This is a genomic window from Okibacterium sp. HSC-33S16 (genome assembly GCF_024171565.1).
GTDB lineage: Bacteria > Actinomycetota > Actinomycetes > Actinomycetales > Microbacteriaceae > Mycetocola_A.
The window spans coordinates 57,672-285,318 of sequence record NZ_JALJZZ010000001.1; the positions used below are offsets into that span (position 1 = coordinate 57,672).

A 227,647-nucleotide genomic window follows, 5' to 3' on the forward strand; every position below is an offset into this window, starting at 1 on the left:
GACCGTTCGGGAGCTTCCGCAAACGTACGTCTGGATCAACCTCGGAATGTACGGTGCCTTGGCGGCAGCCATCGCCGGTGTCCTTCTCGTGTCCCATGTGAAGAAGCAGACGTACCTCGCCCTGGTTTCCGCTGACGATGCGCGTTTGCGTGAGGAGCCCAGCGGAGTCTGGCGCTGGATCACCTTCCGCTGGCGCTTTGACCTGTGGCTCGGCGGAATTGGCGGAGCGTTGATCGGCTCGTGCTGGCTCGCGTTGGTCTCCGGAGACATCGTGCTTCTTCTCGTAACACTCGTCATCGGCATCGCGCTGTTCGTCGTCGCTGTCTGGATGGCCCGCCAGTACTGGCGTGCCGGTGTTCCCCTCGGTATGGCGGAGTCATTCGCGTAGGGGATGGGGAGTCCTGCCCATTGGTGGGTGGGGTGTTGGTGGATAGTGTTTGGTGTGCTGGTCGGCCGTAGGGGTGGGCCTTTCAAAATCTGAGGAGTGTTGTCATGGCGAATATGAATGTGACCTACAGCGAGATGACGGATGCTGCTACGCGTCTGACCACGGGCAAGGAAGACCTGGTGTCGAAGCTGACTGAGCTTCAGACTCAGGTGAACAGCCTGGTTCAGAACGGGTTCGTCACGGATCAGGCTTCGGGTGCGTTCCAGACGTCGTATGACCAGTTCACGAAGGGAACGACGGAGGCTGTGAATGGTCTTGAGGGTATGAGCCAGTTCCTGACGAAGGCGGCAGAGGCTCTCGGTAACGTCGACAGCGAGCTCGCTAAGGGCATCAGCGGCTAACACCCACACCCAGACGGTGTGCGCGAAGGCGGTCCGGATTCGGGCCGCCTTCGGCGGTTAACCGCACACCCGGCACTTCGATGGGGACAACTCCCCATCGAGACTGCCCGGGAACATTCATAGGATTGCATGAACATGGCTGCCCACGTAGAAACCATCACAACGTCCCGCTCCGAGGTCACGGTCACCGTCACGGGCAGGAGTGACACGGGACACGTTCGAGCCCACAACGAAGACAGCCTCATTGCCGAGGCGCCGATCTTCGCGGTCGCCGACGGCATGGGCGGGCACACCCGCGGCGACCTGGCCAGTCAAGCGATGGTGCATCAGTTGTCGCACAGCATCCGTCGCGGTGAGCCGACGACGCCCGAGGCAGTTTTCACGGCGATCACTGCGGCCAATTCACTCATTTCGTCATGGGCAGAAACGACGGGGATCGCGGGTACCACGGTGGCCGGTCTCGCTCTCGTCTCACTGTCGAGCCAGGCCGACTGCCACTGGATGGCGTTCAACATCGGTGACTCCCGGGTCTACCTCTGGGACGACCACACCCTCCGCCAGGTCACCGTCGACCACTCGGCGATCCAGGAGATGCTCGACGCAGGCACAATCACAGCGTTCGAAGCGCTGACTCACCCCGAGCGCAACGTCGTCACTCGCGCTGTGGGCGTTGAGACCGACGCCGACCCCGACGTCTGGTTGCTGCCGGCGTCAGACCACCAGACATTTCTGATCTGCTCTGATGGGTTGACCCGCGAAGTGTCGACGGAGCAAATCGAAGCCGTGCTCCGCTCCGGGGTCGAAGATCCCGCCGACCGGCTGCTGCAACTGGCGCTCGACGCGGGCGCCCACGACAACGTGACAATCCTCATCGTCGACTCACGGAGCGTCGATACGACGCCTCCCCGCCCGGGCTATCATGAAAATCGGTCGCTCGGATTCCTCGAGCAGACCCTGCCGAGGATCTGAGGGTGGCATGACAGGGTATCTCTACGCCGACGCGCCTGAGCACGACTGGCTCGCCGTCGCGACGACCGGGCGGGTTCTTGTGGCTCGAGTCGGAGGCGATTCCGAACGCATCGCCCAGGTGGCGGCCGCGGGCGAACCCGCGGCATCCGTTCAAAATGTTCTGGAGATGCTCACGGCGAGGGGACTGTCCAACGTCGGACCGTTCGCGCTGGTTTTCTGGGTCGACGGCGCCATGGCGAGCAACGGCCTCGGCGTCATCGTGCGCGGGGGAGCGACCGTCACCGTCGTCACCGATGACGACACAGTGGTCATCTCGTCGCGCGGAGTCACCACCTGGACCGAGCAGGTCATCGAGAACGCGCTCACCTTCACTGTCGACACCGGCACGAGCAGCGCAACGGCCGAGCTGCTTCCGCTCGGGCAGGGCGCCGCGTGGGTGTCATCGATTCGGTTGGACGCCGATGCGCCACAAGCAGTGACAACGGATGCCGTGGGTACGGCCGTCGCGCCCGAACCGGTTGCGACGCGTCCCGACGTCGAGCCTGAGGCCAGTACGCCCGCCGCGAGTGCGGCTACGCCGGCGGCCTCGACAGGCAGTGCCTCGACCGAGAGCGCCCTCGCCGAGAGCACCGAGGAAACCCGCGTCTTCCACACGACCACCGGGGGCAAGCGCGAGCCTGAAGCCGCAGCAGCGGAGCCCGACGTCGATGGCTACGACTACCTGTTTGGCGCCACCGTTTTTCGCACGGTCGGGTCGGCTGCCGTTGAGCAGGCCGGAGACGCCGAGGACGAATCTGGTGCGCCGAGTGCTCCTGCCGCTCAGGGGCCGACCGCCGCACTGCCCGTAACGCCGCAGCAACCGAGTCAACCGGCCGTGGCTCCCACGTCGACGCTCGGTGATCACGACGGTCACACCATGCTCGCCGCCGACATCATTGAGGCGCGGCGTCGGGCGAAGGAGCGGGCCGGGCGGCACGCGCCCCAGCAGCAGGCCGCGCCGACTCCGCCGGAGTCACCCTCCATCCTCCCGCCCTCGCACGCCTATGTTCTCGAACTGCCCGACGGTGGACGGCAGGCGCTCAGCGCACCCGTCATCCTGGGGCGCGCTCCGAGTGTGTCGAACGTACCGGCATCCGTTCTCCCTCATCTCGTGACGCTCGTGGGTGACGACATTTCGCGCAGCCACCTGCGGGTTGCCGTTGAGGGCGGAACCGTTGTGGTGACCGACCTGCACTCGAGCAACGGCACGCATGTCATTGCTCCCGGGAAGCCACCGCAGTTACTGCGCGGCGGGGAGCCCACGCCGGTGATCGTCGGCACCACCATCGACCTCGGCAGCGACGTTCTGCTGCGCATCACGGAGGCTTAGAGTGGCCGGTCGTTCGGTCGCCACTCCACCAGAACTGCCCGGATTGCACTACGTTCGTCCGCTCGGTGCTGGCGGGTTCAGTGACGTCTACCTCTACGAGCAGGAGTTGCCCAAACGCCATGTGGCCGTGAAGGTCCTCGCGTCTGACGACCTCACCGACAGCTCGCGGGCGGCCTTCGTTGCCGAGGCGAACCTGATGGCGCAGCTCTCGGCGCACCCGTACATCGTGACGATCTACCACGCGGCGGTGGCCCCGGACGGGCGCCCGTATTTCGTGATGGAGTACTGCTCGGGGCCGAGCCTGGCTGAGCAGTACAAGCGCTCACGGTTCAGCGTGGCTGATGCGCTGCGCACCGGTGTGCGGTTGTCGAGCGCCGTAGCTACCGCGCATGCGGGCGGAATCCTGCACCGGGACATCAAGCCGGCCAACGTGCTCACCAACGGCTACGGCTGGCCGGCACTCACCGACTTCGGTATCTCGAGTGCCGTCGACATTGAGCTGCCCGTCAACACGACGACGCGGGAGGCGATGAACGCGTCGGCTGGCGCAACGGCGACCGGCTCGATTGGAATGTCGATTCCGTGGTCACCGCCGGAGATGTTCGACGACAACCCGCAGCCCGACGTCCGCAGCGACGTCTTCTCGCTCGCGGCCACGCTCTACACGCTGCTGGCCGGCCACACGCCGTTTGAGGTTCCCGGCAAGCCCAACGGCACCGTCGACCTGATCGGTCGGATCGAGCGGGGGACGGTGACGCCGATGGAGCGAACCGACATCCCGCGCTCGCTCACAGCCATCCTCGCCAAGGGCATGTCGGTGCAGGCCGACGATCGGTTCGCTACGGCCATTGACTTCGCCCGCGCCCTGCAACGGGTGGAGATGGAACTCTCCTACGCACCCACCGCAATCGACGTGCCCAACCTCACGATCCTCGACCGCCCGGGCGGTTCGGCCGAGGACGTCGGGGATAAAACGCGCATCCGCGGAGTCGCGACAGTGCATGCCCAGCCCGTCGCACCGATCGTGCCTCCGCCATCGGCTGCTCCGGTCGCCGTGGCGCAGGGTGCCGATCCAACCGTGATCCGGCGGATGCCGACCGTCGAGCCCGGGGGAGCGCCACCGACTCCGGTTCCCGAACACACGGTGATTCGGGACCGTCCTCAACCGGAGACCCCTGTCGACGAGGAACCGACGCCCGAGTCTCAGCCGAGACGACTGCTTCCGCTCATCGCTGGGGCCGTCGCCGTCGTGCTCATCGGTGGTGGCGTCGCCGCTGCCGCGATCTTCGGCTCGGGGCAGCCAAACCCGAACGCCAGTCCGACGCCGAAGGCCAGCTCCGACATCGTGGTGGCCGGAGTGCCGTCGCCGGAGCCAGTATCGGTCACGCCGATGGGCGACGGCAGCAGTGTGACGTTTGCCTGGTCGAACCCTGAACCGCAGGAGGGCGACACGTTCATCTGGCGTCGCACCGGCGGGGCGGCAGACGACCAACCGAAGACGGCAACCGAGCCGTCGGTGACTGTGGAGTCACTCACGCCCGGTGATCGGGTGTGTATCGAGATCGTCACGAGACGCAGTACGGGAAAGGTATCGGGGGACCCCTTGGAAATGTGCACACAGTGAAGGCGCCACGCATAGAATTCTGCGGCGAGTGGTACGACATCACTCCAGGGCAGCCATTCTTTGTCGGTCGTGAGTCGGACTTGATCATCGACGAGAACCCGTTCCTGCACCGTCGCTTCCTATCGATTAGTGACGAGAACGGGCTCTGGTGGCTGTCCAACGTCGGCAACCTTCTCTCGGCAACCGTCACAGACACCACCGGGCAGGTTCAGGCCTGGCTCGCTCCCGGTGCTCGACTGCCCATCGTCTTTCCCGAGTTGACGGTCATGTTCAGCGCAGGGTCGACAACGTACGAGTTCGCCATCCACTCTGAAGCCGAATACTTCGGTACGAGTTCGATGACCGCGATGTCAGCCGGTACGACAACAGTCGGTCCCGTGCACCTCACGAGTAGCCAGCGCCTCCTCATCGTCGCGCTCGCCGAAAACGTCCTGCGCCAGGACTTCCCCGGCCGTGGCGAGATCCCCGCCTCCGTCGACGCGGCCGCCCGCCTCGGCTGGACCCAGACCGCGTTCAACCGCAAGCTCGACAACGTCTGCGACAAACTCGACCGCATTGGTGTGCGCGGGCTCCGCGGTGGTCGAGGCAAGCTCGCCACCGGTCGCCGTGCGCGCCTGGTCGAGTACGCCGTTTCCTCGCGCCTCGTCGACGCAAGCGACCTCGTCCTCCTCGATCGAGAGAAGGAGGAACGCGACAAAGCCGATGCCGCGTCGGCGACCGCCACGTCCGAGGACCCGGGTGTGGTGGATTCAGGGCTCTCGGCGGCACCGCCACTTACCCGCTCCTGAGAGCACAACGGTGCGCGTGCATGCGAACGCATGTGACCGGCCGCGCCGGTGCATGCTAGCGTTTGCTTGGGTTTCGGGGTTATCCCCCAAACGGGCAAGCGCTCGCATGGGATGCTACGAACTGGTGTCAGCCCCGGGGGGACTACAACGTGTTGAAATGGCTCAAAGGTCGCAAAGTCACGGCCTCGGTCGTCGCACTTTCCGTTCTCGTCGCCGTTCCCGTCACCGTCGCCGTCCTGCACGAAGGATTTCCGGTCACCGATGTTGACTTGAGTGCCCGCGACGTCTGGGTCACCAACGGTACCGAGCTCATGGCCGGTCGCCTCAACCGCCAGATCGAAGAGCTCAACGCCTCGGTCGCCACGGTCTCGAACGACATCGACGTGCTGCAGAACGGTGAGAACGTGCTCCTGCACGACCGCTCAGGCTCGACGGTCGAGCGCGTCGACTCGGCTTTCACGACGCTCATCGAGCGTGCCGACATGCCGCCCGGCGCTGAACTGTCGCTCGGAGACACCAAGCTCAGCATCGTCGACCCCAAATCCGGCGAGCTCTGGGTCACGAACACGGCCGGTGAGCTCCGGTTCTCCACCGTCGACACCAAACCACTCGCGAAGCTCGGCAAGAACGCGAAGGCGGTCGTCTCCACCGAGGGCACCACCTTCGCGGTTTCGCCCGAGAAGAAGAAGTTATACGCCTACCCCAAGGGTGGCGGAGATCCGAAGGTCACCGATCTGCCGAAGCTGGACGACTACCTGCTCACGGCCGCCGGTGAGCAGGCCGTCATCCTCGATCGTGACAAAAATCGAATTCTGACGGATGCGTCCAGCTCTATCTCGCTTCCCGACCAGGGCGTCAAGCTGCAACAGGTCAGCGCCACCGGGGGTGAAGTCATCGTCGCGACAGGATCGTCCCTGCTGCGCGTGCGACTCAACAACGATCAGCCGCAAACCATCAAAGCCGAGATCACCAACCCGGTGAAGAAGGCCAACGAGATCTCGTCGCCGGTCAACCTCAACGGCTGTGCACACGGAGCCTGGTCCGGCGCGAGCAAGTACATGGCCGTGTGCGGCGACGGGTCCCCGTCACGCCAGGCAATCGAACCGCTCGCCGAGGGAGCGACCCTCGAGTTCCGGGTCAACAAGAACGTCATCGCGCTCAACAACCTGCAGACCGGTGACGTTTGGCTCGTCGACGCCAACATGCGCCTCGTCAAAAACTGGGAAGAAGTCACACCACCTCAGGAAGACGACGGTGAAGAGGGCGACGAGAAGGCATCGACCCAGTCGTTCGAAGACACCCTCGCCGACCGCACCGAGCAGAACCGTCCGCCGATCGCTCGTGACGACGTCCTGGGCGCGCGCCCCGGCAAGAGCACAATTCTCCCCGTGCTCGACAACGACACAGACCCCGACGGTGACGTCCTCACCATCAACGAAAATTTGCAGGGGCTCGCACCTGAATCCGGTCTCATCGAGTTCATTGATGGCGGACGTGCGCTGCAGTTCACCCCGAACCCCGCACAGTCCGCCGGAACCATTTCCTTCCGCTACTCGGTCTCCGACGGTCGCACCGGCGGTGTCGCCGAGGCGACGGTGAGCGTCACCATCATGCCGATGGAGACCAACGCCCCGCCGGTCGAACAGCGCAAGGGTGCGGTGAGCGTCGAGGTGGGTCAGTCCATCTCCTACAACCCGCTCATCGACTGGCGTGACCCCGACGGAGACGACGTCTTCCTCCAGTCCGCCGTTTCCGATAACGGCGACCTCGTGCGGTTCTCGCACGACGGCTTCGTGACCGTCACCCATACCTCCGCTCAAGAAGGTCCACGCGATATCGTCTACGTCGTCTCTGATGGCTACGAAACGGCATCCGGAACCTTCACGGTTGACGTCAAACCGGCCGGAACTCTCGGGCCGATCGGAACCCCCGACCACGTCCAGACCTTCGTGGGCGAACCGGTCGAAGCGTTCCCGCTCGATAACGACCTGTCGACGAACGGGTCGCAGCTCGCCCTGCTCGGTGCCGAGGCGCAGAGCGGCGGCCTCTCGATCACCATGAAGCCCGACACCAATTCGATGCAGCTGGTCGCCGGAAACTCCGGTGTCTACTACGTGCAGTACACCCTTGGTGCGGGCGCGGCCACGAGCATCGGCATGCTGCGGGTCGACGTGCGCGATGCACCCACCGAGGTGCAGAAGCCGATCGCCGTCCACGACACCGGCTATCTCCGCCCCAACGAACCGACGTCGCTCAACGTCCTCACCAATGACGTCTCACCCGGCGGGGCCGTCCTCGCGATCCGCTCGCTCGACATTCCTGACGAGTCCCGTGTTCTCTCGATCGAGGTGCTCAACTCCTCGGTGATCCGGGTGACGTCCTCCGGCGCGGTCACCGACCAGCTGCAGTTCAGTTACACGCTCTCCGACGGTACGAACGAAGCCACCACGACGGTGTCGATCGTGCCCGTTCCGCCGCTCACGAAGCACCAGGCGCCCATCGCGGCTGATGACACCGTGACCGTCCGCGCCGGCGACATCGCGAGCGTTCCTGTGCTTGAGAACGACGTGCACCCCGACAATGCCGTGATGACCCTGGCAACAGAGCTCGTCGAGCCCGCAACGGCCGGCCTGGCATTCGTCACCGATGACAAGGTTCGGTACCAGGCTCCGCGCGAAACCGGTGTGTACACGGCCGTGTATATGGTGACGGATGCCTTCAAGCAACAAGCCGTCGCCCGCATCACTTTCAATGTGGTTGCGCCGAACAAAGATGAGAACCAGGCTCCGGCGCCGAAGACGCTGACGGCTCGCGTCTTCGCCGACTCGTCCGTCGTCGTTAACGTTCCCCTCGACGGGCTCGACCCCGACGGCGACTCGCTCGTCTTCGACGGGCTCGCCAGCTCACCGGCGCTCGGCAGCGTGGAGACCTCAGACAGCACGACCTTCACCTACACCGCGGCACCCGGCTCAGCCGGAACCGACGTGTTCTCGTACACACTCAAAGACACCTACGGCGCCACCGCAACCGGAATGGTGCGCATCGGCGTCATCGAGCGCGCCGCTCAAGACTCCCCGCCGATCGCCGTCGATGACACCATCGAGGTGCAGCCAGGCCGCGTTGCGACGGTTCCCGTGTTGGCGAACGACTCAGACCCCAACGGGTACGAGATCGAGGTTGTGAAGAAGCTCAAGGAAGTTCCCGAGGGCGTCACGGCAACCGTCAAAAAGAAGCAGTTCGTTGAGATCGAAGCGCCCGACGAAGAGACCACGCTGTCGATTCGATACGAGATCACGAACAACAACGGTGGATCCGACACCGCGTTCGTGCAGGTGCGCGTGACGAACGAAGCGACTATCCAACCGCCGACGCTCAAGGACCACATCGTCGAACCGGGCGACGTGGTCGGCGAGAAGACGGTCGACATTGACGTCCTGGCCGGGGCGAACAACTCCGGCGGACGCACCGAAGACCTTGAGGTGTCCCTCGAAGGACCGAACGCATCCAACGCCGAGAACCTCGGCAACGGCAAGGTGCGCGTCACCCTGGTCGACAACCGGATGGCCATCACCTACCGGTTGACCAACACCATCGACGACCTCAGCTCCTCGGCCTTCATCGTTGTGCCGCCGTTCTCCGACGGCCTGCCGCCGGTCATGCGTGAACTGCCGATCCAGTACGTCGAGAAGAACGGCACCCGCACCTGGAAGCTCGATGACATTGCCTACTCGCCGACCGGCAAGAAGATCAGCATCACCGACGCGAAGAAGGTCACCAACGCGAAGAGCAACGGCGAGTCGAGCTTCGTCAACAATCAGACGCTGACCTTCACCCCGGCGCTCGACTACCGCGGTCCGGCGAACATTACCTTCGAGGCATCCGACGGGTCGTCGACCGGCGTGTCCACACTCGTGCTGCCTATCACCGTCGGTGACCCCGAAATGAAGGATGAGCCGCCGACATTCACTCCGCCCGACCTGACGATCGAGGCGAACGGCGACCCATACACCGTCGACCTCCGCGCGGCGAGCTTCCACCAGAACCCTGAGGTCCTGGCTGCGCTGACCTACTCGGGACTCGGCGGCATGGCTGGCGGCATTGCGGCGAACCTCAGCGGGTCCACGATCACGGTGTCCGCGCCGTTCGGTACTCCAACGGGAACGGCGGCCACACTGACGTTCCAGGTAAAGTACCGCGAGTTTGTGATCGATGGCTCTGTCCACGTACGTGTTGTCGCGTCGTCGAGGCCGATGCCGTCCACAGTTGACGACTCGGAACCGAACGGACGCAGCAGCAAAGCGGTGACCCTTCCGGTGCTGGCTAACGACTACAACCCGTTCCCCGGCCAGTCGCTGACGATCGTCGACACTCAACTCAGCTCTGGGAACGCCCAATGCAAGGTGTCAGGAGAGAACCTGATCATCACGCCTGGGCCAGAGAAGAGCCAGCAGATCAGCTGCATCTACACGATCCAGGACGCGACTAAGGATGCGTCGCGGCAGGCCCAGGGTCGCGCGGACGTGGTTGTCACGAGTGCGCCGGATGCGCCCGCGCGGCCAGTTCTCACCCCGAGCGACAGCAAAATCGCGGTGAACATCAACGCATCTCCTTCCAGCAATGGGGCGACCATCACCACGTACACCGTGAAGCGCAACGATGGTGTCGAGCAGTCCGGTAAAGCTGGAGAGACAAAAACCTTCAGCGGAACCAACGGCGTGAACTACACATTCACCGTGACGGCGACCAACAATGTCGGCGAGAGCGCCGCGTCACCGCCCGCCTCAGCCGTCTCGTATGGCATCCCAAGCAAGCCGGGGGTTCCAAAGATGGACCAGAGCGGCCCGCACGAGGGGTCCTCCGTAACTATGAGTTGGACCGCGTCCACTGATGACGGAGGAGACCCAACATTTGAATACAACTGGCGAATTAGCGACGGATCATCGGGCTCCGGCAAAGCGAAGTCAGCGACAGTGGCCAAAGCTGGAATTGGGGTATACAACGGGTCGGTCAGGGCATGCAGCCGAGTCGGCTGTACTGACTGGGTCGACTCAAGTAATAGCGTGGCGATCACGAAGAAGCCCGACCCGCCCAAGCAGGTGACGAACATCAGAGGCTACGACGGTCCTTCCAGACACTGTGACGACAACGGCTGTGTTGATAACAGCGTGAAGATTCAGTTCTCCTACGAGAACTGGCCGGCAGGAACGTATCAGGTTACGCCTCAGTTCAAACAGAACGGCGAATGGAAAAACATTGCCCGTACGTACCCCACGTCCATGAGCGGGAATGGCACCGTCCAGTTGACGTCCTACATTCAGCCGGCGTACGCACCGAACGGCGTTCGTGTCCTCATCGACGGCTACACCAGCGAAACCTTCTACCTCTAGTCCGGCCTCAACATTCGACATGACCAACGAAAGAGAACCTCAGTGCCAGTAACTCAAGAGCAGTCGGCGTGGTTCGCCGGCGCCTTCGATTCGCTCGTATCCAACGTTGGGCAGGCAATCCTCGGCAAGGAGGAGACGATCAAACTGATCATCGCCGCCATGCTGAGTGAGGGGCATGTGCTGCTTGAGGACTTCCCTGGGACCGGAAAGACGGTGCTTGCGAAGGCGCTGGCGAACACACTCGAGGGCACGAACTCGCGCATTCAGTTCACTCCCGACCTCCTGCCGTCCGACGTCACGGGCGTCACGATCTACAATCAGGCGTCGAACAAGTTCGAGTTCCACAAGGGACCGATCTTCTCGTCGGTCGTCCTCGCCGACGAGATCAACCGAGCCTCGCCGAAGACCCAGTCCGCGCTGCTTGAAGTCATGGAAGAGGGCGTCGTGACGGTCGACGGCGAAAGCTACCCGGTCGGCAAGCCGTTTATGGTCATCGCGACGCAGAACCCGGTTGAGCAGGCGGGTACGTACAAGCTCCCCGAAGCTCAGCTCGACCGTTTCCTCATTAAGACTTCGCTCGGATACCCGGACCGGGACACCGCCGTAGACCTTCTTCTTGATGCCGCGAACCGGTCACGCTCGTCGAAGATCACCCCGATCATCGCGGCACCGTCGCTGATTGCCATGTCTCAATTGGCATCCGAGGTTCACGTGGATCGTTCGGTGATGGAATTCATCACCGACCTCGTGCACGCCACGCGTTCGCACAAGGACGTTGCCCTGGGTGTCAGCATGCGTGGGAGCCTCGCGCTCGCACGCATGATCAAAACCTGGGCGCTTGCCCACGGCCGGTTGTACGCAACGCCCGATGACGTGCACACCCTCGCGATTCCGGTGCTCGCGCACCGGCTCATCGTCGACGCGGAAAGCGAGTTCGCTGGGGTGAAGGCCGAAGACATCATCGCCGGTTTGCTCGTTGACCTGCCCGTTCCCGCCTACCGCGCCGCATAGACTGCCCCGCCCCTCATGACGACGAGCCTCGACGCACCCCCGGTCGCTCCTGAACAGGACACTGCCGGTGATCAGGCGACCCCGCAATTTGTGTTGCCTGCGGAGAAGAAGACTCGTATGGCCGGCCTGGCGCCGGTCGTGACGTCTGTGCGCAACGGTACGGGGGTTCTCACCCGCGTGACCGCTCGAGCCGCGCGGCGCAGCTGGAGCGCGGTGTTGCCTTACCTGGAGATCATCTCCGGTTTGGGTGCGCTCGTATCGCTCTCGGGAATCGTGTCACTTCTCGTCGGCTTGATACTGGGCTGGCCGGAACTGACCTTCATCGGGATGGCGCTGCTCGTCGCTGTGGTCGTCGCCTTGCTGTTTCTCATCGGTCGCGCGAACTATTCGATTGACATCGAATTGAATCCACGTCGCGTGGTCGTGGGGGACCGGGCCATCGGCAGGGTGCTCGTGCGGAACGTCGGCAAACGAGCGTCGACCGCAACGACGCTTGAGGTGCCGGTGGGGGAGGGCCTCGCGGAATTTGCGATCGGTGGCCTGCAGCCGAACGAGGAAACCGAAGAGTTGTTTGCCGTGCCCACCAACCGCCGTGCCGTGATTCTCGCTGGCCCCGCGGTTTCGGTGCGAGGCGATCAACTCGGGATGTTCCGCCGGGCGGTGAAGTGGACCGACCAGATCGAGTTGTTTGTGCACCCGATCACGACGCGACTGCACCCGACGGCAGCCGGCCTGGTGCGTGACCTTGAGGGTCAGGTCACCAAGAAGATCACCAACAACGACATCTCGTTCCACGCCTTGCGGGCCTACGTCACCGGCGATGACGTGCGGTACGTCCACTGGCGGACATCCGCACGTACCGGCCAGCTCATGGTGCGGCAGTTTGAGGAATCGCGCCGCAGCCAGCTGACCATCATTTCTTCGAGTGACATGCGCTACTTCGCCAGCGACGCCGAGCTTGAACTCGCTATCTCGGTGACGGCATCCATCGGCTCACAGGTGATCCGTGACGGTACCCAGATCAGCGTGGTGACCGAGGGGCGGATTCTCAAGACGCACTCGGTGACGTCGTTGCTCGACGACACCTGCCGGATCGAGGCGATCACCGACTCGACCGCGACCGCGCGTGACTTCGCACGTGAAGCCACCAAACGCCTCCCACCGCCCAGCGTCGTGGTCATCATCGCTGGGTCCAAGATGGAGGCATCGGATTACCGGGCCATCCAGCGGTTGTTCGGCGGCGAGACCAATGTGCTGGCGTTGCGTATCGACGTCGACGCTCGCGCCCGCATTCAGGATGTTGCCGGTCTGTCCATCGTCACCATCGGTCAGCTCTCTGACCTGCCTCGAGTGATGGCGAGGGCGGTATGACCGAGCCACTGCCAAACGGCGACGAGCGCGCACCCCGGAAGGGGAAGCTTCCACGGCCAAAGCTGCCGCGGCGCGCACCTGAGACCGAGGACACCGCTGCACCGGCAGTGCCCCGCGCTCCCCGGCAGCCGAAGGTTGCTCTGCCTGGCGGGACCGTGTCAAATGCCACCTGGCGGGACCTCGGCATCGTCACTGTCCTGTCGCTCATCGGAATCTGGGGCTTCGCGCCGGCCTTCGGTAATGCCGGCTTCCTGCTTGCCGGTATCGGCGGCGTCGTGGTCGGAACCGCTGCCGGCTACCTGTCGCACCGCTACCGCCTGAACGCGTTCGTCACCGCGCTCGGGGCTATCGTCGCCTACTTCATCGTGGGCAGTGCCTTGGCGATGCCGGGACACGCGCTCTTTGGTGTCCTTCCGACACTCACCACACTGCGCGGGCTCGCGCTCGGCGCCGTCTTTGGCTGGGCCGACATCGTGACCCTCGCGGCTCCGGTCGGCGCACCGGACTACATCACGGTGCAGCCGTATGTCGCCGGCTGGCTGGTCGGCCTGGTCTCTGCGGTGCTCGTGTTGCGGTGGATGCCCCGGCACGACCGCACCCCCGGGCGGCTCGCCGTCCTGCTGATCGGGCCCGTCGTGCTGTACGTGCTCGGCGTGCTCATCGGTACCCAGACCCCGTTCCTCGCGAACCTGCGGGGCATCGCGTTTGCGCTCATCGCCCTGGTGTGGCTGGGCTGGCGGAAGGGCTCGGCCCAGAACGCGAGCCTCTCCGAGCGCAAGGGCCTCAACAAGAACAAGGTCATCGGCACGGCCATCATCGCCGTTGCGGCGGTGCTCGTCACCGGACTGGCGGGGTCTGCGCTCGTTCCTACTCCCGAGTCGCGATTTGTCCTGCGCGACGAGGTCGTTCCTCCGTTCGACCCCCAGGACTATCCGAGCCCGCTTGGCGGATTCCGGAAGTACACCAAAGACCTCGGCGAATCCGAACTCCTGACGGTTTCCGGCATCAAGGCCGCAGACAAGATTCGGCTCGCCGTCATGGACACCTACGACGGTCGCCTCTGGGACGTCGCAGGGCCCGAAGCGCAAACCGGCGGGTCCGGTTCGTTCAGCCTCGTCGGTGAGACGATGCCCGAGACTCCGTTGCTGACGTCGAAGTCGTCCCGCACGATCGACGTGTCCGTTGAGTCATACTCCGGCGTCTGGCTGCCGGTGGTCGGATACCCGACCGAGCTCACCCTTCCCACCGAGCCCGAGGACAAGACGCAAGACCTGCGGTACAACGCCGCGACCGCAACCACGGTGCTCACCTCCGGTGTGGACAAGGGCTACCGCTACTCCTTCACGACCGACGTGCAGGACAGCTACTCCGACGATGCCTTGAAGAATGTCCCGACCGCCGACGTCACCCTCCCCGCCGTCGACCGCGTACCGGATGTTGTCGCCGCGAAGGCCGCCGAGTATGTCGGAACTGCGACGACCCCGATTGGCCAGTTGCGGGAGATCGAGCGTCAGCTCAAAGTGAACGGCTTCCTCAGCCACGGCCTGGCCTCCGACGCCGTCCCGTCTCGCGCTGGTCACGGCGCCGACCGCATCGAGGAGCTCTTCACCCGCAACCAGATGATCGGTGACGAAGAACAGTTCGCCGCGGCGTTCGCGCTCATGGCCCGGTCGCTCGGCTACCCCGCCCGCGTCGTTATGGGTTTCGCCCCCAAGAACGTTGACGAAGGCGCCGCCGTCACGATCACCGGTGAAGACGTCACCGCGTGGGTGGAAGTCCCGTTCGAAGGAGTCGGCTGGATCTCGTTCGCGCCGACTCCCGACGAGAAGGAAATCCCGCAGGACCAGAACCCGAAGCCGAAGACCGAGCCTCAGCCGCAGGTTCGCCAGCCGCCACGAGCGGAGAAGCAGGCCGAAGACCTCCTGACCAACGTCGACATCAACGACAGTGACGACGACAAGAAGGACGACGACGCTTTCGCCCTGCCCGGTTGGCTCGTCGCCATCCTCTGGGTCGTCGGCATTCCCCTCGTGCTCTACCTCGTTCCGCTGTTCATCATCGCCGCCCTGAAGTCTCGCCGTCGCACTCGGCGTCGCGAGGCCGCAACGGCCGACGCCCGCGCAGCCGGCGCCTGGGACGAGACCCTCGACAGCTACGCCGAGCTCGGCTACACCGTCCCAGCAGCGGGCACGCGCGGCATGGTCGCCCGTGACCTTGGTACGCAAGTGGGGACAACCGCAATCCTCGATCGTGAGAAAACGGATGCTTCGCCCACCGACCCAGAGACAGCCTCCGATTTATTGACGCGGCTTGCCCACGGCGCCGATGAAGCGGTGTTCTCTGGCGTCGATGCGCCCAACGACCGCGTCGACGAACTCTGGCAGGCGTCGGAGCACTCCTCGCGCATCGCGGCCTCCGCTGTAGGCTGGTGGCGTCGTCAACTCAGTAAGTTCCGCATCAGTTCGAGGTCATCGGGTGCGAAACCGAAAACGGCGCCGACCGCGAGAACGAGCAAACGTACGAGGGGCACGAGCAAAAAATGACGAACGGATCCGAGTTCCCCGACCGGTGGAACGGCACTCCGATCCCGCCGCGACCTCCCCTCCCGAACGCCAACGCGTCCCAGGAGCCACCGGTTACCCCCGAAAAGCCGAAGTTTAAGATCGGTATGCCGCCCGGGATGGACGTTCACCTCGACACGGTCCCATCCACAGACGTCCAGACCCCAGTCACCGTCTCAAAACCAGAGTTCGGTCCTGCGCCCACCCCGTTCGGTCGTCCACCCGTCCCCGGTGTGCCGGCCGCACCCGCGACCCGGGCAGCTCCGGCCGCGAACCCGCGCCTCGTGCTTCCGGATGGCGCGGTCCTGCCGCTCGCACAGGGGCTCATCGTCGGGCGCGACCCCCAGCACCAGGACGGGTACGGCGTCAGCGCCCTCGCCCCGCTGCACGACGTCGAGCGCAGCGTCTCCAAGACCCACGCCGTTCTCGGCGTCTCCGAGGGCCGAGTCTGGGTCATCGACCTCAACTCCACCAACGGCACCTTCCTCATCGCCCCCGATGGCAGCACGACTCCCTGCCCGCCCGAAGTCGCCACCCCGCTCATCCCCGGCGCCGACATCCGGTTCGGCGAGTACCGCGTCCGCGTCGCGCTCGACTGAGCGGGCGCACCATGACGAGTTTCCGACCCGACGATGACACCCCGCGGCCGGTCGCCTACTCCTCGGTCCTCTCGATCTTCGCGACGTTCACTTACTTCGCCCTCGTCGTGTGTGCGTTCGGATTCATCAGCCTCCTCACCAACACTGAAGTCGTCGCGCGTCCTAATGCCGGCCCCCTGATCGGACCGGTCGCGACGGCCAGCGCCATCCTCACCGTCCTGATCGCCCTTCTCAGTGCAGCACGACGATTTGAGGCCGCGGTCGCCCGCGCGCGCGACGCCTCTCTCGGTGATCCGGTCCGGGTGCCGCTCGGTCGCGCGATCTCCACGGGCGTCGCCGCCTTCCTCGCCTATCTGCTCGTCGGTTCTGTCCTCTACGCGTTTGCGTCCGACCACCTGTTTTCAGGCGTCCTTTTCGCAGCGGATGCCATCCTCAACCTCTATGCGGTCGCCGTCGGTCTTCTTGCGGTCCTGATCTACCTCGCATTCGCGTTCGTCCTTGGGGCGGGTGGCTCGCATCCGGCGCGCCCCCTGTGGCCGTGGGAGAAGTAGGGCGGTACCCTCAGACTCATGGATCGGTCGCTCGAGACGAGGGTGAGCCAGGCTGTCGACGCGTGGCTCAAGTGGCTGCCCCGCTGGCAACCCTCAACGCACCGAGGGCGCACGCGGTTGTGCCGGCGCTGTTTCGGCTCGCCGGTGATGGCGGCTGTCGGGCTCGACCACGACGTTCCCCACGCCGTGCAACACGGCCTCTCCACACGCATCAAGGCCATCGTCGACGATGTCGTTGACGAATACACGGCGCGCAACCTGCCACTGCTGCAACGCGAACTCGACGCAGCCGAGGAGCGTAAAGCGCGATCCTACCGACCCGACCGCGGGCTCGAACCCGAGTACGACGGGCTTCCGGTCGACCCCGACCCGGTGCCCGGTGAACCGTACCTCTTTACCCTCGCGGGCTTGGCGGGCGAGGATGAGCCCGCCGCAGCCGATCAGCCTGCACCGCTGACCGAGGAAGAGAAGCAGGCGCTTCGCACCGAGATCCGCCTCGCCGACGAGTGCGCCATCCACGCCGGCAAACTCGTTTGCCTGGCCATCGAGCCACACCGCGAGCGCATCCTCGAGGCCGTCGCACTCTACGTCGAACCGCAGATCGAAGCGCTGCTCGCTGACCTCACCCTCGAGCTCGACTCGCCGCCGTCCTGGTGAGCACATGGGGAGTTCTCCCCAGTGCCCCGGCCGGATCGCGTCGATAAGCTGGCGCTACCGACGCCAGCGCTCACACTCGGGGGAGTCATGACAAACGACAGCACAGGCCCGCACGAACCGAACCCGTGGGGCCAGCCGCCGCAGCCGAATCCCTGGGGCCAGCCACAGCAACCGCCTGCGCAGCCGCAGCAGCAACCACAGCAGCCCGCGCCTCTACAGCAACCAGCACAGCCCCAGCAGCAGCCGTACCCGGCAGAAGCTCCGGCGCAGCCATACATCCAGCAGCCTCCGGCGCAGCAGACGCCGCCGTATGCGCCGCAACCGGGTGCGTACTCGCAACAGGCGACCGCGGCCTACCCGACACAGCCCACGGCGGCCGGCGGGTACCCGCCGCAGCCGCCCGCGGGTGCGTACCCCGCAGGCTCGCCCGCGCCGGCCCCGGCGCCGCGCAAGAAGAAGAGCCTCGTCCCGTGGATTGCGAGCGGCTCCGTCGTTCTGCTTTTGCTGATCGGCGGGATCGTCGGGTTCAACCTGGGCTCCGCGGCACACGCCCCTGAACTCCAGGTGAAGGCATACCTCGACGCACTCAAGAAGGGTGACGTCGCTGCCGCGTTTGACGTCGTCGGTACGAAGGTCGAGAAGAGCGACCTGCTGCTCACCAAGAAGGCGTACGCCGAAGCTGACGATCGCATCACCCGGTACACGCTCGGCGACGTGGTGACCGAGGACGAGACGGCGAGGGTCACGGCGAGTATCACCCAGGGCGGCGAGAAATACGACCACGAGTTCACCCTCAGCAAGGTCGGGAAGGACGCCGTCATCTTCGATACGTGGAAGCTCGAGGCTCCCGAGCTTTCGAGTATCGCGGTCGGCGCCAACGCTCCCAATGACGCCGTCGTCGAGGTTGCCGGTGTTGACGTGTCCGGGCTCGAGAAGGAGGGAGGCGTGTACACGCTGCGCGCCCTTCCCGGAACCTACTCGGTTGCACTCGGTGGAGAGGCGAGCTGGTATGCCGCCGAGGAGCTGCAGGCATCCGTCGTCGGGTTCGGCGGAGACGCGGACTCTCCGGAGCCGTCAATTCTCGAGATTGCCATGACTGAAGAAGGAACGACAGCGGCAACGGACGCGGTCACGGCCTGGCTCGACGCCTGCATTGCGTCCACCGAGCTTGTGCCGACCGGATGCGCGTTCTTCGCGACGAACTCGCAGGGCTACGAACTGTCTGGGATCACCTGGACCGTCACGAAGCCGACGTTTACGATTGGCGAGTTTGCTGACGGATCCTGGCCCGTGACCACCGACAGCAAGGGCAACGCCCAGGCCGCCGCTGACGCTCGCGACCCGTCCAATGGAGCAACCGGTCGCATCTCGACCGACGAGTTCTCGTTCGACATCGATGGCGTGATCGAAGCGTTCGGAGAAGACGGGGCGACGTTCGTCTACGCCCCGTAAGGCGCATTCACAGTTTCTCGGCAGCGAGAGCGCCAGGGTCCCGATTCCGCGAGAATCGGGGCCCTTTCGTTGCGGTGAGAGAACGCGACGGCTCCGGCGGCTGAGAAGCGCACGAACGCGGGTTGGGGCGAGGTCCGTTCGCTTGACCCGTGTGGCAGCCCCGGGTAGTATTTCATGGGTGTGCGCTTTGTCGCGCTCTTAACTCGAGCCCGAAACGGTCCGCTTGAGGTCAGGCAACTCTCACACACTGGGTCGGATAGCGAAAGCGCCGACTCCCACGGCATACCCACCACACCAAAAGCACCGCTACTCAGCGTGGCCGGTGGGTCCATTGAACTCGCCTCGCGCGAATGCTAGCAACATTGCCGCTGTCACCGTGCAGCACAAACAAGGAGAAGTAGTGCCAACTATTCAGCAGTTGGTCCGCAAGGGTCGCACGCCGAAGGTCACCAAGACCAAGGCTCCCGCCCTTAAGGCCAACCCCCAGCAGCGTGGCGTATGCACCCGTGTGTACACCACTACCCCGAAGAAGCCGAACTCGGCGATGCGTAAGGTCGCTCGTGTGAAGCTCTCCAACGGCACCGAGGTCACCGCCTACATCCCAGGTGAAGGCCACAACCTCCAGGAGCACTCGATGGTCCTGGTCCGTGGTGGACGTGTGAAGGACCTTCCGGGTGTCCGTTACAAGATCATCCGCGGCGCTCTCGACACGCAGGCCGTGAAGAACCGCAAGCAGGCTCGCAGCCGCTACGGCGCAAAGATGGAGAAGAAGTAATGCCTCGTAAGGGACCAGCACCTAAGCGCCCCGTCGTCGCAGACCCCGTCTACGGCGCACCGATCGTCAGCCAGCTCGTCAACAAGATTCTCGTTGACGGCAAGAAGGGCCTCGCCGAGCGCATTGTTTACACCGCGCTCGAAGGCGTTGCAGCCAAGAACGGCCAGGACGCCGTCGTCACGCTCAAGAAGGCGCTCGACAACGTTCGCCCGACCCTTGAGGTTCGGTCTCGCCGCGTTGGTGGCTCGACCTACCAGGTGCCGATCGAAGTCAAGCCTCACCGCGCCAACACCCTGGCACTCCGCTGGCTCACCAGCTACGCCAAGGGTCGTCGCGAGAAGACCATGACCGAGCGTCTCATGAACGAGATCCTCGACGCCTCAAACGGCCTCGGTGCCGCGGTCAAGCGCCGCGAAGACACGCACAAGATGGCCGAGTCGAACAAGGCATTCGCGCACTACCGCTGGTAGTCACGACGAGGGGATGCCTCGGCGCTTTCGCCGAGGCATCCGCTCGCCTGTTCACACTCATCTCACCAAACTTCCTGGAGGAACCCAGTGGCACTTGACGTGCTCACCGACCTGAACAAGGTCCGAAACATCGGCATCATGGCTCACATCGATGCTGGTAAAACCACTACTACTGAGCGCATCCTGTTCTACACGGGCGTCAACCACAAGATCGGTGAGACGCACGATGGTGCATCCACGATGGACTGGATGGAGCAGGAGCAGGAGCGTGGCATCACGATCACCTCTGCTGCGACCACGTGTTTCTGGAACAACAACCAGATCAACATCATTGACACCCCCGGCCACGTTGACTTCACCGTTGAGGTGGAGCGTTCGCTCCGCGTTCTCGACGGCGCCGTTGCAGTGTTCGACGGCAAGGAGGGCGTTGAGCCCCAGTCCGAGACCGTCTGGCGCCAGGCCGACAAGTACGATGTTCCGCGCATCTGCTTCGTCAACAAGATGGACAAGCTCGGCGCTGACTTCTACTTCACCGTCGACACGATCGTCAAGCGCCTCGGCGCTAAGCCGCTCGTCATTCAGCTGCCCATCGGCGCTGAGAGCGAGTTCGAGGGTGTTGTCGACCTCGTTGAGATGCGTGCACTCACCTGGCGCGGCGACGCAAAGGGTGACGTCGAGATGGGCGCCAAGTACGCCGTCGAAGAGATCCCCGCTGACCTGGTTGAGAAGGCTGCTGAATACCGCAAGCTCCTCCTTGAGACCGTCGCCGAGACCGACGACGCGCTGCTCGAGAAGTACTTCGGTGGCGAAGAGCTGACCGTTGCCGAGATCAAGGGCGCGATCCGTAAGCTCACCGTCAACAGCGAAATCTACCCGGTTCTCTGTGGTTCAGCATTCAAGAACCGCGGTGTGCAGCCGATGCTCGACGCAGTTATCGACTACCTGCCGAACCCGCTCGACGTACCTGCTACCGAGGCACGCGACCCGCGCGACGAAGAGAAGATCATCCTCCGTCACCCTGACGCGTCTGAGCCGTTTGCTGCTCTCGCGTTCAAGGTTGCTGTGCACCCGTTCTTCGGTCGTCTGACCTACGTTCGCGTGTACTCGGGTCGTCTCGACTCAGGTGCTCAGGTCATCAACTCGACCAAGGGCAAGAAGGAGCGCATCGGAAAGATCTTCCAGATGCACGCCAACAAGGAAAACCCCGTGGACTTCGTGACCGCAGGTCACATCTACGCGGTTATCGGCCTCAAGGACACCACCACCGGTGACACCCTGTGTGACCCGAATGAGCAGGTTGTTCTCGAGTCGATGACCTTCCCGGAGCCCGTCATCTCGGTTGCAATCGAGCCGAAGACGAAGCAGGACCAGGAGAAGCTGGGAACGGCTATCCAGAAGCTTGCTGAAGAGGACCCGACGTTCCGCGTTGAGCAGAACCAGGAGACTGGCCAGACCGTTATTCACGGAATGGGCGAGCTTCACCTCGACATCCTCGTCGACCGCATGAAGCGTGAGTTCAAGGTTGAGGCAAACGTGGGCAAGCCCCAGGTTGCCTACCGCGAGACCATCCGCCGCGCGGTGCCGAAGCACGACTACACCCACAAGAAGCAGACCGGTGGTTCGGGTCAGTTCGCGAAGATCCAGTTCGGCCTCGAGCCGCTCGAGATCACCGCAGAGCAGACCTACGAGTTCGACAACAAGGTCACCGGTGGACGTATCCCTCGCGAATACATCCCCTCCATCGATGCTGGTTTCCAGGACGCACTTCAGGTCGGTATCCTTGCCGGGTACCCGATGGTCGGCGTCAAGGCAATCCTGCTCGACGGTGCTGCGCACGATGTTGACTCGTCAGAAATGGCGTTCAAGATCGCGGGTTCCATGGGCTTCAAGGAAGCCGCACGCAAGGCTGACCCGGTTCTCCTTGAACCGCTGATGGCCGTTGAGGTGCGTACCCCCGAGGAGTACATGGGTGACGTCATCGGTGACATCAACTCTCGCCGTGGACAGATCCAGGCGATGGAAGACGCCGCAGGCGTCAAGGTCGTCACCGCGAAGGTGCCGCTCTCCGAAATGTTCGGATACATCGGTGACCTGAGGAGCAAGACCTCGGGCCGCGCCGTGTACTCGATGGCGTTCGAGAGCTACGCGGAGGTCCCGAAGGCTGTCGCCGACGAGATCATCCAGAAGAGCAAGGGCGAGTAATCGCCCTGTGGTTGGGGAGAGCACGAGCATTCGTGCGATCCCCAGCCGCGACCTAGTAACATAAACAACACAAATCCCCGTAGTAAACCGGTTGCAATCCAGTGCCCGGCGTCGCTACATCAGTCCTGAGGAGGACCATAGTGGCTAAGGCCAAGTTCGAGCGGACCAAGCCGCACGTAAACATCGGTACGATCGGTCACGTCGACCACGGCAAGACCACCCTTACCGCCGCCATCTCGAAGGTGCTTGCTGACAAGTACCCTTCGGCAACGAACGTTCAGCGCGACTTCGCGTCGATCGACTCGGCTCCTGAAGAGCGCCAGCGCGGTATTACGATCAACATTTCGCACGTTGAGTACGAGACGCCTAACCGTCACTACGCTCACGTTGATGCTCCCGGCCACGCCGACTACATCAAGAACATGATCACCGGTGCTGCACAGATGGACGGCGCAATCCTCGTGGTTGCTGCTACCGACGGCCCGATGGCCCAGACCCGCGAGCACGTTCTGCTCGCAAAGCAGGTTGGCGTTCCTTACCTGCTCGTCGCACTGAACAAGTCCGACATGGTCGATGACGAAGAGATCCTTGAGCTCGTTGAGCTCGAGGTTCGTGAGCTTCTTTCCAGCCAGGGCTTCCCCGGCGACGACGCTCCCGTTGTCCGCGTTTCGGGCCTCAAGGCTCTCGAGGGCGACGAGAAGTGGGTCAACTCGGTCCTCGAGCTCATGGAAGCCGTCGACTCCAGCGTTCCTGACCCGGTGCGCGACAAGGACAAGCCGTTCCTCATGCCGATCGAGGACGTATTCACGATCACCGGTCGTGGAACCGTTGTCACCGGCCGCGCCGAGCGTGGAACTCTTGCCCTGAACTCCGAGGTTGAAATCGTCGGCATCCGCCCGACGCAGAAGACCATCGTCACGGGTATCGAAATGTTCCACAAGCAGCTCGACGAGGCATGGGCCGGCGAGAACTGTGGTCTTCTTCTTCGTGGAACCAAGCGCGAAGACGTTGAGCGTGGACAGGTTGTTGTGAAGCCGGGTTCAGTTACCCCTCACACCAACTTCGAAGGCACCGCCTACATCCTGTCGAAGGAAGAGGGTGGACGTCACAACCCGTTCTACGCGAACTACCGTCCGCAGTTCTACTTCCGCACCACGGACGTCACCGGCGTCATCACGCTGCCCGAGGGCACCGAGATGGTCATGCCTGGCGACACCACCGAAATGACCGTTGAGCTGATCCAGCCCATCGCCATGGAAGAGGGCCTCGGCTACGCAATTCGTGAGGGTGGCCGCACCGTTGGTGCAGGCACCGTTACCAAGATCATCAAGTAGTTTCTAACTACTGACGATTCCGAGAGGGGTCGGGCCGAAAGGCCCGGCCCCTTTTTTGGTGCCCGCTTCGGTCACCCGAACTGGGGGAGTGATCGCGCTCTCTGGCATATATGACGAATGCTCAGTTATCGCTACAGTGGAGTCAAGCGTGACAATACCCCCCTCGGTCACGACCACCGACGGCCCCACCCCCCTCAGGGGCCGTCGGCTGGGAGGGCAAACTTCGCAGCAGCACCCGCTCTCCGTGTTCTTTCGCGATCGGTGATCCGTGCAAGACGGAGTCGACAAGGTGGTCCGAAGGTCGCAGTCCGTTAAAACGCCGTGAAGAGGTCGCCGGCGGAGGGGTCATTTCGCGCTTTGCCCCGCAATTGTGCGGCAGGCGGCGCGACACGCCCGGGTTGCAATAACGGCGTCGATCTGTCAGACTCGTCTAGTTCAACATTTCCGTGCCTTCGCGCCGGAATCACTGCCAGGTAGTGCATAGATCACCCCCGAGTTCGGGAGTAGAGCTAGGCCGCGGGCAGCAGGACATCGACTTGGTCGACAATCCCCAACACTGGCTAGAGCCACAATCGCAGAGCATTGCTGTGCGTGTGGCCCGGCGGGCGGCGGGGGAGCGACAAAGACTTGACAGAAAAATAGTGGTGCGACAGCAAGTGGTGCCCAGCGTTGAAAAACGCTAAGAAGCGCGTCCAATGCGAAGCAATTCGTAAGACGCAAGACAGAGAGTGAGTCAAACATGGCGGGACAGAAGATCCGCATTCGACTTAAGTCATATGACCACGAGGTCATTGACACCTCGGCGCGCAAGATCGTCGACACGGTTACCCGCGCGGGTGCCACGGTTGTTGGCCCGGTGCCGCTTCCGACCGAGAAGAACGTGATCGCAGTTATCCGTTCACCTCACAAGTACAAGGACAGCCGGGAGCACTTCGAAATGCGCACCCACAAGCGTCTGATCGACATCATTGACCCGACGCCCAAGGCCGTCGACTCGCTCATGCGACTCGACCTGCCTGCCGACGTCAACATCGAGATCAAGCTCTAAGGGAACGCATGTCTACGCAGAACAAGACCAGCAAGGGTCTGCTCGGCAAGAAGCTTGGCATGACTCAGGTCTGGGACGAGAACAACAAGCTCGTGCCCGTGACCGTAATCGAGATCACCCCGAACGTTGTGACGCAGATTCGCACGCCCGAGGTTGACGGCTACAACGCGGTTCAGATCGCTTATGGCCAGATTGACCCGCGCAAGGTGAACAAGCCGGAAGCCGGACACTTTGACAAGGCAGGCGTGACTCCTCGCCGCCACGTCACCGAGGTTCGCACCGCTGACGCATCGAACTACGCACTCGGCCAGGAACTCACCGTTGAAGGCACCTTCGAAGCCGGCCAGAAGGTCGACGTCGTCGGAACCAGCAAGGGTAAGGGTTTCGCCGGTGTTATGAAGCGCCACAACTTCAAGGGTGTTTCCGCATCCCACGGTGCACACCGCAACCACCGCAAGCCCGGTTCCATCGGTGCTTCGTCGACCCCGAGCCGTGTCTTCAAGGGCATGCGCATGGCTGGTCGTATGGGTGGAGAGCGCGTCACCGTGCTGAACCTCCACGTCCACTCGGTCGACACCGAGAAGGGCCTGCTGCTCGTCAAGGGCGCCGTTCCCGGCGCTCGTGGCCGCATCGTTTTCGTTCGCAACGCAGTGAAGGGAGCGTAGTCATATGACTGACGCAACTCGGATCGCTACGGTCGACGTTCTCGACACCAAGGGCAAGGCGACCGGAACGGTCGATCTTCCTGCTGAGGTGTTCGACGTCCAGACCAACATCCCGCTCATCCACCAGGTCGTTGTGGCACAGCTTGCTGCAGCCCGCCAGGGAACGCACAAGACCAAGGGTCGCGGCGAGGTTTCCGGTGCAGGCCGTAAGCCGTTCAAGCAGAAGGGAACCGGTCGCGCTCGTCAGGGCTCGATCCGTGCTCCTCAGATGACCGGCGGTGGCATCGTCCACGGTCCAGTGCCCCGCGATTACTCGCAGCGCACCCCCAAGAAGATGATTGCTGCTGCACTCCGTGGCGCACTGTCCGACCGCGCACGCGGTGAGCGTATCCACGTTGTGGAGACCTTCATCGTCGCCGAGGAACGTGTCACCAAGGCAACCACCGAGTACCTCGCGCAGATCACCGACTCGAAGAACGTTCTTATCGTTCTCGAGCGTGACGATGTGCTGAGCTACAAGGCAGTCCGCAACATCCCATCCGTTCACGTCATCAACTACGACCAGCTGAACGCGTACGACGTTCTCGTCTCGGACGACATCATCTTCACCAAGGCCGCATACGACGCTTTCGTCGCCGGTCCGGTCAAGGGCAAGTCGGTCAAGGCAGTTGCTTCGTCTGCTGACGTCACTGAGGAGGCCTAGTCATGTCCAACATTCACAAGGACCCGCGCGACATCATCATCTCGCCGGTGGTCTCCGAAAAGAGCTACGGCTTGATCGACGAGGGTAAGTACACCTTCGTTGTGGACCCCCGTTCGAACAAGACCGAGATCAAGCTCGCTATCGAGAAGATCTTCAAGGTTGAGGTCGCGTCCGTCAACACACTGAACCGCACCGGTAAGACTCGTCGTACCAAGTTCGGTATCGGCAAGCGCAAGGACACCAAGCGCGCGATCGTCACGCTCAAGTCCGGTTCCATCGACATCTTCACGGCTGTCGGCTAAGGGGCGTAAGGAAAAACTATGGCTATTCGCAAATACAAGCCCACGACACCTGGTCGTCGTGGATCGAGCGTCGCTGACTTCGCTGAAATCACGCGTTCGACCCCGGAGAAGTCGCTTCTGCGTCCCCTCTCCAAGACCGGTGGTCGCAACAACCAGGGCCGCATCACGACCCGTCACATCGGTGGTGGCCACAAGCGCCAGTACCGCGTTATCGACTTCCGTCGTAACGACAAGGACGGCGTCAACGCCCGCGTCGCTCACATCGAGTACGACCCCAACCGCACGGCGCGCATCGCGCTCCTGCACTTCGTTGACGGCACCAAGCGCTACATCCTCGCTCCCAACAAGCTCTCACAGGGCGACATTGTTGAGTCGGGCGCAAGCGCTGACATCAAGCCGGGCAACAACCTGCCGCTGAAGAACATCCCCACCGGTACCGTCATCCACGCAATCGAATTGCGTCCGGGTGGAGGCGCCAAGATGGCTCGCTCAGCAGGCGCATCGGTTCGTCTCGTCGCCAAGGACGGCCCCTACGCGCAGCTTCGTCTGCCGTCGGGTGAAATCCGCAACGTCGACGCACGCTGCCGCGCCACCATCGGCGAGGTCGGCAACGCCGAGCAGTCGAACATCAACTGGGGCAAGGCCGGCCGTAGCCGCTGGAAGGGCGTTCGCCCGACCGTCCGTGGTGTCGCCATGAACCCCGTCGACCACCCGCACGGTGGTGGTGAGGGCAAGACCTCCGGTGGACGCCACCCGGTCAGCCCGTGGGGCCAGAAGGAAGGCCGCACCCGCCACCCGAACAAGGAAAGCGACAAGCTCATCGTTCGTCGCCGGACCGCCACCAAGAAGCGTAAGTAGGAGTTGTAGAAGATGCCACGCAGTCTTAAGAAGGGCCCCTTCGTTGATGACCACCTGCTCCGCAAGGTGGTTCGCGCGAACGAGGCCAACAGCAAGAACGTCATCAAGACCTGGTCGCGCCGTTCGATGATTGTCCCCAACATGCTTGGGCACACCATCGCGGTGCACGACGGTCGCAAGCACATCCCGGTGTTCATCACCGAGTCGATGGTCGGGCACAAGCTCGGCGAGTTTGCACCCACCCGCACCTTCCGTGGACACGTGAAGGATGACAAGAAGGGTCGTCGCCGCTAACGCGGTGACGAAAAGGAGGAGAGAAATGGTGGAGTCAGTCGCACGAGTGCGTCACATCCGCGTCACCCCCATGAAGGCCCGCCGCGTCGTCAACATGATCCGCGGAAAGCAGGCCACCGAGGCCTTGGCCATCCTGAAGTTTGCACCTCAGGGTGCATCTGAGCCCGTCTACAAGCTGGTTGCTTCTGCCATCGCGAACGCTCGCGTCAAGGCAGACAAGGACAACCAGTTCCTGGACGAGCAGGACCTGTACATCGCAAAGGCGTACGTCGATGAGGGTGCAACCCTCAAGCGTTTCCAGCCGCGCGCACAGGGCCGGGCATTCCAGATTCTGAAGCGCACCAGCCACATCACTGTTGTGCTCGCCACTCCTGAGGAGGGTACGAAGTAATGGGTCAGAAAGTAAACCCCTACGGCTTCCGCCTCGGCATCACCACCGACCACGTGTCGCGGTGGTTCGCCGACAGCACCAAGCCTGGCCAGCGCTACAGCGACTATGTTGCTGAAGACGTCAAGATCCGTAGCCTGCTGAGCACCTCGCTTGACCGCGCCGGTGTTTCGCGCATCGAGATCGAGCGCACCCGTGACCGCGTTCGCGTTGACATTCACACTGCCCGTCCGGGCATTGTGATCGGTCGCCGCGGTGCCGAGGCGGAGCGTATTCGCACCGACCTCGAGAAGCTCACGGGCAAGCAGATCCAGCTGAACATCCTCGAGGTCAAGAACCCCGAAGCGGACGCTCAGCTGGTTGCACAGGGTATCGCCGAGCAGCTCACCGCTCGTGTGGCTTTCCGCCGCGCGATGCGTAAGGGCCTGCAGGGTGCCCAGCGCACCTCGACCGTCAAGGGTGTCCGTATTCAGGTCTCCGGCCGTCTCGGCGGCGCTGAGATGAGCCGTTCGGAGTTCTACCGCGAAGGCCGTGTGCCACTGCACACGCTCCGCGCGAACATCGACTACGGCTTCTACGAGGCCAAGACCACCTTCGGCCGCATTGGTGTGAAGGTCTGGATCTACAAGGGCGACATCACCAACAAGGAACTCGCTCGCGAACAGGCCAACGCTAAGTCGAGCCGTCCCGAGCGCAGTGACCGTCCGCGTCGTGCACCTCGTACAGACGCTCCGGTTGCAGAAGGGGCTACGGCTTAATCATGCTTATTCCACGTCGTGTCAAGCACCGCAAGCAGCACCGTCCACACCGTACTGGCCAGGCCACCGGTGGAACCGTTGTCAGCTTCGGTGAGTACGGCATTCAGGCCCTCACCCCCGCTTATGTGACCAACCGTCAGATCGAGTCCGCTCGTATCGCCATGACGCGTCACATCAAGCGTGGTGGAAAGGTCTGGATCAACATCTACCCCGACCGTCCGCTCACCAAGAAGCCTGCTGAAACCCGCATGGGTTCCGGTAAGGGATCACCTGAGTGGTGGGTCGCGAACGTCAAGCCCGGCCGTGTGCTGTTCGAGGTTGCCGGTGTCCCCGAGACGCTGGCCCGCGAAGCACTGACCCGTGCAATCCACAAGCTGCCTCTCAAGGCACGCATCATCAAGCGCGAGGAGGGCGACGCATAATGGCGATCGGTTCCAAGGAGCTCACTCCCGTAGAGCTCGACACATTTGAAGACGAACGTCTTGTCGACGAGCTGCGCAAGGCCAAGGAAGAGCTGTTCAACCTGCGCTTCCAGTCGGCCACCGGCCAGCTCGAAACCCACGGCCGCCTCCGCGCTGTCAAGCGCGACATCGCTCGCATCTACACGGTTATCCGTGAGCGCGAGCTCGGAATTCGGGCTACCCCGGTTCCGGTTGAGGCTCCGGTCAAGGCTGCGAAGAAGACCAAGAAGAAGGATGCCGTTGACGCGGCACCCGAAACCGAGACTGAGGAGGCCAAGTAATGGCTAAGTCTGACGCTAAGGGCGCAGCTCCCGAGGTCGCCGCAGCAGAGGCTGAGGCCGTTGTCCGTGGCTACCGCAAGACCGCACGTGGCTACGTCATCAGCGACCGCATGGACAAGACCATCGTCGTTGAGGTCGAAGACCGCGTAAAGCACCCGCTTTACGGCAAGGTCATCCGCCGCACTTCCAAGAGGAAGGTGCACGACGAGCTCAACGGCGCCGGCATCGGCGACCTCGTTCTGATCAGCGAGACCCGTCCGCTCAGCGCCACCAAGCGCTGGCGCCTGGTCGAGATCCTCGAGAAGGCCAAGTAAGCCGCGCGCGGCCTACTTGTCAGAAGGAGTAAAAAGTGATTCAACAGGAATCTCGAGTCAAGGTTGCCGATAACACCGGCGCCAAGGAGCTGCTCACTATCCGCGTTCTCGGTGGATCAGGACGTCGTTACGCCAGCCTCGGCGACACGATCGTCGCCACCGTCAAGGACGCGATCCCGGGCGGCAACGTCAAGAAGGGTGACGTCGTCAAGGCCGTCATCGTTCGTACCAAGAAGGAAGTTCGTCGTCCGGACGGCTCCTACATCAAGTTCGATGAGAACGCAGCGGTGATCTTGAAGAACGACGGCGACCCGCGCGGTACCCGTATCTTCGGACCGGTCGGTCGTGAACTTCGCGACAAGAAGTTCATGAAGATCGTTTCGCTGGCACCGGAGGTTATTTAGTCATGGCGAAGATCAAAAAGGGCGACCTCGTCCAGGTCATCTCTGGCGCAACCCAGGCTCGCGGCGGTTCACGCGGCAAGCAGGGGCGCGTCATCGAGGTCTTGGTTGAGAAGAACCGCGTCATCGTTGAAGGCGTCAACTACGTCACCAAGCACGTCCGCCAGGGTCAGACCCAGCGCGGCACGAAGACCGGTGGCATTGAGACGCACGAGGCTCCGATCCACATCTCGAACGTGGCTCTCGTTGACCCCGAGACCAAGAAGCCGACGCGAGTTGGCCACCGTAATGAGCAAGTAACGAAGAACGGCGTCACCAAGACGGTCCGCGTTCGTTACGCCAAGAAGTCAGGTAAGGACCTTTAATGACTGACGCTGCAGTGGTGTCTGGCAAAATCCAGCCCCGTCTCAAGCAGAAGTACCAGAGCGAGATCCAGCAGCAGCTGCTCAAGGACCTCGGCCTGACCAACGTGCACCAGATCCCGACGCTCACCAAGATCGTCGTGAACATGGGTGTCGGTGAAGCAGCCCGCGATGGCAAGATCATCGATGGTGCCGTTGCCGACCTGACCAAGATCACTGGTCAGAAGCCGCAGGTCACCAAGGCACGCAAGTCGATCGCACAGTTCAAGCTGCGCGAAGGTCAGCCCATCGGCGCCCACGTCACGCTTCGTGGAGACCGCATGTGGGAGTTCCTCGACCGCCTGCTGAGCCTCGCTCTTCCCCGTATCCGCGACTTCCGCGGCCTGAGCCCGAAGCAGTTCGACGGCACAGGAAACTACACCTTCGGTCTGACCGAGCAGTCGATGTTCCACGAAATCGACCAGGACAAGATCGACCGTGTCCGAGGAATGGACATCACCGTCGTCACGACGGCGAAGACCGACGAGCAGGGTCGCGCGCTTCTCAAAGCGCTCGGTTTCCCCTTCACGTCAACAGACTCAGGAAAGTAGCGGTAGAGTGGGTCGGTTGCTTGCAGCCGACCCGCCCTGCGGTCGCTGACAACTGAAGATTTCTCTCGCACGGTTGCGCCGGCGCACATTTGGGTAACAAATGGGTGTCCGGCGCACTCGAGCGTGGAGATCAGGGGGGCGAAGCATCCGTTTCTCCCCTAACCACCACAGGTCGTCATTCGTGTAACGGGTGAACGAAACCTGGTGAACAAAGGAAATATCACATGACAATGACAGATCCGGTCGCAGACATGCTGACCAGACTGCGCAACGCGAACTCGGCGCACCACGACACCGTGTCCATGCCGCACTCGAAGCTCAAGAGCCACATCGCGGAGATTCTCACATCTGAGGGCTACATCTCGGGATGGGAAGTTGCAGACGCACGCGTCGGCCAGACCCTCACGCTGAACCTCAAGTTCGGCCCGAACCGTGAGCGCTCCATCGTGGGCATCAAGCGTGTATCGAAGCCAGGCCTGCGTGTATACGCAAAGTCGACGGAGATCCCCAAGGTTCTCGGCGGCCTCGGCGTCGCCATCCTGTCCACCTCCTCTGGTCTGCTCACAGACCGTCAGGCTGAGAAGAAGGGCGTGGGCGGAGAAATCCTCGCCTACGTGTGGTAGCCAGATATGTCGCGTATTGGAAGACTTCCCATTGAGATCCCTGCTGGGGTCACAGTATCGGTCGACGGCTCAGCCGTCTCCGTCAAGGGCCCGAAGGGCGAGCTCGCGCTGAACGTCGCCAGCCCCATCGAGGTCAAGGTTGAGGATGGCCAGGTTCTGGTCACCCGTCCCGATGACGAGCGCGAATCGCGTTCGCTGCACGGACTCACCCGCACACTCATCAGCAACCAGATCATCGGCGTCACTCAGGGTTACACCAAGGGCCTCGAGGTCGTTGGAACCGGTTACCGTGTGGCTCAGAAGGGCAGCTCGGTTGAGTTCGCTCTCGGTTTCTCCCACCCGGTCCTGATCGACCCGCCTGCCGGCATCACGCTCACCGTAGAGGGCAACAACAAGCTCACGGTGTCGGGAATCGACAAGCAGGCCGTCGGCGAGGCTGCTGCCAACATTCGTAAGATTCGCAAGCCTGAGCCGTACAAGGGCAAGGGTGTGCGTTACGCCGGCGAGATCGTTCGCCGCAAGGCCGGAAAGGCTGGTAAGTAACCATGGCCGTAAAGTCCAAGTCGGCTGCCCGTGACCGTCGTCACGCGCGGCTTCGCAAGAAGGTCGTTGGGACCGCGGCTCGCCCGCGTCTCGTCGTAACTCGTTCGGCTCGTCACGTATTCGTGCAGGTCGTTGATGACAGCAAGGGCTTCACCCTCGCGTCGGCATCGACCCTCGAAGCTGACCTCCGTACCTTTGACGGTGACAAGACCGCCAAGGCCAAGAAGGTCGGTGAACTCGTCGCTGAGCGTGCGAAGAGCGCCGGTATCGAAGAAGTCGTTTTTGACCGCGGTGGTAACCGCTACGCGGGTCGCGTCGCGGCAATCGCCGATGGTGCTCGAGAGGGTGGGTTGAACCTGTGAGTGATGTACAGAAGACCGAGGCTGTGGCAACTCAGGACCAGTCGGTCGCTGAGAAGCCCGTCGAAACCGCTGCTGGTACCGAAAGCTCGGGTCGCACTGACTCGCGCGACGGCCGCCGTGGCGGTCGTGGAGAGCGCAACCAGGGCCGCGAGCGTAACAGCCGCGACGCTGACAAGAACCAGTTCCTGGAGCGCGTTGTAACCATCAACCGTGTGTCCAAGGTCGTCAAGGGTGGTCGTCGTTTCAGCTTCACCGCTCTGGTCGTCGTCGGAGACGGCAACGGCATGGTCGGCGTTGGCTACGGCAAGGCCCGTGAGGTTCCGCTCGCCATCTCCAAGGGCGTCGAAGAAGCGAAGAAGAACTTCTTCCGCGTTCCTCGCGTCGGCTCGACCATCCCGCACCCCGTCCAGGGTGAGGCAGCCGCAGGTGTTGTTCTCCTGCGTCCCGCCGCTGCGGGTACCGGTGTTATCGCCGGTGGTCCGGTGCGCGCCGTCCTTGAGTGCGCTGGCATCCACGACGTCCTGAGCAAGTCGCTCGGTTCATCGAACACGATCAACATCGTTCACGCCACTGTTGAGGCGCTGAAGATGCTCGAAGAGCCTCGTGCCGTTGCCGCACGCCGTGGCAAGGAGTACGACGAGATCGCTCCTGCCAAGCTGCTGCAGGTCGAGGCCCAAGCCGCTGCCATGGCAGCCGCAAAGGTAGGTGCGTAATGGCTTCATTGCGAATCACGCAGATCAAATCCAAAATTAGTGAGAAGCAGAACCAGCGCGACACGTTGCGCAGCCTGGGACTGAGGCGAATCGGCGCTGTTGTTGTTCGTGAGGACAACGCGCAGAACCGTGGCTACGTCAACACTGTTGCTCACCTCGTCAAGGTTGAGGAGATCGACTAATGGCTGACAAGAACGACGTCACCGAGGAGACCGCCAAGAAGGCTCCCGCGAAGAAGGCCGCTGCAAAGACGGCTGACGCCAAGGCGCCCGCCGCCAAGAAGGCTCCTGCCAAGAAGGCCCCGGCCAAGGCAGCTTCCGCCAAGGCTGAGACCGCAGCAGCTGACGCCCCCGTGGCGAAGGCTCCTGCCAAGAAGGCCCCCGCTAAGAAGGCTGAGGAGTCCGCTCCTCGTCCGCAGGTGCTCAAGGTCCACCACCTTCGTCCCGCTGAGGGTTCGAAGAAGGACCGCACCCGCGTCGGCCGCGGTGAAGGCTCCAAGGGTAAGACGGCAGGCCGTGGTACCAAGGGAACCAAGGCACGCTACTCGGTTCGCCCCGGATTCCAGGGTGGCCAGCTGCCGCTGCACATGCGTGCTCCGAAGCTGCGCGGGTTCAAGAACCCGTTCCGCGTCGAGTACCAGGTTGTCAACCTCGAGCGCCTCGCCGAGCTCTACCCGACAGGAGGCGACGTCACTGTTGCCGACCTCGTCGCCAAGGGCGCCGTTCGCAAGAACGAGAAGGTCAAGGTCCTCGGAAACGGCGACATCGACGTGAAGCTGAACATTGCCGTAGACAAGGTCTCCGGTTCAGCCGAGCAGAAGATCGTTGCTGCTGGCGGCTCGGTAAAGTAAAACAAGAGACGCCGGTCGAGCGCTCGCCCTCAGCGAGTAGGTCACCGATTGTTCGACAGGCCCGGTAATCGAGTAGATTCGATTGCCGGGCCTGTTCGATACGGGGCCATCAACCGGCATTAAGAGCCGAATTCTTCGGCTCGAAAACCAGGAGGCCTTTTTTGTTTAGCGCCGTTGCGCGGATCTTCCGCACTCCAGACCTTCGACGGAAGATCGGGTTCACACTGGGCATCATCGCCCTGTACCGCCTCGGTTCGTTCGTTCCCGCACCGTTTGTGGACTTTGGCAACGTTCAGGCCTGCCTGGCTCAGAATCAGGGAACCTCCGGCCTCTACGAGCTCGTCAACCTCTTCTCAGGTGGCGCGCTCCTCCAGCTGTCGATCTTCGCGCTGGGAATCATGCCGTACATCACGGCGTCGATCATCGTGCAGTTGCTGCGCGTCGTGATCCCTCACTTCGAGACTCTGCACAAAGAAGGACAGGCGGGTCAGGGCAAACTCACCCAGTACACCCGCTACCTCACCATCTTCCTCGGCGTCCTGCAGTCGACCACGCTGATCACCGTTGCTCGGTCAGGCGCACTGTTTGGAACCAACGCCAGCGCGGAATGCAGCCAGCTGCTGACCAACGACACCTGGTACGCCGTCCTGCTCATGGTCATCACCATGACCGCCGGAACCGGCCTGATCATGTGGTTCGGCGAAATGATCACCGAACGTGGCGTCGGTAACGGCATGTCGCTCCTCATCTTCACCTCGATCGCCGCGACATTCCCGAGCTCGCTCGGCGCCATCTGGGCCGCGAAGGGCTTCGAGACGTTCCTCCTTGTGCTGGCGGTAGGAATCGTCATCATGATGCTCGTGGTCTTCGTCGAGCAGTCGCAGAGACGCATCCCCGTGCAATACGCCAAACGAATGGTCGGTCGACGCACCTACGGCGGTAACAACACGTACATCCCGATCAAGGTGAACATGGCCGGCGTCGTGCCCGTCATCTTCGCGTCGTCGCTGCTGTACCTGCCCGCGCTCATCGCACAGTTCAACACTCCCGCAGCCGGTGAGCAGCCCGCAGCCTGGGTGACCTGGGTGACCAGTTACCTCGTGCAGGGCGACCACCCGCTGTACATGGCGCTGTACTTCCTCCTCATTGTCGGGTTCACCTACTTCTACGTGGCGATCACCTTCAACCCCGAAGAAGTCGCAGACAACATGAAGAAGTACGGCGGATTCATTCCCGGCATTCGGGCCGGTCGTCCGACCGCCGAGTACCTGGACTACGTCTTGACCCGGGTCACTCTGCCGGGATCCGTGTATCTCGGACTCGTCGCGCTCATCCCGTTGATCGCACTTGCTCTCGTCGGTGCAAACTCCAACTTCCCGTTCGGCGGCGCATCCATCCTGATCATCGTTGGTGTCGGTCTCGAGACGGTCAAGCAGATCGACTCGCAACTGCAACAGCGCCACTACGAAGGGCTCCTGCGATGACCCGTCTACTGATCGTCGGTGCTCCCGGCGCAGGCAAAGGAACTCAGGCCGCCATCATCGCGGAAACGTTCGGTATCCCGGCCATCTCGACCGGCGACATCTTCCGCGCGAACATCAAAGAGGGCACAGAGCTCGGACTGAAGATCCAGGAGATCGTGTCGTCTGGAAGCTACGTCCCAGACTCGCTAACCAACGAGATCGTCCGTGACCGCCTCCGGCAGGCGGATGCTGCAGACGGATTCCTCCTCGACGGTTACCCACGCACGGTTGACCAGGTCACCGAACTCGACTCCATCCTGGCCGAGACCTCGGCTCAGCTCGACGCCGTTGTGCGCCTGGTCGCCGACCCGGACGAGGTCGTGGCACGACTGCTGAAGCGTGCATCTGAGCAGGGACGTGCGGACGACACCGAAGAGGTCATCCGCCACCGCCAGGACGTTTACCTCGAGCAGACCGAGCCGGTTGTTGCGGCATACGCCGAACGCGGTCTTCTGGTCGACGTGGACGGGCTCGGAGCGGTCGACGAGGTCGCTGCACGTGTGCGGGAGGCTCTCGCCGCTCGCGGCATTGCCGTCGCCGTCTAACGACGTCGCTCGATCGACGAACTAGCCAGAAACGAAACACCTATGTTGCGCAAGTCCATCTATAAATCTCCCGCCCAGCTTCGCTTGATGGTGGAACCCGGGCTCGCAACCGCCGCGTCCCTCGTCGCTGCTCGCAACACTGTGGGGATCGGGGTCACGACGTTGGAGGTCGACGCCGCCGCTGAAGCTGCGATCGTCGCTCGAGGCGGACAGCCCAACTTCAAACTGGAACCGGGCTACAACCACACGATTTGCGCGTCGGTGAATGAAGAAGTCGTGCACGGCATCCCGACCTCTCGCGCACTGCAGCCCGGCGACATCCTGTCCGTCGACAGCGGGGCGATCCTCGGTGGCTGGAACGGTGACGCGGCCATCAGCATCGTGCTGCCCGACCCCGCCCGGCCGGAACTCGTCGCTGAGCGGCAGAAGCTCTCCGACGTCACCGAGGGCTCGATGTGGGCAGGGATCGCCCGCCTGGCCAGGGCCAGCCACCTCAACGAGGTCGGCGAGGCCGTGCAGGAGTACATCGAGAAACGCGGCGCGTACGGGATTCTCACCGACTACGTCGGCCATGGCATCGGTCGCTCGATGCACGAAGCGCCGCCCGTCTTCAACTACCGGGTTCGCCAAAAGGGTCCCGAGGTCAAGCCGGGACTCGTCGTCGCCATCGAACCCATGGTCGTGCTCGGCAGCATCGACACCCACGTGCGTGAGGACGACTGGACTGTCGCAACCGACGACGGACTCGCCGCAGCGCACTGGGAGCACAGCGTCGCGGTGCACAAGGACGGCATCTGGGTTCTCACCGCCGAAGACGGCGGCGCTGCAGGGCTCGCTCCATTCGGCGTGACACCCACTCCCATCGCCTGAGCTCCGAGCGCGCTAGGGTCGATCGCATGACGCCTCTCGTGCTCCTTCTCGATCCGCTCTCCGCTGACGCTCGACCCACCGAGGCCGAGTTGGCAGCGACGCTCCGGTTCGTCCCGTCGACGGAGCCCATCCTCACCGCGTTCGACGCCGGCGCCGGCCGTGGCGACGGCATCTTCGAGACGCTCGGCGCGCATGACGGGTTCGCCCGCGGAGTTGACGCACACCTCCAACGCCTCCGCGCGTCGGCCTCGAAGCTCGACCTCCCCGCTCCACACGACGGTCAGTGGCGCGCGGCGATCGCGCAGGTCCTCGCCGAACTGCCCTCCGAGGGGCAGGCGTCCATTCGGCTTACCATGACGCGTGGAACCGAGGCTGCCGGCCCCACCTGCTGGGTTACCGGGACGGCCATCACCGGTGACTTTCCTGAGCGCACCAACGGCGTTCGGGTCGTCACCCTCAGCCGCGGCTACGCGAACGACGTGGGGGAGTCCGCACCATGGTTGCTCGTCGGCGCCAAGACCCTGTCCTACGCCATTAACATGGCCGCTCTCCGCGAAGCACACCGGCGTGGTGCCGACGACGTCATCTTCACCTCGACAGACGGTTTCGCGCTCGAAGGACCCACATCGTCGCTCCTGGTTCGCCACGGCTCAACGATCGTCACCCCAGCCATCCAGTTCGGCATTCTCGCCGGCACGACGCAGGCTGACCTGTTCAGCTTCCTCGACGCTGAGGGCTTCAGCTGCGAGTATCGCACCATCGCCGTCGACGAATTAATCCAGGCGGATGCCGTCTGGCTCGTCTCCAGCGTGCGTCTTGCTGTTCCGGTGACCGAGGTCAACGCCACGACCATCTCAACCGACCTCGGTCTGACCGAACGAATGAACGCGGCGCTTCTCTCCTGAAGGAGCCTACGAGTCCATCGTGTGCACGAGTTCATCGATGAACGCCGCGAAGTTCGTGGACTTCCGAATGATCCGCTGCACGTCCTGCCGGTCGGAGAACACCTCGACGAACTGATCGAACACCCGCTGGAAGCTTGACCTGCCCTCCTCGCTGAACGCGATCAGGGCGACGACGTTCACCCGGTTGTCACCCCACGGCATGCTCGACTCGTTCACGGCGATGGCGATCGACGTGCTCGTGGCCGTCATAGCCATCGCATGCGGAACGGCGAGGGAGTCCGTGAACGCTGTCGATGACATCCGTTCTCGCTCAATGGCCCCCACAATGTAGCTCTCATCGATCACGCCGCGCTCGCGCATCAACTCGCCGAGTGTGCGGATCATGCTCTCTTCGTCCTGTGCGGCAGCATTCCGCAGGAACAGTGCCCCGTCAAAGTACTTGAGCACCTCGTCCTTGATGACCGCCCGACGACGAAGCCGTTTGAGTCGGGCGATGGCCGCGCGAACCCGATCAGCGTCAGCGTCGGTGAAGAACGGCTGCACGGTGAGGATGCTGTCGGAGGGGACCGGCGGCTCGATCGTGGTGAGCACGAGGTCAGCGTCAAGTTCGGCCCAGGCCACGTCGCTGCGGGTGACGACCTTGACTACCTCGAGTGCGTCGCCGAGGAGCACGGTGACCCGGTCGCGGAGCAGCAGGTGCATGTCGTAGTAGTTCGGGCAGACAATCACGCAACGGAGGAGATCGTCGCGCCGGATCTGCTGTTGCAGGTGCGCACCGACGTGCATGGCGATGTAGGCGATCTCGTCGTCGTTAATCTCGATCGAACCCTGCCGTTGCAACTGGCTCGCGATGAACACGGCCAGCTCGTAGATCATCGGGTATGACGTCTTGATGCTGCGGGCGAGTGGGTTTCGCGAGTATGAGTGGTCCTGCGCGCGACGGAGGAGATTCTGCACGTGCAGGGTCAGCCTCGTGATGAAGTCTTCGTCGCTGAGGTCGACGAGGTACTCCTTGCCGGCGGAGAGCACAATCGAGCGCACCGTCTCGAGGTCGGCCGGGTTGAGGTAGTTGGGCCGCGCGTCCGGGCTATCGGTCGGGCCGGGCGCCGCAACACCCCGGGTGGCGAGGAGATAGGCGAGGTACTCGACGTCCGCCGCGCCAACCCGGGTGGCGAGGTGTGTCTCGATGAGTTCACCGAGCCGGCGGGTCAGTTCGGTGGAGGCGAGGTGCGGTTCGGAGCCGAGCTCAGGAACCAGCCGGTCTTTCGAAACCCGGTCAACCGCGATGGCGATGTGCAGCAGGACGTTGTCGATGCCGTAGTCGTTGAGGAGGTAGCCGAGGTCGGTGAGCATGGACAGGAGCGCCGTTTTGAATTCGCTCAAACTGTGTGACGAGAACTCACGCTGGATGGACTCAAGCTCAATGAGGCCGCGCTCGGTCTCGTCGCGAAACATCCGGCTCAGCAACCGTCGGCGCGCAAGCTCACTGCCGCTGAGCGTGACGACGCTTCCCGAGCGCACCAGTGAGAGCTCAGCCTCGGCGAGCAGCAGCCGCACGCGGGACAGGTCGGCTTCGATGGTGGACTCTGAGACATGCAACCCCGAGGCGAGTTCGAAGACGTCGAGTCCGTCTGGGCTGTCGACGAGCCGACGCACGATTCCGTAGAGCCGGTCGCGCGGCGTCTCGAGCTGGGGCTCGGCCGTTGCCGACCGGAACGAGGCCCAGGCGTCGAGCGAGATGCGGTAGCCGTTCGGGCCGGCGCTGACGAGGTCGAGTGAGCCCGCACGTTCCTTGAGGGCGAGCACGTAGTTGCGAACGCTCCGGGTCGTGACGCCCAGCGCATCGGCGAGCTCGGCAGCGGTAACCCAGTCGCTCGCGCGCGCGAGGTACGCCCCGATGCGGTCTTGTCTTTCGCGTGTCACGTATGGCTCCCGTCGAACCCGGCAAAGCGGGCCGAACCTGTCTCGTCAATACCTCGAGTCAACCATCTTCCGCACGAAACCGCGGGATTCCCGCCCGGTTTCCTACCGGGCGGAAGAGGATGTGTTGGCAGCAGGGCGCGTAACTCGAAACAATCGTGAGGCTGGGGATTTCCAGCGAGAACCACAGCACTAAGTCGATGGAGGCGGATCAATGAAGATCCTCGTGGTCTGTGGCGCGGGAGCGTCAAGCACGTTCGTCGCCCAGCGCATCCGCACGGCGGCCAAGAACCGGGCGCTCGACGTCACAGCGCAGGCCTGCCCGCTGAGCGCGCTCGACACGCAGTTGGCGTCCGCCGATGTGGTTCTTCTTGGTTCGCATCTCGCGTCTGAGATCGACAGCATCCGTTCGACGGCGCAACCCCATGGTGTCGCGGTCGTCGCTATGCCAGCCTCAGTCTTCACATCGCCCGCAGGCGATGAAGCCCTCGACCTCGCTCTTTCTGCTGCCGGAGCCGGGGTCGCGCAAGGGGAAACACACCGGCACGCGACGGAGGACACATTTCATGGTTGAACGCACGGTTCGAATCGGATCATCACACGGTCTTCACGCTCGCCCCGCAAAGCTGTTCACGCAGGCTGCGGCGGCATCGGGCCTTCCGGTCACGATCGCCAAGGGAAGCGGCAAGCCAGTCAATGCGTCGAGCATCCTCGGGGTCATCTCGCTGGGCGTCGACTTCGGCGACTACGTCACTCTGAATGCCGACGGTGACAACGCAGACACGGTTCTCGACCAGCTCGTTGAGCTTCTCGTCACGGACCACGACGAATAGTCGGGAAGACAGTCATGACTGAGACCGCAACCCACAGCACACTGACCGGGACAGGCATTGGGCAGGGCGTCGTCGTCGGCGTCGTCGCGCGCATGTCTGACCCGCTCCCCGAACCGGCCGATACCTCGAGCACCCGCACCGTTGAGGAGGAGACCGAGCGCGCTCGGGCTTCGCTCAGTGTCGTTGCTCGTGACCTCGAAGCGCGCGGCAAGACTGCGGGTGGCACGGCCGCAGATGTTCTCGAAGCGCAGGCCATGATGGCCGAAGACCCCATGCTCTCCGAGATCATCGACGAGAGCCTTGCCCGCGGAACCACCGCCGAGCGAGCCGTCTTCGAGGCGTTCGCGAGTTTCCGTGACCAGCTCGCTGCCATGGGCGGGTACCTGGGGGAGCGCGCCGCCGACCTCGACGATGTGTCGCAGCGAGTTATCGCGCACCTCACAGGAGTGGCTGCTCCCGGAGTACCCAACCCCGACCACCCCTTCGTTCTCGTCGCCCGCGACCTGGCACCGGCCGACACTGCTCTGCTCGATCTCGATAAGGTGCTCGGTCTCGTCACGAGCGACGGCGGCCCGACATCGCACACCGCCATCCTCGCCCGCGAGAAGTCGATCGTGGCTATTGTCGGTGTGACGGATGCGTCGGCCCTCGCCGACGGCACTACCGTCGTTCTCGATGCGGCCGCTGGAACCGTCACCGCCGACCCGAGCGATGACCAGGTGGCCGATGCCGAACGCCGCATCGCCGAGCGCCAGGCAGCGGCCGTTGCACCGGTGACGCCGGGTGCACTCGCCGACGGAACGGCCATCCCGCTGCTCGCGAACCTCGGCTCATCGGCCGGGGCACAGTCCGCCGCCGATGCGGGAGCAGAGGGAGTCGGACTGTTCCGCACTGAATTCCTGTTCCTCGACGCCGGTGGGTCCGCTCCGACCGTGGAACAACAGCGCGAGCACTACATCCGTCTCCTGCAGGCATTCCCCGGGAAGAAGGTCGTCGTTCGGGTGCTCGACGCCGGCGCCGACAAGCCGCTGCCGTTCCTCAACGACGCCCACGAGGAGAACCCGGCACTCGGGCTCCGCGGACTCCGCGCCCTGCGGGCCAGCGAAGACATTTTGCGTGAGCAGCTGACGGCGCTCGCCGACGCCGACCGAGCCACCGACGCCGACCTCTGGGTGATGGCACCGATGGTGTCGACCGTCGAGGAGACCAGATACTTCGTCGAGATCGCCCGGGAGTACGGCATCAAGACGGCCGGCGTCATGGTCGAGGTCCCCTCGCTTGCCCTTCTGGCGCCACAGGTGCTCGCCGCGAGCGACTTTGCGTCGATCGGCACCAATGACCTCACCCAGTACACGCTTGCCGCCGACCGCATGCTCGGTTCGGTCGCCGCGCTGCAGGACCCCTGGCACCCCGCCGTCCTCCGCCTGGTCGGAGAAGTTGGGGCGGCCGGAGCGTCCACCGGCAAGCCGGTCGGTATCTGTGGTGAGGCTGCAGCAGATCCCCTCCTCGCCGTTGTCCTGGTCGGACTCGGCGCCACCACCCTGTCCATGTCCACCCCGGCGCTCGTCGATGTGCGAGCGTCCCTCCTGAAGTACACGCTCGACGAGGCCCGACAGCTCGCCGACATCGCACTGGCCGCCGATGGCGCGGCTGAAGCCCGTGCAGCGGTTGCCGCCGCTGCACTCACCCTGAAAGAGGCACACTCATGACATCCACCACGACGACGACGTCGACAACCAAGCCGGGAGGTGCCCGGGTTCGCGTCCAGCGATTCGGCACGTTCCTCTCGGGCATGGTTATGCCCAACATTCCGGCGTTCATCGCCTGGGGCCTGATCACTGCCCTGTTCATTGACACGGGGTGGACGCCCAACGCCCAGCTGGCATCGCTGGTTGCCCCGATCCTGTACTTCCTGCTTCCGCTGCTCATCGCCAACACCGGTGGACGCATGATCTACGACCAGCGCGGTGGCGTCGTTGCGACGATCGCCACGATGGGTATCATCACGGCGACCATGGGTGACCCGGTCTTCAGCGGCTCGCCGATGTTCCTCGGTGCCATGATCGCTGGACCGATCGCCGCCTGGCTGATGAAGAAAGTCGACAGCATTTGGGACGGCAAGATCAAGGCCGGCTTCGAGATGCTCGTCAACAACTTCTCCGCCGGTATCCTCGGAGCGATCCTCGCGATCATCGCCTACTTCGGACTTGCCCCGATCATCCAGGCGATCACCACGGCGCTCGGTGCCGCGGTCAACTGGCTGGTCGACGCCGGTCTGCTGCCGCTTGCCAGCATCCTGATCGAACCGGCGAAGGTGCTGTTCCTCAACAACGCCATCAACCACGGTGTGCTGACCCCGCTGGCCCTCCAGCAGTCGGAGGAAACCGGGAAGAGCGTGCTGTTCCTGCTTGAGGCGAACCCTGGCCCCGGCCTCGGCTTGCTGCTTGCGTTCACCTTCTTTGGTCTCGGTGCAGCTAAGGCGACCGCACCAGGTGCGATCATCATCCAGTTCTTCGGTGGTATCCACGAGATCTACTTCCCGTACGTGCTGTCAAAGCCGGTTCTCCTTCTCGCCGTTATCGCCGGTGGAATGAGCGGTGTGGCAACCAACGTCATCTTCGGATCCGGACTCGTCAGCGTGGCGTCGCCCGGCAGCATTTTCGCGATCCTCGCGGTAACCGAGCGCAACAGCTTCCTGGGAGTGATCCTTTCGGTTCTCGTTGCAGCAGCCGTGTCGTTCGTTGTGGCATCCGTCATCCTGCGGGCATCGCGCAAGCGTGACATTGCCGCAGGCAACGCCGGTGACCTGAGCGCTGCCGTCGCGGCGACCCAGGCCAGTAAGGGCAAGGAGAGCTCGGTTCTCGGCGGCCTCGTTTCTGAGGGCACCACCGACACCGGCTCGGCTACCGGAACCGGAACGGCAACGCTCGTGAAGAACATCGTCTTCGCGTGTGACGCCGGAATGGGATCGAGCGCCATGGGAGCATCCGTTCTGCGCAACAAGATTAAGAAGGCCGGTGTCACAGACGTCACCGTCACCAACCAGTCGATCGCCAACCTCACCGGTGACGCTGACCTCGTGATCACTCACCAGGACCTCACCGATCGGGCTCGCCAGAAGTCTCCGAATTCGCAGCACGTCTCGGTGGACAACTTCATGAACAGCCCGAAATACGATGAGGTTGTAGAGATCGTCAAGCGCAACCAGGGGGTAACCGAATGACAGACAACATCCTGACGCCCGAGAACGTCGTCGCCGAGGGCACGGCAACCACGAAGGACGAGGCCATCCGTGAGGCGGGCGCACTGCTCGTCGCGGCTGGCGCTGTGAAGCCTGAGTACGTCGACGCGATGATCGAACGCGAAGCATCGGTGTCGACGTACATGGGCAACTTCCTCGCCATCCCGCACGGCACAAACGAAGCGAAGGACGCGATCACCCGGTCGGCCCTCTCGCTCGTGCGCTATGCGAACCCAATCGACTGGGACGGTGACGAGGTTCGCTTCGCGGTCGGCATCGCCGGGCTGAACAACGAGCACCTCGAGATCCTCTCGAAAATCGCCATCGTGTTCTCCGACGAGGACGAGGTCGCGAAGCTCATTAACGCCGCAGATGCGAACGAACTGTTCGCACTGCTCGAGGAGGTCAACGCAGAATGAAAGCGGTTCACTTCGGCGCAGGCAACATCGGGCGAGGATTCGTCGGTCTGTTGCTCCACGACGCCGGCTACGAGGTTGTCTTCGCCGACGTGAACGCGGGGCTTATTGACGCACTCAATGCGGCCCCAAGCTATGACGTACACGAGGTCGGTGACGGTGGGGGAGTCCGCACCGTCACCGGCTACCGTGCCGTCAACAGTGCGACGAGCGAGAACGAGCTCATCGCCGAGATCCAAACGGCCGACATCGTCACCACGGCTGTTGGCCCGAACATTCTCAAGTTCGTGGCCCCGGTGATCGCGCGCGCCCTCGCGTTGCGTGACTCCGGGCTCCCGCCGCTCGCCGTGATGGCGTGCGAGAACGCGATCAACGCCACCGACCTGTTGAAGACCGAAGTGCAGGCGAGCGTCGGACCCGACGAGTGGGACGCACTTTCCGCCCGCGCCGTCTTCGCGAACACGGCCGTCGACCGCATTGTGCCCGGGCAGGACCCGGCCGCTGGCATCGACGTCACCGTTGAGACCTTCTACGAGTGGGTGATCGAGTCCACCCCGTTCGGCGACGCGCGCCCGGACATTCCCGGCGCTACCTTTGTCGACGCCCTGGGGCCATACATCGAACGCAAGCTCTTCACGGTGAACACGGGCCACGCCACAGCGGCCTACTACGGGTTCGCGGCCGGTATCGACAAGATCTCCGACGTGCTCTCCAATAACGATGTAGCGGATGCCGTCCGTCACGTTCTCGAGGAAACCTCCAGCCTGCTGGTGGTCAAGCATGGAATCGACGCCGAGGTACAGCGCGCCTACCGGGAGAAAATCCTCACCCGCTTCGCCAACCCGCACCTCCCGGACACTGTCCAGCGCGTCGGCCGTCAGCCGCTGCGCAAACTCAGCCGTAACGAACGCTTCGTCGGCCCGGCCGCTGAGCTCGCGGAGCGCGGTCTTGGGCACTCTGCCCTCGTCGATGCCATCGGCAAGGCGCTGCAGTTTGACGTGCCAGACGACGAGCAGTCGGCCGAGATGAAGACCCTTCTGGGTGAACTGAGCCCCGCTGAATTCGTGGAGCGGGTCTCAGGGCTTGCGCCGGAGCATCCGCTCTTCGACGACCTCGTTGCCGTCGTCGCCACGCAATCGCGGTAGCGCACCCGCCGGTTGGCGAAATCCGGATAAATACCATAAGATTGTCTGTTGGTGCTTTGTGCACGTTTCTGGCGTGTCATCCACAAGGACTTAGAAGCACCAAAATCCACCGCACGACCAGTGCAACTACTTTTAGCGACAGTGAGGCTATGGCCAAAAAAGACGGTGTCATTGAGATCGAAGGCTCGATCGTTGAAGCTCTGCCCAACGCGATGTTCCGCGTTGAGCTGACCAACGGTCACCGCGTTCTTGCCACGATTAGCGGCAAGATGCGTCAGCACTACATCCGCATCCTCCCCGAGGACCGCGTGATCGTGGAGTTGAGCCCATACGATCTGACCCGCGGCCGGATCGTTTACCGCTACAAGTAGGTCGCACTGTAAGTAACGGCCGCATTGCGCCCGTTCGGACACTGCTGTGTTCGAGTGGGTGGGGTTCGGTACGACGACAGCGAAAGAGAGAAGCTCATGAAGGTCAACCCCAGCGTCAAGAAGATTTGCGACAAGTGCAAGGTCATCCGTCGCAACGGACGCGTCATGGTTATCTGCGAGAACCCGCGCCACAAGCAGCGCCAGGGCTAATTCTCCATTCTTCGGAGAATCGCAGCACCAGCACAACGCAGCTTCGGCTGCATCTATAACGGCAGTTCCAGAACTCATTCGAGGGACACCTCGGGTCGGAGGCCCGGGCACAGGAACTGCTCCACACCTCCACTAACTCCTAGGAGAAGCCACCATGGCACGTCTCGCCGGCGTAGACATTCCCCGCGATAAGCGCGTGGAAATCGCACTGACGTACATTTACGGTGTTGGACGCACGAGGTCTCTGAAGACCCTCGCCGACACCGGCATCAGCGGAGACATCCGCGTGAAGGATCTCAGCGACGACCAGTTGGTCCTGCTGCGTGACTACATCGAAGGCAACTACAAGGTAGAGGGTGACCTCCGCCGTGAAGTTCAGGCCGACATTCGCCGCAAGGTTGAGATCGGTAGCTACGAGGGCATCCGTCACCGTCGCGGCCTGCCCGTTCGTGGACAGCGCACCAAGACCAACGCTCGCACCCGTAAGGGTCCGAAGCGCACTGTTGCCGGCAAGAAGAAGGCTCGCTAGGCCCCGGCCTTCGAGCGCTCTGCCGAAAGATTTAGGAGATATTCATGGCTGCACCCAAAACGGCTGCTCGCAAGCCGCGTAAAAAAGAGAAGAAGAACATTGCTGTGGGCCAGGCCCACATCAAGTCGACCTTCAACAACACCATCGTTTCGATCACCGACCCGACCGGCGCTGTCATCAGCTGGGCCTCGTCAGGTGGAGTGGGCTTCAAGGGTTCGCGTAAGTCGACCCCGTTCGCCGCTCAGCTTGCCGCAGAGTCCGCTGCCCGCCAGGCGCAGGAACACGGCATGAAGAAGGTTGACGTCTTCGTCAAGGGACCCGGCTCCGGCCGCGAGACCGCGATCCGTTCGCTTCAGGCTGCTGGCCTCGAGGTTGGTTCGATCAACGACGTCACCCCGCAGGCGCACAACGGTTGCCGCCCGCCGAAGCGTCGCCGCGTCTAAGCCCTTTCGACAGTTGACGATTGAGCGGCGCCAGATTTCTGGTGCTGCTCAATCGTCGGCTCAGACACAACTTCATACCTCGTCATTGCAAGTGTCATATAGCGGACACTTAGCCGAAAGGAACACATAGTGCTTATTGCACAGCGCCCAACGCTCACCGAAGAGAACATTTCAGAGTTCCGCAGCCGGTTCGTGATTGAGCCCCTGGAGCCTGGCTTCGGTTACACCCTCGGTAACTCACTTCGCCGTACCCTGCTGTCTTCCATCCCGGGCGCTGCTGTAACCAGCATCCGCATCGACGGTGTGCTGCACGAGTTCAGCACCATCCCCGGTGTGAAGGAAGACGCCACCGAGATCATCCTGAACATCAAGGGTCTCGTCGTCTCCAGCGAGCACGACGAACCGATCACCGCTTACCTCCGTAAGACCGGTGCCGGTCAGGTCACCGCCGCAGACATCTCGGCTCCGGCCGGTGTCGAGGTGCACAACCCTGAACTGGTTATCGCGACCCTGAACGACAAGGCGAAGTTCGAACTCGAACTCACCATTGAGCGTGGCCGTGGCTACGTGTCCGCGACGCAGAACCGCAATGAGTTCTCCGAAGCTGGCCAGATTCCCGTCGACTCGATCTACTCGCCCGTCCTCAAGGTCACCTACCGTGTCGAGGCAACTCGTGCCGGTGAGCGTACAGACTTCGACCGCCTCGTTGTTGACGTTGAGACCAAGCCGGCCATCACGCCGCGCGACGCCATCGCATCCGCTGGTAAGACCCTGGTTGAGTTGTTCGGCCTCGCTCGCGAGCTGAACAACGCAGCAGAGGGCATCGAAATCGGCCCAGCGCCGGTTGACGCCGTTCTGCCCGGCGAGCTTTCGATTCCGATCGAAGACCTCGACCTCTCGGTTCGTTCCTACAACTGCCTCAAGCGCGAGGGCATCAACACCGTCTCCGAGCTCGTCGCTCTGAGCGAGACTCAGCTGATGAACATCCGCAACTTCGGACAGAAGTCGGTTGATGAGGTTCGCGACAAGCTCGTGGAAATGGGCCTTTCGCTCAAGGATTCGGTTCCCGGATTCGACGGCGCCCACTTCTACTCGGGCTACGACGACGAGACAAGCAACTAAGGCTCGTCCCCGGACGCCCTTTCATTTTTTGATACTGGAGATACAATATGCCTACGCCCACTAAAGGCCCCCGCCTCGGAGGCGGCCCAGCGCACGAGCGTTTGATGCTCGCCAACCTGGCCGCTGCCCTGTTCACGCACAAGAGCATCAAGACCACCGAGACCAAGGCCAAGCGTCTTCGTCCGGTCGCTGAGCGTCTGATCACGTTCGCCAAGCGTGGCGACCTGCACGCTCGTCGTCGTGTGATGCGCGTCATCGGTGACAACTCGGTCGTTCACGAGCTTTTCACCGAGATCGCTCCCCTCGTTGCAGAGCGTGAGGGCGGATACACACGCATCACCAAGCTCGGCTTCCGTAAGGGCGACAACGCTTCCATGGTTCAGATCGAGCTCGTTCTCGAGCCCGTCACCCCCAAGGTGAAGAAGTCGAAGCCTGCTGCTGCAGAGGCTGAGGCTCCTGTTGTTGCTGAAGAGACTGCACCCGAGGTTGAGGCAGAAGAGCCCGCAACCGAGGTTGCTCCCGAGGCTGAGGCTGTTGAAGCCGACGCTGAGGTCGTTGAGGCTGACAAGGCCGACGACAAGTAATCTTCGTTTCTTCGAAGCCCCCGTTATCTTTCGAGATGACGGGGGCTTCGTCGTTCCGTGTCGACTTCGCACGGCTCCCGCGTGAGCCGGTGCGCAAGGCTCGCCCGGTACACTTCCGAGGTGGACCCCGCCTCGACCAGCACCAGATTCCGACTCGATATCGCCTATGACGGCACCCACTTCGCCGGCTGGGCCAAACAGCCCGGTCTCAGGACCGTCCAAGGGGTCCTCGAAGACGCGATCACGACGATCCTCGGGAACCACGGCGATCAGATTGTGGTGTCGGTCGCCGGACGCACAGATACGGGCGTTCACGCCAGTGGACAAGTCGCCCATCTCGACCTCGACGAGGAGCGCGCCGCACGGGTGCGCCGTGGGCGCCCGGCCAGGGACGGTTTGCACCCGACAGGAAGTGCTTTGCGCCGAAAGGTGAACGGTGTGCTCGGGCAGTACCCGGACGTTGTCATCACCAACGCGCGTCCGGCGGCACCCGGGTTTGATGCCCGCTTCTCAGCAATCTGGCGTCGGTATGAATACCGAATCGCCGACAGCCTGTCCTTTCGGAACCCGCTCGAACGCGCTCACACCGTCTGGCATCCGTCCCCGCTGGACGTTGATCGCATGAACGCAGCAGCACAGTCGCTCGTTGGACTGCATGACTTCGCCACGTATTGCCGGCCCCGAGAGGGCAGGACAACCATCCGGACCCTGCAGCGGTTCGGCTGGCACCGAGACGCGGAGGGTGTGCTCGTCGCCGATGTCCGCGCCGACGCCTTCTGCCACAGCATGGTCCGCGCCCTCGTCGGCGTGTGCGTTGCAGTGGGGGAGGGCAAGCTTGAGGTTGCGGATGCTGAACGCCTGCGGGCCGGGGTCGCTCGGTCGAACGAGTTCGCGGTGATGCCTGCCCGTGGACTCACGCTGGCCGAGGTGGGTTATCCCAGCGACGCGTTACTTGGACAGCGTGCGGTGCTGACGAGGCAGCGTCGAACCCTTCAGGACGGGCGGGATCCGTTCGCTGAGTTTGACGAGGATGATGACGCCGGGTAAGGTTGGTCCTTGGTGTCCAAACTCCCTGCAGTGCGGCACCCGAAGTTGAGCCCTCCACCTGCGGCGTTCTAATCAGAACTCCCAACGGAGCGGGATTCACGAGCAACCAACTTACGACAAGAAAGCAGCACTACTGTGACGCGCACTTATTCCCCTAAGGCATCAGAAATCCAGCGTGACTGGTACATCATTGACGCCACCGACATCGTGCTCGGCCGTCTGGCCAGCCAGGTCGCCGTTCTCCTCCGTGGAAAGCACAAGCCGACGTTTGTGAACCACATGGACACCGGTGACTTCGTCATCATCATCAACGCCGAGAAGGTCGCCCTCACCGGCCAGAAGCTTCTCCAGAAGAAGGCATACCGCCACTCGGGTTACCCGGGCGGAATCAAGGCTGTCACCTACTCGGAGCTCCTCGAGAAGAACCCGACGCGTGCCGTTGAGAAGGCCATCCGTGGCATGCTCCCGAAGAACTCCCTCGGTGCAGCACAGCTGCGCAAGCTGAAGGTGTACACCGGTAGCGAGCACCCCCACGCTGCACAGCAGCCCAAGACGTTCACCCTCGACCAGGTCGCCCAGTAAGCGCCCGGAATAGAAATAAGGATTCCTACAGTGGCGAAGATCGCAGATTCCATTTCAGAGACCCCGGAGAGCTTCTCCACCGAGACGCCGGTTGAGGCAGCCCCCAAGGCAGCACGCCCCGCATTGAGCGTTCCTGGTGCAGCAGTTGGCCGTCGCAAGCAGGCTATTGCCCGCGTGCGACTCATCCCGGGCACCGGCACCATCACGGTCAACGGCCGTGAGCTCGCCGAGTACTTCCCGAACAAGCTGCACCAGCAGCTCATCAACGACCCGTTCACCATCCTCGACCTGGCTGGTGGCTACGACGTGATCGCCCGCATCTCCGGCGGTGGCCCCTCCGGCCAGGCTGGTGCACTGCGCCTCGGCATCGCTCGTGCGCTCAACCAGATCGACGAAGAGAACAACCGCGCAACGCTGAAGAAGGCCGGCTTCCTCTCCCGTGACGCTCGCGTCAAGGAGCGCAAGAAGGCTGGACTCAAGAAGGCACGTAAGGCACCTCAGTTCTCGAAGCGCTAATCGCGCATCGGATCTGGACTGCTCTCTATGCCTCGTCTGTTTGGTACTGATGGTGTTCGCGGCCTCGCGAACAAGGACCTGACGGCAGACCTCGCTCTCGGCCTTGCCCAAGCCACCGCTGTGGTGCTTGGGCAGGGCCGAAGTGCTGAGGCCCGTCGTGCCGCTGGGAAAAGGCCGGTCGCCGTGCTTGCACGTGACCCGCGCGTTTCCGGTGAGTTCCTCGCCGCGGCCGTTGCTGCCGGCCTCGCCTCGAGCGGTGTCGACGTTCTCGACGCCGGAGTTATTCCGACCCCAGCCGCCGCGTTCCTAATCGCGGACATCGACGCCGATTTCGGTGTCATGATCTCTGCGAGTCACAACCCGGCGCCCGACAACGGAATTAAAATCTTCGCTCGCGGAGGCACCAAGCTTCCCGACGCCGTTGAGGAGCGCATCGAAGCGACTCTCAACGAAACGAAATGGGCACCGACCGGTGCCGACGTCGGTCGCATCCGGCGCTTCGCTGACGCAGAAGACCGCTACGTCCTTCACCTGCTCGGTAGCCTGCCGCACAGACTCGACGGGATCCACGTCGTCCTCGACTGCGCTCACGGTGCCGCTGCCGGCGTGTCACCCGAAGTATTCCGTGACGCGGGCGCTCGTGTCACGGTGATCGGTAACGATCCTGACGGCATGAACATCAACGATGGTGTCGGCTCCACCCACCTGGATCTCCTCGCGAAAGCCGTGCTTGAGCACGGTGCAGATATCGGAATCGCGCATGACGGCGACGCCGACCGTTGCCTCGCTGTTGACGCTAACGGCAAGGTCATCGACGGCGACCAGATCATGGCGATACTCGCGGTGTCGATGAAAGAGCGCGGCCATCTCACCGATGACACGCTCGTTGCCACAGTGATGAGTAACCTCGGTCTTCGGATCGCCATGGAAGACCACGGAATCTCGATGGTCAACACCAAAGTTGGCGACCGTTACGTGCTTGAAGCAATGGACGGTGGACGATTCGCCCTGGGCGGCGAGCAGTCCGGCCACGTCATCATGAGTGAGTTCGCTACGACGGGCGATGGCATCCTGACCGGACTCCACCTGGTCAGCGAGATGGCTCGTACCGGCAAGACGGCGGCAGAACTCGCGAGCGTCATGACCGTGTACCCGCAGATCCTCGTCAACGTGCGAGGCGTCGACCGCGAAGCAATCCACAAGGACGAAGTGCTCGCGGAAGCCGTGCGCAGCGCAGAAACTGAACTGGGTGAAACCGGCCGGGTGCTTTTGCGCCCCAGCGGCACCGAACAGCTGGTCCGGGTCATGGTGGAAGCCGCCGACCAGACCACGGCTGACCGCCTTGCGCACCGCATCGCGGATGTCGTTCGCGTTCAGCTCGCCGTCTAAACACTCCCCGCTAAACGGACCGCCGCTGCAACTCGCAGTGACGGTCCGTTTTCGCTTTCACACCTTGCGGAGCAGCACCGAACTGACCTTGTGGTCTGATGCCTTTCGCAGGACAAGCTTCGCCCGCGCTTTCGTTGGGCGAATGTTGTCGATCAGGTTCGGTTCATTGACCTCGCGCCAGAAGTACCGGGCACGCTCGCGGGCCTGCTCCTCGGTGAGGTCGGCGTACACATTGAAGTATGAGTTCGGGTTCGTGAATGCGCCGCGCTGGAGCGCCATGAAGCGTTCCTCGTACCAAGACGCAATGTCACTGGTGCGGGCGTCAACGTAGATGCTGAAGTCGAACAGGTCTGCAACCGTGAGGCGGTGACCGTTTCCCGCTGGCTGCAGGACGTTGAGTCCTTCTACGATGAGAACGTCGGGTCGTCGAACCACCACGTTCGCGTCGGGCACGATGTCGTATTTGAGGTGGGAATAGAACGGAGCGCGCACCTCGGGCGCCCCGCTCTTCACCGCACTGACGAACCTCAGCAGCGCGCGGCGGTCATAGGCCTCCGGGAACCCTTTTCGCTCCATGATGCCGCGACGTTTCAGCTCAGCGTTGGGGTAGAGGAAGCCGTCGGTCGTAATCAGTTCTACCCGTGGGGTGTCCGGCCAGCGCGACATCAGTTCGCGAAGCAACCGCGCCACCGTTGATTTGCCGACGGCTACCGAGCCGGCCACTCCGATGACAAATGGGGTGCGATCGGCGGATCCACCGAGAAATGACATCGTCGAATCGTGCAGTCGTTTCGCTGCGGCGACGTACAAACTCAACAGGCGGCTGATCGGTAAGTACACCTCAGCGACTTCCGTCATGTCGAGGCGATCGCCCAAACCACGCAGCTGCACGATCTCGGCATCGGTCAGTGGCGACTGCGTCGTTGGTGCGAGCCGAGACCACTCAGACCGATCGATTTCAACGAACGGGGTGATCTGCGTGCCGTTGTGGTGGCCGTCTCCGTGGTCAGACATAAGGTTCTCAGTCTATTGCCGCTATTCTTGAGCCCATGTGTGGAATCGTGGGATACGTAGGCGCCAATGACAGCATCGATGTACTTTTGGGCGGACTGAGCCGTCTCGAGTACCGCGGATACGACTCCGCTGGTGTCGCCGTCATCGACGAGGCAGGCACCCTGCGCACTCGCAAGCGCGCCGGTAAGCTAGCGATCCTCGCCGGCGATCTCAAGGCTGGCGCCATGGAGACCAGCCACACGGGCATCGGCCACACCCGCTGGGCGACGCACGGCGCACCGACCGACGGCAACGCGCACCCGCACCTGGGTGACGACGGCAAACTCGCCCTCATCCACAATGGCATCATCGAGAACTTTTCGCCGCTCAAGCAGGAGCTGCTTGACGAAGGCTTTACCTTCGAGAGTGAAACGGACTCCGAGGTCGCCGCGGTTCTGCTCGGCCGCGAATACCGCAAGACCAACAACCTCCGCGAGGCATTCCAGAACATCGTTGCCCGCCTGGACGGTGCGTTCACCCTCCTTGCCGTCCACGAGAATGAGCCCGGCCTCGTCGTGGGGGCCCGCCGCAACTCGCCGCTCGTCATCGGGCTGGGCGACGGAGAGAACTTCCTCGCTTCGGACGTTGCCGCATTCGTCGAGTACACCCAGAACGCCCTCGCCATCGGCCAGGACCAGATCGTCTCCATCACGCCAGAGACGGTCGAGGTGACCGACTTCTTCGGTGCTCCCGTCGAGGTCGAGCCGTTTGAAATCCAGTGGGACGCCAGCGCTGCTGACAAGGGCGGCTGGCCCAGCTTCATGGCCAAAGAAATTTCCGAAGAACCGGATGCCGTCGCCAACACCCTGCGCGGACGCATCGATGCAGATGGCCAGGTAGTTATCCCCGAACTCAACGGCCTCGATGACCTGTTCGTCGACATCAATCGCATCGTCGTCATCGCTTGTGGCACTGCAGCGTACGCCGGCCAGACCGCGAAGTACGCCCTCGAAAAGTGGGCCGGAATCCCCGTCGACGTCGAACTCAGCCACGAGTTCCGTTACCGGGAACCGGTGATCACACCGCAGACCCTTGTCGTCTCCATCAGCCAGTCCGGCGAAACCATGGACACGCTCATGGCCGTCAAGTACGCCAGCGAGAAGGGCGCCAAGACACTCTCGATCTGCAACACCCAGGGAGCGACCATCCCTCGCGAGTCCGACGCGGTTGTCTATACACACGCCGGCCCCGAGGTTGCTGTCGCATCGACGAAGGCCTTCGTCGCGCAGATCACGGCCCTCTACCTCTTCGCTCTGCACCTCGCACGTGTTCGCGGTGCCCAGCCGACCGACGTGCTCGCCGCGCAGTCCGCTGAACTCCTTGCCGTGCCCGCGAAGATTGCCACCATCCTCGAGGAAAGCGACGTTGTCTCGCAGCTCGCCCGCTGGATGAGCGACTCCCGTGCCGTGCTGTTCCTCGGCCGCCACGTCGGATTCCCGATTGCGCTCGAGGGTGCCCTCAAGCTCAAGGAACTCGCCTACATTCACGCAGAAGGCTTTGCAGCCGGCGAGCTCAAGCACGGCCCCATCGCGCTCATCGAACCGGGCCAGCCGGTCTTCGTCGTCGTGCCGAGTCCCCGCGGCTCAGCCATGCTGCACTCGAAGGTCGTCTCCAACATCCAGGAGATCCGGGCACGCGGCGCCAAGGTCATCGCAATTGCCGAAGAGGGAGACGCCGCGGTCCTGCCGTTCGCCGACACCGTCATTCGGATCCCGCTGGCCGCACCGCTCTTTGAGCCGCTCCTCGCCGTTATTCCGCTGCAGATCTTCGCGATGGAGCTCGCCATCGCCAAGGGACTCGACGTCGACCAGCCACGCAACCTCGCTAAGTCGGTCACTGTCGAGTAGCCACCCAGCCGAAGCCCGGAAAGGACGCGCGTGATCGTCGGAATCGGCGTTGATCTCGTCGATCTCGCCCGTTTCGAACGGGCCGTGGACCGAACTCCCAAACTGCGGGAACGCCTGTTCGCTGAGAGCGAACGGGACAAGCCGCTTCGATCACTGGCCGGCCGGTTCGCCGCGAAGGAAGCCCTGATCAAGGCGTTGGGCAGCTCCGACGGCGTGCACTGGCTCGAGATCATCGTGTCCAACAGCGCCGAGGGAGACCCCGGCTTCGAACTGTCCGGCGAGACGGCCGCTGTCGTGGCCCGGCGCGGTATCACCAGCCTGCACCTGTCGATGAGCCACGACGCAGGCGCAGCGATCGCGTTCGTCATCGCCGAGCGCACCGACGCGGCAGACCAGAAAGAGAGCGCATGAGCGGGTTCCGCGAAGCCATCATCGACACGGACGCGATGACCCACAACATCCGTCACATTGCCGCCCTGGTGAACGTTGACCACCTCATCGCGGTGGTCAAGGCTGACGGGTATGGTCACGGTGCCGTCCCTGCCGCTCGCGCCGCCCTCGCGGGAGGTGCCGACTGGCTTGCGACCGCCGATCTTCGCGAAGCCACCGAACTGCGCGATGCCGGGCTCACGGCACCCCTGCTCTGCTGGCTCCACGCCCCAGACACCGACTTCCGGCTCGCTCGGGAGCGGAACATCGACGTTGGCATTTCGTCTCTTGACCAGCTCGAGCAGGTAGCGGATGCCGTCGGAAACGGCCCAGCGTATGTTCACCTGAAACTTGAAACCGGTCTTTCCCGCAATGGCATCGACCCCTCCGACTGGCAGGCCACGTTTGCGCGTGCCGCCGAGCTCGAGCACGCCGGCCGGCTGTCGGTACGCGGTATCTTTTCGCACCTTTCCAACGCCTCGGATGCCGACGATCTGGCTGCCGCCGAGGAATTCGCACGCGGCGTCCGGCTCGCCAAGGACACCGGACTCCGGCCGCAACTCGTGCACCTGGCCGCAACGGCAGCCGCGATTCGATTGCCCGAGACACGGTTCAACACGGTGCGCATCGGCATCGGGCTCTACGGGCTCTCACCGTTCGATGACGCGAGCTCCCGCGACCTTGGCCTCATTCCTGCCATGACCCTTCGCGCCTCTGTCGCAGCCGTGCGCCGGGTTCCCGCCGGCAAAGGCGTGTCATACAGCTACACCTACCGTGCGCCCCACGAGACCTCGCTTGCCCTCGTGCCCCTGGGCTACGCCGACGGTATTCCCCGGCAGGCATCCAACGCCGGGCGGGTGTCGATCGGGGGCGAGCTCTACACCGTGGCCGGGCGCATTGCGATGGACCAGTTCGTCGTTGCGGTCGGCGATGCCGCTGTCGCACCGGGCGACGACGTGGTGATCTTCGGCGACGCCGCGCACGGGGCGCCGAGCGCGACCGACTGGGCCATCGCGGCCGGCACCATCAACTACGAGATCGTCACTCGCATCGGGTCGCGGGTGTCACGGGTCTACCGGTCAGCGTCATGATCGAGCTTCCCTTCGACGGCACTGTCGCGACCGCCGACGACATGCATGATCTCGGAGTCGGTCTGGGCGCGAGTCTTCACGCGGGCGATCTCCTGGTCCTGACCGGCCCGCTCGGCGCCGGCAAGACGACCCTCACCCGCGGTATCGGTGAGGGCCTCGGAGTGCGCGGCCCCGTCACGAGTCCTACCTTCGTCCTCGCCCGCACGCACCCGAGCCTCACCGACGGGCCGCCGCTTGTGCACGTCGACGCCTACCGCCTCTCCAGCCCGCTTGAGCTCGACGACCTCGACATCGACTTCGCGGGCAGCGTCGTGATCGTGGAGTGGGGACGCGGCATGCTCGACGGCATCGCGTCGACGTGGCTCGACATCGAGATCGAGCGTCCGACCGGAGCCAGCGACACGCGTTCCACATCAGGAATGTCAGCGGATGCCTCCGGCTCGGTCACCGACGACGCCAGCGTGGACACCGTGGTAGACAACGATGAACCGCGCCGCGTTCGCATCTCGAGGCACGAGGCCCCTGCGACCGCGTAGGCTGGATCCGTGCTCCTTGCCATAGATTCATCCACGGGTACGAGTGTCGCTGTGGTCGATCACGACGGCGGTATCCTCGCTGAGACGACCATCGACAACACCATGAGCCACGCTGAAGTGGTTGGGTCTTCGATTCGTGCGGTGATGCTGGAGGCGGGAGTAACAGCATCCGCTCTCTCGGGTGTTGCCTGTGGAATGGGTCCGGGACCGTTCACCGGCCTGCGGATCGGGATCGCTGCAGCCCGTGTCTTCGCGCTCGCGATCGACAAGCCGCTCGTGCCGCTGGTCAGCCATGACGCGGTTGCGTATGACTGGTACCGGGCTGGCCATACCGGCGGACTGCTCGTCGTGACCGACGCCCGCCGAAGGGAACTGTACTGGTCGGCCTATTCGGGGGCAGACGCCGACGGCATTCCGGTGCGGGTGGAGGGTCCAGGGCTGTGTAAGCCCGACAACCTGGGGCACGACGACCTCGTCCGGCTCGACGCCACCACCGTCTCCGCGGGGTCGCTGGGAATGCTCGGCGAAACGATCTACGCCACCGGCGGCTCGTTCGCGGCCGACGAAGCGCTCTACCTGCGCTCACCTGACGCGGTCCCATCGCTCGGCACGAAGCGGGTCACGGCATGACCTGGCAGATTCGACGGGCCGGGGTGGCCGACCTCGCGCACATCCTCGCGATTGAGGAATCGACGTTCAGCTCAGACGCCTGGTCAGCGGAGCTGCTGCGCTCCGAACTCGCGAGCGAGAACACCTATTACATTGTGGCTACGCCAGTGGGCGCCCCCGAGATCATCGAGGGTTACGCCGGGCTCATGGTTCCGCCGCGCGCCGAAGACGCCGACGTGCAAACCATCGCGGTTGCCGCTGAGGTTCGTCGGATGGGGCTCGGCCGGATTCTTCTGCGTGCGCTGCTGAGCGAGGCGCGGAAGCGCGGCGCCCGGCAGGTGTTTCTCGAGGTACGCGCGGATAACCCGGGAGCACAGGCGCTCTATCGTGAATTGGGATTCGAGGAAATCGCCGTTCGTCCCGGGTACTACCAGCCCGACAACGTCGACGCGGTCGTGATGAAGCTTGAGTTGGGGACTCGCGTGCCCGGGCTCGCGGTAGGAGTGCAGTGAACGACAGCGTGACCAACCGCTCGAACCCCCTTGTCTTGGGGATCGAGACCTCGTGTGATGAGACGGGCATCGGCATCGTCCGAGGGTCGACACTGCTCAGCAACACGATTGCCTCGTCCATGGATGAGCACGCCCGCTACGGCGGCGTCGTGCCCGAAGTGGCGGCACGCGCCCACCTCGAAGAAATGGTGCCCGCGCTGAACAAGGCCGTCGCCGAAGCGGGCATCACCCTCGACCAGCTCGACGCCATCGCCGTGACCACCGGACCGGGGCTCTCGGGCGCTCTCATGGTGGGCGTTGGAGCCGCAAAGGCCCTGGCCGTTGCTCTCGATAAGCCGATCTACGCCGTCAACCACCTCGTCGGCCACGTCGGTGCCGACATCCTTGACCCGTCGGGGACAGCCTTCGAGTACCCCACGATCGCTCTGCTCGTCTCTGGCGGGCACACGTCGCTGCTGCTCGTTCGTGACCTCGTCGGTGATGTTGAGCTTCTCGGTGAGACGATCGACGATGCTGCCGGCGAGGCCTTTGACAAGGTGGCCCGGATTCTCGGGCTGCCGTACCCGGGCGGCCCGCACATCGATCGCGTGGCGGCGACAGGCGACCCGAAAGCCATCAGGTTTCCCCGCGGGCTCAGTCGGCCGAAAGACATGGAGAAGCACCGCTACGATTTCTCCTTCTCGGGACTCAAGACTGCGGTGGCGCGGTGGGTCGAGCAGAAGCAGGACGCCGGACTCGAGGTTCCGGTTGCCGATGTGGCGGCTGGCTTCCGGGAGGCAGTGGCCGATGTGCTGATCACCAAGGCTCTCGCCGCCTGCGAGGACCATGGCGTTCCGCGCCTGTTACTCGGCGGGGGAGTGGTCGCCAACGCCCGGGTCCGGGAAATGGCCACCGAGCGCGCCGCCGCAGCTGGCGTTGCCCTGCGGGTTCCGCCACTGTCGCTCTGCACCGACAACGGCGCGATGATTGCCGAACTCGGTGCGCAACTGATCATGGCGGGGCACGAACCCTCTACACTCGACTTCTCGGCTGATTCGACCCTTCCCGTGACGGATATCCAGGTGCGGTAGCACCGCGACGACAGGAAACTCTCATGTCTGATCCTTCCCGCCCTGACGGCACACCCCCGGTACCTCCGTTGCCACCGACCGTGCCGGAAGAGCCGGGTGCGCCATCGACACCTGCTGAGCCTCCCCTTCCCGCCGAGCCGCCGACTCCGATGGAGCCGCCGGTGCCCTCGCCCTCAGAGCCCATCGCCCCCCACCCGATCGAGCCGCCGGTGCCTTCGCCGGGAGAGCCGGGGCCGCCCGCGCCCAGTGAACCGAGCGTTCCCCTACCCGGCGAGCCGTCACCGCCAGCGTATTCATCCGGGATGACGTATCGTCCATCGGCTACGCCTCCGGTGAACCCGTATGCACAAGCCGCTCCCGTCGCTGGAAACCCGGCCCCACTGAGCTCGAATCCCGGTTCCGGGTACCCTGTCCAGCAGCAGCAGCAGCGCGCCGTACCCGAGCAGACATCATTCGCTCCGACCGCAGCGCACGGGTGGGCACAGCCCGCCGGGGCGACCGGGTATCCGGCAGCTTCCGCGCCGCAGCCCGCGTTCGAGAGCCCGGCACCCGCCTACCCCTCTGGGCAAGGCGCGCCGCAGCCTTTTGCGTACCAGGGCCAGCCCTCGTACGCAGGCCAGCCAGGCTATCCCGTCCAGCCGGGCTATCCCGCGCAGCCCGGTTACCCCGGTCAGGTGGGCTACGGCGGTACCGCCGGACAGCCCTATCCGGCGTATCCCGGCACTGTCCCGGCGCTGAAGGCCCCGTCGACTCCCAAGCAGGGGCTCGTCGGTCTGATTCTCGGAATCGTCGGAGTCATCGGCGGTGTCATCTTTGGGTGGACCCTTCCTCTGTCGATTGCGGCCGTGATTCTCGGCTTCCGTGCGCGCAAGAGGGAGCTGACCACCCCTGGTCGATCACTCGCCGCAATTGTGACCGGCATCGTCGGCGTGCTCTTGTCTCTGGGGTGGCTGGCCTACAGCGTCATCACGATTGCCGCTCGGGCGGCTGGCTAAGCGATGTCCAGGCGCAGGGACGAACGGCTGCCGCGGGCTCTGTTCACGACCGCCGCGACGAGCTACGCCGTCAACTGTGCCCTGGGGGCCAGCGTTGCGGCGGGGATCGTGCACACCGGGAAGTTTCGGTGGATCCACCACGCGATATACATCGCTACCGTCACAACTAGCATCGGTGCGGGAAGCTCCCTGCTGTGGAGTCGTAATCGCGCTGGGTGGTGGCTAATCCCGGCCGCCCTTCCGCTGGCTGTCATTCCTCGAGCGAGCGCGCGCTCCTCGCAACACGTGCGCACGGCGCTGTCAGCGGCGCCCTTTTTCCTGTTGAGTTTGATCAAGGCCTGGAGGTAGGCGTGGAGTTTCTCGATGTGGTTCGCCGGCGGAAGACAACGAACGGCCCGTTCCTGCCAGACAAGGTCAGCGAGGAACACCAGCGCCTTCTCATGGAGGTGGCCGGTCGAGCGCCGTCGCAGCTGAACAGCCAGCCCTGGCGATTCGTGATCATCGACGATCCGAGCACTATCGATTCCATCGCGACAATCAGCGGCGACAGCATGACCGAGGCGATGTCGAACGGCACGTTCTTTGAGCGTTACAAACCCTACTTTCGCTTCAGCGCCAAGGAGATGGCTGAACGCCGCGACGGCATGCTCTTCGACAAGCTCCCCGCGGCACTGCGGCCGTTCACTGACCAGGTCTTCACCAAACGCGGGCAGAAGCTCATGAACGCGATGCGCGTGCCGCACAAACTCGGTGAAGAGAATCGCAAGCTCGTCGCTGGCTCACCGCTCCTGATCGGCGTCATGCTCGATCGGTCGGAGTACCGCCCTGGAGAACTGAGCTCCTTCTATTCGGTCTTCAGCATGGGTGCCGCGATGGAGAACGTCTGGCTCACCACGGTGGAATTGGGTATGGGCATCCAGTTTGTGTCCTTCCCCATGGAAGTCCCGGGGATGTGGGCCAAGATCGAGACCCTGCTGCATGTGCCGGACTCGCTCGAGTTGATGGCGGTCTACCGGCTGGGGTATGTCCCGGCCGAACAGCGACGCCCGGCGATCGACTGGACCAGCCATGAACGGAAGCTGCCGTCGCAATATGTGTTCCGCGGCACATGCCAAACGCCGCAGACCGGCTGGGACACTCCCGCTTCTGCGGGATAGTCCGAGCCGACCTGCGGCGTCAAGCCCTCGGCGCATGGTCGAGGGCACAAAGTCGAATTAGCGACCGGTGGCGTCCGGGGAGCGGTCGACTGATCCGCGCCACGCGCCGGTCTCGAAGCCGTTGGACTCGATGAGCTCCTTGAACTTCTTGAGGTCGCGTCCGATCTGAATGTCATCGACCTGAAGCAGCGCTCCTGCCTTCTCGACAACTCCTTCTGGAGCCCAGTCGAGGCGGAGAGAAATGCGCGTCTCATCGTCGCTCAGGCGGTGGAACGACACAACGCCGGCGTGGTCTTCGCCGCCGGTGCTGGTCCAGGCGATCCGGGTGTCAGGAATCTGTTCGCTGATTTCAGCGTCGAATTCGCGCTTGACGCCAGCGATCGAGACCTTCCAGTGGGTGTGAGTGTCACTCGTCTGCGTCACTTCGTCCACGCCGCTGAGGAACTGAGGGAAAGTTTCGAACTGTGTCCACTGGTTGTACGCCGTGGAAACGGGGACGTTTACGTCGATGTCTGAGTTAACTGTGGCCATGAGTGTTCCTTCTTTCTGAAGTTGCTCGACTGGGGTAACCACAGGCAAACACACCGACCTGAGGGGAAGGAGGGGGTTGCGCCCAGAACGCGAACCTGCCTAACCTCGCGCACGGTAAATGGTTATCGGACCCGTTCGCAGAGCAGTGCAGCGTGCTTGCCGTCAACCCGCGTCAGCACCAGGGTGGCGCTCTCGCTCCCGCGCAGCGCCATCTTTTTCCGGAAGGCCGCCGGGTCGATATCGGCACCGCGTTTCTTCACCTCGAGCGTCCCGATTTTGCGGTTCGCGAGTTCGCGCTTCAACGTGCGCTCGTCGAGCGGGAACCTCTCGAGCACCCGGAACGTCGACACGAACGGCGAGCGCACCTCCTGGTCGCCGGTGAGGTAGGCGATGCCGGGGCTCAGCATTCCGGCGTCGAGCGTGCGCGCAACATCACCGATCAGCCGTGCCCGAATCACCGCACCATCCGGCTCGTACAGGTACTGCCCGAGCGGCCGAACATCGACGTCGTCGCTGTCAGCCGCCGCTGTGAGTTCGTGCGTTCCCTCGCTGTTGAGCACGAGTGCCGATCGATGAATCCCAGGTCGCCCCAGGGCACCAAACCAGAGGCCAAGCTCAACCACCTGCCCGTCGACACTGATCCACTGCGCTTCGGCGGTATCGGGGATGAGCGAGCGGTCGTACCCTGGTCCCAGCTTCACGCCAACCGGCCGGCTGGCGGCGCGGTCGAAGACGAGATCCAGCGACGGGCTGTAGTCCTCGGGCCGGGTCAGCCGCGTCGTGTTCGAGTGCCCGGCCGAACGCCTGGCCGGATCAAAGTAGAGTGCATCGAATTCACTGGCGTCCACGTCTTCCGCCCGAGCGTGTCGCACATCGGCAGTCGGGAACGGTGCGAGGTTGTAGCTCGCGACGGTTGCGGTGACTTCGTCGGCGTCCACCGCCGTGACAGCGAGGTCCATTGCCGCGAGGGCCATGGCGTCGCCGCCGATGCCGCAGCCGAGATCGGCGACACGGCGAAGACCGGCAGCGCTGAAGCGACCCGCGTGCAGGGCAGCGACCCGGAGTCGAGTCGCTTGCTCCAACCCGGCCTCGGTGAAAAGCATCCGCGAGGCAAAATCGCCGAATTTACCGACAGCCTTCCGCCGGAGTTTGACCTGGGTCAGAACGGCGGCGACGAGCGTGGCCGAATGGCCTTCGGCGCGCAGCCGTGAGACGGCCCCAACAACGTCAGTGACGGCATCCGTTTCTCCCACAGAATCGAGGAGGGTGAGCCCGCTCGGAGTCAGCAATTCAACGAGTTCGGCTCTATCCATCAGGCAAACCTATCAAGACGGATGCCTGTGGCTGGCGATCCATTGGCACTCACGTTGCGAGAGTGCCAATCGATCCCTACACTGGCATTAGCACTCTCGATGTGAGGGTGCTAACTCAAGTCTTAGTTCAGAAAGAGGTCAACCGTGTCGGTCAGCATCAAGCCGCTCGAGGATCGCATCGTCATCAAGCAGGTCGAAGCAGAGCAGACCACTGCTTCGGGACTCGTTATTCCTGACACTGCCAAGGAAAAGCCCCAGGAGGGCGTTGTTGAAGCAGTCGGCCCCGGCCGCATCGACGACAACGGCAACCGCGTTCCGCTCGACGTCGCCGTCGGCGACAAGGTGATCTACTCCAAGTACGGCGGAACTGAAGTCAAGTACGACGGCCAGGACTACCTGGTTCTCTCGGCTCGCGACGTTCTCGCAATCGTGGTTCGCTAACACCAGCAACCTCAAGAAAGACCCGGACGGTGGAAACACAGTCCGGGTCTTCTTCTCTTAACGGGCTCGCCCCGACGGGGTTCGCTCGTCAAGGGGCGTGACACAGTTCCGCGCCGCAGTATTCTCGGAAAGTGCAAACGCCCTCTGATCCCGCCGCCGTCGACCTCAGTTCACCCGCAGTTGCGGTTCCGCCACCCGCCCAGTTGAGCCGCTCCGGTCTCATCTACGCGGTCACCGCGTATGTCATGTGGGGCATCCTGCCGCTGTATTTCTTGCTGTTGGCGCCAACCGGCCCGTTTGAGCTCGTTGCCTCGCGGGTGTTGTTCTCGCTTGTTTTCTGCGCGCTTCTCTTGAGCGTCACCCGAAAATGGAGTCCATTCCTCGCACTGGCCCGAAATCCCCGCGTATCGCTCACCATGGGGCTCGCCGGACTGCTGATCTTCGTGAACTGGCAGACCTACGTGTGGGGAGTGCTCAACGGACAGGTCATCGAGACGTCCCTCGGGTATTTCATCAACCCCATCGTCACCGTCTTCCTTGGCGTCTTCTTCCTTCGCGAGCGGCTGCGGGTTGTGCAGTGGATCTCGGTCGGGCTGAGTATCGTTGCTGTCCTCGTGCTCGCCATCGGATCCCACGGGGTGCCATGGATCGCCCTGATTCTCGCGTTCTCGTTCGGACTGTATGGCTTTATCAAGAAGCGCGTCGGATCCACCGTCGATGCGGTGTCCGGCCTCACACTGGAAACGGCATGGTTGACCCCGATCGCGATCGTGCAACTCATCGTCGTCGGCATGACGACGGGCCTGACGATTGGGCAAGTCAGTCCGCTGCACACGGCGCTCCTGATCGGCACGGGCGTTGTCACCGCTGTTCCGTTGCTGTTCTTCGCCTCAGCGTCCCGACGGCTGCCGCTCATTTACATGGGCTTCATTCAGTTCTTCGCCCCCGTCATTCAGTTCCTCGTTGGCGTGTTTGTGCAGCATGAAGCCATGCCCCTCGAGCGATGGATCGGCTTCATGCTGGTGTGGCTGGCGCTGGTTGTGCTGACCACGGATACGGTAATTGCCGCGCGGCGTTCGGCAATTCGACGCAATAAAGCTGCATTCGAGAGGAAATGACCGCAAAATTGCCCAGTGAACTGTAACGATTGCGTCGCCGTTACACGGATGTAACCCCGATGTATTGTTCGGTGACGATTGCTCGAATATGTTGGCACCACGACAGTATCTAGCGCTGTCTTTGGATACACGACACAGCATAGGAGCAACATGGGCGTTTTCACCCGGGCTACGGCCTCCCGCTCACGCACCCGCACGATCACCTTGAGTGGCCTTGCAATCCTCGGAGCCAGTGCACTGGTTCTCACCGGTTGCAGCAGTTCAGGTGGCGGCGAGGGTGACACCAGCAACAAACCGGCAGGCGACCTTTCCCTGAAAATTGGAACGCTTCTGCCACAGACCGGTCAGCTCGCATTCCTCGGACCCCCCGAAGAAGCAGGCGTCGGACTCGCAGTCAAGGAAGTCAATGACGCTGACCTTGGCATCGATATCGACGTTTCGTACGGTGACTCAGGAGACCCCGACAACAAGGCGTTTGCAACCACCATCCCGAAGCTGCTTGGCGAAAACGTTTCGGCGATCATCGGGGCCGCATCCAGTGGTGTGACCAAGCTCGTCATTGACGAGGTCACCGGCGCAGGCGTGATTCAGTTCTCGCCGGCAAACACCTCGGCCGACTTCACGACGTGGGACGACAACGGACTGTTCTGGCGAACAGCACCCAGCGACGTTCTTCAGGGCGAGGTCCTCGGAAACCTCATCGCTGAAGATGGTAATGAGACCCTCGGCATCCTGTACCTCAACGACTCCTACGGAACCGGCCTCGCCGGCTTCACCAAGGAAGCATTCGAGGCAACGGGCGGCAGTGTCGTTGGCGAAGAGTCATACAACGCTGGCGACACGTCATTCGACGCGCAGATCAGCTCGCTGAAGGCGCAAAACCCCGACGCGATCGCCCTGATCGCTTTCGAGGAGACGAAGACGATCGTTCCGGCTCTGTCCGGCTTCCCGTCCGACAAGCTGTACTTCGTGGACGGCAACCTGGCTGACTACTCGGCAGACTTCCCCGCGGGCACCCTCACCGGCGCCAAGGGAACCTTGCCCGGCCTGGACACGGCAGATCTCGGTGACTTCACTGACCGTCTGCAGGAGTTCTGGCAGGGCGAGGGCAACGAGGAGCTCAAGGACTACAGCTACGCGGCTGAGTCCTACGACGCTGTGATTCTGATCGCTCTGGCGTCGCTTGCGGCCAACTCAACCGAAGGCGCCGACATCGCGGAGAAGCTCCAGGAAGTTTCTGGCGGCTCGGGCGATGGCGAGAAGTGCACCACGTTCAAGGAATGTGCTGACCTGATCATCGACGGCAAGACGGCTGACTACGACGGAAACTCCGGACCGGTGACGTTCGACGAGAACGGCGACCCAACCGAAGCAACCATTGGAATCTTCCAGTACAAGGAAGACAACAAGTACGAGCGCATCGCGAACTAGTTCACAACGCGCACACGCCGCAGGGCCACGGGAAACCGTGGCCCTGCGGTCGTTAAGCCACTGTGTTCTCGTCGGGTTCTTCGAGGATGATCAGCGACAGGTAGTCGCGGAGGCACGCGGCCATATCGATACCCTCCGGATCAAGCAACCACTGGGTTTGAATCCCGTCCCACAGGGCGATGAGGCTTGCGGCCGCTCGTGCGGGATCGACCCCCGGACGAAGCCGCCCTTTCTCGGCTAAGCGAGTGAAGTCGGCGAAATACGTCGCACGTAGTGTGTCGAAGCGTTCACAGAAGTAAGCCCGGCCGGGATGATCGTCGGTGAGCGACTCCGCACAGAGCACGGCATACAGCTCAATGACGCCGGGTATTTTCTCGTTGAAGCGCGCCTGGCGAAGGATCGATTCGCTGAAGGTCTCGGTGGGATCGGGTGGGGTCTGGCCGTCACCGGTGATGGAATCTCGCCAGTTCAAGACTGCGAGCAGAAGCTCCCGTTTTGAGGGAAAGTAATGCAACAGGCTCGTCTGGCTCATGCCGACGCGGTCGGCAACATCCTGGAGCGAGCCGCCGACGTAGCCTTGGGCGGCAAAGACGGTGTGCGCAGCCTCCACGATGGCCTGCCGCCGATCAGCTGACTTTGCGTATGGGCCTCGTTTACCTCGAGTGGACTCCGCTTTTGTCATCATTGCCGAAGCGTACCTCGCAGTCCGGAGATTTTTCGTTAAAATCGAGTGCTCACTCGAACTTTGTGTTAGCGTCATGACACCCGTTTACGGGGGTGTGGCCGGTTCGGTCGCACTCATTGACCATCCACGACGAAGTGAATGCACATGACACCAATCTCTCGACGCCAATTGCTCGGAGCGGGACTCAGTTCAGCAGCCATCGCCATGCTCACGGGCTGCGCCACACCGGGAACCACATCGGTCAACTCCCAACCCGTGATCGCCGGTGCGGCCGGCGGGGAAAAGATCACACTCACATATTGGGCATGGCTCAAAGACCTGCAGAAGGTCGCGGACGTGTGGAACGCCTCGCACCCGAACGTGCAGGTCGAAGCCGTCTGGATACCCGGTGGGAATGACGGCGGATATCAGCAGCTTTACGCGGCCCTTGCAGCCGGCGGAGGCCCAGACATCGGTCAGGTGGAACTTCGCTCCATCCCGGAGTTCATGCTCGTCAACGGTCTCGTCGACCTGTCGCGATACGGCGCAGACGAGTACGCGCACCTCTACGACCAGACCCTCTGGAGCCAGGTGAGTTACGTGGATGGGGTGTACGGCATCCCGCAGGACTCCGGCCCGATGGCGCTGTTCTATCAGCCCGAAGTGTTCGACCGAGTGGGCGGTGCACCGCCCGGAACATGGGACGACTGGTTGGGGCTCGCGCGCGAGCTGCGCGGTGCCGACGCGTATATCGACTGTTTCCCGCTCGCCGATGCATCGTTCTTCGCTGCGCTCGCCACCCAGGCTGGAGCGAGCTGGCTCCGCGCCGACGACGACGGCTGGGTGATCAACATGACCGACGAAGCAACGCTGCAAGTGGCCCGATTCTTCGACGGAGCCATCGACGAAGACCTCGTCGAGACCGGTTATGCCGCGTACTCTCCGGCATGGTTTGCGGCTGCCGCGAAGGGCCAGATCGCCTCCGTCGTCACCGCGAGCTGGGGTGACGCGCTGATCGAAGGCGTCAGCAACGGCTCGGGTAAGTGGGAAGTGGCACCGATGCCGACCTGGGGCGATTCCGGATTCGGGTCGAGCTACCTGGGCGGTTCGACGGCCGCCGTCTTCGCCAACAGCGCCCACCCAAAGGAAGCGCTCGAATTTGCTGTCTGGATGACGACGTCGCAGGAGGGCATCGACGCGATGATCGAGAACAGCGGCATCGGCTGGTCGCCGTCCCCCGAGACAATCGGCTCAAAGCGTCAACAGCCATCCGAATTCTTCAGCGGCCAGAACTACAACGAGGACATCTTCGTTCCGGCCACCGAACAGCAAAACACCGAATGGTCGTGGTGGCCAACCACCCAGCAGTCCTTCAACATCCTCAGCGACGGATTCCGGCGTAAGGCCTCGGGCACCTCCCTCGTCGATTCGCTGGCGACCTCCGAGAAGCTCGTCATGAAGTCCTTTGAGAATAAGGGCCTCAGTATCCGCAAGGAGGAGTCATGACGTCAACGACGACACGTCCTACCGGCCAGCGTCCCGCCGTCAAGCGAGGCGCGAGGGTGGCCGCAACCACTCGAGCGCCCTGGATGCTCCTCGCGCCGTTCCTGGCGCTCTTTGTCCTGACCTTCCTTCTCCCGATCGTTGTGGCGATCGGGTCGAGCTTCACCAAGGTGACCCGTCGGGGTCTTTTCGGTGAAGAGGGAGTAACCAGCGAGTTCGCGTGGTTCAGCAATTACGCTCAGGCGCTCGCCGACGGCAACTTCATCGCATCTATTGGTCGAATGCTTCTGTTCGGTGTTGTCCAGGTCCCCGTGATGATCGCGCTCTGTACGGTCCTGGCCCTGATGCTCGAGTCGGCATCCGCAAAGTGGCCCGGCTTCTTCCGCGCCGCCTATTTCCTTCCATACGGGGTTCCCGGTGTGATTGCGACAATCCTGTGGTCGTTCCTCTACGTTCCTGGGCTCTCGCCGCTGTTCGACATCGCCGGGCTCTTCGGTGTTACCCCCGACTTCCTTGGCGCGGACACCGTGCTCTGGTCCATCGCCAATATCGTGCTGTGGAGCTACACCGGCTACAACATGCTCATCATCGTGGCGCAACTGAAAGCCATCCCCGTCGAGCTGTATGAAGCCGCCAAGGTGGACGGAGCATCGACGCTGAGAGTTGCGACGAGTATCCAGTTGCCGCTCATCCGGCCCGCCCTGCTCTTGACGACCGTTTTCTCGATCATCGGTACCCTGCAACTCTTCGCGGAAGCGCAAGTGCTGCAGACCGTGGCGCCAGCGATCGATAGCCAGTACACGCCCAACCTCAGCGCGTACACGACAGCCTTCGCTTACAACGACTACAACGTCGCGGCCGCTCAAGCGGTCCTGATCGCCATTGTCGCATTTGTCCTTTCCTTCGCGTTCCTGAAGCTGACGAACAGGAAATCATCATGACCACTTCACCGACAGTTTCAGACGACCGGGTTGCTCCCGACTCCGTGTTAACTCGTCCTCCGGCCCCAGCGAAAACTCGACAATCCCGATCACCGCGGGCGTCGACGATCATCGTCACTGGCATTCTCACCGTTGTTGCGCTGTACTTCCTCATCCCTGTCTATTGGGTCGTTGTTGCAGCGACAAAGTCGACCGAAGACCTTTTTTCCACCTACGGATTCTGGTTCGCACCGACGATCTCGCTTTGGGAGAACCTCGGTCAGGTGCTCAGCTACGACGGTGGCATCTTCGTCCGCTGGTTTGCCAACTCGGTGCTCTATGCGGGCGTCGGTGCCCTGCTCGCAACCTATTTCGCGGCGGCGGGCGGCTACGCGCTCGCCAAGTACGAGTTCAAGGGCCGCAACCTTGTCTTCGGAACGATCCTCGGTGGCGTTCTCGTCCCCGGCACAGCGACGGCTCTGCCGTTGTTCCTGCTGTTCAGCCAAATGGGAATCGCCAATACCTACTGGAGCGTGTTGTTGCCGTCACTGGTGTCGCCGTTCGGTTTGTTCCTCTGCCGAATCTACGCGCAAGCGACGGTCGATTCGTCGCTCGTCGAGGCCGCACGAATCGACGGTGCCGGCGAGATCCGGATCTTCCATACCATCGGCCTGAAGATCCTCACGCCGGCGCTCGTTACGGTTTTCCTGTTCCAACTCGTCGGCATCTGGAACAACTACTTTTTGCCGCTCGTGATGCTCTCTGACTCCGACCTGTATCCGATCACCCTCGGCCTCAACAACTGGTTGAGCCAGGTCGATCGGCTTCCGGAGTTCTACGAACTCACCACGGGAGGAGTTCTGTTGTCGATCATCCCGCTCGGCATCGCCATGATCGTCCTGCAGCGCTTCTGGCGCGGCGGGCTTACCGAAGGATCAGTCAAGTCGTGACACGCAGCTCCACGTCGAACTCATTCACCGTCACCTCGAAAGGACCGGGAGCCGGTCGGCGAACACCGGCTCGGTCCTGGCTCCACTCGGACGCTCCCTCCCTCTCCCTCAACGGCCCGTGGCGATTCCGGTTACTGCCGGGAACCCCGGGAATGCCCGGTGCGGCCGGGGTGCTGCCGGAGGGGGAGTCGGAATCTGCCGTTGCCACCGAGGACTTCGACGACTCGGCGTGGGACACCCTGGCGGTGCCGTCGCACTGGGTGCTGCAGGGTGACGGCAAGTATGGGTTGCCGATCTACACAAACGTGCAGTATCCGTTTCCGGTCGAACCGCCGTTCGTGCCGGACGACAACCCCACCGGGGACTATCGGCGGACCTTCGAGCTCGATGAGAGCTGGGACGAGGCGGCAGCCGTGCTGCTGCGGTTCGACGGTGTCGAGTCGCATTACCGGGTCTGGGTGAACGGGGTTGAGATCGGAGCGGGTGTCGGTTCGCGGCTGGCTCAGGAATTCGACGTCACCGGCGTCGTCCGGCCAGGTTCGAACCTCATCGTCGTGCGCGTGTCACAGTGGTCAGCCGCGAGTTACCTCGAAGACCAGGACCAGTGGTGGCTGCCCGGGATCTTCCGGGACGTCACCCTGCAGGCCAGACCGGTCGGCGGGATCGACGACGTGTGGCTCCGCACCTCGTATGCCGGGGACGCATCGAGCGATGGAACCGGCGTTGTGACGCCGGAAATCACGGCTCCGGGCGACGCTTACCCGGTCACGCTCCGGATACCCGGGTTGGATGTGGACGTGACGTGGCAGACGGCGGACGCCGTGGCATCCGTTTCGATAGGAAATGTGAAGCCGTGGTCGGCAGAACGGCCGACGCTCTACAACGCCACCGTGTCGAGTGCCACCGAGACGATATCCCTGCGGCTCGGCTTTCGCACCGTCGAAATCATCGGCGACCAGTTTCTCGTCAACGGACGCCGACTGGTGTTTCACGGAATGAACCGGCATGAGACCCATCCCGACCGCGGCCGGGTCTTCGACGAGGAGTTCGCCCGCGACGACCTGCTCATGATGAAGCGGTTCAATGTGAACGCGATTCGGACCAGCCATTACCCGCCGCACCCGCGCCTGCTCGACCTCGCCGATGAGCTCGGGTTCTGGGTGGTGCTTGAGTGTGACCTCGAGACGCACGGCTTCGAGGCGCACGGCTGGGTAGACAACCCGAGTGATGACCCGAGTTGGCGTGAGGCGTACCTCGACCGGATGGAGCGCACGGTTGAACGTGACAAGAACCACCCGTCGATTGTGATGTGGTCGCTCGGCAACGAGTCAGAAACCGGGCAGAACCTTGCCGCGATGGCCGCGTGGACTCACGCGCGGGACGCCAGCCGCCCGGTGCACTACGAGGGCGACTACACGGGCGAGTACAGCGACGTGTATTCGCGGATGTACTCGTCGGTTCCGGAGACGGAGACCATCGGACGCGACGATGCCACGAACCTGCTGCTCGGCTGCTCGGCCACGGAGTCTGCCCGTCAGCGCTCGAAGCCGTTCGTGCTCTGCGAGTACGTGCACGCCATGGGCAACGGCCCGGGTGCCATCGACCAGTACGAGGACCTCGTCGACCGCTACCCGAGGTTGCACGGCGGTTTCGTTTGGGAGTGGCGTGACCACGGTATCCGCACGCGCACACCCGACGGCACCGAGTACTTCGGGTACGGCGGTGACTTCGGCGAGGTCGTGCACGACGGCAACTTCGTGATGGACGGCATGGTGCTCTCCGATTCCACCCCGACGCCAGGGCTCTTCGAATACGCGCAGGTCGTCGCACCGATTCGCCTGCACGTCGTGCTGAACGCGGACGATCAGCCGGTCGCCGTCATCTCCAATCTGAGACACACAGCGGATGTCACGGACGTCGCGTTCCGCTGGACGGTGGAGCACGACGGCACGGCCGTCGCAGCGGGCGAGCTCGATGTGGCCGGGGCAACCGGGGCGGCGCTCGCCGCGGGGGAGACCGTCACCGTCGCGCTGGGTTCGGTCGAGCTCGGTGACGGCGAGACCTGGCTCACCCTCGAGGCGGTGCAGCGCGACGCCACCGAGTGGGCGGACGCCGGGCACCGCATCTCCGCAGCGCAACTCGACCTCACGCCGCGGACACCGGCGGCGATCGGTCCCCGGCCGGTGGCGACCGTGTCACCGGACGCGAACGGTTTCGATGTCGGGCACATTCCGGCCACGCTGAGCCTGGGGCCGGCGGTATTCGAGCACGGGCGACTGACCCAACTCGCCGGTCTTCCTGTATCCGGTCCGCGCCTCGAGCTGTGGCGCGCACCGACCGATAACGACGAGGGGGAGGGGCGTGGCTCCTATGACCTCGCCGACCCGACACGTCACAACGGAAACGGCGTGCCGGCCCCCTCATCTGCCGCGATGTGGCGCGCGGCCGGTCTGGATCGGTTGACCGGACGGGTCGAGCAGGTGATCGCGGCGGCTGATGGCATCCGTTTACGAAAGCGGTATGCGGCTGCCGAACAGAAGCACTCCGTCGTTGTGGACGAAGACTGGCGTCTGGTCGACGGGGAGCTCACCCTTCGGGCCGAGATCGTGCCGAGCGCCGGCTGGAACATTATTCTGCCGCGCATCGGGTTGCGCTTTGACCTGCCCCCTGAGGTGAATGCGGCGTCGTGGTTCGGCACAGGGCCGCACGAGTCGTATCCCGATTCCACGCACGCAGCGCTCGTCGGGAGATTCTCGGCGACGCTCGATGACCTCACCGTTCGGTATGCGATGCCGCAGGAAAGCGGGCATCGACGCAACCTGCGCTCGCTGCGGCTGGCACGCAACGGAACCGACTGGCTCGGTATCGACGCGGTGCCGGATTCCCGTGGGCGACGGATCGGATTCACGCTGAGTCCGCACACCGCGCAGCAGGTGGGCACCGCCAAGCACCGGTATGAGCTGCCGGAACCTGATCGCACCTATCTCTACCTCGATGCTGCCCAACACGGCGTTGGATCGCGGGCGTGCGGTCCTGATGTCTGGCCGGACTTCGCGTTGCGGCCCGAGGCTCGCACGATCACCGTGCGGTTCACGGCCGTCGACTAGGTGGTAGACGCGAAACGCCCTGTCACGGAGACAGGGCGTTTCGTGGTTGCGGGGCGTGCGCGGGTTAGTCGTCCTGCCCCAGCGTGCCCAGATAGAGGCCGATCACCTTGTCGTCGTTCAGCAGTTCGCGACCGGTGCCGGTGTATGCGTCTGTGCCTTGGTCGAGCACGTAGCCACGGTCACAGATCTGCAGGCACCGGCGGGCGTTCTGCTCGACCATGATGGTGGTTACTCCAGCCTTGTTGATGTCGGACACCCGGATGAACGCGTCGTCCTGCCGCACGGGGGAGAGGCCAGCACTCGGCTCGTCGAGCAGGAGAACGGCCGGATCCATCATGAGGGCTCGCGACATCGCCACCATCTGGCGTTCACCACCGGAGAGCGAGCCTGCGCGCTGCTTGAGGCGCTTGCCGAGTTCGGCGAAGATACCCGTGACAAACTCGAGGCGCTCCGCGTAGATCTTCGGCTTCTGGAAGAGGCCCATCTGCAGGTTTTCTTCGATGGTGAGGCTCTGGAACACGTTGTTCGTCTGCGGAACGAAGCCGACTCCGCGCGCGACCAGCTTGTCGGCCTTGAGTCCCGTGATGTCGTCGCCGTTCAGCCGGATCGCGCCCTCGCGAACTTTCACCTGCCCAAAGATGGCTTTGAGCAGCGTCGACTTGCCGGCACCGTTAGGGCCGATGATGCCAATGAGCTCACCCTTGGCTGCCGTGAGGTTGGCGCGGTTGAGAATGTTGACGCCGGGAAGGTATCCCGCGGTTACATTTTCGACCTGGACGACGACCTCGGGAGCAATTGTTGCGGTCACTTGGAGTCCTCGTCCTTCTCTGGCGCTACGACTGGCGGCTGTTCGATCTCGTGCTCAACTCCGGTCTCCGCGTCGATTTCCTCAAGCAGGTCCTCAACTTCCGAGGTAATCTCCCCGGCGATCCGCCCGGTCACGACACCAAGGTCGACGTCCTGGTGCGAACCGAGGTAGGCGTCGATCACCGCAGGGTTTTGCATGACGTCCTCAGGGGGTCCTTCAGCGACAACACGACCTTCAGCCATGACGACAACCCAGTCGGCGATGTGCCGCACCATTTGCATGTCGTGCTCAACGAACAGCACGCTCATTCCCTGAACCTTGAGGTCGAGGATGTGCTCGAGCAGCGACTGGGTCAGCGCCGGGTTGACTCCAGCCATCGGCTCATCAAGCATGACCAGTTTGGGCTGGCTCATCAGGGCCCTGGCCATCTCGAGCAGCTTGCGCTGTCCACCCGAGAGGCTCGCCGCGAAGTCGTCCTTCTTGGTGTCGAGCTTGAAGCGCGCGAGGATGTCGAGCGCCCGCTCCTCGATCTCTTCCTCTTGCTTGTTCCACAGCGGCTTGATGAGGCTGGCGAAGATTCCCTCGCCTTTCTGCTTCTGTGATCCGAGCTTCATGTTCTCGAGGACGGTGAGCAGGCCGAGCGCCTTGGTCAGCTGGAAGGTGCGAACCTGGCCCATCCGAGCGACCTTGAACGCGGGAACCCCGTTGAGCTGCTTTCCGTCGAACACCCACGTGCCGGTGTCGGGCTTGTCGAAACCGGTGAGCAGATTGAACAGCGTGGTCTTACCGGCACCGTTGGGTCCGATGAGCGCCGTGATGGCGTTCCGCGGAATCTCCAGGTGTTCGACGTCGACGGCCTTGAGGCCGCCGAACTGACGGGTCACGTTGTCGGCGATGATGATCGGGTCGACCTTGGCCACGCCGGGGGCGGCGTCTCCAATGTGCAGCCCGGTGGATTTGACCGGCTTGAGCGGTGCAGCGTTGCTACTTGACAAAGGTCAGCTCCTTCTTGTTTCCGAGGATGCCCTGTGGCCTGAATATCACGATGAGCATCAGGGCGAGTCCAACGAGGATGTAGCGGAGCGTCGCAGCCTGCGTCGTCGACATAAACGGGAGGAAACCGCTCGAGGCTAGAGCCGGAAGCACGTTCGACAGGAAGCCCATGATCACCCAGAAGATCACAGCGCCGAGCAGCGGTCCGAAGACCGTCGCGGCACCTCCGAGCAACAGGATCGTCCAGATGAAGAAGGTCAGGCTCGTGACGTACACGCTGGGCACAACTGCTGACGGCAGTGCGAACACGACGCCACCCAGCGCGCCGAAGACACCACCGACCATGAGTGCCTGCATCTTGTAGGCGAACACGTTCTTGCCGAGGGCGCGCACAGCATCTTCGTCTTCACGAATGCCCTTGAGTACGCGGCCCCACGGGCTGCGCATGAGCAACCAGACGAGCAGTGCGGCGACCGCCAGCAGACAGATGCCGAAGATCCGCACCCACCAGCCGTTTTCGTTGTAGGTCCACGGCCCGAACCCGTATGTTCCCTCGGGGAACGGGTTCGCGGCACGGAATCCGGCGTGGTAGTTGCCGAGTCCGTCTGCGGAATTGGTTACGGAGTCGAATACCTGCGTCGTAAAGAGCAGTCGAACGATCTCAGCGGCTGCGATCGTCGTGATCGCCAGGTAGTCCGCGCGCAAACGTAGCGTCGGAATACCCAGAATCAAAGCGAAGACAACGGATGCCAGGCAGCCAACAATAATTCCGGCCCACCAGGGCAAACCGAACGTCAAGATCGAAATTGCATATCCGTATGCGCCCAATGCCATGAAGGCGGCCATACCGAAGTTGAGCAGTCCGCCGTATCCAAAGTGGACGGCGAGGCCAAGGGCGGCCAGTGCGTAGGCGATCGTCTCAGGGCTAATCAGCCAGGAGGCGGTGTTTGAAAGAATTGATCCCCAGTCCATGGCGTCCTCCTATCCAATTCTCTCTTTGCGGCCCAGGAGTCCCTGGGGTTTCACGAGCAGGACGGCGATGAGCACGACCAGCGCACCGACGTACTTGATATCCGACGGGATCCACAGCGTCGACACCTCAACGAGGAGACCGACGATGATGGCGCCGATGAGTGCACCGAACGCTGTTCCGAGGCCACCGAGCACGATGGCGCCGAAGACCAGGAGGAGGATCTGCGTTCCCATGTCCCACTTGATACCGGGGCGGAAATACGCCCAGAGGATTCCGGCGAGACCGGCGAGTGCGGCAGCCAGGATCCAGACGATTCGGATGACTCGGTCGACGTCGATACCACTCGCTGCGGCCAGTGACGGGTTGTCCGAGATCGCTCGGGTCGCCTTGCCGGTTCGGGTGCGGAGGAGCCACCACGCAACGGCGAGGAGCACAACGACTGAGACGGCCATGCTCACCATGTCGGTCACCGAGAGAGCCACAGTGCCGAACAGAGTGATGCGCGCTTCACCGGCACCGGGCAGCTGATACGTGCCGCCGCCAATGAAGTAGAGAAAAATGTACCGGATGAGGAGTGACAGACCGATCGACACGATCATCACCTGAACAATTCCGATGCCTTTCCTTCGCAGCGGTCTCCATAAGGCGGTATCGAGTGTGAAGCCAAAGAGCGCGCTCATGATGACAGCCGCGACGAGAGCACCCCAGAGCGGCCAGTGCAGAACGTTGGCGAAGACGTACGCCATGACAGCCCCGAACGTCACCATTTCACCGTGGGCGAAGTTAGACAGGCCGGTCGTGCCGAAGACGAGCGAGGCGCCGACCGCTGCAAGGGCCAAAAGCAGCCCAAAGTTGAGACCGTTGACGAGACGTTCAGCGAGTTGGTCCCAGAAACTGGTCGTGACGCGTACGCCCTCACCGAGGAAGTAATTCACGATCTTCGAGCTGGTGAGTTTGATCTCCGCCTCAACGCTGGCGGAGCCTTCGGCGACGATCACCCCTTTGGGCAGCGTCTCCTCGTCCAACGTCACCGTGTAGGTGCCTTTCTCTGGAACGCCAATTTTCCACTTGCCGTCTGCAGCTGTGTCGACCTCTGCCTCGTACCCGTTGCCGTCGACCGAAATCGTCACGCCCTCGAGTGGCTCACTGTCGTACTTCACGTTGCCCGCAAAGTAGAAGTCGTACTCCGTTCCAACCTCATCGGCTCGAGCCGAGGTCGCCGACACCGATTGCAGTACGAGTGCTGCAAACAGGAATCCGAGGAATAACAGAAGGGTGCGCTTGTGGCGCGGGGCATGGGCTGAATGAGTGAGACTCACTGCACCTCCAGAACGGGACCGCCAGGTCCCTCGAGTGAAGAGACCGCCAGGTCTCTTGTGGTTCTTCGCCGAACGGCTCTGTTTGACGATACGACCCGATTATGACCTACATGTTTCGTACATGGGTATTCCTCACATCAATGTCGGACGACCCGGGCATAATCGTTACCTTTTCCCGGTTAGCATTAACTACCGGTGCGATGTCCCCTTTTACGTGGCATCCGTTAGCTACCAACACCGGAAACTCGCGCTTCTGTGAAGGGATGCAATGGAAACCTCAAACCCATTTGGCTTCGTCGGACTTACCTATGATGATGTCCTGCTTCTTCCGGGACATACCGACGTCATTCCAAGTGAGGCGGAAACCTCCTCGCGCCTGACCAAGCGCATCAGCGTCGCGACTCCGTTGCTCTCCAGTGCCATGGACACAGTGACCGAATCGCGGATGGCTGTCGCCATGGCGCGTCAGGGTGGCATTGGAATCCTGCACCGCAACCTGTCGATCGGTGACCAGGCTGAGCAGGTTGACCTCGTCAAGCGCAGTGAGTCAGGCATGATCACCAACCCGGTCACGACAACGGCGAACGCGACGGTCGCCGAAGTGGACGCCCTGTGCCGCAACTTCCGGGTCTCCGGTCTTCCCGTCATCGACTCCGACGGTGTTCTCGTCGGCATCATCACGAACCGTGACATGCGCTTCGTCGCTCCTCAGGAGAAGGCCACCACCCCGGTCAGCGCCGTCATGACCCGCTCCCCGCTCATCACCGCTCCGGTCGGCATTACGCCCGAGGACGCAATCGGCATCCTGGCCGAGCACCGCATCGAGAAGCTTCCGCTGGTTGACGCCGCAGGCAAGCTCAAGGGCCTCATTACGGTCAAGGACTTCGATAAGCGCGAAAAGTACCCCTCCGCGACCAAGGACGACTCGGGCAGGCTCCGGGTTGGAGCGGCCATCGGCTTCTTCGGTGACGCCTGGCAGCGTGCGGGTGCTCTCCTCGACGCCGGAGTTGACGTGCTCGTTGTCGACACGGCCAACGGAGACTCCGCCGGAGTCCTGGACATCGTCCGCAAGCTCAAGTCTGACAAGGCTTTCGCTGGCGTCGATGTGATCGGCGGCAACGTCGCTACCCGTGACGGAGCCAAGGCCATCGCCGAGGCCGGAGCCGATGCCGTTAAGGTCGGCGTCGGACCGGGCTCCATCTGCACAACACGCGTTGTCGCCGGTGTCGGTGTTCCTCAGGTCACCGCTGTGTACGAAGCGTCACTCGCCGCTCGGGAGTACGACGTCCCGGTCATCGCCGACGGTGGTCTGCAGTACTCGGGCGACATCGCCAAGGCCCTGGTTGCCGGCGCCGACACGGTCATGCTCGGTTCGCTCCTCGCCGGGTGCGACGAGAGCCCGGGAGAGCTCGTCTTCGTCAACGGCAAGCAGTTCAAGATGTACCGCGGCATGGGCTCGCTGGGCGCGCTTCAGACCCGCGGCGAGAAGACCTCGTACTCCAAGGACCGGTACTTCCAGTCCGACGTGCCAAGCGACGACAAGCTCATCCCGGAGGGCATCGAAGGGCAGGTTCCTTACCGTGGCCCGCTGTCCTCCGTGGCCTACCAGCTCATCGGTGGTCTCCGTCAGTCGATGTTCTACGTCGGAGCACGCACCATCGACGAGCTCAAGGCCAAGGGCAAGTTCGTCCGTATTACCCCGGCAGGTCTCAAGGAGTCTCACCCGCACGACGTTCAGATCGTCGTCGAGGCCCCGAACTACAGCCGCTAAGCCTGGCTTTCACAAACCCGCACGAGCGCACACTCGTGCGGGTTTGTGCGTATCTGGCCACTTCGCCCCCGGCACTACAGGGCCGCGAAGCTGCAAACGGTAGGGTGGAGGAGTGAGTATGGAAACTGAGATCGGCGCTTCCAAGCGCGCACGCCGGGCATATGCCTTCGATGACATCGCCGTGGTCCCGTCCCGGCGGACGAGGGACCCCGAAGACGTCTCGGTCACCTGGTCGATTGACGCCTACTCCTTCGACATTCCGATCCTCGCCGCACCCATGGACTCGGTCGTCTCCCCGGCGACCGCCATCATGATGGGTAAGCTCGGCGGTGTTGGTGTGCTTGACCTTGAAGGGTTGTGGACGCGCTATGAAAACCCGGAGCCGTTGCTGGCTGAGATCCGCAGTCTTCACGCCGACACCGCCACCGCGCGTATGCAGGAAATCTATTCCGAGCCGATCAAGCCGGAACTGGTCACGGCTCGGCTCGCTGAGATCCGCGCCGCTGGCGTAACCGTCGCTGGTGCACTCTCGCCGCAGCGAACGCAAGAGCTGCACGAAACCGTTGTCGCCGCTGGCGTCGACCTCTTCGTGATCCGCGGAACAACAGTTTCCGCCGAGCACGTTTCCAAGAACCAGGAACCGCTCAACCTCAAAGAGTTCATCTACGAGCTCGACGTGCCCGTAATCGTTGGCGGCGCTGCAACCTACACGGCCGCACTCCACCTCATGCGTACCGGAGCGGCCGGTGTTCTTGTCGGCTTTGGCGGTGGAGCGGCATCAACCACCCGGGCGACGCTCGGAATCCACGCGCCCATGGCGACGGCTGTTGCTGACATCGCCGGTGCTCGCCGCGACTACATGGACGAGTCCGGTGGGCGCTACGTGCACGTCATCGCAGACGGTGGACTTGGTACCGCGGGAGACATCGTCAAGGCAATCGCCTGTGGGGCGGATGCCGTCATGCTCGGCACGACATTGGCTCGCGCCACCGACGCGCCCGGTGGTGGCTTCCACTGGGGTACCGAGGCATACCACTCGCAGCTTCCCCGAGGGAAGCGCGTCGAAGTCGGCCAGATCGGAACGCTCGAGGAGGTTCTCTACGGACCGGCCACAGTTGCGGACGGGAAGGCCAACCTCGTCGGTGCGCTCCGACGCTCGATGGCGACCACTGGGTACTCCGACCTCAAGGAGTTCCAGCGGGTCGAGGTTGTCCTCGCTCCGTATCGAACCTACTGAGGCATCTCTCTACTTCAGGATCCTCCGAACAACGTTGGTGTGCGCAAGATCGATGAGTTCTTCGCCGCGTCCCGACAGAACCGTTCGGATCGCATACAGCGTGAAGCCGCTTGCCTGCTCCACAGTGATCGTCGGTGGGAGTGAAAGCTCCTGCCTGGCGGTAACCACATCAATGAGAGCTGGGCCATCGTGCCCGAACGCTGCACGTAGTGCCTCGGGCAGGTCATCGGGACGTTCAACGCGCTGACCGTGAATGCCCATCGCCGTTGCGACGTCGGCGAAGTTGGGGTTCGTGAGATCAGTTCCGTAGTTCACCAACCCCGCCGCCTTCATCTCGAGCTCCACGAAGTTGAGCGACGAGTTGTTGAACAGCACGATCTTCACGGGCAGACGATTTTGCGTCAGGGTGATCAGTTCGCCGAGAAGCATCGTGAGTCCGCCGTCTCCAGCGAGAGCGACCACCTGTCGCCCCGGGTGTGAGGCCTGCGCGCCGATCGCCTGGGAGACGGAATTGGCCATGGTTCCGTGCGTGAACGACCCAATCATCCGACGCTTGCCGTTCATGGTGAGGTACCGGCACGCCCACACGACAGGCGACCCGACATCCGGAATAAAGACAGCGTCGTCCGTGGCAAGTTCATCAACGAGCCGGGCGAGATACTGCGGGTGGATCGGCGCCCGGTTTCGGTCATTCGTCGCGAGCTCGTCGAGCCCCTTGCGTGCCTTTCGGTAGTGCTTGAGCGATGACTCGAGATGATCGCGGTCCTTCTTCCGTTCGATCAGTGACAACAGGGCTTGGCTGGTGTCGCGCACGGTGCCGACGAGCCCGAGATCGAGCGGGGTGCGACGTCCCAACTGCTCGCCTCGAAGGTCAACCTGAATCTTCACCGCCTGCTCGGGGAAGAACTGCTGGTACGGGAAGTCGGTCCCCAGCATGAGCAGTGCATCACAATTTTCCATGGCGCGGTATCCGGAGCTAAAGCCCAGCAGACCGGTCATGCCCACGTCGAATGGGTTGTCGTATTCAATGTGTTCTTTGCCGCGGAGCGCGTGAACGATGGGAGCGCCTAAGGCGTCAGCGAGGGCGATAACGTCCGCGTGAGCGCCAGCAACACCGGCCCCAGCCAGGATGGTCACCTTCTCTGCCGAATTGAGTAGACGGGCAGCCTCGGCAAGTCCCTCAGCGCTCGGCAGGACGGAACTCTCGGTCGGGAAAATGGACGCAACTCGCGTGCTCTCCGCCCTGGCCTGAAGGACATCGCCTGGAATCACCAGAACGGCGACGCCTTTCTTCTCGACCGCGGTTCGCATCGCGATCTCAAGGAGGCGGGGCATCTGTTCAGGAGAGCTGACGAGTTCGCAGTAAACACTGCACTCGCGGAAAAGTTCCTGGGGATGGGTCTCCTGGAAGTAGCCGCTGCCAATCTCTCCGCTGGGAATGTGGGCAGCAATGGCGAGGACAGGAACCCGGGATCGCTGGGCGTCGTACAGGCCGTTGATAAAATGCAGGTTGCCGGGGCCGCAGCTCGCTGCACAGACCGAGAGCTGTCCGGTGAGGCCTGCCTCGGCAGATGCGGCTAGTGCGGCCGCTTCCTCGTGGCGAACGTGAACCCATTCCGGCTTCCCGTCACCGCGAAGCGCTTCAGTGAACCCATTGAGCGAGTCGCCCGGGATGCCGTAGACCCGTTTCACCCCGCTCGCCTGAAGAGTGTCGACGATGTTCGCTGCAATTGTTGCCATTCGTGTCCCTCGCTTCCCTCGTGGCGCGTCCGTTCCAGCGCGCGTCTCCGAGTCCAGCACACCCGGTTCGCGAAGTTAAGGGGGTGGCGCGCACACATCAAACCGTGTGTGCAACCCGTTGTCAGGGCACAACGTGTGCATTAGCTTCGAAGGAAGAGGTGTGGCGTAGCCTGTCGGTGCCACCCACCACGAAGGGTCTGGTGACCGCGACAGGCTCGGTCGCTGGAGGAGACAACAATGGCCAATTCGAACACCGTTTCACATTCGACCAAGCTCGGACCCGAAGAACGTGCCGCTGCCATCGAGGCTCTGAAGACCAAGGAACTTGACGTCCTCGTTGTCGGCGGCGGTATCGTCGGCGCTGGTGCGGCGCTCGACGCGGTCACCCGGGGGCTCTCCACCGGAATTCTCGAGGCTCGTGACTGGTCGAGCGGAACATCGAGCCGTTCCTCTAAGCTCGTTCACGGTGGAATTCGTTACCTTGAGCAACTCGACTTCCGCCTGGTCCGCGAAGCGTTGATCGAACGTGGACTGCTGCTCCAGCGCATTGCACCTCACCTTGTGAAGCCGGTCCGGTTCCTTTACCCACTGAACCGCCCGCTCTTTGAGCGCCTGTACATCGGTGCAGGCATGCTCCTCTACGACATCTTCAGCTACACGGGTGGACGCCCTCCCGGTGTTCCCCACCACCGCCATTTGCTCAAGCGCCAGGTTCAGCGGGCCATTCCGTCGCTGCGCAACAACGCCTTTGTGGGCGGGATCACCTACTACGACGCTCAGGTCGACGATGCCCGGTACACGTCGACGGTCGTACGGACGGCCTCCTCGTACGGCACACACGCGGCCAGCCGGGTGAGGGTCGAAGGGTTCCTCAAGGTCGGGCAGCGCGTTGTCGGCGTCAAGGCACACGACCTTCAGACCGGTGAGCGGTTCGAGGTGAGGGCAAAGCAGGTGGTCAACGCGACCGGTGTGTGGACCGACGACACCCAGGCAATGGTCGGCGAGCGTGGCCAATTCAAGGTGCGTGCCTCAAAGGGCATCCACCTCCTCGTGCCACGTGACCGGTTCCAGTCGACAATGGGACTACTCCTTCGCACGGAGAAGAGCGTGCTCTTCGTCATTCCGTGGGGTCGGCACTGGATCATTGGGACGACGGACACCGACTGGAACCTTGACAAGGCTCACCCGGCAGCTACTGCGGCGGACATCGACTACCTGCTTGAGCACGTCAACAAGATCCTGGCCGTGCCGCTCACCCGGGATGACGTTGAAGGCGTCTACGCGGGACTTCGCCCCCTGCTCGCCGGAGAGAGCGACCAGACCTCGAAGCTGTCGCGCGAGCACCTCGTCGCGCACTCGGTGCCGGGGCTCGTCGTCATCGCCGGCGGTAAGTGGACCACCTACCGCGTGATGGCGAAAGACGCTATCGACGCAGCCGCCGATGCCCTCGACGGGAAAGTGCCTCCGTCGGCGACTGAGAACATCGCGCTCATCGGTGCCGAGGGTTACCAGGCGGCGTGGAATAAGCGTGCGAAGATCGCGCGGGCATTCGGGATGCACACGGTGCGAATTGAGCACCTGCTCAACCGGTATGGTGTGCTCACCGACGAGTTGCTCGATCTCATCCGTGAACGGCCCGAACTCGGCGAAGCTCTGCCCGGCGCCGATGACTATATCGGCGCTGAAGTGGTCTACGCGGCAACGCATGAGGGTGCTCTGCACCTCGAGGACGTCCTCGCCCGGCGTACTCGAATCTCGATCGAAGCGTGGGACCGCGGCGTCTCGGCTGCTCCCGTCGCCGCGAGACTGATGGCCGAAGTGCTGGGCTGGGACGACGAGCGCACCGAACGCGAGGTGGCGGTGTACCTCAAGCGGGTCGCTGCAGAGCGCGCCTCGCAGGAGCAACCTGACGACGAATCAGCAGATCGGATTCGTCTCGAAGCTCCGGAAATCGTTACTCCGTAGCGCGCACCCGCGTTCACGCTGGCCCCGATGCCCGAAAGGAATCGGGGCCAGTTCTCTGTGCGCTGGACCACGGGTCCTGCTCGCCGAGTGCGTTCTGCGCTCCGATAGACTGGCAACACTTCCCATAAATCCCTAGGAGTCCGACCATGGTTGACGTTCGGCGGGTAAAACTTCCCGGTGTGGGAGTGCTGCACACCTTCATCACCGCCGACGGAGGAAAGGTCGGTGTCATTGCGCACCGGTCTGGACACAGCGATCTGATCACCTTCGCCGACGACGAAGATGGATCTGACGCCAGCAAGGTCTCACTGCGACTGAGCGAAGACGAAGCACACACACTCGCCGAATTGCTCGGCGGCACCCAGATCACCGAGTCGCTGACAGCGCTGGACCAGATTCCCGGTCTGAGCATCGACTGGTTTACCGTCGATTACGGCGACCATATTGCCGGCCAACCGCTTGGTGACCCGGCAGACCGTGGAATTGTCGGCCTCATTGTTGTCGCCGTTGTGCGTGGCGAATCAGCGAATCCTGCTCCAAGCGAGGACTTCCGAGTCTTTCCGGGAGACACCCTCGTCGTGGCTGGAAGCCCGGAAAAGGTCGCCAAGACCTTTGCCTTCTTCCGCACCGGTGCGTCGCGCCTCGGCGGTTCTGCTGACTCTCCGCCGGGAGTTTGACCCGCATGATCAGCGCAGCAGCCGCGGAAGCGTCCTCACTGGGAACGGACCTGGTCGTTCTCGGCACCCTGCTGGTTGTCGCGTACATCCTGGGTCGACTGGGTAAAGTCATCGGCCTTCCGGCGATCCCGATCTATATGATCGTCGGGTTCCTCGCGAGCCCAAACAACGGTTGGTTCCCGCTCAACTTCCACAGCGACTACATCGAACTCATTGCCGTGTTCGGGCTGATCTTGCTGCTCTTCAACCTGGGTCTCGAGTTCGATCAGGACGAGTTCTTCGGGAATGCCGGGAAGCTGCTGATTTCCGGCGGGTCCTATCTCATCCTTCTGATGGGCGCCGGGTTGATCTTCGGCTTCGCGCTGGGATGGGGCACCAAGGAAGCGCTCATCATTGCGGGCATCATCGGTACGTCGTCGAGCGCCATTGTCACGAAGCTTCTCATCGAGCTGAGACGGCTCGCGAACCGGGAAACGCCGATGATCCTTGGCGTCACCGTCGTGCAGGACATCTTCCTGGCGATCTACCTCGCCATTGTCTCCGTCGTGCTGAGCGGCGAAAACGAGCCGTGGCTCGTGGCAGGCAAGCTCGCCATCGCATTCACATTCCTCATCGTCATGTTCAGCATTGCGCGGTGGGGAGGTGCGTTCGTTGGCCGGCTCTTTCGCACAAAGGATGACGAGCTGTTCACCATCCTCTTCTTCGGGCTCGCCGTTCTCTTCGGTGGGCTGGGCGAGGTGCTCGGCGTCAGCGACGCCATCGGTGCGTTCCTCATCGGACTGGTGCTTGGCGCCACCCGGTACAGCACGAAGATTGAGCACGTGGCCGTGCCGCTGCGAGATGTGTTCGGTGCGTTTTTCTTCCTCAACTTCGGGTTGGGGCTCGACCCCACCGAGTTCCCACAGGTCATCTGGCCGGTGATCGTCGCTGTGGTGCTGACTGTCGTGCTCAACGTCGTCGCCGGGCAGTTTATGTCGAGGCTCTACGGCTTCAGTGCGCAAGCGGGTATCAACGCGGCCGCGATCCTCATGAACCGAGGAGAGTTCGCGCTCATTCTCGCGATCCTCGCCCTCACCGCCGGCCTCGACCCCAGGCTGCAGCCGTTCGCCGGACTTTACGTTCTCGTCGTGAGCGTGATGGGACCGCTTCTCGCATCGAATTCCGAACGCATCGGCGCGGCGATCCTGCGCACAAAGCGGACCGCGCCGGCGCGACCGCGCGACGCCATGCTCGCCGAAGAGATTGCCCTTGTCGAAGCGGCAACCAGCGGCGACGGGACCCCGGACTCAGCAACAACGGCGCGAGCCGTCGACCGGATCATCGAGCAGGCGATGAACGCGACGGAGAACAAGCCAGACCTCACGAAACGAGACGACGATTACTAGCAACCCCCCGACACCCTCCGGCACGAGGGATGAGCCGAAGACGCTCTTCCGGACCATGCTTGAACCGCGCTGGATTGCCATGCTTCTCCTCGCGCTACTGGTATCGGGGGCATTCGCGTGGCTGGGGCAGTGGCAGTTGGAGCGTGCGGTCATCTCCACGGAGACGGTTGACCAGCCGACTGAACGCACTCGTGCGCTCGAAGATGTTGCCGAGCCGGGCGGACCGCTGCGTGACAACGCCATTGGCCAGCTGGTTGAGTTGAGCGGGACATACGTACCCGGCGACTTCCTCGTCGTCAGCGAGCGGGTGAACCTCGACGAGACCGGCTATTGGGTTACCGGACACCTGATCACCGAATCGGAACCAGAGGCCTCCATCGCTATCGCACTCGGGTGGACGAACGATCGCGAGGTTGCGGAAAAAACGGCCGCTGATTTGAATGCCGGCACCGAAACATCCGTTGTAGCCATAGGCGGCAGGTTGAACGCGTCTCAGGCGCCGGAGGTGCCCGACGAGGACGGCGATCCCTTCGAACTCACGACGATGTCAACGGCGGCGTTCGTGAATATCTGGACGCAAATGGGCGACCGGCCGGTGTACAACGGATACGTCGTCGCCGATGAGGCTCCCGACCCGCTCACGGTGATCGATGCTCCACCGGTTGTCGAGGACGTCACGCTCAACTGGCTCAACATCTTCTACGCCGTCGAATGGGTCGTTTTTGCCGGGTTCGCGATCTTCGTGTGGTTCCACCTCGTGAAGGACGCCAAGTCCCGCCGAGACGAGGAAGCTGAGCTCGAACGCACAGGAACCGGGCACGTAGAATAGAGTCATGCCACTTGAACCTCGCGAGAGCGATTTACCGCGAATTGTCGGTGCTCTGAAGTTTTACCAGATCGCGTCGATCATCACCGGTGTCATGCTGCTCGCACTCTGTGCTGAGATGCTCGTGAAGTACGTGTTCGGGCTCGAGCTCGAACTCGGCGGTGCCTACGGATTCCTCGCCTTCGTGCCGAGTGGAACCGCGCAAGCCGTGAACCTGTCGACGGGTATCCTGATCGCTCACGGCTGGTTCTACGTTCTGTACCTCTTCAGCAACTTCCGGTTGTGGAGCCTCATGCGCTGGGAATTCCCACGCCTGCTTCTTCTTGCCCTCGGCGGCGTGATCCCGCTCCTGTCCTTCTTCCTGGAGACACGCGTCGCCCGCGAGGTGCGCACGTATCTCGCTTCGCGTGCCGAGCGCTCGGCATCAGCATCATCTGCTGCACCATCATCGAACACCGTGGAGGCATCCCATTAGCGAGCAGGCAACCAACGCCCGCCCCGTCCTCGTCGTCGACTTCGGCGCCCAGTACGCCCAGCTGATCGCACGTCGCGTACGTGAGGCCGGCGTCTACTCTGAGATCGTTCCGCACTCGATCACCGCCGCGGAGGTCGCCGAGAAGAACCCGGTCGGCATCGTCTTGTCCGGTGGACCGTCGAGTGTGTACGAAGAGGGCGCTCCGGCGCTCGATAGCGGCATCTTCAACCTCGACGTGCCGACTCTCGGCATTTGCTATGGCTTCCAGGTCATGGCCCGTGCCCTCGGCGGCGAGGTCGCGAACACCGGCCTGCGCGAATACGGATCAACCGACGCCTCACTCGCACCGGGCGCCAACGTGTTGCTCGACGGTCAGCCCGCCGACCAGACCGTGTGGATGAGCCACGGTGACTCGGTCGCTCAGGCTCCCGAAGGTTTCACCGTGCTGGCGTCGACCGCATCGACCCCGGTTGCGGCGTTCGGAAACGACGAGCGCAAGCTTTACGGTGTGCAGTGGCACCCCGAGGTGAAGCACTCGGCGTATGGCCAGAGTGTCCTCGAGAACTTCCTGCACCGTGCCGCCGGCATCCCTTCCGACTGGAACCCGGGCAACGTCATTGCCGAGCAGGTTGACCGCATTCGTGCCCAGATCGGCACCGGCAAGGTCATCTGCGGCCTATCCGGTGGCGTCGACTCTGCCGTTGCCGCCGCGCTCGTGCACAAGGCCGTTGGCGACCAGCTGGTCTGTGTGTTCGTCGACCACGGTCTGCTTCGCCAGGACGAGCGTAAGCAAGTGGAGGAAGATTACGTTGCCGCCACCGGCATCCGTCTCATTACGGTTGATGCTCGCGAGCAGTTCCTCAACGCCCTCGCGGGTGTCAGCGACCCCGAAACGAAGCGCAAGATCATCGGCCGCGAGTTCATTCGCACCTTCGAGAAGGCCCAGGCCGACCTCATCGCCGAATCGCTCGAAGACGACGGCGACCCCATCGCGTTCCTCGTGCAGGGCACCCTGTACCCCGATGTTGTCGAGTCGGGTGGAGGCAGCGGAACCGCCAACATCAAGAGCCACCACAACGTCGGTGGACTGCCCGACGACCTCACTTTCGAGCTCGTCGAGCCGCTGCGAACCCTGTTCAAGGACGAGGTGCGTGCCATTGGACGCGAGCTCGGCCTGCCCGAGGTCATCGTCGGTCGCCAGCCATTCCCTGGCCCAGGTCTCGGAATCCGCATCGTCGGTGAGGTCACCGCCGAACGTCTCGAATTGCTTCGCACAGCGGATGCTATCGCTCGCCACGAATTGACGGCCGCCGGTCTCGATAACGAAATTTGGCAGTGCCCGGTCGTTCTCCTCGCCGATGTGCGCTCGGTCGGTGTGCAGGGCGACGGTCGAACATACGGTCACCCGATTGTGTTGCGTCCGGTGAGCTCGGAGGACGCCATGACGGCTGACTGGACGCGCCTGCCGTACGACGTTCTCGCCAAGATCTCGAACCGCATCACCAACGAGGTGAATGGTGTCAACCGCGTCGTTCTCGACGTGACGTCGAAGCCACCGGGAACCATTGAGTGGGAGTAATGACAGTGTGAAAGGACCGGCTAGCGAGCCGGTCCTTTTGCCTTTAAGGGGTGGGCGCTGCAGCCGTCCGCTGACTGGGGCGCCGAGTGCTATGTGGCGGCGTGTATGTGTCGGAACGCACGAGGATCACCCCGACCAGGATGCCAACGCCGCCGAGTAGCTGGAGCCATCCCGGCAACTCGGCGAGCAGAAGCCAGGACGCGATCACAGCAAAAACCACTTCAGAGAGTCCGACGAATGAGGCGATGCGCGTGCCGAGTTTCGCCGTGGCCACGATGCCGGAGACGTAGGCCGCTGCCGTCGAGATCAACGCAAGGGAGAGTATCGGCACGAGCCACGAGAGCTGCACGCCGAGCATCGTGACGTCTGCGCTCGAGAAGGCCAAGGGAAGCAAGCCCACGATGCCGCAGAGCGCAACGACCACGGTGCCCACAACGAGACCGCCGCCGGCGAGCACGAGCGGTGAAAGCTCGTCACTGACCTTCGTTCCAAGGATGAAGTAGGTCGCGAGCGACACGGCGGCGAGGAGGGCCCAGGCGACCCCCGCGGGATGCACGGTCTGGGTGCCGGTGAGGTTGAGGACGAGAACCATGCCGACAATGGCGACGACGGTGCCGATAATAGTGCGGACGCCTGGCCGCCGGCGCGTTTGCGCCCAGACAAGAAGAACGAGAAGCACCGGCGCCAAATACTCAATGAGGAGGGCGACGCCCACTGACATGTACGAGACCGCGTTGAAGAAGCCGACCTGCGCCCCGGCAATAGCGATCGTTCCGTACAGCGCAATGACCTTGCCACTTCGGCGTAGCGAGCCCCAGCGTCCCCGGAGCGCCACCACCGTGGGAACCAGCAGAATCAACGCCGCGCCGCCGATGCGAACGAGGACAGCAGCGCCGGGGGACCAGCCCGCGTCCATCAGCGATTTCGCGAACGGGCCACTGAGAGCAAACATCAGGGCGCTCGCGAGAGCGACGGCGACACCCGCAAGCTGTGCACGCGCAGGGTGTCCGCCATTCGTGATGAGTGCGTTCGGTGCTGAAGTTGTCATGAGCGTCGCGCGACTCCACCGGGGCGCCGCTTCCCCCTGTCAGGAGTAAATTGGTTTATGGTGATGACACTAATCCCGCGAACTGTCAGGAGTCAACATGCTTTTTGCACATGACACCGAGGTGTCGCTGGCGTCCACGGCGGCGCTCATCAACACGCTTCCCGGGGCGTCGAAGAGTGGCGATGACGAATTGTCGACGCCCGCGCAGCTCGTGCAATTCCTCGACAGGAATGAGTTCACCGGGTCACGCACAGGCGCGACCGAGGAGCTGGACGACGTTCGGGCGCTTCGAGGCCGGCTCCGTGAGCTGTGGACACACGATGAGGATGGAGTCGTTGCTCTCGTCAACGAACTTCTCCAGGAAGCTCACGCATTGCCGCAACTGGTGAAGCACGACCACTGGGACTGGCACCTGCATGCCACCGAGTCGTCCGCACCGGTCGCCCACCGGCTTCAGGTTGAGACGGCGATGGCCGTCATCGATGTGGTTCGCGCGAAGGAGCTTGACAGACTTCATGAGTGCGCGGCCGACGATTGCACGGCGGTCGTCGTCGACCTCTCGCGCAACCGGTCCAAGCGCTATTGTGACGTCGGAAACTGCGGAAATCGCATGCACGTGGCGGCATACCGCGCTCGGCTGCGCGGCGAGAAGGTCAGCGAGCGAATCTAGTTCTCGACGACGATGCCGAGCTGGGCCGCGAACAGTGGCGCCAGTTCGCTTAACTGATAGTCGCTGACCGTCGCCCCTTTGAGCCCCTCGAGGCCATGGATTGTCTGGAACTCGAGGCCCCGGAGGTCCACGTGGCTGAGGGTGGCGCGGGTCACATCCAGCGTCTGTGCTCGAGTGCCGGTAAAGGCTACGCGTGTGGCGGTGGTTCCGCCCAGGTCGAGCTCGTCGATCGTGCAATCTTCGAACAGCACGTCGGTAAGAGATGAGCCGCGCAGGTTCACATAACCGAGCTTGCACCCCGAGATGTGCACCGACTGCCAGGTTGCATCGAAGAGTTCACCAGATCCGATCCGTGACCGCGTCAGCGTGACGTCGCGCCACGTCGACCGGCTCGAGCGCAGGATCGGGGCGTTCACCGTGGTCAGGACGCTCTCGATCAACCGGGAGCCACGCAGGTTGGTGTCGGTCAGGGTCACGTCCTCGAACGAGCACTCGCGAAAGGTTGTCCCTGAGAGATCGCGGTCGCTCAAATCAACGCCGACAAACTCCTCGAGTTCTCGGTCATCGTCGATGTCGAGTGCGTCGGCGTTTCCGAACGAGCGCTGTACCGCACGGAGAGCGTCGAGACGCGGGGGATGGGTGGTCGGGCGGTGAGCCATGAAACCTCAGACGGGAGTTGCGAACAGGAATGTGGGCACAAGAAAGCCCCTGCGTCACCGTTTGCGCGGCAACCAGGGGCTTTCTTAGAAGTGCTAGTCGCGGGTGATCGCGATCATGCGCAGGATCTCAAGGTACAGCCAGATGACCGTGACCATGATGCCGAAGGCGCCCGACCAGCCGTACTTGCGAGGTGCGCGGTTCTGCACGCCGCGCTGGATGAAGTCGAAGTCAAGCACGAGCGAGTACGCACCCATGATGACGCACAGCACACCGAGGATCAGCCCGAGCGGGATGCCGGCGATGTCGGCGCCCCGAAGTCCGAACGGGTTGTCGGTGAGGCCGAACATCTGCATGCCGACGTTGACCAACGAGAACACGAGGTAGCCGACCATCGCGATGAGGAAGATCTTCGTGGCCTTCTTCGATGCACGGATCTTTCCGCTCGCGAAGAGGGCGAGAGTCACACCGACTACGACGAGGGTGGCGAGCACAGCCTGGAGCACAACTCCCGACCAGGTCTGCTCGAAGATGTACGAGATACCGCCGACAAATACACCCTGCAGGCCCGCGTACGCGAGGATCAGGGGAGCGGACGGTTCCTTCTTGAAGGTGTTGACCAGTGCGAGAACGAATCCGATGATTGCGGCGCCGAAAACGAGCGCCGGCATCGTTGCTCCAAGCGCCCACCCTGCGACAGCGCCGACGACGAGGATGCCGAACGCAATTGCGCTCTTGACGACAGTGTCTTCGATCGTCATGCGGTCGGCGGCAGCTGCGCCGGCGGCCGGACGGTTGTACATGTCCTGGAGCTCAGACGCGGTTGCCGTCTGAACGGCCATCGCGTTGGGCTGGGTGAATGCCGGGTTCTTGAACGCCGGGTTGTTCGTTGCCATGAGTGTGGTTGTCCTTCTCAGTCGAAACGGCTGGGATGTGATCGGGCCGCGGAGCGGAACCAGTTCCAAACCTATCGGTGTTTACTGTGAAACAGCGAGGATTCCGGGCCTATTCCGAGCAGGGGTCTGTGCTAAGGAAGCACTCGAATAGGCTCGAATCATGACTTCGTCCGTACCCGCCGGTCCGCTCATCATCGGTCACCGGGGCGCTCCCGGGTATCGCCCCGAACACACCCGTTCGTCATACGAGTTGGCGTTCGCTCTCGGGGCCGACGCGGTGGAGCCGGACATCGTTGCCACTCGCGACGGTATTCTCGTTCTCCGCCACGAGAACGAGATCTCCGGCACGACCGATGTTGCCTCACACCCGGAGTTCGCTGACCGCCGCACGACGAAGAACATCGACGGCTCTGAACTGACCGGGTGGTTCACCGAGGACTTCACCTGGGCTGAACTCTCCACCCTGCGGAGCCGGGAGCGGATTCCCCAGCTTCGACCCGCGAGTGCAAGCTTCGACGGATCGGCCGGCATCCTCCGCCTCATCGATCTCCTGCCAATCATCGACGAGGCGTCAGAGACACAGGGGAGGCAACTCGGACTCGTTGCCGAAATTAAGCACGCGACCCATTTCGAGAACGTGGGTCTTCCTCTTGACGACCTTGTCACATCCGCTCTCTCATCGACGTCGTGGGCGAATGGAGCCGGTCTGGTCGTCGAGTCATTCGAGAAATCCGTGCTCGCAAAGATGCACGCGCGTGGGCTGACCGCGCGCTATATCTATCTGCTGGAGAAAAAGGGACGCCCGTTCGATGAGGTCGCCCTGCGCGGCACACAGGCGAGTAAATATGCGGATGTCATCACTGACGTCGGTCTGGACGCCCTGTCAGCAGGCGAAAACGGGTTCGCGGTTGACGGCATCAGTGTCGACAAGGCCATGCTCTTCCAGGGGGCACCGGGAGGACAGACGAACGACCTGGTCGCCCGAGCGCATCGGCGGGGGCTCGACGTGTTCACCTGGACTCTTCGACCCGAGAACAAGTTCTTGACCAAGCACTTTCGGACCGGAGGGGAGCCGTCGGAATTTGGCGAGTGGGAGCTCGAGTTCGACCGTATTCTCGCGACCGGAGTCGACGGCGTGTTCTGTGATCACCCGGATCTCGGTGTCGCGGCACGGCAGGCGCGGCGAGAGCTCGGCGGGTAGCGAGCGGCTGGAGCCTACTGTCAGACGCCCGGCCTAAACTTGGTAACGATATGGCGAGCACCTCAGAACCGAACGCGCAGTCCGCGACACCCGTGATTGTTGACGGCTGGCACACCGCCACCATCCCGACGAGCGACCCCAGCGAGTCCCGCGGCGAAAGCCGACTGCTCGCCGGCCTCAACCCGCAACAGCGGGAGGCCGTGCTGTACCGGGGGCAGGCTCTCCTCATCGTCGCCGGCGCCGGGTCGGGCAAGACGAGCGTGCTGACCCGCCGCATCGCCAGTCTGCTCGAGAACCGCGAAGCGTGGCCGAGTCAGATTCTCGCCATCACCTTCACCAACAAAGCAGCCGCCGAAATGCGCGAACGTGTCGGTGCCCTGGTGGGCCAGGCGTCCGAAGGAATGTGGATTTCGACGTTCCACTCCGCGTGCGTGCGCATCCTCCGCCGTGAAGCCGAGAACTTCGGGTTCACCAAGAACTTCACGATCTACGACTCCTCCGACTCGCGGGTGCTGATCAAACGGATCATCAAGGAACAGGGCGCTGACGTGCTCGGCTTCACGCCGGCGAACGTCTCCGCGAAGATCTCGAAGCTTAAGAACGAGCTGGCCGACGTTGACAGCTATTCGCGCAACGCCAACATGGAGGACCCCAACGAAGCGGCGTTCGTGCAGATCTTCCGGGCATACACGCGAGCACTCACCGCTGCGAACGCCTTCGACTTCGATGACCTCATCGGTCAGACCGTCTACCTCTTCCGCGCGTTCCCACACGTTGCCGCGACCTACCAGAACCGCTTCAAGCACGTCCTCGTCGACGAGTACCAAGACACCAACCACGCCCAGTATTCACTCATCCGCGAGCTGACGCGGCCGCCAGCGCTCGACGACAATGCCCTCATCACCACGTCGCCGGGAGCATCGCTCACCGTCGTGGGTGACTCTGACCAGTCGATCTACGCCTTCCGCGGTGCGGACATCCGCAACATCGTTGAATTCGAGCGTGACTTCCCCGGGGCAAAGGTCATCCTGCTCGAGCAGAACTACCGTTCAACCCAGAACATTCTGACCGCGGCCAACTCCGTTATCGCGAACAACTTCGATCGCAAAGACAAGAAGCTGTGGACCGCCGTTGGCGACGGCGAGAAGATCGTCGGCTACACCGGCTATTCGGGCCACGACGAGGCGCAATTTGTTGCCGACGAGATTGAGAAGCTGCACTCGGAGGGCACCCCGTACAGCTCGATCGCTGTCTTCTATCGCACGAACGCGCAGACTCGAGCGCTCGAAGAAATTTTCATCCGGTCCGCGCTGCCCTATCGGATCATGGGCGGCACGAAGTTCTACGAGCGAGCCGAAATCAAGGACGCGATGGGGTACCTCGTCTCAGTGGCGAACCCCCAAGACACCCTTGCCCTGCGCCGCATCCTCAATACACCGAAGCGCGGCATCGGCCCGGCCACGGAGACCCAACTTTTCCGATTCGCCGAAGACAACGGAATCAGCTTCCGTGACGCGATGCGCGAGGCCGCGTCGCTCGGCCTTGGCCCCAAAGTGACCAACGCCATCCTGTCTCTCTCGGCGCTGCTCGACGAAGGTGCCGCCCTGGTTGCTGAAGGCAAGGTTTCTGAGGTGATGAGCACCCTCGTGACGAAGAGTGGGCTCATCGAGTCTTTGCGCCGAAGCCACGATCCACAAGACGAGGCACGCGCGGAGAACATCGAAGAGCTCATCGCGGTGACGAAGGAATTCGAACGCAATAATCCCGACGGCGAACTGGTGGACTTCCTGACCGAAGTGTCGCTGGTTGCCGCGGCGGATGATCTCGACGACTCGAGCGGAACAGTCTCCCTGATGACGCTGCACACCGCGAAGGGCCTCGAATATGACGCCGTCTTCCTTACAGGTATTGAGGAAGATCTGCTTCCTCACCGAATGAGCGCGACGGAGCCTGGCGGCCCCGCCGAAGAGCGGCGGCTGTTCTACGTCGGAATCACACGTGCCAAAAAACGCCTGTTCCTCTCCCTGGCCATGACTCGCGCGCAGTACGGCGAGACAGCGGTCGCGATGCCGAGTCGGTACCTCCAGGAAATCCCGGGTGATCTCATCGAATGGCGCCAGTCACCTGGAATGGCGAACTCGCGCGGTGGCACCCAGCCGCGTGCACTCAATGCCAACCGGTCCAAGTGGAACGGCACCGACCTGGCCAGCCGGCCGCTTACCGAGAAGCGTGACTGGCCTAACCGCATAACGAACCAGGTTCGCGATAACGGTTCGCTGGAATTAGAGGCGGGAGACCGCATCCGTCACAGTGATTTCGGTGAGGGCAGAGTTCAGACCGTGACCGGCGCTGGAGCGAAACGAATCGCCCACGTCCAGTTTGAATCGGCAGGCTTCAAAAAGCTGCTGATCAAGATCGCACCGATTGAGAAGTTGTAACACCATGCTGCGCACTATGTTCACCGCGAAAATTCACCGCGCGACGGTGACCCAGGCCGATCTGCACTATGTGGGTTCGATCACGGTCGACCTCGACCTGCTCGATGCGGCAGACATCCTCCCCGGCGAGCTGGTGTCAATCGTCGACGTGACCAACGGCGCCCGACTGGAGACATACACGATTCCCGGCGAACGGGGCAGCGGCGTGATCGGGATCAATGGCGCTGCAGCGCGCCTCGTCTTCCCCGGTGACACCGTGATCATCATCGCCTACGGCCAGATGACGACCGAGGAAGCTCGCGAATTCGAGCCACATGTCGTACACGTCGATGGATTGAATCGCATCGTCGCACTCGGCAATGATCCCGCCGAGGCGATCGTCGGCGACGTCGAGACGCCACCCCAAGCACTGCTTCGCTAAGCCTTCAGGCGGCGCTTTCGGCGGCAGGCCAGGCACGCCGTTCCGACGGCGAACAGCACGATTGTGACGGCGAGAAGTTGCAGCACGGGGCTCACCGTGCCGCCGGTCTCCGGTAGCGACCGCACAACCGGGGGCGTGACGCTCGCTGGGGGAATCGGAAGCACAGCAACGGTGGTGATCTCTGTGGCCACTCCAAATGGGGAGCTCCACGGCAGAATCCGCGAGCCACCTTCGGTGGAAGCTGTGTCGTCGGGCGAGATGGTTTCCACCCAGACGTAGCGTCCCGGGCCACCGATGGTGCACGCCGGGGTGCTGTACTCACCAGGTCCCGTGGCGACGAGCAGACTTACTTCACAGACAACCGGGGCGCTGGCCGGTGGCTCCCGAGCGAGTTCGATCTCACCCTCGAACGGGCCCAGCAGTCTGCTTCGCACGGTCACAGGGACGGGCTCGAATGGACCGCCAGGAGGACCGAACACCGGCCACTCGGAAACCGTCGCCGGAGTCACTCTCACACCGAGCACGACGGTGTCGTGCAGAGATGCACCAGCCTCGGCGACCGAGGCACTCGTGCGTGTGGTCACCATCGGCTGGAATTGTCGATCGGACGGAAGCGTCGATGCGAGTTCCGCGCCGGCCGTCACCGGTGCGGTGTGCGCGGTGAGAAGATTCTGCGCGCTTCCCCGTGCCACAGCCATACGAAGGCCCTTCCCGTAGGGGAGCGCCTCAAACCGGGCTGTTGCCATCACGCCGGCCAGCGCCGTTTCGGTGGGGACACGGATGGTCGTGGACTCCCCGTTCGCCACCATCGCAGTGGCTTCCCCATTCGCAAACGTTCCACCGCTGAGCGTGACAACGGCTCGATGCAGACCGGCTGGAACGCGCACATCACTCGCGGTGAGAGTGCGCAGGAAGAGCGCGGGAGTGACGGTCGTTTCTCCGTCGGGAGTGAGGGCGAATTCCAACGCGGCCGTAACAGCGAGAGAGGCGGACTTTTCGGTTTCCTCCAGCATCCGCCGTGCCAGATCGCGTACGGTACTCGCGTTCGCGTCAGCCTTTGCAGCCAGCTCGTCCTGAGTGTGCCGACCAAGGCCGGTGATTGTCCATGTCGCGATTTGTCCCGCCGCCGCGACGATCGGGTCCGTCGTGCCTGCCCACGTTCGTGAGATGTATGCCAGTCGAGCCGAATCGTTCGCGTCATACCAGTCGAGCGCGGCGCCGTCGGCATAGCTGTACTCCTGGCCATTTGGGGTACTGCGCTCCGTGTTTACACAGAAGGCGAGAGTCCCGTCAGCGAGCCGCCACGATCCGAGCCAGAACCCGCCATCACCGGTCGAGAGGTAGCCAAAGCCGCGGGCGGTGACCGGGAGGGCCGATGCGGCGGGCGCCATCATGATCAGCGTCGCCATGCAGCCGAGAACGGCGACAACGAGAGTGGTTATCCGAATATGCCACCGAAAAGGACGGTACGAGCGCGAAGAAGATGCTGCTGAAGTCATACCGACGAGTGTCAGGCGACGAGGGAGACGGGGACCGCATCAGCGGGCTTCGGGGGAACGCCCAGCACGGTGTCTCCCTGTGGAGGAAAAACAAGCTCAGTCGACGTCGACGTCGGCGCCGGTGCGCAACCTTCGCAGGTAGAAAGAAGAGAGGGAGAAACGGATGCTGCGCGGCAGCCTGGGCCACACTACGCGTGTCATGGCAATGACGCGGTCGAATCGACGTTGCTGCCGTGGCGTCCAATGAAATCCGTAGGCCTCGCGAAGGCGAGGAGACAGCAGGCCCGCAGTGACCAGCCGGACCAGCGGCATCGCCGCCCGAAGCGGAGCCGGGAGCACCCGACCCGCCAGGAGCGACGTGCTGACGGCGAGAGCCTCCGGGGTGACCTCTAGTCGATCGCTTTCCGCCGCAAAATACGAATCGAAGTCAGAGCGAGTGGCTGGCCACAGGGCGGCTGGCATCTGCAGTGCAGTGCCCAGCACCGCATACTCCCGGTAAATCTCGTCAGCGGCCGCGGGATCGAGGGGGCCGTAGACCAACTCGCGCAGGGTGATGGCGGTGTCATAGAGCGTCGCGGCGACCCACAGCTGTAGGTCGGGGTCGAACGCGGAGTATCCGGGCGTGTCCGTGGTTGCGTCGGCGGAGACCGGCGCGTGCGCGCGATTCACGCGACGCCGCACAACGCGTTTGTCTGAGTCGGTCCCAAACGCCTGTGCGTAGACGAAGGTCAACGTGGAATGCAATCGATCCAGCGGACGCGTCGCGAAGTTGCTATGCGCGGCGACCCCGCGCCCCACGCTCGGGTTGGCGATCTGAAGCAGGATGGCTCGGCCGCCACCCGCCACCAGCAGAGCGTCACGACCGACCTCCGAGAGTGTGCTCACGCGCCAACAGTAGCCCACAGCCTGAAGGTGAGCGCTCGACGGGTGCGGGCGGTCGGGTTGAGAAGAAGTAGAGTGGTAACGGCTTTTCTCTCGGCGTCGAGATACCTGACGCTGGGGCCGCCAGCAACTGCGCACATCAGTAATGCACTAAGCAGAAACGGAAATCCACGTGGATCTTTACGAATACCAGGCACGAGACCTGTTCGAAAAATACGAGGTCCCGGTCCTGCCGGGTATCGTCGCTGAAACGCCGGAGGAGGTGCGCGCCGCGGCGGAGAAGCTCGGTGGTGTCGTCGTCGTCAAGGCGCAGGTCAAGGTAGGCGGCCGCGGAAAGGCCGGAGGAGTCAAGGTCGCCAAGACCCCCGACGAAGCTTTCGAGGCGGCTCAGGCCATCCTCGGACTCGACATCAAGGGCCACATCGTCAAGCGCGTCATGGTCGCAGGCGGTGCCCGGATCGCCCAGGAGTTCTACTTCTCCGTACTCCTCGACCGCGCCAACCGCTCCTACCTGTCGCTGACCAGCGTTGAGGGTGGAATGGAGATCGAGGTCCTCGCGGTTGAGAAGCCCGAAGCGCTCGCTCGCATCGAGGTCGACCCGATCGAAGGAATCGACGCTGCAAAGGCCCGCGAGATCGCCGTCGCAGCGAACTTCCCTGCTGAGCTCGTCGACAAGGTCGCCGACGTATTCGTCAAGCTCTACAACGTCTACAAGGGTGAGGACGCGACTCTCGTCGAGGTCAACCCACTCGTCCTGACCGAAGAGGGCGACATCGTCGCACTCGATGGCAAAGTCTCACTCGACGAGAACGCCGGCTTCCGCCACCCCTCGCACGAGAAGCTCGAAGACAAGGACGCTGCTGACCCGCTCGAGGCCAAGGCGAAGGCTTCCGACCTCAACTACGTCAAGCTCGACGGAGAAGTGGGAGTCATCGGAAACGGTGCTGGCCTCGTCATGTCGACTCTCGACGTCGTCGCGTACGCTGGAGAGAACCACGGCGGCGTCAAGCCCGCAAACTTCCTCGACATCGGCGGCGGAGCATCCGCAGAGGTCATGGCAGCTGGCCTCGACGTCATCCTCGGAGACCCCCAGGTCAAGAGCGTCTTCGTCAACGTCTTCGGTGGAATCACCGCCTGCGACGCTGTCGCTAAGGGCATCGTCGGTGCGCTCGCCGAGCTCGGCTCTGCAGCGAACAAGCCGCTCGTCGTCCGTCTCGACGGTAACAACGTCGACGAGGGTCGCCGCATCCTCAACGAGGCGAACCACCCGCTGGTCACCCTCGCCGCAACCATGGACGAAGGCGCCGACAAGGCCGCCGAGCTGGCTTCGAAGTAAAAGGACGCACGAAACAATGTCAATTTTCCTCAACAAGGATTCCAAAGTCATCGTCCAGGGCATCACCGGCGGTGAAGGCACCAAGCACACCGCACTGATGCTCAAGGCAGGCACTAACGTCGTCGGTGGTGTGAACGCTCGCAAGGCTGGCACAACTGTCGTCCACGGGGACGTTGAGCTTCCCGTTTTCGGCACTGTCGCGGAAGCCATGGAGAAGACCGGTGCAGACGTGTCGATCGCGTTCGTTCCGCCAGCCTTCACCAAGGACGCCGTCATCGAAGCCATCGACGCTGAGATCCCGCTGCTCGTCATCATCACCGAGGGCGTTCCCGTCGGTGACTCGGCCGAGTTCTGGGCCTACGCTCAGCAGAAGGGCAACAAGACCCGCATCATCGGGCCGAACTGCCCCGGCATCATCACCCCCGGTGAAGCGCTCGTCGGAATCACCCCGGCGAACATCACCGGCAAGGGCCCCATCGGCCTCGTCTCGAAGTCAGGAACCCTGACCTACCAGATGATGTATGAACTCCGCGAGATCGGCTTCTCGACCGCTATCGGTATTGGTGGAGACCCGATCATCGGCACTACCCACATCGACGCTTTGGCTGCGTTCGAGGCCGACCCCGAAACCAAGGCCATCGTTATGATCGGTGAAATCGGTGGAGACGCTGAAGAGCGTGCCGCCGACTACATCAAGGCTCACGTTACCAAGCCGGTCGTCGGCTACGTGGCTGGCTTCACCGCTCCCGAGGGTAAGACCATGGGCCACGCGGGCGCCATCGTCTCTGGTTCCGCCGGAACCGCAGCGGCCAAGCAGGAAGCGCTTGAAGCTGCTGGCGTCAAGGTCGGCAAGACCCCGTCCGAGGCCGCTCGCCTCATGCGCGAGATCATCGCCGCTCTGTAATTCAGCGCACGCACAACGAAGGGCGACGGGAAACCGTCGCCCTTCGTCGTCCGTGGCGTGGCAGGCCGATCCGGCCCAGCTCGGGAGCTAAACTTCTTCTCGAATGAACCGCACAACACTTGCCCTGCTCGCCGCGCTCGAGGCGATCATCACCGTCGCCATCGGCATCGGCATTACCCTTGTCCCGCTGAGCCTCCTGTGGGCAACAGACTACGGATTCTCCGTCGACTGGGTCGTTTTTTGGCGCGCAGCTGTAGACATCTGGCTTCTCGGAAACGGCGTCGACCTCACCGTCGCCCTGCCCAGCGCCACGGTCGCCGCGATCGGTATCCCCGAAGCGGCAGCTCCGTTCGTGGTGAGCATTGCGCCGCTCGGCGTTGCCCTCTTCACCGTGCTGATGGGGGCCCGCACAGGGCGCCGAATCGCTGCCTCCCGCTCGTGGCCGACCGGGCTTGTCGCTGCCGTTCTCACCTTCGCGGTTCTCACCGGCGTGCTCGCGCTCACAGCCCTCGACCCGGCGGTTCGCCCCTCGGTCTGGCAGAGTTTCCTGATCCCGGCCGTTGTATACGGGCTTGGCCTCGTCATCGGTGTCTTCCGTGTGCTGTGGAGAGCGGATGCCACTGGGCAATCCAGCGGTGATGGTCTCGTTGCCCGCATCACCGATCGTTTCGATGACACCAGCCTCGCTCTGATCGGTGCCTCATTCCGCGGTGGCCTCACCGCGGCGTTGGGTATCGTCGCGGTCGCGGCGGCCCTGCTCGCGATCCTCATTTTCGCCAACTTTGGAATCATCACGAGCCTCTACCAGGGCTCACAGCTCGGAGTGTCCGGCGGAATCATGGCGACGATGGCGCAGATCGCCTTCCTCGGCAATTTCGTGATCTGGGTCGTGTCCTGGCTGATCGGCCCCGGCTTTGCCCTGGGCGTCGAAAGCTCCATCTCGCCCGTCAACACGATCGTCGGTCCGGTGCCCGCCCTGCCGATTCTCGGAGCCGTCCCGAGCGGCGACCTCCCATTGGGCTTCCTGGGCCTTCTCGTTCCGCTTGTCATTGGGTTCCTCGCCGCGGCGAGCGTTCGGTCCCGCCTGGTCTCTGACCTGCGCGGGGGGCCGGTAGCGAGCCGTTTGGCGCTGGCTGCCGTCGGTATCGGTGTGGTATCCGCCGTCATCCTCGGGTTGCTTGCCTGGTTCTCCGGCGGCGCCGCCGGACCCGAGCGGCTCGCTGTGGTGGGACCGAACCCCTGGCTGATCATGGTCTTCACCTTCGTTGAGATAACCATCGCTGCCCTCATCGGGATGGCGTCGGGTAAGACGGATTCGGCTCAGCTCGATGTACCCGCCCGCCGCGCGGCCGCACGTATCGGCTGAGCGGCTCAGGGCGATCGTCGGTTCTCTGTAGAATTGCCCCGTGCTGAATCTCGTCGTGCTGATCTCGGGCACGGGGTCCAATCTCCGTGCGCTCCTCGAGGCGTCAGCCGACGCTGAATACCCCGCTCGGGTTGTGGCGGTCGGCGCAGACCGTGAAGCCGAAGGGCTCGCACACGCCGAGGAGTTCGGCATTCCGTCGTTCGTTGTCCCTTACAGCTCCTTCGAATCACGCGAGGAGTGGGGGCAGGCACTGCTCGAGCAGATTCAGGTCTGGACGCCCGACCTCGTCGTTCTCAGCGGGCTCATGCGCCTGCTGCCGCGCAATGTCGTCGACGCCCTCGCGCCGCACCTCATCAATACGCATCCCGCGTACCTGCCCGAGTTCCCCGGGGCTCACGGCGTCCGCGACGCCCTGGCCGCTGACGTGACTGAAACCGGGGCATCCATCATCGTTGTCGACAATGGTGTCGACCAGGGCCCGATCATCGTCCGCGAACGCGTTCCGGTTCTCCCCGGGGACACCGAACACGAACTCCACGAACGGATCAAACCCGTCGAACGTCGCCTGCTCGTGCAGACGGTTCTCGACATCGCCAATGGGCTCGACCTCGCTTCCCTCTAGCGCGACCGGCCTTTAAGCCCGAGTTTCCTCGGCAATCAGAAGGAGCACATAATGGCAGGCCCCAGTCACGACAAGAGCCTCTACCGCGAGCGTGACGTCGTTCGAATCTCCCGCGCACTGATTTCGGTCAGTGACAAAACCGGACTGATCGACCTGGCGCGTGCCCTCGCTGGCGCCGGCGTTGAGATGGTGTCGACCGGATCAACCGCACAGACGATCCGTGACGCGGGCTTCGACGTTACCGATGTCGCCAACGTCACGGGTTTCCCCGAGTCGCTTGACGGTCGCGTCAAGACCCTGCACCCGTCCGTGCACGCTGGCCTCCTCGCCGACCTTCGTCTCGAGTCGCACGAGCAGCAACTCGACGAGCTTGGCGTTGAACCATTCCAACTCGTCGTCGTCAATCTCTACCCGTTCGTCGAGACGGTCGCGAGTGGAGCGGTCGGTGACGACGTTGTCGAGCAGATCGACATTGGCGGGCCGGCCATGGTCCGTGCTGCGGCGAAAAACCATCCCAACGTCGCGATCGTTGTCTCTCCAGCGAGCTATGGCGAGATCATCGAAGCCGTCGCCAACGGCGGAACCACCCTGGCCCAGCGCCGGGAGCTCGCCGCCCGCGCGTTCTCGCACACCGCCGCGTACGACACCGCCGTTGCCGGCTGGTTCACCGACACTGCTGAAGGCTTCGGTGCATCGCTGACCATCCAGGCCGAACTGGCCCACGTCCTGCGCTACGGCGAAAACTCCCATCAGGAAGCTGCCCTCTACCTGCGCGCCGGCGGGCACGGTATCGCCCAAGCCACGCAGCTAAACGGCAAGGAGATGAGTTACAACAACTTCGTCGACGCTGATGCGGCGGTTCGGGCGGCATACGACTTCAGTGCACCGGCTGTTGCGATCATCAAGCACGCGAACCCGTGCGGCATCGCCGTTGCGGCACCGAAAGCGCCGGACGCGATCGCTTCAGCGCACACTCGTGCCCATGCCTGCGACCCGGTTTCCGCGTTCGGCGGCGTCATTGCGGCCAACCGCATGGTGACCCTTAAGATGGCCGAAACCATCAAGGAGATCTTTACCGAGGTGCTCGTCGCTCCGGGATTCGATGAAGACGCGCTCGATGTGCTCCGCACCAAAAAGAACCTGCGCATTCTCGAGCTCCCGGCAGACTTCGCCCCCGAGCCGCTCGAGGCTAAGCAGATTTCCGGCGGCATCCTCGTGCAGCAGGCTGACCGGTTCGCGGCCGACGGCGACATCACCAGCTCGTGGACCCTCGCCGCCGGCGAGGCGGCCGACGCTGAAACGCTCGCCGACCTGGCTTTCGCCTGGACCGCCTGCCGCTCGGTCAAGTCCAACGCTATTCTCCTCGCCAAAAATGGCGCATCGGTCGGCGTTGGCATGGGCCAGGTCAACCGTGTCGACTCCTGCCACCTTGCGGTGACGCGCGCCGGTGATCGCGCCGCCGGCTCGGTGGCAGCGTCCGACGCGTTCTTCCCGTTCGCCGATGGCCTGCAGGTGTTGCTCGACGGCGGTATCCGCGCGGTCGTTCAGCCGGGTGGCTCGGTTCGTGATGGAGAAGTGATCGCTGCCGCGCAGGCCGCGGGCGTGACGATGTACTTCACGGGAGAACGCCACTTCTTCCACTAAGAACGCTGACTCTCAACGTCCGGCACCGGTCCTCCCGGTGCCGGACGTTGTTATGAACGGATGCCTCCGGTCGGCTTCCTCTCAACACCCAATGAGTACGCAGTACAGAAGCTTCGAGTGTCCGCAGCGGCGTCTTCCCCGACGGGGCGCTGTTCGGCCAGCCGGTAGGCTCAAGCCATGAGTGTTTCGTGGGGCCGCAGGCTCGTTTCATCCGTCCTGGCCGCACTGGCGACCGTTGTCGTCACGCACGCAGCGAGCGTCTTCGTCTTCTTTGTGTCTCAGCAGTACCAGTCCGCTGTGATCACCCAGGTCAGCGACTACTACGTTCTGGGCAGCCTCTTTGCTATCGTTTTCGTCTTCGTCTTCGCGCTGGTCGGGGGACTGCGCCTCTGGTGGACGGCTCTTCTCGCCGGTCTCTTCTCCGGCCTGCTCGCCACCCTCATCGGAACGGGTATCACCACGATCGCCGGGGGGTTCGCGCTCAACGGTGAGGTCGTCCAGTACCTCTTCGGCACCCTCGTCAGCATCAACGGCGTCTACGTCGTCGCCTCCACGATCATCGCTGCGACCATCGGGCGCGCGGTCTATGTTCGCGCACTGGGGTGGAAGGCCAACCGAGCCGAGGCTGGAACTCGCGTTGCCCTGGTCCGGATGCCCGCCTCCAACCTCGCTGACGGCGTTGTCACGCACATCGGTCGCACCTCGGTCGACACGGACCTCGCCGACAAGCAGTGGGACGCATACACGAAGGCCTTCGAGGAGCACGGTTGGACGACGCGCGAAGTGCCCTTCGCCGACAAGCTCGCCGACTCCGTATTCATTGAAGACGCGCTCATCGTGCTCGGCTCTGTCGCCGTTGTCACACGGTCCGGCGTCGAGAGCCGTCAGGACGAGGCCGAGGGCGCCGAAGAAGCCGCGCAGTCGCTGGGTCTGACCATCGAACGCATCATGAACCCCGGCACCATCGATGGCGGCGACGTCCTCGTGGTCGGCACCCGTGTCTACGTTGGTCGCGGTGGACGCACCAACGCTGAAGGCATCCGCCAGCTGCGCAGCATTGCCGCAGCGCAGGGTTTCGACGTCACTGTCGCTCCGGTCAGCAAGGCGCTTCACCTGAAGACCGCGATGACCGCCCTGCCCGATGGCACGCTGCTTGGCCACCCGGACCTCGTCGACAACCCGGCCTTCTTCCCCCACTTCGTCGCGGTGCCCGAGAAGGAAGGCACCAACATCGTCGCGCTCGACGATCGAACCGTCCTGGTTTCACAGGCCGCCCCGTTGACCGCCGAGCTGATTCGCGAACTCGGTTACACCGTCGTGTCTCTCGACATCAGTGAATTCGAAAAGCTCGAGGGGTCGCTCACCTGCCTCTCGGTCCGCGTGCAGTAATCCCCCCGCAAGATTTTTCTTGCGCGTTGCAGCCCTTCAGTTCTAGGCTGAAGGGCTGTTTGGGTGATGAGGAGGACGTGATGAAAACTACGACACAGACACCCGCGCCGAGCTCGGTTGCGTCTGTCGGCACGTCGCGTCGTCGTCCGCCGGGCGAGCAACTCGCCGCCTCGCGCAGAGCCCGGTATTTCCGGCCCTGACGCCGTAGCCCGCGCAGCGGGCCTGAGTGTTTCCGGATTCCGCCTGGTGAGGAATCCGATGCTCCCCTTTACCAGTTGAGAACAGCAACGGCTTGTGCCGTTTCCGCGCCCGACATTCGGGCCGTACCGTTGAAAGAGAAGTTCCCGCTATGGCGCGCCAGACCAACGACCCCGCTGCACCGGTGTCGAACCACACGTCAACGCTCAGTACCTTCAAGGCACTTATGCGGATCTACCCGTACGCCAAATCGGCTCTGCCGCGCATCTACCTTGGCATGGGTGCCGCGCTCGGTGCCGGTCTGGTCGCGCTCGGCATCCCTCTCGTGCTCGAGGCGCTCGTCGATGGCCCCCTCGCCACCGGTGACGTGTCGCAAATCTGGTGGGCGGTCGGAGCGGTGCTCGGCCTCGGCGTTCTCGAAGCTGTATTCATCGCCTTGCGACGCTGGTTCGTTCTCACCCCGGGCACCCACGTTGAAGCAGCTATGCGCAACTCGCTATACAGCCGTCTGCAGGATCTCCCTGTCGCCTTCCACGACCGGTGGCAGTCCGGCCAGCTGTTGTCGCGCGCGGTCAGTGACCTTAACCTCATCCGACGCTGGTTGTCGTTTGGACTCGTGCTGCTCGTCGTCAACGCCGTGACCATCGTCATCGGTGCGGCAGTGCTGTTCTACTGGCACTGGTTGCTCGGCAGTATTTTCCTTGTCCTGGCCGTTCCGGTCTGGGTGTACGGCTTCATTTTCGAGAAGAAGTACTCCATCATCGCGAGGCGGAGCCAGGACCAGGCCGGAGATCTCGCGACGGCTGTCGAAGAATCAGTTCATGGCATCCGCGTTCTGAAAGCGTTTGGGCGCGGCACATACGCGCTGCGCAACTTCGAATCGCAAGCCGAGGATCTCCGTGGAACGGAGATTGAGAAAGCGAAGGCGATCGCCGGAATCTGGTTGTGGCTGCTGCTGCTTCCTGACGTCGCGTTCGCTCTCTGCCTCTTCACCGGGGTCTGGTTGGCGTCGATGGGGGAGATCACCGTTGGTCAGCTGTTCGCGTTCTTCGCGACGGCAACCGTGCTGCGCTTCCCGATCGAGTCGATCGGATTCCTGCTGTCAATGACCTTCGACACCCGAACAGCCACAGACCGGTTCTTCGAGGTGCTCGACACGGCCAACACGATCACCGACCCCGACAACCCGACGACGATCACGTCACCCCGTGGGCTGCTGAGGTTCGAGAACGTGCACTTCCGTTACGCTGATTCGCCGTCGGGAGTGCCGGACCTGCTCGACGGGGTCGAGCTCACCCTGGAGCCGGGGGAGACGATGGCACTCGTCGGCCTGACCGGTTCAGGGAAGTCGACGCTCACGGCCCTGCCCACGCGACTCTACGACGTCACCGGTGGTCGCGTGACGCTGGACGGCGTGGACGTTCGCGACCTCAGTCGCGAGGAGTTGCGCCGTCACATCGCCATGGCGTTTGAGGACGCGACGTTGTTCTCGGCATCGGTTCGTGAGAACGTGCTGCTCGGCAGGGACGACCTTGACATCGACAGTCCTGAAGCGGATGCCATTTTGGCCGAGGCTCTGGACATCGCGCAGGCCAACTTCGTGCGAGACCTGCCCGATGGCGTCGACACCACAGTCGGTGAAGAGGGGCTGAGCCTCTCGGGCGGGCAGCGGCAGCGACTCGCGCTCGCTCGAGCGGTCGCAGCGAAGCCCGCTGTGCTCGTGCTCGATGACCCGCTGTCAGCGCTCGACGTGGACACTGAGGCGCTCGTCGAGGCGGCGCTGCGGCGCATCCTCGCGTCGACAACGGCGCTGATCGTGGCACACCGCCCCTCGACCGTGATGCTGGCCGACCGGGTAGCACTGCTGGAAGACGGCAGAATCACGGCCCTTGGAAAGCACAGCGACCTGCTCACCTCGAGTGAGCACTACAAGTTCGTCATCTCGAGTCTTGAAGATGAGGAGAAGCGCGAGGCCGCGGAGCAGATCGATCGAGCTCTCTCCGACGAGGCTCGCGAGCAGGAAGAGGTGAGCAAATGAGCTCAGCAACCGTCACCGGAGTCGAAGGTGAAGAACGCGACGACTTCACGAAGCAGGAGAGTGCTCAGATCCGACGGCGTTCGCTGACCCTGCTTGGGTCGCTGCTCGCTCCGCTCAAACTGCGTGTTGTCCTGACGATGCTCGTTGTCGTCGTGTCGACCGCGGCGCAGGTCGCCGGCCCGGCGCTCATCGCGTTCGGTATCGACCGCGGGCTTCCCGCCGTGCTCAACTCGAACGACTGGATGCCGGCGTTCTTCATCGTCGGCCTGTACCTCTTCACGGGCGTCATCGGCGCGGTCCTCATCGCCTGGTACACGGTGCTGAGTGCGCGCATCAGCCAGGCGATCCTTCTCGACCTGCGCAAGCGAGTTTTCCTGCAGACGCAGAAACTGAGCCTCGAGTTCCACGAGAACTACACATCCGGGCGCATCATTTCCCGGCAGACCAGTGACCTGGACGCGATCCGGGAACTCCTCGACTCGGGAATCAACCAGCTCGTCTCCGGGTTCCTCTACATGCTGTTCACCGGTATCGCGTTGTTCCTGCTCGACGGCATCAGCGGGCTTGTTCTGCTCGGTTCACTCGTTCCGCTGTATTTCCTCACTCGCTGGTTCCAGAAACGGTCCCAAACGCTGTTCCGGCAGTCGCGGGTGGCCTCGGCCAAGGTCATTGTGCAGTTCGTCGAAACGATGACCGGGATCCGGGCCGTCAAGGCGTTCCGCAAGGAGAAGCGCAACGAGAAGCACTTCGGCGGTCTCGTCGAGGATTACCGTACGGTGAACGCCAAAGTCATCCAGCTCTTCGGTGTCTTCGACCCCGGGCTTGTCTTCATCGGGAATGTGACGGTCGCAGCCGTGCTCCTCGTCGGCGGATTCCGTGTCATCGATGGTTCGCTGGCGATCGGAGCACTGCTCGCCGTCGTGCTCTACACCCGTCGGTTCTACGACCCGATGGAGGAGATGGCGATGTTCTACAACTCCTACCAGTCGGCGGCCGCGGCGCTTGAGAAGATCTCGGGTGTTCTCGAAGAGAAACCCACCGTCCCTGACCCAAGCCACCCGATCGACCTGTGGACAGCCCGCGGGCACGTGCGGTTCGACGACGTGCGATTCGCTTACACGGGCGATGCGGTGATTCTGCCCGACTTCAGCCTCGACATTCCGGCAGGCCAGACGATCGCCTTGGTCGGGTCGACAGGGGCGGGCAAGTCAACGCTCGCCAAGCTGATTTCGCGTTTTTATGACCCCACGGCAGGAACGGTGACACTTGATGGTATTGACCTCCGGATGCTGCATCCGAAGGACCTCCGTCGCGCGATCGTCATGGTGACCCAGGAGGCCTACCTCTTCTCCGGCTCGGTGGCCGACAACATCGCGATTGGTAAGCCTGAGGCGAGTCTCGACGAGATCAAGGCCGCCGCTCGCGCGGTAGGCGCGCACACCTTCATCGAGTCGCTTCCGAATGGATACGACACCGACGTCAATAAACGAGGTGGCCGGGTATCGGCTGGGCAACGCCAGTTGATCTCGTTCGCGCGAGCGTTCCTCGCTGATCCGTCGGTGCTGATCCTCGATGAAGCGACCGCATCGCTCGACATCCCGAGCGAGCGACTCGTGCAGGAGGCCCTGCAGACCCTTCTGGCCGATCGCACCGCCGTCATCATCGCGCACCGCCTGTCGACCGTGGCGATCGCCGACCGCGTGCTGGTGATGGAACACGGCAGGATCGTTGAAGGCGGCACACCGGCTGACCTCATCTCGGGCACCGGCCGGTTCGCCCAGCTCCACGCGGCATGGCGGGACTCGCTCGTGTAGCAGGCGATGCAGATTCACAGGAAGGCGGATGCCGCGATGCGGTATCCGCCATCGGCGCGCGTTACGAGCGGCGTACCTTCTGCGTCGTAGTGTGCCCGCGCCTCGTCGTCGTGGCACTGAGGTGGCAAGCCGCCGGCACGAACAACTCGCCACCAGGGGAGATCGCTGCCGTGTTGGGACATGACCCGCCCGACGCCACGAGCGGATCGAGAGCCGAAGGTCGCCGCGATCTGGCCATAACTCATCACCCGGCCGCGCGGAATCGACTCGACGATGTCGAGGACGATTGCGACGAACTCGTCGGGTGATGGGCCTGCCGGTTCTGAGGCGTCTGCCATGTGCGTTAGAGCTTGCGTACGCCGATGGTCTCGCCGTACTGGGTCTCTCCGACCGGCTCGAAGCCCACGCGCAGGAAGAACGCCTCCGGGCCGGATTCGCCCGGTTCGTAAATGACGTTGACGTGGTCGAAGCCCCGCTTCGCTGCCTCGTCGCTCAGGGCCTGCACGGCGAACGTTCCAACACCGCGACCCTGGTCATCAGCATCAACATTGATGCGCCAGAGAATGGACTGGAACTCGCCCTCTCCGTCGGGGTCGAAGTTCGCCTGAACGAAGCCGACGACCTCGTCGCCGTCGAGCACAACGCGCTGCCAGGTGGTGGCGGGGTCGAGTACGGCCGCCGCGACGGAGTAGGAGACGGGAGCGACGAACTGTTCCTGTCCGGGCTTGAGTGTGAGTGCGTTGACGGCAACGATCGTGGAAGCGGACAGTTCGACGAGTCTCAGTTCAGGCATGCTGCAAATCTAGCCCGAACGGGGGGAACTCGGCTAGCGAACCGACGCCGGGCGTAAAGTTCACCTCCCGTTCAGGCTCCACCGGGGCAGTGTCGGTTGCACACAACCGGCCCCCGCTCGAGGTGCGAACGGTGCGCACGCTAGCGGTTCCCCACGTACCATCGAGGGGGGAGGTTCGAACATGGCGCCAGCACCATCGGATGCATCGTCGACCACAGGAGACGCCACGCCCCTGACCGGCAAGGAACTGCTGGTGCGGGTTCTCGCCCGCATGGACAGCGAGCTGCCGTGGTTCCGTGTGCTGCCGATCGCACGACACACCGCCATCGAGTCGATCATCTCGTCGCTGATCGAGGCATTCGTCTCCTACTGCTCACATCCCGACCCGTCGGCGGTCCCACGGGTGTTCGGCCAGGCTCCCGCCGAACTCGTCCGCTCGATCAGCCTCGAGCAAACCCTGCAGCTCATCCGCTCCTCCGTCGTCGCAGTCGAAGACAGCCTGGTGGGTCCCGATGCCGCCGCCTACCGCGAAGCGAGCCTCGACTTCTCCCGCCAGCTCGCCTTCGAGGCAGCCGAGATCTACGCCATCTCCCGCCCATCGTCCGGACTGTGGGACCCGCGGCTGGAACAACTCGCCATCGATGCCGTGCTCTCGGGCCGCGGGCTCACCTCCATGGCCGACCGGCTCCGCGCCGTCGGCTGGCGGGGCGGTGGACCAACCATCGTCATCGTCGGTGCGCCGGGCGATGAGGTCGATGAAGACAAGCTCCGACGCGTCGTTTGGAACGCAGGTGCCGACGCGCTGGCCGGTGTTCGCCAGGGCCACTTCGTCCTCGTGCTCTCGCTGCCGCTTCCCGATGACAAACTTCCAGCGACGCTCAGCGAACCGACCGCACCAGTAAGCGAAGCGGATGCTGTCGCTCACCTCGATTCCCTCGCTCGCGATGTCATCGGCCAGCTCCTCTCGAAAACCGCTGTGCTGGGCGAGCCCGCCCCCGAGTTGGGCGCCGCCGCGCCAGGTGCGCAGGCTGCCATGTTCGGTGCACGCGTCGTTCACACCTGGCTTCAAGCCCCGACGGTTGTGCGGGCCGACGAGCTCTTGCCGGAGCGGGCGCTCAACGGTGATGGCGACGCTCGGTCCGCTCTCGTGCACCAGGTTCTCGTTCCCCTCCAGGACAGCGCATCTGAGTGGCTCGAAACTGTGGCCATCTACCTCGACAACGGCCGGTCGATCGAAGGCTGCGCTCGAGCGCTCGACGTGCATGCAAACACCATCCGTTATCGGCTTGCCCGGGTTTCGGAGACGCTCGGATTTGACGTCACCCTGCCCCGCAACGCGTTTGTCGTGCAGTGCGCGCTGCGCCTCGCAAGCTGACTCCTCCGTCCGAATTTCTCTCGATATCAAGAGAGTTGCCCTCCTCGGGTAAGCTGGATCGCGGCCCGTAAGGCCCCACAAGCTAGGAGCTTTCTATTGTCAAAAATTAAGGTTGAGGGCACAGTCGTCGAGCTCGATGGCGACGAGATGACCCGCATCATCTGGCAGTCCATCAAGGACACGCTGATCCACCCCTACCTCGACGTGAACCTCGAGTACTACGACCTCGGCATCCAGAAGCGCGACGAGACCGATGACCAGATCACCATCGACGCTGCCCACGCGATCCAGAAGCACGGCGTCGGCGTCAAGTGCGCAACGATCACTCCCGATGAGGCGCGTGTCGAAGAGTTCGGCCTCAAGAAGATGTGGAAGAGCCCGAACGGCACCATCCGCAACATCCTCGGCGGTGTGATCTTCCGCGAACCGATCATCATCTCGAACATCCCGCGTCTGGTTCCGGGCTGGAACAAGCCGATCATCATTGGCCGTCACGCATTCGGTGACCAGTACCGTGCGACAGACTTCCTGTTCAAGGGCGAGGGAAAGCTCACCGTTGAGTTCACGCCGGACGACGGCAGCGAACCGCAGAAGTTTGAGGTCTACCAAGCCCCGGGCGATGGCATCGCCCAGGTTCAGTACAACCTCGATTCGTCCATCCGCGACTTCGCCCGTGCGAGCCTCAACTATGGCCTCACCCGCAACTACCCGGTGTACCTCTCCACGAAGAACACCATCCTCAAGGCATACGACGGTCGGTTCAAGGACATCTTCCAGGAGATCTTCGACGCCGAGTTCAAGGAGCAGTTCGAGGCTGCCGGACTGACCTACGAGCACCGCCTCATCGACGACATGGTGGCATCCGCCATGAAGTGGGAGGGCGGATACGTCTGGGCCTGCAAGAACTACGACGGCGACGTCCAGTCCGACACCGTCGCGCAGGGCTTCGGCTCGCTTGGCCTGATGACATCCGTCCTGGCAACACCGGACGGAAAGATCGTTGAGGCTGAGGCTGCACACGGAACGGTGACCCGTCACTACCGCCAGCACCAGCAGGGCAAGCCGACGTCGACCAACCCGATCGCGTCGATCTTCGCCTGGACCCGTGGGCTTCAGCACCGCGGCAAGCTGGACGGCAACGATGCACTGATCGAGTTCGCGTCGACCCTCGAAGACGTCGTCATCAAGACCGTCGAGTCGGGCAAGATGACGAAGGACCTCGCGCTCCTCGTCGGACCCGAGCAGTCCTACCAGACCACCGAGGAGTTCCTCGCTGAGATTACGGCGAACCTCAAGGCTCGCCTGGGCTAAACCCGCACCACGAGAAACGCTCCCCGATCATCGGATCGGGGAGCGTTTTTCGTTAAGCGAGCCAGATTAGCCCTGGCACACTTCCTGCAGATCGGTGAAGGTACTTTGCACATCGGCGATCGCGTCGCTCAGCGCCGTCTGGTCGGCGGCTTCGGGGTCTGCTGCGGCTGTCTCCATCTCGGCCGCGAAGGTGTCGAGTGCCTTCGTGGCGTCGGAGCTCTTCGGCTTGACGTCCGAGTTGGAAATCTTGTCGTTGGCGTCGGAGAAGCTATCAGCGAGCGTGGTCACGGCCTCGGCGCCGGCAACCGGGTCGTCACCGAATGAGGAGACGCTCTCGGTGAGTTCGGTCTGCGCCTGCTCGAGGGTGTCCTGCACGATGGTGCAGGCCTCAGCCTTCGACTGGCCGCCAGCGCAACCGGTGAGGAGGAGCCCCGCGACGGCGAGGATGCCGATCGCTGAGGCGCTGGCGGTTCGGTTTCTGGACACAAGTTCCCCCTGGAGAAAAAGGCTGGGCGAGAGCGATGGCTGAATGGTTTTCGACTGTATCAGGGCGCTCCCTCGATTGAGGGGGCCTTGCCAAGCGGGCCCGCACGAACCGGGGCGCGCTCGCATGGCAGACTGGGAGTCGCTACTGCCGACCCCGCACCGAATTGTGAGCCCATGGCCGAAGTCGTAATCGTCGAGAATTCCCGTGCCGCTGGCGAACTGGTGGCCGGTGCCATCCTCGCGCTCGTCGCCTCGAAGAAGGACGCGGTGCTCGGGCTCGCGACCGGCTCCACCCCGCTGCCGGTGTACGAGGCACTGGCCACTCGCGCCGCCGAAGCCGATTTCAGCCAGGTCTCCGGTTTCGCCCTCGACGAGTACGTCGGGCTTCCGGCGTCGCACCCCGAGAGCTACCGCTCGGTGATCACGCGTGAGGTCGTCGAGCCGGTTGGCCTCGATCCGCAGCGCGTTCACGTGCCCAACGGCGCGACGGAGACCATCGAGACGGCGGGGGCCGACTACGAGCGCGCTCTTGAGGCGGCCGGCGGGGTGGACCTGCAGATCCTTGGCATCGGCACCGACGGCCACATCGGATTCAACGAGCCCGGCTCGTCGTTCGCCTCGCTCACCCGGGTGAAGACCCTCACCGAGCGTACCCGCGCCGACAACGCCCGGTTCTTCGATTCACCCGATGACGTTCCGATGCACTGCATCACCCAGGGGCTCGGAACCATCCTCAGGGCGCGTCATCTCGTTCTGCTGGCGTTCGGGGAAGGCAAAGCGGATGCTGTCGCCGCAGCCCTCGAAGGACCTCTCGCTGCGATTCTCCCTGGCTCAGCCATCCAGCTGCATCCCCACGCGACAGTAGTCCTCGACGAAGCCGCAGCGTCGAAGCTCAGGCTCGCCGACTACTACCGGTACACCTACAACAACAAGCCGACCTGGCAGGGAATCTAGAAGACCTTGCCGGGGTTCAGGATCCCGCTCGGATCGAAGACCGCCTTGATGCGGCGCTGAAGCTCGAGCTGGGTATCACCAAGCTCGTCGCCGAGCCAGCGCTTTTTGAGAATGCCGATGCCGTGCTCGCCGGTGAGGGTTCCACCGAGTCTGAGTGCGGTCTCGAACAGCTCGTCTGCCGCCTGCCAAATGGAGTCGGGAACCTCGACGCCCTCAAAGATGAAGTTGGGGTGCAGGTTGCCGTCTCCGGCATGCGCCACCGTCGGAATGCGGATGCCGTAAGCCTGCTCGATGCGCACGATCTCGGCGAACATGGCCGGGAGTGCGCTGCGCGGCACCGAGACGTCTTCGATCAGTGTTGTGCCGAGCCGTTCCATGGCCGGGTGCATGGCACGGCGCACCGCGAGGAGTCGTTCGCCCTCGATCGGGTCGGTCGACAGCTCGGCTCGGCCGCCCGTGGACTGGATGATCGCGAGCACCTGTTCCGCTTCGGCCGCAGCAGCGGGGCCGTCGGTTTGCACAACCAGGTGGGCCTCCCCGGTCGAGATACCGGGCAGGGCGAGGAGCGTGGATGTGGCCTCGAGTGAGGCGGCGTCCATGATTTCCATGACGGCGGGTTGGACGCCAGACGCGGTGATTCCTGCTGAAGCGGCCGCGGCATCCGTCACTGTCGGGAAAAAGGCGGCGATCGTCGCGACGGTTCCAGCCACGAGGGGGCGGATGCGCACCGTGGCGCCGGCGATGACGCCGAGCAGTCCCTCGGAACCGACGAAGAGGGCGGTGAGGTCAAGACCGGTGACGCCCTTGACGCTGCGGTGGCCGAGGTCGAGCACGTCGCCGCTGGCCAGCACAACCGTGAGGCCAAGTACGGCGTCGCGGGTGACGCCGTACTTGGCGCAGAGCAGTCCGCCCGCGTTGGTGGCGATGTTGCCGCCGACGGTGGAGATTGCTTTGGATGCCGGGTCAGGGGCGAACCAGAAGCCCTGTTCGGCGAGGATCTCGTTGAACCGTCCGTTAAGGATGCCCGGTTCGATGACGGCGAGCTGGTCGGCCGGGTTGATCTCGAGGACCCGGTTCATGGCGAGGGTGGAGAGCACTATCTCACCGCCGGCCGCGATGGCGCCGCCGGCCAGCCCGGTGCCAGCGCCGCGGGTGACGACCGGGGTGCCGGTGGCGCTGGCGATGCGGAGGGTCGTGGAAATGTCGTCAATCGACGTGGCATTCACAACGGCCAGGGGAGCGGATGTCGACATGTGCCCGGACTTATCGGCACGCGCCGCGGCGAGTGCTGCTGGGTCCGTGCTGACGGCCCGCCCGAGGGAGGCGGTCAGCTCGTCGACGACGGTCATCTGCTGAACTCGCGCCGACCGTTGAGGACTCCGCTGATCACGGCGACGATCGCGAAGACGAGGGCGACGAAGGGAACGCCGAGGTCCCACCAGGCGAGGGCGGCAGCGCCCATGACGAGGAGCTCGATGAGTGCCTTCACGTACGGGTCAACGGACAAGACGGCCTTGGGAGAGCGGAACAGGGCCCAGAGCAGGATGGCGACGACCGGTGCGCCGATTCCGATCACGAAGTTCCACGGCAGGTCCCAGCTGAGGAAGCCCCAGATGCCGAGGGAGACCACGGCGAACAGCTCCAGGAAGAGCCGGAGAATGTCGTTGGGGGTTACGGAGGGCTGCGAGGTTTCTGACACGAGTCCAGTTTAGAGCGGCTGGCGACCGGGCCAGCCGACCGGCGGGCTACTTGAAGATGATGGTGCGGGCGCCGTCGAGCAGCACACGGTCTTCGGCGAACCACTTCACGGCCTGGGTGAGGGTGCGGCTCTCTTCGTCCTGGCCGATGGCGACGAGCTCGCTCGCATTGCGGGAGTGGTCGACCCGAACGACGTTTTGCTCGATGATCGGTCCCTCGTCCAGGTCGCTGGTGACGAAGTGCGCGGTCGCGCCGATGAGCTTGACGCCGCGGGCATGGGCCTGGCGGTAGGGGTTCGCTCCCTTGAAGCCCGGCAGGAAGGAGTGGTGAATGTTGATGGCCCGGCCGGCAAGCTTGTCGCACAGTTCGGGGGAGAGGATCTGCATGTATCGCGCGAGCACGACCAGTTCAATATCGAACTGCTCAACCGCCTCAAGAATGCGACGTTCAAATCCGGCTTTGCTGGCGGCATCCGTCACCGGAATGGATTCAAAGGGCACGCCGTAGAACGAAGCAAGGTCGCGCAGAGTGCCGTGGTTGGACAGGACCAACGGAATCTCAACGGGCAGCTGGCCGGCACGCTGGCGGAACAGCAGGTCGTTGACGCAGTGCGCGGCGGTTGACGCCAGTACGAGCGTGCGGAGGGGACGGCCGACGACATCGAGGCGCCAGGTCATGCCGTAGTTGTCGGTAACCGGAGCGATGGCCGCTTCGAACTCGTCACGGGTGACGGGCGACTCAACCTGAAGGCGCATGAAGAAGCGACCGGTATCTGAACTCGAGAACTGTTGGCTTTCGGTGATGTTTCCCCGCGCGGCAACGACCGCGCCACTGATGGCGTGCACGATGCCAGGGCGGTCGCCGCAGACGAAGGTGAGAACCCAGTGATTCTGGGGTTCGGGCTGTTCAGGAGCTGTGTTCACCCTCCAAGGTTAATGGGTTCGGGTGCCTCCCGTGCCGGTCGGGTACACTGGACAACGGTTGACGCGTCCCGTTCGGCCCTGGGCGCGCACATCAGCGCGTAGACGAACTCGACTCCGCTGTGTCAGCCGATCGAGTGAACGCCATCGTGAGATTTCTTCGATGACCACATCTTCTCTTTCTTCCCCGCGCGCCGCTGTGCCCGCACCCGCTCCGGTCCCCGCTCCCTTTCCCTGGGTTGGGTTGATCGCGCTCGCCGCGACCGTGTTCCTCTCGGTCTCGAGCGAAATGATTCCGACCGGTCTGCTGCCGGAGATGAGCATGTCGCTCGGCGTCACACCGTCGCAGGTCGGGTTGCTCGTCACCTTCTTCGCGTTCACCGTCGTGGTGTCCAGCGCGCCGCTGACCGCCGCGACGGTCACACTGCCGCGGCACACGTTGATGGTGGCGATTCTGCTCACCCTCGGCCTGAGCAACCTGTTGACGGCGCTGTCGCCCACCTACGAACTGGTGGTCGCGTCCCGAGTGCTTGGCGGACTCGCGCACGGCCTGTTCTGGGCGCTGGTACCGGCATACGCGGCGCACCTCGTTCCCCAGGAGCAGATCGCTCGCGCCGTGTCGATCACCCTCGGTGGAGGAACCCTGGCTTTCGTGCTGGGCGTCCCGCTCGGCACGGTGCTTGGCCAGTCGATCGGCTGGCGCTGGGCCTTCGCGGCGATCGCCATCGCGTTCGGTCTTGGCGCGCTCGCCGTGCTGCGCTGGCTGCCGAAAGTGCAGCGCGCGACTCACTCCGCTCGCACGGATGCAGAGCCGCGGCGGGACCCAACCGTTCTGCCTGTTATCGCCATCTGCGTGACCACCGCCATCGTCATGATCGGCCACTACGCCCTCTACACCTTCATCGCTCCGTTTGTGACGGACAGCATCGGCATCGCCCCCGAGTACCTGAGTGCGGCCCTGTTCATCTACGGAGGCGCAGGAGCCGTCGGCCTCATCCTCACCGGCACGGTCTTCGCGCGGCGCACCTCCCTCGGGTTGATCGCTGCGCTCGCAACGACGGCTGTCGCAGTGACCGTGATGGCGCTGTCCACCTCGACGCTGTGGCTATCCGGCCTCGCGCTTATCGTCTGGGGACTGGCCTTCGGGCTGATCGCTCCGCTCCTGCAGACCCGGATGCTGCAGACGGCAAGCCCGCGAATCCGTGACACGGCGAGTGCGTTCTACACCACAGCGTTCAACGCCGGCATCGGTGGTGGAGCTCTCGTCGGCTCGCTCCTGCTCGACTGGCAGGGCGTCAGCATCCTGCCCGTCGCCGACGTTGCGCTCACCCTGCTGGGGCTCGTCATCATCGTGGCGACGATCCGGCTCTCTCGACGGCGGAAGAACAGTCCCGAGTCAACCCCGGCCTGAGGTCGTGCGCGCGTCGGTTAAACTGGACGTCAATCGATCGACAACCCGAGAGACCTTATGGCGCTCCTCCTGCTGGCCTTCTTCGTTGTTTCGTGCGCCACTCCGTCGCTTACCCGGTGGATGTCGACGCGCGTCTTCTACGCGATATCTGTGCTGCCATTCGGAGCGTTCGCATATACGCTGACCCAGACCCCGACGGTCACCGCTGGCGAGACGATCACCGAATCGATCCCCTGGATTCCGCAGCTCGGCATCGTCCTCTCCTTCCGCGTCGACACGCTGGCCTGGGTGCTCGCGCTGATCGTCACCGGAATTGGCGGACTCGTCCTCATTTACTGCGCGCGCTATTTCTCACGCAGCGAACCAGGACTCGGCCGCTTCGCAGCGCTTCTCCTCGCGTTCGCCGGAACGATGTACGGGTTGGTGACCGCCGACGACATCATCGTGATGTTCATGTTCTGGGAAATCACCAGCGTGCTGAGTTATCTGCTCATCGGTCACTACATCGACCGCAAAGAGAGCCGCGGTGCGGCGCTGCAGGCGTTGCTCGTGACCACATTCGGTGGTCTCGTCATGCTCGTCGGCGTCGTCATGATCAGCGTGCAGGCCGGAACAACGTCACTGGCCTCGATCGTCGACCAGGGCCTGGACTCACCGGCAGCAACAGTGGCCATTCTCCTGATCCTTGTTGGAGCACTGTCGAAGTCGGCCATCGTGCCGTTCCACTTCTGGCTCCCGGCCGCGATGGCGGCACCCACCCCCGTGAGCGCCTACCTCCACGCCGCAGCAATGGTGAAGGCCGGGATCTACCTCGTCGGCCGACTCGCCCCCGGCTATGCAGACGCCCCTGGGTGGCGGGAAACCCTCGTTGTTCTGGGTGTCTGGGCCATGCTCGTCGGTGCCTGGCGGTCGCTGCGCCAGTACGACCTTAAACTCGTGCTCGCGTACGGTACCGTCAGCCAGCTCGGATTCCTCATGGTGATTGTCGGTTTCGGCGGATACGAAGCAGGCCTCGCCGGAGCCGCACTGCTGCTCGCCCACGCATGCTATAAAGCCGCGCTCTTCCTAGTCGTCGGCATCATCGATCACCGTGCGGGGACCCGCGACTGGCGAAAACTGTCGGGCATCGGCCGGCAGTCCACAGTCCTCGCCGCCATCAGTCTTATTGCGGTCGCATCCATGGCCGGTATCCCGCCGCTCTTCGGTTTCGTCGCCAAAGAAGCCGTTTTTGCGGCCTTCCTCGACGCTGCGCAGTCGGGAGACGGCTGGGGGTGGGTCGCCCTCATCGGCACGGCCGTTGGATCCGTACTCACCGTTGCCTACAGCATGCGCTTCTTCTGGGGGGCCTTCGGTCGACGCCCAGGAATGGAGCCGACGGAATTGCACTCCGACGGGTGGGGAATTCTCGTTGCCCCGGCCACTCTCGCGATTATCACCGTGGTCTTCGGGCTCGGAGCGTCCCTCGTTGATCCGTTCCTCGCCCCCTACGCAGAAACTATGCCGGGACCCGGGGACTATCACCTCGCGCTCTGGCACGGGTTTGAACCCGCGTTGGCTATCTCAGCGATCGTTGTGATCCTCGGCGTCGTGATGTTCGTCAAACGCAAATCGGTCGCCCGTATGCAGGACGCTGTCTCGCCGATGATGGACAGTTCGCGCGGTTACTGGGCAACCGTGCAGTTCATCGACCGGTTGTCTGCACGGACAACGATCTTTGCTCAGCGTGGGGGACTGCCTCAGTACCTCGGCACGATTCTCGTCGTTTACGTGCTCACTCTCGGCGCTGCGTCACTGATGAATCGGACCTGGCCGGACAGCATCCGTCCCTGGGATTATCCGGAGCAGGTGCTCATTGCCGTGGCGATCGCGATCGCCGCTGTGATGGCCGGGCAGGCGAAGCAGCGGATGAGTGCGGTGCTGCTGGTCGGAACCACCGGCTTCGGAATGGTCGCGTTGTTTGCGCTGCACGGCGCTCCCGACCTGGCGCTGACCCAGGCGCTGGTCGAGATGGTCACACTCGTGGTTTTCGTGCTCGTCCTGCGTCGTCTGCCGACCCGTATCGCCCAGCGCAACAAACCGGTGAAACGACTGGTGCGCGCCACGATCGGTATCGCGGTCGGCCTCATCATGGCGGTTGTCGCCGTCGTTGCGCTCGGAGCTCGACAGGCCGAGAGCATCGGGAAGGAATGGCCACGGCTCGCCGTCGAGGAGGCGCACGGCATGAACATCGTGAACGTCGTGCTCGTCGATATTCGAGCCTGGGACACCATGGGTGAGATTTCGGTGCTTGTTGTGGTCGCCACCGGCATCGCCAGCCTGCTCTTCGTGACCGGCCGCGTTGGGGCGATCCCTCGGCTCCAGGGGTCCCGACAGCAACGGCGCGGGCGTAACCGTCGCCGCGTTATCGTCGACCCGCTCGCCCCGGGCCCCGAGGCCAGCTCCAACCGGATGAGCTGGCTCCTCGCCGGACGCACGCTCGCTCGCGGACACCGCTCAGTTTTGCTCGAGGTTCTCGTGCGACTGCTCTTCCACCCAGCCATCCTGGTTTCGGTGTACCTGCTGTTCGCCGGGCACAATGCGCCCGGCGGCGGCTTCGCGGGCGGCTTGCTTGCCGGATTGGCGCTTGTGGCACGGTACCTGGCCGGTGGGCGTTACGAACTGGCCGAAGCGATCCCGGTCGACGCTGGCAAGATCCTCGGAATCGGACTCATCCTTGCCGTTGGCTCCGCCATAGGATCGCTGGTCTTCGGCGGTGCGGTGCTCGAATCCGCTTACTTCGAAGCCGACGTACCGGTTCTGGGGCACCTCTCTTTCGGTACATCGACGATCTTCGACTTCGGGGTCTATCTCGTCGTCGTTGGCCTCACGCTCGACATCCTGCGAAGCCTCGGTGCTGAGATCGACCGACAGCAGGAAGACGCTGATCTGTCCGCGGAAGCCCAAGACGACTTCTCCGAGAGCGAGGCAGCGCGATGACCGCCTCCGCAACACTCATCATTTTGATGGCGGTGCTCTACGCCGTCGGCATCACCGTCATGCTCGAGCGTTCGTTGACCCGGGTCCTCATCGGGTTCATGCTCGTTGGAAACGCAACGAACCTGCTCATCCTGTTGGTGAGCGGTCCGAGCGGAAGCGCGCCGATTGTCACCGGCACGGCGACGGATGAGTCGATGGCTGATCCGGTGCCGCAAGTCCTGATGCTCACCGCCATTGTGATCAACTTCGGTATCACGGCGTTCGTTCTCGCCCTCATCTATCGTTCCTGGTGGCTGGCCCAACTCGGCGATCAGGGCGACAGTGTGCCCGACCAGCACACCGAGGACACCAGCGCCCAGACTGAAGCAACATTCGACGCGGTCGATCTGGACGACGCAGCTATCCAACAAGTGCTCGCCGATAGCGACGAACATCCAGATGACGACGAGAAGGAACCGGAGAAGCGCTCATGACCGCGATCCTTCCCCTCCTCGTCCTGATTCCACTGATCGCGGCTGCGGTCGTCCTGGTGCTCGGCGCTTACCGGCGGGCACAGGTCGTTGTCAGCGGGGTCGCGCTTGCCGTGGTCTCCGTGTTGGCCACCATCCTCCTCGTGCACGTTGATCGGTCCGGCACCGTCGTTGTCGACGTTGGCGCATGGGATGCGCCGTTCGGCATTGTCCTGGTCGGCGACCGCCTCGCCATCATCATGGTGCTGATTTCAGCGCTCATGCTGCTCGGCGTCCTCATCTTCGCGGCTGGCCAGGGTATCGCCGACGGCGATCGGGACACCCCTGTGTCGATCTTTCACCCGACCTATCTCGTGCTGGCAGCCGGGCTGTTCGACGCCTTCGTTGCCGGCGACCTGTTCAACATGTACGTCGGCTTCGAGATGCTGCTGTCGGCGAGCTACGTGTTGCTGACACTAGCGGGCACCGGCGCACGGATCCGGGCAGGTGTGACGTACATCATCATCAGCCTGACCTCGTCGATCATCTTCCTGGCGTCGATCGCGTTCATTTATGCAGCAACGGGCACGGTCACCATTGCCCTTGTCGCTGAGCGTGTACGGGACCTGCCCGCTGACGTTCAACTGATCCTCTGCATCTCGCTGCTCGTCGCCTTCTGCGTCAAGGCCGCGGTCTTCCCGATGTCGTTCTGGCTGCCGGACTCATACCCGACGGCGCCCGCCCCGGTCACAGCGGTTTTCGCCGGGTTGCTGACCAAGGTCGGCGTGTACGCGATCATCCGCACGGACACCGTCATGTTTACCGACGTGAACATCGACGTGCCGCTCATGGTGATAGCCCTGCTGACCCTGCTCGTCGGAATCCTCGGGGCGCTCGCACAGGCAGATATCAAGCGGCTTTTGTCGTTCACCCTGGTCAGCCACATCGGGTACATGATTTTTGGAATCGCGATTGGAAGCCAAGCCGCGCTCGCCGCGACGATCTACTACATCGTTCACCACATCACCGTGCAGACGACCCTGTTCCTAGCCACCGGTCTTGTGGAGCGTGTCGGCGGCACGACGTCGATCAACCGACTCGGTGGCATCTTGAAGGCCGCACCCTTCGTGTCGGTGTTGTTCTTCATCGGGGCTATGAACCTCGGCGGTATTCCGCCGTTCTCCGGTTTCCTGGGAAAGATCGGTCTCTTCGAGGCCGGCGTCAACCTCGGCACCCCGCTCTCCTATGTCCTCATCGCCGTCGGTGCGCTCACCTCGCTGCTCACCCTGTACGCGCTCGTGCGAGTCTGGAACATGGCATTCTGGCGATCCGAGAACGAGGTAGAGGGCTATTCGTCTCCGCTCCTCGACTCGCTTGCTGAAGACCCCGAGGATCGGGGTGTTACGGTCAAAACGAAGCGCGTGCCGGCGCTCATGCTGACCGCCACGACCGGAATGGTGGCGCTGACCGTCTGCCTGACCGTCTTTGCAGGCCCGCTGTTCGATCTCGCCGCACGCACAGCATCCGACTTTGAAAACCACTCGACCTACGTCGACGCCGTCTTTCCAGGAGGTGTGGAATGAGTCCTGAAACCGGGCGCCGCATCAGCGCGCGCAGCCAGATCGTGTTGCTTTCCGGCCTGGTAATCCTCTGGTGCCTCGTCTGGGGAGAGGTCACTGTTTTAAATGTGCTCACCGGGCTGGTGCTCGCCGTGGTGATCTCCCTCCTGTTCTACCTGCCGGCCATTGATCTCAGCGGCCGCGTCAACTTCTGGTTCGTGCTGGTGTTCTTCGTGCGGCTCCTCATCGACATCGCTCGAGCGTCGCTCGAGGTCGCGTGGCTGGTGATCGACCCGCGCTACAAGCCGTCGAGCGCCATCCTCGCGATCCCGCTCGACACACGCTCTGATCTGATCATGATGTTTACGGCCGAAGCCATCTCGCTCGTCCCCGGGTCGATTGTTGTTGACGTCGACCGCCAGGAGTCTGTGCTGTACGTGCACGTCATCAACGTTCGCAGTGAGAAGGATCTCGAAGATTTCCGAGACGAAGTATTCGCAACGGAGAAGCGCCTGGTGATGGCGATCGGCTCGCACGACGACGTCTGGCGCGTGCGCCAGCCCAACCACCTGACCCGCTCTCACACAGGAGGGACCGCCTGATGCAGATTGCAATTATCGTCGCGGGGGTGTTCTTCAGTATCGGCGCCGTCGCAGCTCTCTACCGAGTGATCACAGGCCCAAGCCTCCTCGATCGCGTTATCGCGTCCGACGTCTTCGTCGCAACCGTGATGTGCGTGCTCGGCAGTGAGATGGCATTCAATGGGCACACCGAAACGTTGCCGGTTCTTCTGGTTCTTGCTGCCTTCGGCTTCCTTGGCTCGGTGAGCTTCGCACGATTTATGGCAAAGCAGGACGAGACATGACCGGTGACGGTATCCGCGAGATCATCACCATCAGCCTGGTCATGGTGGCCGCCCTGATGTGCTGCGCTGCAGGCATTGGTCTGTTCCGGTTTCCCGATGTGCTCTCCCGCCTACACGCCGCGACGAAGCCGCAGATTCTCGGCCTGATGTGCGCGTGCGGCGCGGTCGCCGTCAACAGCCCGCGAATCAGCACATTCCTGTTGTTCACGGCAATCATCATCTTCCAGGGGCTGACCGCGCCGATCACGGCCCACATGGTGGCGCGAGCCGCATACCGGTCGAACCACTTGCGGCGCGACCTGCTCATCCGCGACGAACTCGAGACCCGAGTTGAGCGCATCGAACGGGGAGAAGAATCGTCGAAGACTCCGCCTGAGTCTTAGGCGGTCAATTCGCCCGCCCCTCGACCAGTGCGAGGATCGCGTCAGCGACTCCGGGCGGGTCGACGAGCATGTGGAGGTGCCGTCCGTTCAGTTGCCGTACCGGCCACGACAGTGCCCGAGCCCGTTCCATTTCCGCAGCATAGGTGGAGCCGAAGGCGAGATATCCGGCCGGAGTGGATTGCCAGCCCGGATGGATCTCAAGTTCGCCGGTGAGAAAGTCCCATCGCACTTGTGGTTGTTGCCGTTCGACGTGAGTGCGAAGCGCACGGGTGGGAAACAGAGCGGCGACGTCAGGCTCGCTGAACCACTCAGTCCATGGCGGAAGAAACCCCTCGGCGTCTGCGCGGTGCTCGAGAGCGTCGACAAGGTTTTTGGGTGCGATTTTTTGACGTCCGGATGCCACGGGGATCGTGGCGTCCACAAACACGACCTTCACGACGTTGCGAATCTCGATCAGGGTCGGCACAAAACTGCCGGCATTTGAATGCGGGATAAGAATCACCGGCCGGTCCGCCGGGGTGGCTGTTGCGTAGCCGAGTGCTGCGTCCGCTGGTGTTTCGGGGTCCGCTTCATCGGCCGGTGGCGCGATGACGACGTCCCGACCACGCGCGCGCAACTCGGCTTCGACGGGAACCCAAGCGGCCGGGCCGAGCAGCGCACTCGACATCAACACCAGGACCGGATCGTCCGGAATGTCCTCTGCCATGAGAGTGAAGTCAGGGGTCTGCATCGTCACCTCCGTTCACGGTACGGTACCAATCCCGCGGCCTGAACGGAGCCGACCGTCCGGTGATGTCAAGAAAACTAGCCCGATGGCTGGTGAGCGGAGGTAGGGTCGGGCTATGGCCGAGACCAGCGACAACGAGCGGTACGACGAACCGGACCGCCAGCCGACGCTGACGGATCCGCCGTACCAGGCGCTCTTTCCCCGCCTCGATCGGGTCTCACGGGAGTCCTTTCGCGCCGGCACTGTGAGCAGGAGACGCATCGTCCGAGCCTCGGCGTTCCTCGGGGTCGTGCTGGTGATCGTCATCGCGCTCGTCGTCTTCGCCGACTCGCTGTTCGGTGTCGGTGGCCCCCTGCGCTAGGAGTCAGCGGCTGCCCGCGCGGTGGCCTCGAGTCGCGAGACGTAGTCGATCCACCATGCCTCGTTTTGCTCGGGCAGGTTCGACACGTTCGGGCGAAGACCGGCGGCACCGTCGATGAGTTCGCGAACGATGTCGGCATGTCCGGCGTGACGGTTGGTCTCCTCGATCATATGAATGAGGATCCGATGCAGCGTGGTTTCGCGGCGCTCGACCGGCCACCATGCCACTGAGCCCAGGGCATCGAGGTCGAGAGCGGTGATGGTCGCATCCGAGTGAGCCCAGACGCGACGGTAAAAGTCGACAACGGACTGGCGGGACTCGTCCGCCGTCGCCCACATGTCGGCATTCGGCTCGGCGTCCTCGGCGAGCCAGGGCACGGGCTCCGGGTACGGTCGATTGAAACTGTCACCCAGGTAGCCGGCCTCGATGCTCGCGAGGTGTTTGACGAGGCCAAGCAGATTGGTTCCGGTCGGAACGAGCGGTCGACGCACGTCGTATTCGGAGAGCCCATCGAGCTTCCACAACACAGCATCCCTGGCCCGTTGCAGGTAACGCTGGAGGTCGTCTTTGGGATCGGTGGCTGGCATGACGCTAGCCTCGCACAGCACTCACTCCACCGCACCGTCTAGTGCCGGACGAGCACCCCCGCTGCCCAGACCGATCGCACGCGAAGGTCGTCGTCGAGGAGAACGGCGTCCGCGCCGAACCCCGGCGCCAACTGGCCAAGATCGTCAGCCCGGCCGATGGCCCGTGCCGGCGTGCTGGTCAGCGCGGTCACGCTGTCGACGAGAGTCAGCCCAACGTCACGAACCGCTCGCCGCAGGGCTTCGTCCAGCGTCAGTGTGGACCCGGCAATCGAGTTACCCTCCGTCAGCCGGGCGACACCGTCTGTGACGGTGACTGACAACGACCCGAGCTGGTACGTGCCGTCGTCCGATCCAGCAGCGGCCATGGCATCCGTAATTAACGCGATGCGGCCGGGAGCAGCAGCGAAGGCCAGTCGAACAACCTCCGGGTGCACGTGCACGCCGTCGTTGATGATCTCGAGGGTCACCGAGTTCGTCGCGATCGCAGCCGCCACGGGGCCCGGCGACCGATGATGAATGCCGTTCATGGCGTTGAAGGCGTGCGTGAGTATGCTCGCTCCGGCGGTGAACGCGTCACACGCTCCGGCGAAGTCGGTATTGGTGTGCCCAATACCCACTACAACACCCGCGTCCACGAACTGGTGCAGTGCCTCGAGGCCCCCCGGAAGTTCCGGAGCAAGCGTCACCTGCCGCAGCGTGCCGCGGGCGGCCGCGACGAGACGCTCGATGCTCTCGCTGTCGGGCGCACGCAACAATTCGGGATCATGCGCGCCCTGGTGGCCGACGTCGAGGAAAGGCCCCTCGAGGTGTGAGCCGAGGATCGTCGGGTCACTGTCGGCGAGGTCGGCGATGATCCTCACCCGGTCGACGAGAGTGTCGACCGATGCTGTGACGAGGGAAAGCACGGAGCGGGTCGTGCCGTGAGCACGGTGGACGCGAAGGGCAGAACGGATGCTGTCGGCTCCGTCATCGAAAGAATGCGCGTTGCCGCCGTGGCCGTGAATGTCAATGAAGCCCGGTGTCAGGGTGAGGCCGGAGGCGTCAACGGTTTCGACGGCGTCGAGTTCGCGCCAGGCCGTACCGGATCCGACCAGTGCCACCGTGTCGCCGGTGAACGCTACGAAGGCGTCAGAAGTGACACTGCCGCCCGAGACCAGTCGTGAGGAGTGGATGATCAGGTCAAGGGGAGCGGGCGGGGCCGCGGAGGTGTTTCCGGTCACGAGGCAACGATAACGTCGATGCCCGCGTCGGTGAATGAACGCCGCTGGTCGTCTGAGATGCCGGCGTCGGTGATGAACGCCGAGAAAACATCGTCACTGCCGATGCGAGCGAAAGCACGTTCCCCGATTTTGGCGGAGTCGGCGACCACGATGGCGCGGGTCGCGCGCGTAGCCATGAGTCGGTTGACGTGCGCCTCGGCTTCGTCGTTCACCGACGCGCCGTGCACCGGATCGATGGCGTTCACTCCGATGAAGGCGAGGTCGAGGGCAATGCCGGAGAGCACGGCGTCGCTGTACGGGCCGACCAGTTCATAGGACCGGGGGTGAACGACGCCGCCCGTGACGACAACCTTGAACTGTGGGCGCACGGCGAGTTGAGCCGCAATGTTGACCGCGTTGGTAACGACGGTGAGGCTCGGCTCGGGGGAGGGCTCCATCAGGTCGGTTCGGGTCGAGAGCACTGTCGCGATCGCTGTTGCCGTTGTGCCTCCGCAGAGGCCGACGACGCTTCCTCGGTGCACGAGTGCGCTCGCTGCGTGGGCGATCCGCTGCTTGGCGTCGGCGTTCGACTCGTGTCGGTAGCGAATCGGAAGATCGTACGCGACCGAGTTGCGGACCGCCCCTCCGCGGGTCCGAGTGAGGAGCTGTTGGCGAGCGAGCGTGTCGAGGTCGCGCCGTGCCGTCGCCGGGGAGACGCCGAGGCTCGCGATGAGGTCATCCACCTCAACGGATCCGTTTTCCGCGAGGAGATCGAGTATTGCCGTAAGACGTTCATCCCGGTTCATCGCACGTCGCCTTCCGCGCTCTGGGCAAAGAGCGTGAGGAGCCGTGCGGCCTCCGCTTCCAGTGCGTCGCGAGCCGGTGAGAGATACTTCCGCGGGTCAACGATGCCCGGGTCGCGATCGAGGACCTCTCGGGCCGCTCGGGTGTAGAACCCGTTGAGGTGGGTCGACACGTTGACCTTCGTCATTCCTGCGGCAATCGCCGCGACAAGGTGGGCGTCGGTGACCCCGGACGAGCCGTGCAACACGAGCGGAACCGGCACGGCGGCCCGAAGTGTCGCGATGAGGCCAAGGTCGAGCGCTGCAACGCGGTCGGTCATGGCGTGTGATGACCCCACAGCGACGGCGAGAGCATCGACTCCGGTGTTCGCCACGAAGGATCGGGCTTCGTCCGGATCGGTACGCACACCTGGAGCGTGCGGGCCATCCTTGCCACCGACCGTGCCGAGCTCGGCTTCGACGTACACGTCGGCGGCGTGGGCGGCCCCGGCGACGCGTCGGGTCGCAGCGACGTTCTCGGCGTACGGCAACCGGGCTCCGTCGTACATCACGGAGCTGAAGCCGAGATCGATGGCCTCGAACGCCAGCGCTTCATCCTCGGCGTGGTCGAGGTGGAGGGAGATCGGCGTGGCGGCGTGCTCGGCGAGGTGAAGTACGGCTTTCGCGAGTGGGGCCAGCGAGCCGTGGTAGCGCGCGCAGTTTTCGGAGATCTGCAGGATGACGGGAAGCCCGGCGTGTTCGCTGGCGGACACGAGGCCTTCGGCGGTCTCAAGGGACACCACGTTGAACGCTCCGATCCCGGTGCCTGAGCGGTAGGCCTGGTCAACCAGTGCCCGAGTGGCGGAGAGAGTCATGAGAGGTCCTCGCGTGGTGTGACAGTGATCTCGAGTTCAGCCTCGAGTTCCGCAACGCGCGTGGGGTGCACGCTGCCGGCGAGCGGCTCGAGAACGGCCGCGGCTGACCACGCGGTGGCGCGGCTGAGAAGGGTCCGCGTGTCTACGGGTGTGGTTCCTGTCGCGAGCGCCGACGCTATGGCGGCGACAGCGGCGTCGCCCGCTCCGGTGGGGTTCCCTGACAGCACCCGGCCGAGGTGTGCCGACCAGAGCGGGTCGCGTTGGTCGCGCGGAACCGCGATCATGCCGTCCTCACCGAGCGACACCAGAATGAGGCCGGCGCCACGTGCCTGCAGGGCGCGGGCCCCGGCCACCGGGTCGGTCTCTCCGGTGGTTTCGGTCAGTTCTGCCGCGTTCGGTTTCAGCACGGTGGCTCCGGCTTCAGCCGCGAAACGCAGGGCGGAACCGGTCGCGTCAGCGACCACCGGAATTTCCCGATCACGCCCGAGGGCAACCAGGTTCCCGTACAGGGCCGGCGAGCAGCCGGGTGGGACGCTGCCGGAAATGACCAGGCAATCAGCGCTATCGAGCCGGGCTGCGACGCGCACGAGGAGTTCCTCCCAGACGGCGTCGTCGAGAGCCGTTCCGGTCTCATTGAAGACCGTCGTCTGGTGCGGCTCCACCACCGCCGTTGACTGCCGGACCGAGCCGGGAACGTCGAGAAAATCTACCGGTATTCCGTTGAGATCAGCAGCGAACCACGCGCGGTCGGAGGATCCGACCGGAGCGATGGCGACAGCATCCGCTCCCATGATGGTGAGAACGCGAGCGACGTTGATGCCTTTGCCGCCGGCGCGATGGACGCCAGGAGTGACGCGGTGGGTGTGCCCGGGCTCGAGGCGATCGACCGTGAGGGTGATGTCGATCGCCGGATTGGGCGTGACGACGACGATCACGACGCCACCGTGGGGCTGATCAGAGAGCGGGCGCCGAGTGCGGCACCAACGAGGCCGGCGTTCTCTCCGACGGTCGCGGGGAGCAGAACCGGGCGGCGGTGGAAAGTGAGGAAGGAGTTCATTCGAGCTTCGACCGGAACGAACAGGGCGTCGCCGGCCTGGGCGAGGCCGCCGCCGAGGACGATGGCTTCCGGAGCGAGCAGAGCGACGCTCTGTGCGAGCACCTGGCCGATAGCATCCGTGGCGGTCGTCCAGACCTTTTGAGCGAGCAGGTCGCCGGCCTGCGCCCGCTCGAGGACTTCACGGGCACCAATCGCGGTGCCGACGGATTCGATGTCGTCGAGGGCGGCTCGATAGAGGCGGCTGATCGCGCCGGCGGATCCGATCGCTTCGAGGCAGCCGCGGCCGCCGCAGGCACACTCGACGCCGCCCGGGTCGACAACGGAGTGACCAATTTCGCCGGCGTAGCCGTGAGCGGAGTATGCGCGGCCGTCGATAAAGACGGCCCCCGCAATTCCGGTGCCGATGACGACCACAAGAACGCTCGAATACTGACCGGCTCTGCCGAGTGCATATTCGGCGGCGCCGGCGGCTCGCACGTCGTGCGTGAAGTAGACCGGGAGGCCGAGCCGTGCGGAGGCAAGATCTCGGAAAGGGACGTTTTCCCAACCGATGTTCTCCGAGAACACCCCGACGCCGAGCTCGTCATCGACGAGGCCGGGAACGATGAGTCCGGCTGCGCGAATCTCGACGGTGGGATGGGCAGTACGAAATTCGGCGGCGAGCGACTGGATCCGGGCGAGGACGCCATTTCCGGTTCCGTCGGTGGAGAGCGGGGTCGGAACACGAACGGTGTCGAGCAGGGCACCGGACTGGTCGACCAGTGTTGCTTTGGTGTCGGTGCCGCCAACGTCAAAGGCGAGGACGGCGGGTCCCGGTCCGAGCGGCGTGACCGGTGTGCTCATGCGTCGAGGATGACCGAGCGAGTGAGGTTGCGGGGAAGATCGGGGTTGAGGCCAGCCCGGAGTGAACGCTCGAGCGCAACGCGATGGGCGCGGACGAGGTCGGCGAGCGGGTCGAGGTCTGAGTGCTCGAAGTGTGCCCCGGTTGCGGCGACCTGATCGTCGAGGCCACTCGGCACTTCGCCGAACGCCCAGACGGCCCGGCCGGGCGCGGCGATGGCGAGTGGCCCGTGCCGGTACTCCATGGCGGGGTAGGACTCGGTCCATGCCTGCGACGACTCGCGCATTTTGAGAGCGGCTTCGTGAGCGAGACCCACAGTCCAGCCCCGGCCGAGGTAGGTGATCTGCTCGGCGCTGACCAGTTCATCGGGAAGGTCTGCGGCGAGGGCCGTTCTCGCGTCGGCGATCGACTGGGAAACGTCGGCGCCGGTGGATGCGCGGAGGAACGTCAGCGCTGTGGTGGCGAACCGGGTCTGCACGACGCTCTTCTCGTCGGCGAAGGGGAGCGCGATGATGTCATCCGCCGCGTCGACGAGGGGGCTCGACGTGTCACCGACGATGCCAACCGTTCGAATTCGCCCGTTTACGGCGGCGAGGAGTTCCAGCACTTCCGACGTCGTACCCGAGCGAGTGATGGCAACGATTGCGTCGTACTGACGATCAATGAAAGCTTCCGACGCTGCGAAGGCATCCGTCAGTCCGCCACCAGCGCGCTCGCGCAGTGCCGCATACGACTGCGCCATGAACCATGACGTTCCGCAGCCAATAACCGCGACGCGGGCGCCCGCTTGCGGAAGGAGCTTCGGCTCGTGACTCAGTTCCGCGGCGCGCGCCCAGACGTCGGGCTGGCTCGCGAGTTCTTCGGCCATGTTTGCGCCAGCTGCGGAAGTGTCCACGGAAGCTCCAGGTGTTCAGAGTGATTGAGAATGATCATAAAACCATCTTCCAATCAGTATCGATCAGATCGAGGTCGAGCGCAAGGACATGGCGGTTAGTCGACAGCCGGGCCGCCCGGTCGGATCCCGAGTGCTCGGAACCGCGACGCGAATGCCTCGAGGCGGATCGAGAAGTCTTCCCAGGTGCGCCGCTCAGACGCATCGGGCACAACGGACCACGCGATTTCAGCGACAGCGGCAAGGCGCGGGAAGACGAGGTAGTCGATATCGGCACGAGACCTCACTGTCTCGGTCCAGAGCGGTGCTTCGACACCGAGGATGGCGCTTGCCGCCTCGGGGAGAATCGTCGTAGGTTCCCATTCGTAGGACTCACGCACAGAGGTCGGCCCGTCGGCCCAGGACAGTCCGATCGGGCTGTCGTCGTCGTAGGTCATGTCGAGGTAAGCCACGTCGGCGGGGGAGAGGATGAGGGAGCCCCCCTGCCGCACGAACGACAGCGCACGGTCGGCGGAGTCGTCCTGCGGGACGCGGTAACTCCAGTACTGGCCGATGGTTCCTGGCGCGAGGTCCGAGCTAATTCCGGCCTCGTGCCAAGCGATCGGGACCTTGCCGTGCTCGGCAACGAGCCGGCTGGCGCGACCGACGAACTCCCGGTAGTCGTCGGGGGGCGTCGCGTGTGACTCGTCGCCTCCGAAGTGCAGCCAGGGTCCGGGAGATTGCGCGGCAACGTCGCGAATGACATCGCCCAGGAACGCCCACGTGGCGTCGCTGTGCGTGTCCAGGCTCGAAAATCCGACCTCCGTCCCGACATACGAATCCGGAGCGGTCCCGCTCGGATTCAGCTCGGGGAGCGACGCGAGTGCTGCGTTGGTGTGCCCGGGCAGATCTATCTCAGGAACGATGGTGATGAACTGCGCCGCCGCGTGCTCCACAATCCGAGTGAAGTCTTCGCGTGTGTAGAAGCCGCCGGGTCCACCGTCGACCTCGCTGGAGCCGCCAACATCGGTGAGTTCCGGTCGACCGTCGATCGAAATGCGCCATCCCTGATCGTCGGTGAGGTGCAGGTGCAGCACGTTGATCTTGAACAGCGCGATGCGGTCAAGGAAAGCACAGACCTCAGTGGCATCAAAAAAGTGTCGTGCCACGTCGAGCATGGCTCCGCGATAGGAGAAGCGCGGCCGGTCGGTGATCGATGTTGCGATGGCTTCCCACGCGGCGGAACGCACGGAGTGCTCTTCGAGATCCGGCGGGAACAGTTGACGAAGCGATTGGATGCCGTAGAACAGTCCGGCGTTCGTGGTCGCCGTGATGACGCATCCCCGTTCGGAGGTTTCCAGACGGTACCCCTCCGCGCCGACCCCGGCGATGTCGTCGAGGTCGAGGTGCAGGGTGATGTCGTGGCCGGCGTTTGTGCCGGCGGGGGCCGGGCGCGCTTCGAGAGCCGTTTCGACGGGCAGTGCGAATCCGGTCGACCGCCGCAAGACCGAGGCGAGATACGTCGCAACGGGCGCCGACGCATCCGTTGCAAGAATTCGTGACGCGCTGGTCAGCACAAACGGTGGAGCGCCTGGCGGGACGTGTTGTTCGGTCGGTAACGGGATGACGCTGCCGGGGTGTCTCATCTGCGGTCCGTTTCTGTCGCCCTGTGAACGTTGTCGAATGCTATTCGCCGGTGGCTCCGTCAAGCATCTCGCGCAAAATGTCGATGTGGCCGCAATGGCGTGCCGTCTCTTCGATCATGTGCACGAGGATCCAGCGCAGCGTCACGTTGGCGTTGTGGACACCGCGGTCGTTGAGGTGGAAATTGGCAGCGACGTGACGTGATTCGTCGCACGCGCGCTCGTAGTCCGCGATGATGTCGGCCAGGCGGTCTCCGGCTGTGACCCGGAACTCCGCATCAGGATCGTCGTCGCTCCACCGGGTCGGCACGCTGGTTTCCCCGGCGAGGTCATCGCGGAACCAGGAACGCTCCACATCCGCGAGGTGACGGATCAAGCCGGAGACCGACGTCTCGGAGGGCAACAGTCGTTTTGCGGCGTCGTCGTCGCTGAGACCGGTCGCCTTGTAGACAATGGTGGCCCGATTCACCTCGAGGAAGCTCTCGAGGGTTTCTCTCTCGGTTGCCCCGTTCGTGGGTTCGGGGCGGGTATCTTCCGGAAGTCTTCCTGTCGACGTTGGCATCTGACCACTGTAGTCAGCGGCGCGATATCCGACGAGCCTGAAGCGGCACGTCCCCTGATACCATTGCCGTGTCGTAACTGGCGTAAAAATTCCTCGCACGAACCAAGAGACTTCTGAGCTCCCGGTTTGAGTTGGGATTTGGATGGTCACCATCAGGGAGCGACTGACACGGATTCGGCCGAACGCCTGGGTCGATACGGATTACCTCTTTTGTCCGCCGCTGTCTTAAGGAGCCAGTTTGTCTTCCACCTTCAACGCGCCTCTCTCTGAGGTCGATCCCGAAATTGCTGCCGTTCTCGAGAACGAGCTTGGCCGCCAGCGCAATTACCTCGAGATGATCGCGAGCGAGAACTTCGTTCCGGTCTCCGTCCTGCAGTCGCAGGGCAGCGTGCTCACCAACAAGTACGCCGAGGGCTACCCCGGACGTCGCTACTACGGTGGCTGCGAGTATGTCGACGTGGCAGAGTCGCTCGCCATTGAGCGCGCTAAGAGCCTGTTCGGCGCTGAGTTTGCCAACGTGCAGCCGCACTCGGGCGCGAGCGCCAACGCAGCAGTCCTCTCGGCGATCGCGACCCCCGGTGACACCATCCTCGGCCTCGAGCTGGCACATGGTGGACACCTCACCCATGGCATGAAGCTCAACTTCTCCGGCAAGCTCTACAACGCTGTGTCCTACGGTGTTGACCCCGAGACTTTCCTCGTCGACATGAACGTCGTTCGGGAGAAGGCACTCGAGCACAAGCCGCAGGTCATCATCGCTGGCTGGTCGGCCTACCCGCGCCAGCTCGACTTCGCCGCCTTCCGTGCCATCGCCGATGAGGTCGGCGCGAAGCTCTGGGTCGACATGGCCCACTTTGCCGGGCTGGTCGCCGCAGGCCTGCACCCGTCTCCGGTTCCCTTCGCCGATGTCGTGTCGTCGACCGTGCACAAGACGCTCGCCGGTCCGCGGTCGGGATTCATCCTCAGCCGTGACATGGAGCTCGCCAAAAAGCTCAATTCGAACGTCTTCCCCGGCCAGCAGGGTGGACCGCTCATGCACGTCATCGCGGCGAAGGCCACCGCCTTCCTTCTCGCCGCGCAGCCGGAGTTCAAGGACCGTCAGGAGCGCACTCTCCGTGGTGCCCGCATCCTGGCCGAGCGTCTCACAGCTGAGGACTCGCGGTCTGCCGGCATTGACGTTCTCACCGGAGGCACGGACGTGCACCTCGTCCTGGCCGACCTGCGCAACTCTGAGATCAATGGGCAGCAGGCAGAAGATGCCCTGCACGAGGTCGGCATCACGGTGAACCGCAACTCGGTTCCGTTCGACCCCCGTCCGCCGATGGTCACCTCGGGTCTCCGCATTGGTACCCCGGCATTGGCAACGCGCGGATTCGGCGACGCCGAGTTCACCGAGGTCTCCGATGTCATCGCTGCTGCCCTGATGCCGGGTGCTGACATCGAGGCTCTTCGTGCCCGGGTGTCGACCCTGACCGAGGCGTTCCCGCTGTACCCGGGTCTCGCCCAGTAATGACGGCACAGATTCTCGACGGCAAGGCCGTCTCATCAGTCATCAAAGCGGAGCTGAAAGAACGGGTCGCGGCACTCCGGGAACGCGGCATCGTTCCGGGGCTCGGTACCGTGCTCGTCGGTTCCGACCCCGGTTCACAGTGGTACGTCGCGGGCAAACATCGCGATTGTGCTGAGGTCGGCATCGACTCGATCCGACGGGACCTGCCCGAGACCATCACGCAGAAGGAGCTCGAGTCTGTCCTCGACGAACTCAACGCTGACCCCGCGTGCACCGGATACATCGTTCAGTTGCCGCTGCCGGCTCACCTCGACACCGACGCGATCCTCGAGCGGGTCGACCCGGAAAAGGACGCCGACGGCCTTCACCCCACGAACCTCGGCCGCCTGATCCTCAACGTCAACCGGCCCATCTCGACCCCGCTCCCGTGCACGCCACGCGGAGCAATCGAGCTGATGCAGCGGCACGGCATCGACCTCGCGGGCAAGCACGTCGTCGTTGTGGGCCGTGGTGTCACGGTGGGGCGCGCTATCGGCCCCCTGCTGACGCGGCGCGAATACAACGCCACGGTCACCCTGACCCACACCGGCACGGTCGGACTCGACGACCTGCTGCGCACAGCCGACATCATCGTGGCGGCCGCAGGCGTTCCGGGCATTGTGAAGGCTTCAGCTGTGAAGCCTGGCGCCATTGTCCTCGATGTTGGCGTGAGTCGTGAAACTGATCCGGAGACCGGTAAGAGCCGCGTCGTCGGAGATGTCGACCCTGCCGTCGCTGAGATTGCCTCGTGGATCTCGCCGAACCCCGGCGGAATCGGGCCGATGACCCGGGTGCAGCTGCTCACTAACGTCGTTGACACGGCTGAGCGACTGAACCCGTAATCAGCAGCACTTCACAACGTCCGGAAGGGCTGCTCATTCGACCAGGAGCAGCCGTTCCGGACGTTTCGTAGCGGGACGAGCGACAACCGACCGGCCCGTTTTTCGGCGCTTCGCTAGGATCGTCCGCATGACCGACAGTGAGCCCAGCCACCCCTCCGTCGCTCGAGTGCTCGAGCAGTTGCGCGCCGGCGGTATCGGCGGAGACGTGCGCTGGTTCGAGGACGCCACCCCGACCGCTGTGCACGCCGCAGAGGCGCTCGGCGTCGACGTCGGCGCGATCGCCAACTCGCTCATCTTCACCCTCGACGGCGAGCCCGTGCTCGTGCTCACCTCGGGATCGCACCGGGTTGACACCGGATGGCTCGGTGCCCAGCTCGGCGGCACTTTGAAGCGAGCGGATGCCGCGACCGTCCGATCCGCGACGGGGCAGGTGATTGGGGGAGTAGCTCCGGTCGGACATCCCCAGCCCGTCCGCACATTCGTGGATACGGCTTTGGCCAACTATCCCGAGGTGTGGGCAGCCGCCGGCCATCCGCACACCGTCTTCCCGACCACCTTTGACGAGCTGGTTCGGTTGACCGGTGGCACTCCACTAGCGGTCGAGCCCACCGCTGAAAGCTAGCGCAGTCGGCCCGCTCCGTCGGCCGCTGTCACGGTGAACAGTTCCGGTTCGCGGAACGCGGCGTCCGTGAATGCGCGACGGACAGCATCCGACACCGAATCGAGGTCTGCGGTACGCACCAGCGCGATCGCCGCGCCACCGAAGCCGCCACCGGTCATCCGGGCACCGATCGCGCCTGACGCCAGGGCGGTCTCAACGGCGAGGTCGAGTTCGGGTACCGAGATCTCGAAGTCATCCCGCATCGAGGCGTGTGACGCCACCAGCAGGTCGCCGATCGCCGTCGGGCCCTCGAGGCGCAACGTGCGCACCGTGTCGAGCACCCGACGGTTCTCCGTCAGGATGTGCCGCACCCGGCGCAGCGTTTCGTCGTCGAGCACCTCGGCCGCCCGTGGCAGGTCGTCGACGTCGAGATCGCGCAGTGACGAGACACTCATCTCGGCGGCACCGCGTTCGCAGGAGGCGCGTCGAGCGGCATAACCGCCGGTAGCGTGGGCATGTGAGACCCGCGTGTTCATCACGAGCAGCACGAGGCCGGCCGCTTCGAACCCGAGGTTGATCACCTCAGCATCGAGGCTGCGGCAATCGAGGAACACTGCGGCGTCTTTCTTGCCGAGCAGCGATGCAGACTGATCCATGATGCCGGTGGGTGCTCCGACCGCCTTGTTCTCGGCGAGCTGGCCCACCTTGGCCAAGGTCTCGCGCGAAAACCCGAGCTGCCAGGTGTCGTTGAGCGCGACGGCGACCGCACACTCGATGGCGGCCGACGACGAGAGGCCAGCGCCGATGGGAACGTCCGAGTCGATGAACGCGTCGAACCCCGTCGCTGCAGCGAGGTCTGCACCGAATTCACCGAGTGCCCAGACCACCCCGAGCGGGTACGCCGACCAGTCCGAGAGCGAACCGGGGGTGATGTCATCGAGGATGACGGTCACGATCTCGTCGCTGAACGCCGAGGTGACCCGAACGGTGCGGTCGGCGCGAGGAGCCAGTGCCACGACGGTCGCCCGGTCGATGGCGAACGGAAACACGAATCCGTCGTTGTAGTCGGTGTGCTCGCCGATGAGGTTCACGCGGCCGGGCGCCTGCCACACTCCCGCAGGTTCTGCGCCCTCGAAGCGGGCCGCGAATCCGGCGGTCGCGCGGTCGGCGAGTTCGATGAGGTTGGTCATACGGGGGTCTCCTTGTCGGCGAGAGCGATCGCCTCACGCACGCGTTCTGCGGTCTGCTCAGGCGGAATATCGCCGATCCAGGCGCCCATGGCTGCTTCAGATCCGGCCAGATACTTGAGTTTGTCAGACGCACGCCGGGGAGATGTCAGCTGCAGCATGAGCCGAATCTCGTCGCGGCCCACGTTCACCGGCGCCTGGTGCCATGCGGCGATGTAGGGGGTCTGGGTGTCGTAGAGCCGGTCGATGCCGCGCAGCAGTCGCAGGTAGAGCACCGCGAGCTCGTCGCGTTCCTCGTCGGTCGTGCCCGCGAAGTCGGCGACCTGGCGATGCGGCAGCATGTGCACCTCAACGGGCCAGCGCGCCGCGAACGGCACGAACGCGGTCCAGTGCTCCCCCGTCACGACGACGCGTTCGCCAGCCTGCTCGCTCGCCAGAATGTCGGCAAACAGCGTTGGACCGTATTTTTCAACGGATGCCATGAGCCGCTGCGTTCGCGGCGTGACGTACGGGTACGAATAAATCTGGCCGTGGGGGTGGCGCAGCGTCACACCGATTTCGATGCCCCGGTTCTCAAACGGGAAGACCTGCTCGATGCCGGGCATCGCGCTCAGCGCGGCTGTGCGGGAGGCCCACGCCTCGATCACCGTGCGGGCGCGTGAACGGCTGAGCGAGCCGAACGATCCCTCGTGCTCGGGGCTGAAACAGACCACTTCGCACCGACCGACCGAGGTACGGGTGCGGCCAATGCCCACTTCGGTGAGGTCGTCGAGCCCGCGTGGCGCGTTCTCGTCCTCGAGTAGCGGCCCGAACGACGGCGAGCGGTTCTCAAACACGGCAACGTCGTAATTGCTCGGAACTTCAGACGGGTTGGTCTCGGTCTGCGGCGCGAGTGGATCGAGGTGAGCCGGCGGGAGGAAGACACGGCTTTGCCGGGCGGCGGCGATGGAAATCCACTCGCCGGTCAGTGGGTCCTGGCGCATGCTCGCTGTCGCGGGGCGATCGGGCAGGTCACGCATGTCCGCCGAGCGCTCGGGAGCGAGCGTTGTGTCAGCGTCGTCGAAGTAGATGATTTCGCGCCCGTCCGCGAGGACGTGGGACTGCGAGGTAATGGAGTTCATAGGTTGGCCTTCCGCACACCCGACTTTCACAAGTGCAAGCAATTCTAGGCTTCGTTCGACACATTGACAACCAAACGAAACTAACTGAAGATGAGCGCATGACCGATTTTCCGCTGGCACCCGCGCGGGGGCAGGGCGATGCCATGCCGGCCGTCGTGCGGCGGGAACGCATGGCCGACCTCATCGCGGCACGCGGGTTCCTCAAGGTCTCCGACCTCAGCGAGACCTTCGGGGTCAGCGAGGTCACCGTGCGTAGCGACCTGGCCGCGCTCGACGACGGCAACGCCATTCGGCGGGTGCACGGAGGCGCGGTGCCGCGCGGCCAGCGCGTTCGCGAAGCGAGCTTCGAAACGTCACTGGAAGCATCCGCTCTGGCGAAACAGGCGATCGGAAGCCGCGCGGCCGCCCTCGTCTCCTCGGGGCAGAGCGTCCTGCTCGATGTGGGCACGACGGCGCTCGCCGTTGCGCAGGCGCTCGCCGACCGTGCCGACCTCGAAGACCTCGTCATCATCACCAACGGCCTCAACATCGCCCTCGAGCTTGAAGCCCAGATTCCGCGGTTCACGATCATCGTCACGGGCGGAGCGCTGCGCCCGCTGCAGCACTCACTCGTGCACCCGCTTGCTCGAACCGTGCTCGAGCAGGTGCACGCCGACATCGCGTTCATCGGTTGCAACGGTGTTGACGCGGTGGCCGGAGTGACCAACGTCAACCTCCCCGAGGCCGAGGTGAAGCAACTGATGGTGTCGTCCGCCGATCGCGTGGTCGTACTGGCCGACGCCTCGAAGCTGGGCCAGGTGAGCCTGGGTTCGGTTTGCGGCATCGAATCCGTCGATGTCCTGCTCACCAATGAGGGGGCGGATGCCACGGTGCTGGCCGACCTGGCCGCCGGCGGTGTTGAGGTTGTCATCGCGTGACGCGCCGCCGGGTGGCGGCTACGCTTTTGCCACACGATAACGAGGAGTGCAGTCATGACCGCAGTGACCGGTGAGCAGTTCGAGCTCAGGCTCGACACGTCGTCAGGAGGTGCTGTTGAGGCCACCATCACGGAGGTGGCCGCAGGCATCCGCCGATTGAGCGTTCACGGCATCGACATCATGCCGCCGTATGACGCCGGGGTGCAGCGACCGCTCGGCAGCGGAATCATCTTCGTGCCGTGGACCAACCGGGTGCGCGACGGCCAGTGGGTGCTGAACGGTGAACCGCAACAGCTTCCACTCACCGAGCCGAAGAAGCACAACGCGAGCCACGGGCTGCTGCGGTTCAGCTCGTACTCCGTTGCCGAGCGCACCGAGTCGAGGCTGCGGCTGGAGGCGCGAGTGTTTCCGCAAAACGGATACCCGTTCATGCTCGACGTCGCCGTCACGTATCACCTGGTCGACGCCGGCATTGAAGCGACGATCGCCGTCACCAACAGGTCGGACGCCGCAGCGCCGCTCGCGGTGGGAGCGCACCCGTTCTTCACCATCGGTGACGTTGAGCCCGAAGACCTCACGGTCACCGTCAACGTCACCACGCACTTTGAGGCCGACGAGCGCTCCCTTCCGGTGGCCGAAGTGCCCGTCGACGGCACCCCGTACGACCTGCGGAACGGGGTGCGCCTCGGCGACCTCAGCGTTGACGACGGGTTCGGCGGGGCGGTGATCATCGACGGTGTGTCCGAGCACTCGGTGACGGCGCCCGACGGTCGCTCGGTCACGGTGTGGGGCGACGAGAACGTGAAGTACTGGCAGGTGTTCACGACCGACAAGTACCCGGGCCAGTCGAAGACCGTCGCGATCGAACCGATGACAGCACCCGCCGACGCGCTCAACTCGGGGCAGGACCTGCACTGGCTCGCTCCCGGCGAGACCTGGGAGGTCAGTTGGGGTGTACGCGCCGACGGGTTTGCACCGGTCTAACCGCCCTGTGTTACTCGCCGGTGTGGACCTCGAGCACGAAGCGCTGCACCCGCTCCTGAAGGGTACTGACCTGCTTGTCGCGCGCCGCCTCAACGTCGAAGCCGAGGTAGGCAACGGCTGGCAATTTGCGCGCGTTACGTGAGCAGCCGAAGTCGGCGCAGACGAGGGTTCCAATGGTGTTTCCGTTGCGGCCGGCCTTGCCCGCTCGACGAACACCGTAAAACACGACGTCGTCTTCGAGGGTGATGTCCTGGCACCAGGAGCACAGTACTCGGGCGCGCGGGCGTGCCTCGGCCTGCTGGAGGAGGATGCCGGCCGGGCCGTCCTCCCGTTGCACGAACACGTAGCCCCGGCGCGGGAACTTACGGTCACGCCAGCCCAGGAAGTCGAGGTTGTCCCAGTCGAGGGAATCGAAGTCCGTCGGCAGGGAGAGGTCACTGACCTGGCTGCGAGAGGCGTTGATAAAGGAGGTAGTGATGTCTTTTTCAGTGAGGGGAAGCATGTTTCTTCTCTGAACAAGAGCCGCGAGGCTCGAAATCGGGCGGGATCCGCCGGTACAGGGTTCATGGCGCACGACAGCGCATCAATGAACGGTCGCGAAGAGCGAGGAATCAGCGAGAGAAAATCGCTACCTCGAGCCGGCGAAGAGAACGCCGGCAACCTCCCCATGTCCCGAGGGCGTCGCGAGTGAAGAATTCATCCGGCCAGTGTAACGCCGAGTGGGCTACGTCGAGCACCCCAGCCGCCAGAGCGACGTGACCTCGGCCGCTCGTGCGGAGTGCAGTGGGTCTGTCGGGTCTGAGGCGCGGGCGTGTGTCGGGCGGGTATCCATCCGGGCAAGAACGACAAGGCCGGCATCCTCAATGGCGTCGAGGAGACTCCCGCGTGAGCGCAGGCCCAATCGTTCGGCAATGTCGGAGATCACCAGCCACCCCTCGCCGCTCGGGGTCAGATGCTCGGCGAGGCCGGAGAGAAAACCAGCCAACATTTGTCCGTCGTGATCGTAAACGGCGTAATCGGTTGCCACCTTGGGTGTTGCGGGAATCCACGGCGGATTGCAGACGATGACATCGGCGCGGCCGTCCGGAAAGAGGTCGATATTTTCAACGGTGACGACATCGGCGAAACCGAGTCGGGCGAGGTTCTCCGTCGCGCAGGCAATGGCGCGGTCGTCCTGGTCGGTGGCAGAAATGGAGCGGATGCCCCGGTGGGCGAGAAGCGCGGACAGAACGCCGGTTCCCGTTCCGATATCGAAAGCGACGGAGGCGTTGGGCGGAATGGGCGCTGCCGCCACCAGGTCGAGATACTCACCCCGAACCGGGGAGAAAACACCGTAGTGCGGATGGATCATGGCATCGAGCGCCGGAACCAGGACGCCGCGCGTTCGCCATCCCTCTGCCCCGAGAACACCGAGCAGCTCGCGAAGCGAGACCACGGATGCCTCGGTTGTGGTGCCCCAGGCGTTGGCCGTTGCGCGTGAAACGTCGGGGGAGCGGCGCAGGGGGATGGTGCCATCCGCATCGATGGGAACGAGAAGCATTCCGAGCAGTGTCGACCGGCGAAGGGCATCGTCACGTGAGCGGAGGAAGGCTGCGGTGATGTCGTCGTTTCTGGGTCGGCCGGTCGTGCCGAGGCGCTTGCCCATGGCGACGAGAAGCTGTTTGGCGGCGTGGAAGTCGCCGGTCCACAGCACAGCGGTTCCGAGTGCGGCCAGTCGAAGGGCGGCCGTGGCCGTCAACGACTCGTTCCCGGTCACAACGGTGGTTGGTGCTGGCCATCCGCTCTCGGAGCGCCAGAGTTCGGATCGGACGGTGCCGTGATCTGACCAGGTGATCCGGGTGGGTTCGACGGTCGTCGTTCTGTCGTTCGTCCGTTCGGACATGGGTCTCAATTCGCAGATCCCCGTCGAGTGGCGATCGACGTTCAGTATGACAGCGGGAGTTGTGTGGACCCGCAGGAAAGGGAAACCAGCCGCCCGGAAAGAGTGCAACGACGACATTCGAAACGACTCTCCCGGGGTGTTCGACCCGATTGACTTTATCGAAGATGTATTCGAGTATTAACCCATGTCCCTGGCCGTTGCACCCCCGCGAACCCCGGATTTCGCCGCGGGTCCGAGCGCTGTGGCGAGCCAGGTTGCTGAACTGCAGGCCCGCATTCGAGGAATGCAAACCACTCGAATAGATTCGCACGGGCTACCGACATCGCCCGGGGTGGCCGAGCTGCTGCCGGGTGGGGTGCTCCGTGCTGGTGTGGTGTATTCGGTGCTCGAGTCGACCACCCTGGCACTGGCGATGCTCGCCGGTCCCAGTGCGGCCGGGGCGTGGTGCGGGGTCGTTGGTGTGCCATCGCTCGGCGTCGAAGCCGCGGCAGCGGCGGGTATCGACCTCGACCGACTCGTTCTGGTGCCCGAGCCGGGCGACCAGTGGTTGCAGGTCACCGCGGCGCTTGCTGACGTGGTGACCGTTGTGATGACGCGCCCACCGGCATCCGTTTCTCCTGCAGAAGTGTCTCGCCTGGGGTCACGATTGCGCCAGCGCGGTTCGACGCTCGTCACTCTCGGTGACTGGCCGCAGAGTGAGGCGACGCTGCGAGTGACTGACGATCGGTGGATGGGTCTCGGTGATGGCCATGGCTACCTGGCGGCGCGGCGGGTGACCGTTGCCGTGACCGGTCGCACGCTGTCGGGTAAGCCCAGGCGCAAGCAGATGTGGCTGCCCGACTCGGAGCAAACGGTTCGGTCCGCTGGCCTGGCCGGTGTGCCTCCCGTGCGCTCTGACCGTCACGAGACGGCGGCGGCGTCATGACGACCGGGCCGCTGCGCACGTTGTTGCTCTGGTGTCCTGACTGGCCGACAAACGCCGCAGCAATCGAATATGATTTCGGTCTCGATACTCCGCTTGCGCTCATTGAGCGTGGCGAGGTTTTTGCCTGTTCGCCGACCGCTCGCCGTGACGGTGTCCGCCGCGGGCTGCGGGTGCGCGAAGCACAGTCACGCTGCACCGACCTGATCGCCGTGCCCTATGACCCCGTGCTTGACCACCGGGCATTCGAGCCGGTGATCGCTGCGGTCGAGGAGATCGTTCCCGGAGTGCAGCTCTCTCGCCCGGGCACCTGCGTTATGCGAGCACGCGGGCCGAGCCGGTACTACGGCGGTGAACGGCAGGCGGCCCAGGCATTGCTCGACACCCTGGCGCACGTCGGTGTGCGAAACGCGCGCGTCGGAATCGCCGACGGCCCGTTCGCGGCTGAGCAGGCCGCGAAGCTGAGGTCGGATCAGGGCACTGATGCCATTCGCATCGTTCCGGTAGGCAGTTCGCCGGAGTTTCTCGCGCCGTTTGGCGTCGACCTCCTCCAGCGACCGGAGCTGGCCGTGTTGCTCGTACGACTCGGCATTCATACCCTCGGCGATTTCGCAGCGCTCGATATCCTGCAGGTGCGTGACCGCTTCGGGCCGGACGGGGTGCTCGCCCACCGGCTCGCCTCGGGTTATGACCCCAGCGATGTTGATGCTCGCGTGCCGCCGGCCGATCATTCGAGTGTCGTGGAGTTTGAGACCCCGCTCGATCGGGTGGACCAGGTGGCGTTCGCCTTCCGGACGGCAGCCGACGAATTTGTGGCACGCCTGCAGGCGTCGTCCCTGGTTGCAACGGCCATCCGTATTGAGGTGCGCACGGAGAGCGGTGACTCCCGCGCGCGCACATGGCTGCACCCGCGGTGGTTCACCGCTGGTGATGTGCTCGACCGGGTGCGCTGGCAGCTGCAGGGGGCCGGGCTGGCCGAAAGCGGGTTGAGCAGTGCGATCTCGGCTCTGCGGGTCGAGCCCGAAAGCGTTGACCCGGCGGGAAACCACGAAGCCGGGTTATACGGTGGCGCCACGGACGAGCGCATTCACTCCGGCCTCTCTCGAGTGCAGGGGATGGTCGGGCACGCCGGAGTGTTGACGGCGCGCATCGGTGGCGGCCGAAACCCGTCCGACCGGCGGGTGCTCGTTCCGTGGGGAGATTTGCCGCCGGGGGGAGAGGCTGCGGTCGAGGCCTCGCAGTCGTTGCCATGGCCGGGGAAGCTGCCCGGACCGCCACCGGCGACCGTGTTTCCGGAGCGACAGCGGGTGGCCGTGAACGCCGCACACGGTGGAAACCTTCTCGTCGACGATCGCGGTGAGCTCTCCGATGTGCCCGTCGAGTTCCAGGCGCCGGGAAAGGCGCCGGTTCCTGTCAGCGCCTGGGCCGGACCCTGGCCGGTCGTCGAACGCTGGTGGGACGCCGGCGGTACGCGGCTGCACCGATTTCAGATTGTCGACGACTCGGGGGCGGCGTGGCTGCTCGTGCTCGACGACTCGGGCTGGTGGGCCGAGGCTCGGTATGACTAAGCAGCGACAGAGGAGTAGTGCTCATGGGCTGGCATAACCCTCCCGTGTCATGGTCAGAGTTCGAACGCACCCTGACCGATTTGTCGCGCCCCGAGCATGCGCCGATGGGTGCAGACGGCGGTGACAGTCCGGCCTGGTCTCACAAACGTTCGCCATACGAGCCGGTGCCGATCGAAGCGCCACCGGCCGAAACGACGGTGTCCTATGCCGAACTGCACGCGCACTCGAACTTCAGCTTCCTCGACGGCGCGTCCTCACCGGAACAGTTGGTGGAGGAAGCCGTTCGCCTGGGGCTGACCGGACTCGCCCTCACCGACCACGACGGTCTCTACGGCATCGTTCACCTGGCCGAAGCGGCCGAAGCGCACCCCGAGCTGGAGACGATCTTCGGCGCCGAGCTGTCGCTCGGCCTGAGCAAGCCGCAAAACGGTGAAGCCGACCCGGAGGGCACTCACCTGCTTGTGCTCGCCCGCAAAGAGGAGGGCTACCACCGGCTTGCCGGTGCCATCACCCAGGCACAGCTGGCTGCAGGTGCCGAGAAAGGCAAGCCCAGTTATGAGCTCGACGATCTCGCATCGGCGGCAGACGGAACCTGGCTGATTTTGAGCGGATGTCGCAAGGGCGCCGTTCGACAAGCTCTCGTTTCTGAGGGCGACACGGGCGCCCGTCGCGAACTGCGCGAACTCATGCGTCTGTTTGGCGCCGACAACGTGGTGGTGGAACTGTTCGATCACGGCAATCCGCTCGATACGGCCCACAACGACGTGTTGGCCGGGCTCGCCGATGAACTGGGCTTACCGGTGATCGCGACGATGGCTGCGCACTATGCCACCCCGGCCGAGCACCCGCTCGCCTCAGCACTTGCCGCCGTGCGCGCACGCCGAAGTCTTGACGATCTGGATGGCTGGCTACCGGCATCCGGTTCAGCACATCTTCGAAGCGGGGCAGAGATGGCCCGCCGATTTGCGAGGTACCCCGGAGCCGTCGCCCGCACCGTCGAGATTGCCCACGAACTCGCGTTCCGGCTGCGCAGCGTCAAGCCGGGCCTGCCGCTTCAGGAGGTGCCGGATGGGCACACCCCGATGAGCTGGCTGCGTGAACTGACCTGGCAGGGAGCGGCACGCCGGTACCCAAACGCCGACGCATCGGTTACCGAGCGTATCTCCCGTGAACTCGACGTCATCGAGCAGAAGGACTTTCCGGGGTACTTTCTCATCGTTCATGAGATCGTGCAGTTCGCCCGTAGCCGCGGCATTCTCTGTCAGGGTCGAGGCTCAGCTGCGAACTCGGCGGTTTGTTACCTGCTGGACATCACCGCGGTCGACTCGATTATGTACGGGTTGCCGTTCGAGCGGTTCCTCTCCAGCATGCGTGAGGAAGAACCCGACATCGACGTCGACTTCGACTCCGACCGACGTGAAGAAGTGATTCAGCACGTCTATGAAAAGTACGGCCGATTCAACGCCGCCCAGGTCGCCAACGTCATCACCTATCGGCCGAAGTTCGCGGTGCGCGACATGGCCAAGGCGCTCGGGCACAGTCCGGGGCAGCAGGACGCCTGGTCAAAACAGGTGGAACGCTGGGGTGCGCTGACATCGAGCGACGACCATGACATTCCCGAGCCGGTCATCGACCTCGCGCAACAGGTGCTGAAGTTTCCGCGGCACCTCGGTATCCACTCCGGCGGGATGGTGCTCACCGACCGGCCGGTCGGCGAGGTCTGCCCGATCGAGCATGCGCGGATGGATGGGCGCACCGTGCTGCAGTGGGATAAGGACGACTGCGCCTGGATGGGCCTCGTCAAGTTCGACCTGCTCGGCCTGGGCATGCTCGCCGCCCTGCAGTACGCCTTCGATATTGCCGACGAGCACTGCGGTGAGCGGTGGGACCTGCAGTCAATGCCGAAGGAAGAGCAGGGGGTGTACGACCAGCTCTGCCGTGCGGACAGCGTCGGGGTGTTCCAGGTGGAGAGTCGCGCGCAAATGGGCATGCTCCCGCGGCTCAAGCCGCGATGCTTCTACGACCTCGTGGTACAAATTGCCATGGTGCGGCCAGGCCCGATCCAGGGCGGGGCGGTGCACCCGTACATCAGGAGGCGGACCGGGGTGGAGCCCGTCACCTACCTTCACCCCGACCTTGAACCGGTACTCGAACGCACCCTCGGTGTGCCGCTGTTCCAAGAGCAGCTCATGCAGATGGCCATGGTGGTCGGCGGCTGCACCGGTGAAGACGCCGACCTGCTGCGCCGGGCCATGGGTTCCAAGCGCGGGCAGGAGAAGATCGCCTCACTCAAGGAGAAGTTGTACGCGGGAATGGCTGACAACAACATCACCGGTGAAGACGCTGACACGATTTACTCAAAGATCCAGGCTTTTGCGAACTTCGGCTTTGCCGAGAGCCACTCGATCAGCTTCGGTCTGCTCGTCTACGCAAGCGCCTGGATGCGCCTGCACTATCCCGCCGCGTTCCTGGCTGCACTTCTCCGCGCCCAGCCGATGGGTTTTTACTCGCCGCAATCGTTGGTGGCGGATGCCCGGAGGCACGGAGTCGAGACCCTTCGCCCTGATATCCAACTCTCCGGCGTCGAAGCGGGGCTTGAACCACTCGACGGCGAGAGCGGCGGTATCCGCACAACAGGTCGGGATGTATGTATTGAACGAGAGCAACCTGCTGTGCAGCCGTTCGACCGGGACGTGCCATTCGATTCAGACGATCACCGGCGAGACGGAGCCTATGCCGTGCGGCTCGGGCTCGCCGAGGTCGCGTCGATCGGCAAGCGAAAGGCCACGCACATCGTCGAGGAACGCGAGCGGAGCGGGCCATTTCGTGACATGCGTGACCTCGCCCGCCGGGTGGGCCTCAACTCCGCCCAACTCGAAGCGCTTTCGGCGGCGGGAGCATTCGACAGCATGGGACTCTCACGACGCGGGGCGCTGTGGGATGCTGCGCAGGCGTCGCAGGAGCGCCCCGACCAGCTCGACGGCAGTCACATCGCCGTTCAGCCGCCGCTGTTTGCGATGCTCACCGATGAAGAGCAAGTCGTCAACGACCTCTGGTCGACGGGTGTCACGCCCGACGACCACCCGATTCGCCATGTTCGGTCGGCGCTCGCGGCTCGAGGTGTATTGAGTGCAGCGCAACTGCAGTCGGCGGAATCCGGGCGCCGAGTCGAGGTTGGAGGGGTCGTCACCCATCGCCAGCGTCCGGCGACGGCGAGCGGCATCACCTTCGTCAACCTCGAAGACGAAACCGGCCTGGTCAACGTGATCTGCAGTGTCGGTGTGTGGGGGCGCTACCGACGCACAGCGCGTGAAGCGCCCGCGATGATCGTGCGCGGCATCCTCGAACGATCACCGGAGGGCATCGTCAACCTTCTCGCCGACAGGCTTGAGCCACTGGGGCTCAGCGCCCGCACCCGATCGAGGGATTTCCAGTAGGCACGCCCGTCGTCTGCACTTTGCCGGAACTTCGCTAGACTGGAGTCATGGCTTTCGTGCTCTCAATTGTGCTCTTCCTCGGCGGCATCTTCCTGTTCTACTTCGCCTTCGCTGCGGAGAGCCTGCACGCCATCATCTTCTTCGCTGGCATCATCGCGATCAGCCTGTCGTTCGGCATTCCGGCACACGTCCTCTCCAAGCGCTAGTCATCCGACTCAACGTCGGCGGTGAGCCGTCGATGAGTGGGCACTTTGTCCTCACCGCTTGGTAGCGAGCGGCACCGCGACGATACTGAGGTGATGACGACGCCGGACCCGGCGCACTTCGAGCACCACGCCGCACTCTACGATGACGCCCGTCCTCCCTACCCGGAGGAACTGTGGCAACGACTGCGTGACCTGAGCCTTCTTATTCCTGGCGGCCATGCCCTCGACCTGGGGGCCGGAAGCGGCCAGGCGACGGGCCGACTCCTCGCGGAGGGGATGCACGGTACCGCTGTTGAGCCCGGTGTTGAGCTCGGTCGGCACCTGCACGAGCGTTTCCCGCAGGTCAGCCTTCTCGCAGCAACCGCGGAGCAGGTTGCCATTCCCGATGCAACTTTCGACATTGCGGTCGCAGCGACATCCATCCACTGGATGGACCTCTCCATCGTCCTCCCCAAAATAAGCCGGGCCCTTCGTCCCGGCGGACACCTTCTCGTGTGGCGCCACATATTCGGCGACCCGCTCAGCGAAGCCACACCGTTCCGACAGCACATTGCCGATATCGTCAGCCAGCGGCACGCTCCGCCCCGGCCAGGACCCGCCGACGTCGACACGACTGGCTGGGCAACCGCGTTGGTGTCCGGGAATTTCTTCACCGAAACGCACCGCGAAGAATTTCGATGGGCCATCCGGCTCGACCCTGCAGCAGTGACCAAGCTCTTTACGACGTTCAGTGACTGGTCCGCCGATGAGGTTCGCCAGGCAGCGCAAGCGGTGAAAGACGAGGGCGGAAGCGTGGTCGAGCATTACCTGACAGCACTCATCGTGCTGGAGCGGCTCTAATCAAGGGGGAGGCGGTGCAACAGCTCCAGCTGCGACGCGCCAAGCGCCCGATAATGTGCAAGGGTGGGCCCCGCCGGGCTCGAACCGGCGACCCGCGGATTAAAAGTCCGATGCTCTACCAACTGAGCTAGAGGCCCCAACCCTTTTAATCTACCGGTTCCCGCTGAGAGATTTGACCACTTACGCTTCCTTTCGACGAGTACCGTTAACCGGTGCAATCAGAGAGGCGGATGTCGATGGCCGAGGAATTCCACAAGCCCACCAAATTTCCGGGGCGCGTCTTCGAGTCGTTCCAAGGCGGCATCGATCCCGCTGAAACGAGTCGGATCGCCCACGAAACCGCCGTCGCGTTGCTCGCCCGCGTACGCACCGACCCGGATCCCAGCGTCATCGACCGACTGGTCGCCTATACCGAGGAACACGGCATCGACGCAATCGCTGAGCTCTGGTCCCGAGCAACCCCGCGCAGTCTTCCCGGCGCGCTGTGGCGCATCTACCTGCTCCAGCTGATGATCCGCGAAGATCCCGAATCCGCCAGCTACCTGTTCACCCGCGGAACCGAGATCATGCAGACCATTGACCCGGTCGTCGCTGGCGCTCCGATACCCGCGGGGCCACAGGAGATCGTCACCCTTGCCGACCAGATCCTACGCGGACTATTTGAGGGCGACTTCGCCGTTGCGCTCGAACGGGCAGCCGCTTTCTGCCGGGTCTCCGCTTCCGGCGCGGCCAGTGTGGCCGATGACGCCGACGCGGCCGAGCCGGTGCGGTCGCTCGACTTGACCACGCGCGCCCTGCGACTCACTACCCTGGCGCGTGACCTCACGGGCTGCGCCCGACTGTGGCGCCAGGACTCCCTGGACTGACGATGTCGAATGGGCAGAACCCCTCGTTATCCTGAACGCATGAGGCTCCTGAGATTCCCCCTCGTCGCGGTACGCCGAATGGCCCTGCTTCCCGGCTGGGTCCGTCGGGTCGACGGCACAGCGGGTCGCCTCATCAACACACGACGCGCCTCGCACCAAACTGACCGCGCGTTGAGACGGTTGTCCCGCGCAGCCGATCGCAGCGTGCTCTGGTTCGTGGTCGGGGCAGCGCTGGCACTCCTCGGCCAGCATCGTGCAGCGCTCCGAGGCCTTGCCTCGCTGACCGTCGCGAGTGCGCTCGCTAACCTCGTCGGAAAACAGCTCTTCGGCGGTGACCGACCGCTCACGAAAGATATCCCGGTCGGCCGGCGACTCCGGCAGGCTCCCACGTCCCCATCCTTCCCGTCCGGGCACTCGGCCAGCGCGGCGGCCTTCGCCACTGGGGTGGCCCTCGAGCGGCCCCGGATCGGACTTGCGATTGCTCCGGTCGCCGTCGCCGTCTCGTATTCTCGCCTGCACACCGGCGCACACTGGCTCTCCGACGTTCTCGGCGGCGCCGCCATCGGAGCAGGAGTGGCTGCGTTCGGCAAAGCGGTCATCCCTGCTCCGCCGCAAAAGCCCGCCCGCCACGGCGGCACCCCCATCAGTCTCCCCGCCGCAGTCGGCGGAGCCGGGCTCCTCGTCATCGCCAACTCGTCCTCCGGGGCAGACGTCATCGGCCGTGATGATCCGCTTCCCCTCATCCGCGAACGGATGCCACAGGCTCGCGTGCATACCCTGACCGACGATGAAACGCCGAGCGACGTCGTGGCCGCCGCGCTGGCGGCGGCGCAGCCGCCCCGCATGCTGGGCGTCTGCGGCGGCGACGGCACCGTCACGGCGATGGCGCAGTGCGCTCGCGACGCATCTCTTCCGCTCGTCGTCGTGCCGGGCGGAACGTTCAATCACTTCGCGCGTGCGCTCGGTATCGAATCGGCAGGAGACGCACTCGACGCCGTCACGAGCGGGCAGGGAGTCCGCGTCGACACCGCGGAACTTCGCCTCGACGACAACGAGCCGAAACTCGTGCTCAACGCCGCATCGATCGGCATCTACCCGACATTCGTGGCCGAGCGGGAAAAGCTCGAGGCCACGCTCGGAAAGTGGATTGGCGGTATCGCAGCGGCGACCCGGGTGCTTCGGAGTGCGGATCCCATTGACATCGAGATCGACGGCGTGCGCAGGGCAGTGTGGTCGGTGTTCGCCGGCGTCAACCGAAACGTCCCCGGCGTCCCCGCACCACTGCGACGGCAACGACTGGACGATGGCCAACTCGACATTCGCATTCTCACGGCCAGGTCGCGACTTCACGCCATCGCGTCACTGTCCTTTGGACGGAAGACCAGTGCGGTTCTCCGTGCCGTTGGACTTATCCCGCGAACCGGCGTCGAGTCGTTCACCGTGCCATCGCTCGAGGTCACCGTCTGGCGCAGACAAGGCCAGCCTGCCGGGTTCGCGCACGACGGGGAGGTTGAGCAGGTCGAGGCTGATGCTCCGGCCGGACCATACCCGTCAACGGTGACGCTGGTTCCCCAGTCGCTCGACGTCTACGCACCGGACACCCGGAGTCGATAACAAAGAAAAGACCCGTCGCCTTCGGGAAGCGACGGGTCTTTTCAGTCAGACAGCGGACGAGCCGCCGTTCGGTCTACTTACTCAGCAGGCGGCATCAGCACCGTGTCGATGAGGTAGACAGTTGCGTTGGCGGTGTGGACACCACCACAGATAACCGAAGCGCCGTTGACCATGAGGTCGTCGCCTTCACCGGTGACCTCAACGGATCCACCCTGCACGGTCTCGTGCATGCCGGCGATGGCGTCAGGTGCAACCTGGCCAGGAACGACGTGGTAGGTGAGGATTGAGCTGAGCAGCGTGGAGTCTGTCTTGAGCGTCTCGATCGTCGCGGCGTCGATCTTCGCGAAGGCGTCATCCACCGGTGCGAATACCGTGAACTCATCACCGTTCAGGGTGTCGACGAGGTTGACGTCAGGGTTGAGCTGGCCGGAGACCGCTGCGGTCAGCGTTGTGAGCAGTGGGTTGTTCGACGCGGCGACCGCGACGGGGTCCTGGCTCATGCCGACGACCGATCCTGCTCCATCCGGAACCATTTCGGCGTAGCCAGCGCAGCCAGCTCCGACGAGGTCAGCGGCCGGGTCCATCTCGTCCATGGACGGCGCCGATGACTCGGTGGTCTTGTCTCCTCCACCTGAACCGACCGCCGGGTCCTGTCCCATGGTCGACGAACAAGCGGTGAGGCCGAAAGCCGTAATGGCCAACAGCGACAGTGCTGCAAGTGTGTTGCGCTTCGTTTTCATAGCTGGTTCTCCTTCAGTTGTGGCCGGAAGACCCGACCCCTCTGCCACGTGCTGTGCGGCTGTGAAAGGTCCTTCGGAGCCGGATGCCGAATGGTTTGGAAATCTCAGAAAAAAGTTTTCTCGGCACCCAATGTCGGCTACTGCCCCATCTCTTTGGGCCTCCGCTCCGAACAGCGTTCAACCACATACGGAGGCACCATGTTCACGCTTGCTCTCATCGGCTTGCTCGGCGGATTGATCACCGGCATCTCGCCGTGCATCCTGCCGGTCCTGCCGGTCATCTTTCTGTCCGGCGGCGTTCAGGGCGCCAGGCCCACCGACGAGACGGGCACAGTGCTCGCCCGGGCGCAGTCGCTGCGCCCGTACCTGGTCATCGCCGGTCTCGTGGTGAGCTTCAGTCTCTTCACGTTGCTCGGCTCGCTGCTGCTGGCACTGCTCAATCTGCCCCAGGATTTCCTGCGCTGGGCCGGCATTGTCGTGCTCGTGCTGATCGGCATCGGGCTCATCGTTCCGAAGTTCCAGCACATCTTGGAGAAGCCCTTCTCCAAGATCCCGCAGAAGAACGTCGGCACGGACCGCTCCGGCTTCGGGCTCGGCATCGCCCTCGGCGCCGTCTACGTTCCCTGCGCCGGACCGGTACTCGCGGCCATCACGGTCGCCGGGTCGACCGGACGCATCGGCGCAGACACCGTCGTGCTGACCCTGTCCTTCGCGATCGGTGCCGCCGTCCCTCTGCTCGTCTTCGCCCTGGCCGGTCGACGGGTCGGCGAGCGGGTCAAGACCTTCCGCAAGCACCAGTCCGCCATTCGTCTCACCGGCGGCATCGTCATGATTGCCCTGGCCATCGGCCTAGTCTTCAACGTTCCTCAGCTGTTGCAGCGGCTCGTACCCGACTACACGAGCGCCATCCAGAACCAGATCAATGAATCCGACGAGGTGCAGAAGGCGCTCAACCTCGGCGGTATTGTCACCGACGAGAACCGTGACCTCGATAAGTGCTCCAACGGAGGAGCCGAACTTGAGAGCTGCGGCACCGCGCCCGAACTTAGCGGCATCTCCGAATGGTTCAACACCGAGAACAACTCAGCGGTCACGCTCGATGAGCTGCGCGGGAAGGTTGTTCTCATCGACTTCTGGGCCTACTCCTGCATCAACTGCCAGCGCTCGCTGCCCCATGTCACCGCCTGGTATGACGCTTACCGTGACGCCGGACTCGAGGTGATCGGCGTGCATGCGCCCGAGTACGCGTTCGAGAAGGAGGTTTCCAACGTGAAGGCCGGAGCGAAGAACTTCGGCATCGACTACCCGGTAGCCATCGACAACAGCCTCTCCACCTGGACCACCTACCGCAACCGCTACTGGCCCGCGTCCTATCTCGTCGATGCGAACGGCACGGTCCGCCACATCAAGCTCGGTGAAGGTGGATATGAGACGACCGAGAAGCACATTCGTGAGTTGCTGACAGATGCGAATCCGGATGTCACGTTGCCGGCCGCAACGGACGTCGCGGACGAAACGCCAGACACGGACGCCATCACCAGGGAGACTTACCTGGGCAGCACCAAGGAAGCCAATTTTGTCGGTGGCGAGAAGTACACCACAGGGCAGGCCCGATTCGACCTGCCCTCCGAACTGCCGGCGAACGCGTTTGCCCTCGAAGGCGGATGGGAGATCGGGACCCAAAGCATCACGCCGACGGGCGCCGACGCATCCGCTCGCCTGAATTACACCGCACAGGAAGTGCGAATGGTGCTCGCAGGTGAAGGAACCGTCACGCTCAGCGTTGGCGGGACCACGCGGGAGATCGAGGTCAGCGGAACACCGACGTCGTATCACCTCGTCGAAACGGGCTCTATAGAGACGGGCACAATCGATGTCAAGGTAGGGGCCGGTGTCGACGCATTTTCGTTCACATTTGGGTAGACTTGCACGTGGCCGGGCCGCAGTAACCCCGGGCTCCAATATTCGCCGCTCTGAGCGGCCTCACGCCGAGAGGCGTTCTGCGGCCCGGTCACTTTCATGTGCACGCCCATGTGAGAAGCTTGGAAACGTGCCAGAAGAAGCAGAAGCAATCGTCACGACGGATGTCTCCGACGACGATCGCGCAACCGTGCTGCTCAGCTCGGTCGCTGGCGGAAGCCAGGAGGCATTTGCCCAGCTCTACGACCTGCTCGCGTCGCGGGTGTTTGGACTGATCCAGCGGATCCTGGTCGATCGCGCCCAGGCCGAAGAAGTCGCCCAGGAAGTGTTCCTCGAGGTATGGCAAACCGCTACGCGTTTCGCTCCGAATAAAGGGGGAGCACGCGGCTGGATCCTCACGATGGCACATCGCAGGGCGGTTGACCGTGTGCGGGCGTCGCAGGCCGGCCGAGACCGGGACGTTCGGATCGGGATTCGTGACCAGAAAATGGACTACGACAGCGTCTCGGAAGATGTTGAACTGAAACTGGAGTCGGAAAGGGTTGATCGGGCGCTTCTCACGCTCAGTGATATCCAGCGGCAGGCGATCAGCCTCGCCTACCATGGTGGGCTGTCGCAGAGTGAAGTGGCGGAGCGGCTAGGAGTGCCATTAGGCACGGTGAAAACCCGAATACGGGATGGGATGATCAAACTGAGAGAGGAATTGGGGGTGGCGCTGTGAATGACAACAACCTGAACGACGAACGACTCGGCAACGAGCCCGACGACGCGACCACGCTCGCTGCCCTGTCTGCTCTCGGTGCTCTGGATGCCGACGACGCCGCCCGGTTCGACGTCAAGCGAGCGTCATCAAGCCGGGTGCAGGCCGATGCAGTCAGCTTCGCGGAAACCGCCGATCTCCTGGCCACGGGCATCGAACCGCCACCGTCGCTTCGGGCGAGCCTGCTCTCGCAGATCGCCGCTCTGCCGCAGCTGCCTGCCGAAAACTCTGACGTGTCTGAAGGCTCTGACCCGCCCGCCGTTGCGGCACCGGCGCCGGCGGCGGCACAGCCGACACCCGCAGGACCAAACGCCGCTGGTCCCACACCGACCACCAAGGCATCGTCGGCCGCCCAGTCGGCACGGACCTCGAAGGCACAGCAGAAGGCGAAGAGCCGATGGTATTCCGGTCCGGCGTCGGCGCTGGTTGCGGCCGTTGCCCTCGTGGCTGTGCTGATTGGGGCGAACGTCATCACCGGTGCCCTCAACAACGGCAACGGGCTTCAGGAAGCACTGAGACTCGCTCACATTGACGCTCAGCCCGACGCGATGCGCGAGACCATTCGACTGACGAACATCAACGACGAGAAGCAGGTGACCGCAACGCTCGTCTGGTCGGGGGCGCTCGCTGAGTCGGTGCTGATCGTCGACGGTCTCGCTACCCTTCCCGACGAGAAGACCTACGAACTCTGGTACATCGGTGAGAGCGGTCCGATCTCTGCGGGCGTGTTCAACACGCATCGCTCGGGCGAGAGCTGGCGGGTGCTTGATGGCGCGATGAGCGCCGGCGACGCAGTCGGCGTCACCGTCGAACCGGCGGGCGGTTCTGAACAGCCCACCACCGATCCGCTCATCGTCATTCACACGAGCTGACCCGGTTCCGGACACAGAAACAGCCCGCTCGATGTGAGCGGGCTGTTTCTTTCTGTACGGATGTCGCGGGGTCTAGCCGAACCGGCCGGAGACGTAGTCTTCCGTGGCCTGCACGCTGGGCTGGGTGAAGATCGTGTTGGTGTCGGCGTACTCGATGAGTTTTCCGGGCTTGCCGGTGCCGGCGATGTTGAAGAACGCTGTGCGGTCGGACACCCGCGAGGCCTGCTGCATGTTGTGGGTGACGATCACGATGGTGTACTCGTTCTTGAGCTCTTCGATCAGGTCTTCAATGGCAAGCGTCGAGATCGGGTCGAGCGCGGAGCACGGTTCGTCCATGAGGAGCACATCGGGGGAGACCGCGATGGCTCGGGCGATGCAGAGACGCTGCTGCTGTCCACCGGAAATACTGGACCCGGGCTTCTCGAGCCGATCCTTCACCTCGTTCCAAAGGTTCGCACCCCGCAGCGATTTTTCGACGAGGTCATCAGCATCCGTTTTGGTGATTTTGCGGTTATTGAGCTTCACACCGGCGAGGACGTTGTCGCGGATCGACATGGTCGGGAACGGGTTGGGCCGCTGGAAGACCATGCCCACCTGGCGGCGGACGAGAACCGGGTCGACGCCGGGCGCGTAGAGGTTGTCACCGTCAATGAGGACCTCGCCTTCCACGCGGGCACCAGGGATGACCTCGTGCATGCGGTTGAGCGTCCGGAGGAAGGTCGACTTGCCGCAGCCGCTGGGTCCGATGAATGCGGTCACCGTTCGCGGTTCGATGGTCAGTGAGATGTCCTCGACAGCCAGGAAGCTGGAGTAGTAAACCTTGAGGTCTTTGACCTCGATGCGTTTTGACACGAGTGTGCGTTCCTTCGGGTTGAGGTTAGCGGCCCAGTTTGGGCGAGAAGATGTTCGCGATGAGGCGCGCGATGAGGTTGAGCGCCATCACGATGAGGATGAGGGCGAGTGCCCCGGTCCAGGCGCGGTCAATGTAGGCCTGGGCGTCGGTGCCCTGCTGCGCGTACGAGTTGTAGACGAACGTGGGCAGTGCCATCATCCGGCCATCGAACAGGTTGTAGTTCATACTCTGCGTGAAGCCGGCGATGATGAGCAGTGGCGCCGTCTCACCGATCACGCGGGCGACTGAGAGCATGACGCCGGTCACGATGCCAGCGAGCGACGTCGGCAGGACGACCTTGAGGATGGTGAGGTACTTGGGCACCCCGAGTGCGTAGGACGCTTCACGGAGTTCGTTGGGGACGAGCTTGAGCATTTCCTCGGTGGACCGCACGATGACGGGGATCATCAGCACGCTGAGTGCCATGGCACCGCCGATGCCCAGTCGGACACCTTCGCCGAAGAACAGGACAAGCAGTGCGTATGCGAAGAGCCCGGCGACGATCGACGGGATGCCGGTCATGACATCGACGAGGAAGGTGATCCACTTCGCCAGCTTGCCGCGACCGTACTCGACCAGGTAGATGGCGGTGAGGATGCCGATCGGGACCGAGATGATGCTCGTCGCGAGTGTGATGAGCAGCGTTCCGACGATGGCGTGGAGTGCTCCTCCGCCCTCACCGACGATGTTGCGCATCGACATGGTGAAGAAATCGATATCAAACCGGGCAGCACCATTTCCGATCGTGGTGATCGCCACGGAGATCAGTGGGACGAGCGCGATCAGGAACGCGATGACGACGAGGCTCGTCATCAGTCGGTCTTTAGCCTTGCGGGAGCCTTCGACGAAGAGTGAGAGCAGCCAGTACACCAGGACGAACAGAACGGCGGTGACAATGAGGATCCCCGCGATGTTGACGGCGCCGAGCATGGCGAACACCGCAACCGACACCGCGAGGGTGCCGAGGATGATGTACAGCGGTGTGAACCGATGAAGTTTGCCCGCCTTGAGGGCGCTCGTCATTGGCGCTGGGGTGATTGCCATTAGTTCGCTCCGGAGAAGGCCTTGCGGCGGTCAACGATCGCACGCGAGATGAAGTTGACCACGAAGGTGATCACGAAAAGGATCAGTCCGCTCGCGATGAGAATGTTGACGCCGACGCCGTGAGCTTCGGGGAAGTTCAGGGCGATGTTCGCGGCGATGGTGGTGGGGTTCTGTGACTGCAGGAGAACCAGGCTGATGATGAGGCTGGGGGAGAGCACCATCGCGACGGCCATGGTTTCGCCGAGGGCACGGCCGAGGCCGAGCATCGACGCCGAGACGATGCCGGGGCGGCCGAAGGGGAGCACGGCGATGGTGATCATTTCCCAGCGCGTCGCTCCGAGGGCGAGCGCTGCTTCCTCGTGCAGTTTGGGCGTCTGCAGGAAAATCTCACGGGAAAGCGAGGTGATAATCGGCAAAATCATGACGGCGAGCACGATGCCGACCGTCAGGATGGTGCGACCCGTGCCAGAGACAGGACCGGCGAAGAGTGGGAACCAGCCCATGTTTTCGACCAGCCAGCTGTAGACCGGCTGCACGGCCGGGGCGAGGACGCCGATTCCCCAGAGGCCATACACGACGCTCGGAACGGCTGCGAGGAGGTCGATGACGTAGCCGAGGCTCTGGGCGAGCCGACGCGGCGCGTAGTGGGTGATGAAGAGAGCAACCATGATCGCCAGCGGGACGGCGATGATGAGTGCGATGAAGGCGGCCCACACCGTACCGAAGACGAGGGGCCAGACGTACGAGAAGAAGTTGGTGGCGTCGCCCTTGATCTCGCTTTCATCGGCGACGAAGGCCGGAAGGCTCTGTGCGACGAGGAAGATGGCGACGGCGGCAAGCGTCGTGAGGATGAGGATGCCAGCGGTCAGCGTGGAACCGCTGAAGATGCGGTCGCCGGGGCGCTGGACAACCTTGGCGGGGGTGGCAAGTGGCTTCGGTTGACCGGGATCGACGGGCTGCACCGGTGCTGCCGGTGGCTGCGTGGTTGTGGTCATGTGCCCTCGTCCTTACCTGATTTGGCGGGTTCGGCTGAACCCAGTCTGCTCGCCTGGTCGACGCACAGCGTCGACCGGGCGAGCAGGGATGGAATTGTTTACTTGATGGATTCGATGGCCGTAGCGACCTTCTCGCTCAGTTCGCTGGAGAGCGGTGCAGCTCCCGCAGCGTCGACAGCGACCTGCTGTCCGTCTTCGCCGGCGATGTAGGAGAGGTACGCCTTGACGAGTTCGGCGTCTTCGGCGTCACCGTACTCCTGGCAAGCGATGGCGTAGCTCACGAGAACCAGCGGATAGTGGCTCGGGTCCGTGGTCATGCGGTCCAGCTGGATCGCGACGTCGTTGGCTTCGCGGCCTTCAACCATTGGCGACTCTTCGACGACCGCGGCAGCGGCTTCTGCGGTGTAACCGACGAACTCTTCGCCCACCTTGATCTTGGCGGTGCTGAGGTCGCCGGCCTTGGACGCGTCGGCGTAACCGATTGTGTTGATGCCGTTGGTGACGGCGTCAACGACACCGGAGGTGCCCTGTGCACCTTCACCGGTCTGGAACGGGAAGGTGTCGCTCGGCTCTTCGGCCCATGCGTCCGGCGCGGTCTTGTTCAGGTAATCCGCGAAGTTCTTGGTGGTTCCCGAATCGTCCGAGCGGTGCACTGCGGTGATCGGTGCAGCGGGCAGGCTTGCGTCGGGGTTGAGGGCGACGAGTGCCGCGTCGTCCCAGCTGGTAATTTCGCCGGAGAAGATCTTGGCGAGGACGGTGGAGTCGACGTTGAGCTCGTCGACGCCCTCGACGTTGAAGATCACGGCGATGGGCGAGATGTAGACAGGAAGGTCGATCGCCTTGGTGTCGGGAGCGCAGCTGGCAAAGTCGCCGGCCAACTCGTCGTCGCTGAGGAGCGAGTCCGAACCCGCAAATGCGGAGGCACCTGAAATGAAGCTTTCGCGACCGGCGCCGGATCCCTGCGGGTCGTAGTTGACAGTCACGTCGGGGTTGGCGGTCTGGAAACCGGCGATCCAGGCCTCCTGCGCACTACCCTGGCTCGATGCGCCGATGCCGACGAGCTCGCCGGAGAGCGCGCTGTCCGAGCCGCCTTCGGATGCGCCGCTTTCGTTGGCCGCGCAGGACGTCAGGGAGAGAGCCGCCACAGCTGCGATGACCGCAACGCGGCCGACTTTCGAGAACTTCACGGAATTTGTTCCATTCGTTGTGATTTCGGGACGGGCCGGTGCAGGCCCAGGAGAAACGTTAGGCACGTGGCCTTACGAGAGTCCCTCATCGCGGTAAACGGAAGGTTAACGACTGCCGAAGTTCGACAGGATTATGCGCGTGGTTCGTGAGTTTCGATCGAGATGATCCCCGAACTTGGGTTCGTTGAGGAGAGATGCACAACGCTGAAGGCGCCCGTGGTCAGGCCAGCGGCGCTCGAGAGGTACGATCCGGTGATGCTCCCCGTTGCGAGGGCGATCTCGCGGAGAATATCCGGAAGCACCGGGCCGTGGCTGCAGAGAACAGCGGTCTTGCCAGCCCTGACCCGCTTGCCAACGACTTTCCGCACGTCACTCTCGCCAGACTCGAAAGCGTCCTGACTGATCAGGTCGGTGCGGCGCGGCTCGATCTTCGTGGCGGCGGCGAGTGGGGCGACGGTCGTTGCGCAGCGCACCGCCGTGCTGGTGACAATCCGCCGTACGCCGAACGCTCGCAGGGTTCCGACGATCTCGTTCGCCTGCTCCACCCCGCGCGCGGTGAGCGGCCGGGAGGCGTCCGATCCCTTCCACGACGATGGAGACACCGCCTTGCCGTGACGCAGCGCGATGATCGCAAAGGTGGAGGTGACGCCCTCATCGACGAGTTTCGAGAAGGTGGTGAGGATATCGACGTCGTGGTCGTAGCTCAGATAGTTCCGCGCGCGCTTCAGAGTGACCCACTCCAGGGCGGCCACTTCACCGTTCGGAACGAAGGTGGAGGCCCGGACCGCAGCATCGGTCACCTCGCTGGCCCAATAGTGGACGACCTTTTCGCGACCGCTCGACAGCGTGTACGCGGAGACGCCGAGCGGAACCCCGAGCGTCACGGCCAAACCGGTCTCCTCGCGAACCTCACGTACTGCGGTTTGCGGGAGTGATTCTCCGGGGTCGACTTTGCCCTTGGGCAGTGTCACATCGGCGTACTTGGTGCGGTGTATGACCAGCACGTGGATCTTGCCGTCGATCAATCGCCAGCAGACAGCGCCGGCAGCGTAGACGGCGGTTGTCACCGGCGGCTCCTCGGTCGACGACGCAGGCTCGTTTTCAGCATCAGCCGATCCTGCAGGTCAACGAGCGGCTCGCCGTTCTCCCCAACACTGTGCCGCTCCCAAAGACCGTCGGCGTCCAGGTGCCACGACGACGTGTTGTCGTCCATCGCCACATCAAACAGTCCTTGGATCTCAGCCAAATGGGCCGGCGCTGTCAGCCGAACGAGTGCTTCCACCCGGCGATCGAGGTTGCGGTGCATCATGTCTGCGCTACCGATGAACACGTGCGGGTCACCGTCGTTGACAAACGAGAAGATGCGCGAGTGCTCCAGGAACCGACCGAGGATCGACCGCACCCTGATGTTCTCGCTCATGCCTTCCTGACCGGGTCGAATGCTGCAGATTCCGCGCACCCAGATATCGACGGGCACGCCGGCCTGGCTGGCCCGGTACAGGCCATCAATGATCGCCTCATCCACGATCGAATTCACTTTGATTCGGATGCCACTTGGCTTGCCTGCTTCGGCGTTCCGGCGCTCCTGATCGATGTGCTTCAGCAGCCCCTTGCGAAGGTGAAGGGGAGCAACCAGGAGCCGCTTGAACTTCTTCTCGATGGCATAGCCGGAGAGCTCGTTGAACAGGCGGGTGAGGTCCTTGCCGACCTGGGCGTCCGCGGTGAACAGTCCGAGGTCTTCGTAGATCCGGCTGGTCTTCGGGTTGTAGTTTCCGGTTCCAATGTGGCTGTAGTGCTTGAGCGTGCCCTTCTCCTCGCGGATAACGAGCGCCAGCTTGCAGTGGGTCTTGAGGCCGACGAGGCCGTAGACCACGTGAACGCCAGCCTTCTCGAGCTTGCGTGCCCAGGAGATATTGGCCTGTTCGTCGAAACGAGCCTTGATCTCGACAAGAGCGAGCACCTGCTTCCCGGCCTCCGCGGCGTCGATGAGTGCTTCGACAATGGGGGAGTCGCCGGAGGTCCGGTAGAGCGTCTGCTTGATGGCGAGCACGTGCGGGTCAGCGGCGGCCTGCTCGAGGAAGGCCTGAACGCTCGTCGCGAACGACTCGTACGGGTGGTGGACGAGAACGTCTCCTCGGGAGATCGCTCCGAAGATGTCAGCCTTGCCGTTCGGCTCGGCCGGCTGGAATTCCAGGGCCGTGGTCGGTACCCGCGGCGGGTACCGGAGGTCGGGACGGTCAATGCCGGAGAGCCCGAACAGTCCGCCGAGGTCGAGCGGTGCGGGGAGCCGGTAGACCTCACGCTCGCTGACGTCGAGCTCGCGCACCAGCAGGTCGAGGGTGACGTCGTCCATGTCCTCGGTGATCTCGAGGCGGATGGGCGGTCCGAACCGGCGCCGTAGCAGTTCCTTCTCGAGTGCCTGGATCAGGTTCTCGGTCTCGTCTTCTTCGATCTCCACGTCTTCATTGCGTGTCACGCGGAAGACGTGATGCTCGAGAATCTCCATACCGGGGAAGAGATCACCGAGGTGGTTGGCGATGAGGTCCTCGAGCGGGAGGAACTGAACGTTGTCGAGGGGCGCCGACGGGTCGACCCGGACGAACCGGGGCAACATCTGCGGAACCTTGAGTCGCGCAAACTCCTGGCGCCCGGTCTTCGTGTTGCGCACGCGCACTGCGAGGTTGAGCGAGAGCCCTGAGATGTAGGGGAACGGGTGCACCGGGTCGACGGCGAGCGGCATGAGGACCGGGAAGATCTGGCGGGAGAAGTACTCGGTGAGCCGGAACTTGTCGTCGTCGGTCAGCGCGTCCCACGTGACGACATTTACGCCAGCTTCAGTGAGGTCAGGCTTGACGGCGTCGCTCCAGACGTGGGCGTGCCGCAGTTGCAGTTCGTGGGCCTTCTCCGAGATGTCGTCGAGCACGTCGGCGGGAGCGCGTCCCACGTTGGTGGGAACGGCGAGGCCGGTGAGGACCCGACGCTTGAGCCCGGCGACGCGGACCATGAAGAACTCGTCGAGGTTGGAGGCAAAGATAGCCAGGAAGTTCGCCCGTTCCAGGGCCGGAACTGAGGGGTCTTCGGCGAGTTCGAGTACGCGTTGGTTGAACGCCAGCCAGCTCACCTCGCGGTCGAGGTACCGGCCCTCGGGAAGAGCAGGATCGTCACGCTCGAACGCGGGGTCGAAGTCGTCGTCGTCCCATCCGAGTCCTGAGTCCTGGGCCATGCTGTCTGATGCCATTGAAACATCTTGTCACTTCGAGCAAACGCCTGCGCGCATTGCCGGTAAACAGTTGCCGACTATGACGGTTGCTGCGACGAGTCGTTCTGGTGTGGATGTGCGAGCTCGTATTGCACATCGATGGTGTGGTCGGTGAATCCCAGTGAGCGGTACAGCTTGACGGCCGGAACGTTGTCAGCCTCGACGTAGAGTGCCGCCGTTGTGCAACCACGGTCGCGCATACGCTCGAGCCCGGCCTGCATGAGGGACCGGCCGAGACCGCGTCCAGGGGCGTCGACCCCGACGACATACACCTCGCCGAGTTCGCCCTCGATCTTGAGCCAGTTGTAGCCGATCATGCGTCCGTCGTCGTCGCGGGCAACGAGGAAGTCTCCGGCGTCGAACCACTCATCGGCTTGGCGATGGCGCAGGTCGTCGACGGTGATGCTGCCCTGTTCCGGATGCGACGCGAAGACGCGAGCGTTGAGGCTCACCCATTCCTCGTCATCGATTCCAGGACGAAAGGTGTCGAAAACGGGCGCCGCTGTGGCGGCCGCCGCTACCGGCATCCGTAATTGAAGGAGAGTGCGGACGGGTGAGAAGTTGAACCGGCGGGCGAGCGCCGCAGCGGCGGGATGGTTGCCGTGTGACCATGCCTTCAAGCCGGGCGACGCTGAGGCGACGAATTCGGCGGCGGCTTCCCGGCCGAATCCGGACCCCCTCCACTCAGGGTCGATGACCAGTTCGAGCTCGTCGTCGTTCACGATGGCGGCGCCGACCAGGTGCTCGGCAGCACTCGGCGACTCTTGCGGCTCAAGGATGAACACGAGGCGACGAGTTCCGTTCTCCGCGTCGACGAGAGCCTGGTCGTTGAACGGCGCCTGGCCATCGACGGTGGTCGCCATCCGCACGAGGCGGGTGAACGCGGCGTGATGCGCAGGAACCTGAAGGCTACGCCTGCGCAGAACCGGCGGTCGCACCGTCCTCCTCGTACACGTTGAAGCGGTAGCCGACGTTGCGCACGGTGCCGATGAGCTGTTCGAGGTCGCCGAGCTTGGCGCGCAGGCGTCGGACATGCACGTCGACCGTGCGGGTTCCGCCGAAGTAGTCGTATCCCCAGACCTCGCTGAGTAGCTGCTCGCGCGTGAAGACACGGGATGGGTGCGTGGCGAGGAAACGGAGGAGCTCGAATTCCTTGTAGGTGAGGTCGAGGGGCTTTCCCTGCACCTTCGCGGAGTAGCTGGCCTCGTCGATGACAACGCCGGACGTCTGGATCTTGGTATTGGTCTGCTCGAGTGATTGCTTGCCGATGGCGAGGCGAATGCGGGCATCGACTTCGGCTGGCCCGGCGTTCTCAACGATGACGTCGTCGACGCCCCAGTCTGCGCTCACCGCGGACAGCCCGCCTTCGGTGAGGACGATGAGCAGAGGAACGGTGAGGCCGGTGGTGCGAAGGATCTTGCACAGCGACTTCGCGCCGGCCAGGTCGGTGCGGGCGTCGATGAGGATCAGATCGCACGAGGGCGCGTTGACGAGTTGAGCCGGCTGGGCCGGTATCTGACGCACACGGTGGCTGAGCAAACCGAGGGAGGGAAGCACGTCATTGTCGACCCGTGAGGTCAGAATCAACAGTTGCGCCACGCATGACCTCCAGTGATTACCTGCGTTCATACTAGCTGCAGCGCAGAGCGGGTCGTGCTCAGGTGGCGGCGCGCGGACACGGCGGCGGTGAATCGGGCACAATGGGAGGGTGACCGACGCACCCATGACTGTAGGACGCACCTGGACGGGCATCGTCTCTGTGTGGGGCGTCGCCGTTCTCGCGGTCGTCTGCGTCACCGTCTTCGCGACAGGTGACTCCCGCTTTACCCTGCTCTGGCTGGCGCTCGCCGCGTGCAGCCTGGTCACCTTCGTCATCCAGCTGTCCACCCACCGCAAGGTCGGCTTCATCGACCGGGTCGGCGCAAGCATCGTGGGGGCGCTCGTCATCATCGGCGGCACCGGTGTGTACCTCAGCCTCGCTGCTCTTCTCGAGAGATAGACTGTCAGCATGAATCTCGTCGCACTCGAACTCTTCTATGTCGGATTGCTTGGCCTGGCAAGCCTGGCCATCGCGTTCACCGCTGTCGTGGTGCTCTGGAACCTGTACCGCGGCCAGCGCTAGTTTTCGCGGGCGACCATGATCGAACTGCCTCTCGACCTTCCTGCTGAGCTTGTCCCGCTGTCGTGGCTGCTCGGAGTCTGGGAAGGCACCGGAGTAATCGACTACACCGTGAACGGGGAGTCGATCAGCCATGAATTCGGCCAGCGGGTCAGTTTCAGCCACGACGGCCTGCCGTACCTCAACTACAGCTCATACACCTGGCTGCTCGACGACGAGCAGACACCGCTGGTGGCTGAGTCCGGGTACTGGCGGCTGCACCGTCAGCAACAGGCCGGCGACCCCGGCCCCGCGATGCTTCCCGGGGTGGGTGAGCGTCCGTTTCCCGACGCTGAAAGTGTTGAATCCCTGCGCAACGCGGATGGCGGCTTCGACATTGAAGCCGCCCTCGTCCACCCGGGTGGAGTGAGCGAGCTGTACCTCGGTCAGATCAAGGGCCCACGCATCGACCTGGCCACCGACGCCGTCATGCGCACGGCCGGCGCCAAGGAGTATGCCGCGGCCACCCGGATGTATGGGCTCGTTGAGGGCCACCTGCTGTGGGCCTGGGACATTGCCGCCCTCGGCCAGGACCTCCGCACCCACGCCTCCGCGCGCCTCGGCAAGGTGGACTAATGACCGGGTCACCGTTCCTCCTGCTCGACGGTGCCGTGCAGCTGCCTGACGCCGCTGACCTCGGCGTGCCATCGCACTACGGCAACCCCAACATTGAGCAACGCCACCTGGCCGACGGCTCGGCGATCGTCGACCTGTCTAATCGCGGAGTGCTCGCGGTGTCCGGTCCCGACCGGCTGACCTGGCTCAACTCCATCACGTCGGCCGAGCTGCGCTTCCTGCAGCCCGGCGAGTCGAGCGAGACCCTTTTCCTCGACCCGCAGGGGCACATTGAGCACGCCGCCGGACTGCTCGACGACGGCGAGACCGCCTGGCTTTTCGTCGACCCGGCCTCGGTTGAGCCACTTGCCGCCTGGCTGAACCGCATGAAGTTCATGCTTCGGGTGGAGATTACAGACCGCACGCCGGAGTTCGCGCGCATCGGATACCTGTCGGACGACGTCCCGGCCGGCCTTCCCGTGGCATCCGCTTCGAATGTCCCGCTGGTGTGGAGCGACCCCTGGCGTGCCGTTGTGGCCGGCGGGCACTCCTACGCGGACGGCGAGCACCCCGGGACCTCGTGGAACTGGCACGAAGCACTGGTTCCGCGCGACCAGCTCGCCGCGATCAGTACGCACTATTCGGTGGCCGGTTCGCTGGCTGCCGAGGCGCTGCGCGTGGCCGCCTGGCGACCGCGATTCGCCACCGAGGTCGACGAGAAGACAATTCCGCACGAACTCGACTGGCTGCGCAGCGCCGTTCACCTGTCCAAGGGCTGCTACCGCGGCCAGGAGACTGTCGCCAAGGTGCACAACCTTGGGCACCCGCCGCGTCGACTGGTGATGCTTCACCTCGACGGCTCCGATTCCGTGCTGCCGGCTCCCGGAGCATCGGTGCTGGGCGAACGCGCGGGTGAGCAGGTCGAGGTGGGCCGAATCACCACAGCGGTCATTCATCACGAACTCGGACCGATCGCGCTTGCCGTCATCAAACGTTCAGTGAAAGCGGATGCTGTGCTGACCGTGAATGAGGATGGCCAGCTGATCGCTGCGGCGCAGCAGATCATCGTTCCGGCTGACGCCGGAGCTGTCGCCGACGTCCCGCGCTTGCCGCGGCTGGGAGCGGTTCGGCGTCCGTAACTCCCGGGCCTAGCTCGGGGCCACCGAGTCCCACGCGACTGTCAGTTCACCGAGGCGCCAGCGTGCGCCGGTGCCGAGAACCGGCCAGCCGGCCGTGATCAGCCCATCGACGGTCGCCAGCCAGCGCTGCACCGGACCGTAGGCTGCGAGCGGTGCGCTGTATTGCCACTGCCGGTCAAGCTCGGTCATGAGGTCGGCGATGCGCTCACCGGCAACGTTGCGGTGGATGAGTGCCTTCGGCAGCCGCTCGGCCACAATCGACGGTCGCTCGAGCTTCTTCAGCCGCAACGACATGGTGAGCGACTGGGGCCCGTCGGCCGTCACCGTCGCCCAACTCGAGATTCGTCCGATCTCATCGCAGGTGCCCTCAACCAGGACCCCTCCCGGCTGCAGCCGTGAGACCATCAGCCTCCAAGCATCCGCCACCGCACTTTCGTCATACTGGCGCAACACATTGAACGCGCGAATCGCTGCCGGTCGACGACCGTCGCGCACGGGCACCTCGAAACCACCGCGGGCGAAACTCACGGCCGCGTCCGAAGCGAACGAGGTCTCTCCACGTCGAACGGCGTCCAACTGCTCGGTCGCCGTGCGTACCCGGTCCTTATCGATCTCAAGCCCGAGCACCTCGACGTCAGGCCGGACCTTACGCAGCCGTGACTGCAATTCGAGGCTCGTGACAGCGCTCGCACCATATCCGAGGTCAACAACGAGTGGGTCAACGCTCGAGCGCACAACGGGGAGGGTCTGCATGAAACGGTCGACCCGACGCAGGCGATTTGTGTTCGTCGTCCCGCGGGTGATGGTTCCAATGGGCATTGGTTCATTCTCTCAGCAGTGTGCCTGTCCGTTTGCTGACCGCGCCGCCTCGATAGAGTGGAACCATGTCTTCGCCATACACTCTCATCCTCCTGCGCCACGGCAACAGCGACTGGAACCAGAAGAACCTGTTCACGGGTTGGGTCGACGTCCGACTGAGCGAGCAGGGCGTCGCCGAAGCCACTCGCGCGGGCGAGTTGCTCATCGAGTCGGGCCTCACCCTCGACGTCTTGTACACCTCGGTTCTGACCCGGGCCATTCAGACTGCGAACATCGCGCTCGACGTCGCCGACCGGGCCTGGATCCCCGTGAAGCGCAGCTGGCGCCTCAACGAGCGTCACTATGGAGCGCTGCAGGGTAAAGACAAGGCTCAGACCCTGGCTGAGTACGGCGCCGAGCAGTTCCAGACCTGGCGTCGGTCGTTCGACGTTCCACCGCCCGAGATCGATGACGACAACGAGTACTCGCAGGCTCATGACCCTCGTTACGTCGGTATCGACGGCGACATTCCTCGCACGGAGTGTCTGAAGGACGTTATCGAGCGGATGCTTCCCTACTGGGAATCGGACATCACCGGTGATCTTGCGGCCGGCAAAACGGTGCTCGTCACCGCGCACGGCAACTCCCTGCGCGCCCTTGTGAAGCACCTCGACAACATCTCGGATGACGACATCGCCGAGCTCAACATCCCGACGGGCATCCCGCTGGTCTACCGCCTCGACGAGAACTTCCGTCCGACCCAGCCGGCCGAGTACCTCGACCCCGAGGCTGCGGCAGCCGGAGCTGCTGCCGTCGCCGCACAGGGCAAGAAGTAACACCGGCCCTCAGGCACAACTGCCCGCCTCGACCAATCGGTTGAGGCGGGCAGTGTCGTCTGAGCGACCGGTTACGAAACGTCGGGGTCAGGGATCCACGCGCCGGTCGCGAGGTACTGCACCTTCTTGGCGATGGAGACCGCGTGGTCGGCGAAGCGCTCGTGGTAGCGGGACGCGAGCGTCGCGTCGACGGTCGCCAGCGGCTTGCCCTTCCATGTCTCGCCGAGCACCTTGTCGAACACGCTCACGTGCAACTCGTCGATCTTGTCGTCCTCGTTGCGGATCTCCTCCGCAAGTTGCACATCCTGCGTCCGCAGGAGCTCGGTGAGCTTGTGGGCGATTTCGACGTCCAGCCGACCCATCTCGGCGAAGGTTGAGCGAAGACCCTTCGGCACCGCTCGCTCCGGGAAGCGGTAGCGCGCGAGCTGCGCGATGTGTTCAGCCATGTCACCCATGCGTTCGAGGGATGAGCTGATCCGCAACGCGCTGACGACGATGCGCAAGTCGCGTGCGACCGGCTGCTGCCTGGCAAGAATGTTAATGGCTAGTTCGTCGAGGGCGACGGTCAGTTCGTCAATGCGAACGTCATTCTCGATCACTTCTTCGGCGACGCTGACGTCGGACTCGTTGAAGGCACGAACGGCGTTCTCGATGGAAATGGCTACGAGTTCCGAGATGGCGATCAGGCGTTCCTGGACTTCGGCCAGTTCCTGCTGGAATACATCGCGCATGTGCTCTCCGTTTCTTGTGTCAGGGTGCGTGGCGCCGGGCACCCGTGTGTCGCAGGAGCCCCCAGATAACCATGCCTGCCTCAGGTTAACGTTTGGGGTCCGGCGGTTGAACGATGATCAAAATCCCCTGATCAGCCAAGAACAGCGCCGGATCGGCTCCTGCTGTGCCTCTAATCTAGTCGTATGGACACACCCTGGTTGGTGCTCGCGTCTCTGGCACTCGGGCTTGTCGTTGGCGCCGGATTCGCCACTCTGTTGTACGTCGCGGCCAAGCGCGGACAACGCGTCGCCAACGTCGTAACCCCTCGGGTGCCCGACGGGGTGTCGCAAGTTCTCGACGCCCTGGAGAGCGCAGGAGTTGTCGTCGATCCATCGGGCAACGTGATTAAGGCCTCTCCGGGTGCTTTGGCCATGGGCCTGGTCCGAGACGGCATGCTCGTCAGTGAGGAACTGCGCAACCTGGCCAACGAGGTTCGGGACCACGGAGAATCGCTCACTCGCGAGGTCGACCTCAGCCGAGGCCGGTTTGGTGACGCCAGCCTGCACCTCGACGTTCGCTGCGCTCGACTCGGTACCCGATTCGTGCTCCTGCTCGCCGAGGACCACACCGAGTCACGCCGGCTCGATAACGTCCGCCGTGACTTCATCGCGAACATCTCGCACGAACTGAAGACACCGATCGGCGCCGTCGGTCTCCTGGCCGAAGCGCTCGAACCGGCCGCAGACGACCCCGAACAGGTGCGAAAATTCGCGGCTCGACTGACAACGGAGGCGGCCCGGCTGGCCCGGATCACGCGCGAGATCATCGACCTCTCCCGGCTCCAGGCAGCGGATGCCCTGCACGCCCCCGAGCTGCTCGATGTCGACCGGATCATCGTGCAGGCCGTGGACCAGAACCGCGTGGCTGCCGAAGCGACCGGTGTCACTCTCCGCGCCGGAGGCGAGAAAGGGACCCAGGTGTACGGCGATGAAGCGCTCCTCGTTGTGGCCGTGCACAACCTCATCTCGAACGCCATCACCTATTCACCCCCGGGTGGCCGGGTGGGAATCGGCGTCAGCACCTCAGGCGGTCTCATTTCGATCGCCGTCACAGACCAGGGTGTCGGTATCCCCGACGAGGACCAGGAGCGGGTGTTCGAGCGATTCTTCCGCATCGACCAGGCCCGTTCCCGTCACACCGGAGGTACCGGCCTTGGACTCTCCATCGTCAAGCACACCATCCAGAACCACGGCGGCGAGGTGAAGGTTTGGTCACGCGTTGGTCGTGGTTCCACGTTCACGATTCGACTGCCCGAAGCGGCAACACCCCCGCCCACCACCGAACAGCTGGCCCTGCCGACGCTGAACGGATCACACAGTGAGGACATGTCCCATGACACGCGTACTGCTCGTTGAAGATGAAGCGGCGCTGAGCGAGCCACTGGCCTACCTGCTGGAGCGGGAAGGCTACGAGGTCGAGGTGGCGGCGGACGGCCCGACCGCTGTGACCACGTTCCTGGCATCAGAACCGGACCTTGTGTTGCTCGACCTCATGCTGCCAGGCATCCCGGGAACCGAGGTGTGCCGCCAGATCCGTGCGGTCGCCCAGACCCCGATTATCATGCTCACCGCTAAAGACTCCGAGGTGGACATCGTCGTCGGGCTTGAGCTTGGCGCTGACGACTACGTCACGAAGCCTTACTCGAGCCGCGAGCTGCTGGCGCGCATCCGCGCGGTGATGCGGCGTCGCCAGACGGACCAGGCGGACCTCGAGGAGTCCATCCTCGAAGCCGGGTCTGTGCGGATGGACGTGGAGCGGCACACCGTCGAGGTCCGCGGCACAGAAACAGCGATGCCGCTGAAGGAGTTCGAGCTGCTCGAGCTGCTCCTGCGCAACGCCGGGCGGGTGCTGACTCGTGGCCAGCTGATCGACCGGGTGTGGGGGAGCGATTACTTCGGCGACACGAAGACGCTCGACGTGCACATCAAACGCATCCGCTCGCGCATTGAGGAGAGCCCGTCAGAGCCGAAGATGCTCCTGACCGTTCGGGGCCTGGGTTACCGCTTCGAGGCCTAATACCGATCACGCCGCCAGAAGTCGCCGCTCCTGGCGGCACTTCCGGGCGAACTATTCGGACTCTGAGGACGCAGGGAGCAGTTCATCGTACGGCGGGATGCTGCCGTCAAGAACCGGAACGAGAACCTTCTTGCCGGTCTCGTTGCCGTACTGGACGAAGAGGGGAAGCAGGGCGCCGGGCTGAGTCTCGATGCCCTCGAGTGCGATCGGCTCGTTCTCTTCGCCGCCGAAAACTGTGCTGGTCTCGCCGTCAATGACCGTGGTCACTGTCGTGTCATCGTCACCGAACTGGAGCGAGACCGAGTGGGCGCTGCCTGTGTTCTTGGCCGTGAAGATGAGGTTTCCGTTGGTGCCGTCTTCAGTGAGGACGATCATGTTGTTCAAGCGCAGGTCACCAACGTCGACGCTGACGCCGTCACTGGGGTCATACTCGCCGGTGGTGGCTTGTGGGGAGACCAGGTTGCATCCGGTTGCACCAAAGACGACGGTTGCCGCCAACGCTACGGATGCGATCAATCGCGCCTTCACAGGTCCTCCAAGAAAACTTCGAACGCAGGCGGGCCAGAGCGCTCGCGTGCGGGGTACGCATCGAGTTTAGCCTAGCCATCGTGACCGTCGGGGCACCTCGCGCGCGCGGAGCATAGTGCATGCCGCTGTGGTAAACTGACAGGCGCTGAAGGGACACCTATCCATGCTTTTTGAAGTCGGTGAAACCGTCGTATACCCCCACCACGGAGCCGCAACGATTGCCGAAGTGAAGACGCGAGTCATCAAGGGTGAAGAAAAGCTCTACCTGAAGCTGCGGGTTACCCAGGGCGACCTGGTGATTGAGGTTCCCGCTGAGAACGTCGACCTCGTTGGCGTTCGCGACGTCATCGGTGAAGAGGGGCTCGAGCGCGTCTTCGATGTGCTGCGCGCACCGTTCACCGAAGAGCCCACCAACTGGTCCCGCCGGTACAAGGCCAACCTTGAGAAGCTCGCATCGGGTGACATCATCAAGGTCAGCGAAGTCGTCCGTGACCTGTGGCGCCGCGACCAGGATCGCGGCTTGAGCGCCGGTGAGAAGCGCATGCTCGCCAAGGCCAGGCAGATTCTCGTCTCCGAACTCGCTCTCGCCGAAAAGACCGACGAAGACAAAGCGTCGACCGTTCTCGACGAGGTCCTCGCGTCCTGATCTGCAGCCGCGCCGCACTCTCGGGAGTGCTCTACGCTCGAGAACTATGAGTTCGAACCCTCCAGGCGCCTCCACCACTCAACCGAAAATCCCGGTCCGTCGGGGCCCGATCGTCGGAGTCATCGTCGTCGCTGCCGGAAGCGGAACCCGGCTCGGCGCTGCCCGTCCGAAGGCGTTCGCGCCCCTGGCCGGTCGCACCATCCTCGAACACGCGCTGGATTCCGTGTTCGGTATGCAGCGCGAGGCGCAGGTTGTTGTGGTTGTTCCCGCCGACCTCGTCGATGATGCGAAAACCCTGGTGACGGATGCCGCCGGTGCGGCACACGAGTATCTCTCGGTCGTCCCCGGCGGAACCACCAGGCAGGAATCGGTCTCGCTCGGACTGGCAGTCCTAGACGCGTCGGTACGAATCGTCCTCGTACACGACGCTGCGCGCGCCCTTACGCCGTCTACCCAGTTCGACGCCGTGGTCACGGGGGTCGCCCAGACCGCATCCGGAATTGTTCCGGGCGTTCCGGTGACCGACACGATCAAGCGAGTCGACGACGACGAGAGCGTCGTCGAAACGGTCGACCGTGCCGAGCTGCGAGCGGTCCAGACCCCGCAGGGCTTTCCCCGCGCAGCCCTCGACGCGGCGTACGCCGAAGCTGACCGCGAGCACACCGACGACGCCGCACTTTTCGCGGTCGCTGGCAACACCGTGTCGATCATCGATGGAGATGCCCGGGCATTCAAGATCACCACCCCGTGGGACCTCCGTCGCGCCGAGGGACTCCTGGCGGACGCCGCACCGACGGGAGGTCTCCGCACCGGCATCGGCACCGATGTGCACGCCTTTGACGATGCGTCCGAACTGTGGCTCGCCGGGCTGCACTGGCCGGGGGAACGTGGCCTCGCCGGCCACAGCGACGGCGACCCGGTCTGCCACGCCATCACCGACGCTCTCCTCTCCGCAGCCGGGCTCGGCGACATCGGCTCCGTGTTCGGCACCGCCGACCCGCGGTTTGACGGCGCACACGGCGACGTTTTCCTGCGTGCCACGCTCGAAAGGCTCGCCACAGCGGGGTTCACGGTGTCCAACGTCTCGGTCCAGATCATCGGCAACAGCCCACGATTCTCGCCCCGCCGGGCCGAAGCAGAGCGGTTGCTCAGCGGGCTGCTCGCGGCCCCGGTGAGTCTCGCGGCCACGACGACCGACGGGCTGGGTTTCACCGGCCGTGGCGAGGGGATCTGCGCGATCGCAACGGCGATCGTTTCCCGCCAGTACGCTTAACCCGTGGCAATCCAACTCTACGATTCACGGGCACAGGCCCTCCGCGACTTCACCCCCCTCGTCCCCGGCAAAGTAGGGCTGTACGTTTGCGGACCAACCGTTCAGTCATCGCCGCACATCGGACACTTGCGTTCCGCTCTCGTCTATGACCAGCTGCGTCGTTGGTTCAACTACTCCGGCTACGACGTGACGCTCGTGCGCAATGTCACCGACATCGACGACAAGGTGCTCGCGAACGCCTCCGAGTCCGAAGAGTGGTGGGCTCTCGCCTACCGCATGGAGCTCGAGTTCACCGCCGGGTACCGTGCCCTCGGAATTCTCGCGCCGACTTACGAGCCCCGCGCCACGGCCAACATCCAGCAGATGCACAGCATCATTGCCTCGCTCATCGAGCGGGGCCACGCCTACGCCGCAGACGACGGCTCCGGTGACGTTTACTTCGACGTGCAGAGCTGGTCCGCCTACGGTGACCTCACCCGCCAGTCCATCGACAGCATGGAAGCGGCGACGGATGCTTATCCTCGCGCCAAGCGTGACCCTCGCGACTTCGCCCTGTGGAAGGGACACAAGGCCGACGAGCCGGCATCTGCGACCTGGCAGAGTCCGTGGGGCGACGGTCGGCCGGGTTGGCACATTGAGTGCTCGGCCATGGCGTCCCGCTATCTGGGGGATAACTTCGACATCCACGGCGGCGGACTTGACCTGCGGTTCCCGCACCACGAGAACGAACTGGCCCAGTCAACGGCTGCCGGGCAGGACTTCGCCAACTACTGGGTTCACAACGGCCTCGTCCACGTGAACGGGCAGAAGATGTCCAAGTCGCTTGGCAACTCGGTTTACGCGGCAGATTTGCTCAGTGCGGCCCGCCCCATCGTTGTCCGTTACTACCTTGGCCAGGCGCACTACCGGTCGACAATCGACTTCCATGATGGTGCGCTCACCGAAGCTGAGGCGGCGCTCGACCGCATTGAGAGTTTTCTCGAACGGGTAGCTCGCCGGCTGTCCGGCACCCGCTTCGCGGGGACCGGAGTCGTCGAGATTCCGCCAGCATTCGCGGAAGCCATGAACGACGATTTGTCGATTCCGCAGGCCCTTGCGGTATTACATGACACAATAAGGCAGGGGAACTCCTGGCTGGATGGGGAAGACCTCGCACTCGCGGCGACTGCTCAAGGCCAGGTTATGGCCATGACAGAGGTCCTCGGAATCAATCCGCTCTCTCCGGAATGGTCCAAAACCCAGGACACGTCGGTGCACGCAGCACTGACAACACTCGTCGACCAGCTGCTCGACCGCCGCCAGCAGATGAGGGCTTCGCGTGATTTCGCCGGAGCCGACCAGATCCGTGACGATCTCGCTTCCGCGGGCATCACAATTGAAGACACCCAGCAGGGTGCACATTGGAGTATTGATGGCAGCCAGTAAGCAGAACCGCCCAGGCGCGGTTCGAAAGACCAAGAAGGGCCCGGCCAAGGGCACCGGTGGACTTGGGCGACGTTCGCTTGAGGGCAAGGGCCCGACGCCGAAGGCTGAAGACCGCACCTACCACGCCGCCGGAAAGCGGAAGATTGCCAAGGAGCGCCTCGCAGCGACCCAGGCCAAGACGGGTGGCGGGCGCCCCACGTCCACCGGTCCCGCGATCCGCAAGCCGAAGCCGAAGCAGTCTGACGACTTTGAGGTCGTCACCGGCCGAAACTCGGTGGTTGAGGCGCTTCGCGCCAAGATCCCCGCCACCGCACTGTACATGGCGACCCGCATCGAGTTCGATGACCGGGTCAAAGAAGTTCTCGCGCTCGCGACCGCTCGCGGAATTCCGATTCTCGAAGTGATGCGACCGGAGCTCGACCGCCTGGCCGGGTTCGACTCTGTGCACCAGGGGCTCGCGCTCAAGGTGCCGCCGTACGAGTACGCTCATCCCAATGAGCTTCTCGAGACCGTCATCTCGCGGGGCCAGAAGCCGCTCTTCGTTGCCCTCGACGGCATCACCGACCCACGCAACCTGGGCGCGATCATCCGGTCGACCGCAGCATTCGGCGGTCAGGGTGTCATCGTTCCGCAGCGTCGCTCCGTTGGACTCACCGCATCCGCGTGGAAGACGAGTGCCGGAGCCGCGGCTCGCACACCCGTCGCCATGGCTCCCAACCTGACGCAGACACTCAAGTCGTTCAAGGCGGCCGGTGTCTTTGTCATCGGTCTCGATGGCGGCGGCGACACCGACCTTCCCGGTCTCGAGCTCGCTGACCGTCCTGTCGTCATCGTGGTCGGCAGCGAAGGCAAGGGCCTCTCCCGCCTGGTCACCGAAACCTGTGACGCCATCGTCTCGATTCCGATTAGCTCGGCGACAGAGTCACTCAACGCAGGAATCGCCGCTTCCGTAACCCTGTATGAGGTGTCGAAGCTGCGCGAGGCCGCGAAGGCAGCCAAGAAGAAGAAGTAGCGAGAAGTTTCGCACCGAATTGGCGCGATCGGGTCTAGACCCGGTCGCGCCAATTCGTTTCTGCCTCGTCCTCGCTGATTACGCGCGTGGGGAGTGTAATTGTCCCCGTCAGCGGAGCAATCACCGTTGCCTCGTCACGTCGGTGACGGAGCACTGTGTTGATGTACGACGTAAGGGCTTCGGCAAGCGGAATGCTCCGTGTTTCGTTCTGCGACAGATACCAGCGGTGTTCCAGGAGCTGGTGGAAGACCTCAGCGGGCTCCAGTTTGCCCTTGAGGTCGCGGGGAATGGACTTGATCACCGGCTCGAACACCCGGGTGACCCACTCGTGCGCAACCATCTCCTCATCCAGGTCGTTCTTGCCGTGTGTTGCGGCGTACGAGTCGAGGTCGTTGAGCAATCGGCGAGCCTGGTTCTCTCCAGCGTCGAGGCCGGTGAGCCGGAGCAGGCGGCGCTGGTGGTGGCCCGCGTCGACGACCTTGGGCTGAATGCGAACGGTGGTTCCGCTGGAGTCGGTCCGGATGGCGAGTTCTTCGATGTCGAATCCCAGGCTGTTGAGCCGCTGCACGCGCTCGCTGATGCGCCAGCGTTCATTCGATGAGAACGACTCGCTGCCGGTGAGCTCTTTCCAGAGCGACCGATACGCAGCGACGATGCCGTCTGACACGCTGATCGGGTCGAGCTCGTCGTCGACGCGACCGCCGGCCTCCAGGTCCATCAGCTCACCGGCGATGTTGACCCGGGCGATCTCGAGGTCGTTTTCGCGCTGGCCGTTGGACAGGCCACCATCGTACAGCTGGCCGGTTTCGGCGTCGACGAGGTACGCGGCGAATGCTCCGGCGTCCCGTCGGAACAGAGTGTTGGACAGTGACACATCACCCCAGAAGAAGCCAGCGATGTGCAAGCGCACCAGCAGAACGGCGAGGGCGTCGACGAGACGGTTCGCGGTATCGGGGCGGAGTGTCTGAGAGAACAGCGCCCGGTAGGGGAGCGAGAACTTGAGGTGTCGGGTGACCAGCACGCTGGGCAGGGGGTCGCCCGACTCTTCCGCGCGGCCGGTGATGACGGCGACCGGGTCGACGCACGGAATGTCGAGTCGCTGCAGGTTGCGCAGCATGTCGTACTCGCCGCGTGCCATTTCGGCGGTGGTCTCCTTGACGGCGACGACATAGCCGGAGAGGTTGGCGAAGCGAACGAGGTGGCGGGAGATTCCCTTGGGCAGCGAGGCGATGGTGTCGTTGGGCCAGGCCTCGAGGGGAAGCTCCCAAGGGAGGTCGAGGAGGGCGGGATCGACGGTCGCCGCTGTGATGTTGAGTGAGGCGCTCATGGTGCTTAAACAGTAGTGCCGATCGGCCGGGCGTGCGCCCTGCCGATCGGCACCGAACTGCTTAGTTGGCGGTGACAGCCTTGTTGCCGAGGCGGAGACCCGACTCGACGTCGAAGACGTGCACGTGGTGCGGTGCGGGGATCAGGAAGACCTTCTCGCCGGCGTGCGCGTGAATGCGTCCGTCGACACGGGCGACCAGGTCGGTGCGCTTGCCGTTGACGTCAGCGTGACCGTAGAGGTAGCCGTCTGCACCGAGTTCCTCGACCAGGTCGACCTGGACCTCGAGGCCGTTGCCGGGCTCGGTCGATACTTCGATGTCCTCGGGACGAACACCAACGGTGACCTGGCGGGCGCTGGTTTCGCTGAGGGTGTCGCGGTCGACCGGAACGACGCGGGCACCGAACTGGATGCCTCCGTCGGCGAGGTCTGCCGTGAGCAGGTTCATCGCGGGCGAGCCGATGAAGCCGGCAACGAAGACGTTCTGCGGCTTCTCATACAGGTCACGCGGGGTTCCGACCTGCTGCAGGATGCCGTCCTTGAGGACCGCGATGCGGTCACCCATGGTCAGTGCCTCGGTCTGGTCGTGCGTGACGTAGACCGTGGTTACTCCGAGGCGGCGCTGCAGCGACGCGATCTGGGTGCGGGTCTGGACGCGGAGCTTGGCGTCAAGGTTCGACAGCGGCTCGTCCATGAGGAAGACCTGGGGCTGACGGACGATGGCTCGGCCCATTGCGACGCGCTGACGCTGGCCACCGGAGAGTGCCTTCGGCTTGCGGGTCAAGTACTCCTCGAGGTCGAGGAGCTTGGCCGCCTCGAGGACACGAGCGGCCCGCTCGTCCTTGTTGACGCCGGCGATCTTCAGGGCGAAGCCCATGTTCTCAGCAACGGTCATGTGCGGGTACAGCGCGTAGTTCTGGAACACCATTGCGATGTCGCGGTCTTTCGGCGGCACATCGGTGACGTCGCGGTCTCCGATGAGGATGCGGCCGTCGTTGACCTCTTCGAGGCCGGCGAGCATGCGCAGTGAGGTTGACTTTCCACAACCGGACGGTCCAACCAGAACGAGGAATTCGCCATCGGCGACCTCGAGGTTGAGCTTGTCAACGGCGGCGCGGGTACCACCGGGGTACAGGCGTGTGGCGTTGTCAAAGGTTACTGATGACATGGGTACTGCTCCTTCACCGGCAGGTACGTGCCGGACGATCCGAGTGAATGGATTCATGCGCCGCATGCTGCATTGCATGCCCTCGGCACATCGTGAGACGTGCGAGAGATCATCAGTATGACAGATTTCCTGTTCGTTACCCTCCCCGCCACGTTTCGACGTACGGTTCGCACCGACGTGGCATCCAGCATCCGTTTGGGAATTTCCCAGTGAGGGCAACTACGATCGATTCGTGTTTGGCACCTCAGCGTGCCCGCAAACCCGACATATCACGAAGCGAGGATCCATGACGAACGGGGGACCAGAGTCCAGTCCGACGAAGAACCAGCGACGTGAAGCAGCACGCGAGAAGGCGAAAGAACTTCGGAACGCGCAGCGGAGGCGGGATATTCGCAACCGGATTTTCCTTCAAGGTGGACTTGTCCTCGCTATTGTCGCGGTTGTCGCGGGAATCGCTTTCGTCATCTCGAGTGCCATCCGACCGCCGACAGCCGGGCCAAGCAACATGGCGTCGGACGGCATCGTCATTGGGGAGCAGCTCAAGGCTGCGCAGACGTCGGCCATCCCCGCCGGCTCCGAGCCTGTTCCCACCGAGATCGACGCCAACGTTCCGAACATCCGGATCTACGTTGACTACCTGTGCCCAATTTGCGGGGAGTTCGAAAAAGCGAACGCTGAACAACTCGCGACCTGGGCTGAAAATGGAGTCGCGACGGTTGAGTACCACCCGATCGCGATTTTGACCGGCCGCTCGGCCGGTACGCAGTACTCACTTCGTGCGGCCAACGCAGCGGCCTGCGTCGCCAACTACTCGCCGGACTCCTTCTTCGTGTTCAGCACAATGCTCTTCGACGACCAGCCGGAGGAGGGCACCGAGGGCCACAGCGACGAGGAGCTCAGCGCGATCGCGAAGACAGCGCTCAACGCGGGTGACGAAGCGGGAAGCAAGGCGGCGCTCACGTCGATCTCCAACTGCATTGACGACGGCACCTACAAGAGCTGGGTGGAGGAAGCCACCGACCGGGCAACAACCGAAGCTGTGCCCAACTCCAAGCTCGAGAAGGTCAAGGGAACCCCGACGGTGCTCGTGAACGACAAGCAGTACACCGGGTCGATCACGGACCCGAAGGAATTCCAGGCGTTCGTGCTGTCGGTTGCAAGTGAAACCTACGCACAGTCCTCGGCCACGCCGACGCCGACGCCCACCGAGGTGCCGGCCGGTTAGATCGTCTCGTCCTGGCTGCGGCTGAGTTGCACCTGGAGCCCCATGAGCGGTCCGACGAACCGGCGTTGGATGCGTCGGGCCGGGCCGAGCAGGCTCTGGATCACGTATTGCCCGAGCAGCGCGCCGGCCGCAAGGGCGACCGCAATCGCGGCCGCCTCAAGCATGCTCAGCAGCCCGTTGATCGACCCGTCACTCAGTTCGAGCAGTCCACGGAACAGGCTGGCACCTGGGACGAGCGGCACGAGGGCGGAAACGACGAGCGGTAGGGCGGGAACCCGCGCGGCACGGGAGGCAAATGCGCTCAGCACGCCGACAACGAAAGCCGCAACGCCTCCGCTCCAGGCCACGCCGAAGTCCGACGTTACCACCGCGGTGAAGACGAGGTAGCCCAGCACTCCGAGCACGCAGACGGCCCAGAGGGCGCGGGCCGGAACATCGACGCCGAAGGCAAAGCCCACGACGATGATCACGCTGCCAACCAGAGCCCAGGTGACTCCCTCGAGAGTCGGCGGCACATACGGCTCGATGTTGAGCACAAGGCCGAACCGCGCCAGCAGCATACTGGTCCCGGCTACGCCGGCGACGAGCCCACCGGTGATGAGCAGTGCTTCGAGGATTCGCGCTGTACCGGTGACATAGAAGCCGGAGAGTACGTCCTGCACGGCGCCGAAGGAGGTGACACCGGCCAGCAGCATGATGATGGTGGCCACCACGACGAGTGAAGAACTCGCACTCGGCTCGATCACGTGAACGAACGCGGCAACCAAGGGGCCGATCGCGCCTCCCGCGAGCGTCTGGTAGAACACCGAGATGCGGGTGCGGGCAAGCCAACTCGTCACCAGGTCGACCACGAAGGTCGCGATGAACGCGGCGACGATGACAAGCAGGCCGCCGCCGAGCAACAGGGCGGCTCCTGCACCGACGAGGCTCCAGCCAACCCGGCGGACAATCTTCGGATAGGTCGGTTTCGCGCGGATGATGGCGTCTACCCGTGAGCGCGCCTCGGCGACGGAGACCGGGGCGTGCAACAGGTCACCGATGAGGGTCGACGTGTTGGTGAGACGGGTGTAGTCGAGGGTGCGGTACTTGACGTTGCGGCTCTTGGTGATGCCGTCGCCCGAGTCGGGATCGTCGTAAGACAGCGTGATCATCGTGTGTGTGACATCCGCTTCGCAGCCTCGAAGGCCGTAGGCCCGCGTGACGGCCAGCATGGACGCTGTGGCGTCTTCGGCACTGGCACCGGACGCAAAGATGACTTCACCGCATCGGATCGCGAGGTCGAGAATGGAACGGCTGGCGTTTGTTCCGCCGGCGGGCGCGGACGACGCGAGTGCCATGAAAATCCCCAAAGTTTGTTACCTCAAGGATGCCACGCGCAGCGGGCGTTCCCGGTGGCTCGAAACGGTCCGGCCGTTCGTTATGATTGACAGGTCCACGCCGCCTTAGCTCAGTTGGCCAGAGCAGCGCACTTGTAATGCGCAGGTCGTCGGTTCGAATCCGACAGGCGGCTCTTTTCGCGAGATGCTTCCCGCAGTGAGACTGTGCCTCGCATCACGGAGAGAGATGGGACGCTGCCGTAGTGAATTCTTCCCCGTCGCGTCGGCTCCCGGCCTGGGCATCCTTGGTCCTCGCTGCGTTGTGCGGGGCCGGCATCGCCGTTCAAACGCGGATCAATGGTGCACTCGGAGTTTCACTCGGTGACGGCTTCACGGCCGGGGTGATTTCCTTCGGCTCCGGGTTAGTGATTCTTCTCGTGGTGATGGTTCTGGTGCCATCGGGGCGGCGAGGGGTCCGGGCCGTCTGGACTGGTGTGCGCGACGGAAGTATGCCGGTGTGGAGTGTACTCGGGGGAGTGGCGGGCGCTTTTTTCGTCCTGTCGCAGGGTGTCACCGGTGCGGTGATCGGAGTGGCTCTGTTTAGTGTTGCGCTGGTCGCTGGACAGACGATCTCGGGGCTCGTGCTCGATCGTCGTGGCTTCGGCTCGCAGTCACACGTGGGGTTCACCTGGCCACGGCTTACGGGAGCGGCGCTCACCGTCGTCGCCGTCGCTATCTCGATGTCGTCGCAGCTGCGTGGCGACTTCCCGGCGTGGATGTTGCTCATGCCCCTGGTCGCGGGTTTCGGCAGCGGGTGGCAGAGCGCGGTCAACGGTCGGGTTCGAGCCCGCGCGGGCAGCGCCCTGTCCGCGACGTTCTTGAACTTCCTCATCGGCACCACTGCGCTCGTCATTGTTGCGGTCATTCGTAACGCTTTCGCCGGCTGGCCGACGACTCTTCCTGCCCAGCCGTGGCTCTACCTGGGTGGTGCTATCGGGTGCGTCTTCATCGGCGTCAACGCCTATCTGGTCAGCCACACCGGTGTGCTGGTTCTCGGTCTGGGCACTGTCACCGGTCAGCTTTTGACATCGGTCGCCATCGACGCATTTGCTCCGGGAGCACACCCGCTGGCGGTGACGACCGTGCTCGGCGCGTTGCTCGCACTGATCGCGGTCAGTATTGCCACGCTCCGAGTGCGGCCGCGCGACGCTAGGGAAGTCGGCTGAGAAACTCTTCGCCATCGATCACCTTGCGGTGGCCGACCTTGGCGTTCTCGGGAATTCCGCCGACGTAGAGCCAGCCGAGCAACTGCTCTTTCTTCGTGAGCCCGTGCAACTTTCGCACGGGCTTGGTCCGCGTGGTGTGACCGGTGCGCCAGATGACGCCCCAGCCGGCGTCTGCCAGTAGCAGGCTCAGGGTATGCGCGACGCCCGATGCGACAGCTTCCTGTTCCCAATGCGGAACTTTCGCGCTCTTCTTCGGGGAGACAACAACGGCGATTAAGAGCGATGCCCGAAGCGGCTTCTGCGACGGTTTGTCATCGTGTTCCGCCTGGGCGATCGCGTCGCCCAGGCGAACCCGGTCGTCACCACGCAACTCGATCAGCCGCCAGGGACGCAACGCCCCATGGTCGGCAACGCGAGCGGATGCCGCGACGAGCGGCACGAGGTCGTCATGCGTTGGTGCCTCTGCCGTCACCCGCGAATACGATCTCCTACCCTCGACCGCGGCGAGCACACCCGACATTCTTAGTCTTGAGCCTTGAAGTTCAGCGCAATGGAGTTCATGCAGTACCGGTCGCCGGTCGGCGTTCCGAAACCGTCATCAAAAACGTGCCCCAGGTGGGAGTCGCAGTTGGCGCACCGAACCTCAGTCCGAACCATTCCGAGTGACTTGTCTTCGATGAGCTTGACCGCTTCCGGTCGCACGGATTCGTAGAAGCTCGGCCAGCCACAGCCGGAGTCGAACTTCGTTCCGCTCTTGAACAACTCGGCGCCGCACGCTCCACAGGTGTATACGCCGGCGCGGCTCTCGTCGAGCAGCTCTCCGGTCCACGGGCGTTCGGTCGCGGCTTCGCGAAGTACCGCGTACTGCTCCGGGCTCAGCTCGTCGCGCCACTGGTCGTTGGTCTTCTGTACCTGGTCTGTCATGTTCTTCTCCTCCGCGAAAGTCTTCGCCTCCCATTTAACCCGCCACGCCCCCGCGATGTTCCCTTGTGACGGAATGCTGAGCGAAGGCTGAGCGTTCAGTTCAGGCCCACCCGTGTGCCCTCGCTGATCACACAGGATGTCGCGGTTAGGATTGCCACCGATGTGCAGGACAGGCCCGTGCCGGAGGGAAGACGAGTTGTGAGCGATACCGACAACCCAGCGCCCCAGCCCAGCCCGACGTCATCATCGACCTCTCGGAGTCTCACCGAGCGTGACATTGCCATTCTTGAGTTCGAGAACCGCTGGTGGCAGCACACAGGACAAAAAGAAGAGGCGATTCGCGACGCCTTTCAGCTTTCGCCTACCCGCTACTATCAGTTGCTGGGCGCGGTGATCGACACTCCAGCCGCGCTGCGGCACGATCCCATGCTGGTGAAACGTCTTCATCGACTGCGGGACGCCCGGCAGGCCACCCGCCGGGCGCGAGCCCGGGGCACCGCCGACTGACGGGTTCCCCCCGCCATTCCGGCGGACGTAGCCACCGACACAACATAGAGGACCAGACACAGCCACATGGCCGATCACTACGCCAAGGACAGGTTCGACGACATCCCGGACGATCTCAAACGCGTCGGTGCTCACCGTGCCCCGCCCAAGGCCGGCAGGGGTTGGCTTGTCTTCCTGTGGGCGGCGCTCGCCACAGTCGTCCTCGTCACGGCTGGAATTCTGGGTCTCTTTGCGCTCAGCGACCGGGTCAATTTCACCGACACGTCCACCACTCCAGCGACCGCGGTTCCTGAGCCGACGGAGACTCCCACCGCCGAAGCGACCATCGATCCCGAGTCCATGGTGACCGTCCTCAACGGAACAGGCACGAAGGGCCTCGCCACCCGAGCCATCGAACAGTTGAACGGTGCGGGCTGGACACAGAACATCACTCCGGGTAACGCCAGCGCAACGGACGTCACCACCACGACTGTGTACTACGAGGACGCCAGTCAGGAAGGCGCTGCTCGCGGTCTCGCGGAGGCGCTCGGCGTGACCAATATTCAGTTGTCCACCCAATTCCAGATTCCGGTGGAGGAAGGCGAAGAACCCATCCTGCAGCTCACCGTCCTACTCGGCTCCGATTTCGACCCTGTGGAGTAAATGGTGGCAGCCGAGTCCCGCCATGTTTCGGGCGGGTTTCGCGTCCGTTCACGCTCGGTAACCATCCGCGACATTTGACAGAAAAACCTATTGCTACCGGCTGTTCTTTCATTAGTATCTGGAACTGGTCGAACATTTTGCTCCACAGTCTGCGCCACACCCGCAGAGTCGAGGGTCAGCACGATGGCCACACCGGATGTGGCGGACCCCAGCCAGCGCCTGCCTGGGTGGAGTGGAACACAGCAATTGGGAGTGACAATGGCGAATGGAACCGTGAAGTGGTTCAACGCTGAAAAGGGTTACGGGTTCATCACCGATGACGGAGCGGGGCAGGACGTCTTCGTCCATTACTCCGCCATCGACATGGGCGGATACAAGGTTCTCGAAGAAGGCCAGAAGGTTGAGTTCGAGGTCGGAACCGGTGCCAAGGGCCCACAGGCAGAGGCGGTGCGCCCGGTCTAACAGCCCAATTTCATCCCTCACCTTTCGCAATGCCGCCCGATTCCCGGGCGGCATTGTCATGTCCGTCCGAACTGGCTTGCACTCGCAGGTGGAGAGTGCCAGAATCGAATTAGCACTCGCAATCATTGAGTGCTAACTACGTTCATCACGTCCGGGAGGGACGAAAAACCACATGGCAAAAATCATTGCTTTTGACGAGGAAGCCCGCCGCGGCCTCGAGCGCGGCCTGAACATTCTGGCCGACACTGTAAAGGTAACGCTCGGCCCACGCGGTCGTAACGTTGTCCTGGAGAAGAAGTGGGGCGCTCCCACGATCACCAACGATGGTGTGTCCATCGCCAAGGAAATCGAACTCGACGACCCGTACGAGAAGATCGGTGCCGAGCTCGTCAAGGAGGTCGCCAAGAAGACTGACGACGTCGCCGGTGACGGTACCACCACCGCAACCGTGCTCGCCCAGGCACTCGTCCGCGAAGGCCTGCGCAACGTTGCAGCCGGCGCAGACCCCATCTCGCTCAAGCGCGGCATCGAGAAGGCAACCTCGGCTGTTATCGCCGAGCTGGTCGTCAACGCGAAAGAGGTCGAGTCGAAGGAAGAGATCGCGGCAACCGCATCCATCTCCGCCGGCGACCCCGAGCTCGGTGCCATCATCGCTGAGGCGATCGACAAGGTCGGCAAGGAAGGTGTTGTCACCGTTGAGGAGTCGAACACGTTCGGCACCGAGCTGGAGTTGACCGAGGGTATGCGTTTCGACAAGGGTTTCCTGTCGGCATACTTCGTCACCGACCCGGACCGCCAGGAGACGGTGTTCGAAGACCCGTACATCCTGATCGCCAACTCGAAGATCTCCAACATCAAGGACCTGCTCCCCGTTGTTGACCAGGTCATCCAGTCGGGCAAGCAGCTCCTCATCATCGCTGAGGACGTCGACGGCGAAGCACTCGCAACTCTCGTTGTGAACAAGATCCGTGGCATCTTCAAGTCGGTCGCCGTCAAGGCTCCCGGCTTCGGTGACCGCCGCAAGGCTCAGCTGCAGGACATCGCCATCCTTACCGGTGGTCAGGTCATCTCCGAAGAGGTCGGCCTCAAGCTCGAGAACGCAACGCTCGACCTCCTCGGTCGCGCACGCAAGGTTGTCATCACCAAGGACGAGACCACCATCGTCGACGGTGCCGGCGACGCCGAGCAGATCGCAGGTCGCGTGGCTCAGATCCGCAAGGAGATCGACAACACCGACAGCGACTACGACCGCGAGAAGCTGCAGGAGCGCCTGGCCAAGCTGGCCGGTGGCGTTGCAGTCATCAAGGCCGGAGCGGCAACCGAGGTTGAGCTCAAGGAGCGCAAGCACCGCATCGAAGACGCCGTTCGCAACGCGAAGGCTGCTGTTGAAGAGGGCATCGTCGCCGGTGGTGGCGTTGCACTGATTCAGGCCGGCAAGACGGCATTCGAGAAGCTTTCGCTCTCGGGTGACGAGGCAACCGGTGCGAACATCGTCCGCGTGGCAATTGACGCTCCGCTCAAGCAGATCGCCCTCAACGCCGGCCTCGAGCCGGGCGTTGTCGCTGACAAGGTGCGCAACCTGCCCGTCGGACACGGCCTCAACGCCGCGACCGGTGAGTACGTTGACATGCTCGCTGCCGGTATCAACGACCCGGTGAAGGTCACCCGTTCGGCCCTGCTCAACGCAGCGTCGATCGCTGGACTGTTCCTCACCACCGAGGCCGTCGTCGCTGACAAGCCGGAGAAGAACCCGGCTCCCGTCGGCGACCCGACCGGTGGCATGGACTTCTAGTCCAAGTCAGTTTCATCGAACTGGGCGTCTCCTTCGGGAGGCGCCCAGTTCGCGTTTAACCGGCGGTCGTTAGCCCATGCGGAAAAGATCGGCGTTGCCACGCTCGACCTCCTGGTACTGGGTACCGGCGCGTCCGAGCGCATGGTTGATGGTGCTGATGCTTTCTTCAACCCGCTGTTGCGTAGCGCGCCAGTCGGACACCACGCTTTGAAACGCGACCGACGCCTCGCCGGTCCACGTGCCCTGCAGCTCGGTGAGCTGCCGCATTAGCCCAGCCACCTCACTCTGGATGGTGTCGATGCTGCCGCGCACACGCGCGGTCGTTCCCATCACAAGGTCGCTGTCGACCTGATATCTGGTCATGATGCCCTCCTCGGCAATCAGCCCCGACCGCCAGATGGTCGGGTCGGGATCGACAGTAAGACGATTGCGGGCCTTGGCCCGTTGCATCCGCTGTGCTGAGGAAAATGGCGCTCGACCGGATTTTGTGAGGGACGTCGATTAGACGTTGGAGGGCGCCTCAACCGCGGCCGCGGGCTGGGCTTCTGGCTCGTGCGACTCATCGGCAGGAGCAGGCGTGTAAAGCGGCAGGGTGACGCGGAAGGTTGCGCCGCCTCCCGGTGTTTCGGTGACGCTCACGGTACCGTTGTGGGCTGCAACGATGGAGGAGACGATGGCGAGACCGAGGCCGGATCCTCCGGTTTCGCGAGCGCGCGAGGAATCGGCACGCCAGAAGCGCTGGAAGATCTTTTCACGAATCTGCGGTGGCACGCCCTCTCCATGATCGATCACGGAGATGGTTGCGGTATGGGTGAGCGGATTCGCGGACACACCAATCTCGAGCGGGCTCCCGGCCGGAGTGAAGCGCATGGCGTTGCCGATGAGGTTCGTGACAACCTGACGGAGCTTGTTCTCCTCGCCGAGGACGATGGCAGGGACTTCGGGCAGCGGCGATGGCTGGATGACGGGCAGATCACCGGAGAGCAATACGCCGGTGGGATCGGACCTACGGGGGCGCCTGCGAAGGCGCGCAAGCGTTGCGCCAGCGAAGGCGATAGGCCCGGTGGCCGGGGGTTCTTCCGCTGGCTGCGGCTTAGTGACGGTTTTCGACGGCGTCTTGTCAGCCTCGACAGGCGGAAGAGGGGCGGTCGGAGGATTGTCAACGACGGCTCGCACGACCCGGTCGGGCGCGGATGCGCTGGCATCCAGCGCGGCGTCACGGGCGATGGGGGAGAGGTCAACGGGCGCCATGACCATCGGCTTGGTCTCATCGAGTCGGGCGAGCTCGAGAAGGTCCTCGACGAGGCCGCCCATTCGGATCGCTTCTTTCTCGATGCGGTCCATCGCTTTGGCGACGTCTTCTGGCGTCTGCAGCGCGCCCATCCGGTACAGCTCCGCATAACCCCGAACGCTGACGAGCGGAGTACGAAGCTCGTGGCTGGCATCACCGACGAAGCGGCGCATCTGTTCGATGGTGCGTGCGCGGTCGGCGAAGGCCCGGTCAATGCGGGCAAGCATGGTGTTGAGGGACCGATTGAGTCGGCCGACCTCGGTATTGGGCGTTGATCCGGCCAGTCGTTGGCTGAAGTCGCCATCAGCGATGGCGGATGCGGTGCGTTCCACTTCGCGCAACGGGTGGAATGCGCTCATCACCAGCACCCGGGTGAGCAGCGCGCCCAGGATGATGACGCCGAGACCGAAGCCGAAGAATATCGTGAAGAGGGTGGCGATGATGGTGTCGGTCTCTCGCATTGAGACGGCAACGAGGATGACACCCATCTCACCCTGATGGTTCCACTGGTAGGGGACGATGACCGCGTGGAACAGCTCTTTTTTGTCGGCGGTGTGAAGCTCGAAGACCTTCTCGCCCTGGAACAGCGCCTCAGAGAGCGTGACCGTCGAGGGCACGATCGGCAGATCGCTCTTGTCACGGTTCTGCCAGGTCGCCGCTCGCAACTTGCCATCGGCGTCGTAGACGGCCGTGAAGTAGTCAGAGGAGACGGCTTCCTGCACCAATTCGCCGGCGTCATCGTCATCCTCGCCGTCGAGGTCCAGGAAGCCCGGAGGTGTTGGGGCCTGCGCGGCAGCCACAAGGTCGGCGTTGACTTTGCCCTCAAGGGCGGGCCGGAGCATGGTCATGGTGCCGACGCCGGCAACAATAAGTCCGAAGGCAAGCACGAGTACCGTGACGCTGGTGATCTTCGTCCGAAGTGAAATCGCGTTCCACCACTCGGCTACTGAATCGTGCATTACACCGTTCGTTTACGCCTTCGCTGTTTTCAGCATGTAGCCGAACCCGCGCTTGGTCTGGATGAGAGGTTCTGTCGAGAACTGGTCGAGCTTCCTCCGGAGGTAGGAAATGTAGCTCTCGACGATGCCAGCATCCCCGTTGAAGTCGTACTCCCAGACGTGGTCAAGAATCTGCGCCTTGCTTAGCACCCGGTTGGGGTTGAGCATGAGGTAACGCAGCAGCTTGAATTCAGTCGGGCTGAGTTCGATTGGTGTTTCTCCGACGAGTACCTCATGAGTGTCTTGGTCCATGGTGAGTTCGCCGGCGCGGATGACAGCATCCTCATCAGCATGCATTGTGCGCCTGAGGATTGCCTTAATGCGGGCGACGATCTCGTCGAGACTGAACGGTTTGGTGACGTAATCGTCGCCGCCAACCGTAAGGCCCATGATCTTGTCTTCGGTGTCATCCTTTGCGGTGAGGAACAGGATGGGCGCGGTGTATCCGGCTGAACGGAGACGCTTCGTCACGCCGAAGCCGTTCATGTCGGGAAGCATGACGTCAAGAATGATCAGGTCAGGCTCTTCTTCGAGAACAGCGGAGATGGCCTGGGCTCCGTTTCCGACGGCTCGCACGGCGAAGCCAGCGAAGCGGAGGCTCGTTGTGAGCAGATCGCGGATGTTCGGTTCGTCATCGACAATGAGAATGCGTGGTCCAGTCATGGCTTCAGTATCTGCGTGTTGCCTGAAATGTTCCTGAACGTAGCCAGTATGGGACTTAGCTCCGGGCGCTAGACGCATATCTCGCACAAGCCTATGGTCGGCTTACTTCGAGAAGGAGGGACCGATGTCCTCACTGAATTCTCCCCACGCCGACCTCTCCGGAGGAATCGTCATTGTCGGCGCGGGGCTGGCTGGAGCCACGACCGCGGAGGCGCTACGCTCCGAAGGCTTTGAGGGCGACCTGCATCTGGTCGGCGCAGAGATGCATCGTCCGTATAACCGGCCGCCGCTCTCCAAGGAAGTCCTCACCGGTGCGGCGGCTCCCGACAGCGCTTTTGTCCATGACTTCCAGTGGTACCTGGACAACGATGTGGAGCTTCTGACCGGCGACGCCGCGGTGGCGCTCGATCTGCCCGGTCGAAGGGTGAGACTGAGCTCGGGCCGCGTTCTTCCGTACCGGCGGTTGGCACTGGCGACCGGTGCCTCTCCGCGAAAGCTTGACGTCCCTGGCGCGCATCTCGCCGGCATTCGATATCTGCGCACCGTCGACGACTCGGCGGTGCTTCGTGCTGATCTTGAGTCAGGGGCAAAGCACGTCGTGGTGGTCGGCTCCGGGTGGATCGGTCTGGAGGTCGCGGCAGCAGCGAGGAGCTACGGCAATCAGGTGACGGTCGTCGCGCCCGGAACTATCCCGTTGGCATCCGCGCTCGGTGCCGAAATGGGAGCGTTCTTCCGAGAACTGCATCGCCAGCACGACGTCCGGTTCCGCATGCGTACGAGGGTGACCGGATTCGTGGGATCCGATGGCGAAGTGCGCGGGGTGATGACGGATGCCGGTCACACCATCGGAGCCGACCTCGTCGTCGTGGGCATCGGCGCTGTTCCCAATGTCGCATTGGCGCGTGAGGCAGGGCTCGATGTCCACGGTGGCGTGTCGGTCGATGCAGCGCTCCGCACAGAGGATCCGGCGGTGTTTGCGGTCGGGGACGTAGCCGACGCCTGGCATCCGACCTTGGGGCACCGACTTCGAAGCGAACATTGGGCGAATGCTATCGATCAAGGGAAGGCTGTGGCTCGCTCCATCCTGGGCCAGAGGGTTTCATACGACGTCGTCCCCTACTTCTTCACCGATCAATATGACGTCGGGATGGAATATGCCGGCTTCTTCTCGCTCAGTTCGGGAGCGGACGTTGTGTACCGCGGCGATGTGGAGTCTGGCGAGTTCGTCGCTTTCTGGCAGCAGTCGGGCCGCGTTGTGGCGGGGATGAATGTCAACGTGTGGGGTGTGAACGACGCCATTAAGCAACTGGTGAGTTCCGCGCGAGTTGTGAAGGCTTCGCGTCTCGCCGATCCGAGCGTGCCCATCGGTGAACTCTGATGCGGGTGCGGCACGATGGGTGTCATGACTGCATCCCGGCCGACCGCCTCTTTTGGATCGCCCCCGCTCATCGCACCGATCCGCACCATCGGATCGCAGAGCTTTGACTTTTCACAGCGAGTCGCAGTCATGGCGGTAGTGAATCGCACGCCCGATTCCTTCTATGACCGCGGGAGTACGTTCGCCTTTGACGCGGCCGTTGCCGCTGCGTTGGCCGCCGTGGCAGATGGCGCGGACATTATCGACATCGGCGGCGCTCCCTTCGCCCCAGGGCCGGAGCTTGCCGTCGCCGACGAGGTAAACCGGGTGATCCCGGTGATTGAGGCCATTCGAGAATCAAGCGATGTCGTGATCTCGGTCGACACGTTCCAGCCCGAGGTCGCGAGGCGCAGTATTGAGGCCGGAGCCGACGTCGTCAACGACACCACTGGGCTACGAAATCCCGACATGGCGGCAGTGATCGCGGACAGTAAGGCCCACGTCGTCATCACTCACAGCCTCGCTGAACCCCGAACGGTGTACGGGAGGCCGACCTACGGCGACGTCGTGGCGGAGGTCGCCGACTTTTTAGGACGGCAGGTGAATCTCGCCCTTGCCTCGGGAATCCCCGAAAACCGCATCATTGTCGACCCGGGGCACGATCTTAACAAGAACACGTTGCACTCACTGGAGTTGACTCGCCGATTCTCGGAGATAGCCGCCCTCGGCTATCCGGCGCTCGCCGCGGTGTCCAATAAGGACTTCGTCGGTGAGACCCTGGACCGCGACCGTGGTGATCGCGTTGCCGGGTCGCTTGCTGCCGCTGTGGTCGCAATCACCAACGGGGCACGGATCCTTCGAATGCATAACGTTCGTGAGTCGGTCGATGCTGCCCGGATGACTGAAGCCATACTCGGTTTCCGCGAGCCCGCCTATCTGCGTCACAACATGGGCGACCGTAATGAGTAAACCTCGCATCACCCTTTTGCAGCAGTCGACCGCAGACGTCACGGACGAAGAAATCCTCGACCTTTATTCGACGCCAGACCGGTCAAGCCCGTGGCTTCGGGTGAACTTCATTTCCAGTATCGACGGGGCGGCGACGGCCAACGGGTTGAGCGGCGATTTAGGGTCCCCGGCCGATCGCCGGGTCTTCGACTTGCTGCGTCGGTTGTCCGACGTCATCGTGGTGGGCGCTGGCACTGTTCGTGCGGAGGGCTACGGACCGATGCGGCTCGACGACGCGTCGGTCGAGTGGAGGATGCAGCACGGTTTGCCGCCGCACCCCGTGTTCGCGATTGTGTCGTCATCGCTCAATCTGGATCCGGAATCAGCGATCTTCACGGGCGCACCTATTCGTCCCATCGTGGTCACGGTAGACGAGGTGTCGGAACGTCGGCGCGAGCGTTTTTCCGAAGTGGCCGACGTCCTTGTCGCGGGACGGTCGTCCGTCGACACGGTGCTCATGCGACAGTCGTTATGCCGACGTGGGTTGACGCAAATGCACTGTGAGGGCGGACCGAGCTTCTTCGCTGACCTCATCCGTGAAGACACGGTCGATGAGCTTTGTTTGACCGTGAGGTCAGTGTTGGAGGGGCCGGGCGCGCCGCGCATCGTGGCGGGAGCGCCAGTCGAGCTTCGGCGTGACTTCGACGTCGTCCACGCGCTGAACGCGGACGACGCTCTGCTCCTGCGGTACGTCCGTAAGGCGGCCGCCAAGGTTTAAGCCGCGATGGAGTTCGCGTCGAGGATCGTGTAGCTGTAACCCTGCTCGGCGAGGAAGCGCTGACGGTTCTGCGCGAAGTCCTGATCGACGGTGTCCCGCGCGACCAGTGTGTAGAAGTTCGCGCTCAGGCCGGATTCTTTCGGCCGGAGCAGGCGGCCGAGGCGTTGTGCCTCTTCCTGACGTGATCCGAACGATCCGGAGACCTGAATCGCTACTGTGGCTTCAGGAAGGTCGACGGAAAAGTTTGCAACCTTGGAGACGACCAGGACGGTGATCTCGCCCTGGCGGAAGGCCTGGAACAAGCGCTCTCGCTCGTCGACCGGTGTTGAGCCGGTGAGCTTAGGCGCGTCGAGCTCCTCCGCGAGTTCGTCGATCTGGTCGAGGTACTGCCCGATGACAAGGATCCGTTCGCCCTTGTGCCGGGCAACCAGGTCACGCACGACGTCGAGCTTTGCCGGCGCCGTGGCGGCCAGCCGATAGCGCTCGTCATCGGCCGCAGCAGCATAGGTCAGCCGTTCCGACTGCGGCAGGTCAATGCGCACCTCGTAACAGGTGGCGGGGGAGATGTACCCCTGGGCTTCGATCTCCTTCCATGGGGCGTCGAATCGCTTCGGTCCGATCAGGCTGAAGACATCGCCTTCGCGACCGTCTTCTCGTACGAGTGTCGCGGTCAATCCCAGTCGACGCCGGGCCTGCAACTCGGCCGTCAGCTTGAAGACCGGTGCGGGGAGGAGATGAACTTCGTCGTAAACGACCAGTCCCCAGTCCATGGCGTCGAGCAGCGCAAGGTGGGCGTACTCACCCTTCCGCTTGGCCGTCAGGATCTGGTAGGTGGCAATAGTGACAGGTTTGACTTCTTTGACTTGGCCGGAATACTCACCGATCTCCTCTTCGGTGAGGCTCGTACGGCGCAGCAGCTCGTCCCGCCACTGCCGCGCGGACACAGTATTGGTGACCAGAATCAGGGTGTTTGTTTTCGCGGTGGCCATCGCGCCCGCTCCGACGAGCGTCTTTCCAGCGCCACAAGGGAGGACAACGACGCCCGAGCCGCCTTCGAAGAAGTTGTCGATGGCCTTCTGCTGGTACCCGCGCAGGTGCCAATCCTCGAGCGTCAGATCAATCTGGTGCGGTGTTCCCGGCGTGTATCCGGCAAGGTCTTCCGCGGGCCAGCCCAGCTTCACGAGTTCCTGCTTGAGCTGCCCGCGGGCCCACGTGTCGACGAGATAGGTGTCGGGAGTGGGGTGGCCGATGAGAAGCGGCGCGATCTTCTTCGCACCTGCGATCTCCGTCAGGACCGCTTCGTCTGTCGAGCGAAGAACGAGCTGGTTCTCGTCGTCCCGCTCGATGATAAGGCGGCCGTAGCGCGACACGGTCTCTGCGATGTCGAGGGAGACGGTGGTTGGGATGGCGAACTTCGAATACTTCTCGAGGGTGGCCAGCATGTCGTCGGAGTTGTGGCCGGCGGCGCGAGCGTTCCAGAGCCCGAGGCGAGTGATCCGGTAGGTGTGGATGTGCTCGGGGGCGCGCTCGAGCTCGGCGAAGACAGCAAGGTCATGTCGCGCGTCCTCGGCGAGGGGATGAGCGACCTCGAGCAGAACAGTGCGGTCACTCTGGACGATCAGTGGGCCATCAGACATAACTAGAAACCCTATAACCGAAGGCTGGGAACGACGTCTGTCTCTATTTCAATTCGAGGATGCTTGAGAGCGGGAGCGTGCGCTCGATGTCGGCCCGTTTGTCGCGGGCTCGCAACCGGCCGCCGGATACGCCGGTGGGTTCGAGCACAAAGTCGAGTGGGCCGGCGCCGGGCACCTGCACGGTAACCGTCACCGTTTGCTTCGCGCGGATGGCCGCGTCCAACTGGCGCGCAACCCAGGCCTGCCGTGAGTCACCCGCCGACTCAGCTTCGGCTGCGCGGAGGTTCGCGAGCAGCTCGGCATGGTCGGGCTTGCTCTCGATGATGGGAACTGTGGCCATTCGCTGGCGGCGCAGGCTGAGGAGCGACCCGTCGGGATTCTCGGCCGCGACGGGGTACCGGGCATCACTGAGCGCCCAGAACACCACCTCGAACTCGAACCGGCTGACGAGTTGCAGGTGCCCGGTGCGGCGAAGCCCGATCGGGCCAAGGGCCTGATCCACCTCGAGCAGCCCGATCATCGAGCTGTCCGGCGATCGAACGTAGCTGCGCACGTCAGGATCACTCGAAGATCCCGACGCCACCATCCCGACCCGGACGGTGCCGAATCGCGCCGCCGCCTGCGAGATGAGGTAGTGCACGGGCTGTGGAATCCCGGTGAGTGAAATGCTCTCGAGGAAGGCGAGCATGTCCTCGGCCGATCCACCGGCGGACAGGCCCCGGTTTACGCTCTCCGGCGAGAGCCGGTAACTGTACGCCTGCGCCCGGTTCTCCAGCTCGGCAAACGCCCGCAGCCGAAGGTCGAGCTCAGGGTGCAGCGGCCCGGGAGCAATGATCGAGAGGTCGTGCTGCAGGTAGACCTGCCGAACGTGGGCGGGAAAAAGGGGAGCCATCGCGCTCGCTGCTGCCGTGGCATCCCCTGTCAAGAGAAGTGAACCGGCCGTGCTCAGGACCTGTGTGGACGGCGATGGTCCGCTCGTGATGCCGAGAAGAGCCGCATGTGCGGCCACCCGGGCAACCGCCTCGCGAATCCAGTCCCCGCCGGCGGGGTAGAGCCAGTGTGCGTAGGCGTGCAGCGCGTCACCCCAGTTGGCCCTGGCGCTGAGTACCGAACGCACCTCAAGTGGGATGGCATCGAGCCATGCGGCCGCGAGGGCCTGCCAGCGGTGGTCAGTCGTCGTGTGCAGCCACGCCTCACCGGCCGCTGTCGGGTGCCAGCCGCCGGGCTCGTGCGACGCCAGGCCGCTGCGCACCGCGAGGTCGAGGTGACTGTCGACCGCGGGCTCATCGACCTGCATGGCGTGGGCCAGGCGGCGCCGTTCGGGCAGGGCAGGGCCGCCCTTGCCCAATTCCCGGGCCGGGTGAGAGAGAAGCTCGACGATCAGCTCGGCGGTCGCCATGGTCGTCGAGAACGCCCGTTCAGCGGCGGCAGGATCACTCACTGACACGGATGCCCCTGCGCGCGCCCCAGGGACGGCCGGCGGTTCGATGGTGGCCAGTTCGGCAAGGTCCGGAAGTCCAGCCTTGGGCCAGCCGTCGAGCACAGCCGAGACCGCGATCAAAGCGGCGTAGCCGGTGGCTGACCGGGTGAGGAGTGCAAGGTCGACGGCCGCATCGGCGCGCTCGGTCACCTGCTCGGCGCTGAGCGTGCCGATGCGTTCGGCGAGTTCGGGCGCACCGCTGGGCTCGTGCGTTGCGGCGGCGAGCACGGCAAGCGTGTGCCGGTCGAGACGCTGCAGGATCGCCCGGATGCTGGTCGGATCGAGGAGCGACTCGGCTAGGTCGAAAAAGTCCTTGACCCGGCCGCGAGCGGAGAGGGGACGTCGAGTGAGGAGGTTCTCGAGCGATGCATCGTCCCGCAAGCGAAGGCTGCCTGCGAGGGTCATAATGTCCGTCATGAGCAGCCTGCGACTCAGTGTTGGGTCGTCGTGCGCTTGTTTTCGCGGGACCGTCGAATCACACTCGTGATCATCAACGTGATGAGAACCACGAAGGCGAGCGGGAGGCCAATGTACGGCACCATCACAACGACGGGCCAGATGCCGCCTGCGAAATCGCTCGACCCCATTCCCTGCCAGGTTCCGATGATGATCGCCAGGAACGTGCCGACAGAGAGAAGAACGAGGCCGAGCAGCATAAACGCGAGAACGCGTTCGAAACGGCTCACGGGGGCTGGATTATTGACGCTCACACTGTTCAGGATATCTCTCCGAGCGAAATCCGGCAGAACTCGCTCGATGCGCGACGCTCTAAGCTTGAGGGAAGCGCGCATACTGCCCGTTTCTCGTTCGGCTCTCGCCGTAACGAGTGCACCACTCGCCGGTACGCCGGCGTCTAGTTTCCTGCGAGGTTGAGTCCATGCCCACCGGCAAGGTTAAGTTTTACGACGACGAGAAAGGCTTCGGCTTCATCTCGAGCGATGACGGACAGGAAGTTTTCCTGCACGCCTCAGCTCTGCCCGCCGGCGTGACCTCGGTCAAAGCCGGCACTCGACTCGAATTCGGCATCGCCGATGGCAAGCGCGGCGTTCAGGCGCTCTCGGTGCGGGTGCTCGACGCACCGCCGAGCCTGGTCAAGATGAAGCGCAAGCCCGCAGACGACATGGCGATCATTATTGAAGACCTGGTGAAGCTGCTTGATGGCCTCGGTGGAGATCTCCGCAAGGGTCGTTACCCCGACAACGCACATAGCCGCAAGGTCGCACAGTTGCTGCGCCGGGTGGCCGACGAACTGGACGCGTGATCGCCGCGCCACGTTGGGCCCGCCGTCTTTTCACGAGGAGCACTCCGATGAACACAGCCGAGAACTCCACGACTGAGAATCCCATGGCGGAGCCGTCAGCACCTGAGGCATCCTCCGACCTGTTGACCCGACCCGAGAGCGCGGTCGAGGCGCCAGCCGTCGACAACGGTCCCGGCGACTCGTCCGAGCAGTCGGCGGTTGGACGCATGGAGCGTGAGGACAAGATTCAGGCCACGGATGCCGTCGGTGCGGCAAACGCCAGCGGTTCGGTCGAATCGCCAGCTGGCGGTGCCGCGAATGCCGAGGAGCCTGAGGTTGAGGTGGCAGAACCAGTCGCACCCAAACCGGCTCCCGTAGCAGATGAGGTCCTTCTCGCCGCTGTTGACATCGCGCGCGCCGCGCTTCGTGATGTCACTCCAGCGTCAACTATCGGCGAGCCCGTTGGGCATGTCGTGGAAGACGACCACGTGCTCTCGCTGCTGTTCGCAACCACCCTTCCCGGGTACCCGGGCTGGAACTGGACCGTGACGCTGGCTCGGGTTGAAGATGGCGAACCGATGGTTCTTGAAACCGAGTTGATGCCGGGCGACAAGGCTCTGCTCGCTCCGGAATGGGTGCCGTGGTCTGAGCGACTCGCCGACTACCGCGCGTCCCAGGAAGCCGCTGAGGCTGAGTCTCGGGCGCTCGCGGAGGCGGCAGCGGAACTCGAGGACGACGAAGACGACGAGGACGAGGGCTTCAGTATTCTTCACGCCGGCGACCTCGACGGGGTAGACGTCGACGAGATTGATCCGTCAGAAGACGACGATTCCGAGGATGATGACGACGAGTCCGACGATGATGATGACGAGTCGGAGGATGATGACGACGAGTCCGAGGATGATGACGACGAGTCCGAGGATGATGACGACGAGTCCGACGACGACGATGATTCGGACGACGACGAGTCCGAGCGCACCTACTAGATCCTCAGTCCCTCGTCACAGCACAATGCCCGCCACTGAAAAGTGGCGGGCATTGTGCGTGAGGGCGGTTGCCGGGGCTAGAGCGCGTCGACGACGAACTCGATGCTGCGGGTGAGCTGACGGATGTCCGCGGGATCGATAGCGGTGAAGGTCGCGACTCGAAGCTGGTTGCGTCCGAGCTTGCGGTAGGGCTCGGTGTCGACAATGCCATTGGCGCGCAGCGTCTTGGCGACGGCACTTGCGTCGATCGCGTCATCGAAGTCGATGGTGACGACGACCTGCGAACGATCAGTGGCATCGGCCACGAACGGAGTCGTGTACGACGTTGCCTCGGCCCACTCGTACAGATGTGAGGACGACTCGCGAGTCCGGGCGTCAGCCCAGGCCAGTCCGCCGTTGTTGGCGATCCAGGAAATCTGGTCGTCGAGGAGCACCAGAGTGGACAGGGCAGGTGTGTTCAGCGTCTGATTGAGGCGCGAGTTGTCGACGGCGTTCTTCAGGCTGAGGAACTCCGGAATGTACCGGTCGCTCGCGGCAATCCGTTCGACCCGCTCCAGCGCTGCGGGGGAGAACAGAGCGAACCAGAGGCCGCCATCAGACGCGAAGTTCTTCTGCGGAGCGAAGTAGTAGACATCCGCCTGGCTGGCGTCGATCTGCACGCCACCGGCCGCGCTCGTCGCGTCGATGACGGTGAGTGCCCCCGCGTCACCGGAGACGCGGGTAACCGGTGCCATCACGCCGGTTGACGTTTCGTTGTGCGTCCATGCATACACGTCGACGCCCTCAACAGGCTCAGCCGTTGCACGCGTGCCGGCCGGAGCCGAACGCACGTCGGGCGCTTCGAGCCACGGCGCCGCTGCTGCCTTTGCGAACTTGGACCCGAACTCGCCGAAGGTTAAGTTCTGGCTGCGTCGCTCAATGAGGCCGAAGGACGCGGCATCCCAGAAGGCGGTCGACCCACCATTCCCGAGGACTACTTCGTAGCCTTCAGGAATGGTGAAGAGGGTACCGAGACCTTCACGGACACTTCCGACGAGGTTCTTCACCGGTGCCTGACGGTGGGAGGTGCCCAGGAGAGTGGCACCAGCCTCAGCGAGAGCTGACACCTGCTCCGGACGGATCTTGGACGGGCCGCAGCCAAATCGTCCGTCGGCGGGCTTGAGGTCATCGGGAATCACAATGTCAGGCATGCTCCGATTCTAGAATGGCCACGCTGGTGCCAACGGTTCCGTGACGGCGGGAGACGCCGGGAGTCTCCCGTTCGCACAGTAGGCTGGAATTTATCGCGCTGAACCATGGGAGACGTCAATGACTGATCTGATTGACACGACCGAGATGTACCTTCGTACCATCCTCGAACTCGAGGAAGAGAACATCGTGCCTCTCCGTGCCCGGATTTCCGAACGGTTGAGCCACTCGGGTCCGACGGTGTCACAGACGGTCGGTCGCATGGAGCGTGATGGCCTCGTCGTCGTTTCGGACGACCGCCACCTCGAACTGACCCCCAACGGTCGAAGCAAAGCCGTTCATGTGATGCGGAAGCACCGCCTGGCTGAGCGTCTTCTCAGCGATGTGATCGGTCTCGAGTGGGAGTACGTCCACGAAGAAGCCTGTCGCTGGGAGCACGTGATGAGCGAGCAGGTCGAGCGCAAATTGCTCTCCATGCTCAACCATCCCACCGAATCGCCCTACGGCAACCCGATCCCTGGGCTCGACGAGCTCGGAGACACCCCGGCTGGCACCTTCGCACAGGGCGTGACGAACCTCGTCGAGCTCGTCCGCGGTCGCGGCGAGCCCATCACGGCGACCATACGGCGACTCGGCGAGCCAGCTCAGGTGGACCCCGAACTCCTCTTGCAACTCAAGCAGGGTGGAATCATGCCCGGTTCCGTGGGAGTGTTTTCTGCGGCTGGATCTTACGTTCTCGTCCAGGTTGAAGGTTTTGGAGCTGGGCTCGAGTTGCCTAACGAAGTCGCGGGTCACATCTTCGTCGAAACGCCGTAATCGTGGCCCAGTAGGGCCCGTCTGACGTGCGCTGCGTCGACCTCGTAGCGTTCATGCGCCCTGAGTGTTCGTTACCAATTCGTTAAAAAACGGCCTCAAAAGGTGACAAATTGGTAACGCTCCCGTACGCTCATACGAGTCCGAAGGTCAGCATTGGCCGCAGGAACCCGATCTAAGGCGCCTCTCCCGCTCGTCTCCTTGGCTCGGAAAACCCGAATTTTTGTTGTAGACGAGACCCATTCCTAGCGTGGTGTCGAGGCGCCGGAGGTTCACACTTTGGCCGTAAACAGTAACCCAGAGCCGTTCGACGGCGCGTCGGAGAATATCGACCCGTCGACGTCGCACCAGGTGGCTGTCGCCTCGTCGCGTTCGGTTCGCTCATTCCAGCGGACTGTAGCGACAGGAACACCGCTAGCCCGCTCCGCGAAGCCTGCTTCCAATGAAGCTGGGTGGCGCAAGTTCCGGTCGACGGCCATCATGGCGATTCTCGTACCGGGGCTCTTCGGAACCGTCGCCCTTCCCGCCTACGCATTTTCTCCGACCGCTGACGACACCGCATCGTCGGCGTCGTCACTGCAGACGCTCAAAGAATCCGGCGCGCAATCGCTGTCCGTTGACGAAGGAGTGACGGCAGCAGCCGTCGTCCGTGATGGATACTCGGCGACCACCGCAGCCGAACTTGCGAACGCCCGCGCCGTGGCTGAGGCAGCTGAAGCAACAGCGCGCCGCGCCACCTTCGCCACCCAACAGACGTCCTTCTCCGGCCCGAGCGCGTCTGATTACCTCGCAAATCCGCCGTACCCGAATTTTAGCCTCGACCAGGTGTTCAACGTCGCGCTGCAGTACCAGGGCGTTCCATATGTGTACGGTGGCGCCACCCCGGCTGGTTTCGACTGCTCGGGCTTCGTGAAGTATGTTTACGCGCAGTTCGGCATCGACATGCCGCACTCGTCGACCGCTCAGGGCAACATGGGGACTCGAATTGCCGTCGAAGACGCCGTCCCGGGCGACCTCGTCGTAAGTTCCGGTCACATTGGCTTCTACGCGGGAAATGGCATGATTCTTCACGCATCCCGTCCCGGAACCCCGCTCCGTATCGGCCCCATCTACGCCGACAACTGGTGGATCGTCCGGATCGGTATCTAAGAACTGATTCAACCCGCAGATGTCCAGTTGATGACATTCAGCTAGGAATGGCGTGCTTCCATGCGGAAGTACGCCATTTGTGCGTTACATTAAATGCCTGACCTCAGGAAGAAGTTGCGGAACGCTCATGATTCGACAAGCCGGTATCCACACCACGGATGCGTGCGCTTGCCCGGGCCGTGAGCATTTCGGTTCACTCTGTTTCAGCCACGATGTGAGTTGAGATTAGGCGCAGTCTGCATAGACTGCGCCTTTTGTTTACCCGGATCCTCTTTTCTGCCTCCGGTCAGGACACCGAATAACCGCGAAGCCGTCGCGGCCGTTTGAGAGGAAAAGCACATGCGCACACTTGTGTTGAATGCCGGATACGAGCCACTCGCCATCGTCTCGTTCCGCCGGGCACTCGTCCTGGTAATGAATGAGAAGGCGGCCATCATCGAAGTCGATGCGGACCACCCGGTCTGGGGCTCGGATGGAGTGCACGAACGGCCAGCCGTCATCGTGCTCAATCGGTATGTGCGTATTCCCAATTCTCGCCGTGTGCCGGTAACGCGCCGCGGCGTCCTTCGCCGCGATGCGAACCGTTGTGGGTACTGCGGAAAGGCGGCCGCGACCATCGATCATGTGATCCCGCGCTCACGCGGGGGCGAGGACTCCTGGGAGAACCTCGTCGCGTGTTGTCTGCGGTGCAACAACGCGAAGAGCAATCGGACGCCCGCCGAGATGGGTTGGTCGCTCCGTACCAAGCCGCGGATGCCCCACGGCCCGACGTGGGCGGTGCGTGGAGCGGAAAAAGCGATTCCCGCATGGGACCCGTACCTGACTCCTGCTGCGGCTTGAGCACCTACGGGCGAACCCAGGCACGCCCGTGTCCTTCTCCCGCGGGGGCAGCGACTCTTCCGCTAAACTTCTCAGGTCAGCCTCTGTAGCTCAACGGAAGAGCACCTCCGTCCTAAGGAGTTGGTTGGGGGTTCGAATCCCTCCAGGGGCACCCCTAAAATCATGGATTCTGCACTAGTTCGTGACGAGACAAACGTGGCCGGGACCGAAAGTACGTTTCGGTCCCGGCCACGTCGTTGTTGCGCAGCTCTCATCGGAAGAACTGTAGAGCGAGGAACTCATCGCGCAGGGCGTCACGGTGCCGACGTGCTTCTTCTGCCTGTTCACTCAGGTACCTCGTGGAGCGGCCATCCGCTTTGACGGGCCGCCGCCCCCATTTGATCAGCGCGACGCCCAGGTGCAGCGCCGCACGGTCGAGCGGTCCGACCCTCCGGGTGGCGTATGGCGTCTCCGGGAGGGTCGTTTGTGGTGGGTGGTCGTGGCGGACCGAAGTCGTGGCCAGTGTCGTTTTCATGGAGTATTTGTCCTTGATCGTTTGCGACCGAGCACGCCAAAGGCGCGTTCGGGGTCGCCGAAAGAGAGAATTGCCGCTCATGCGACAGAGAAGGAGCATGAGAATGCCCCGGGTGGGTGGGCGCGCAGAAGGGTTCGCGACAGACGCGACCTCACTGGGCCTTTTGACTTCGAGAGCGTCACCACCGTCTGGATCGGTGGGAGCTACCTACCGAGTCAGATGGAGACGACGCCGACGAAGTCTGCGGTGTGGAATGCGATTGCATTTGCTGGGTTGAACACGGGAGACTCCTTTCGTGGAACGGCGTAGGCCAACGGTAGCGGAGAGCTGTCGCGCAGCGCAACAGTTTTCTTGATCCGGTGATTCCGCGTTGGCAACTAACGGTTGGGGAACTCTTGCCTCATCGAAGAAAACTGAGGTAGGACAGAGCATCTGCCACTTGTCGTTCCGGTGCTTGGGCATCCGTCAGGCGGTCCCGCTCGCGTACAGCGACGTCCGGGATGTCCGTAACGATGCCGTCGACTCCCATCCGGATCAGACTCCGAATCGCTGGCTCCTCGTTCACAGTCCAGACGTAGACCGGTTTTCCACGTCTGTGAGCTTCGGTGAGGAACTCCGGTGTGAAGGACCCCTGCTCAATGACGAAGAAGTCACAGTCGAGTCGAGGGACGTCGCCCACGCTGAGTGCGATGGTGTACCCAACACGCAAGTGGGGCCGACGCTCTTTCAAATCCGCCACTACATCGGCATTCAGCGAGTGGTACGTGTTCTGATCCGTGTCGTCAATGCTGTCTAGTTCTGTGAGGAACCGGTCGAGGAAGTCGGGGCTTTCGTGGCCATGAATTTTCAATTCGATCATGAGGGGCACCTTGAGCTCGGCGGCGCGACCGACGTAGTCGACCATCGAAGGGATCTTGCCGGTGAAGCCACCTTGATATTGCTCGACGGCAGTGGCTTCCCGAAGCGTCATGTTGAAAATATCCTCGTTCAGCCCGGCGACCATCAGCAGGTTTGTGTCGTGGCTGGCGACGAAATAGCCATCTGCGGTTTGCTGCATGTCGACCTCGACATAGTCGGGATGCGTCCGTGCAGCAGCCTCCAGCGCCTCGATGGTGTTCTCAACACCTCCGCCAACGAAACCACGGTGAGCCAAGATTGCCGCGTCAGATCGTCCGGACGAAGCGGAAGCCATGGTCGGGCCGGCGCTGAGCTGACTCACCGCAATTGAAGCGATCACCACGACTGCGAGACCAACCATCCGATGCGCCATTGAGAGCGGCGCGCGTGCAGTGTGCTGTTTCGCTGGGACGCTGGGGAGACCCAGGTCGTCCCTGGTCAATCGAACGAGAATTTGAAGGACGACGACTGTCGCCGCGCCAATGAGGATGAAGCCAAATGCGTGTCCCATCGCGATGATCGCGGAAGCGATTGCCGGACCAGAGCCTTCCGTGTTCGCCGTCAGGAACACCAGGACCTCGACGAGGAAGGATCCGGCCACCGCGGCGGCGCCAATCGACAGTCCCAAGGCTCCAGCGACGTGCCAGAGCCCCGATCGGGTGGCCTTGAAGCTCCGGGCGAACGCCTTTGCAAGTGGCTCTCTGCCGACAATCATCGTCGGAAGGATCAACGACAAGCGCAGATTGAGGTAGATAACGATGCCGACGAAAGCGGCGCAACCCAGAGCGCCAATGGGAGTCTTCATGAATTCGCGAGTGACAAACTGAGGCACAACCGAATCGGGCATCAGGGCGGATGCAAGTCCAACCCCCGCTAACGGAATAACAAGGACAAGGTAGAACAGCAGCAGGGGAAACTGAACATGGAGGATCTTTCGAAGTGCCTTGCCGGTGTTCAACATCACCGCTGACATAGTGGTGGGCAGACCGGACTGCTGCCGGTTGATCATGATCACGGTCGCGGAGAGCTGCACGCCCAGTGCTGCAAGGGCGATCACGGCGATCGCGAAGAGCAGGAGGTCTGCGAGCGGTGCAGACAGCAGCGAGAGGAGCGTGCGGTCCGTGACATTTTCAAGGCCCGACACCCGGAGTGCGAGAGTAAACAGCGCACGAATCGCGGGAATGACGGCGAAGTAGTTGACCGCCTGCAGAATCGCGATTACCACGAGGTACCGCGTCAGGTTGGCCCGCGTCCTCCGCAGAGCGGACGACACGAGCTCCGTCGTTGGCGCGAAGTAGTTCCTGCAACGGGTGTAAAAGGGGACTGGCTGGCCTGCCGTCATCTCAGATACTCTCCGCGACCGCAGCGGCAGCGCATGTGGGTCGGCCCTTGTCCGTAACTATCGTGCGACCCGATCGATGAATCCCGGTCGGTAAACATCGTCCCATTGTCTCGCTTGATACGAAACGGGGGAACGGGGTGTTCGATGGGGTTATAATCTCGCGGGCTGTCCGGTGCTGAAAAGGCTCTCTGCGATGTCTACGTGCGGAGGAAGAAGGGGCAAACTCGCGAAAAACCGGTGACGCTACCGGGTATTGAGGGTCCCAGAGCTTAGGGTGTGGATGTGTGGCGGCTAGACAAGAAACCAGAGACGCGCGATTCAGACATCGCTGACGTCGATACTTCGCTTGCGCGTTCAGTCACCAGTCCCACTGGTCTGAGCGTGGGAGACCCCAATTACACGGTGGGAAACGTGGCAGACGAGACCCGGAAGCGGTGGCGCGAGCACCTCGCGACCGTCGGCGGGCCGTCGCCGCTGCTGCACTTCGTAGATGAGCCGAGGAACCGCATCGAGCTGAGTTCCACCCACCCCGGCGGGCTACCGCAGTTCATCACCGGGCACTCGACGCTGCTCTCGAACCTCATCCGTGACGAACTCGCTCTCCGCGGCGCAAAGGCGGCGGCCGACCAGATCACGGTCAAGGGCGTCGAGTTGCGTACCGTCCGTGGTATCGAGTCCGTTCATCTGGCCATCGGCCTCGCCCAGTGGCGATTTGGCGACGAGGATTTCTCGGCACCGGTTCTGCTCCGACCCGTGGCGATTCGTCGTTACGGCCGTGACTTCGAGCTCAAGCTCAAGGGAAGCCCGTTCCTCAACCCCGAACTGGCCCGTGCACTGCACGAGCAGTTCAAGATCACGCTCGACGCCGAGGCCTTCGAAGCGCTCGCCGTGACGAATGGGGCGTTCAAGCCGCAGCCCGTCATCGACCGGCTGCGCGGCCTCACGCAACACCTCGAGTGGTTCAGCGTCCAGCCTCGCCTCGTTGTCTCATCCTTCGCAGATATCGGAACAGCGCTCGCTCGCGATGCGAAAGATCTTGACCACCCCATTCTCAACGCGCTCGCCGGTAACCCCGGCGCCCGCCGTCTCGTCGAGGGACTTTTCAGCCCTGTCGACGCCGTTGGCCAGGACGACCGGCCGCCAACAACCGACACACTCCTCCTCGACGCGGACACCGAGCAGGAGAATGTTATTGCTCAAATTGCGGCTGGACATTCCATCGTCGTGACGACTCTTCCAGGGACCGGTGGGACCCAGACGGTGGTTAACGCCATCGGCAGCCTCGTTTCACAACACAAGCGCGTCCTCGTCGTCAGCGCTCGACGTTCCAGCCTCGATGGCATCCGTCATCGTTTCTCCAAGGTGGGCCTTCCCGGATTCACCGTCTCACCCGCGACGATTCGCCGCGACTTGATCCAGGCCATCTCCCGAAACGAGAAGGCGGTCGCACCCAAGGTTGCGGACGTCGACGACGCCCTCGTTCGCCTGCGCAAGGTACTCCTCGACTACCGCGGCTCGCTCAGCCGTATTGATAGCGGGCTTGGAGTGAGCGTCATCGATGCGCTTCAGGCGTTGACCCGACTGGGTAACCTGCCGGACCAGCCGACCACGACGGCCCGGCTGGACCTCGCCTCCCTGGAGAAACTTGCCGGCAACCGCGAAATCATCGCTCGCAAGTTGGCGACCGCTGCCGCGCTCGGAGAATTCCAGTACGGTCCCGACGATTCACCGTGGTACGGCGCCCAGTTCGCCAGCACCAAGCAAGCCAAGGCCACGCACGACCTCGCGAAGAAGCTGCACCGCACGGAGCTTCCGCGACTGCTTGAACGCGGTTATGAACTCATCGGGCAGACCCGGATGCGCGCATTTGAGTCCATCGAAGAGCTCGGAATTTACCTGCGCTTGCTCCTCGACATTCGCGAGACTCTCGACAAGTTCCAGCCGAGCGTCTTTGACCGGTCGCTGGGTGAGCTCATCGCGGCCACTAGTGCCCGCCGTGACGCGCCGAGTATGACGAGCGCGAACCGGCGTCGTCTCAAGAAACTGGCACGCGAATACGTACGGCCCGGCGTGCACGTTGCTGACATCAACGCGGCTCTGCGCCGGATCCAGCAGCAGCGCACCCTTTGGCAGCGTTACGTCGCCGCGGGCGTCAATCCTGAAGTTCCACTCGGAATCGCTGACGTTCAGGTTGCATACCAGCGCGTCGTCGAAGACCTTTCGCAACTCGATGCTCCCCTCAGCCGCACCGCGAAGACCGAATCGCTCGTGGCGATGCCCGTCAAGGAACTCGTTCGGTTGATGTCCGGGCTTGCAGCGGACTCGGCTGTGATGGAGAACCTGCAGGAGCGAACAACACTCATCGCCGAGCTTCGGGAGAAGGGGCTCGCTCCGCTGATCACCGACCTCTCGGTGCGCCACGTGCCAGAAGCGCGGGTCGCCAACGAGCTGGAGCTTGCCTGGTGGCAGTCGGTCCTCGAGCACATGCTCACCACCGACAAGGCCCTGCTCGGTGCAAACACCAGCGTCATCGACCGGCTCGAGGCGGACTTCCGTCTTGTCGACGAGGCACACGCTTCTTCCTCGGGCGCTCTGCTCGGCGCACTCCTCGCGGAAAACTGGAAGATCGGACTCGTCGATTATCCCGACGAAGCGACCGCACTCAAGAAGCTTCTGCGCGCTGACCAGACATCGCCCGCGAAGCTCGAGAGCACGGCTCCGCACCTGTCACGCGTTCTTTCACCGGTATGGCTCACCTCTGCGTACGAGGTCCACCTCATCCCCGAGAACGTCCGTTTCGACACCGTGTTCCTCGTTGACGCGGGTGCCACGACGCTGGCCGAGAACGCCGGCGCCATTCGCCGCGCCCGCCAGGTAATCGCTGTGGGCGACCCGGTCACGCAGAGCCCGACTCCATTCACCGTCGCAATCGGCGCCCCCGCTCCGGCCGCCGAAGCGGACGACGTTGACGCGCGCCACGCCGACTCAGCGCTGGCCCGGCTCTCCGGTCTGCTCCCGACGCTCACACTCACGCGCAGCTACCGCGCCGGAGGAGAAGATCTCGCCGAGCTCGTCAACCACCGGTTCTACGGCGGCGAGATCGAGTCCCTGCCGTGGGCAGGTTCCTTCCTGGGCCACGGCAGCCTCACGCTCGACTACGTGCCAAACGGGCACGGCATGCCCGACCCTGAGACCGGGGGAGTGGAGAGTGTCGACGCCGAAGTTGCCCGCGTGGTCAACCTCGTGCTCGAGCACGCCATCAACCGTCCGCGTGAGTCGCTGATGGTCGTGACCGCGAGTGAGAAGCACGCAACCCGCGTGCACCAGGCCGTCATTTCCGCCTTCGCCATGCGCAGCGACCTCTCTGACTTCATTCTTAAAGAGCGACCAGAGCCATTCACCGTTCTCACCCTCGAGCAGTCTGTCGCCGAGAGCCGGGACCGCGTGATCTTCTCTCTCGGCTATGGGGTGACACCGCACGGTCGCGTCTTGTCCAATTTTGGTGCCCTTGCCCGGCCGGGCGGGGACCGGCTGCTCGCCGTAGGCATGACTCGTGCTCGCCGCTCGATGGTCATTGTCTCGTGCATTCGCCCCGAAGACATTGACACCGACCGCATGCAACACGGAATCGGCGCCCTCGCCGAGATCCTCAAGCAGCCCGTCCAGCACGTGCCCGCTCCGCCGGCCACCGACGGTGCTGAACCGATGCTCATCGACCTGGCAGAGCGGCTCTACCGCCAGGGCCTGTCCGTCGAGGTCGGCTACCGCGGCAAGCTCGCGCTGGTCGCCGCGTACCAGGGCAAAGCGATTGCCGTCGAGTCTGACCCCGAAGTGAGCAGCGACTCTTTGCGTGAGTCCCTGAGGTTGCGGCCAGACGTGCTCCGCCGACTGGGCTGGCATTACCTTCGCGTTCACAGCTTCGACCTGTTCAGCGATCCCGACGGCGTGGCACGTAAGATCCTCACAATGCTCGGTGTCCCTGCGCCGGTGAAGGCCGGCGATGCCGGAACTTCACAGGTGACGGATGCCACAGAGCACGACACACAAACCCTCGAAAGTCTCGAAGACGGGCACGTAAACTAGGGCCGTGTCACACAGCGCCCCACCCGAAGACCCGCGCCACGGTGAGCCCGTCGATCCCGACGTTCGTCGTGTTCGCCGCGTCCCCGGATCTCGCCGCGCTGTTCTCCCGCCCGTCCCGGGCACCGACCCCACCCCGCAAGCACAGCGCGACATCGTGCTGGCCACGGAAGACAAGGAACAGGGCTGGGGCGGTCGTCCGTCGGCTGCGACCGGTCCGGCCGGAGCGAACGATGCGCAGCTCCGCGCCGACGTCCCACCGCACTGGGGCTAGGCGGGTCCGCTTAACGACAGAAGCCGTGCACCACCGAAGTGAGACACGGCCCGAGCGCGGCAAAGAATTACTGCTTGAGGTTGTTTCGTGCGAGCAGGTCACGAATCTCGGTCAGCACATCGATTTCGGTGACCGGTGCTTCCTCCTCGACAATTCCGGCCTTTCGCTTCGCTTCGGCGTGCTTCTTCATCGTGTTGATGGGAAGAACGAAGACGAAGTACACCACAGCCGCGACAATCAGGAATGTGATGACGGCGCCGATGACAGCGCCGAGCTTGACCTCAGCATTCCCGATGGGAATGTCGATGGCGTTCGTGAGATCGTCGGCGTTGAACAGTGCCCCGATGAGCGGGTTGAAGATGTTCTCCACGATCGAATTCACGACAGCGGTGAATGCGGCTCCCACCACGACGGCGACGGCAAGGTCAATGACATTGCCCCGCATGATGAAGTCTTTGAATCCCTTGAGCACGCTGCCCCCTTCCATTACGACGCGGCAGCGGAACTGCTGGGCGTCGACGATCCAGTCGATGAGCCGGTCGATGAGCCGGATGTCGTCGACGATACCTTCTCGCCTGCCGGCTTCGACTCTTTCTTCGTACTCGACGTGTTCTTCGCTGTCGAGGCGCGCGAGTCGTTGCGGTAGAAACCGGAGCCATTGAACGACACTCCGACGGCGCTATACAACTTGCGAAGCTTTCCCTGGCATTCGGGGCACTCGGTCAGCGAGTCGTCGGTGAACGACTGCTGGATGTCGAAAGCGGTGTCGCAGATGGTGCATTTGTATGAGTACGTGGGCATAGAAAATTCCTGAAAATAGATGCGGCGTCGTGCCGGCGGAGTCGAGGTGACGCTTAGAACTCGACGATGTTTGATGGGGTGACAACCCCGTTGACCCGCTGGTCGTGCTTTTCGTGCGGGACGTCAGGTTGGACTTCATTGTCAAAGACGATGGCGTAGACCGGAGGGCATTTTTCCATGGAGCCCAAGGTCTTGTCGAAGAAACCGCGGCCCCAGCCCATGCGCATTCCGTCGGGGCTGACCGCGGCTGCCGGAACCAGGATGAGGTCCACTTCGTTGATCGCTATGGGGCCCAGGGGCTCGCCGACCGGTTCCGGCATGCCGTAGAGGCCCTCAACCTCGGTTCCCGACTCGCCGACGGTCCAGTCGAGCAGTCCGTCTTCGCGGCTGATGGGGAAGAGCACTCGAATGTCGTGGGCCAGCGCCCAGTTGAGAAACGGGCGAGTGTCGGGCTCGTTGGGGGAGGAGAGGTAACACGCGACACTCGACGCACTCAGCGCGGTGACGAGGGCGATGAGGTTGTTGGTGATGCCGATCGAAGCGTTCTCGCGCTCCGAAGCGGTCAGGTTCTGGCGCCGCTCGCGCAACTCTGCGCGCAGTGCGCGCTTCTGGTGGTCCACCTGGCTGGGCATAGCCCCATTCTAGGCGGGCGTTACGGGAGAAACGGCATAAGGGACATCTGCGCGGACTTCCCACACCTGAGGGGAGATGTCGCAACACCAACTCGCCGCAGCGTCCCGCTACGCTGGAACCATGTCTCAGCCCGTACGCAAAGTCGTGATTCCTGCCGCAGGCCTCGGAACCCGGTTCCTTCCGGCGACCAAGGCCCTCCCGAAAGAGATGCTGCCTGTCGTAGACAAGCCGGCCATCCAGTACGTCGTGGAGGAGGCCGTCAGCGCCGGACTCAACGACGTTCTGATGATCATCGGACGCAACAAGAACGCGTTGGCCAACCACTTCGACCGCGTGACCGAGCTTGAGCTCGCACTGCAGGAGAAGGGAGACAAGAGCCGCCTGAACCGCGTCGTCGAGTCCAGCGAACTCGCTGACATACACTTTCTCCGCCAGGGCGACCCGAAGGGCCTCGGCCACGCCGTGCTTCGGGCACGCCGCCACGTCGGCAACGAGCCGTTCGCGGTTCTCCTCGGTGACGACCTGATCGACGCCCGAGACCCGCTGCTGACGACCATGATCGAGGAGCAGGAAAGCCGCTCAGCCACCATCATCGCCCTCATGGAGGTCGACCCGGCCACCATCTCGATGTACGGCTGCGCGGCCGTTGAAGCGACCGACAACCCTGACGTTGTCAAGGTCACCGGTCTGGTCGAGAAGCCGGCACCCGAAGACGCTCCGTCCAACCTTGCCATCATCGGCCGGTACGTGCTTCGCCCAGAGATCTTCGATGTCCTCGAAACCACCGAACCCGGCAAGGGCGGCGAGATCCAATTGACGGATGCCATGCAGGTGCTGGCGGCGGACGACACGATCGCGGGCGGCGTCTACGGCGTCATCTTCCGCGGCCGACGCTACGACACCGGTGACCGCCTCGACTACATCAAGGCCATCATCCAGCTTGCTTCTGACCGAGAAGACCTCGGTGCCGACCTCAAGCCGTGGATCAAGGAATTCGCCGACAAGCTCGACTAGGCTCGCCGCAATTCATCGAAGGGAACTCGCGGTGGCTCTTCCTCTGCCCGTGCTGACAGACGGTCCGATTACCGTTCGTCAGGTGCGCCTTCGTGACGCCAAAGCGATGGAGCGGGAACTCCTGTCGAACCGAAGCTGGCTGCGGCCATGGGAGGCGACCAGTCCTTACGCTCCCCGATCTTTCGACATGCGTGCAAGCATCCGCTCACTGTTATCGAACGCCCGCTCGGGTGGTGGACTTCCCCTGGTGATGGAGTACGACGGTGAGCTCGCCGGCCAGCTCAACGTCTCGGGAATCACCTACGGATCGCTCTCGTCGGCGACACTCGGCTACTGGGTGTCTGAGCGGTTCGCGGGCAAGAGTGTGACGCCGACCTCGGTTGCCCTTGCCACGGACCATTGCTTCTCGCAACTCGGACTGCACCGGATGGAGATCTGCATCCGGCCCGAGAATGGCCCCAGCCTGCGCGTCGTCGAGAAACTTGGTTTTCGCTACGAGGGCCTCCGCCGCCGGTTCATTCACATCAACGGCGACTGGCGCGACCACTTTTGTTTCGCGCTCGTGCGTGAGGAAGTGCCGGACGGCGTGCTTCGACGTTGGAAGGATGGCAGCGTTCCACCAGACGCGGCCGCGATCCCCGAAGCCGACCGTCGGGCAGCCGATGAGCCACTTTTGCCGCCTCCCGCACTGTTTTAAACCTTCAACCTCAACTTTCGGGTGACACACCCCGCGCAATGCGGCGTGTCTGCCGCACAAACTCGTACCGTTGAGCCATGGCTGGCAGCGGACTCTTGAGTGGTGGGATCGTCTTTGCGATCGCCGCCGCCCTCTGGATCATCTATCTCATGCCGACCTGGCTGCGCAGGAACGAGTTTCTGGCCACCGAGCGCAACGCCATTCGGCTGCAGCAGACCCTCCGGATCCTCGCTGAAACGGCCGAGGCGCCGCAGGAGGTGCGCGTGGAGACCACGGCGCGCAGCGTGGCTGAGCAGCAGAAGATTCTCAAAAAGTACGAGGCCGAAGCGCTCGAACGCGCTCGACGTGACGCTCTTGCGCTCGTCGAGGAACAGAAGCGTGCTGAAGCAGTGCGACGGACCGCTGAAGTGCGGGCGGCTGCCGCTGCTCACACCGCGCGGCTCAAGATGCGCCGTGCGCGTCGTCGTGCCCGACTCACCACGACCATCATCATGACGCTGTCCCTGACAGCTGCCGGGTTCGGCGGCTGGTTGTTCGCAACGGAGGGTTCGGTGGTGCTTCTGGCGACGGGATCCGGCCTTGCCGTTGTGAGCGTTGCGCTCCTCAGCCGCATGGCGCGCGTGTCGAAGCGCACTCCCGTCGCAGCGGCGGTCGTTCGCGCCGCTCCGGTGGCACAGGCGTTCGAGCCTGTCGCGTTCGATAACGTCGTTGCCGCGAGCACGACCTGGACGCCCACCCCGTTGCCGAAACCACTCCACCTGTCGCAGGGCTCCGCTGCTGCCGACACGATCGCCCAAGCGGATGCCCACGCTGCTCTTCGCCGCGCGGCACTTGCCCAGGTGATGGCCGAACGTGCCGCGCAGCTCGAACCGGCGCTTCCCAGCATCGTCCCGGCCGCTCGAGTCGACGAGGAACTCGCGCCGCGTCGCACCGCCCCCGAGGCGAGCCGCTTCGCCGGCATGGGTGTCGTGAACGAGGCTGAGATCGCCCCGGCCGACCTGTCGACACTGCTTCAGCGTCGCCGGGCAGCCAGCTGATGCGCCTGAGCATTCGCGGGGCGTGATACTGTTTTTCTATCAGGGCCTATGGCGCAGTTGGTAGCGCGCCTCGTTCGCATCGAGGAGGTCAGGAGTTCGAATCTCCTTAGGTCCACACTATCCCTGTTCCCCGCTCGAGGCGTTCGCGCCCTCCCGTCCGGAGGATAACTTCATGTTCGACAGCATTCCCGGCGGCTGGATTTTCGGCATCTTTGTGATCGTCGCCATCATCGTGGTGCTCGCGCTCTTTGGGCGTCGACTCGGCAACGTTTTTTCGGGGCCAGGGGCTCAGGCCCGCTTCGAGACCACCGAGATCCCGCCGCTCGACCCGGAGACGCGCGAGTTCATCGTGCGCGACGATCACACCGGGTCACGCCTCCAGTTCGCTACGCTTCACACGCGCGGACGGGTGGTTGAGGTTGTCGTCCCCCCGAAGCACCGCAGGAAGGGTGTCGAGGTTGACCTGTTCGAAGCGGCACTTCCCTCGGCGCCCAACGTGGACCACTGGACCTGGCCGCCGACCACTCCCGACGGTTACGCGGCGCTGCAGATCATTGCCCGCCGAATGCCCGACGTCACGTTCCTCGACGCAAACGGGACCCGGGTGCTCTGAAGCCCGTCACGCGGACGCGACCGGAGTGTCGCAGCGCCAGCAGGCGTCTGCTGACGCGTCGACGAGCGCCCCGCAGACGTCACAGACCCGGTTGAGCCAGCAGACGGGCTCACCGGCGCTCTCGTCGTCCTCGAGGTCGTGACCCGTCATGTCAGGAGTGGGAGCTGAGTGTTTCTTCGGCGTTCGCGTAGGCGTATGCCACGAGCTCGCGCAGAACATCGGTGTCGATGTCGTCGAGTCGTTTGACGTAGACGCATCCTTTACCGAGCGTGTGGGTTCCGAGCGAGGCGAGGAGCTTATCGCTGTTCGGGTGGCCCTGAAGGCCGTAGAAGGTCAACGCGGTCTTGCGCGGAGCGAAGCCGACTTTCATGGTGTCGCCCTCGTGTCCCGACGCATAGCGGTAGTGGAACGAACCGAAGCCGATCATCGACGGACCCCAGAGCTTCGGCTGGTCGCCCGTGGCCTCGGCCATCAGCCGAAGCAGTCGGGCGGCGTCGGCTCGCTTCGCTTCACTCTCGATGGACTCGATGACCGTCTGCGGGTCAGTGTCGTTCTGGGTTGTTTTGAGGTCGGCCATGCACTCATGGTGACATCGCCAGCGGTGCCGGTCAACGGGGCCGAATCAGCCGTGGCGTCGGGCGATTAGCTCCCAAAGGCGAGTGTGGCGACCGTGAAGATCGCCAGCCCGGCAAGTGAGCCGACGACTGTGCCATTGATCCGAATGAACTGCAGGTCCCGACCCACCTGAAGTTCGATCTTCTCGCTCATTTCCCGTGGGTCCCAGCGCTCGACGGTGTCGGTGATGACACTCGCAATTTCGTGACGGTACGTGTTGACCAGATAAACCGCAGCATCCGTCACCCACGTGTCGAGCTTCGCGCTCAGGCGAGAGTCGGTCGAGATGCGTGAGCCCAGGTCGGTGATGGTGCGAGCCAACTGGACGCGAAGCCCGCTCTCGGGGTTGTCCAGTGAATCGATGAGTGCCGCTTTGGTGGTGTCCCAGGTCGACGCGGCAAGCTCTCGAACGCGGGGGCTGTCGAAGATTTCTGCTTTGGCGTTCTCGAACCGGGCGATCATGAGCGGCTCGTGCTGCAGGTCGGTGGCGATCGTCAGGAGGTAGTTATCGATGGCGAGTCGAGCTGGATCGGATTCGTCGTCTTTCATGCGCTGGATGAACGCAAGGGCTTCGCGGTACAGCCGGTCGTCCACGATCTTGTCGAGGAAGGAGGGCACCCAGGACGGGAGCCTCGACGAGACGAGTCGCGCGAACGCGTCTGGGTTGTTCCTCAGCCAGTCGTCAACGCCGTCGAGGACGAGTCCGACGGCGGCGTGGTGACCACCGGCCGAGACAACGCCCTCGCCCCAGGCTCCGATCGACTCACTCCAGGGCTGCTCGATGAGGTGGGTTCGCGCGAGCTTCTCCATCACGTCCTGCACATCGGAGTCGGAAAGCAGGGCGAGCAAACCCTTTGCGCCGACCGAGGCCTCCTCGGCCAGACGTGTGGCGTTCTCGGGCCGCGCCAGCCACGTGCCGAGCTTCCGGCCAATCTGCGCTGATTCGAGCTTCTGACGGACGACGGGCTCGGAAAGGAAGTTGGACTCGACGAACTCGCCGAGGCTCGCACCGATCTCGTCCTTGCGGCGCCGGATGATCGCGGTATGCGGGATCTTGAGGCCGAGCGGGTGCCGGAACAGGGCAGTGACCGCGAACCAGTCGGCGATCGCACCGACCATGCCGCCCTCGCTCGCCGCGCGCACCCAGCCCAGCCAGGGGATCTCGTCCTGGAGGGCGAATGAAATGCAGAAGATCACGGCCATGGCGATCAGCAGGGCCGTCGCGGTGCGCTTCATCGAGACGAGGCCTCTGCGTCGTTCGATATCCGAGGGCGTGAGGAGCGGGATCGTCATCCGGCCATGCTACGTCGAGCAGCCGGATTTGCCGGGTCAGGCGGGGGAGTCTGGTGTTTGGTTGTGCGGAGTGGTACGAGAGTGTTCGGGCGGAAGCGGCGGCCGGGGCGGTGCGGATGGTTCCGTGGCCTGGCCTGGGCTGTAGGAGTTGGTGTCGGCTGGCTGCACGGGCTCTACTGGCGCGGCGCGCCGGCGGCGCAGCCCAAACCAGACGGCAGCAGCCATCAGGCCGAGGAGGATCAGCCAGGGAAGGAGGATCCCGAGCACAACAAGCAGCCCTGAGAAGAAGGCGACGAGCGACGTGAATCCGACGACGATGCCGCCCCAGAAGTCGCCGGGAGCGGCCCCGGCCACGGCAGCAGGGGACTGCACCTCAACCTGCACCGTCGCGTACTCGACAGCATCGGTGAGGGCGTCTCGCTGTGCTTCGAGGCTGTCGAGGTCGGCCTGTCGCTCGCTGAGTGCGGACTCCAGCTGGATGAGGTCTGCTGTGGTTGAGGCCCGGTCGATGAGCGCGAGAAGGCGGGTGGTCGAGGCGCGGAGGGCGGTGACTCGAGCGTCAAGATCGATGGCCTGGTCGGTGACGTCCGTCGAGCTCAGCGACGAGTGCCGCAACTCGCCGATCTCCTTGATCGCGGTGAGTGCACTCTCGAGACGGTTGGCGGGAATGCGCACCGTCAGCGACCCGGACGCGGGGGTGTCAATGGTGGCGGGGGAGTCGGTGCGGTTGTCGACGCGGCCACCGGCATCCGTCACAATCGTCACAATGCGTTCGGTATCTTTCGCGGGATCTGACGAGATCAGGGAGACCGACGCCGTACTCACTACCGAACGATCGGTGTCGCCCGTTTCGGTGCGAACACCGCCGTCCCCGGGCGAGAGCTGGGCGATGTCGGGCGCCGAGCCACCGGAGGGCCCGCCGCCGGCCGTGCAACCGGCCAAAACGGTGGTCGCCGCCAGAATCGCGAGAACGGCGGTCAAACGGTGAGCGAGTCTCATGGGCTCACTCTAGGAGGCGGCATGCGCGGGTGGACCGGCGGGAGCTCACGGAACGATCACGATTGACGGATGCCTGTGGCGCCAGCAGGTGCTGATGGTGAGTGTCCCTCAGTTACGGGGTACCCCCTTGGGGGGGTTGAGTTCTGACGAGACGAGGCCATGCTAGGTACCAACACAGGCGGCCTGCCCCTCCGCTCGTGACCCCCGACCCTCGCGAGGACTGCTGCCCCCAGTTGTTCGCCGTTGCAGGAGTTACCCGATGCTGGAATCATCCGATACTGGACCCTCGAACTCGCGCCCGATCCGACTCATGGTGGTCGTTGGAAGCGTGAGGCCGGGTCGCGCAGGTCTATCCGTTGCGCTGTGGGTGCACGAGCACACCACTCAAGTGGGCGGGTTCGACATCGACTTCGTTGACCTTGCTGAACTGAACCTTCCGTTCATGAATGAGCCGAAGCATCCGAAATTCCAGGAGTACCGCTATCGGCACACCATCGCCTGGGCCGAGCGGGTCGCTGCGGCCGATGGATTTCTCTTTGTGACGCCTGAGTACAACTACAGCTATTCACCAGCGCTCAAGAACGCACTCGACTACCTGCACTACGAGTGGGCCGGAAAGCCTGTCGGGTTGGTCAGCTACGGAGGGCTCGCCGGCGGGACCCGCGGCGTTGCTGCCCTGCAGCCGGTTCTCTCGGCGCTCAAGATGTCAGGCGTCGGCTCGAACGTCGAGATTCCGTATGTCTCACGCCAGATTGACGACGGCTTCTTCCAGCCGAGCGAGCGTCAGGTGGAGAAGCTGACGCGCATGCTCGGTCGGATCTCAGCGTCGACGCAGGGCACGCCGAGCGGGGTCCTCGTCGAGGTGTGATTGGCCCGGGCTTCGCACCGTGCTAGCTAGCCTTCCGAGGGCTGGATCTGGATCGGTTCGGTGTCTGGGATCGGACTGGCGTCCCGGCCGCGAAGGTCGGGGTGCCAGCGCTTGCCGAACGTGGGAACCAGGACGCCGACAAATGCGAGAGCGGTCGCCGCCCAGAATGCACCGATCGCGCCGTTGGCATCGATCAGGATGCCGGCGACAGCGGAACCGAGCGCCGCGCCGATGAGCTGACCGGTTCCCATCCAGCCGTAGGCCTCGGCGGTGTCACTGAACTTCACACTCGCGCTCACCATGGCGAAGAGCACGGTCAGCGCCGGCGCGATTCCGATACCGGCGACAAAGAGCACGATGGACAGCGCCACGGCGCCGTCGACGAAGCAGGCGAGCCCCATGCCGAAGAAGACGATGAACATGCGCCGAGCGAGCGCCCACGGACCAATGCCGATGTGACCCAGCGCCAGTCCACCCGCGAGGCTGCCGAGCGAGAAGATGCCGAGCACGATTCCTGCCTCGAGGCCGTCATGGCCAAACGTCGCCACAACACCGGCTTCAAGTGCCGATGTGGCACCGATCAGCAGGAACCCGACCACGGTGGCGAGCAGGACGGGCGGGCGCTTGAGCACCTGGCCGAGCTTGCGCTTGCTGCGCGGAATGCGAACCCGACCAACCTCAGGAGAGGCGATGAACCAGGTCCCACCGATCGCCAGGATGACGACGGCCGTGAGGATTCCCCACTCGGTGCCGACCTGGGTGGAGATGAAGGTTGTGATGACCGGACCGAGAACCCAAATGATCTCCTGTGCACTGGCGTCGAGAGAGAACAGGGGAGTGAGCTGCTTGGAGTTGACCATCTTGGGGTAAATGGTGCGAACGGCGGGCTGCACGGGCGGGGTCGAGAGCCCGGCCACCAGTGAGAAAGCCATGTACCACGGAACGCTCATCTCGACGAGGGCGACCGTCGTCACGCTGGCGGCACAGACGATTACGGTGAGGATGAGCACGGGGCGCATTCCCCAGATGCCCATCCACCGGCTGGTGAGTGGTCCGGCGATTGCTTGCCCGACGCTCGATGCTGCGAGAACCAGTCCGGCCGCCGCATAGGACCCGGTGACCTGCTCAACGTGCAAAAGAAAAGCGAGCGACAGCATCCCGAACGGAAAACGGGCGATGAGCTGGGCGAGGATGATTCGAGCGACGCCGGTAGTTTTCAGCAGGCTCGAATATGCACTCATAAAGTCAATTGTATTGATCGGTTTCATGCGTACGGTTCGATCAGCGGATGCCTCGGCGCGGCAATGCAGACGACACGCCCTGTGGACAAAATCGGAAAGAAATTAATGTCGGTGGCTGCATTTAGCGTGGCCCTTGTGGAGAACTCATCGCGAGTCGTTGTGCATGGGCGGAATTGCCGCGTTTTCGCTCTCCCGAGGGTGTGGAGAAAAGGGTGGAGAGATGGTGGATAAGGGAAGAAAACAGTGGAATTGCTTGTTGATAACTACAGGCATGTAACTACTAGTGGTTGGGGTGCTCCCCAAAGCGACCAACTATATGTAGTATTGGACCACCGGCAGGCACTGCCGAGAAAAACATCGAAATCTTTCCCAGGAAGGGGCCTACGTCAGATGACAATTACGGTCTACACCAAGCCTTCATGCGTGCAGTGCACTGCGACCTACCGCGCCCTCGACAACAAGGGTATCGAGTACAAGGTCCTCGACCTTTCTGAAGACGAAAGCGCCCTCGAAGCCGTCAAGGCTCTCGGCTACCTTCAGGCTCCGGTCGTCATCACCGACGAAGACCACTGGTCTGGCTTCCGTCCCGACAAGATCAACGAGCTGGCTTCTCGCCTCTCCTAATTTCAACAGTTCGCGATCGCCGTGCCGTTCGCGGCAGGCAAACTCTCGATCAACTGGGGCGTGACATGGCGAAGCTGGTGTATTTCTCCAGCATCTCTGGCAACACACAGCGATTCGTTCGCAAGTTGAATGTTCCCGCCGATCGAATTCCGCTCTACGCGACGGAACCGCACCTGACGGTCACCGAACCGTACATTCTCGTCACGCCGACCTATGGCGGGGGAGACGGTAAGGGAGCGGTTCCCAAGCAGGTGATCCGGTTTCTCAACGATGAGAACAACCGGGGCCTTCTGCGCGGGGTGATCGCTGCGGGCAACACCAACTTTGGCTCGGCGTACGGGCTTGCCGGGGATGTTATCTCCGCCAAGTGTAAAGTGCCGAACCTCTATCGATTTGAAGTATTCGGAACACCGGACGACGTGCGTGTCGTTCACGAGGGATTGGAATCATTTTGGCTGGAACAGTAGTAACCGAGGTCCCCATGGACACCGGGATGGACTACCACTCGCTCAATGCGATGCTCAACCTGTACGGCCCGAACGGTGAAATCCAGTTCGACAAAGACCGTGAAGCCGCGCGGGAGTTCTTTCTCCAGCACGTCAATCAGAACACCGTCTTCTTCCACTCGCTGCGCGAGCGCCTCGACTACCTGGTTGAGAAGGAGTACTACGAAAAGGCCGTTATCGACGCCTACTCGTTCGACTTCATCCAGAGCCTCAACGATCTGGCCTACTCGAAGAAGTTCCGGTTCCAGACCTTCCTCGGCGCGTTCAAGTACTACACCTCGTACACGCTGAAGACGTTCGACGGCAAGCGTTACCTCGAGCGCTTCGAAGACCGCGTTGTCATGACAGCGCTCGGTCTGGCCCAGGGCGATGAGAAGCTTGCTGTCGCCCTCGTCGAAGAGATCATCGCCGGTCGATTCCAGCCCGCAACGCCCACCTTCCTCAACTCGGGCAAGGCACAGCGTGGAGAACTCGTCTCGTGCTTCCTGCTCCGTATCGAAGACAACATGGAGTCGATCTCGCGCGGCATTAACTCGTCGCTGCAGCTCTCCAAGCGCGGCGGCGGTGTCGCACTGCTTCTCTCCAACATTCGTGAGGCCGGCGCGCCGATCAAGCAGATCGAGAACCAGTCGAGCGGCATCATTCCCGTGATGAAGCTCCTGGAAGACTCCTTCAGCTACGCCAACCAGCTCGGTGCTCGCCAGGGTGCCGGTGCTGTGTATCTGCAGGCGCACCACCCCGACATCATGCGGTTCCTCGACACGAAGCGTGAGAACGCCGACGAGAAGATCCGTATCAAGACGTTGTCGCTCGGTGTTGTTGTTCCCGACATCACCTTCGAGCTCGCCAAGAAGGGCGAGGACATGTATCTGTTCTCGCCGTATGACGTCGAGAAGGTCTACGGAGTCCCGTTCGGCGACATCTCGGTGACCGAGAAGTACTACGAAATGGTCGACGACTCCCGGATCAAGAAGACCAAGATCAAGGCGCGCGATTTCTTCCAGACGCTCGCCGAGATTCAGTTTGAGTCCGGCTACCCGTACATCATGTTCGAAGACACCGTGAACAAGGCGAACCCGATCGAGGGGCGCGTCAACATGTCGAACCTCTGCTCGGAGATCCTCCAGGTCAACACGCCGACCACCTACAACGCTGACCTGTCATACGACGTCATCGGTAAGGACATCTCCTGCAACCTCGGTTCGATGAACATCGCACTGTCGATGGACTCGCCCGACTTCGGTCTGACCGTGGAGACCGCGATCCGCGGCCTCAGCTCGGTCTCTGACCAGAGCCACATCCAGTCGGTTCGGTCGATCGAGGACGGCAACGACAAGTCGCACGCCATCGGCCTCGGCCAGATGAACCTGCACGGCTACCTCGCTCGTGAGCGCATCTACTACGGCTCCGAAGAGGGCATCGACTTTACGAACATCTACTTCTACACGGTGCTCTACCACGCACTGCGCGCATCCAACCGGATCGCGATTGAGCGTGGAACGGCGTTCGACGGATTCGCCAACTCGACCTACGCGTCCGGTGAGTTCTTCAACAAGTACACCGACCAGGTGTGGGAGCCCGCAACGGCCCGCGTAGCTGAGCTGTTCGCGAACTCAGCCGTTTCGATTCCGACGCAGGCCGACTGGGCTGCGCTGAAGGCATCCGTTATGGAATTCGGTATCTATAACCAGAACCTGCAGGCTGTACCGCCGACCGGATCGATCTCGTACATCAACAACTCGACGTCGTCGATCCACCCGATCGCGTCGAAGATCGAGATCCGCAAGGAAGGCAAGCTCGGCCGCGTCTACTACCCGGCGCCGTTCATGACGAACGACAACCTGGACTACTACCAGGACGCGTACGAGATCGGTGCTGAGAAGATCATCGACACCTACGCGGCTGCAACGCAGCACGTTGACCAGGGCCTGTCGCTCACGCTGTTCTTCAAGGACACCGCGACCACTCGTGACATCAACAAAGCTCAGATCTACGCATGGCGCAAGGGCATCAAGACGATCTACTACATCCGTCTGCGCCAGCTCGCGCTCGAGGGCACCGAGGTTGACGGCTGCGTCAGCTGCATGCTCTAACCTCGGCCTCTTCGACACCTAAGGAACACAATGATTGAGAAGCTCAAGCTGGTCGACCACGTCCAGGCGATCAACTGGAACAAGATCGAGGACGAGAAGGACGTCGAGGTCTGGAACCGCCTCGTCAACAACTTCTGGTTGCCGGAGAAGGTGCCGCTGTCGAACGACATCCAGTCGTGGAACACGCTGACTCCTGAGGAACAGCAGCTCACCATGCGGGTGTTCACCGGCCTCACCCTGCTCGACACGATCCAGGGCACCGTCGGCGCCGTTTCGCTGATTCCCGACGCGATTACGCCTCACGAAGAGGCCGTGTACACGAACATCGCGTTCATGGAGTCGGTGCACGCCAAGAGCTACTCGTCGATCTTCTCGACCCTCGCGTCGACGAAGGAGATCGACGAGGCGTTCCGGTGGTCGGTGGAGAACGAGAACCTTCAGAAGAAGGCCGCGATCGTGATGGACTACTACACCGGTGACGACCCCCTGAAGCGCAAGGTCGCCTCGACGCTGCTTGAGTCGTTCCTCTTCTACTCGGGCTTCTACCTGCCGATGTACTGGTCAAGCCGCGCCAAGCTCACCAACACGGCTGACCTGATCCGTCTGATCATTCGCGACGAAGCTGTGCACGGGTACTACATCGGCTACAAGTTCCAGAAGGGTCTCGAGAACGAGACCGAGGAGCGTCGCCAGGAGATCAAGGACTACACGTTCAACCTCCTGTTCGAGCTCTACGACAACGAGGTGCAGTACACGCAGGACCTCTACGACTCCGTCGGCCTGACCGAGGACGTCAAAAAGTTCCTGCACTACAACGCCAATAAGGCGCTGATGAACCTCGGCTACGAGCCGATGTTCCCCAAGACCGTCACCGACGTGAACCCGGCGATCCTGTCGGCGCTCTCGCCGAACGCAGACGAAAACCACGACTTCTTCTCGGGGTCCGGATCGTCGTACGTCATCGGCAAGGCTGTTGTCACCGAAGACGAGGACTGGGACTTCTAGCTCGACTGAGTTCGAGAAGGGCGGCGAGCAACTGAGGTTGCTCGCCGCCCTTCTCTTGTGGTCGATCGCAGGCTCGATTTTCACGGAGGTGGTAGGCCACCATAAGTTCCATCGCTCGTTGAAGCTGTGGGAGGGAATGCGAGTGCCACCGATCCCAACCCTCAGGGCCGCTCAGGACGCGCCGTCGGCGGTCGCCGAACGCGCCCTGCCGGTAAACCCCTGAATAGCAAGCCATGCCAGGACGCGGTCGGCAACCTCTCCCCAGCCGGAGTCAATTGTCAGCGAATGGCCCTTGCCGTCGAATTCAACGTAGTCAGTGCGGGACAGGTCATTGCGGGAATACAGCTTCGCAACCTCAAGCGTGACTTTTCGGGGAACCGTGTGGTCGACGGAGCCCGACATAAGAAGCAACGGACCGCGAATCGTTGTCGCCGTGTTGACCGCCGCAGGAGACGCCTTCGCGAAATTTGCGGTCGCATCCTCGAAAAGCGGACGGCCCGGACCCGGAATTGTCCATCGCTCGAACAGTGCGTTTGACTCGTCAGCGGGAAGCGCGTTCCCGAATGCGTACTCAAACTGCTTCGCCGTTAGAGAGACGGTACGTTTCTTATTGGCGGGATTGCCGAGGACCGGGAATCCAGCCTTCAGCTGCGAGAAGGGCAGGGCTTTCACTCCTTTGATGGGGGCGGGGTCGATGGCGACGGCCGCCGATGCAAACCGGTTGTCGAGTAGTTCCTGGGCAATCAAGCCGCCGAAGGAGTGACCGATCACGATTGGCAAGGGTTCGTCCGTGCCAATCAGGTCGGCATAGTGATGACAGATGGCTTCGATACCCACGTCGTTGAGGGCGTCCGCGTTTTCGCGTGTTTTCTCGACCGTATCTGAGTCTCCGGGCCAGCCCGGCGCCGACGCGGAAAAGCCATGTTCGGCGAAGCGATCGATCCAAGGTTGCCAGGCTGATGAGTGTATCCATAAGCCGTGAATGAACAGGACGGGCGGTGATGAAATCGGAGTGGACATTGAGACCTCCAAAGTTTGACGTTGATAAGAGATGGATTACAGCGTTTTGACGAGGCCGCCGTCGATCAGGAAGTCTGATCCGTTGACGTTCCCGGCGCGCGCACTGGCAAGTAGCAAAACGAGGTCGGCGACCTCGCTTGGCTCGGTGAAGCGGCCGGTCGTGAATCCGCCTTGTGCTTCTACAACACGCGCCTTGGCCGTCTCGAAGTCGACACCCATGGTTTTGGCGTTGGTCGCTGCTACGCCGGATGCACCGAGCCAGAGATCAGTAGACACTGGGCCCGGGCTAATTGAGTTGAATCGGATATGGCTGGGGCCATATTCCTTGGACAGCGCTTTCGATAGATTCCACACGGCTGCTTTCGTTGCCGAATAGTCGACGACGCCGGGGTCGGGTAGGAACGCATTGACGGATGCAATGGTGATTACGGTGCCTCCACCACGGTCGAGTAGCAACGGGATCGCCGCACGAGTGGAGCGGACTGCTGTCATGAGGCCGAGGTTCAAGCTGGCGAGCCAATCGTCGTCCGTAACGCTCAGAAATCCTTCCGTGCGAGGTGTGACGGCCCCGACGTTGTTGACGAGAATGTCAAGACCGCCAAACTCTTCCGCTCGGCCGATGAGCTGAGCTGGTGCGCTCGGATCCGATAGGTCCACTTTCACGGATAAGACCGCCCCGGTTTCGCCAGCTCGATCCAGTGCCGCTGACCCGCCTCTCGACCCTGCGACGACGGCAACATCCTCCGCAACAAGCGCCTGCACGATTGCGAGGCCGATGCCTTTGCTCGCGCCCGTTACAACGGCGACTTTCCCCGC

226 protein-coding genes and 4 tRNA genes (2 of these 230 only partly in view) are annotated in these 227,647 nt (G+C 63.5%); 158 read left to right on the forward strand and 72 right to left on the reverse strand.

Annotation, left to right across the window (positions count from 1 at the left end):
* The 42 genes from L1277_RS00255 to L1277_RS00460 form a co-directional block, all read left to right on the forward strand.
* Window positions 1-388, forward strand: partial view of a hypothetical protein gene (locus tag L1277_RS00255; RefSeq protein ID WP_253374369.1) — the final stretch only. The gene continues 476 nt to the left of window position 1, outside the view; 388 of the gene's 864 nt are visible here — the last part of the coding sequence; its start codon lies beyond the left edge, outside the window; its stop codon occupies window positions 386-388.
* A gap of 104 nt (window positions 389-492) precedes the next feature.
* Window positions 493-789, forward strand: a complete 297-nt coding sequence (locus L1277_RS00260; RefSeq protein ID WP_253374364.1) for a WXG100 family type VII secretion target — start codon at window positions 493-495, stop codon at window positions 787-789.
* Window positions 790-924: 135 nt separating this feature from the next.
* Window positions 925-1,758, forward strand: coding sequence for a PP2C family serine/threonine-protein phosphatase (locus L1277_RS00265; protein WP_253374370.1), 834 nt, complete (start codon window positions 925-927; stop codon window positions 1,756-1,758).
* Between the two features lie 7 nt (window positions 1,759-1,765).
* Window positions 1,766-3,127, forward strand: a complete 1,362-nt coding sequence (locus L1277_RS00270) for an FHA domain-containing protein (RefSeq protein ID WP_253374371.1) — start codon at window positions 1,766-1,768, stop codon at window positions 3,125-3,127.
* Between the two features lies 1 nt (window position 3,128).
* Window positions 3,129-4,751 carry a protein kinase gene (locus tag L1277_RS00275; protein ID WP_253374372.1) on the forward strand — a complete coding sequence of 541 codons (1,623 nt, stop codon included), beginning with the start codon at window positions 3,129-3,131 and terminating at the stop codon, window positions 4,749-4,751.
* A complete protein-coding gene (locus tag L1277_RS00280; protein WP_374110137.1) occupies window positions 4,739-5,539 on the forward strand; it encodes a hypothetical protein in 801 nt (266 codons plus the stop codon). The genes L1277_RS00275 and L1277_RS00280 overlap by 13 nt, the downstream gene beginning before the upstream one ends.
* Before the next feature lie 149 nt (window positions 5,540-5,688).
* Window positions 5,689-10,926, forward strand: coding sequence for an Ig-like domain-containing protein (locus tag L1277_RS00285; RefSeq protein ID WP_253374374.1), 5,238 nt, complete (start codon window positions 5,689-5,691; stop codon window positions 10,924-10,926).
* Between the two features lie 42 nt (window positions 10,927-10,968).
* Entirely contained in the window at window positions 10,969-11,937 is a 969-nt protein-coding gene (locus L1277_RS00290) for a MoxR family ATPase (RefSeq protein ID WP_253374375.1), read from the forward strand.
* Window positions 11,938-11,952: 15 nt separating this feature from the next.
* Entirely contained in the window at window positions 11,953-13,308 is a 1,356-nt protein-coding gene (locus L1277_RS00295; RefSeq protein WP_253374376.1) for a DUF58 domain-containing protein, read from the forward strand.
* Window positions 13,309-13,463: 155 nt separating this feature from the next.
* Window positions 13,464-15,851 carry a transglutaminase domain-containing protein gene (locus L1277_RS00300; protein ID WP_253374377.1) on the forward strand — a complete coding sequence of 796 codons (2,388 nt, stop codon included), beginning with the start codon at window positions 13,464-13,466 and terminating at the stop codon, window positions 15,849-15,851.
* Window positions 15,848-16,468 (forward strand): FHA domain-containing protein, encoded by a 621-nt coding sequence (locus L1277_RS00305; protein WP_253374378.1) that lies wholly within the window; start codon window positions 15,848-15,850, stop codon window positions 16,466-16,468. The genes L1277_RS00300 and L1277_RS00305 overlap by 4 nt, the downstream gene beginning before the upstream one ends.
* Before the next feature lie 11 nt (window positions 16,469-16,479).
* Complete coding sequence (locus tag L1277_RS00310) at window positions 16,480-17,019, forward strand: hypothetical protein (protein WP_253374379.1); 540 nt, start codon at window positions 16,480-16,482, stop codon at window positions 17,017-17,019.
* Window positions 17,020-17,037: 18 nt separating this feature from the next.
* Window positions 17,038-17,676 carry a spermidine/putrescine ABC transporter substrate-binding protein gene (locus L1277_RS00315; protein WP_253374380.1) on the forward strand — a complete coding sequence of 213 codons (639 nt, stop codon included), beginning with the start codon at window positions 17,038-17,040 and terminating at the stop codon, window positions 17,674-17,676.
* Window positions 17,677-17,763: 87 nt separating this feature from the next.
* Window positions 17,764-19,128 (forward strand): hypothetical protein, encoded by a 1,365-nt coding sequence (locus tag L1277_RS00320; protein ID WP_253374381.1) that lies wholly within the window; start codon window positions 17,764-17,766, stop codon window positions 19,126-19,128.
* Between the two features lie 400 nt (window positions 19,129-19,528).
* On the forward strand, window positions 19,529-19,903 hold the full coding sequence (gene rpsL, locus L1277_RS00325; protein WP_108391783.1) for a 30S ribosomal protein S12: 375 nt from the start codon (window positions 19,529-19,531) through the stop codon (window positions 19,901-19,903).
* Window positions 19,903-20,373 carry a 30S ribosomal protein S7 gene (gene rpsG / locus L1277_RS00330; RefSeq protein WP_253374382.1) on the forward strand — a complete coding sequence of 157 codons (471 nt, stop codon included), beginning with the start codon at window positions 19,903-19,905 and terminating at the stop codon, window positions 20,371-20,373. Before rpsL ends, rpsG begins: the two co-directional genes overlap by 1 nt.
* A gap of 87 nt (window positions 20,374-20,460) precedes the next feature.
* The gene (gene fusA, locus L1277_RS00335; RefSeq protein ID WP_253374383.1) at window positions 20,461-22,575 is read left to right on the forward strand and encodes an elongation factor G; all 2,115 of its coding nucleotides are present in this window, start codon (window positions 20,461-20,463) and stop codon (window positions 22,573-22,575) included.
* A gap of 140 nt (window positions 22,576-22,715) precedes the next feature.
* Window positions 22,716-23,909, forward strand: coding sequence for an elongation factor Tu (gene tuf, locus L1277_RS00340; RefSeq protein WP_253374384.1), 1,194 nt, complete (start codon window positions 22,716-22,718; stop codon window positions 23,907-23,909).
* A gap of 739 nt (window positions 23,910-24,648) precedes the next feature.
* On the forward strand, window positions 24,649-24,957 hold the full coding sequence (gene rpsJ / locus L1277_RS00345; protein WP_092547990.1) for a 30S ribosomal protein S10: 309 nt from the start codon (window positions 24,649-24,651) through the stop codon (window positions 24,955-24,957).
* 8 nt (window positions 24,958-24,965) lie between these two features.
* Window positions 24,966-25,622, forward strand: a complete 657-nt coding sequence (gene rplC / locus L1277_RS00350) for a 50S ribosomal protein L3 (protein ID WP_253374385.1) — start codon at window positions 24,966-24,968, stop codon at window positions 25,620-25,622.
* A 4-nt stretch (window positions 25,623-25,626) separates the two neighbouring features.
* Window positions 25,627-26,325 carry a 50S ribosomal protein L4 gene (rplD, locus tag L1277_RS00355; protein WP_253374386.1) on the forward strand — a complete coding sequence of 233 codons (699 nt, stop codon included), beginning with the start codon at window positions 25,627-25,629 and terminating at the stop codon, window positions 26,323-26,325.
* A gap of 2 nt (window positions 26,326-26,327) precedes the next feature.
* Window positions 26,328-26,627: a 50S ribosomal protein L23 gene (gene rplW, locus L1277_RS00360; RefSeq protein WP_121657766.1), complete on the forward strand. Its 300-nt coding sequence runs from the start codon at window positions 26,328-26,330 to the stop codon at window positions 26,625-26,627.
* Window positions 26,628-26,645: 18 nt separating this feature from the next.
* Window positions 26,646-27,485, forward strand: coding sequence for a 50S ribosomal protein L2 (gene rplB / locus L1277_RS00365; protein ID WP_253374387.1), 840 nt, complete (start codon window positions 26,646-26,648; stop codon window positions 27,483-27,485).
* A 12-nt stretch (window positions 27,486-27,497) separates the two neighbouring features.
* Complete coding sequence (rpsS, locus tag L1277_RS00370; protein ID WP_108391775.1) at window positions 27,498-27,779, forward strand: 30S ribosomal protein S19; 282 nt, start codon at window positions 27,498-27,500, stop codon at window positions 27,777-27,779.
* A 25-nt stretch (window positions 27,780-27,804) separates the two neighbouring features.
* Window positions 27,805-28,170 carry a 50S ribosomal protein L22 gene (rplV, locus tag L1277_RS00375; RefSeq protein ID WP_121657768.1) on the forward strand — a complete coding sequence of 122 codons (366 nt, stop codon included), beginning with the start codon at window positions 27,805-27,807 and terminating at the stop codon, window positions 28,168-28,170.
* Window positions 28,170-28,925, forward strand: coding sequence for a 30S ribosomal protein S3 (rpsC, locus tag L1277_RS00380; protein WP_253374388.1), 756 nt, complete (start codon window positions 28,170-28,172; stop codon window positions 28,923-28,925). Before rplV ends, rpsC begins: the two co-directional genes overlap by 1 nt.
* 2 nt (window positions 28,926-28,927) lie before the next feature.
* Window positions 28,928-29,347 carry a 50S ribosomal protein L16 gene (gene rplP, locus L1277_RS00385; protein ID WP_108391772.1) on the forward strand — a complete coding sequence of 140 codons (420 nt, stop codon included), beginning with the start codon at window positions 28,928-28,930 and terminating at the stop codon, window positions 29,345-29,347.
* The gene (rpmC, locus tag L1277_RS00390; protein WP_253374389.1) at window positions 29,347-29,667 is read left to right on the forward strand and encodes a 50S ribosomal protein L29; all 321 of its coding nucleotides are present in this window, start codon (window positions 29,347-29,349) and stop codon (window positions 29,665-29,667) included. Before rplP ends, rpmC begins: the two co-directional genes overlap by 1 nt.
* On the forward strand, window positions 29,667-29,981 hold the full coding sequence (rpsQ, locus tag L1277_RS00395) for a 30S ribosomal protein S17 (RefSeq protein WP_121657771.1): 315 nt from the start codon (window positions 29,667-29,669) through the stop codon (window positions 29,979-29,981). The genes rpmC and rpsQ overlap by 1 nt, the downstream gene beginning before the upstream one ends.
* A gap of 35 nt (window positions 29,982-30,016) precedes the next feature.
* Window positions 30,017-30,385, forward strand: a complete 369-nt coding sequence (rplN, locus tag L1277_RS00400; RefSeq protein ID WP_253374390.1) for a 50S ribosomal protein L14 — start codon at window positions 30,017-30,019, stop codon at window positions 30,383-30,385.
* A 2-nt stretch (window positions 30,386-30,387) separates the two neighbouring features.
* Window positions 30,388-30,747 carry a 50S ribosomal protein L24 gene (gene rplX / locus L1277_RS00405; RefSeq protein ID WP_253374391.1) on the forward strand — a complete coding sequence of 120 codons (360 nt, stop codon included), beginning with the start codon at window positions 30,388-30,390 and terminating at the stop codon, window positions 30,745-30,747.
* Window positions 30,747-31,334, forward strand: coding sequence for a 50S ribosomal protein L5 (gene rplE, locus L1277_RS00410; protein WP_253374392.1), 588 nt, complete (start codon window positions 30,747-30,749; stop codon window positions 31,332-31,334). Before rplX ends, rplE begins: the two co-directional genes overlap by 1 nt.
* A 224-nt stretch (window positions 31,335-31,558) precedes the next feature.
* Complete coding sequence (rpsH, locus tag L1277_RS00415; protein WP_108391766.1) at window positions 31,559-31,957, forward strand: 30S ribosomal protein S8; 399 nt, start codon at window positions 31,559-31,561, stop codon at window positions 31,955-31,957.
* Window positions 31,958-31,963: 6 nt separating this feature from the next.
* On the forward strand, window positions 31,964-32,500 hold the full coding sequence (rplF, locus tag L1277_RS00420) for a 50S ribosomal protein L6 (protein ID WP_253374393.1): 537 nt from the start codon (window positions 31,964-31,966) through the stop codon (window positions 32,498-32,500).
* A 2-nt stretch (window positions 32,501-32,502) separates the two neighbouring features.
* Window positions 32,503-32,862 (forward strand): 50S ribosomal protein L18, encoded by a 360-nt coding sequence (rplR, locus tag L1277_RS00425; protein ID WP_253374394.1) that lies wholly within the window; start codon window positions 32,503-32,505, stop codon window positions 32,860-32,862.
* Window positions 32,859-33,575, forward strand: coding sequence for a 30S ribosomal protein S5 (rpsE, locus tag L1277_RS00430; RefSeq protein WP_308215062.1), 717 nt, complete (start codon window positions 32,859-32,861; stop codon window positions 33,573-33,575). Before rplR ends, rpsE begins: the two co-directional genes overlap by 4 nt.
* The gene (gene rpmD / locus L1277_RS00435; RefSeq protein WP_253374395.1) at window positions 33,575-33,757 is read left to right on the forward strand and encodes a 50S ribosomal protein L30; all 183 of its coding nucleotides are present in this window, start codon (window positions 33,575-33,577) and stop codon (window positions 33,755-33,757) included. The genes rpsE and rpmD overlap by 1 nt, the downstream gene beginning before the upstream one ends.
* Window positions 33,757-34,425 carry a 50S ribosomal protein L15 gene (gene rplO, locus L1277_RS00440; protein ID WP_253374396.1) on the forward strand — a complete coding sequence of 223 codons (669 nt, stop codon included), beginning with the start codon at window positions 33,757-33,759 and terminating at the stop codon, window positions 34,423-34,425. Before rpmD ends, rplO begins: the two co-directional genes overlap by 1 nt.
* Window positions 34,426-34,586: 161 nt before the next feature.
* Complete coding sequence (secY, locus tag L1277_RS00445; protein ID WP_253374397.1) at window positions 34,587-35,909, forward strand: preprotein translocase subunit SecY; 1,323 nt, start codon at window positions 34,587-34,589, stop codon at window positions 35,907-35,909.
* On the forward strand, window positions 35,906-36,493 hold the full coding sequence (locus L1277_RS00450; RefSeq protein ID WP_253374398.1) for an adenylate kinase: 588 nt from the start codon (window positions 35,906-35,908) through the stop codon (window positions 36,491-36,493). Before secY ends, L1277_RS00450 begins: the two co-directional genes overlap by 4 nt.
* 42 nt (window positions 36,494-36,535) lie before the next feature.
* Complete coding sequence (map, locus tag L1277_RS00455; protein WP_253374399.1) at window positions 36,536-37,363, forward strand: type I methionyl aminopeptidase; 828 nt, start codon at window positions 36,536-36,538, stop codon at window positions 37,361-37,363.
* A 26-nt stretch (window positions 37,364-37,389) separates the two neighbouring features.
* On the forward strand, window positions 37,390-38,268 hold the full coding sequence (locus L1277_RS00460) for an aminodeoxychorismate lyase (RefSeq protein WP_253374400.1): 879 nt from the start codon (window positions 37,390-37,392) through the stop codon (window positions 38,266-38,268).
* 6 nt (window positions 38,269-38,274) lie between these two features.
* Here the strand turns inward: L1277_RS00460 and L1277_RS00465 are convergent, their stop codons facing one another.
* A complete protein-coding gene (locus L1277_RS00465; RefSeq protein WP_253374401.1) occupies window positions 38,275-40,191 on the reverse strand; it encodes a transcription antiterminator in 1,917 nt (638 codons plus the stop codon).
* A gap of 211 nt (window positions 40,192-40,402) precedes the next feature.
* Between L1277_RS00465 and L1277_RS00470 the strand changes: the two genes are divergently transcribed.
* The 16 genes from L1277_RS00470 to glmM all read left to right on the forward strand — a co-directional run bounded on the left by L1277_RS00470 (window position 40,403) and on the right by glmM (window position 52,616).
* On the forward strand, window positions 40,403-40,762 hold the full coding sequence (locus L1277_RS00470; RefSeq protein WP_253374402.1) for a PTS sugar transporter subunit IIB: 360 nt from the start codon (window positions 40,403-40,405) through the stop codon (window positions 40,760-40,762).
* Window positions 40,755-41,021, forward strand: a complete 267-nt coding sequence (locus L1277_RS00475) for an HPr family phosphocarrier protein (RefSeq protein ID WP_253374403.1) — start codon at window positions 40,755-40,757, stop codon at window positions 41,019-41,021. Before L1277_RS00470 ends, L1277_RS00475 begins: the two co-directional genes overlap by 8 nt.
* Before the next feature lie 14 nt (window positions 41,022-41,035).
* On the forward strand, window positions 41,036-42,730 hold the full coding sequence (gene ptsP / locus L1277_RS00480; RefSeq protein WP_253374404.1) for a phosphoenolpyruvate--protein phosphotransferase: 1,695 nt from the start codon (window positions 41,036-41,038) through the stop codon (window positions 42,728-42,730).
* Window positions 42,727-44,244, forward strand: a complete 1,518-nt coding sequence (locus L1277_RS00485) for a PTS mannitol transporter subunit IICB (RefSeq protein WP_253374405.1) — start codon at window positions 42,727-42,729, stop codon at window positions 44,242-44,244. Before ptsP ends, L1277_RS00485 begins: the two co-directional genes overlap by 4 nt.
* Window positions 44,241-44,681, forward strand: coding sequence for a PTS sugar transporter subunit IIA (locus tag L1277_RS00490; protein ID WP_253374406.1), 441 nt, complete (start codon window positions 44,241-44,243; stop codon window positions 44,679-44,681). Before L1277_RS00485 ends, L1277_RS00490 begins: the two co-directional genes overlap by 4 nt.
* Complete coding sequence (locus L1277_RS00495) at window positions 44,678-45,823, forward strand: mannitol-1-phosphate 5-dehydrogenase (RefSeq protein WP_253374407.1); 1,146 nt, start codon at window positions 44,678-44,680, stop codon at window positions 45,821-45,823. The genes L1277_RS00490 and L1277_RS00495 overlap by 4 nt, the downstream gene beginning before the upstream one ends.
* Window positions 45,824-45,972: 149 nt before the next feature.
* Window positions 45,973-46,194: a translation initiation factor IF-1 gene (infA, locus tag L1277_RS00500; RefSeq protein WP_108391751.1), complete on the forward strand. Its 222-nt coding sequence runs from the start codon at window positions 45,973-45,975 to the stop codon at window positions 46,192-46,194.
* 96 nt (window positions 46,195-46,290) lie between these two features.
* Complete coding sequence (gene rpmJ, locus L1277_RS00505; RefSeq protein WP_011186712.1) at window positions 46,291-46,404, forward strand: 50S ribosomal protein L36; 114 nt, start codon at window positions 46,291-46,293, stop codon at window positions 46,402-46,404.
* A 154-nt stretch (window positions 46,405-46,558) separates the two neighbouring features.
* Entirely contained in the window at window positions 46,559-46,933 is a 375-nt protein-coding gene (gene rpsM / locus L1277_RS00510; protein ID WP_253374408.1) for a 30S ribosomal protein S13, read from the forward strand.
* 44 nt (window positions 46,934-46,977) lie between these two features.
* The gene (gene rpsK / locus L1277_RS00515; RefSeq protein ID WP_108391748.1) at window positions 46,978-47,376 is read left to right on the forward strand and encodes a 30S ribosomal protein S11; all 399 of its coding nucleotides are present in this window, start codon (window positions 46,978-46,980) and stop codon (window positions 47,374-47,376) included.
* A 129-nt stretch (window positions 47,377-47,505) separates the two neighbouring features.
* Window positions 47,506-48,498, forward strand: coding sequence for a DNA-directed RNA polymerase subunit alpha (locus L1277_RS00520; RefSeq protein ID WP_121657791.1), 993 nt, complete (start codon window positions 47,506-47,508; stop codon window positions 48,496-48,498).
* 47 nt (window positions 48,499-48,545) lie between these two features.
* The gene (gene rplQ, locus L1277_RS00525; protein ID WP_253374409.1) at window positions 48,546-49,082 is read left to right on the forward strand and encodes a 50S ribosomal protein L17; all 537 of its coding nucleotides are present in this window, start codon (window positions 48,546-48,548) and stop codon (window positions 49,080-49,082) included.
* 120 nt (window positions 49,083-49,202) lie between these two features.
* A complete protein-coding gene (gene truA, locus L1277_RS00530; protein ID WP_253374410.1) occupies window positions 49,203-50,129 on the forward strand; it encodes a tRNA pseudouridine(38-40) synthase TruA in 927 nt (308 codons plus the stop codon).
* A gap of 135 nt (window positions 50,130-50,264) precedes the next feature.
* Window positions 50,265-50,711, forward strand: coding sequence for a 50S ribosomal protein L13 (gene rplM, locus L1277_RS00535; RefSeq protein WP_253374411.1), 447 nt, complete (start codon window positions 50,265-50,267; stop codon window positions 50,709-50,711).
* A 30-nt stretch (window positions 50,712-50,741) separates the two neighbouring features.
* Window positions 50,742-51,227, forward strand: coding sequence for a 30S ribosomal protein S9 (gene rpsI / locus L1277_RS00540; RefSeq protein ID WP_253374412.1), 486 nt, complete (start codon window positions 50,742-50,744; stop codon window positions 51,225-51,227).
* Between the two features lie 27 nt (window positions 51,228-51,254).
* On the forward strand, window positions 51,255-52,616 hold the full coding sequence (gene glmM, locus L1277_RS00545; protein WP_253374413.1) for a phosphoglucosamine mutase: 1,362 nt from the start codon (window positions 51,255-51,257) through the stop codon (window positions 52,614-52,616).
* A gap of 57 nt (window positions 52,617-52,673) precedes the next feature.
* On the opposite strand, the gene coaA is transcribed toward glmM, so the two are convergent.
* Window positions 52,674-53,630, reverse strand: coding sequence for a type I pantothenate kinase (gene coaA / locus L1277_RS00550; RefSeq protein WP_253374414.1), 957 nt, complete (start codon window positions 53,628-53,630; stop codon window positions 52,674-52,676).
* A gap of 35 nt (window positions 53,631-53,665) precedes the next feature.
* Between coaA and glmS the strand changes: the two genes are divergently transcribed.
* From glmS to L1277_RS00595, 9 genes are all read left to right on the forward strand, one after another.
* On the forward strand, window positions 53,666-55,516 hold the full coding sequence (gene glmS, locus L1277_RS00555) for a glutamine--fructose-6-phosphate transaminase (isomerizing) (RefSeq protein ID WP_253374415.1): 1,851 nt from the start codon (window positions 53,666-53,668) through the stop codon (window positions 55,514-55,516).
* Window positions 55,517-55,546: 30 nt separating this feature from the next.
* Window positions 55,547-55,927 carry a holo-ACP synthase gene (locus tag L1277_RS00560; protein ID WP_253374416.1) on the forward strand — a complete coding sequence of 127 codons (381 nt, stop codon included), beginning with the start codon at window positions 55,547-55,549 and terminating at the stop codon, window positions 55,925-55,927.
* Window positions 55,924-57,036: an alanine racemase gene (gene alr, locus L1277_RS00565; RefSeq protein ID WP_253374417.1), complete on the forward strand. Its 1,113-nt coding sequence runs from the start codon at window positions 55,924-55,926 to the stop codon at window positions 57,034-57,036. Before L1277_RS00560 ends, alr begins: the two co-directional genes overlap by 4 nt.
* Window positions 57,033-57,572, forward strand: coding sequence for a tRNA (adenosine(37)-N6)-threonylcarbamoyltransferase complex ATPase subunit type 1 TsaE (gene tsaE, locus L1277_RS00570; protein WP_253374418.1), 540 nt, complete (start codon window positions 57,033-57,035; stop codon window positions 57,570-57,572). Before alr ends, tsaE begins: the two co-directional genes overlap by 4 nt.
* A 9-nt stretch (window positions 57,573-57,581) precedes the next feature.
* Window positions 57,582-58,202, forward strand: a complete 621-nt coding sequence (tsaB, locus tag L1277_RS00575) for a tRNA (adenosine(37)-N6)-threonylcarbamoyltransferase complex dimerization subunit type 1 TsaB (RefSeq protein ID WP_253374419.1) — start codon at window positions 57,582-57,584, stop codon at window positions 58,200-58,202.
* Window positions 58,199-58,693, forward strand: coding sequence for a ribosomal protein S18-alanine N-acetyltransferase (rimI, locus tag L1277_RS00580; protein ID WP_253374420.1), 495 nt, complete (start codon window positions 58,199-58,201; stop codon window positions 58,691-58,693). The genes tsaB and rimI overlap by 4 nt, the downstream gene beginning before the upstream one ends.
* Window positions 58,690-59,763, forward strand: a complete 1,074-nt coding sequence (gene tsaD, locus L1277_RS00585) for a tRNA (adenosine(37)-N6)-threonylcarbamoyltransferase complex transferase subunit TsaD (protein WP_253374421.1) — start codon at window positions 58,690-58,692, stop codon at window positions 59,761-59,763. Before rimI ends, tsaD begins: the two co-directional genes overlap by 4 nt.
* A 302-nt stretch (window positions 59,764-60,065) precedes the next feature.
* Entirely contained in the window at window positions 60,066-60,758 is a 693-nt protein-coding gene (locus tag L1277_RS00590; RefSeq protein WP_253374422.1) for a hypothetical protein, read from the forward strand.
* A 350-nt stretch (window positions 60,759-61,108) separates the two neighbouring features.
* Entirely contained in the window at window positions 61,109-61,915 is an 807-nt protein-coding gene (locus L1277_RS00595; protein WP_253374423.1) for a nitroreductase family protein, read from the forward strand.
* Between the two features lie 57 nt (window positions 61,916-61,972).
* Here the strand turns inward: L1277_RS00595 and L1277_RS00600 are convergent, their stop codons facing one another.
* Both L1277_RS00600 and L1277_RS00605 read right to left on the reverse strand, forming a co-directional pair.
* Window positions 61,973-62,446 carry an SRPBCC family protein gene (locus L1277_RS00600; RefSeq protein WP_253374424.1) on the reverse strand — a complete coding sequence of 158 codons (474 nt, stop codon included), beginning with the start codon at window positions 62,444-62,446 and terminating at the stop codon, window positions 61,973-61,975.
* Window positions 62,447-62,568: 122 nt separating this feature from the next.
* Window positions 62,569-63,759 (reverse strand): class I SAM-dependent methyltransferase, encoded by a 1,191-nt coding sequence (locus tag L1277_RS00605; protein ID WP_253374425.1) that lies wholly within the window; start codon window positions 63,757-63,759, stop codon window positions 62,569-62,571.
* Between the two features lie 144 nt (window positions 63,760-63,903).
* Between L1277_RS00605 and groES the strand changes: the two genes are divergently transcribed.
* The 3 genes from groES (at window position 63,904) to L1277_RS00620 (ending at window position 66,749) form a co-directional block, all read left to right on the forward strand.
* Entirely contained in the window at window positions 63,904-64,200 is a 297-nt protein-coding gene (groES, locus tag L1277_RS00610; protein ID WP_253374426.1) for a co-chaperone GroES, read from the forward strand.
* Window positions 64,201-64,331: 131 nt separating this feature from the next.
* Complete coding sequence (gene rarD, locus L1277_RS00615; protein WP_374110138.1) at window positions 64,332-65,318, forward strand: EamA family transporter RarD; 987 nt, start codon at window positions 64,332-64,334, stop codon at window positions 65,316-65,318.
* Between the two features lie 150 nt (window positions 65,319-65,468).
* Window positions 65,469-66,749 carry an ABC transporter substrate-binding protein gene (locus L1277_RS00620; protein WP_253374427.1) on the forward strand — a complete coding sequence of 427 codons (1,281 nt, stop codon included), beginning with the start codon at window positions 65,469-65,471 and terminating at the stop codon, window positions 66,747-66,749.
* A 52-nt stretch (window positions 66,750-66,801) separates the two neighbouring features.
* Here the strand turns inward: L1277_RS00620 and L1277_RS00625 are convergent, their stop codons facing one another.
* Complete coding sequence (locus tag L1277_RS00625; protein WP_253374428.1) at window positions 66,802-67,434, reverse strand: TetR/AcrR family transcriptional regulator; 633 nt, start codon at window positions 67,432-67,434, stop codon at window positions 66,802-66,804.
* A 144-nt stretch (window positions 67,435-67,578) separates the two neighbouring features.
* Between L1277_RS00625 and L1277_RS00630 the strand changes: the two genes are divergently transcribed.
* From L1277_RS00630 to L1277_RS00645, 4 genes are read left to right on the forward strand one after another with little or no spacing between them, the layout of a single operon-like run.
* Window positions 67,579-68,919 (forward strand): ABC transporter substrate-binding protein, encoded by a 1,341-nt coding sequence (locus tag L1277_RS00630; protein WP_253374429.1) that lies wholly within the window; start codon window positions 67,579-67,581, stop codon window positions 68,917-68,919.
* Entirely contained in the window at window positions 68,916-69,857 is a 942-nt protein-coding gene (locus L1277_RS00635) for a carbohydrate ABC transporter permease (protein ID WP_253374430.1), read from the forward strand. Before L1277_RS00630 ends, L1277_RS00635 begins: the two co-directional genes overlap by 4 nt.
* Window positions 69,854-70,786 carry a carbohydrate ABC transporter permease gene (locus tag L1277_RS00640; protein ID WP_253374431.1) on the forward strand — a complete coding sequence of 311 codons (933 nt, stop codon included), beginning with the start codon at window positions 69,854-69,856 and terminating at the stop codon, window positions 70,784-70,786. The genes L1277_RS00635 and L1277_RS00640 overlap by 4 nt, the downstream gene beginning before the upstream one ends.
* A complete protein-coding gene (locus L1277_RS00645) occupies window positions 70,783-73,893 on the forward strand; it encodes a glycoside hydrolase family 2 TIM barrel-domain containing protein (RefSeq protein ID WP_253374432.1) in 3,111 nt (1,036 codons plus the stop codon). Before L1277_RS00640 ends, L1277_RS00645 begins: the two co-directional genes overlap by 4 nt.
* A 64-nt stretch (window positions 73,894-73,957) precedes the next feature.
* Here the strand turns inward: L1277_RS00645 and L1277_RS00650 are convergent, their stop codons facing one another.
* Genes L1277_RS00650 through L1277_RS00665 form a run of 4 tightly spaced genes read right to left on the reverse strand, consistent with a single transcriptional unit; the run spans window position 73,958 to window position 77,986 of the window.
* Window positions 73,958-74,701 carry an ABC transporter ATP-binding protein gene (locus tag L1277_RS00650; protein ID WP_253374433.1) on the reverse strand — a complete coding sequence of 248 codons (744 nt, stop codon included), beginning with the start codon at window positions 74,699-74,701 and terminating at the stop codon, window positions 73,958-73,960.
* A complete protein-coding gene (locus L1277_RS00655; RefSeq protein WP_374110139.1) occupies window positions 74,698-75,696 on the reverse strand; it encodes an ABC transporter ATP-binding protein in 999 nt (332 codons plus the stop codon). Before L1277_RS00655 ends, L1277_RS00650 begins: the two co-directional genes overlap by 4 nt.
* Window positions 75,686-76,666 carry a branched-chain amino acid ABC transporter permease gene (locus L1277_RS00660; RefSeq protein ID WP_253374434.1) on the reverse strand — a complete coding sequence of 327 codons (981 nt, stop codon included), beginning with the start codon at window positions 76,664-76,666 and terminating at the stop codon, window positions 75,686-75,688. Before L1277_RS00660 ends, L1277_RS00655 begins: the two co-directional genes overlap by 11 nt.
* Before the next feature lie 9 nt (window positions 76,667-76,675).
* Window positions 76,676-77,986, reverse strand: coding sequence for a branched-chain amino acid ABC transporter permease (locus L1277_RS00665; protein WP_374110140.1), 1,311 nt, complete (start codon window positions 77,984-77,986; stop codon window positions 76,676-76,678).
* 268 nt (window positions 77,987-78,254) lie between these two features.
* On the opposite strand from L1277_RS00665, the gene guaB reads away from it, so the two are divergent.
* Window positions 78,255-79,757 carry an IMP dehydrogenase gene (guaB, locus tag L1277_RS00670; protein WP_253374435.1) on the forward strand — a complete coding sequence of 501 codons (1,503 nt, stop codon included), beginning with the start codon at window positions 78,255-78,257 and terminating at the stop codon, window positions 79,755-79,757.
* A gap of 118 nt (window positions 79,758-79,875) precedes the next feature.
* Entirely contained in the window at window positions 79,876-80,994 is a 1,119-nt protein-coding gene (locus L1277_RS00675; RefSeq protein ID WP_253374436.1) for a GuaB3 family IMP dehydrogenase-related protein, read from the forward strand.
* Between the two features lie 9 nt (window positions 80,995-81,003).
* On the opposite strand, the gene poxB is transcribed toward L1277_RS00675, so the two are convergent.
* Window positions 81,004-82,734, reverse strand: a complete 1,731-nt coding sequence (gene poxB / locus L1277_RS00680; protein ID WP_253374437.1) for a ubiquinone-dependent pyruvate dehydrogenase — start codon at window positions 82,732-82,734, stop codon at window positions 81,004-81,006.
* A gap of 237 nt (window positions 82,735-82,971) precedes the next feature.
* On the opposite strand from poxB, the gene L1277_RS00685 reads away from it, so the two are divergent.
* From L1277_RS00685 to guaA, 6 genes are all read left to right on the forward strand, one after another.
* A complete protein-coding gene (locus L1277_RS00685) occupies window positions 82,972-84,699 on the forward strand; it encodes a glycerol-3-phosphate dehydrogenase/oxidase (RefSeq protein WP_253374438.1) in 1,728 nt (575 codons plus the stop codon).
* 146 nt (window positions 84,700-84,845) lie between these two features.
* Window positions 84,846-85,376 carry a cation:proton antiporter regulatory subunit gene (locus tag L1277_RS00690; RefSeq protein WP_253374439.1) on the forward strand — a complete coding sequence of 177 codons (531 nt, stop codon included), beginning with the start codon at window positions 84,846-84,848 and terminating at the stop codon, window positions 85,374-85,376.
* Window positions 85,377-85,381: 5 nt separating this feature from the next.
* Window positions 85,382-86,761 (forward strand): cation:proton antiporter, encoded by a 1,380-nt coding sequence (locus L1277_RS00695; protein WP_253374440.1) that lies wholly within the window; start codon window positions 85,382-85,384, stop codon window positions 86,759-86,761.
* A 55-nt stretch (window positions 86,762-86,816) separates the two neighbouring features.
* The gene (locus L1277_RS00700; RefSeq protein WP_253374441.1) at window positions 86,817-87,590 is read left to right on the forward strand and encodes an SURF1 family protein; all 774 of its coding nucleotides are present in this window, start codon (window positions 86,817-86,819) and stop codon (window positions 87,588-87,590) included.
* 4 nt (window positions 87,591-87,594) lie between these two features.
* The gene (locus tag L1277_RS00705; protein WP_253374442.1) at window positions 87,595-88,062 is read left to right on the forward strand and encodes a DUF3817 domain-containing protein; all 468 of its coding nucleotides are present in this window, start codon (window positions 87,595-87,597) and stop codon (window positions 88,060-88,062) included.
* On the forward strand, window positions 88,058-89,641 hold the full coding sequence (gene guaA / locus L1277_RS00710) for a glutamine-hydrolyzing GMP synthase (protein WP_253375247.1): 1,584 nt from the start codon (window positions 88,058-88,060) through the stop codon (window positions 89,639-89,641). Before L1277_RS00705 ends, guaA begins: the two co-directional genes overlap by 5 nt.
* A 43-nt stretch (window positions 89,642-89,684) precedes the next feature.
* Here guaA and L1277_RS00715 read toward each other — a convergent pair whose 3' ends face one another.
* Window positions 89,685-90,689, reverse strand: coding sequence for a DMT family transporter (locus tag L1277_RS00715; RefSeq protein ID WP_253374443.1), 1,005 nt, complete (start codon window positions 90,687-90,689; stop codon window positions 89,685-89,687).
* Window positions 90,690-90,786: 97 nt separating this feature from the next.
* Here L1277_RS00715 and L1277_RS00720 point away from each other — a divergent pair, with 97 nt between their 5' ends.
* Window positions 90,787-91,359 (forward strand): ABATE domain-containing protein, encoded by a 573-nt coding sequence (locus tag L1277_RS00720; protein WP_253374444.1) that lies wholly within the window; start codon window positions 90,787-90,789, stop codon window positions 91,357-91,359.
* Here L1277_RS00720 and L1277_RS00725 read toward each other — a convergent pair.
* Window positions 91,356-92,018 carry a pentapeptide repeat-containing protein gene (locus L1277_RS00725; RefSeq protein ID WP_253374445.1) on the reverse strand — a complete coding sequence of 221 codons (663 nt, stop codon included), beginning with the start codon at window positions 92,016-92,018 and terminating at the stop codon, window positions 91,356-91,358. The two genes, L1277_RS00720 and L1277_RS00725, sit on opposite strands and share 4 nt — an antisense overlap.
* Window positions 92,019-92,111: 93 nt before the next feature.
* On the reverse strand, window positions 92,112-92,912 hold the full coding sequence (locus L1277_RS00730) for a Bax inhibitor-1/YccA family protein (protein WP_253374446.1): 801 nt from the start codon (window positions 92,910-92,912) through the stop codon (window positions 92,112-92,114).
* 160 nt (window positions 92,913-93,072) lie between these two features.
* Between L1277_RS00730 and L1277_RS00735 the strand changes: the two genes are divergently transcribed.
* From L1277_RS00735 to panD, 3 genes are read left to right on the forward strand one after another with little or no spacing between them, the layout of a single operon-like run.
* Window positions 93,073-94,113 carry a glycerophosphodiester phosphodiesterase family protein gene (locus tag L1277_RS00735; protein WP_253374447.1) on the forward strand — a complete coding sequence of 347 codons (1,041 nt, stop codon included), beginning with the start codon at window positions 93,073-93,075 and terminating at the stop codon, window positions 94,111-94,113.
* Window positions 94,114-94,163: 50 nt separating this feature from the next.
* Window positions 94,164-96,551, forward strand: a complete 2,388-nt coding sequence (locus L1277_RS00740; protein ID WP_253374448.1) for an ATP-dependent helicase — start codon at window positions 94,164-94,166, stop codon at window positions 96,549-96,551.
* Window positions 96,552-96,555: 4 nt separating this feature from the next.
* A complete protein-coding gene (gene panD / locus L1277_RS00745) occupies window positions 96,556-96,972 on the forward strand; it encodes an aspartate 1-decarboxylase (protein WP_253374449.1) in 417 nt (138 codons plus the stop codon).
* On the opposite strand, the gene L1277_RS00750 is transcribed toward panD, so the two are convergent.
* Entirely contained in the window at window positions 96,969-98,471 is a 1,503-nt protein-coding gene (locus L1277_RS00750) for a hypothetical protein (protein WP_253374450.1), read from the reverse strand. The two genes, panD and L1277_RS00750, sit on opposite strands and share 4 nt — an antisense overlap.
* 96 nt (window positions 98,472-98,567) lie before the next feature.
* Window positions 98,568-99,356 carry an oxygenase MpaB family protein gene (locus L1277_RS00755; RefSeq protein ID WP_253374451.1) on the reverse strand — a complete coding sequence of 263 codons (789 nt, stop codon included), beginning with the start codon at window positions 99,354-99,356 and terminating at the stop codon, window positions 98,568-98,570.
* Window positions 99,357-99,525: 169 nt separating this feature from the next.
* Between L1277_RS00755 and sucC the strand changes: the two genes are divergently transcribed.
* The 8 genes from sucC to L1277_RS00795 all read left to right on the forward strand — a co-directional run bounded on the left by sucC (window position 99,526) and on the right by L1277_RS00795 (window position 110,664).
* Window positions 99,526-100,689, forward strand: coding sequence for an ADP-forming succinate--CoA ligase subunit beta (gene sucC, locus L1277_RS00760; RefSeq protein ID WP_253374452.1), 1,164 nt, complete (start codon window positions 99,526-99,528; stop codon window positions 100,687-100,689).
* Window positions 100,690-100,705: 16 nt separating this feature from the next.
* Window positions 100,706-101,593, forward strand: coding sequence for a succinate--CoA ligase subunit alpha (gene sucD / locus L1277_RS00765; RefSeq protein ID WP_253374453.1), 888 nt, complete (start codon window positions 100,706-100,708; stop codon window positions 101,591-101,593).
* A 103-nt stretch (window positions 101,594-101,696) separates the two neighbouring features.
* Window positions 101,697-102,959, forward strand: a complete 1,263-nt coding sequence (locus L1277_RS00770) for a DUF6350 family protein (protein ID WP_253374454.1) — start codon at window positions 101,697-101,699, stop codon at window positions 102,957-102,959.
* A gap of 40 nt (window positions 102,960-102,999) precedes the next feature.
* Window positions 103,000-103,581 (forward strand): phosphoribosylglycinamide formyltransferase, encoded by a 582-nt coding sequence (gene purN / locus L1277_RS00775; RefSeq protein WP_253374455.1) that lies wholly within the window; start codon window positions 103,000-103,002, stop codon window positions 103,579-103,581.
* A 51-nt stretch (window positions 103,582-103,632) separates the two neighbouring features.
* Entirely contained in the window at window positions 103,633-105,225 is a 1,593-nt protein-coding gene (gene purH / locus L1277_RS00780; protein ID WP_253374456.1) for a bifunctional phosphoribosylaminoimidazolecarboxamide formyltransferase/IMP cyclohydrolase, read from the forward strand.
* Window positions 105,226-105,402: 177 nt separating this feature from the next.
* Complete coding sequence (gene ddaH / locus L1277_RS00785; protein ID WP_253374457.1) at window positions 105,403-106,614, forward strand: dimethylargininase; 1,212 nt, start codon at window positions 105,403-105,405, stop codon at window positions 106,612-106,614.
* Window positions 106,615-106,963: 349 nt separating this feature from the next.
* Window positions 106,964-108,850 (forward strand): ABC transporter ATP-binding protein, encoded by a 1,887-nt coding sequence (locus L1277_RS00790; protein ID WP_253374458.1) that lies wholly within the window; start codon window positions 106,964-106,966, stop codon window positions 108,848-108,850.
* Window positions 108,847-110,664, forward strand: coding sequence for an ABC transporter ATP-binding protein (locus L1277_RS00795; protein WP_253374459.1), 1,818 nt, complete (start codon window positions 108,847-108,849; stop codon window positions 110,662-110,664). The genes L1277_RS00790 and L1277_RS00795 overlap by 4 nt, the downstream gene beginning before the upstream one ends.
* A gap of 14 nt (window positions 110,665-110,678) precedes the next feature.
* On the opposite strand, the gene L1277_RS00800 is transcribed toward L1277_RS00795, so the two are convergent.
* Entirely contained in the window at window positions 110,679-111,002 is a 324-nt protein-coding gene (locus L1277_RS00800) for an MGMT family protein (RefSeq protein WP_253374460.1), read from the reverse strand.
* Window positions 111,003-111,007: 5 nt separating this feature from the next.
* Complete coding sequence (locus L1277_RS00805) at window positions 111,008-111,457, reverse strand: GNAT family N-acetyltransferase (protein WP_253374461.1); 450 nt, start codon at window positions 111,455-111,457, stop codon at window positions 111,008-111,010.
* Window positions 111,458-111,638: 181 nt separating this feature from the next.
* Between L1277_RS00805 and L1277_RS00810 the strand changes: the two genes are divergently transcribed.
* Both L1277_RS00810 and L1277_RS00815 read left to right on the forward strand, forming a co-directional pair.
* Window positions 111,639-112,832: a CdaR family transcriptional regulator gene (locus L1277_RS00810; protein ID WP_253374462.1), complete on the forward strand. Its 1,194-nt coding sequence runs from the start codon at window positions 111,639-111,641 to the stop codon at window positions 112,830-112,832.
* Between the two features lie 96 nt (window positions 112,833-112,928).
* Window positions 112,929-114,143, forward strand: coding sequence for an NADP-dependent isocitrate dehydrogenase (locus tag L1277_RS00815; protein WP_253374463.1), 1,215 nt, complete (start codon window positions 112,929-112,931; stop codon window positions 114,141-114,143).
* Between the two features lie 66 nt (window positions 114,144-114,209).
* Here L1277_RS00815 and L1277_RS00820 read toward each other — a convergent pair whose 3' ends face one another.
* The gene (locus tag L1277_RS00820) at window positions 114,210-114,629 is read right to left on the reverse strand and encodes a hypothetical protein (protein ID WP_253374464.1); all 420 of its coding nucleotides are present in this window, start codon (window positions 114,627-114,629) and stop codon (window positions 114,210-114,212) included.
* A 174-nt stretch (window positions 114,630-114,803) separates the two neighbouring features.
* Between L1277_RS00820 and L1277_RS00825 the strand changes: the two genes are divergently transcribed.
* On the forward strand, window positions 114,804-115,583 hold the full coding sequence (locus L1277_RS00825; RefSeq protein WP_253374465.1) for a glucosamine-6-phosphate deaminase: 780 nt from the start codon (window positions 114,804-114,806) through the stop codon (window positions 115,581-115,583).
* On the opposite strand, the gene L1277_RS00830 is transcribed toward L1277_RS00825, so the two are convergent.
* The 3 genes from L1277_RS00830 to purU are packed head-to-tail and all read right to left on the reverse strand — an operon-like array spanning window position 115,580 to window position 118,204.
* The gene (locus tag L1277_RS00830) at window positions 115,580-116,932 is read right to left on the reverse strand and encodes an FAD-binding oxidoreductase (RefSeq protein WP_253374466.1); all 1,353 of its coding nucleotides are present in this window, start codon (window positions 116,930-116,932) and stop codon (window positions 115,580-115,582) included. The two genes, L1277_RS00825 and L1277_RS00830, sit on opposite strands and share 4 nt — an antisense overlap.
* Window positions 116,929-117,282, reverse strand: coding sequence for a YrdB family protein (locus L1277_RS00835; RefSeq protein WP_253374467.1), 354 nt, complete (start codon window positions 117,280-117,282; stop codon window positions 116,929-116,931). Before L1277_RS00835 ends, L1277_RS00830 begins: the two co-directional genes overlap by 4 nt.
* Window positions 117,283-117,328: 46 nt before the next feature.
* Window positions 117,329-118,204, reverse strand: a complete 876-nt coding sequence (gene purU, locus L1277_RS00840) for a formyltetrahydrofolate deformylase (protein WP_253374468.1) — start codon at window positions 118,202-118,204, stop codon at window positions 117,329-117,331.
* Between the two features lie 160 nt (window positions 118,205-118,364).
* On the opposite strand from purU, the gene L1277_RS00845 reads away from it, so the two are divergent.
* The 7 genes from L1277_RS00845 to mnhG are packed head-to-tail and all read left to right on the forward strand — an operon-like array spanning window position 118,365 to window position 125,844.
* Window positions 118,365-119,612 carry an MFS transporter gene (locus tag L1277_RS00845; protein ID WP_253374469.1) on the forward strand — a complete coding sequence of 416 codons (1,248 nt, stop codon included), beginning with the start codon at window positions 118,365-118,367 and terminating at the stop codon, window positions 119,610-119,612.
* Between the two features lie 57 nt (window positions 119,613-119,669).
* Window positions 119,670-122,588, forward strand: a complete 2,919-nt coding sequence (locus L1277_RS00850; RefSeq protein ID WP_253374470.1) for a Na+/H+ antiporter subunit A — start codon at window positions 119,670-119,672, stop codon at window positions 122,586-122,588.
* Window positions 122,585-123,061 carry an NADH-quinone oxidoreductase subunit K gene (locus tag L1277_RS00855; protein ID WP_253374471.1) on the forward strand — a complete coding sequence of 159 codons (477 nt, stop codon included), beginning with the start codon at window positions 122,585-122,587 and terminating at the stop codon, window positions 123,059-123,061. The genes L1277_RS00850 and L1277_RS00855 overlap by 4 nt, the downstream gene beginning before the upstream one ends.
* On the forward strand, window positions 123,058-124,620 hold the full coding sequence (locus tag L1277_RS00860; RefSeq protein WP_253374472.1) for a Na+/H+ antiporter subunit D: 1,563 nt from the start codon (window positions 123,058-123,060) through the stop codon (window positions 124,618-124,620). Before L1277_RS00855 ends, L1277_RS00860 begins: the two co-directional genes overlap by 4 nt.
* The gene (locus L1277_RS00865; RefSeq protein WP_253374473.1) at window positions 124,617-125,198 is read left to right on the forward strand and encodes a Na+/H+ antiporter subunit E; all 582 of its coding nucleotides are present in this window, start codon (window positions 124,617-124,619) and stop codon (window positions 125,196-125,198) included. The genes L1277_RS00860 and L1277_RS00865 overlap by 4 nt, the downstream gene beginning before the upstream one ends.
* The gene (locus tag L1277_RS00870; RefSeq protein WP_253374474.1) at window positions 125,198-125,461 is read left to right on the forward strand and encodes a monovalent cation/H+ antiporter complex subunit F; all 264 of its coding nucleotides are present in this window, start codon (window positions 125,198-125,200) and stop codon (window positions 125,459-125,461) included. The genes L1277_RS00865 and L1277_RS00870 overlap by 1 nt, the downstream gene beginning before the upstream one ends.
* A complete protein-coding gene (gene mnhG / locus L1277_RS00875) occupies window positions 125,458-125,844 on the forward strand; it encodes a monovalent cation/H(+) antiporter subunit G (RefSeq protein WP_253374475.1) in 387 nt (128 codons plus the stop codon). The genes L1277_RS00870 and mnhG overlap by 4 nt, the downstream gene beginning before the upstream one ends.
* Before the next feature lie 4 nt (window positions 125,845-125,848).
* On the opposite strand, the gene L1277_RS00880 is transcribed toward mnhG, so the two are convergent.
* Window positions 125,849-126,574 (reverse strand): hypothetical protein, encoded by a 726-nt coding sequence (locus L1277_RS00880; RefSeq protein WP_253374476.1) that lies wholly within the window; start codon window positions 126,572-126,574, stop codon window positions 125,849-125,851.
* Between the two features lie 112 nt (window positions 126,575-126,686).
* On the opposite strand from L1277_RS00880, the gene L1277_RS00885 reads away from it, so the two are divergent.
* Window positions 126,687-126,932, forward strand: a complete 246-nt coding sequence (locus L1277_RS00885) for a hypothetical protein (protein ID WP_253374477.1) — start codon at window positions 126,687-126,689, stop codon at window positions 126,930-126,932.
* On the opposite strand, the gene L1277_RS00890 is transcribed toward L1277_RS00885, so the two are convergent.
* From L1277_RS00890 to L1277_RS00930, 9 genes are all read right to left on the reverse strand, one after another.
* On the reverse strand, window positions 126,929-127,519 hold the full coding sequence (locus L1277_RS00890) for a DinB family protein (RefSeq protein ID WP_253374478.1): 591 nt from the start codon (window positions 127,517-127,519) through the stop codon (window positions 126,929-126,931). The genes L1277_RS00885 and L1277_RS00890 overlap by 4 nt on opposite strands.
* A 38-nt stretch (window positions 127,520-127,557) precedes the next feature.
* Window positions 127,558-128,739: an N-acetylglucosamine-6-phosphate deacetylase gene (gene nagA, locus L1277_RS00895; protein WP_253374479.1), complete on the reverse strand. Its 1,182-nt coding sequence runs from the start codon at window positions 128,737-128,739 to the stop codon at window positions 127,558-127,560.
* Entirely contained in the window at window positions 128,736-129,524 is a 789-nt protein-coding gene (locus L1277_RS00900) for a DeoR/GlpR family DNA-binding transcription regulator (protein WP_253374480.1), read from the reverse strand. Before L1277_RS00900 ends, nagA begins: the two co-directional genes overlap by 4 nt.
* Window positions 129,521-130,375: a class II fructose-bisphosphate aldolase gene (locus L1277_RS00905; RefSeq protein ID WP_253374481.1), complete on the reverse strand. Its 855-nt coding sequence runs from the start codon at window positions 130,373-130,375 to the stop codon at window positions 129,521-129,523. Before L1277_RS00905 ends, L1277_RS00900 begins: the two co-directional genes overlap by 4 nt.
* The gene (locus tag L1277_RS00910; RefSeq protein ID WP_253374482.1) at window positions 130,372-131,310 is read right to left on the reverse strand and encodes a 1-phosphofructokinase family hexose kinase; all 939 of its coding nucleotides are present in this window, start codon (window positions 131,308-131,310) and stop codon (window positions 130,372-130,374) included. The genes L1277_RS00905 and L1277_RS00910 overlap by 4 nt, the downstream gene beginning before the upstream one ends.
* The gene (locus tag L1277_RS00915) at window positions 131,307-132,275 is read right to left on the reverse strand and encodes an ROK family protein (protein ID WP_253374483.1); all 969 of its coding nucleotides are present in this window, start codon (window positions 132,273-132,275) and stop codon (window positions 131,307-131,309) included. Before L1277_RS00915 ends, L1277_RS00910 begins: the two co-directional genes overlap by 4 nt.
* The gene (locus L1277_RS00920) at window positions 132,272-133,168 is read right to left on the reverse strand and encodes an SIS domain-containing protein (protein WP_374110141.1); all 897 of its coding nucleotides are present in this window, start codon (window positions 133,166-133,168) and stop codon (window positions 132,272-132,274) included. The genes L1277_RS00915 and L1277_RS00920 overlap by 4 nt, the downstream gene beginning before the upstream one ends.
* Before the next feature lie 95 nt (window positions 133,169-133,263).
* Window positions 133,264-134,790: a beta-N-acetylhexosaminidase gene (locus tag L1277_RS00925; protein ID WP_253374484.1), complete on the reverse strand. Its 1,527-nt coding sequence runs from the start codon at window positions 134,788-134,790 to the stop codon at window positions 133,264-133,266.
* Between the two features lie 40 nt (window positions 134,791-134,830).
* A complete protein-coding gene (locus tag L1277_RS00930; protein ID WP_253374485.1) occupies window positions 134,831-135,349 on the reverse strand; it encodes a DinB family protein in 519 nt (172 codons plus the stop codon).
* A gap of 238 nt (window positions 135,350-135,587) precedes the next feature.
* On the opposite strand from L1277_RS00930, the gene glyA reads away from it, so the two are divergent.
* The 3 genes from glyA to L1277_RS00945 all read left to right on the forward strand — a co-directional run bounded on the left by glyA (window position 135,588) and on the right by L1277_RS00945 (window position 138,362).
* On the forward strand, window positions 135,588-136,859 hold the full coding sequence (gene glyA / locus L1277_RS00935; protein ID WP_253374486.1) for a serine hydroxymethyltransferase: 1,272 nt from the start codon (window positions 135,588-135,590) through the stop codon (window positions 136,857-136,859).
* Window positions 136,859-137,740, forward strand: a complete 882-nt coding sequence (locus L1277_RS00940; protein WP_253374487.1) for a bifunctional methylenetetrahydrofolate dehydrogenase/methenyltetrahydrofolate cyclohydrolase — start codon at window positions 136,859-136,861, stop codon at window positions 137,738-137,740. The genes glyA and L1277_RS00940 overlap by 1 nt, the downstream gene beginning before the upstream one ends.
* A gap of 127 nt (window positions 137,741-137,867) precedes the next feature.
* Window positions 137,868-138,362, forward strand: a complete 495-nt coding sequence (locus L1277_RS00945) for a YbaK/EbsC family protein (protein WP_253374488.1) — start codon at window positions 137,868-137,870, stop codon at window positions 138,360-138,362.
* Here the strand turns inward: L1277_RS00945 and galK are convergent.
* On the reverse strand, window positions 138,359-139,531 hold the full coding sequence (galK, locus tag L1277_RS00950; RefSeq protein WP_253374489.1) for a galactokinase: 1,173 nt from the start codon (window positions 139,529-139,531) through the stop codon (window positions 138,359-138,361). The genes L1277_RS00945 and galK overlap by 4 nt on opposite strands.
* Window positions 139,528-140,649 carry a galactose-1-phosphate uridylyltransferase gene (gene galT / locus L1277_RS00955; RefSeq protein ID WP_253374490.1) on the reverse strand — a complete coding sequence of 374 codons (1,122 nt, stop codon included), beginning with the start codon at window positions 140,647-140,649 and terminating at the stop codon, window positions 139,528-139,530. Before galT ends, galK begins: the two co-directional genes overlap by 4 nt.
* 98 nt (window positions 140,650-140,747) lie before the next feature.
* On the opposite strand from galT, the gene L1277_RS00960 reads away from it, so the two are divergent.
* Together L1277_RS00960 and L1277_RS00965 are read left to right on the forward strand one after the other, a co-directional pair.
* Window positions 140,748-141,566: a DeoR/GlpR family DNA-binding transcription regulator gene (locus tag L1277_RS00960; protein ID WP_253374491.1), complete on the forward strand. Its 819-nt coding sequence runs from the start codon at window positions 140,748-140,750 to the stop codon at window positions 141,564-141,566.
* Between the two features lie 54 nt (window positions 141,567-141,620).
* A complete protein-coding gene (locus L1277_RS00965; RefSeq protein ID WP_253374492.1) occupies window positions 141,621-142,550 on the forward strand; it encodes an aldose 1-epimerase family protein in 930 nt (309 codons plus the stop codon).
* 10 nt (window positions 142,551-142,560) lie between these two features.
* Here L1277_RS00965 and L1277_RS00970 read toward each other — a convergent pair whose 3' ends face one another.
* Together L1277_RS00970 and L1277_RS00975 are read right to left on the reverse strand one after the other, a co-directional pair.
* Window positions 142,561-143,052 carry an FBP domain-containing protein gene (locus tag L1277_RS00970; RefSeq protein WP_253374493.1) on the reverse strand — a complete coding sequence of 164 codons (492 nt, stop codon included), beginning with the start codon at window positions 143,050-143,052 and terminating at the stop codon, window positions 142,561-142,563.
* 222 nt (window positions 143,053-143,274) lie between these two features.
* Window positions 143,275-144,432 carry a class I SAM-dependent methyltransferase gene (locus tag L1277_RS00975; RefSeq protein WP_253374494.1) on the reverse strand — a complete coding sequence of 386 codons (1,158 nt, stop codon included), beginning with the start codon at window positions 144,430-144,432 and terminating at the stop codon, window positions 143,275-143,277.
* Between the two features lie 184 nt (window positions 144,433-144,616).
* Between L1277_RS00975 and L1277_RS00980 the strand changes: the two genes are divergently transcribed.
* The 5 genes from L1277_RS00980 (at window position 144,617) to L1277_RS01000 (ending at window position 151,405) form a co-directional block, all read left to right on the forward strand.
* A complete protein-coding gene (locus L1277_RS00980) occupies window positions 144,617-145,357 on the forward strand; it encodes a hypothetical protein (protein ID WP_253374495.1) in 741 nt (246 codons plus the stop codon).
* Entirely contained in the window at window positions 145,354-146,922 is a 1,569-nt protein-coding gene (locus L1277_RS00985) for a DNA polymerase Y family protein (RefSeq protein ID WP_253374496.1), read from the forward strand. Before L1277_RS00980 ends, L1277_RS00985 begins: the two co-directional genes overlap by 4 nt.
* Before the next feature lie 23 nt (window positions 146,923-146,945).
* A complete protein-coding gene (locus L1277_RS00990; protein ID WP_253374497.1) occupies window positions 146,946-150,359 on the forward strand; it encodes an error-prone DNA polymerase in 3,414 nt (1,137 codons plus the stop codon).
* Window positions 150,360-150,406: 47 nt separating this feature from the next.
* A complete protein-coding gene (locus L1277_RS00995) occupies window positions 150,407-150,565 on the forward strand; it encodes a hypothetical protein (RefSeq protein WP_253374498.1) in 159 nt (52 codons plus the stop codon).
* Between the two features lie 93 nt (window positions 150,566-150,658).
* Window positions 150,659-151,405, forward strand: coding sequence for a class I SAM-dependent methyltransferase (locus tag L1277_RS01000; RefSeq protein ID WP_253374499.1), 747 nt, complete (start codon window positions 150,659-150,661; stop codon window positions 151,403-151,405).
* A gap of 64 nt (window positions 151,406-151,469) precedes the next feature.
* On the opposite strand, the gene L1277_RS01005 is transcribed toward L1277_RS01000, so the two are convergent.
* A tRNA-Lys gene (locus L1277_RS01005) sits at window positions 151,470-151,542 on the reverse strand.
* A 99-nt stretch (window positions 151,543-151,641) separates the two neighbouring features.
* Between L1277_RS01005 and L1277_RS01010 the strand changes: the two genes are divergently transcribed.
* Together L1277_RS01010 and L1277_RS01015 are read left to right on the forward strand one after the other, a co-directional pair.
* Window positions 151,642-152,271 (forward strand): DNA-directed RNA polymerase subunit beta, encoded by a 630-nt coding sequence (locus tag L1277_RS01010; RefSeq protein ID WP_253374500.1) that lies wholly within the window; start codon window positions 151,642-151,644, stop codon window positions 152,269-152,271.
* A 39-nt stretch (window positions 152,272-152,310) separates the two neighbouring features.
* A complete protein-coding gene (locus tag L1277_RS01015; RefSeq protein WP_253374501.1) occupies window positions 152,311-153,885 on the forward strand; it encodes a bifunctional phosphatase PAP2/diacylglycerol kinase family protein in 1,575 nt (524 codons plus the stop codon).
* 77 nt (window positions 153,886-153,962) lie between these two features.
* Here the strand turns inward: L1277_RS01015 and L1277_RS01020 are convergent, their stop codons facing one another.
* On the reverse strand, window positions 153,963-154,625 hold the full coding sequence (locus L1277_RS01020) for a fasciclin domain-containing protein (RefSeq protein ID WP_253374502.1): 663 nt from the start codon (window positions 154,623-154,625) through the stop codon (window positions 153,963-153,965).
* A 198-nt stretch (window positions 154,626-154,823) separates the two neighbouring features.
* Between L1277_RS01020 and L1277_RS01025 the strand changes: the two genes are divergently transcribed.
* The 3 genes from L1277_RS01025 to L1277_RS01035 all read left to right on the forward strand — a co-directional run bounded on the left by L1277_RS01025 (window position 154,824) and on the right by L1277_RS01035 (window position 158,177).
* Window positions 154,824-156,548 carry a cytochrome c biogenesis protein DipZ gene (locus tag L1277_RS01025; protein WP_253374503.1) on the forward strand — a complete coding sequence of 575 codons (1,725 nt, stop codon included), beginning with the start codon at window positions 154,824-154,826 and terminating at the stop codon, window positions 156,546-156,548.
* 148 nt (window positions 156,549-156,696) lie between these two features.
* Window positions 156,697-157,266, forward strand: a complete 570-nt coding sequence (gene sigK / locus L1277_RS01030) for an ECF RNA polymerase sigma factor SigK (protein WP_253375249.1) — start codon at window positions 156,697-156,699, stop codon at window positions 157,264-157,266.
* Window positions 157,263-158,177 carry an anti-sigma factor gene (locus tag L1277_RS01035; RefSeq protein ID WP_253374504.1) on the forward strand — a complete coding sequence of 305 codons (915 nt, stop codon included), beginning with the start codon at window positions 157,263-157,265 and terminating at the stop codon, window positions 158,175-158,177. Before sigK ends, L1277_RS01035 begins: the two co-directional genes overlap by 4 nt.
* 72 nt (window positions 158,178-158,249) lie before the next feature.
* On the opposite strand, the gene pstB is transcribed toward L1277_RS01035, so the two are convergent.
* The 8 genes from pstB to L1277_RS01075 form a co-directional block, all read right to left on the reverse strand.
* Window positions 158,250-159,029 (reverse strand): phosphate ABC transporter ATP-binding protein PstB, encoded by a 780-nt coding sequence (gene pstB / locus L1277_RS01040; RefSeq protein WP_253374505.1) that lies wholly within the window; start codon window positions 159,027-159,029, stop codon window positions 158,250-158,252.
* A 25-nt stretch (window positions 159,030-159,054) separates the two neighbouring features.
* The gene (pstA, locus tag L1277_RS01045) at window positions 159,055-160,113 is read right to left on the reverse strand and encodes a phosphate ABC transporter permease PstA (RefSeq protein WP_253374506.1); all 1,059 of its coding nucleotides are present in this window, start codon (window positions 160,111-160,113) and stop codon (window positions 159,055-159,057) included.
* Window positions 160,113-161,108 (reverse strand): phosphate ABC transporter permease subunit PstC, encoded by a 996-nt coding sequence (gene pstC / locus L1277_RS01050; RefSeq protein ID WP_253374507.1) that lies wholly within the window; start codon window positions 161,106-161,108, stop codon window positions 160,113-160,115. The genes pstA and pstC overlap by 1 nt, the downstream gene beginning before the upstream one ends.
* A gap of 98 nt (window positions 161,109-161,206) precedes the next feature.
* Window positions 161,207-162,295 (reverse strand): phosphate ABC transporter substrate-binding protein PstS, encoded by a 1,089-nt coding sequence (pstS, locus tag L1277_RS01055; protein ID WP_253374508.1) that lies wholly within the window; start codon window positions 162,293-162,295, stop codon window positions 161,207-161,209.
* A gap of 131 nt (window positions 162,296-162,426) precedes the next feature.
* A complete protein-coding gene (locus L1277_RS01060; RefSeq protein ID WP_253374509.1) occupies window positions 162,427-163,362 on the reverse strand; it encodes an NUDIX hydrolase in 936 nt (311 codons plus the stop codon).
* Window positions 163,359-165,533: an RNA degradosome polyphosphate kinase gene (locus L1277_RS01065; RefSeq protein WP_253374510.1), complete on the reverse strand. Its 2,175-nt coding sequence runs from the start codon at window positions 165,531-165,533 to the stop codon at window positions 163,359-163,361. Before L1277_RS01065 ends, L1277_RS01060 begins: the two co-directional genes overlap by 4 nt.
* A 59-nt stretch (window positions 165,534-165,592) precedes the next feature.
* Window positions 165,593-166,492: a mycothiol synthase gene (gene mshD, locus L1277_RS01070; protein WP_308215063.1), complete on the reverse strand. Its 900-nt coding sequence runs from the start codon at window positions 166,490-166,492 to the stop codon at window positions 165,593-165,595.
* Complete coding sequence (locus L1277_RS01075) at window positions 166,464-167,153, reverse strand: winged helix-turn-helix domain-containing protein (protein WP_253374512.1); 690 nt, start codon at window positions 167,151-167,153, stop codon at window positions 166,464-166,466. The genes mshD and L1277_RS01075 overlap by 29 nt, the downstream gene beginning before the upstream one ends.
* Before the next feature lie 109 nt (window positions 167,154-167,262).
* Here L1277_RS01075 and L1277_RS01080 point away from each other — a divergent pair, with 109 nt between their 5' ends.
* The 3 genes from L1277_RS01080 (at window position 167,263) to L1277_RS01090 (ending at window position 169,406) form a co-directional block, all read left to right on the forward strand.
* The gene (locus L1277_RS01080; protein WP_253374513.1) at window positions 167,263-167,553 is read left to right on the forward strand and encodes a hypothetical protein; all 291 of its coding nucleotides are present in this window, start codon (window positions 167,263-167,265) and stop codon (window positions 167,551-167,553) included.
* Window positions 167,554-167,691: 138 nt separating this feature from the next.
* Window positions 167,692-168,288, forward strand: a complete 597-nt coding sequence (locus L1277_RS01085) for an FABP family protein (RefSeq protein WP_253374514.1) — start codon at window positions 167,692-167,694, stop codon at window positions 168,286-168,288.
* On the forward strand, window positions 168,288-169,406 hold the full coding sequence (locus L1277_RS01090) for a folate-binding protein YgfZ (protein WP_253374515.1): 1,119 nt from the start codon (window positions 168,288-168,290) through the stop codon (window positions 169,404-169,406). The genes L1277_RS01085 and L1277_RS01090 overlap by 1 nt, the downstream gene beginning before the upstream one ends.
* A 9-nt stretch (window positions 169,407-169,415) precedes the next feature.
* Here the strand turns inward: L1277_RS01090 and L1277_RS01095 are convergent, their stop codons facing one another.
* Window positions 169,416-170,225 carry a class I SAM-dependent methyltransferase gene (locus L1277_RS01095; protein ID WP_253374516.1) on the reverse strand — a complete coding sequence of 270 codons (810 nt, stop codon included), beginning with the start codon at window positions 170,223-170,225 and terminating at the stop codon, window positions 169,416-169,418.
* A gap of 65 nt (window positions 170,226-170,290) precedes the next feature.
* Here L1277_RS01095 and L1277_RS01100 point away from each other — a divergent pair, with 65 nt between their 5' ends.
* Window positions 170,291-171,040: a phosphoglyceromutase gene (locus L1277_RS01100; protein ID WP_253374517.1), complete on the forward strand. Its 750-nt coding sequence runs from the start codon at window positions 170,291-170,293 to the stop codon at window positions 171,038-171,040.
* A gap of 71 nt (window positions 171,041-171,111) precedes the next feature.
* Here the strand turns inward: L1277_RS01100 and phoU are convergent, their stop codons facing one another.
* Window positions 171,112-171,771: a phosphate signaling complex protein PhoU gene (phoU, locus tag L1277_RS01105; protein WP_253374518.1), complete on the reverse strand. Its 660-nt coding sequence runs from the start codon at window positions 171,769-171,771 to the stop codon at window positions 171,112-171,114.
* Window positions 171,772-171,954: 183 nt separating this feature from the next.
* Here phoU and L1277_RS01110 point away from each other — a divergent pair, with 183 nt between their 5' ends.
* Both L1277_RS01110 and L1277_RS01115 read left to right on the forward strand, forming a co-directional pair.
* The gene (locus tag L1277_RS01110; protein ID WP_253374519.1) at window positions 171,955-173,166 is read left to right on the forward strand and encodes a cell wall metabolism sensor histidine kinase WalK; all 1,212 of its coding nucleotides are present in this window, start codon (window positions 171,955-171,957) and stop codon (window positions 173,164-173,166) included.
* The gene (locus L1277_RS01115; protein WP_253374520.1) at window positions 173,144-173,827 is read left to right on the forward strand and encodes a response regulator transcription factor; all 684 of its coding nucleotides are present in this window, start codon (window positions 173,144-173,146) and stop codon (window positions 173,825-173,827) included. Before L1277_RS01110 ends, L1277_RS01115 begins: the two co-directional genes overlap by 23 nt.
* A gap of 51 nt (window positions 173,828-173,878) precedes the next feature.
* Here the strand turns inward: L1277_RS01115 and L1277_RS01120 are convergent, their stop codons facing one another.
* A complete protein-coding gene (locus L1277_RS01120) occupies window positions 173,879-174,355 on the reverse strand; it encodes a hypothetical protein (protein WP_253374521.1) in 477 nt (158 codons plus the stop codon).
* Window positions 174,356-174,518: 163 nt separating this feature from the next.
* On the opposite strand from L1277_RS01120, the gene L1277_RS01125 reads away from it, so the two are divergent.
* From L1277_RS01125 to rlmB, 4 genes are read left to right on the forward strand one after another with little or no spacing between them, the layout of a single operon-like run.
* Window positions 174,519-175,001, forward strand: coding sequence for a CarD family transcriptional regulator (locus L1277_RS01125; protein ID WP_253374522.1), 483 nt, complete (start codon window positions 174,519-174,521; stop codon window positions 174,999-175,001).
* Window positions 175,002-175,047: 46 nt separating this feature from the next.
* Complete coding sequence (gene ispD / locus L1277_RS01130) at window positions 175,048-176,274, forward strand: 2-C-methyl-D-erythritol 4-phosphate cytidylyltransferase (protein ID WP_253374523.1); 1,227 nt, start codon at window positions 175,048-175,050, stop codon at window positions 176,272-176,274.
* Window positions 176,275-176,277: 3 nt separating this feature from the next.
* Complete coding sequence (gene cysS, locus L1277_RS01135) at window positions 176,278-177,699, forward strand: cysteine--tRNA ligase (protein WP_253374524.1); 1,422 nt, start codon at window positions 176,278-176,280, stop codon at window positions 177,697-177,699.
* Window positions 177,686-178,711 carry a 23S rRNA (guanosine(2251)-2'-O)-methyltransferase RlmB gene (rlmB, locus tag L1277_RS01140; RefSeq protein WP_253374525.1) on the forward strand — a complete coding sequence of 342 codons (1,026 nt, stop codon included), beginning with the start codon at window positions 177,686-177,688 and terminating at the stop codon, window positions 178,709-178,711. Before cysS ends, rlmB begins: the two co-directional genes overlap by 14 nt.
* Before the next feature lie 34 nt (window positions 178,712-178,745).
* Here the strand turns inward: rlmB and L1277_RS01145 are convergent, their stop codons facing one another.
* Both L1277_RS01145 and L1277_RS01150 read right to left on the reverse strand, forming a co-directional pair.
* Entirely contained in the window at window positions 178,746-180,038 is a 1,293-nt protein-coding gene (locus L1277_RS01145) for a DUF4032 domain-containing protein (RefSeq protein ID WP_253374526.1), read from the reverse strand.
* A 61-nt stretch (window positions 180,039-180,099) separates the two neighbouring features.
* Window positions 180,100-181,203 (reverse strand): ABC transporter ATP-binding protein, encoded by a 1,104-nt coding sequence (locus L1277_RS01150; protein ID WP_253374527.1) that lies wholly within the window; start codon window positions 181,201-181,203, stop codon window positions 180,100-180,102.
* Between the two features lie 286 nt (window positions 181,204-181,489).
* On the opposite strand from L1277_RS01150, the gene L1277_RS01155 reads away from it, so the two are divergent.
* Window positions 181,490-182,428, forward strand: coding sequence for a thioredoxin domain-containing protein (locus tag L1277_RS01155; RefSeq protein ID WP_253374528.1), 939 nt, complete (start codon window positions 181,490-181,492; stop codon window positions 182,426-182,428).
* On the opposite strand, the gene L1277_RS01160 is transcribed toward L1277_RS01155, so the two are convergent.
* Window positions 182,425-183,765 carry a threonine/serine exporter ThrE family protein gene (locus L1277_RS01160; protein ID WP_253374529.1) on the reverse strand — a complete coding sequence of 447 codons (1,341 nt, stop codon included), beginning with the start codon at window positions 183,763-183,765 and terminating at the stop codon, window positions 182,425-182,427. The two genes, L1277_RS01155 and L1277_RS01160, sit on opposite strands and share 4 nt — an antisense overlap.
* A gap of 99 nt (window positions 183,766-183,864) precedes the next feature.
* On the opposite strand from L1277_RS01160, the gene L1277_RS01165 reads away from it, so the two are divergent.
* Both L1277_RS01165 and L1277_RS01170 read left to right on the forward strand, forming a co-directional pair.
* A tRNA-Thr gene (locus L1277_RS01165) sits at window positions 183,865-183,938 on the forward strand.
* Window positions 183,939-184,007: 69 nt separating this feature from the next.
* Window positions 184,008-184,970 carry a DMT family transporter gene (locus L1277_RS01170; RefSeq protein WP_253374530.1) on the forward strand — a complete coding sequence of 321 codons (963 nt, stop codon included), beginning with the start codon at window positions 184,008-184,010 and terminating at the stop codon, window positions 184,968-184,970.
* Here L1277_RS01170 and L1277_RS01175 read toward each other — a convergent pair.
* Both L1277_RS01175 and msrB read right to left on the reverse strand, forming a co-directional pair.
* Window positions 184,954-185,490, reverse strand: a complete 537-nt coding sequence (locus L1277_RS01175; RefSeq protein ID WP_253374531.1) for a nitroreductase family protein — start codon at window positions 185,488-185,490, stop codon at window positions 184,954-184,956. The genes L1277_RS01170 and L1277_RS01175 overlap by 17 nt on opposite strands.
* 2 nt (window positions 185,491-185,492) lie before the next feature.
* The gene (gene msrB / locus L1277_RS01180) at window positions 185,493-185,894 is read right to left on the reverse strand and encodes a peptide-methionine (R)-S-oxide reductase MsrB (protein ID WP_253374532.1); all 402 of its coding nucleotides are present in this window, start codon (window positions 185,892-185,894) and stop codon (window positions 185,493-185,495) included.
* 198 nt (window positions 185,895-186,092) lie between these two features.
* On the opposite strand from msrB, the gene L1277_RS01185 reads away from it, so the two are divergent.
* The 4 genes from L1277_RS01185 (at window position 186,093) to groL (ending at window position 189,297) form a co-directional block, all read left to right on the forward strand.
* Window positions 186,093-186,401: a DUF3263 domain-containing protein gene (locus L1277_RS01185; RefSeq protein WP_253374533.1), complete on the forward strand. Its 309-nt coding sequence runs from the start codon at window positions 186,093-186,095 to the stop codon at window positions 186,399-186,401.
* Between the two features lie 66 nt (window positions 186,402-186,467).
* Window positions 186,468-187,043, forward strand: coding sequence for a LytR C-terminal domain-containing protein (locus tag L1277_RS01190; protein WP_253374534.1), 576 nt, complete (start codon window positions 186,468-186,470; stop codon window positions 187,041-187,043).
* Between the two features lie 258 nt (window positions 187,044-187,301).
* Entirely contained in the window at window positions 187,302-187,505 is a 204-nt protein-coding gene (locus tag L1277_RS01195; protein WP_253374535.1) for a cold-shock protein, read from the forward strand.
* Between the two features lie 172 nt (window positions 187,506-187,677).
* Entirely contained in the window at window positions 187,678-189,297 is a 1,620-nt protein-coding gene (groL, locus tag L1277_RS01200) for a chaperonin GroEL (RefSeq protein ID WP_253374536.1), read from the forward strand.
* Between the two features lie 69 nt (window positions 189,298-189,366).
* On the opposite strand, the gene L1277_RS01205 is transcribed toward groL, so the two are convergent.
* From L1277_RS01205 to L1277_RS01215, 3 genes are all read right to left on the reverse strand, one after another.
* Window positions 189,367-189,660: a WXG100 family type VII secretion target gene (locus L1277_RS01205; RefSeq protein ID WP_253374537.1), complete on the reverse strand. Its 294-nt coding sequence runs from the start codon at window positions 189,658-189,660 to the stop codon at window positions 189,367-189,369.
* Between the two features lie 138 nt (window positions 189,661-189,798).
* Window positions 189,799-191,547 (reverse strand): HAMP domain-containing sensor histidine kinase, encoded by a 1,749-nt coding sequence (locus L1277_RS01210; RefSeq protein ID WP_253374538.1) that lies wholly within the window; start codon window positions 191,545-191,547, stop codon window positions 189,799-189,801.
* A 12-nt stretch (window positions 191,548-191,559) separates the two neighbouring features.
* Entirely contained in the window at window positions 191,560-192,249 is a 690-nt protein-coding gene (locus L1277_RS01215; protein WP_108391630.1) for a response regulator transcription factor, read from the reverse strand.
* A 124-nt stretch (window positions 192,250-192,373) separates the two neighbouring features.
* Between L1277_RS01215 and L1277_RS01220 the strand changes: the two genes are divergently transcribed.
* From L1277_RS01220 to L1277_RS01230, 3 genes are read left to right on the forward strand one after another with little or no spacing between them, the layout of a single operon-like run.
* Entirely contained in the window at window positions 192,374-193,627 is a 1,254-nt protein-coding gene (locus tag L1277_RS01220; protein WP_253374539.1) for an NAD(P)/FAD-dependent oxidoreductase, read from the forward strand.
* 24 nt (window positions 193,628-193,651) lie between these two features.
* Complete coding sequence (gene folP / locus L1277_RS01225; RefSeq protein WP_253374540.1) at window positions 193,652-194,575, forward strand: dihydropteroate synthase; 924 nt, start codon at window positions 193,652-193,654, stop codon at window positions 194,573-194,575.
* Window positions 194,568-195,332, forward strand: coding sequence for a pyrimidine reductase family protein (locus L1277_RS01230; RefSeq protein WP_253374541.1), 765 nt, complete (start codon window positions 194,568-194,570; stop codon window positions 195,330-195,332). The genes folP and L1277_RS01230 overlap by 8 nt, the downstream gene beginning before the upstream one ends.
* Here L1277_RS01230 and L1277_RS01235 read toward each other — a convergent pair.
* The 3 genes from L1277_RS01235 to L1277_RS01245 are packed head-to-tail and all read right to left on the reverse strand — an operon-like array spanning window position 195,329 to window position 199,135.
* Window positions 195,329-196,969 carry a DNA repair helicase XPB gene (locus tag L1277_RS01235; RefSeq protein ID WP_253374542.1) on the reverse strand — a complete coding sequence of 547 codons (1,641 nt, stop codon included), beginning with the start codon at window positions 196,967-196,969 and terminating at the stop codon, window positions 195,329-195,331. The genes L1277_RS01230 and L1277_RS01235 overlap by 4 nt on opposite strands.
* A 43-nt stretch (window positions 196,970-197,012) precedes the next feature.
* A complete protein-coding gene (locus L1277_RS01240; RefSeq protein WP_253374543.1) occupies window positions 197,013-198,866 on the reverse strand; it encodes a helicase-associated domain-containing protein in 1,854 nt (617 codons plus the stop codon).
* A gap of 14 nt (window positions 198,867-198,880) precedes the next feature.
* On the reverse strand, window positions 198,881-199,135 hold the full coding sequence (locus tag L1277_RS01245) for a multidrug ABC transporter ATPase (RefSeq protein WP_253374544.1): 255 nt from the start codon (window positions 199,133-199,135) through the stop codon (window positions 198,881-198,883).
* Window positions 199,136-199,326: 191 nt separating this feature from the next.
* Here L1277_RS01245 and L1277_RS01250 point away from each other — a divergent pair, with 191 nt between their 5' ends.
* Both L1277_RS01250 and L1277_RS01255 read left to right on the forward strand, forming a co-directional pair.
* Window positions 199,327-199,710, forward strand: coding sequence for a cold-shock protein (locus tag L1277_RS01250; protein WP_253374545.1), 384 nt, complete (start codon window positions 199,327-199,329; stop codon window positions 199,708-199,710).
* 47 nt (window positions 199,711-199,757) lie between these two features.
* Complete coding sequence (locus tag L1277_RS01255) at window positions 199,758-200,675, forward strand: DUF3027 domain-containing protein (protein WP_253374546.1); 918 nt, start codon at window positions 199,758-199,760, stop codon at window positions 200,673-200,675.
* Between the two features lie 77 nt (window positions 200,676-200,752).
* Here the strand turns inward: L1277_RS01255 and serC are convergent, their stop codons facing one another.
* Window positions 200,753-201,865, reverse strand: coding sequence for a phosphoserine transaminase (serC, locus tag L1277_RS01260; RefSeq protein ID WP_253374547.1), 1,113 nt, complete (start codon window positions 201,863-201,865; stop codon window positions 200,753-200,755).
* A gap of 118 nt (window positions 201,866-201,983) precedes the next feature.
* Between serC and L1277_RS01265 the strand changes: the two genes are divergently transcribed.
* The 4 genes from L1277_RS01265 (at window position 201,984) to L1277_RS01280 (ending at window position 204,816) form a co-directional block, all read left to right on the forward strand.
* Complete coding sequence (locus tag L1277_RS01265; protein ID WP_253374548.1) at window positions 201,984-202,679, forward strand: metal-dependent transcriptional regulator; 696 nt, start codon at window positions 201,984-201,986, stop codon at window positions 202,677-202,679.
* Window positions 202,680-203,156: 477 nt separating this feature from the next.
* The gene (locus tag L1277_RS01270) at window positions 203,157-203,825 is read left to right on the forward strand and encodes a C40 family peptidase (protein WP_253374549.1); all 669 of its coding nucleotides are present in this window, start codon (window positions 203,157-203,159) and stop codon (window positions 203,823-203,825) included.
* A 339-nt stretch (window positions 203,826-204,164) separates the two neighbouring features.
* Window positions 204,165-204,665, forward strand: a complete 501-nt coding sequence (locus L1277_RS01275) for an HNH endonuclease (protein ID WP_253374550.1) — start codon at window positions 204,165-204,167, stop codon at window positions 204,663-204,665.
* A gap of 79 nt (window positions 204,666-204,744) precedes the next feature.
* A tRNA-Arg gene (locus tag L1277_RS01280) sits at window positions 204,745-204,816 on the forward strand.
* 99 nt (window positions 204,817-204,915) lie between these two features.
* Here the strand turns inward: L1277_RS01280 and L1277_RS01285 are convergent.
* Window positions 204,916-205,179, reverse strand: a complete 264-nt coding sequence (locus L1277_RS01285; protein ID WP_253374551.1) for a hypothetical protein — start codon at window positions 205,177-205,179, stop codon at window positions 204,916-204,918.
* 400 nt (window positions 205,180-205,579) lie between these two features.
* The gene (locus tag L1277_RS01290) at window positions 205,580-207,418 is read right to left on the reverse strand and encodes a glycerophosphoryl diester phosphodiesterase membrane domain-containing protein (protein ID WP_256481316.1); all 1,839 of its coding nucleotides are present in this window, start codon (window positions 207,416-207,418) and stop codon (window positions 205,580-205,582) included.
* Window positions 207,419-207,700: 282 nt separating this feature from the next.
* Here L1277_RS01290 and L1277_RS01295 point away from each other — a divergent pair, with 282 nt between their 5' ends.
* The gene (locus L1277_RS01295; protein WP_253374553.1) at window positions 207,701-211,501 is read left to right on the forward strand and encodes an AAA family ATPase; all 3,801 of its coding nucleotides are present in this window, start codon (window positions 207,701-207,703) and stop codon (window positions 211,499-211,501) included.
* 4 nt (window positions 211,502-211,505) lie between these two features.
* The gene (locus tag L1277_RS01300) at window positions 211,506-211,772 is read left to right on the forward strand and encodes a hypothetical protein (RefSeq protein ID WP_253374554.1); all 267 of its coding nucleotides are present in this window, start codon (window positions 211,506-211,508) and stop codon (window positions 211,770-211,772) included.
* A 67-nt stretch (window positions 211,773-211,839) separates the two neighbouring features.
* On the opposite strand, the gene mscL is transcribed toward L1277_RS01300, so the two are convergent.
* The 3 genes from mscL to L1277_RS01315 are packed head-to-tail and all read right to left on the reverse strand — an operon-like array spanning window position 211,840 to window position 213,205.
* Entirely contained in the window at window positions 211,840-212,244 is a 405-nt protein-coding gene (gene mscL / locus L1277_RS01305) for a large conductance mechanosensitive channel protein MscL (RefSeq protein ID WP_253374555.1), read from the reverse strand.
* 14 nt (window positions 212,245-212,258) lie between these two features.
* Complete coding sequence (locus tag L1277_RS01310; RefSeq protein WP_253374556.1) at window positions 212,259-212,573, reverse strand: FmdB family zinc ribbon protein; 315 nt, start codon at window positions 212,571-212,573, stop codon at window positions 212,259-212,261.
* A 53-nt stretch (window positions 212,574-212,626) separates the two neighbouring features.
* Window positions 212,627-213,205, reverse strand: coding sequence for a 5-formyltetrahydrofolate cyclo-ligase (locus L1277_RS01315; protein WP_253374557.1), 579 nt, complete (start codon window positions 213,203-213,205; stop codon window positions 212,627-212,629).
* A gap of 121 nt (window positions 213,206-213,326) precedes the next feature.
* Here L1277_RS01315 and galU point away from each other — a divergent pair, with 121 nt between their 5' ends.
* The 5 genes from galU (at window position 213,327) to L1277_RS01340 (ending at window position 216,567) form a co-directional block, all read left to right on the forward strand.
* A complete protein-coding gene (galU, locus tag L1277_RS01320; protein WP_253374558.1) occupies window positions 213,327-214,220 on the forward strand; it encodes a UTP--glucose-1-phosphate uridylyltransferase GalU in 894 nt (297 codons plus the stop codon).
* Window positions 214,221-214,251: 31 nt separating this feature from the next.
* Window positions 214,252-214,917, forward strand: a complete 666-nt coding sequence (locus tag L1277_RS01325; protein ID WP_253374559.1) for a GNAT family N-acetyltransferase — start codon at window positions 214,252-214,254, stop codon at window positions 214,915-214,917.
* 77 nt (window positions 214,918-214,994) lie between these two features.
* Window positions 214,995-215,954 carry a large exoprotein gene (locus L1277_RS01330; protein WP_253374560.1) on the forward strand — a complete coding sequence of 320 codons (960 nt, stop codon included), beginning with the start codon at window positions 214,995-214,997 and terminating at the stop codon, window positions 215,952-215,954.
* Window positions 215,955-215,996: 42 nt separating this feature from the next.
* Window positions 215,997-216,069: transfer RNA gene (locus L1277_RS01335), tRNA-Ala, on the forward strand.
* 57 nt (window positions 216,070-216,126) lie between these two features.
* A complete protein-coding gene (locus L1277_RS01340; RefSeq protein ID WP_253374561.1) occupies window positions 216,127-216,567 on the forward strand; it encodes a hypothetical protein in 441 nt (146 codons plus the stop codon).
* A gap of 6 nt (window positions 216,568-216,573) precedes the next feature.
* Here L1277_RS01340 and L1277_RS01345 read toward each other — a convergent pair whose 3' ends face one another.
* The 4 genes from L1277_RS01345 to L1277_RS01360 form a co-directional block, all read right to left on the reverse strand.
* Window positions 216,574-216,717, reverse strand: coding sequence for a hypothetical protein (locus L1277_RS01345; protein WP_253374562.1), 144 nt, complete (start codon window positions 216,715-216,717; stop codon window positions 216,574-216,576).
* Window position 216,718: 1 nt separating this feature from the next.
* The gene (locus L1277_RS01350; RefSeq protein ID WP_253374563.1) at window positions 216,719-217,144 is read right to left on the reverse strand and encodes a DUF1801 domain-containing protein; all 426 of its coding nucleotides are present in this window, start codon (window positions 217,142-217,144) and stop codon (window positions 216,719-216,721) included.
* A gap of 65 nt (window positions 217,145-217,209) precedes the next feature.
* Window positions 217,210-218,475, reverse strand: a complete 1,266-nt coding sequence (locus L1277_RS01355; RefSeq protein WP_253374564.1) for a DUF445 domain-containing protein — start codon at window positions 218,473-218,475, stop codon at window positions 217,210-217,212.
* Between the two features lie 36 nt (window positions 218,476-218,511).
* Window positions 218,512-219,474, reverse strand: coding sequence for a DUF4349 domain-containing protein (locus L1277_RS01360; RefSeq protein WP_253374565.1), 963 nt, complete (start codon window positions 219,472-219,474; stop codon window positions 218,512-218,514).
* A gap of 259 nt (window positions 219,475-219,733) precedes the next feature.
* On the opposite strand from L1277_RS01360, the gene L1277_RS01365 reads away from it, so the two are divergent.
* Window positions 219,734-220,342 carry an NADPH-dependent FMN reductase gene (locus L1277_RS01365; protein ID WP_253374566.1) on the forward strand — a complete coding sequence of 203 codons (609 nt, stop codon included), beginning with the start codon at window positions 219,734-219,736 and terminating at the stop codon, window positions 220,340-220,342.
* A 26-nt stretch (window positions 220,343-220,368) separates the two neighbouring features.
* Here L1277_RS01365 and L1277_RS01370 read toward each other — a convergent pair whose 3' ends face one another.
* Entirely contained in the window at window positions 220,369-221,583 is a 1,215-nt protein-coding gene (locus L1277_RS01370) for an MFS transporter (protein WP_253374567.1), read from the reverse strand.
* A gap of 390 nt (window positions 221,584-221,973) precedes the next feature.
* On the opposite strand from L1277_RS01370, the gene nrdH reads away from it, so the two are divergent.
* The 4 genes from nrdH (at window position 221,974) to nrdF (ending at window position 225,811) form a co-directional block, all read left to right on the forward strand.
* Window positions 221,974-222,207, forward strand: coding sequence for a glutaredoxin-like protein NrdH (gene nrdH, locus L1277_RS01375; RefSeq protein ID WP_253374568.1), 234 nt, complete (start codon window positions 221,974-221,976; stop codon window positions 222,205-222,207).
* Window positions 222,208-222,272: 65 nt separating this feature from the next.
* Window positions 222,273-222,674 carry a class Ib ribonucleoside-diphosphate reductase assembly flavoprotein NrdI gene (gene nrdI, locus L1277_RS01380; RefSeq protein WP_253374569.1) on the forward strand — a complete coding sequence of 134 codons (402 nt, stop codon included), beginning with the start codon at window positions 222,273-222,275 and terminating at the stop codon, window positions 222,672-222,674.
* A 26-nt stretch (window positions 222,675-222,700) separates the two neighbouring features.
* Window positions 222,701-224,806, forward strand: a complete 2,106-nt coding sequence (gene nrdE, locus L1277_RS01385; protein ID WP_253375250.1) for a class 1b ribonucleoside-diphosphate reductase subunit alpha — start codon at window positions 222,701-222,703, stop codon at window positions 224,804-224,806.
* 30 nt (window positions 224,807-224,836) lie between these two features.
* Window positions 224,837-225,811 carry a class 1b ribonucleoside-diphosphate reductase subunit beta gene (gene nrdF / locus L1277_RS01390; RefSeq protein ID WP_253374570.1) on the forward strand — a complete coding sequence of 325 codons (975 nt, stop codon included), beginning with the start codon at window positions 224,837-224,839 and terminating at the stop codon, window positions 225,809-225,811.
* 171 nt (window positions 225,812-225,982) lie between these two features.
* Here nrdF and L1277_RS01395 read toward each other — a convergent pair whose 3' ends face one another.
* Both L1277_RS01395 and L1277_RS01400 read right to left on the reverse strand, forming a co-directional pair.
* Window positions 225,983-226,831 (reverse strand): alpha/beta hydrolase, encoded by an 849-nt coding sequence (locus tag L1277_RS01395; protein WP_253374571.1) that lies wholly within the window; start codon window positions 226,829-226,831, stop codon window positions 225,983-225,985.
* Between the two features lie 36 nt (window positions 226,832-226,867).
* A protein-coding gene (locus L1277_RS01400) for an SDR family NAD(P)-dependent oxidoreductase (protein ID WP_253374572.1) crosses the window boundary here: on the reverse strand, window positions 226,868-227,647 show its 3' portion. Its footprint extends 15 nt past the window's final position; the window shows 780 of its 795 coding nt (coding positions 16-795); its start codon lies off the right edge, out of view — the gene reads right to left on this strand; it ends in the stop codon at window positions 226,868-226,870.

Bases quoted from the DNA above. Each gene is read 5' to 3' on its own strand.
- L1277_RS01095 (WP_253374516.1), bottom strand. From the start codon at position 170,225: ATGCCCATTGGAACCATCACCCGCGGGACGACGAACACAAATCGCCTG.
- nrdF (WP_253374570.1), top strand. From the start codon at position 224,837: ATGATTGAGAAGCTCAAGCTGGTCGACCACGTCCAGGCGATCAACTGG.
- L1277_RS01240 (WP_253374543.1), bottom strand. From the start codon at position 198,866: ATGACGGACATTATGACCCTCGCAGGCAGCCTTCGCTTGCGGGACGAT.
- L1277_RS01270 (WP_253374549.1), top strand. From the start codon at position 203,157: ATGGCGATTCTCGTACCGGGGCTCTTCGGAACCGTCGCCCTTCCCGCC.
- L1277_RS00265 (WP_253374370.1), top strand. From the start codon at position 925: ATGGCTGCCCACGTAGAAACCATCACAACGTCCCGCTCCGAGGTCACG.
- L1277_RS00315 (WP_253374380.1), top strand. From the start codon at position 17,038: ATGGATCGGTCGCTCGAGACGAGGGTGAGCCAGGCTGTCGACGCGTGG.
- rlmB (WP_253374525.1), top strand. From the start codon at position 177,686: ATGGCAGCCAGTAAGCAGAACCGCCCAGGCGCGGTTCGAAAGACCAAG.
- L1277_RS00995 (WP_253374498.1), top strand. From the start codon at position 150,407: ATGGCTTTCGTGCTCTCAATTGTGCTCTTCCTCGGCGGCATCTTCCTG.
- rplW (WP_121657766.1), top strand. From the start codon at position 26,328: ATGTCCAACATTCACAAGGACCCGCGCGACATCATCATCTCGCCGGTG.
- L1277_RS00740 (WP_253374448.1), top strand. From the start codon at position 94,164: ATGGCGAGCACCTCAGAACCGAACGCGCAGTCCGCGACACCCGTGATT.
- L1277_RS00810 (WP_253374462.1), top strand. From the start codon at position 111,639: ATGGCGCCAGCACCATCGGATGCATCGTCGACCACAGGAGACGCCACG.
- L1277_RS00900 (WP_253374480.1), bottom strand. From the start codon at position 129,524: ATGAACCGGGATGAACGTCTTACGGCAATACTCGATCTCCTCGCGGAA.
- L1277_RS01290 (WP_256481316.1), bottom strand. From the start codon at position 207,418: ATGACGGCAGGCCAGCCAGTCCCCTTTTACACCCGTTGCAGGAACTAC.
- groL (WP_253374536.1), top strand. From the start codon at position 187,678: ATGGCAAAAATCATTGCTTTTGACGAGGAAGCCCGCCGCGGCCTCGAG.
- L1277_RS00620 (WP_253374427.1), top strand. From the start codon at position 65,469: ATGGGCGTTTTCACCCGGGCTACGGCCTCCCGCTCACGCACCCGCACG.
- L1277_RS00260 (WP_253374364.1), top strand. From the start codon at position 493: ATGGCGAATATGAATGTGACCTACAGCGAGATGACGGATGCTGCTACG.
- L1277_RS01235 (WP_253374542.1), bottom strand. From the start codon at position 196,969: ATGTCTGATGGCCCACTGATCGTCCAGAGTGACCGCACTGTTCTGCTC.
- rplR (WP_253374394.1), top strand. From the start codon at position 32,503: ATGGCCGTAAAGTCCAAGTCGGCTGCCCGTGACCGTCGTCACGCGCGG.
- rplD (WP_253374386.1), top strand. From the start codon at position 25,627: ATGACTGACGCAACTCGGATCGCTACGGTCGACGTTCTCGACACCAAG.
- L1277_RS00630 (WP_253374429.1), top strand. From the start codon at position 67,579: ATGACACCAATCTCTCGACGCCAATTGCTCGGAGCGGGACTCAGTTCA.
- L1277_RS00940 (WP_253374487.1), top strand. From the start codon at position 136,859: ATGACGGCACAGATTCTCGACGGCAAGGCCGTCTCATCAGTCATCAAA.
- rpmC (WP_253374389.1), top strand. From the start codon at position 29,347: ATGGCGATCGGTTCCAAGGAGCTCACTCCCGTAGAGCTCGACACATTT.
- L1277_RS00305 (WP_253374378.1), top strand. From the start codon at position 15,848: ATGACGAACGGATCCGAGTTCCCCGACCGGTGGAACGGCACTCCGATC.
- L1277_RS00890 (WP_253374478.1), bottom strand. From the start codon at position 127,519: ATGCCAGCCACCGATCCCAAAGACGACCTCCAGCGTTACCTGCAACGG.
- L1277_RS00735 (WP_253374447.1), top strand. From the start codon at position 93,073: ATGACTTCGTCCGTACCCGCCGGTCCGCTCATCATCGGTCACCGGGGC.
- L1277_RS00825 (WP_253374465.1), top strand. From the start codon at position 114,804: ATGGCCGAAGTCGTAATCGTCGAGAATTCCCGTGCCGCTGGCGAACTG.
- galU (WP_253374558.1), top strand. From the start codon at position 213,327: ATGTCTCAGCCCGTACGCAAAGTCGTGATTCCTGCCGCAGGCCTCGGA.
- L1277_RS01265 (WP_253374548.1), top strand. From the start codon at position 201,984: ATGACTGATCTGATTGACACGACCGAGATGTACCTTCGTACCATCCTC.
- L1277_RS00705 (WP_253374442.1), top strand. From the start codon at position 87,595: ATGCCACTTGAACCTCGCGAGAGCGATTTACCGCGAATTGTCGGTGCT.
- L1277_RS00725 (WP_253374445.1), bottom strand. From the start codon at position 92,018: ATGGCTCACCGCCCGACCACCCATCCCCCGCGTCTCGACGCTCTCCGT.
- L1277_RS01090 (WP_253374515.1), top strand. From the start codon at position 168,288: ATGACCGGGTCACCGTTCCTCCTGCTCGACGGTGCCGTGCAGCTGCCT.
- L1277_RS01310 (WP_253374556.1), bottom strand. From the start codon at position 212,573: ATGCCCACGTACTCATACAAATGCACCATCTGCGACACCGCTTTCGAC.
- pstA (WP_253374506.1), bottom strand. From the start codon at position 160,113: ATGGCAATCACCCCAGCGCCAATGACGAGCGCCCTCAAGGCGGGCAAA.
- L1277_RS01000 (WP_253374499.1), top strand. From the start codon at position 150,659: ATGACGACGCCGGACCCGGCGCACTTCGAGCACCACGCCGCACTCTAC.
- L1277_RS01115 (WP_253374520.1), top strand. From the start codon at position 173,144: ATGACACGCGTACTGCTCGTTGAAGATGAAGCGGCGCTGAGCGAGCCA.
- mnhG (WP_253374475.1), top strand. From the start codon at position 125,458: ATGACCGGTGACGGTATCCGCGAGATCATCACCATCAGCCTGGTCATG.
- L1277_RS00970 (WP_253374493.1), bottom strand. From the start codon at position 143,052: ATGCTTCCCCTCACTGAAAAAGACATCACTACCTCCTTTATCAACGCC.
- L1277_RS00975 (WP_253374494.1), bottom strand. From the start codon at position 144,432: ATGTCCGAACGGACGAACGACAGAACGACGACCGTCGAACCCACCCGG.
- L1277_RS01195 (WP_253374535.1), top strand. From the start codon at position 187,302: ATGGCGAATGGAACCGTGAAGTGGTTCAACGCTGAAAAGGGTTACGGG.
- L1277_RS01365 (WP_253374566.1), top strand. From the start codon at position 219,734: ATGCTGGAATCATCCGATACTGGACCCTCGAACTCGCGCCCGATCCGA.
- L1277_RS00905 (WP_253374481.1), bottom strand. From the start codon at position 130,375: ATGACTCTCTCCGCCACTCGGGCACTGGTTGACCAGGCCTACCGCTCA.
- L1277_RS00770 (WP_253374454.1), top strand. From the start codon at position 101,697: ATGAACCGCACAACACTTGCCCTGCTCGCCGCGCTCGAGGCGATCATC.
- L1277_RS01160 (WP_253374529.1), bottom strand. From the start codon at position 183,765: ATGGCACTCGCGTCGTCCGCGCCCGCCGGCGGAACAAACGCCAGCCGT.
- L1277_RS01220 (WP_253374539.1), top strand. From the start codon at position 192,374: ATGTCCTCACTGAATTCTCCCCACGCCGACCTCTCCGGAGGAATCGTC.
- L1277_RS00460 (WP_253374400.1), top strand. From the start codon at position 37,390: ATGACGCCTCTCGTGCTCCTTCTCGATCCGCTCTCCGCTGACGCTCGA.
- L1277_RS00860 (WP_253374472.1), top strand. From the start codon at position 123,058: ATGACCGCGATCCTTCCCCTCCTCGTCCTGATTCCACTGATCGCGGCT.
- L1277_RS01150 (WP_253374527.1), bottom strand. From the start codon at position 181,203: ATGTCATCAGTAACCTTTGACAACGCCACACGCCTGTACCCCGGTGGT.
- folP (WP_253374540.1), top strand. From the start codon at position 193,652: ATGACTGCATCCCGGCCGACCGCCTCTTTTGGATCGCCCCCGCTCATC.
- poxB (WP_253374437.1), bottom strand. From the start codon at position 82,734: ATGGCAACAATTGCAGCGAACATCGTCGACACTCTTCAGGCGAGCGGG.
- L1277_RS01215 (WP_108391630.1), bottom strand. From the start codon at position 192,249: ATGACTGGACCACGCATTCTCATTGTCGATGACGAACCGAACATCCGC.
- rpsJ (WP_092547990.1), top strand. From the start codon at position 24,649: ATGGCGGGACAGAAGATCCGCATTCGACTTAAGTCATATGACCACGAG.
- rplV (WP_121657768.1), top strand. From the start codon at position 27,805: ATGGTGGAGTCAGTCGCACGAGTGCGTCACATCCGCGTCACCCCCATG.
- L1277_RS01145 (WP_253374526.1), bottom strand. From the start codon at position 180,038: ATGAGCGCCTCACTCAACATCACAGCGGCGACCGTCGATCCCGCCCTC.
- L1277_RS00295 (WP_253374376.1), top strand. From the start codon at position 11,953: ATGACGACGAGCCTCGACGCACCCCCGGTCGCTCCTGAACAGGACACT.
- L1277_RS00660 (WP_253374434.1), bottom strand. From the start codon at position 76,666: ATGGACTGGGGATCAATTCTTTCAAACACCGCCTCCTGGCTGATTAGC.
- glmS (WP_253374415.1), top strand. From the start codon at position 53,666: ATGTGTGGAATCGTGGGATACGTAGGCGCCAATGACAGCATCGATGTA.
- rpsM (WP_253374408.1), top strand. From the start codon at position 46,559: ATGGCACGTCTCGCCGGCGTAGACATTCCCCGCGATAAGCGCGTGGAA.
- rpsG (WP_253374382.1), top strand. From the start codon at position 19,903: ATGCCTCGTAAGGGACCAGCACCTAAGCGCCCCGTCGTCGCAGACCCC.
- L1277_RS01155 (WP_253374528.1), top strand. From the start codon at position 181,490: ATGACGAACGGGGGACCAGAGTCCAGTCCGACGAAGAACCAGCGACGT.
- tsaE (WP_253374418.1), top strand. From the start codon at position 57,033: ATGATCGAGCTTCCCTTCGACGGCACTGTCGCGACCGCCGACGACATG.
- L1277_RS00880 (WP_253374476.1), bottom strand. From the start codon at position 126,574: ATGCAGACCCCTGACTTCACTCTCATGGCAGAGGACATTCCGGACGAT.
- rplF (WP_253374393.1), top strand. From the start codon at position 31,964: ATGTCGCGTATTGGAAGACTTCCCATTGAGATCCCTGCTGGGGTCACA.
- L1277_RS01210 (WP_253374538.1), bottom strand. From the start codon at position 191,547: ATGCACGATTCAGTAGCCGAGTGGTGGAACGCGATTTCACTTCGGACG.
- L1277_RS01330 (WP_253374560.1), top strand. From the start codon at position 214,995: ATGGCTGGCAGCGGACTCTTGAGTGGTGGGATCGTCTTTGCGATCGCC.
- msrB (WP_253374532.1), bottom strand. From the start codon at position 185,894: ATGACAGACCAGGTACAGAAGACCAACGACCAGTGGCGCGACGAGCTG.
- L1277_RS01275 (WP_253374550.1), top strand. From the start codon at position 204,165: ATGCGCACACTTGTGTTGAATGCCGGATACGAGCCACTCGCCATCGTC.
- rplB (WP_253374387.1), top strand. From the start codon at position 26,646: ATGGCTATTCGCAAATACAAGCCCACGACACCTGGTCGTCGTGGATCG.
- L1277_RS00805 (WP_253374461.1), bottom strand. From the start codon at position 111,457: ATGCCTGAACTGAGACTCGTCGAACTGTCCGCTTCCACGATCGTTGCC.
- L1277_RS00635 (WP_253374430.1), top strand. From the start codon at position 68,916: ATGACGTCAACGACGACACGTCCTACCGGCCAGCGTCCCGCCGTCAAG.
- infA (WP_108391751.1), top strand. From the start codon at position 45,973: ATGGCCAAAAAAGACGGTGTCATTGAGATCGAAGGCTCGATCGTTGAA.
- rplC (WP_253374385.1), top strand. From the start codon at position 24,966: ATGTCTACGCAGAACAAGACCAGCAAGGGTCTGCTCGGCAAGAAGCTT.
- L1277_RS00715 (WP_253374443.1), bottom strand. From the start codon at position 90,689: ATGACAACTTCAGCACCGAACGCACTCATCACGAATGGCGGACACCCT.
- L1277_RS01350 (WP_253374563.1), bottom strand. From the start codon at position 217,144: ATGGCCGACCTCAAAACAACCCAGAACGACACTGACCCGCAGACGGTC.
- L1277_RS00490 (WP_253374406.1), top strand. From the start codon at position 44,241: ATGACAGACAACATCCTGACGCCCGAGAACGTCGTCGCCGAGGGCACG.
- rpmD (WP_253374395.1), top strand. From the start codon at position 33,575: ATGGCTTCATTGCGAATCACGCAGATCAAATCCAAAATTAGTGAGAAG.
- L1277_RS01190 (WP_253374534.1), top strand. From the start codon at position 186,468: ATGGCCGATCACTACGCCAAGGACAGGTTCGACGACATCCCGGACGAT.
- L1277_RS01125 (WP_253374522.1), top strand. From the start codon at position 174,519: ATGCTTTTTGAAGTCGGTGAAACCGTCGTATACCCCCACCACGGAGCC.
- L1277_RS00730 (WP_253374446.1), bottom strand. From the start codon at position 92,912: ATGGCAACGAACAACCCGGCGTTCAAGAACCCGGCATTCACCCAGCCC.
- L1277_RS00685 (WP_253374438.1), top strand. From the start codon at position 82,972: ATGGCCAATTCGAACACCGTTTCACATTCGACCAAGCTCGGACCCGAA.
- L1277_RS00965 (WP_253374492.1), top strand. From the start codon at position 141,621: ATGACCGCAGTGACCGGTGAGCAGTTCGAGCTCAGGCTCGACACGTCG.
- alr (WP_253374417.1), top strand. From the start codon at position 55,924: ATGAGCGGGTTCCGCGAAGCCATCATCGACACGGACGCGATGACCCAC.
- L1277_RS01345 (WP_253374562.1), bottom strand. From the start codon at position 216,717: ATGACGGGTCACGACCTCGAGGACGACGAGAGCGCCGGTGAGCCCGTC.
- L1277_RS01285 (WP_253374551.1), bottom strand. From the start codon at position 205,179: ATGAAAACGACACTGGCCACGACTTCGGTCCGCCACGACCACCCACCA.
- L1277_RS00495 (WP_253374407.1), top strand. From the start codon at position 44,678: ATGAAAGCGGTTCACTTCGGCGCAGGCAACATCGGGCGAGGATTCGTC.
- L1277_RS00980 (WP_253374495.1), top strand. From the start codon at position 144,617: ATGTCCCTGGCCGTTGCACCCCCGCGAACCCCGGATTTCGCCGCGGGT.
- L1277_RS00485 (WP_253374405.1), top strand. From the start codon at position 42,727: ATGACATCCACCACGACGACGACGTCGACAACCAAGCCGGGAGGTGCC.
- rimI (WP_253374420.1), top strand. From the start codon at position 58,199: ATGACCTGGCAGATTCGACGGGCCGGGGTGGCCGACCTCGCGCACATC.
- L1277_RS01360 (WP_253374565.1), bottom strand. From the start codon at position 219,474: ATGAGACTCGCTCACCGTTTGACCGCCGTTCTCGCGATTCTGGCGGCG.
- L1277_RS00320 (WP_253374381.1), top strand. From the start codon at position 17,764: ATGACAAACGACAGCACAGGCCCGCACGAACCGAACCCGTGGGGCCAG.
- L1277_RS00990 (WP_253374497.1), top strand. From the start codon at position 146,946: ATGGGCTGGCATAACCCTCCCGTGTCATGGTCAGAGTTCGAACGCACC.
- L1277_RS00720 (WP_253374444.1), top strand. From the start codon at position 90,787: ATGCTTTTTGCACATGACACCGAGGTGTCGCTGGCGTCCACGGCGGCG.
- L1277_RS01100 (WP_253374517.1), top strand. From the start codon at position 170,291: ATGTCTTCGCCATACACTCTCATCCTCCTGCGCCACGGCAACAGCGAC.
- ptsP (WP_253374404.1), top strand. From the start codon at position 41,036: ATGACTGAGACCGCAACCCACAGCACACTGACCGGGACAGGCATTGGG.
- L1277_RS01175 (WP_253374531.1), bottom strand. From the start codon at position 185,490: ATGTCGGGTGTGCTCGCCGCGGTCGAGGGTAGGAGATCGTATTCGCGG.
- ddaH (WP_253374457.1), top strand. From the start codon at position 105,403: ATGAGTGTTTCGTGGGGCCGCAGGCTCGTTTCATCCGTCCTGGCCGCA.
- rplQ (WP_253374409.1), top strand. From the start codon at position 48,546: ATGCCTACGCCCACTAAAGGCCCCCGCCTCGGAGGCGGCCCAGCGCAC.
- L1277_RS01355 (WP_253374564.1), bottom strand. From the start codon at position 218,475: ATGACGATCCCGCTCCTCACGCCCTCGGATATCGAACGACGCAGAGGC.
- L1277_RS00600 (WP_253374424.1), bottom strand. From the start codon at position 62,446: ATGGCCACAGTTAACTCAGACATCGACGTAAACGTCCCCGTTTCCACG.
- L1277_RS00850 (WP_253374470.1), top strand. From the start codon at position 119,670: ATGGCGCTCCTCCTGCTGGCCTTCTTCGTTGTTTCGTGCGCCACTCCG.
- L1277_RS00695 (WP_253374440.1), top strand. From the start codon at position 85,382: ATGATCAGCGCAGCAGCCGCGGAAGCGTCCTCACTGGGAACGGACCTG.
- L1277_RS00925 (WP_253374484.1), bottom strand. From the start codon at position 134,790: ATGAGACACCCCGGCAGCGTCATCCCGTTACCGACCGAACAACACGTC.
- L1277_RS00830 (WP_253374466.1), bottom strand. From the start codon at position 116,932: ATGACCGTCGTCGACGAGCTGACCGCCTCCCTCGGGCGGGCCGTCAGC.
- L1277_RS01370 (WP_253374567.1), bottom strand. From the start codon at position 221,583: ATGAGTGCATATTCGAGCCTGCTGAAAACTACCGGCGTCGCTCGAATC.
- rplX (WP_253374391.1), top strand. From the start codon at position 30,388: ATGGCGAAGATCAAAAAGGGCGACCTCGTCCAGGTCATCTCTGGCGCA.
- L1277_RS00605 (WP_253374425.1), bottom strand. From the start codon at position 63,759: ATGGATAGAGCCGAACTCGTTGAATTGCTGACTCCGAGCGGGCTCACC.
- purH (WP_253374456.1), top strand. From the start codon at position 103,633: ATGGCAGGCCCCAGTCACGACAAGAGCCTCTACCGCGAGCGTGACGTC.
- L1277_RS00690 (WP_253374439.1), top strand. From the start codon at position 84,846: ATGGTTGACGTTCGGCGGGTAAAACTTCCCGGTGTGGGAGTGCTGCAC.
- rplO (WP_253374396.1), top strand. From the start codon at position 33,757: ATGGCTGACAAGAACGACGTCACCGAGGAGACCGCCAAGAAGGCTCCC.
- L1277_RS00870 (WP_253374474.1), top strand. From the start codon at position 125,198: ATGCAGATTGCAATTATCGTCGCGGGGGTGTTCTTCAGTATCGGCGCC.
- L1277_RS00915 (WP_253374483.1), bottom strand. From the start codon at position 132,275: ATGAGCACACCGGTCACGCCGCTCGGACCGGGACCCGCCGTCCTCGCC.
- galT (WP_253374490.1), bottom strand. From the start codon at position 140,649: ATGAACTCCATTACCTCGCAGTCCCACGTCCTCGCGGACGGGCGCGAA.
- rplE (WP_253374392.1), top strand. From the start codon at position 30,747: ATGACTGACGCTGCAGTGGTGTCTGGCAAAATCCAGCCCCGTCTCAAG.
- L1277_RS00865 (WP_253374473.1), top strand. From the start codon at position 124,617: ATGAGTCCTGAAACCGGGCGCCGCATCAGCGCGCGCAGCCAGATCGTG.
- L1277_RS00675 (WP_253374436.1), top strand. From the start codon at position 79,876: ATGGAAACTGAGATCGGCGCTTCCAAGCGCGCACGCCGGGCATATGCC.
- L1277_RS00270 (WP_253374371.1), top strand. From the start codon at position 1,766: ATGACAGGGTATCTCTACGCCGACGCGCCTGAGCACGACTGGCTCGCC.
- nrdI (WP_253374569.1), top strand. From the start codon at position 222,273: ATGGCGAAGCTGGTGTATTTCTCCAGCATCTCTGGCAACACACAGCGA.
- nrdE (WP_253375250.1), top strand. From the start codon at position 222,701: ATGGACTACCACTCGCTCAATGCGATGCTCAACCTGTACGGCCCGAAC.
- L1277_RS00985 (WP_253374496.1), top strand. From the start codon at position 145,354: ATGACGACCGGGCCGCTGCGCACGTTGTTGCTCTGGTGTCCTGACTGG.
- L1277_RS00800 (WP_253374460.1), bottom strand. From the start codon at position 111,002: ATGGCAGACGCCTCAGAACCGGCAGGCCCATCACCCGACGAGTTCGTC.
- L1277_RS00625 (WP_253374428.1), bottom strand. From the start codon at position 67,434: ATGATGACAAAAGCGGAGTCCACTCGAGGTAAACGAGGCCCATACGCA.
- L1277_RS00960 (WP_253374491.1), top strand. From the start codon at position 140,748: ATGACCGATTTTCCGCTGGCACCCGCGCGGGGGCAGGGCGATGCCATG.
- rpmJ (WP_011186712.1), top strand. From the start codon at position 46,291: ATGAAGGTCAACCCCAGCGTCAAGAAGATTTGCGACAAGTGCAAGGTC.
- guaB (WP_253374435.1), top strand. From the start codon at position 78,255: ATGGAAACCTCAAACCCATTTGGCTTCGTCGGACTTACCTATGATGAT.
- L1277_RS01340 (WP_253374561.1), top strand. From the start codon at position 216,127: ATGTTCGACAGCATTCCCGGCGGCTGGATTTTCGGCATCTTTGTGATC.
- ispD (WP_253374523.1), top strand. From the start codon at position 175,048: ATGAGTTCGAACCCTCCAGGCGCCTCCACCACTCAACCGAAAATCCCG.
- L1277_RS01025 (WP_253374503.1), top strand. From the start codon at position 154,824: ATGTTCACGCTTGCTCTCATCGGCTTGCTCGGCGGATTGATCACCGGC.
- L1277_RS00790 (WP_253374458.1), top strand. From the start codon at position 106,964: ATGGCGCGCCAGACCAACGACCCCGCTGCACCGGTGTCGAACCACACG.
- L1277_RS00750 (WP_253374450.1), bottom strand. From the start codon at position 98,471: ATGACTTCAGCAGCATCTTCTTCGCGCTCGTACCGTCCTTTTCGGTGG.
- L1277_RS01315 (WP_253374557.1), bottom strand. From the start codon at position 213,205: ATGCCCAGCCAGGTGGACCACCAGAAGCGCGCACTGCGCGCAGAGTTG.
- phoU (WP_253374518.1), bottom strand. From the start codon at position 171,771: ATGCGCGATGTATTCCAGCAGGAACTGGCCGAAGTCCAGGAACGCCTG.
- L1277_RS00450 (WP_253374398.1), top strand. From the start codon at position 35,906: ATGACCCGTCTACTGATCGTCGGTGCTCCCGGCGCAGGCAAAGGAACT.
- rpsC (WP_253374388.1), top strand. From the start codon at position 28,170: ATGGGTCAGAAAGTAAACCCCTACGGCTTCCGCCTCGGCATCACCACC.
- L1277_RS00310 (WP_253374379.1), top strand. From the start codon at position 16,480: ATGACGAGTTTCCGACCCGACGATGACACCCCGCGGCCGGTCGCCTAC.
- rpsK (WP_108391748.1), top strand. From the start codon at position 46,978: ATGGCTGCACCCAAAACGGCTGCTCGCAAGCCGCGTAAAAAAGAGAAG.
- L1277_RS00930 (WP_253374485.1), bottom strand. From the start codon at position 135,349: ATGCCAACGTCGACAGGAAGACTTCCGGAAGATACCCGCCCCGAACCC.
- serC (WP_253374547.1), bottom strand. From the start codon at position 201,865: ATGCCTGACATTGTGATTCCCGATGACCTCAAGCCCGCCGACGGACGA.
- L1277_RS01205 (WP_253374537.1), bottom strand. From the start codon at position 189,660: ATGACCAGATATCAGGTCGACAGCGACCTTGTGATGGGAACGACCGCG.
- L1277_RS01020 (WP_253374502.1), bottom strand. From the start codon at position 154,625: ATGAAAACGAAGCGCAACACACTTGCAGCACTGTCGCTGTTGGCCATT.
- L1277_RS01255 (WP_253374546.1), top strand. From the start codon at position 199,758: ATGAACACAGCCGAGAACTCCACGACTGAGAATCCCATGGCGGAGCCG.
- sucD (WP_253374453.1), top strand. From the start codon at position 100,706: ATGTCAATTTTCCTCAACAAGGATTCCAAAGTCATCGTCCAGGGCATC.
- L1277_RS00945 (WP_253374488.1), top strand. From the start codon at position 137,868: ATGACCGACAGTGAGCCCAGCCACCCCTCCGTCGCTCGAGTGCTCGAG.
- L1277_RS01065 (WP_253374510.1), bottom strand. From the start codon at position 165,533: ATGGCATCAGACAGCATGGCCCAGGACTCAGGACTCGGATGGGACGAC.
- L1277_RS00475 (WP_253374403.1), top strand. From the start codon at position 40,755: ATGGTTGAACGCACGGTTCGAATCGGATCATCACACGGTCTTCACGCT.
- rpsH (WP_108391766.1), top strand. From the start codon at position 31,559: ATGACAATGACAGATCCGGTCGCAGACATGCTGACCAGACTGCGCAAC.
- rpsQ (WP_121657771.1), top strand. From the start codon at position 29,667: ATGGCTAAGTCTGACGCTAAGGGCGCAGCTCCCGAGGTCGCCGCAGCA.
- L1277_RS00795 (WP_253374459.1), top strand. From the start codon at position 108,847: ATGAGCTCAGCAACCGTCACCGGAGTCGAAGGTGAAGAACGCGACGAC.
- coaA (WP_253374414.1), bottom strand. From the start codon at position 53,630: ATGTCTGACCACGGAGACGGCCACCACAACGGCACGCAGATCACCCCG.
- nrdH (WP_253374568.1), top strand. From the start codon at position 221,974: ATGACAATTACGGTCTACACCAAGCCTTCATGCGTGCAGTGCACTGCG.
- L1277_RS01250 (WP_253374545.1), top strand. From the start codon at position 199,327: ATGCCCACCGGCAAGGTTAAGTTTTACGACGACGAGAAAGGCTTCGGC.
- L1277_RS01110 (WP_253374519.1), top strand. From the start codon at position 171,955: ATGGACACACCCTGGTTGGTGCTCGCGTCTCTGGCACTCGGGCTTGTC.
- L1277_RS01230 (WP_253374541.1), top strand. From the start codon at position 194,568: ATGAGTAAACCTCGCATCACCCTTTTGCAGCAGTCGACCGCAGACGTC.
- L1277_RS01085 (WP_253374514.1), top strand. From the start codon at position 167,692: ATGATCGAACTGCCTCTCGACCTTCCTGCTGAGCTTGTCCCGCTGTCG.
- map (WP_253374399.1), top strand. From the start codon at position 36,536: ATGTTGCGCAAGTCCATCTATAAATCTCCCGCCCAGCTTCGCTTGATG.
- glmM (WP_253374413.1), top strand. From the start codon at position 51,255: ATGCCTCGTCTGTTTGGTACTGATGGTGTTCGCGGCCTCGCGAACAAG.
- L1277_RS01395 (WP_253374571.1), bottom strand. From the start codon at position 226,831: ATGTCCACTCCGATTTCATCACCGCCCGTCCTGTTCATTCACGGCTTA.
- L1277_RS00590 (WP_253374422.1), top strand. From the start codon at position 60,066: ATGACGTATCGTCCATCGGCTACGCCTCCGGTGAACCCGTATGCACAA.
- L1277_RS00845 (WP_253374469.1), top strand. From the start codon at position 118,365: ATGACCACATCTTCTCTTTCTTCCCCGCGCGCCGCTGTGCCCGCACCC.
- L1277_RS01015 (WP_253374501.1), top strand. From the start codon at position 152,311: ATGAGGCTCCTGAGATTCCCCCTCGTCGCGGTACGCCGAATGGCCCTG.
- L1277_RS00640 (WP_253374431.1), top strand. From the start codon at position 69,854: ATGACCACTTCACCGACAGTTTCAGACGACCGGGTTGCTCCCGACTCC.
- rpsS (WP_108391775.1), top strand. From the start codon at position 27,498: ATGCCACGCAGTCTTAAGAAGGGCCCCTTCGTTGATGACCACCTGCTC.
- L1277_RS00855 (WP_253374471.1), top strand. From the start codon at position 122,585: ATGACCGCCTCCGCAACACTCATCATTTTGATGGCGGTGCTCTACGCC.
- pstC (WP_253374507.1), bottom strand. From the start codon at position 161,108: ATGACCACAACCACGCAGCCACCGGCAGCACCGGTGCAGCCCGTCGAT.
- rplP (WP_108391772.1), top strand. From the start codon at position 28,928: ATGCTTATTCCACGTCGTGTCAAGCACCGCAAGCAGCACCGTCCACAC.
- L1277_RS00885 (WP_253374477.1), top strand. From the start codon at position 126,687: ATGGCCGAGACCAGCGACAACGAGCGGTACGACGAACCGGACCGCCAG.
- L1277_RS01010 (WP_253374500.1), top strand. From the start codon at position 151,642: ATGGCCGAGGAATTCCACAAGCCCACCAAATTTCCGGGGCGCGTCTTC.
- panD (WP_253374449.1), top strand. From the start codon at position 96,556: ATGCTGCGCACTATGTTCACCGCGAAAATTCACCGCGCGACGGTGACC.
- L1277_RS00700 (WP_253374441.1), top strand. From the start codon at position 86,817: ATGCTTGAACCGCGCTGGATTGCCATGCTTCTCCTCGCGCTACTGGTA.
- L1277_RS00470 (WP_253374402.1), top strand. From the start codon at position 40,403: ATGAAGATCCTCGTGGTCTGTGGCGCGGGAGCGTCAAGCACGTTCGTC.
- galK (WP_253374489.1), bottom strand. From the start codon at position 139,531: ATGACCAACCTCATCGAACTCGCCGACCGCGCGACCGCCGGATTCGCG.